Source organism: Ruegeria sp. SAZA006 (assembly GCF_059613465.1).
In genome coordinates this window covers 56,127-276,730 of sequence record NZ_JBXWSO010000006.1, presented here as the reverse complement: position 1 = coordinate 276,730, position 220,604 = coordinate 56,127, and the positions used below count along the sequence as shown (strand labels likewise).

Sequence of the window (220,604 nt, the reverse complement as noted above, 5' to 3'; positions counted from 1 at the left end):
GCGGTTGTAGCTCAGTTGGTTAGAGTACCGGCCTGTCACGCCGGGGGTCGCGGGTTCGAGCCCCGTCAACCGCGCCACTTCTCCTTAAAAGTCGTTGCGTTCCCTGTGGACACAGGGTTGCTTTTCTGGACAATCGGTCCCGGCAGGTAGCACGCAGTCGGGGTTTTCGATGGTCAGCTTGAACCGCGTCGTCATGGCTCGTCAAAGCAAGAAATGGATAGGGAGTCTGGGGCCCGAGGCGCTGGATTGCGCCGAAATTTCGGGAAAATGGGGAACGCAGTTCGGGTTTCGCAGCCATACCCAGATCTGGCATCGTCAGCACGATATCTGCAAAGGCCCGCTGATGGATGAGCGTGGGGAGGTTCGACAATTCGATCTGATCTTGGCCAACCAGGTCTGGGAACATCTTGACCGGCCCTATGAAGCCACTCTGAACGTGCTCGAAATGCTGCGGCCGGGAGGGTGGTTTTGGTTGGCCGTGCCGTTCTTCATCCCATTCCATGCCGCACCGCACGACTGTTCGCGCTGGTCGGCGCGGGGATTGCGCAACCTGCTGACCGAATGTGGCTTTGATCCGGAAAGTATTCAGGCTGCGCAATGGGGCAACCGTCAGGCGGGTTTGCGGAACCTCGAACCGGTCTGGCCGCCTGTCTATGACCCTGAAACCGACAGCCTGGAAAACGACCCGGATTTTCCGATCTGTGCCTGGGCCATGGCGCGAAAGCCCGAAGACGGGTGACCCAAGCGGAGAAAATCTGCTCGTTCACACTTTGTTCTAACTTTTCGGTTGGAGACTCAGCGTCGCTCGCCTATCTCTAGGACACTTGTGTGTTGGGGGCCTGGATGGCTGAGCTGAAGAATATCGAGGTGCGCGGTGCGCGCGAGCACAACCTGAAAAACATCGACGTGGACATTCCGCGCGATCAGCTGGTTGTCGTCACGGGGCTGTCCGGTTCAGGCAAGTCGTCCTTGGCGTTCGACACGATCTATGCCGAGGGCCAGCGCCGTTATGTCGAAAGCCTGTCGGCCTATGCGCGCCAGTTTCTGGACATGATGGAAAAGCCCGATGTGGATCACATCAGCGGCCTGTCCCCGGCGATCTCGATCGAGCAGAAGACCACGTCGAAGAACCCGCGTTCGACCGTGGGAACGGTTACCGAGATCTATGATTATCTGCGCCTGCTGTTCGCGCGCGCAGGCACGCCCTACAGCCCCGCCACCGGTTTGCCGATCGAAGCCCAGCAGGTTCAGGACATGGTCGATCGGATCATGGCGATGGAGGAGGGCACCCGAGGCTATCTGCTGGCGCCCATCGTTCGCGACCGCAAGGGTGAGTACAAGAAAGAGTTTCTGGAACTGCGCAAGCAGGGGTTCCAGCGTGTCAAGGTCGATGGTCAGTTCTACGAACTGGACGAGCCGCCGACGCTGGACAAGAAGTTCCGCCATGACATCGACGTGGTCGTCGACCGGATCGTCGTGCGCGAGGGGATGGAGACTCGCCTGGCCGACAGCCTGCGCACCGCGCTGGACCTAGCCGATGGTATCGCGATACTGGAGACTGCCCCGCGCGAGGGCGAGCCCGAGCGCATCACGTTCTCCGAGAACTTTGCCTGTCCGGTCAGTGGGTTCACCATCCCCGAGATCGAACCGCGCCTGTTTTCGTTCAACGCGCCCTTTGGGGCTTGCCCGGATTGCGACGGGCTGGGGGTCGAGCTGTTTTTCGACGAACGGCTTGTGGTGCCCGATCAAACGCTGAAACTGTATGACGGCGCGCTTGCCCCGTGGCGCAAGGGCAAGTCGCCCTATTTCCTGCAGACGATCGAGGCGATCGCGCGCCACTATGAGTTCGACAAGAACACGCCGTGGAAGGACCTTCCGGCGCATGTGCAGCAGGTGTTTCTGCATGGCTCGGGCGATGATGAAATCCAGTTCCGCTATGACGAAGGCGGACGGGTCTATCAGGTGACCCGCAGCTTTGAAGGCGTGATCCCGAACATGGAGCGCCGCTATCGCGAAACCGACAGCGCGTGGATCCGCGAGGAATTCGAGCGGTATCAGAACAACCGTCCCTGCCACACCTGCGAGGGTTATCGACTGCGACCCGAGGCGTTGGCCGTCAAGATCGCAGGGCTGCATGTTGGCCAGGTGGTCGAGATGTCGATCAAGGAAGCTCTGGCCTGGGTCGAGGACGCGCCGAACCACCTGAGCGTCCAGAAAAACGAGATTGCCCGTGCGATTCTGAAAGAGATCCGCGAACGGTTGGGTTTTCTGAATAACGTAGGTTTGGAATACCTTACGCTATCTCGTTCAAGTGGCACCCTGTCAGGTGGCGAAAGCCAGCGCATCCGGCTGGCCAGCCAGATCGGCTCGGGCCTGACCGGGGTGCTTTACGTGCTGGACGAACCCTCGATCGGGCTGCATCAGCGCGACAATGACCGCCTTTTGGGTACGTTGAAGAACCTGCGCGATCAGGGCAATACCGTGATCGTCGTCGAACACGACGAGGAAGCCATCCGCGAAGCCGACTATGTGTTCGACATCGGCCCCGGTGCCGGCGTGCATGGCGGGCAGGTGGTCAGTCACGGCACACCCGAGCAGATCGCGGCCGATGCGGCCTCGATCACGGGGCAGTATCTGTCGAGGGTGCGGGAAATTCCGGTGCCCGCCGAGCGGCGCAAGGGGAACAAGAAAAAGGTAACGGTCGTAAAGGCTTCGGGCAACAACCTCAAAGACGTGACGGCCGAGTTTCCGCTGGGCAAGTTCGTCTGCGTGACCGGGGTGTCGGGCGGCGGCAAGTCGACCCTGACGATCGAGACGCTGTTCAAAACCGCGTCGATGCGTCTGAACGGTGCGCGTCAGACGCCTGCGCCCTGCGAAACGATCAAGGGGTTGGAACATCTGGACAAGGTGATCGACATCGACCAGCGGCCCATCGGGCGCACGCCCCGGTCGAACCCGGCCACCTATACCGGCGCCTTCACCCCGATCCGCGACTGGTTCGCCGGTCTGCCCGAGGCCAAGGCGCGAGGATACAAGCCCGGGCGGTTCAGTTTCAACGTCAAGGGCGGGCGCTGCGAGGCCTGCCAGGGCGACGGGGTCATCAAGATCGAGATGCATTTCTTGCCCGACGTCTATGTCACCTGCGAGACCTGCAAGGGCGCGCGCTACAACCGCGAGACGCTCGAGATCAAGTTCAAGGGCAAATCCATCGCTGACGTGCTGGACATGACGGTCGAAGACGCGCAGGAGTTCTTCAAGGCCGTGCCCTCGATCCGCGACAAGATGGATGCGCTGGCCCGGGTCGGGCTGGGCTACATCAAGGTCGGCCAGCAGGCTACGACCTTGTCGGGCGGCGAGGCGCAGCGGGTCAAGCTTTCGAAAGAACTGGCTAAACGTTCGACGGGCCGGACCTTGTACATCCTCGATGAGCCTACCACCGGCCTGCATTTCGAAGATGTGCGCAAGCTGTTGGAAGTGCTGCATGAATTGGTCGACCAAGGCAACACGGTCGTGGTGATCGAACACAATCTGGACGTGGTGAAAACCGCCGACTGGATCATCGACATCGGCCCCGAGGGTGGTGATGGCGGTGGCGAGATCGTTGCCGTGGGCACCCCGGAAGATGTCGCCGAATGTGAGCGCAGCCACACCGGGCGATACCTCAAGCCGATGCTGAACCCCGAACGCGTGGCGGCCGAGTAGGCTGCCTTCGCTTCAATACAGAATATCCGCCACCGCGCCGATCAGGTTCAGCACTTTGCGCGTGTCGGGGTCGATGCTGTAGACGTAGTCGCCCGCGCGAACGTAGTTGCCGCCGCGTTTCAGACCATAGCGGTACGGATCGTCGATCCAGACATAGTCGCGATCAATCCGGTCGCCGACCTTGTACCAGTTCTTGACTTGGCCGGGCGGGACGCAGGGCACGGCCTTCTTGGCCAACCCGGGCGGGCAGTTGGCAACGGATATTGCGCCTTTCTGCGGGGCCACGCGCTCGACCGAGAACGTGTCCTTGTTCTTTCCCTTGCCTTTGCCGTTGTCAGCCAGCGTCGAGACCGGGGTCAGTGACAGGCCGGCAAGCAGTGCAATATTCAACAGTGTCTTCATGGGCGGTTCCCCTCGGTTCGTCGCGCCGTCATGCCGCTTTTCCCAGTATTTTGGAATGCCCGCCAGAAGTGCAAGCCCTGGGCGGCGAAATGCCGCCCAAGCTCAGCTGCGGCCGCGCTTTTCGAACCGGGGCAGCATGGCCGAGAAATCCATGCCCTTGCCGTCTTCGGATTCGACGAACTGTTCGTACAGTGCAGTGGCGATCTGGCCCATCGGCGTGTCCGCATCGGCGCTTTCGGCGGCCTGCTGGCTGAGCCGCAGGTCCTTGAGCATCAGCTCGGCAGCGAAACCGGGCTTGTAGCCATTGTCGGCGGGGCTTTGCGGCCCGACACCGCTAGCGGGGCAATAGGCGTTCATTGTCCAGCTGTAGCCCGACGAGGTGCTGACCACGTCGAACATCTTCTGCCGGTCCAGGCCCAGCTTATCGGCCAAGGCAAAGGCCTCGCAAGTGGCGATCATGGTGACGCCCAGGATCATGTTGTTGCAGATCTTGGCGGCCTGACCGGCGCCCGCCGCGCCGCAATGCACCGCCTTCTGGCCCATGATATCGAACAGCGGGGCCGCCTTGGCAAAGGCCGCGTCCGAGCCGCCGGCCATGAAGGTCAGCGTGCCGGCGGCCGCGCCACCGATTCCGCCCGAAACGGGCGCGTCCACGGCCAGAAGCCCGGCCTGTTCGGCCTGGTCCGCCACGGCGCGGGCGCTGTCCACATCGACGGTCGAGCAGTCGATGAACACCGCGCTTTTTTCCATGTGCGGAATGATCTGATCGGCCACCGCGCGCAGGATGTCGCCATTGGGCAGCATGGTGATGACCGCCTCGGCCCCGCGGACAGCATCAATAGCCGTTTCAGCCTTGGTCACGCCCTCGACCGACACGCCCGCGGTGTCGAACCCGGTCACGTCGTGACCGGCCTTGGCCAGATTGGCCGCCATCGGCGCGCCCATGTTGCCCAGGCCAATGAATCCGATCTTCATGTTTTCACTCCTCCTCGAATGTCAGCGTGTCCGCGCCTAGCGGCGTCAGCATCCGTGATACCGCCGCGGCCGGTACATTCATGTCCGCAAACTGCCATTTCGGGTTGCGGTCTTTGTCGATGATCTGCGCCCGGATACCTTCGAGAAAGTCGCCATGCTCCATCGACCGGAAGGTAAAGCGGTATTCCAGCTCCAGCGCCTTGCGCATGGTCAGGGCCGGGCCGCGCAGGCGGTGCAGCATCTCGATCGCGCAGGCCATGGACAGCGGCGAATTGCGGCCCATCGCCTCGAGCGCGCCTCGGGTGAATTCGGTGTCGCCATTGCGCAGGTCGGTCAGAACGTCGCCCAGGGTTTCACCAACGAAGAAACGGTCGATGTCGTCGTGCGGCAAGGTGCGGTCCGGGGCAGGGGCGGCGTGTTCGGCCAGCAGGTCGGCCTGGCCCGAGGCTTCGAGCATCTCGATCATGTCGGGCCATTGGTCCTGTGGGATGAAGTGGTCGGCGAAACCGGCATAGATGGCGTCCCCCGGACCTATGCGCGCGCCGGTGACGCCCAGATATTCGCCCAGCCGCCCTGGCGCCAGCGCCAGCAGCAGCGACCCACCCACATCCGGCACCAGCCCGATCGAGCATTCGGGCATCGCGATCTTCGAGCTTTCGCCGACGATCCGGTGTGTGCCGTGACAGCCAATGCCCACGCCGCCGCCCATGGTAAAGCCCTGCAGGAAGCTGACCACGGGCTTGGGATATTCGAAGATCATCGCGTTCAGGCGGTATTCATCGCGCCAGAATTTCTGCCCATAGGCATAGTCGCCCTTGGTGCCCGTTGCGTACAACTCGGCGATGTCTCCGCCCGCGCAAAAGGCCCTTTCGCCCTCGGCATCCAGGATGACCAGATCGACCTCGTCATCCTCGCGCCAATTGCGCAGGGCGGTGTCGATAGCCATGCACATCTCGTAGCTCAGCGCATTCAGGGCCTTGGGCCGGGTCAGGGTGATCCGGCCGGCGCGGCCCGTGGTGCGGATGTCGATATCGGACATGGAAACCTCAGCGATGGGCGAGCAGTTGGCGGGCAACGATCACGCGCATGATCTCGTTCGTGCCTTCCAGAATTTGATGCACTCGCAGATCGCGCACAAGCTTTTCGATGCCGTAATCGGCCAAATAGCCGTAGCCGCCATGCAACTGCAGGCACTGATCGACCACTTTCGATCCTGTCTCGGTCACGAATTTCTTGGCCATCGCGCAGAACTTGGTGGCGTCGGGCGCGCCCTGATCCAGCTTCCAGGCCGCCTGACGCAGGAAGGTGCGGGCCGCTTGCAGTTCGATCTCCATGTCGGCCAGCCGGAATTGCAGGGCCTGGAACTGGTCGATCGTCTGGCCAAAAGCCTTGCGCTCGGACATGTACCGCAGAGTCATGTCCAGCCCCGCCTGCGCCGCGCCCAGCGAGCATGAGGCGATGTTCAGGCGCCCGCCATCCAAGCCCATCATCGCGTATTTGAACCCGTCGCCCTCGGTCCCGACAAGGTTTTCGGCCGGGATCTTGCAGTCGTCGAACTGAACCTGCGCGGTGGGCTGGCTTTTCCAGCCCATCTTCTGTTCCAGCGCCCCAAAGCTGAGGCCCGGTGTGCCGTCCTCGACATAGACGGTCGAGATCCCCTTGGGTCCGTCGCCGCCTGTGCGCACCATGCAGACATAGGCATCGGAATAGCCGCCGCCCGAGATGAAGGCCTTGGTGCCGTTCAGCGTATAACCGTCGTTGGTGCGCTCGGCCCGTGTCTTGAGCGCCGCCGCGTCCGAGCCCGAGCCCGGTTCGGTCAGGCAATAGCTGAGCACCGTGTTCAGGCTGAGAACGTCGGGCATGATGCGCGATTTCAATTCATCGCTGGCAAAGCTGTCCAGCATCTTGGCGCACATGTTGTGGATCGACAGAAAGGCCGCGACCGAGGGGCAGGCCATCGACAGCGCCTCGAACACCAGCGTGGCGTCCAGACGGGTCAGGCCCGAGCCGCCGCATTCTTCGGACACGTAGAGCCCTCCAAAGCCCAGTTCGCCGACCTTGGGCCACAGATCCTTGGGTATGGTGCCCTCGGCCTCCCACTGGCGGGCGAAAGGTGCGATCTGTTCTTGCCCGAACGCGTAGGCCATATCGAAAATGGCCGTCTGTTCCTCGGTCAGCGCGAAATCCATGGCCGGTCTCCCCCTTGTGGCGACGTGAATTGAACGACTGTTTATTTATTGCGCAATCCTTACAGAAATTTTTCACGCGGAGCAAACCCCGTGATGCACGTGCGCCGGATTTGGGTGATTGCCAAAAGGCGGTTATGCTGAGCCATTCGTTTTATTGATTGATCGGAGTTGTGGATGTCGAATTACAAGATGGCCGTGGTTGCGATACACGGAATGGGCAGCCAGTCGGTCGGGCCGAACCAGCCGTCCTCGGTGCCGACGTTTTCGAGCGACCTGCACGACCGGGTGGGGCGGCAGTTGGGGCAGGACATGAGCAAAGTTGCCTGGCACGAGGTGATCTGGGCGCAAATCCTGCAGGGGCGGCAGATGGACTATCTGAACAGCATAAGCCCCTATACTGGCTATGACCGCACGCGCCGTTTCGTTGTATGCAACCTGTCTGACGCGGCATCCTATCGCCCGACCCCCGACGGCAGCGACAAAACCTATGCCGCAATCCATGAACGAGTTGCGCAGGTGATACGCATCGTCCGGTTTCAGATCGGCGAGCGTGCCCCCATCCTGATCGTCGCCCATTCCCTGGGTGGGCATATCATGTCGAACTACATCTATGACCTTCAGCGCCATCTGCGCCACGGTGGATTGCCGCAGCACGGTGTTCCGGTGGAAGACATGCAGACAGTGGCCGGGCTGGTCACGTTTGGCTGCAACATCCCGATCTTTCTGTTCGCCTATCCCGAACAGGACATCACGCCGATCCAACGCCCCAACCAGGAATTGCCATTGACCCTGCAATTCCATAACTGGTGGCAGAACTATTATGACAAGCACGACGTTCTTGGCTTCCCCCTTGGACCGATCGCGCCCAGCTATGGGCAGCTTGTCGGAACGGGGGAGATCACCGACCAGGCAATCCGGGTCGGGAATATCTTCACCGGATGGAATCCGTTTTCGCACAATGGGTATTGGAAAGCCCGCAGCCTGTACGAGCCCGTGGCCGACCGGATCAGACAGATCCTCAATGCGGTGTGAGAGTCAGAGATCAGCGTGGAATTCGTCAATCAGGTGCCGGACCACCGCCTGGCCCGGATCGTCGCCATTGGCCAGCGCTTCGGCGTGAACGCGACGCTGTCGTGTGGCTGAGGTACCGCTCTCGGCGATCTGACGCAAACGGGCCAACTCGGCCATCGTGCCCAATGCTTCGGCATCTTCGGCCAACATGCCCATCAACTCGCCCATCAGGTCGGGCATCGGCTTGATCGAGCGGTCTCCGAAGTCGATAAGCCCTTCACCCACACCGTAGCGCTGCGCTCGCCAACGGTTTTCGCCGATCAGGAACCGATCATATTGCCGCCAGCGCAGGTTGCGGTCTTTCAGACGGCAGAGCATTCGGGTCAATGCCTGTACCATGGCCGCCAGCGACAGCGCGTGTTCCATGCGAGGCTGCACATCCATGATCCGCGTCTCGAGAGTCGGATAGCTGTGCGACGGTCGGAGGTCCCACCAGATTTTCGAGGTATCCTCGATTACACCCAATTCGACCAGGACACCGGTGGTGCGCTCGTATTCGGACCAACTGCCAAAAATGGGGGGCAGGCCGGTGCGGGGCAGGTTGTCGAACACCGTGAGGCGATAGGACGACAGCCCGGTATCCTGTCCGTTCCAGAATGGTGAGGAGGTTGAAAGCGCCAGCAGATGCGGCAGGAAATAGCTGAGCTGTGGCATCAGGTCGGCTCGCAGCGCCTCATCCTCGACGCCCACGTGCACGTGCATGCCGCAGATCAGCATCCGGCGGGCCACGCCGCCGAGGGCATGTTGCAGGTTGTCATAGCGTTCCTTGCGCGTATGATGCTGGTCTTTCCAATCTGCAAACGGGTGGCAGGACACGGCGATCGGTGCCATGTTGTGCTCGGCGGCGCGCTTGGCGACACCGGACCGCAGCCGCCTGAGGTCCTCTCGTGCGGATTTGACCGTGGTATGCGGGCGGGTTCCAACCTCGATCTGGCATTGCAGGAACTCCGGGCTGACCTGGCCCTCAAAGTCCGCCTGGCAGGACTTCATCAATGCCTCGGGCGCCTGAGCCAGTTGCAAGCTGTCGCGATCGACAAGCAGGTATTCCTCTTCGATGCCGATCGTGAAATCCTGCTGCATGTGCGGGCCTCCCGTTCCCTTTTGGGATCAGTGAATACGGAATCCGCTCTTTTGCCAAGGCTTTGGCGCCATCGACCTTGCGCTGACCCGTGTGCCGACGGTAAGCACCGCAGAAGCCAGACAGATAGTTGGAGCCGTGTGTCGTGAAACCAAGGAAATTCCCGAAGCTCAATGTATTCTTGGACAGGTTCGGCACACGGTTGATCGACAAGGCCCCCGAGAGGGATGAGCGGGCACGGCTTGAAGCATTCGAGCGGGCAGGCGGCCTGACCCGACCGGCCTATGCCCTTTCACCCGGGATGGAGGAGTTCGATATTTCCGAACTGGTCGCCGAATACACCGTCCACGCGGAATCCCTGGCTGCCTTGAAGGATCCTGAGCGGAACCAGACCGGCTACCGGATTGGAAACGGGTACTACGACAGTCCGGACGCCGATGCTCTGTACTTGATGATCCGGCGGTTCAAGCCGAAACGCGTCGTCGAGGTCGGATGTGGAAACTCCACCCGAGTGACCCGGCAGGCCGTTCTTGATGGTGGCTTGGAAACCCGGATCACGGCGGTTGACCCGTATCCGCGCGCAGACATCGCGCATGTGGTTGATCAATTCGAACAGAAACGACTGGAAGAGGTCGACGCATCCGTGTTCGATCAGCTCGAGGCCGGTGACGTTCTTTTCATCGACTCGAGCCATGTCGTGCGCATGAGCAATGACGTAGCGCATCTTTTCTGCCGCATCATTCCGAACCTGAAACCAGGCGTCGTGATCCATGTCCACGATGTTTTTTTGCCCTATGAATACCCCAAGCGGTTTTTCTATGACTGCCCGGGTTGGGGCGAACAGTACATGCTGCACGCGTTGCTGCAATCTGGTTCTTTTTCAATGCTTTGGCCCGGATACTACCTTCAGCAGGCGCGTCCCGATGCCGTCGAAGTCTTGCCCTTTCTGACAGAAGGCCGAGCGCAGAGTATCTGGGTTCAGAAGCGGTAAAGCTGAATTTTTTCGTGATCCGCTTTTCGAAAGCGCGCGTACCCCTTTCCATATCACGCTGGAGAGGAGACTAAACATGTTCCGTCGTACATTCATGGGTGCCGCAGCCGCCGTCGCACTCGCACTGCCGATGAAAGCCCAAGCCGCAGACATCGTGGACACCGCCGTTTCGGCCGGTTCGTTCAATACGCTGGTTGCCGCAGTTCAGGCCGCCGGTCTGGTGGACACGCTGAAGGGCAAAGGCCCCTACACGGTGTTCGCGCCCACCGATGAAGCGTTCGCCGCTCTGCCCGAGGGCACCGTCGAGACGCTGCTGATGCCCGAAAACAAGGATCAGTTGGTCGCCATCCTGACCTATCACGTTGTGCCGGCTAAAGTTATGTCGGGTGACATTGCAGGCAAGCGCGCGAAGGTCCTGACCGTTCAGGGCGAGCGTTTGAGCGTCAATGCCAAGAATGGCGTCAAGGTCGACGGAGCGAATGTCGTTCAGGCCGACATCGAGGCCAGCAACGGTGTCATCCACGTCGTCGACACGGTTCTGATCCCCGAGTAATCAAGCCACTCGCCACAAAATCAAAGCCCCGGTCGATCGGCCGGGGCTTTGCCGTTTCAAAGCAGTCTGACTTTTGTTCCGATTTGAACCAGAGGATACAGTTCCTCGACATGCTGGTTGTACAACCCGATGCACCCGGATGAACTTTGGCGTCCGATCTTTCGGGTGTCATGTGTGCCATGCACCAGGTAAGCCGGCCAGGACAGGTACATGGCGCGGGTGCCAAGTGGGTTGCCTGGATCTCCACCTTCCATGCGGACCGGCAGGTTGGGATCGCGCTCGCGCATCGATGCGGTCGGCGTCCAGCTGGGATTTTCCGCTTTGCGCACGACTTCGGTGTAGCCACGTTTGGTCAGCTCTTCGCTCATGGGAACCGAGCTGGGGTACAGCTTGTAGGTGCCGTCAGGACCCCAATAATGCACCGCCCGGCTGGTTATGTCAGCCAGCAAGCAGCCCACGCCCAGTTCATCGAAGTGATCCTGCCAGTCCTGCTTGGAAAAGGACGATACGTTGCGGCGAACGGGAAGCTGAGTACTGATCGCCTCTTCGCTCTGAGGGAAGGCGTCCTGGCTCTGCGCCCGCAACAAGGTCGGCGACGCCAATACGGATGCTGCCCCCAAAAGGGCCGAGCGGCGGGAAATTCTGGTTGTCACGATGGCCTCCTGGCGACTGACTGCTCGAATTTTCGGCCAATTTATGCCGAGCAGAGAGGTGAAGCCAGAGGTCGGTGCTGAAATTCTCGTGAACGCAGTCCAGCTTGCGCAGTTTTTTGCCAAGCAGAAGCTGCACAAGGTGACGGTTGGCGGATTGGGTTTGCCTGCGGACAAAAAGGCCGCCCCAAATTAGGGCGGCCTTTGTTCTTAAAATCAGTCTGTTAATCCATCGCTTTGAAGTTGAACTCGCCACCTTCTTTGATGCCCGACGGCCAGCGCGACGTCACGGTCTTGGTGCGGGTGTAGAACTTGAAGCTGTCCGGGCCGTGCTGGTTCAGGTCTCCGAACATGGATTTCTTCCAGCCGCCGAAGGTGTGGTAGGCCAGCGGCACCGGGATCGGGACGTTGATGCCAACCATGCCGATATTGACCCGGCTGGCGAAATCACGGGCGGTGTCGCCGTCGCGGGTGAAGATCGCGGTGCCGTTGCCGTATTCATGGTCCATCGCCAGCTTCAGCGCCTCTTCGTAGGATCCGGCACGGACGGTGGACAGAACGGGGCCGAAGATCTCCTGCTTGTAGATGTCCATGTCAGGGGTGACATGGTCGAACAGGTGGGGGCCGACAAAGAAACCGTCTTCATAGCCCTGCAGTTTGAAGTCGCGGTTGTCGACGACCAGTTTCGCGCCCTGTTCCACGCCCGAGTTGATCAGGCCCAGGATGCGTTCCTTGGCGGCGGCGGTCACGACCGGCCCCATATCGACGTCGTCGCCCGCGGTATAGGGGCCGACTTTCAGCTTTTCGATGCGCGGCACCAGTTTCTCGATCAGCGCGTCAGCGGTTTCCTCGCCCACCGGAACCGCCACCGAAACGGCCATGCAGCGTTCGCCGGCAGCGCCGAAACCGGCGCCCACCAGCGCGTCGGCGGCCTGATCCAGGTCGGCGTCGGGCATCACGATCATGTGGTTCTTGGCCCCGCCAAAACACTGGGCGCGTTTGCCGTTCGCCGTGGCGCGCGAATAGATGTATTGCGCGATGGGGGTCGAGCCGACGAAGGACACACCCTGAATGATCTCGCTGTCCAGCAGGGTGTCCACGGCTTCCTTGTCGCCGTTGACGACTTGGAACACACCTTTGGGCAGACCGGCCTCGACGAACAGTTCGGCCAGCATCAGCGGTACCGATGGGTCACGTTCCGATGGTTTCAGAACCACCGCGTTGCCGCAGGCCAGTGCAGGGCCGACATGCCAAAGGGGCATCATGGCCGGGAAGTTGAACGGCATGATGGCGGCGACAACGCCCAGCGGTTGGCGCATGGAATACATGTCAATGCCGGGGCCGGCGCTGTCGGTGAATTCACCCTTCAGCATCTGCGGGGCGCCGATGCAGTATTCGATCACCTCGAGCCCGCGCTGCAGGTCGCCTTTGGCGTCGGGCAGGGTCTTGCCGTGCTCGCGGCTCAGCGCCTCGGCCAGCTTGTCCATGTCGCGATGCATCAGGTGGACCATCTGCATCATTACGCGGGCGCGCTTTTGCGGGTTGGTCGCGCCCCATGCGGGCTGGGCTGCAGCAGCGTGTTCGATAGCTGCCGTGGTCTCGGCGGTGCTGGCCATCGGGCATTTGTACTGAACCTCGCCCGTCGCGGGGTTGTAGACGTCGTCAAATCGACCGGATGTGCCGGGCGTGTATGCGCCGTTGATGAAATGGGTCAGGTCTTGCATCGCAAACTCCTCCGCTGAATTTGCGCGCAGCATAGGCTTGCATAAATCTCATGAACAGAGGCAATATCCCAAAAGAGTTTTGCAAAAATGCAAGGGTAGGGATGGATCCGAACTGGGATGACATGCGCGTATTCCTGGCGGTTGCGCGCGAGGAAAGCCTGTCTTCGGCCGGGCGGTTGCTAAAGATCGATCCGGCGACAGTTGGGCGGCGGGTTTCCCGGTTGGAATTGGCACTGAAAGCGCCGCTTTTTACGAAGTCACCGCAGGGCTACGTACTGACCTCGGCCGGAGAGCGTCTGTTCGAGCACGCTCAAGGCGCTGAAGAGGCGATGCGCGCAGCGGCTGGCGCGATGGAGGGCGCGACCAAGTCGCTGAGCGGTCAAATCCGGATTGGTGCTCCGGACGGAAGCGCCAACTATCTGCTGCCGCAAGTCTGCGCCAAAATCAGCGACTCGAATCCGGACCTGGACATACAGATCCTGGCCTTGCCGCGGATCATCAACCTGTCGCGCCGCGAGGCGGATATGGCCATAACCGTCAGCGCCCCAACGGCCGGCAAGCTGCTGGTGCAAAAGATCAGCGACTACAGGCTGCATATGGTGGCAACCGCCGACTATCTTTCGCGGCATGGTCCATTTCGCTCGGTCAGTGACCTGAAGGGTCACCGCATGATCGGTTATATCCCGGACATGATCTTCGACCGCGAGCTCGATTACCTCAACGATCTGGGTATTGATCGTGTCCCACTTGCATCGAACTCGGTCTCGGTGCAACTGCGGCAAGCCTCGCTGGGTACCGGGGTGTGTATCGCGCATGACTTCACGTTGCCATTCCATCCTCAGCTGAAAAAAATTCTGACGGATCAAGTCTGTCTGACGCGCAGCTTTCACCTGGTGCGCCATCAGGGTGATCAACGCAACGAACGGTTGAACCGATTTGCAGATGCGCTCAGCCGGGGAATTCGCGACGAAGTTGCGCGGCTGGAAGCCGAAGCCCAAGCTTGACAGGCTGATCTAATCGGGCAACGCTTTGGAAAACGGGAAAATTATTTCGGAGGTATTGCCCATGCTTGTACAGGCCATTCTGAAGTCCAAGTCGACGGACGGGGTTGTGACGGTGGCGCCTTCGATGACCGTGTCCGACGCGGCAAAGATTCTGGCCGATAAGCGCATTGGTACGGTGATCGTATCGGAGGACGATGGCGAAACCGCAGCCGGCATCCTCTCGGAACGCGATATCGTGCGGGAATTGGCCGCCAGTGGCAGCGGGTGCCTGACACAGTCGGTAAGCGCCTACATGACTAAGAAACTGGTGACCGCGACCCAACAGGACAAGGTGCAGGACGTACTCGCTCGTATGACCGAAGGTCGGTTCCGCCACATGCCGATTGTCGAAGATGGCAAACTGATTGGGATCGTCACTCTGGGTGACGTCGTAAAAGCGCAATTGTCCGAACTGGCCATGGAAAAAGATGCCCTGCAGGGCATGATCATGGGGCACTAGCCCCATTTGACGACATTGCGGCCTCTTGCAGCTGCGGAAAACTTGTGTTTGCTTGCGCAGAAATTTTCTTGCTCAGGAGGGCGCGATGCGGGTTGGATTATATCCGGGAACCTTTGACCCCATCACCATGGGTCATATCGATATCATCCGCCGGGCAGCCATGCTGGTCGACAAGCTGGTGATCGGCGTCGCGATCAACCGCGACAAGGGTCCGCTGTTCTCGCTCGAAGAGCGGGTGGCCATGATCGAGGCGGAATGCGCCTACCTGACCGAACAGACCGGCACCGAAATTGTTGCGCATCCGTTCGAAAACCTGCTGATAGACTGCGCCCGGGACGTAGGGGCGCAGATCATCGTACGCGGCCTGCGTGCTGTTGCCGATTTCGAATATGAATTTCAGATGGTTGGGATGAACCGGGCGCTCGACGATTCGATCGAGACCGTGTTCCTGATGGCCGAAGCCCGACACCAGGCGATTGCCTCGAAACTGGTCAAGGAAATCGCCCGGCTGGGTGGGGACGTGTCGAAATTCGTCACGCCCCAGGTCAATATCGCACTGAAAGAGCGGTTAGGTTAGGGCGCCCATCGCGGCAGCGGTGTCCAGCATCCGGTTCGAGAAACCCCACTCGTTGTCATACCAGGCCAGAACACGGACCAGCGTGCCGTCGGTCACCTTGGTTTCGGCCAGCGACACGGTCGAGCTGTGGGAATCGTGGTTGAAATCGATCGAGATCAACGGGCGGGTTTCCGCAGCCAGAACGGTCGGGATCTTGGCCGCGGCCTCGGTGAACAGGGCGTTGACCTCGTCTTCGGTGGTGGGGCGCGATACCTCGACCACCAAGTCGACGACCGAGACATTCGGGGTGGGAACCCGGATCGCCTGACCGGTCAGCTTGCCCTGCAACTGCGGCAGAACCAGCCCCACGGCCGAGGCCGCGCCGGTGGTGGTCGGGATCATCGACAGGGCAGCCGCGCGCGACAGGTACGGGTCCTTTCCGGCAGTGTCATGCACCGGCTGGCTGGCGGTGTAGGCGTGCACCGTGGTCATGTTGCCGTGTACGATACCCAAGCCCGCATCCAGCGCGGCAGCGACCGGCGACAGGCAGTTGGTGGTGCAGGATGCGTTGGAAACCACGGTGTCGGCGGCGGTCAGCTCGTGGTCGTTCACGCCGAACACCACGGTTCTTACCTCGCCATCCCCACGTGCTGGCGCCGAAATCAGAACCTTCTTCGCGCCGTTCTTGAAATGGCGAGACGCAGCTTCGCGCGTGCGGAACACGCCGGTGCATTCCAGAACCACGTCGACGTCCGACCAATCAAGCGCCTCGGGGTCGCGCTCGCTGGTCAGCCGGATCGGGCCCGCGCCTACGTCCAGCCCGGCCTCGCTCAGGGTGACCGGTTTGGCGTAACGGCCATGCACGCTGTCGAACTCGAACAGATGCGCGTTCATTTCCGGCTTGGCGAGGTCGTTGATCGCGACGATCTGCACATCCGTACGACCGCTTTCCATCAGGCCGCGCAGGACACCGCGCCCGATCCGTCCAAATCCGTTGATAGCAAGTTTGAGTGTCATGTCGCGCTCCGTCTAAATGGCCGCTAAGCCGCGATTGAAATCAGTTAGCGCTAACAAAGGCAGTCAGGCGAAAATGTCAAGCAAAACCTCTGTCAGCGCCAGAACGCGACCCAGTCGAGAAAGTCGTAGAACTTCTTGCCGAGGAACAGGAGATGCTCGGTTCCAAACAGCGCGAAATCCAGCATCAGACCACCAAGGATGAGGACTCCCAGCCAGATCGCGATTTGGTTTGTCATTGCTGCTCCGAACAAAAAAGCCCGCCCAGATAACCTGAGCGGGCGACGCGGTTCAAGCGGTCTTGATGAGATCAGTTAAGCCGTCCCATGGCGACGGCCACATCGGCCATGCGTACCGAGAAGCCCCATTCGTTGTCGTACCACGCCAGCACGCGGACCATGCGGCCGTCCACGACGCGGGTCTGGTCGGGCGCGAAGATCGAGCTTTCTTCGGTGTGGTTGAAATCGGTCGAAACCAGCGGTGCAGGTTCATAGCCCAGAACGCGCTGCATCGGCCCCTTGGCGGCCTCGGCCACGATGGCGTTGACCTCGTCGACGGTCACCTCGCGCGCGGCGCGGAAGGTCAGGTCGACGGCCGACACGTTCGGTGTGGGCACGCGAATGGCCGAGCCGTCCAGACGCCCCTTGAGGTTCGGCAGAACCTCGCCCAAAGCCTTGGCAGCGCCGGTGCTTGTGGGGATCATAGACATGGCGGCGGCGCGGGCGCGGTACAGGTCGCCGTGGCGGCGGTCCAGCGTGGGCTGGTCGCCGGTATAGGCGTGGATCGTGGTCATGATGCCGTTTTCGATGCCGATGCCTTCGTCCAGAACCTTGGCAAGCGGGGCAAGGCAATTCGTGGTGCACGAGCCATTCGACACCATCCTGTCGTTGGCGGTCAGGCTGTTGTGGTTGACGCCGAAAACGATCGTCTTGTCCACGTTCTTGCCCGGGGCCGACAGCAGAACCTTTTGCGCGCCACGCTCAAGGTGCGTTTTGGCCTTCAGCCCGTCGTTGAACTTGCCGGTGCATTCAAGAACGACGTCGCAGCCTTCCCAGTCCAGCTCGTTCATGTCGTAGGTCGAGAACATCTGCATAGGCCCGCGACCCAGGTCCATCGTGTTGCCGCTGATCGAGACATCGCGCGGAAAGCGGCCGTGGATGCTGTCGTATTTCAGCAGATGCGCCGAGGTTTCAAGCGGTCCCGTGGCGTTGACCTTGATCACTTCGATATCGTTGCGGCCTGACGCGGCGATGTGCGACAGGGTACAGCGGCCGATGCGGCCAAAACCATTGATGCCGACCTTGATGGTCATTTGACGTCTCCAAATCCGCTTGTGTTCCGGGCGATATAGCGATGATCGGCCCATCAAAAAAGGTAGAAAATTACATATTTGCAATGTGTTAGCGCAAACTTCGTGTGGTTGCGCTAACGCTTGCGCTAGCTGTCGGATCGGTTAGGGTCCAAAGTGCGAAGGATGAACGGAAAGGATGCGGCATGAGCGGTTTGCTGGCCCTGTTGGACGATGTGGCGGGAATCGCCAAAGTGGCGGCGGCCTCGGTCGACGATGTGGCGGCGGCGGCCGGCAAGGCAGGGGCCAAGACCGCCGGCGTGATCATCGATGACGCGGCCGTCACGCCGAAATACGTCCAAGGGTTCGCCCCTGCACGCGAATTGCCGATCATCTGGCGCATCGCGCGCGGGTCGATGTTCAACAAGGTCATTCTGCTGCTGCCGGTGGCGCTGTTGCTGGCGAATTTCGCGCCGTGGCTAATAACGCCCTTGCTGATGATCGGTGGGTCATACCTGTGCTTCGAGGGCGCCGAGAAGATTTTTCACGTGCTGTTTCCGCATGGAAGCCACGTGATCGAAGAAGACATGAACGTCCGTGATCCGGGTCATCTGGAGGAGCAGAAGATCAAGGGCGCGATCAAGACCGATTTCATCCTGTCGGCCGAAATCATGACCATCGCTCTTTCTGCCATTGAGGCGCCGAATGTCTGGATGCAGGCCGCGACGCTGGCGGTTGTGGGGATCGGTGTCACGGTGGCCGTCTATGGCTCGGTCGCGTTGATCGTCAAAATGGACGATGTCGGGCTTTATCTGGCCAAGAACGCGCCGACACCGATCGGCCGCGGGTTGGGCCGCGGGCTGGTCAAGGCGATGCCGAAGGTCATGAAGACGCTGTCGGTCGTGGGTACGGCGGCGATGTTGTGGGTCGGCGGCTCGATCATGATCCATGGGCTCGAGGTGCTGGGCTTTGGGTGGCTCGGCCACCACATCCACGATTGGGCTTATGCGGCCGGTCATGCTGTGTCCGATCAATGGGCCGGCGCGGTGGAGTGGATCAGCAAGGCTGCTATGGACGGCGTGTTCGGGCTGGCTTGGGGGTTCGTTCTGATCCCGTTGGCGACCAAGGTCATCGCGCCGCTGTGGCCCAAAAAGGCAGAGCAGACAGCGGACCATTGAGTCCCAAAAGAAAAGGGCGGCACGATGACCGCCCTTTGATTGCTCGGATCGGCTGGATCAGCCCAGCAATTCCTTGACCTTGGCGACCGTCGCCTCGGCGGTGATGCCGAAATGCTTGTACAGTTCGCCTGCGGGAGCGGAGGCGCCAAAGCCCAACATGCCGATGAAACCGGCCTTGGCCTCGCGGCCGCGCTCGCCCAGCAGCCAGCGGTCCCAGCCTCCGGCACGGACGGCGGCCTCGATGCCGACGCGGACGGGGCCGGCGGGCAGGACCTTCTTGCGATAGGCTTCGTCCTGCTCGGCGAACAGCTCCATGCAGGGCATCGAAACGACGCGGGTGCCGATCCCTTCGGCCTCGAGCATCGCTTTTGCCTCCATGGCCAGCGACACCTCGGACCCGGTGGCGATCAGGATCGCCTGACGCTTGCCCTCGGCCTCGGCCAGAACATAGGCGCCCTGGGCGGTCAGGTTCTTGGCCTTGTGTTGGGTGCGCACGGTCGGCACGCCCTGGCGGGTCAGCGACAGGACCGAGGGGCTGTCCTTGAAGGTCAGCGCCAGTTCCCAGGCCTCGGCGGTCTCGACGGTGTCGGCGGGGCGGAACACATAGGTGTTCGGCGTTGCGCGCGAGATCGCCAGGTGTTCTACCGGCTGGTGCGTCGGGCCGTCCTCGCCCAGTCCGATCGAGTCATGGGTCATCACGAAAACGCTGGGGATCTTCATCAGCGCGGCCAGGCGCATCGACGGGCGCGCATAGTCGGTGAAGGCCATGAAAGTGCCGCCATAGGGGCGGATGCCACCATGCAGCGCCATGCCGTTCATCGCCGCGGCCATGCCGTGTTCACGGATGCCGTAGTGGATATAGCGGCCCTTGCGGTTTTCCGGCAGGAACACACCCATATCGGCCGATTTGGTGTTGTTCGACCCGGTCAGGTCCGCCGAACCGCCGACCGTCTCGGTCATGATCGGGTTCACGACGTTCAGCACCTTTTCCGACGAAGCGCGCGTAGCTAGCTTGGGTTGATCCTCGGAAACCTGCTTTTTGAAGGCACGGATCGCGCCGGCCAGCTTTTTCGGCGCCTCGAAAGCATAAGCGCGGTTGAACTCGGCCTGTTTGCGCTCGGAAAGCTGGGCGAAACGCTCTTCCCACGCCTTCCGTTCAATTGCGCCGCGCGCGCCGATTGCTTCCCAGGCCGATTTCACCTCGGCGGGGATTTCGAACGGGCCATAAGGCCAGCCATAGGCTTCTTTCGCGGCTTTCAGCTGTTCAGCATCGGTCAGTGCGCCGTGACCTTTCGAGGTATCCTGCGCGGCATGACCCAGCGCGATATGGCTTTCGCAGGCGATCATGGTCGGTTTCTTCGACGCCTTTGCTTGCACAATCGCCGCATCGATGGCCTTGGGATCATGGCCGTCAATCTCGATCACATGCCAGCCCGAAGCGGCGAACCGGCGCACCTGATCAGTGCGGTCGGCGATGTCCACGGTGCCGTCGATGGTGATGTTGTTGTTGTCCCAGAACACGATCAGCTTGCTCAGCTCGTGCCGACCGGCCAGGGTGATGGCCTCCTGGCTGACACCTTCCATCAGGCAGCCGTCGCCGGCGATTACATAGGTGTAGTGGTCGACAACCTTTTTGCCGTAATGGGCCCGCTGGATTTCTTCGGCCATCGCAAAACCGACGGCATTGGCAATTCCTTGCCCAAGAGGACCCGTGGTGGTTTCGACACCATCAATCAGGAAGTTTTCCGGGTGGCCGGCGGTTTTCGCGCCCAGTTGGCGGAAGTTCTTGATCTCGTCCAGAGTAACTGCGCTGTTGCCCGTCAGATAGAGCAGGGAATAGATCAGCATCGAGCCATGGCCAGCCGACAGGATGAACCGGTCGCGGTCAGGCCAGTTTGGGGCCGAGGCGTCGAATTTCAGGTGTTTTTCAAACAACACGGTCGCGACGTCGGCCATGCCCATCGGCATTCCGGAATGGCCGGAATTGGCGGCGGCGACAGCATCAAGGGTCAGGGTGCGAATGGCCGCAGCCTTCGCCCAGTGTTCAGGGTTGGCATTGCGCAGCGCAGTCAGGTCCACGGGTGTTGTTCCTTTGGATTACGGCAGATTGCGGGCTGAATACCATCCACCCCCCAAAGTGCAAGCGGAACCCGGCGCGGCGCATTGCCATCGCTTCAAGAGTGTTGCTCAAGTCTTTGAAAGCAAAGAGTGGGTATTTTGGCGAACATTCCGTTAGACTAAGTACCGGTACGAGCCGTATTGATTCGGCCATCGGAAAAACAGAACGAACCTTGGTAAAGAGGTGACAGGGGCAATGAGCCAGATCGAAGACTTACAGCGACGCATCATGGCCGCGATGGATCGGATTGGCACCGGGATCGAGGCGTTGCAATCGGCGGGTCCGGTCTCGGGCAGCGAAGATGGACAATTGCGCGCCGCTCTGGACGAGGAAAAGCTGGCCAATGCGCAATTGGAAGAGCGCCTGAAGTCTCTGAAGGAGCGGTATGATCAGGAAATCGACGCATTGCGCGCCCAGTTGGGCGAGTCCAATGCCAAACTGGCCACTGTCGAGGCCGCGCGTGCGGAGCTGGCCGAAGCCAAGGCCGCTCTTGAGAACCAGGACGAAGGTGCAGCGCTGAAGGCCGAGATCTCCGAGCTGCGGCGGCAGTTGGAGGATTCCGAGCGTATCCCCGAATTGAATGCCGAACTGGAAATGCTGCGGGCCGAACGCGCCAGCCACGGCGCCGCCATGTCGCGGCTGGATGACGACCTGCAGCGCTTGCGCAAGGCAAATGACCAATTGCGCGAAGCGGTCGACGAGCTGCGAAAGGCTGCCGAGGACGGCGTTCCCGATGCCGAGCTTCTAAACAAGGCAACCGTGGCCGAACTGGAGGCCACCCGGGCCGCCCGCGCCACCGATGCGGCCGAAGCTCACGCGGTTCTGGCACGGCTTGAGCCATTGCTGACCCATGCCAACCTGGCCGAAGGAGAGGTAGAGTAATGCCCGAGGTTACCATTCATATCGGCGGGCGCGGATTTGAGGTTTCCTGCCAAGACGGCGAGGAACCGTTTCTGCACGCAGCCGCGAAGATGCTGGATGATGAGGCCCAGGTGATGGCCGACCAGATTGGCCGTATGCCCGAGTCGCGGATGCTGTTGATGGCGGGGCTTATGCTGGCCGACAAAGCAGCGGCCACTGAGGATCGCATCAAGACACTCGAGGCGAAGCTGGCCGAAGTTGAAGGCGAATTGGAGCGTATGCGCAGTGCGCCCGCGCCCGAGCCGGAACGGATCGAAGTGGCCGTTGTCCCGCCGTCGGTTACCGACACGCTTGCGGAGATGGCGGCACGAGCCGAGGCGCTGGCCTCGGTGGTCGAAGAGAAGAACGCGAGATGACGCATTTGCGGAGTTTGTGCCTGGCGGCGTTGGCCGGGGCGGTCTCGGGCCCGGCAATGGCACAGATCGACATCCTATCGGTGACCTTCACCTGCGAAAATGGCGTTGAGCTGCCCGTGACATACTTCAATCCGTCCGACGGCGAAGGGGCTGCGGCGATGATCGTCGATGGTCAGTTGATTGCGTTGCGCCAGGTCCAGAGCGGCTCGGGCATCCGTTACGAATCGGTCAACGGGCAGGGGACGTATACCCTGCGGTCGAAGGGCTGGAACGCGATGGTCAGTTTCGCGGCGGCCGGAGCCACCGACGAAACCGATATTTTGAAAGACTGTGTCAGCCGCTGAGCGGCTGATCAGGCGTTTGCCTCGCGGATTTTGTCGGCGGCTTCCTTGTTGTAGGCGACACCGTTTCCGTCGAAGAGCGTGTCCAGCTCTCCTGAAAGGGTCATTTCCGTGATGATATCACAACCACCCACAAATTCGCCTTTGACGTAGAGCTGAGGCACAGTCGGCCAGTCCGAATAGTCCTTGATGCCCTGGCGGATTTCCTCGTCGGCCAGAACGTTCACGTCGGTGTACTCGACACCCATATAGTTCAGAACACCGGCCACCCGAGATGAAAATCCGCACTGCGGCATTTCTTTGGTGCCCTTCATGTACAGCACCACATCGTTGCTTTTGACGGTCTCGTCGATCTGGGTCTTAACGTCGGTCATTTCGCGTTTCCTTGTTTACGTTGGTCCGTCTGTCGGGCGGTCATTTCGATCGGCGGCTGCGCCACCAGTTTCTTGGTTCAGTACCCTGGTTCATCGCATGAACCTCGTCGATTACATTGACTTTTGTCACGCCGTCGGCTTCCCACGGTCTGTGTTTCAAAGCGTTGGGGTCGGGGCGCATATCCGACAATCGTCTTGTTCTGTTCCGTTTCAGATAAGCTTCGACGGTTGCCGCGGCAACCACCAGTCCACCGACACATATTCCGATCCAGACAACCCAACCAATCATGTCATATGGCCGAATAGTCGGATGCCGTCGGGGTGCACAAGGCAGCAGTTGCCGTCACCAGTGTGAGCATGGCACTGACCGCCGTGGGTCTCATCACTCGGGCACTTTCGTGGTCAACGCCAGCGCGTGCAACTCGCCATCCGGGCCGTCCATCTTGCCCTTCAGCGCCGCATAGACCGCGCGCTGTTGCTGGACCCTGTTCTTCCCGCGAAAGCTTTCGTCCACGACCATGGCGGACATGTGTACGCCATCGGTGCCGCCGACCTGGATTTCCGCATTCGGAAAGGCTTCGCGCAGCAGATGTTCGATTTCGTGGGCGCTCATTGGCATTTAGGATACTCCTGAAGGTCTTTTCAAAGATGTAGAGCGATGCCGAAGCCCGCGCAAGGGTGTGCAGCACCCTTGGAAAGGTCAGATCCCGCGCTGATCGAACAGCGCAGGATCCGAGTATGGTTCAGCGTCGTCGCGCTCAGGCGACGGCTTCGGCAAAACTGCTGCGGTACAGCGCTGAGAGTTCACTCAGAGAAGATTCCGACGCTCCGATCCGCACGGTTTCTCCGGTAAAGCGACCGACCGAAACCAGCGGGACGCCCGCCTGGCCCGCGGCAATCATCAGCGCCTCGGCCTGATCGAAGTTGCAGGCCACCAGGTAACGGCCCTGATCCTCACCGAACAGGAATTCGGTCGGGGCGTCATCAAGATGCACACCCACGCCCGCGGCTTCGGCCAGTTCGAAGGCCGCCAGTGCAAGGCCGCCATCGCTCAGGTCAGTACAGGCCTTGATCATCTCGCGATTGGCCCGGATGAAGTCGCCGTTGCGCTTTTCAGCATCCAGATCCACGTGCGGGGCGTCGCCATCTTCGCGGTTGAAGACCTCGGCCAACAGGGCGGATTGGCCCAGATGCCCCTTGGTTTCACCGATCACCAGCGCCACATGTCCTTCGCGAACTTCGGTGCCGATGATTTCGTCGGCGTGCTCCAAAAGGCCGACCGCACCGATGGTCGGTGTGGGCAGGATCGCCTGACCGTCGGTTTCGTTGTACAGCGACACGTTGCCCGAGACGATCGGCATGTCCAGCGCAGCCACGGCGGCGCCGATGCCTTGGATGGCACCGACGAACTGGCCCATGATCTCGGGCTTTTCGGGGTTGCCGAAATTCAGGTTGTCGGTGGTGGCCAGCGGCTTGGCGCCCACGGCGGTCAGGTTGCGATAGGCTTCGGCCACGGCCTGTTTGCCGCCTTCTTCGGGGTTGGCGCGCACGTATCGCGGGGTCACGTCCGAGGTGAAGGCCAGCACCTTGTCGGTGCCGTGGACACGCACCATGCCTGCGCCCAGGCCCGGCGTGCGTACCGTATCGGCCATGACCATGGTGTCGTATTGCTCAAAAACCCAATGCTTGCTGGCGTAGTTGGGCGACGAGATCAGCGCCCGCAGCCCGTCGATCGGGTCGATCTGCGGCACCTCGCCCAGATCTTCGGCCGCCGGGGTGGGAACCCAGGGGCGGTCGTATTCCGGTGCGGTCGAGGCCAGCTTCGACAGCGGAAGGTCGGCTTTGATTTCGCCGTTGTGCATGATCAGAAAACGGTCTTCGGCGATGGTTTCACCGACGATGGCGAAATCCAGATCCCATTTCTCGAACACGGCGCGGGCTTCGGCCTCAAGCTCGGGCTTCAGCACCATCAGCATGCGTTCCTGGGACTCGGACAGCATCATCTCATAGGCGGTCATGTTTTCTTCGCGCTGGGGCACGTTTTCCAGGTCCAGCCGGACACCCAGCCCGCCCTTGTCGCCCATCTCGACAGCCGAGCAGGTCAGGCCCGCCGCGCCCATGTCCTGAATCGAGATCACGGCGCCGGTCTGCATCAGTTCCAGCGTCGCCTCCATCAGGCGTTTTTCGGTGAAGGGGTCACCGACCTGCACGGTGGGGCGCTTTTCCTCGATCGTGTCGTCGAATTCGGCCGAGGCCATCGTGGCGCCGCCCACGCCGTCGCGGCCGGTCTTGGCGCCCAGATATACGACGGGCATGCCCACGCCCGATGCAGCCGAGTAGAAGATCTTGGCGGCATCGGCCAACCCGGCGGCAAAGGCGTTCACGAGGCAGTTGCCATTGTAGGCCGGGTGGAACCGCACCTCGCCGCCCACGGTCGGCACGCCGAAACAATTTCCGTAGCCACCGATGCCTTCGACCACGCCGTTGACCAACTGGCGGGTCTTGGGGTGGTTGGGTTCGCCGAAGGACAGCGCGTTCATTGCCGCGATGGGCCGCGCGCCCATGGTGAACACGTCGCGCAGGATGCCGCCCACGCCGGTTGCCGCCCCTTGATAGGGTTCGATGTACGAGGGGTGGTTGTGGCTTTCCATCTTGAAGACCACGGCCTGCCCGTCGCCGATATCGACCACACCGGCGTTTTCACCCGGGCCGCAGATCACCTGAGGGCCCGAGGTGGGCAGGGTGCGCAGCCATTTCTTCGAGGATTTGTAGGAACAGTGCTCGTTCCACATAGCCGAGAAGATGCCGAGCTCGGTAAAGGTCGGCTCGCGCCCGATAATCTCGAGGATCATATCGTATTCTTCGGGTTTCAACCCGTGTGCGGCAATCAGATCCGGTGTGATGGCGGGCTCTTGCATCGTGTGTCCTGTTTCCAAGGTGGCCGGGATTGCGGGCCTTTTAGGGCAACCGGGCGATTTGGGAAAGGGTCTAGAGCGCGCAGCGAACAGGAACCGGCCTTTTGCTGGCAGTATGCGGCGGTCTGCGACTGTTGAAATGCCCGTCGCATCGCCGGTTTGATGGGGACAGCAGCGCATGAGCCGCTGTCCCGTTGCCCTTATTGAGGCGGCTCTTCCTTCTTGTTCACGGCGTCGGCCGCGGCCGCGCCGATCGCCGCTTTCTGTTGTTCGCTCAGGTTTTCGGCCTCTTCCAACCCGGGGATGGCAACGCGCACCTCGCGGCGGGCAAAGTCGATCCCGTTCTCCTTGAACGCGGCCTTGACCCGGTTGAAGATCTCCTTGCGCAGGGTGAACTGCTTGCCGGGCTTGGCCATGAACTTGCCGCGGATGATCATGCCGACATCGTCGAAATCGAACACGCCCTGCGACTTGAACGGCTGGAGGAAGCCATCCTTGTGGACCGGGTCCTCCATCATCTCGGCACCAATCTTCTTGAAGATCTTCTTGACCTTGTTCGGGTCGGTGTCGAAGGGCACGGTGAATTTCAGCTTCATGATGACCCAGTCGCGGCTGTAGTTGGTCAGCTTCTGGATCTCGCCATAGGGAATGGTGTGAACCGGGCCGCGATGGTGGCGCAACTGCATGGACCGGATCGAGATTTTCTCGACCGTGCCGGTGGTGCCGCCCACATCGACGTATTCGCCCACGCGGAAGGCATCGTCGATCAGGAAGAAGATGCCGCCCACGATGTCCGAGACCAGTTTCTGTGCGCCAAAGCCGATGGCCAGGCCCAGGATCCCGGCGCCAGCCAGAAGCGGTGTGATGTCCAGGCCCAGCGCGCCCAGCGCCAGCAGGGCGAAGATCACCGAGATCGCGACCTGAGCTGTCACGCGCAGCAACGGCAGAACCGTGGCCAGTCGCGAGCCGCCGGCACCACCGCCTTCGCCGGCCTCCTCATCGGGGCTCTGCTCCGAAGCCGTCTGCTCTTTGGCAAGCCGGCGGTTGATCCAGAGCGAGACGACCTCGTTCAGGATGTAGCCGATTGCGATGATGATGAAGAACTGAACCAGTTTGCTGCCGGTTTCCGAGTCCCCGCCCGCAATATCCTGCAGGTCCAGATTCCAGGCATTCGCAATCATCAAAATGACCAGAATACCGGCCAGAACGCGTCCGATGCGGATGTAGCTACGTTTGGTCGATTTGTAGGCACGTTCCGCGATCGGGCCATCGCCCATCATCGGCGGCAGCAGGTGCCGGGTCAGCCCTCGGATCAGCGTGTCGAGTGCCGGTGCGATCAACAGCCAGAACATCGTGACGAAATGCGCGCCTTCGGCCAGAAGGGCAAACACGGCCGGATTACGCTGAGCTGCGAGGAATTCGACCAAAAGCCAGGTACCCGCCGACACGGCGATCGCGAAATACGGATAGTAGCGGGCGACTTCTTCGTCGAAATGCGTACGATCCGGATCGGAACCACGCATCATGTCGGTCAAGCCGTTGCGGGCCGTCCATGCAATGACGCCGACATAGATGTGGATGGCGGTGTTCAGCCAGAAACCAAGGCGCGATTCACCCGGCATCACGCCATTCATTGCATTGAAATCAAGGATGAACAGGGTGAACCCGATCAGCAGGAACAGGCCGATCAGGTTCCGATGCAGGTATTTTGCCCATTTGTCATTCACATTGACCAGTCGCAGATTGCTCTGCTTCGGAGCCAGAATGAAACGGGAAATCGCGGCTCCGAGGCGGGGGAACCAGATCAGGAAGAATACGAACGGTGCCGCCTGGGCAATCTGTTGTTCGTCCAGCAATCGACGCCCGACGAAGACCAGCGTGTAATAAAAGACAAGCAGCCCCAGAAACTCGACGCAGAAGCGCTTGAACAGAAAGACAACGGCGCCTTTTAGGTTGGTCGAGGCATCGCCATCGACGACCTTGATCCACCGGCGGGTCCAAAGGCCAACCGCCGTTTCTGCGGCGTACCCGATTGCCAGCGCCAGGAAGGTGAATCCGAACAGGGTTGCCAGACCGCTTGCGCCAAACTTGTTTCCGAAATTGCTGAACGCTTCGACCTGCGCCGAAACCAGCAGCGGAACCTTGCGGATGACATCCAGCCAAGACGCAGCCATGTCGCCCGCCGAGGATGAGATCGTTTGCAGCAGCCCCTTACGGGAAGTCTGCGTTTCGGCCTGTTTCGCCGCGACCGCATCAAGCCGTTCCAGCAGAATGGCCCGGACCTGATCGTCAGACATTCTCGCCACCAGATCGTCGACCTGTTCGGGGGTCAGATCTTCGGGGATGGTCACATGGCTGGTTGTGGGTTCGCTGGTGCTCTGGGCCATGCTTGGCCGGGCCAGGAACGTGACGGATACCAACGCCATCAAAAACAGGCGGAGTAGGCTGGTCATAAACTTTGTCCTCGAACACGAAATATTATGGTTTTTCGCGATCATAGGCCCGTTGGCAAAATAATTCCAAACGATTTGGCACCGAGCGCGCGGGTGCAGGCCAAAAAAAAAGGCCGAGCACTAAGCTCGGCCGTAGTCCAACAGGGAGGTATGAAGATGATGAGCGTTTCAGCATCATCGCCTTCGAGTGCTCATTTAGGGGTCACTCTGTGAACGATCAAGGTTTTTTGGGCGCATTGAGGGCATGTCCGCTATGCTGAGGGCGCATAGCTACAGTTTTCCCAGATGTTTCAGCTGTTTGCGATGCGCAATGATTTCATCCTGAACGAAATCACGGAACGCTGCGACCCGTTTTGAGTGCCTCAGTTCTTCCGGATAGGCCAAATATACCGGCACATTCGCCGTCTCGATGTCGGACAGGATCGGGACCAGGTCGGGGAAATCCTCGGTCACGTAGTCGGGCAGGACGCCAATTCCCAGGTCATTCAGAACACCCTGAAGAACACCGAAGTAGTTGTTCACCGTCAGCAGTGAGCTGGGTTCGTAGGTCATCAGGTGACTGACCATCGAAGCGCCAACGCCAACCTGGGGTGCGGCGGGGGTCTGACAGATCAGGCGGTGTTTCGAAATGTCCTCCAGCGTCTGAGGCGCGCCTCCGTGCGAATCCAAGTAGGTCTTGGTCGCATACAACATCATTCGAACGGTCATCAGTCGCTTGCGGACAAGATCGGCCTGACTGGGTTCCTTCATCCGGATCGCGACATCTGCTTCGCGCATCGGAAGATCCAGCACACGTTCTTCGAGCATCAGGTCAATATTCAGGTCCGGATACTGCTCATACAGCTTGGGCAGGCGCGGCGCCAGCCACAGGGTCCCGAAGCCAAAAGTCGTGGTGACCCGCAGGACTCCAAAGACCTCATCCTCGCTGTCTCGGATTCGCGCCGCGGCTGCGTCCAGACGCTTGGACATGGCCGTTGTTGCATCGAACAGAAGCTCGCCCTGTTCCGTTAGAATCAGACCACGGGCGTGGCGGTGGAACAGTGTGGCGCCCAGCGATTCCTCAAGCGCACGAACCTGACGGCTGACGGCGGATTGGGACAGATTCAGCTTGTCTCCGGCATGCGTCAGGCTGCCGGCGTCAGCTACCGCGTGAAATATTCTGAGCTTGTCCCAATTCATCGTCGCAACTTTCGTTATCCTTTGGCAGCCCTATATGAAAGAGGTAACAAATTCCATATTCAAACGGGGAAATCGTTACAGAACAGGGGGAATTTTGTATACAGGTCAGAAATTATGACCTAAAATGACGTCAAATGCAGCACACTATTCCGACGTGGGGAGGCGTCTGATGAGTCAGCCAAAGATTTCGCTCAACGACCGTTTCGATCTGACCAAAAGCCCGGTGCTTTTGAATGGCACGCAGGCGCTTGTTCGTCTGATGATGATGCAGAAAGCCCGCGATGCCGCCGCGGGTCTCAATACTGCCGGTTTGGTCACCGGATACCGGGGGTCTCCGCTGGGTGCGGTCGATCTTCAAATGTCACGCGCCGAAAAGCAATTGGCCGAGTGCGATGTGACCTTTCAATACGGTCTGAACGAGGACCTGGCCGCCACAGCCCTGTGGGGCAGCCAGCAGGCGGGTTTGCGCGGCGATGGAAAATATGACGGCGTTTTTGGCCTGTGGTACGGCAAGGGGCCGGGCGTGGACCGGTCCGGTGACGTGATGCGCCACGCCAACATGGCCGGCAGCGCCAAGCATGGCGGCGTGCTGATGGCGATGGGCGACGATCACACGGGCGAAAGCTCGACCGTGCTGCACCAATCGGAATGGTCGCTGGTCGACATGTACATGCCCGTGGTCAGCCCGGCCGGAGTGCAGGAAATCCTCGACTATGGAATCTACGGCTTTGCCCTCAGCCGGTTTGCCGGGGTCTGGGTCGGGCTCAAGACGATGAAGGACACGATCGAGGTGACCTCGGTCGTGGATGGCCGGCCCGATCGGATGCAGCTGGTGACGCCGGAATTCGACATGCCCGAGGGCGGGCTGAACATTCGGCTGGGCGACACGCCGCACCTGCAGGAGGCGAGGATCATCGACTACAAGCGGTTCGCGGCCGAGGTGTTCTCGCACGCCAACCGGATGGACCGGCGGGTCTGGGGCAAGCCCGGCGCCAAGATCGGCATTGCCGCGGCGGGCAAGAACTGGCTGGACCTGGTGCATGCCATGTCGCTGCTGAACATCGATGAGGCCGAGGCCGAACGGCTGGGCATCACCACCTACAAGATCGGCCAGACCTTCCCGCTGGACATGAAGGGGTTCCATGACTGGGCCGAGGGGCTGGACCTGATCATCATCGTCGAAGAAAAGCGCAAGCTGATCGAGGTGCAGGTCAAAGAAGCGATCTTTGACGACCGTCGCGGACGTCGCGTGTACGGCTGGTACAAGGGCGGGGCAGGCACGCTGCACCGCGAAGAGCTGTTCCCGACCCGTGGCGCGCTTGATCCGATCATGATCGCCGAAAAGCTGGGCGAGATCCTCATCGAGGAAGGCCGCGAAACCGACGGAATCCGCGCAGGGCTGGCCAGCCTGCAGGAAGCGCGGCGCAATGACAACGCGCAAGAGATCGCGACGCGGCTGCCCTATTTCTGCTCGGGCTGCCCGCACAACACCTCCACCAAAGTGCCGGAGGGCAGCCGGGCCTATGCCGGCATCGGCTGTCACTACATGGTGCAGTGGATGGATCGCGAGACCACCGGCTTTACCCAGATGGGCGGCGAAGGTGCCAACTGGATCGGTGAGGCGCCGTTCTCGACCACGAAACACGTGTTCCAGAACCTGGGCGATGGCACCTACAACCACTCGGGCGTTCAGGCGATCCGGGCGGCGCTGGCGGCCGAAACCAACATCACCTTCAAGATCCTGTTCAACGACGCGGTCGCCATGACCGGCGGGCAGGAGAACGAGGGCCATCTGACCGCCGAGCGCATCGTGCGTGAGGTCAAGGCCATGGGCGTCCAGCATGTGGCCGTCGTCTATGACGAAAAGGAAGACGTGAACTTCAAGGCGCTGCCTGGCGACGTGGAAACCCACGAACGGGCCGAGCTGATGGCGGTTCAGAACAAGTTCCGTGAGATCGAGGGCGTGTCGGTCATCGTCTACATCCAGACCTGCGCCGCCGAGAAACGCCGCCGCCGCAAGCGCGGTACCTTCCCGGACCCGGACAAGCGGGTGTTCATCAACTCGGACATCTGCGAAGGCTGCGGCGATTGCGGGGTGCAGTCGAACTGTGTCTCGATCGTGCCCAAGGAAACCGAGCTGGGACGCAAGCGGGCGATCGACCAGTCCAGCTGCAACAAGGATTTCTCGTGCCTCAACGGGTTCTGCCCGTCCTTCGTCACGCTGGAAGGCGCCAAGATCCGCAAGGAGGCCACCACCGAGATCGACATCCCGCATCTGCCGCAGCCGGTTCTGCCGCGGATCGAGGGCACGCATAACGTGGTCATCACGGGCGTCGGCGGAACCGGCGTCGTGACCATCGGGGCGGTTCTGGCGCAGGCCGCGCAGATCGACGGCAAAGGCGCGGGCATGATGGAAATGGCCGGGTTGGCGCAGAAGGGGGGCGCGGTGCATATCCACTGTCGCCTGGCCAACAAGCCCGAGGACATCAGCGCCATCCGCGTGGCTACAGGCGAGGCGCATGCGCTGATCGGCGGCGACCTCGTGGTGTCGGCCGGGGCCAAGACGCTGGGTCTGACGCGCACTGGTCAGACCGGCGCGGTGGTCAACAGCCACGAGATCATCACCGGCGATTTCACCCGCAACACCGAGTTCCACATTCCGGGCGACCGGCTGGAACTGGCGCTCGAGGCGCGGCTGAAGGACGGACTTGCCCTGTTCGACGCGACCGAGTTGGCACGCGCGGTGATGGGCGATTCGATCTATTCCAACATGATGGTGTTCGGGGCGGCGTGGCAGCGCGGTCTGCTGCCGGTCAGCCACGAGGCGATCATGACCGCGATCGAGCTGAACGGCGCCGCGGTCGCGCGCAACAAGCGCGCTTTCGAGGTCGGCCGCTGGGCGGTTTTGCACCCCGATGAGGTGGCGCGCATCGTGCCCCCCTCGGTGACCGAGTTGCCCAAGACGCCCGAGCAGGCCATCGCCTTCCGCGCCGATCATCTGGTGGCCTATCAGGGTAAACGATTGTCAAAACGCTATCTCAAGCTGGTCGAGTCGATCGAAGACCCGAGGGTCCGGGATGCCGTCGCGCGTGGGTATCACAAGCTGTTGTCCTACAAGGATGAATACGAAGTGGCCCGCCTGCTGCTGGATAGCCGCGACAAGGCCGCCGCCGAATTTGACGGCGACATCAAGATGACCTTCCACCTGGCTCCGCCGATCCTGGGGGGCAAAGGGCCGGACGGGCGTCCGCGCAAACGGCAGTTCGGCGAATGGCTTCTGGGGCCGATGAAGGTTCTGGCAAAGCTGAAGGGACTGCGCGGCACTCCGCTGGACATCTTCGGCTATACCGCCGAGCGCCGGATGGAGCGGGCCTTGATCCGTCAATACGAGAAGGACATGAAAGAGGTCCTGCCCAAGCTGGATGACAACACCCGCGATGCGATTGTCGCGCTGGCGCGGTTGCCGCTGGACATCCGCGGTTTCGGTCCGGTATTGGCCGCCAACGAAGCCAAGGCCGCCAAGCGGCGCGAGGAACTTCTGGCCGTAATCCGGCAAGGAGGGACCGAGACGCGGGCCGCGGCCGAGTAACGTCATATCGGTGTCATGGAGGCGCGGTAGGGTTCCCGTCCGCGCCGTCCGATGACGGCCACGCCGGAGACCCGTGATGAAATCACGTCGCCAAGTCGCTCGGGACATTTCCTACGCCCATTCTGCTGAGACGCGGGGTGGGCGCATGGTTATCAAACTTATGGAGAACACGACCGGTCGGCTGCGCTTGATCCGGCGTGCCGAAGGCTACGAGCGCGAGGTCGCCAATGGTCGCGATTTCTGGTCGGTCATGGTCGAACGTTACGGGCTGAGCCTGAACGTGGTGGGTGGGGCGCTGTCAAACATCCCCAAGGACGGCCCGCTGATCCTGATCGCCAATCACCCCTACGGGATTCTTGATGGGCTGATGATGGGGCATGTACTGTCCCAGACCCGTGGAGATTTCCGGATTCTGGCCAACCATGTGTTCCACAAGGCCGAGGATCTGAACCGGATCATCCTGCCGATCTCCTTCGATCAGACCAAAGAAGCGATGCGGCTGAACCTGCAGACCCGAAAAACCGCCTTGGATTATCTGGGGCAGGGTGGGGCAATCGGGATTTTTCCCGGCGGTACGGTCAGCACGGCGGCCCGGCCGTTCGCGCACCCGATGGACCCGGGCTGGCGCGGTTTCACCGCGCGGATGGTGGCCAAGTCGAACGCCACCGTGGTGCCTTTGTTCTTCGATGGCCACACCTCGCGCCTGTTCCAGATCGCCAGCCATCTGCATGTGACGCTGCGCATGGGTTTGCTGATCAAAGAGTTCAAAAAGCGCGTCGATACCCCGGTGGATGTGGTCGTGGGGCAGCCCATCGGCCGCGACGTTCTGGACCCATTGGCCGGCGATACACGCAAGATGATGGATTTCTTGCGCAAAGCCACGTATGAGCTGTCTCCAAAGCCGCTGAAGTCGTATGACTATGGCTATGAATTCGAGGAACGGCATCGCGCCTGAAGGGGCAAATGGCAGTAGGCATCTTTGATTCTGGATTGGGCGGGCTGACCGTCCTGAACGCCGCGCAGACACGTCTGCCGGAGGTGGATTTCCTGTACTACGCGGACAGCGCGCACGCGCCTTATGGCGTGCGCGACGCCGAGGATATCTACAACCTGACCCGAAACGCCGTGCAGGACCTGTGGTCGCGCGGCTGCGATCTGGTGATTCTGGCCTGCAACACGGCCAGCGCTGCGGCGCTGCGGCGGATGCAGGAAGAGGGCGTGCCCCAGAGCAAACGCGTTCTGGGTGTGTTTGTCCCGCTGATTGAGGCACTGACAGAGCGTCAGTGGGGCGACAACAGCCCCCCGCGCGAAGTGGCGGTCAAGCATGTGGCCCTCTTCGCGACACCGGCGACGGTGGCCAGCCGCGCGTTCCAGCGTGAACTGGCGTTCCGCGCTATCGGCGTCGATGTTGAGGCGCAGGCCTGCGGTGGCGTGGTCGATGCTATCGAGGATGGTGACATGATCCTGGCCGAAGCCCTTGTGCGGAGCCATGTGGACGCGTTGAAGCGCAAGATGCCGCACCCGCAGGCTGCGATCTTGGGCTGCACCCATTACCCCTTGATGGCCGAAGCCTTTCAGGCGGCGTTGGGCCCGGACGTCCAAGTCTTCAGCCAGGGCGACCTGGTGGCCGAAAGCCTTGCGGATTATCTCCAGCGGCATCCGGATATGCTGGGCGGGGGTGAGGCGGGTTACCTGACCACAGGCAATCCGCAGAAGGTCAGTGACCGGGCAACGCAATTCCTCCGACGACAGATCACCTTCAAGGCCGCCTGACTTAGGTCAAGGACCGGCCCCTGTCATGAATTTATTCGGTACCTGTCATGTCGGCGGGTGCCAGACGTGTCACATAAATCTACGAGGTCTGACATGACCCACAAAATCGCAATCCTGGGCGCTTCGGGCTATACCGGTGCCGAGTTGGTGCGGCTGATCGCTGAGCACCCGAACATGGAAATCACCGCCCTGGCGGCCGAGCGCAAGGCCGGGCAGACCATGGCCGAGGTGTTTCCGCATCTGCGCCATCTGGATTTTCCGCGTCTGTGCAAGATCGAGCAGATCGACTTTGGCCAGATCGATCTGTGCTTTTGCGCGCTGCCGCACAAGACCAGTCAGGAGGTCATCCGGGATTTGCCCTCCGACCTCAAAATCGTTGATTTGTCGGCGGATTTCCGGCTGGCCGACCCCGACGAATACGAGAAATGGTATGGCAATCCGCATGCCGCACTCACGCATCAGGATGAGGCCGTCTACGGCCTGACCGAGTTCTACCGTGAGGACATCCGCGCTGCGCGGCTAGTGGCTGGCACCGGGTGCAATGCTGCCACGGGGCAGTATGTGCTGCGGCCGTTGATTCCGGCCGGTGTTATCGACCTGGATGACATCATTCTTGATCTGAAGTGCGCCGTCTCAGGAGCGGGGCGTGCGCTGAAAGAGAACCTTCTGCACGCCGAACTGAGCGAGGGCACCAACGCTTATGCCGTCGGTGGTACCCACAGGCATCTGGGCGAGTTCGATCAGGAGTTCTCGAAACTGGCGGGCCGCGCGGTTCACATCCAGTTTACGCCACACCTGATCCCCGCGAACCGGGGCATTCTGGCGACCTCATATGTGAAGGGTGATCCGCAGAGCGTTTATGAAACGCTGTGTGCAGCCTATGCAGACGAGCCCTTCATCCACATGCTGCCTTTCGGCGAGACGCCTTCGACCCACCATGTACGCGGGTCGAACTTCTGCCATATCGGCGTCGTTGCTGACAGGATCGAACGGCGTGCCATCGTGATAGCGGCGCTGGATAACCTGACAAAAGGTAGCAGTGGGCAGGCCTTGCAGAACGCAAACCTGATGTTAGGTGAACCCGAAACGACGGGGCTTATGATGGCCCCACTGTTCCCATGAGGGCAAGATGAAGACGCTGAAGAAACGTCGTCGTGTACAGATCATTTTGTTGGCTTTTGTGGCTTTGGCCCTGGCGACGGGCCTGATCGGCTATGCCATGCGAGACGGGATCAACTATTTCCGCTCGCCCACCCAGGTGATCGCCGAACCGCCGGCGCCGAACGAGGTGTTTCGCATCGGTGGCTTGGTCGAAGAAGGCTCGATCGTACGCGGGCAGGGTGAAACCGTACGGTTCACCGTCACCGACGGAGGTGAGAGCGTGAAGGTGGCCTTCACCGGTGTCTTGCCTGATCTGTTCTCCGAGGGTCAGGGGATGGTCGGCACCGGAAGCTACGTTGATGGTGTGTTCCAAGCCACTGAAATTCTGGCAAAACACGACGAGACCTATATGCCGAAAGAGGTCATTGATGCCTTGAAGGAGCAGGGCGTCTACGAAGAGCCGGCAGACAGCTGACATTGTACAGTCATCAGTAGGCTGGCTGAATGAGTATTGAAGGGCGTTGCGTGATCTGGTCGTGCAGCGCCCTTTTTCATTTCATGGACTTAAGGATTTCACCGGACCGTATGCCGCAATGGAACACAGAGGTGCAGCATGCAGTCGGTTCAGCAGATTGCCAACGAGATCGTAGCCCGCGAGGGCGGCTTCGTCGATGATCCGGATGACCCGGGAGGGGCCACGAAATACGGTGTCACAATCCACACAATGCGACGGTTGGGCCTTGACCTGACGCGTGACGGCACGGTCGATCGTCGCGACGTGATGGCGCTTGGCCGGGATCAGGCTGTCCCGATTTTCATCGCGCATTACTTTCAAAAGCCCGGTCTGGCACGGGTACCCGACGCGCTGCAGCCGACGCTGTTCGATATGTACGTGAATGCGGGCGGACAGGCGGTGCGCATCCTGCAGCGTCTTTTGGTGCAGATGGGATTTTCGCTCGTCGTGGATGGCGTTCTGGGGCCGCGAACGGCTGGGGCATGCGAACAGGCCGCAAAACCCGATCCGGTGGTGTTGCGCGACGCGTATGGGGTGGCACGAAGGAACTACTATTTCCGGCTGGCTGACCGACGTCCGGCCTTGCGCAAATACGTGCGCAGCCGCAACGGTGGGAAAGGGGGTTGGATCCGCCGGGCCGAGGAGTTTCTATCTCCGCCCTATCACCTGAGCATGGCCGAGTTTCAGCAAAGGATAGCCGCATGGGACTGATCGCAGGTGTTTTTGATCTTCTGTTCGGGGGTGGGCGCAACGTGGTGCGCGAAACTGCAGAGGTGTTTCGCGAGAACTCGGAGGCCGGTGCGGAACGCGTTGTTGCGCTGCGTGGACAGGCGATGAACCAGTTCGGCGCGGAATTCGAGGTTCCTCGCAAAGGCGGGTTTGACCGTTTCATGGACGGTTTGAATCGGTTGCCAAGGCCTGCATTGGCGCTGGGGACATTGGGTTTGTTCGTGGCCGCGATGGTCGACCCACTTTGGTTTGCGGCGCGGATGCAGGGAATTGCGCTGGTGCCCGAGCCGCTGTGGTGGCTACTGGGCGTCATCGTGTCGTTCTATTTCGGAGCGCGGCACCAAGCGAAGGTTCAGGACCTTCAGCGTGATATCTCAGTCACGATGATGCGGGCGCCACAGGTCATGGCCAACTTGCGGGCTCTTCACGAGATGCGAGCGGACAGTCCGGGAGCCGCCGATCCGGGACCGGATGCGGAACTGACGGCAGAGGTGATCATCCCAGACGAAAACCCGGCGCTGGAGGACTGGCGGCGTCTACAGCGCGCTTGACCCGCGACACTATGTGCGCCTGATTGCGGCGAAAGTGATTGGCGCTTGCCCGGGCGCGGGATTATACCCGTGCCCATGATTACCGAGCTTGGACATTTCGCCCTCATCCTGGCCTTCATGGTGGCCATAGTTCAGACAGTCGTGCCATTGATCGGCGCTGCAAAACGCTGGCCGTCATGGATGCTGTTCTCCGAGCCCGCGGCTATTGCGCAGTGTCTGCTGACAGGATTTGCCTTCACTGCGCTGGTGTGGGCCTTTGCGACCTCGGATTTCTCGCTGCGGATCGTGGTGGAAAACAGCCATTCCCTGAAACCGATGCTGTATAAGATCAGCGGAACCTGGGGAAACCACGAAGGTTCGATGCTGTTGTGGGTACTGATCGTGGCGCTTTTTGGCGCAACGGCTGCGCTTTTCGGCCAGGGTTTGCCACCCACGCTCAAGGCCCGTGTCTTGGCGATGCAGGCCGCAATCGGGGTGGCGTTCTACGCCTTCATCCTGTTTACGTCGAACCCGTTTGACCGGCTTCCCGTGGCGCCGTTTGACGGCCGCGATCTGAACCCCTTGCTGCAGGATCCCGGTTTGGCATTCCATCCGCCGTTTTTGTACCTTGGATATGTGGGCCTGAGCATGGCATTCAGTTTTGCCGTCGCAGCCCTGATCGAGGGGCGGGTGGACGCGGCGTGGGGTCGGTGGGTTCGACCGTGGACACTGGCAGCCTGGATATTCCTGACCATCGGCATCGCTTTGGGGTCGTGGTGGGCCTATTACGAATTGGGTTGGGGCGGATTCTGGTTCTGGGATCCGGTGGAAAACGCGTCTTTCATGCCGTGGCTTCTGGCCGCCGCCCTATTGCACTCGGCCATTGTGGTCGAAAAGCGCGAAGCCTTGAAAAGCTGGACCATTCTGCTGGCGATCATTGCGTTCGGCTTTTCTCTGATCGGCACGTTTATCGTGCGCTCGGGCCTTCTGACGTCGGTTCACGCATTTGCAAACGACCCTGAGCGCGGTGTGTTCATCCTGTTCATTCTGGTGGCGTTCATTGGCGGCGCGTTGATCCTGTTCGCCGCCAGGGCCCAGGCGATGGAGGCCAAGGGGCTGTTCGGAATGGTCAGCCGTGAAAGCGCATTGGTGCTGAACAATATCCTGCTGGCTGTCAGCAGTTTTGTCGTGTTCTTCGGGACCCTGTGGCCGATGGTGGCCGAAATGATGTTCGACCGAAAGCTTTCGGTCGGGGCACCGTTCTTCAACGCGGCCTTTACGCCGTTCATGGTAGTGCTGGGCATCGCATTGCCGCTGGGCTCGATGCTGCCGTGGAAGCGCGGCAGGCTGGGCCGCGTCGCATGGCAGCTGCGCTATGCGTTTGTTCTGGCCGTTTCGCTGGCCATACTGGTTTGGGTGCTGCAGACGGGCCGCAGCGCGCTTGGCCCGGTTGGTTTGTTCCTTGGCGCATGGATCACCTTCGGCGCCGCGGTCGATCTGTGGAGCCGCACAGGCCGCACCGGCGGTTTCCGGCGTCTGATGCGTCTGCCGGGTGCGGATTGGGGCAAGGCGATCGCCCATACCGGTCTGGGGGTCACGATCTTTGCGATTGCCGGCCTGACCGCCTGGGAGGTCGAGGACATCCGTGTTGCACGTATCGGCGAGACCTTCGACGTGGGCGGTTTCTCGTTCACTTTGGACGGTGTGCGCGAGGTTGAGGGGCCGAACTATTTCTCCACCATGGCCGACGTGCAGGTTCAAAAAGATGGTCGAGAGATAGCTACGCTGAACCCGGAAAAACGTACCTATCCGGTGGCCGCCATGCCCACGACAGAAGCCGCGATTGACTACCGTTTTCTGCGTGATGTCTACGTGGTCATCGGGGATCAGCAGGACGATGGCGGCTGGGTCATGCGTACTTACATCAAACCTCTTGCGAATTGGATTTGGGGAGGCTGCATTCTGATGGCTCTGGGCGGATTGTTCAGCTTGTCTGACCGCCGCTTCCGAGTGGCCGCAGGCGCGCGCAAGGCCCCGGCAGGCGGGGTACCGGCGGAATGAAACGTCTGATCGTTTTGTTGTTGTTGCTGGCATCGCCGCTGATGGCGGTCCAGCCGGATGAAGTCCTGGACGATCCGGCGCTCGAAGCCCGAGCGCGAGACATCAGTACGGGCCTGCGTTGTCTGGTCTGTCGAAACGAAAGCATCGACGAAAGCAACGCGGAACTGGCCCGTGACCTGCGAATTCTGCTGCGCGAACGGCTGGTCGCGGGCGACACCGATGAAGAAGCGGTTGCCTATATTGTCGACCGCTACGGAGAATACGTGCTACTCAAACCCACGACCACGGGGGCGAACCTGCTGTTGTGGCTGGCAGGGCCGGCCATGCTGTTGATTGCGGCGGGTCTGGGGTGGAACTTCCTGCGCGGTCGTGCGCGGGTTGAGGAGACCTCCGCCGTAGACGGATTGAGTGACGACGAGAAAGAGCGCCTGCGCCGGATTCTTGAAGACTGACGTGCGGTTTGCCTTTCCCTTGCGCGGCATTTGCGTCAGGGTTCGGGAAATTCTGCGCATGTGAGGACTTCATGGAATACGAAACGGTGCTTTTGGACATCACGGACGGTCTGGCTGTGGTCACGCTGAACCGGCCGAACAAGATGAACGCGCTTACGACGAAAATGCGCGCCGAGATTACCCATGCGATGAAAAAAGCCGCTCATGACGCGCGCGCAATCGTTCTGACGGGCGCAGGCCCGGCGTTTTGCTCCGGCCAGGATCTGGGCGATGCGTCCAGCACCGGCAAGATCGATCTGGAGCGCGCGCTGCGCGATGAATATGAACCGATGCTGGAAGCCGTTCATGATTGTCCGGTGCCGACGATCGCGGCCGTGAACGGTCCCGCGGCGGGGGCAGGGGCCAACCTGGCCCTGTGTGCCGATGTGGTCATTGCGACCGAAAGCGCCTATTTCCTGCAAGCCTTTGCTCGGATCGGTCTTTTGCCGGACGCCGGCGGAACTTGGTTCATGCCGCGCCAGATGGGTCTGGCCAAAGCGATGGGTGCGGCCCTGTTCGCCGACAAGATTTCTGCGCGTCAGGCCGACCAATGGGGCATGATCTACGAGGCGGTTGCCGACGATGAATTCGCCGCGCATTGGCGCAAGCGCGCCGAGTACCTGGCCAAAGGACCGACTGCGGGCTTTGCCGCGATCAAAAAGGCGATGCGAGGCACCTACGAAAACACATTGCCGCAACAACTGGCGACCGAGGCGCACCTGCAGGGAGAATGTGGGCGCACCCGTGACTTCGCCGAAGGCGTGGTGGCATTTCTGGAGAAACGCGCGCCCCGGTTCGAGGGGCGCTGAGGATTAGGCCCGGCGGCGGCGGCGCGCGCGCCGTTCGGGCATCGCCTCGTCCCCGGTTCCGTCACTGGCCGACGAGAAAGGCCCCAATATCGCGGTGATTTGCTCGAGCGAGGGACGGGCGCCACGGGGTTCAGTGTCCAGTGCCTTGCGCATCTCACGCAGGTGCGCTGGCATCGTACCGCAGCAACCGCCGATGATGGTCGCACCTGAATCTCGCGCCATGGCTGCGTAGCGCCCCATGAGCTCGGGTGTACCGTCGTAGTGGATGTGGCCATCGACATATTTCGGAATGCCAGCATTGCCCTTGGAGATCAGGGGGCGTTCGGTTCCCTGAGCCACAAAACCCAGAACCGTGCGCAGGATGTCGGATGCGCCGGTGCCGCAGTTGGCGCCAAAGGCGATCGGCGGGTTGGGCAGGGTTTCGACCAACTGCGCCAGGTCGGCCGAGGTCACGCCCATCATGGTGCGCCCGGCGGTGTCAAAGCTCATGGTGCCGCACCAGGGCATGTCGGCCAGGGCAAAGGCCTCGGCCGCGGCGCGGAACTCCTCGGGTGCGCTGATCGTCTCCAGCCACAGCACGTCGACGCCGCCTTCTTTCAGCGCCTCGGCCTGTTCGTGGAACATCTCGACTGCCTCGGCATGGGTAAGGCTGCCCACGGGTTCCAGGATTTCCCCGGTCGGGCCGACCGACCCGGCAACCACCACCGGGCGCCCGGCGGCATCCGCCACCTCGCGTGCCAGTTCGGCGCCAATGCGGTTCAACTCGGCCACGCGGGTGTGGGCGTCGTGCAGCTTCAGACGTGCAGCCGTTCCCCCGAATGTATTGGTCAGGAACAGGTCACTGCCCGCATCCACCGACCCCCGATACAGGGCGCGGATCTTGTCGGGCTGGTCGGTGTTCCACAGCTCGGGCGCGTCACCCGATTGCAGCCCCATGTTGAACAGGTTCGTTCCGGTGGCGCCGTCGGCAAGAATGGCGTCCTTCGTTTCCAGCAGTCTGGTCAGCGCGTTGGTCATTGGAGATGTCCGGAGTTGTGGCCCCAAGGGCCAAAAATTTAGACGCCCCGTGTCGCATGACCGGGACGTCAAATCAAATTCATAATACTCATGAAGATCATGAGGTGGGCGGCATGCCTCAGTTGGCTTCGCTCATCACCTGAGCTTTGGCGTCGGGCAGCAGTTCCGCCATCTTGGCGCGGATTTCCTCGGGGCTGGACAGATCGCCCAGATCGGCGGCGACTTTGCGCACCACGTCTTCGTGGCCGGCCTCTTCGAAATCGGCGATCACGACGGATTTTGCATACTCGGCGGCCTCGTCGCCGCTTTTGCCCATTTTTTCCGCAGCCCACAGGCCCAGCAGCTTGTTGCAACGGGCTTGTGCCTTGAACTGCATTTCTTCGTCATGGGCGAATTTTGCTTCAAAGGCGTTTTCGCGTTCGTCGAACGTGGTCATGGGTTTTGGGCCTCTTCAAGTAAAAGTGTGTTTCCTGATGATATGACCATACGCGATGCTGGGTGCAAGGTATTTGCGCTGCGTCAAAGCCTCTCGGATGCATGAACTTGCGGGAAAGGGGGGCTTGCACTATGAGAGCGCCAACGCGATGGGACTCATTCCCTCGCCCCAGCCTGGAAAGGTCGCACATGGCGCGTCGCAAGAAGATTTACGAAGGCAAGGCCAAGATCCTGTACGAAGGCCCGGAACCGGGCACGATCGTGCAGTATTTCAAAGATGACGCCACCGCGTTCAACGCGGAAAAGAAAGACGTGATCGACGGCAAGGGTGTTCTGAACAACCGCCTGAGCGAATTCTTCATGACGGGTCTGAATCAGATTGGCGTGCCGACCCATTTCATCCGCCGCCTGAATATGCGCGAACAGCTGGTCCGCAGCTGCGAGATCATCCCGCTGGAGGTGATCGTCCGCAACTATGCCGCCGGGTCGCTGTCGAAACGGCTGGGCATCGCCGAGGGTACGCAGCTGCCGCGTCCGATCGTGGAATACTGCTACAAGGACGACTCGCTGGGTGATCCGCTTGTGACCGAAGAGCACATCGCCGCCTTTGGCTGGGCCAGCCAGCAGGATATGGACGACGTCCTCAGCCTGGCGCTGCGGGTGAACGACTTCATGAGCGGCGTGATGCTGGCCGTGGGTATTCGTCTGGTCGACTTCAAGATCGAGATTGGGCGCGTCTACGAAGGTGACTTCCAGCGCCTGATCATCGCTGATGAGATCAGCCCGGACAGCTGCCGACTATGGGATGTCGAGACCGGTCAGAAACTGGACAAGGACGTATTCCGTCGCGATCTGGGCAGCTTGACCGATGCCTATTCCGAGGTCGCCCGCCGGCTGGGCGTTCTGCCGAAAAGCAACGTGAGCAAGCCCACCCTGATCAACTGATCGCGCCGACTGGCAGGGCCTAACAAGGATGCGCTGCTCCTATTCGGAGCGGCGCATTTTTCATTGCGGGTTTGACACGTCAGGCCCCCGTCACGCATCTTCGGGTTGACCGACCAACCCGGTCCGCTAACCAAGGTGGCACACTGAATGAGCGCGTTGTTCGATCAAGCGGTTTTCCTGAAATTTCTGGCGGCCGTGCTGGCCATATTCAACCCGCTCTACAACATCCCGATCTTCCTGAGCATGACGCGCGACTGCACACCTGCCGAACGGCGCAGGGTAGCCATGATCGTGATGGCCTCGGTGACGGTGATCGCGCTGATCTCAGTTGCAATCGGCGAAGAGGTGTTGGCTGTCTTCGGGATCGACGTTCCATCGTTTCGCGTGGCTGGCGGGCTGATTATTTTCGGGATCGGCATGTCGATGCTGAACGCGCAAGACAGAGCGCCGGGCGATCAGGCCGCGGTGGTCGATGGTCACGTGCGCAAATTGAACTTTGCCGTTGTTCCGCTGGCGATCCCGTTGACAATCGGCCCGGGGACGATTGCCGTGACGATCGTGTTCTCGCATCAACTGTCCGATGGGGCCGAACTGGTGACCCTTGGCTCGGCGATCCTGATCGCCTGTTTCATCGTCGGGCTCGGCCTGTTGTTTGCCGACAGCATCTCGCGTCTTGTGGGTGAGACGATGATCAACGTGCTGACCCGGATCATGGCGATCCTGCTGGTTGCCGTGGCCGTCGAGATGGTTCTGACCGGCATCTTCAACGCGGTTGATGCACATTATCCCGGCCTGACCGGCAGCGTGGTCAATTGATTTCCGCAAGATGAACCGCCTGCGGTCATTCGACCGCATCACAAAGGCTTGTTCTGCGCGGTCAGTCGCGCTATCCCCCGCGCAACGGAACAGGCCCCGGCGCGGCGGGCCACAGGTGGAGTTGCAACGATGAAGGCACGGGTGCACGTAATGCTCAAGAACGGGGTTCTGGACCCGCAAGGCGAGGCTGTGCGCCACGCATTGGGCGCACTGGGGTTCGACAAGGTGCAGGGCGTGCGGCAGGGCAAGGTGATTGACCTGGAACTGGCCGATGGCGCAACCGAGGCCGATGTTGCCGAAATGTGCGAAAAGCTGTTGGCCAACACGGTCATCGAGCGTTACGAGATCGAACTGGTCTGAGTTCTCTGACCGTCATCCCCAAGGAGGGTTTCCCATGCGCGCAGCGGTTGTCGTTTTTCCGGGGTCCAACTGTGACCGGGATCTTGCCGTCGCCTTTGAGCAGGCCGGATTTCAGGTCGACATGGTCTGGCACAAGGATGCCCAATTGCCGCAGGGCGTGGACATCGTGGGCGTGCCGGGCGGGTTTTCCTACGGCGATTACCTGCGCTGCGGTGCGATTGCTGCGCAGTCCCCGATCTGCAAGGCGGTGGTCGAACACACCGAACGGGGCGGCTATGCCATCGGCATCTGTAACGGGTTCCAGATCCTGACCGAGACCGGCATTCTGCCGGGCGCGCTGCTGCGCAATGCCGGCTTGAAATACATCTGTCGAACCGTCGGGCTGAAGGTTGCGACCAGCGACAGCGCCTTTACTCAGGGCTACAACGCCGGAGACGTGATTCAGATTCCGATCGCACATCACGATGGCAACTACTTCGCTGATGACGAAACCATTGCCCGCCTGCGGGACGAGGATCGGATCGCCTTCAGCTATACCGACAACCCCAACGGCTCGCGCGGGGATATTGCAGGGATCTTGTCGCACAACCGGCGCGTGCTGGGCATGATGCCCCACCCCGAGCGGGCGGCGGACGAGGCGCATGGCGGCACCGACGGAGTGGCGCTCTTCCGCGCATTGTCGGGTGTGCTTACACCTGCGTGACTTGAGGTCGTGGGCGCGGAAGCGTAGCTTCGGTGCATGAGTTCCGACGCGCAATCAGGCTGGACAAATCTATTTGGCCGCGGTGCCCCTTTGGGGTGGCGCTTGCGGCTGGCCGTGTTCGTGTTGCTGGTTGCTGCTGCGGCAACGGTCTGGGTCACCAACAGCCTGCTGACAAATCGGTTCACGGAATCGACCCGTAACAGGGCTGAACTGCGTCTGGCCCTTTATTCCGGCAACCTGCTGAGCGAATTGCGTCGAAACGCCATCGTTCCACAATTGCTGGCCCGGGACCCGACCTTGATTTCTGCCTTGCAGTCAGCCGATTTTTCCCTGTCTACTCAGCGGCTTTTGTCCTTTGTTGAGGAAATCGGCGCAGCATCGCTGATGCTGCTGGATCGGGATGGTCGGGTCGTTGCCGCAACAGACCGCAATCGACTGGGCGAGTCCCATCGAAGTGACCCGTATTTCGTGAATGCCGTCAGGTCGAACGCAACGATCTTTTCGGAGATTGCGCGCGAGACCGGTAGTTATGGCTTTCTCTACTCCCGCAGGATCGAGGCCGGGTCGGAAATTCTGGGCGTGATCGTGGTCGAGGTTGATCTGCGCAAGTTCGAAAACGCCTGGGCCGGGATCTCGGACGCGGTCATGGTGACCGACAGCACCGGAACGATCATTCTGTCCACCGAACCCCAGTGGCGCGGCCTGAACGAGACAGAGGCGTTGTTGCGGCAGCATCCGCAGGGTGCCATCCAGCGCGCAATTCGGGCGACTACCGATTGGACGGCCTTGCCGCCGGACGCCTACGTTGCGGGTGAGGCCGTAATGCGGATGGAGACCCGCATCCCGTTCCGCGGCTGGAAGATGACCTCGTTCACGACCTATTCCTCGATCCGCGAAAAGGTGAACAGCGTGCTGGCGCTCGAGATCATGGGGTTTGCGATTCTCCTGGCGCTGACCTTCTATGCACTGAGCCGCAGGGCCACGTTCCGCATGGCGCTGTTCCAACGCGAGTCGGCGGAGCTTCGCGCATTGAACGCAAGGCTGCAGCGCGAAATCGCCGAACGCGAACGGGTTGAAAAGACGCTGGAAGTGGCGGAACAGACGCTGGCGCAAAGCTCGAAGTTGGCAGCCCTGGGCGAGATGTCGGCGGCCGTCAGTCACGAGTTGAACCAGCCGTTGGCGGCGATGAAGACCTATCTGGCGGGCGCGCGGCTGTTGCTGCGCCGAAACCGCCCCGAAGAGGCGCTGGCCAGCTTTGGTCGGATCGACGGTCTGATCGAGCGGATGGGCGCGATCACGCGGCAGCTCAAGTCTTATGCCCGTAAGGGCGCGGACGCGTTTTCACCCGTAAATCTTGGGGAGGCGTTGGCCTCATCCCTGTCAATGATGGAACCGCAGCTGCGCCAGAGGCAGGTCAAGATCACCCAGATTCTTCCCGAAGAGCCTGTGATCGTGATGGGAGATCGGATGAGGATCGAACAGGTTATGGTCAACCTGTTGCGAAACGCGCTCGACGCCACCAAATCTGTTGCAGAGCCAGAGGTCGAGATCATTCTGGCCGCAGGCGAGACCGCCGTGCTGGCGGTGCGCGACAATGGCCACGGGATCGAGGATATCGAGAACCTGTTCGAGCCGTTCTACACCACCAAGCGGCCCGGAGATGGGGTCGGCTTGGGTCTTGCCATCTCGTCCGGGATCGTGAACGACCATGGCGGACGGCTGACTGCGCGCAACGGCCAGAATGGCGGCGCGGTATTCGAGATGCAACTGCCCATTTTGGGACATGACGGCCTTGAGGCCGCAGAATAACGAGGACGTACCTATGGCACAGGCCATGAAAATTGCCATCGTGGATGATGAACAGGACATGCGCCAGTCGATCAGCCAATGGTTGGCGCTGTCCGGCTATGACACCGAAACCTTCGCCAGCGCCGAGGATGCGCTGAAGGTTCTGGGGCCGGATTATCCGGGGATCGTGATCTCGGACATCAAGATGCCCGGTATGGATGGCATTCAACTTTTGAAAAAGCTGATGGGTGCAGACAGTACCCTGCCGGTGATCATGATTACCGGTCACGGCGACGTTCCGATGGCGGTCGAGGCGATGCGGGTGGGGGCGTTCGATTTTCTGGAAAAGCCGTTCAACCCCGATCGGATGTCGGAACTTGCCAAACGCGCCAGCAACGCGCGGCGGCTGACGCTGGACAACCGGGCGCTGCGGCGCGAGCTGTCGGGCGGCACCCAGATAATGAACAAGCTGATCGGTGCCAGCCCGGTGATGGAGCGCCTGCGCGAGGATATTCTGGACCTGGGCCAGGCCGACGGGCATGTGCTGATCGACGGCGAAACCGGCACCGGCAAGACCCTGGTGGCGCACGCGTTGCATGCAGTGGGCAGCCGGGCGGGCAAGAAATTCGTTCTGGTCTCCTGTGCCGCGCTCGAGGAAGAGGCGCTGGCCAAGCGGTTGTTCGGCCCCATGATGCCGGAGGACACGCAACTGCCCGCCATCGAGGAAGCCCGCGGCGGTACTCTGGTGCTGGAGGACATCGAGGCGCTGAGCGACACGCTGCAGGCGCGCTTGCTGAGCGTGATGAACGAGCAGGGGACGCCGGCTGAAACCCGGATCGTTGCGATCTCGAACCTGCAGGAAGCTGGCAAGACCAGCGAGGACGTGCTGCGGCCCGATCTGTTTTACCGGCTGGCGGCGCTGCGGATCACCATGCCGCCGCTGCGGCAGAGAGGCGAGGATATCCTGACGCTGTTCACCCGGCTGAGCGAGCAGTTTGCCGAGGAATATGGTTGTGAGGCGCCGCAAGTCAGTGCCCAGGAGGCCGCGCAGCTGCTGCAGGCCCCGTGGCCGGGCAACGTGCGCCAGTTGATCAACATCGCCGAACGCGCGGTTCTGCAGTCGCGGCGCGGTTCGGGCACCATCGCGTCACTGTTGATGTCCGATCACGAAGAGATGCAGCCGGTGATGACCACCGAGGGTAAGCCGCTGAAGGAATACGTTGAGGCGTTCGAACGGATGCTGATCGACAACACAATGCGGCGCCACAAGGGATCTATCGCTTCGGTGATGGAGGAACTTTGCCTGCCGCGCCGGACTTTGAATGAAAAAATGGCCAAGTACGGGTTGCAACGGGCGGACTATCTGTAGGCGAGCGGCCAGTCCCTTTTTGGCCTTTTGTCCAAAGTACACCCGGTAAATTTGAAGCCAGAGGATGCCCGACCTGTTTGTAGATCGGGCTCCTTTGCAGTTTGCCCATTGTGTTTTCCACAGGACTGCTTTTATTGTACCGGGACGGGACGGGCGCATTTTTGTGCCTGAATGTCCCGAATCATTGAGTTTCGCTGCTTTGCTGCAGGTGGTGACCTTTCCCGCCCGGCCAAGCAGACCGATTGTGCCCCGTTACGGGGCAGTAGAGTACCTGAGCCCGAACTTCGGGCGAAAGGAATAATGGGCAGGCAGCGGCGTGTTCGCGCCTGTCGGAGAAGAACCGCGATGACGCGCGCGCTACGATTGAGTATACGGGCAGGGGGCCGCAGCGCCGATCCCTGCCGCGCGCCGTCCGTAATCGCCCAGACAAGACACCACCCCAGATGCGCCTGTCCGCCTGGACAGGTCAGGACAACGCGTTTGGCGCGGTGCACCAAGGACACATGGCAAAGAAAATGCTTATCGATGCCACCCACGCGGAGGAGACCCGCGTCGTGGTGGTGGACGGAAACAAGGTCGAGGAGTTCGATTTTGAATCCGAAAACAAACGCCAGCTTGCTGGCAACATCTACCTGGCAAAAGTAACGCGCGTCGAACCTTCGCTGCAGGCGGCCTTTGTTGACTATGGCGGGAACCGGCATGGCTTCCTTGCGTTCTCGGAAATCCATCCGGACTACTACCAGATTCCGGTCGCAGACCGCGAAGCCCTGATGGAGGAAGAGCGCGCCTATGCCGAGGCAATGAAGGCGCGGGACGAGGCCGAAGAATCCAAGCCCAAGAAGCGCCGCTCGCGGTCGCGCTCGAAAGCGGCAGAGGTCAAGACGGACGATCCGGTCGAAACGCTGGACGTATCCGCCGAGCCGACAGGCATGGAAACCATCGACCTGCTTGAGGAAGAGGCCGCTGATCAGGATGTGCCCGAAGGTACGTCTCCGATGGAGACCGTCGCTGAAACTCCGGTCGAAGAGCCGAGTGAAGACGCGAGTGACGAACCGGCGGACGAAACGGCCGAAGCCGAAGTCGACGCCGCACCCGCGGAACCCGTCGAAGCAGACGAGCCCGACGCAGATCTAGCCGACGACACCGACGCCGAAGCTGATGAGGCCAAGCCGGATGCAGCGGCCAAGGATGACACAATCGAGTCGGTTGCGGATGATGATGACAGCGAGGATATCCGTCCTCCGCGCAAACCACGCCCGCGCCGCTACAAGATTCAGGAAGTCATCAAGGTGCGCCAGGTTCTGTTGGTGCAGGTCGTCAAGGAAGAACGTGGCAACAAGGGTGCCGCGCTGACCACTTACCTGTCGCTGGCCGGCCGGTATTGTGTGTTGATGCCGAACACCGCGCGCGGGGGTGGCATCAGCCGCAAGATCACCAACGCCGCGGACCGCAAGAAGCTCAAGGAAATCGCATCCGAGATCGACGTGCCTACGGGCGCTGGTCTGATCATCCGTACAGCCGGTGCCAAGCGTACCAAGTCCGAGATCAAGCGCGACTACGAATACCTGCAGCGCCTGTGGGAGCAGATCCGCGAACTGACTTTGAAATCGATCGCCCCTGCGAAGATCTACGAGGAAGGCGACCTGATCAAGCGGTCGATCCGTGATCTTTACAATCGGGACATCGACGAGGTTCTGGTCGAAGGCGAAGGTGGCTACCGCATCGCCAAAGACTTCATGAAGATGATCATGCCGTCGCACGCCAAGAACGTGAAGCGGTACGAGGACCAACTGCCGCTGTTCGCGCGCTATCAGGTGGAAAGCTATCTGGCGGGAATGTTCAACCCGACGGTCCAGCTGAAATCGGGCGGATATATCGTGATCGGCGTGACCGAGGCGTTGGTTGCCATCGACGTGAACTCGGGCCGGGCCACCAAGGAAGGCTCGATCGAGGAAACTGCGCTGAAAACCAACTTGGAGGCCGCCGAGGAAGTTGCACGCCAGCTGCGCCTGCGCGACTTGGCCGGTCTGATCGTCATCGACTTCATCGACATGGACGAGCGCAAGAACAACCTGGCGGTTGAAAAGCGCCTGAAGGACAAGCTGAAGACCGATCGAGCCCGTATTCAGGTCGGACGGATCTCGGGCTTTGGCCTGCTGGAGATGAGCCGCCAGCGCCTGCGCCCAGGAATGCTTGAGGCAACCACACAGCCTTGCCCGTCCTGTCATGGCACCGGTCTGATCCGCTCGGATGACAACATGGCGTTGTCGATCCTGCGTCAGATCGAAGAGGAAGGAACACGCCGCCGCTCGCGCGAGGTGCTGGTGCGGTGTCCGGTCAGCATTGCCAACTTCCTGATGAACCAGAAGCGCGAGCATATCGCGCAGATCGAGGCCCGCTATGGCCTGTCGGTTCGGATCGAAGGTGACATTCATCTGGTCAGCCCTGATTTCTCAATGGAAAAGTTCAAGACGGCCAGCCGGATCGTTCCCGAAGCGTCTGCGCCGGTGGTGTCCGCGACGGCATCGCTGATGGATCTGGTGGATTCCGAGGACGAGGTTGAAGACAGCGCCGTCGAGCCGGAACAGGCGGAAGAGGAAGCCAAGCCGAAGCGCAAGCGCCGCCGGCGTCGCCGCAAGAAGAACGGCGGTAACGGCGAGCAATCGGAGGCAACCACTTCTGACGAAGCTGCGGAAGACAAGGCGAGCACCGAGGTGCAACCAGAAGAGTCCGGGACGGAAAAGACCGCTGAGCCTGAATCCGCTCCGGCTGAGGCCGCAGAAGCTGGTGCTGAAAACGTGACCGAGGGTGAAGCGGAGCAGGCCGAGGAAAAACCGGCCAAGCCCAAAAAACGTCGGGCACCGCGCCGCAAGAAAACGGTCGAAGTCGAAGAGGCGTCCGCGCCGGAACCCGAGGTGGCGAAAGAAGCGCCTGCCGCTGAGGCTTCCGCTGCTGCAGACAATGCCCCCGAAGCGCATGCTGAGGAGCCGGTTGAAGCGAGTGAACCCGAGGTAGCGGCAGAAGTCGAAACGCCCGATGCCGAGCCCGTGGCGGAAGCGCCGGAAGCGGCAACGGAAGAAAAAGCCGAGGACACAGCAGAGCCGGTGCTTGAGACGGTAGCGGAAGAACCCGAGCCGTCCCCGGCCAAGCCCAAGCGGCGCGGTTGGTGGTCTCTGGGCCAATAAGACAACAAAGGCGGACAGTATTGTCCGCCTTTTTTTCTTTCAGGTCCCGCCGTTTTTCCGAATGAGATAGACGTGGTGATCCGCAGCTTCTTCCATCCCGATCAGCTCGTGCCCGGACTCCGAGCAGAAATGAGGTACATCGACGATTGCGGCCGGATCGTCGGCAAGGACCCGGAGTAGGGAGCCCGCAGGCATGGCCTTGAGCCGTTTGCGGGCTTTCAGGACGGGCAGGGGGCACAGTAGGCCCAATGCATCCAGGGTTTCGGCTTCTTGTGTCATGGCTCTCAGATATTTGCACCGTGCACGGCTGTCCAGCCGGCAACCACGAGGATGTGACCGAATGGCCCCGTGACGCGCCCCATTGGATATCATATGTGCAGTGGCATGTTCGGAATCGATATCATCGACGCGGGGCTGCTGCCCGCCATGTTCATCGCGCTGGTCGGCGGGTTGATCAGCTTTCTGTCGCCCTGCGTTTTGCCGATCGTGCCGCCCTATCTGGCCTATATGAGCGGCGTGACCATCCACGAGATGCAAGATCAGGCGCAAGCCCGGCGCAAGGCGACCCTGTCGGCGCTGTTCTTCGTTCTTGGACTGTCGACGGTATTCCTGCTGCTGGGCTTCACGGCCTCGGCCTTCGGCGCCTTCGTGCTGCAGAACCAGGAGCTGTTCGCCAAGGTCTCGGGTCTGGTGGTGATCGTCTTCGGCCTGCATTTCCTGAACGTGTTCCGCATTCCGATCCTGGACCGCGAAGCGCGGCTCGAAACCGGGGACTCAGGCGGCTCGGTTTTTGGGGCTTACATCCTGGGGTTGGCTTTCGCATTCGGCTGGACCCCGTGCATCGGCCCCCAGCTGGGCGCGATTCTGTCGCTGGCCGCGTCCGAGGCCTCGGTGGCACGGGGCACGCTGTTGCTGGGCGTCTATGCGGCGGGTCTGGGCATACCGTTCCTGCTGGCTGCGATGTTCCTGAACCGGTCGATGGCGGTGATGAACAAGCTGAAACCGCATATGGGAACGATCGAAAAAGTCATGGGTGGCTTGTTGCTGGTCGTCGGCATCATGCTCGTGACAGGTCTGTTCACCGAGTTCAGCTGGTGGCTGCTTGAGACATTCCCGGCATTGGCCACTCTGGGCTGACGCGGCGCCCGGTCGCGATGATCGGGCCTTACCTTGGCCACATCGCTGCGCTAACCTGCCCGCAACAAGGGCAAAGGCATGAGCAGTCAGGTTCCGCAATCTGGGGTACAACGACGCCGGGTGTTCTATATTCCCGGCTATGATCCGATCCATCCCCGCCGCTATCGCGAACTCTATCGGACAGAGGGGCGCGCGCAGTCAGGGATTTCCGGGTATCACTTGGAGGTCTCGGCCAAGACGGGCGATGGCCCCTATGGCTGGCAAGTCCGGTCGGAGCAGGACGGGGCCGAAGTGCATGCGGATGTCGAGGTTCTGGTCTGGTCCGACCTCGTGCGCGAAAGCATGGACAGCTCGATCCCGGCGACCTATTGGCAATTGCTGCGCACGGCGTGGATCTACATCTCGACCGGCACGTTGTGGCGGCTGATGCGCTTGCGCAAGGGGCCGGTGATCGCCGCACTCTATCCGGTGGCGATGTTGCTGGGGCAGTTGGCCCTGGCGGGATTGGTCTTCTACGGAGTGGCAATGTTGTCCGCGTCCGCAATGCATTGGTTGGCTGAAGCTGTAGAAGGACCCGCGCTGTTCGGACCCTATTTTGCGCCGCGGATGTATCTCAGCCTGGCGCTTGGCATGTTGGCGGGATGGTGGGTCTTGCGCTGGTTCCGCAAGATCGACAACCGCCTGTTCGCCTATTACCTGATGCACGACTATGCCTATTCAGCGCGGCTGAGGGGGGAAACGCCGTCCGAGTTGCAAGCCCGGCTGGACGCGTTCCGCGCCTTGATCGCGGAGGCGCTGCGGTCGTCGGTCGATGAGGTTCTGGTGGTGGGCCACAGTTCCGGCGCGCATCTTGGGGTCTCGGTTCTGGCGGACCTGCTGCGGCGGGGCGAGGTGCCGCCGGATGGCCCGGTCCTGTCTTTCCTGACATTGGGGCAGGTGGTGCCGATGGTGTCATTCCTGCCGCGGGCCGATCAATTGCGCGCCGACCTGCAGTTGCTGTCGCAGACCGAGCAGTTGACATGGGTCGACGTCTCGGCACCCGGGGATGGCTGCGCCTTTGCCCTATGTGATCCGGTTGCTGTCAGCGGCGTTGCCGGGCCGGGCAAACGCTGGCCGCTGGTTCTTTCGGCCGCTTTCACGCAAACCCTGTCGCCCGAACGCTGGGCCGCGCTGCGCTGGCGATTCTTCCGTCTGCATTTCCAGTATCTGTGCGCGTTCGACCGGCCGGGCGACTATGACTACTTCCGCATCACCGCCGGGCCGCTGACGCTGGGCGCACGGTTCGCAGGGCGCGCGCCCTCGAAATCGCGGATTGAGCTGGCGGTGTCCAAGTACCGATCGGTGCGCGCATGACACCGCCCAAGCCACCCGCCAGACCGGACAAGGTATCGCTGTGGCAATACCTGCGCCTGTTCCGACGCGACATCCTGTCGGCCCAGCCGCAACGCCTGTACCGCGCCTGGATGGCCGAGTTCCGCACCCCGTTCTTCCGGTCTTACCTGATCAACCAGCCCGAGCTGATCGACCGCGTTCTGAAACACCGCCCCGAGGATTTCCCGAAATCCGGCCGGATCAGCGAAGGCCTGCGCCCTTTGCTGGGCCAATCGGTATTCCTGACCAATGGCGCGACCTGGGAGCGCCAGCGCCGCATCATCGACCCGGCCTTCGAGGGCGGACGGCTGAAGCAGACCTTTCCCGCAATGCTGGCCTCGGCCGAGGCTTGCGCCGAACGCCTGCGCGACAAGACAGGCGTGCCGGTCGAGATCGAGGAGATCACCAGCCATGCCGCCGCCGACGTGATCTTTCGCACCTTGTTTTCAGTCCCGATCGAGCACGAGATTGCCGCGCAGGTGTTCGAGAAGTTCCGCGCCTATCAGCGGCAGCAACCTCTGCTGAACCTGGCGGCTTTCGTGCCGCTGCCCGGCTGGGTGCCCCGGTTCCACGCGCGCAAGACCCGCGGTGCGGCAGCTGAAATCCGCGCCTTGATCGCCCGCCTGACCCGCGAGCGGGCTGCGCAGATCGGTGCCGGCACCGCGCCCGACGATCTGGCCACCAAGATCATGACTGCGCCCGACCCCCTGACCGGGCAGTGTTTCAACACCGATGAGATGATCGACCAGGTGGCCATCTTCTTTCTGGCCGGGCACGAGACCAGCGCCTCGGCCTTGGCGTGGACGCTGTACCTGATGGCCGCCTATCCCGACTGGCAGGAACGCGTAGCCGAGGAAGCCCGCGCGCAGAGCGAAATCAGCTTTGCCAGCATGTCCAGACTGCGCATCAGCCGCGATGTGTTCCGCGAGGCGCTGCGCCTCTATCCCCCGGTGCCGATGATGGTGCGCGAGGCCACATGCCCCGAACGCTTCCGCGACCGCGACGTGCCCAAGGGCGCCCAGATCGTGCTCAGTCCATGGCACCTGCACCGGCATGAACGGCTGTGGGAGGACCCCGACGGCTTTGACCCGTCCCGATGGGCGACCGAAAACGGCAAGGCCTGTCAGCGGGCGGCCTTCATCCCGTTTTCCGCCGGGCCGCGCGTCTGCACCGGGGCGGGGTTTGCGATGGTCGAGGGGCCGTTGATCCTGTCGACCCTGCTGCGGCGGTACCGGTTCGAACCTGTCGAGGGCCGCACCCCGGTACCGGTGGCGCATCTGACGGTCCGGTCGCGCGATGGAATCTGGCTGCGTGCGGTTGAGCGCTAACAAACTATCATCGCCCCGCGCCATGCTGTATGCGGTTGGAAAAGCGGAATCATTACTGAACGGGAAAGTGTTATGTCCAAGGCTGAACAGCGCGAACAGATGATCAACGGTGCGGGCTTCATCGCGGCTCTGGATCAAAGCGGCGGCTCGACGCCCAAGGCGCTGGCGCTGTACGGGGTGGAGCCGTCCGACTATGGCTCGGACGAGGAGATGTTTGCCGAGATCCAGAAGATGCGCGCCCGGATCATCCTGGCCGATGACTTTACCCGCGACAAAGTGATCGGCGCGATCCTGTTTGAACGCACGCTGAGCGAGGAAATCGACGGTCGCAAGGTGGCCGATTACCTGTGGTCGGTCAAAGGCATCGTGCCGTTCCTCAAGATCGACAAGGGGCTGGAAGACACCGCAAACGGTGTTCAGCTGATGAAGCCGATCCCGGGCCTGGCCGAGACGTTGGCCAAGGCCGAAGGTGTGTTCGGCACCAAGGAACGCTCGGTCATCCACGAGGCCAATGCCGAAGGCATCGCCGCCGTGGTGAAACAGCAATTCGACGTGGCCCGCGAGGTGATCGCCGCCGGCATGGTTCCGATCATCGAGCCCGAGGTGAACATCAAGTCGGACACCAAGGCCGAAGCCGAAGAGATCCTGAAAGCCGAAATCCTCAAGAACCTCGACGAGTTGGGCGAGGGGCAGGACGTCATGCTGAAACTGACCCTGCCCAGCAAGGCCAATCTGTATGACGAGGCCGCCGATCATCCGCGTGTTCTGCGGGTGGTGGCGTTGTCGGGCGGCTATTCGACCGACGAGGCCTGTGACCTGCTGGCGCAGAACGGCAAGATGATCGCCTCTTTCTCGCGCGCGCTGACCGAGGGGCTGTCGAAACAGCAGTCGGATGCCGAGTTCAACGCGGCCCTTGGCAGCAATATCGACAAGATCTACCGCGCCTCGGTCTGAGATCAGACCGGTTTGATGAACGAGCGGCGCATCTGCGCCGCTTTTTCGCGCATGGCGCAGCCGGTGGCGTGGTCATTCACCAGCCCCATCGCCTGCATGAAGGCAAACACCGTGGTAGGGCCGACAAATTTCCATCCGCGCTTTTTCAGATCCTTGGACATGGCGACCGACTCGGGCGAAGTCGAGGCCGTCTGCGGCGCAGGAGGGGTCTCGGGCTCGAACCGCCAGACATAGGCCGCCAGCGAAGCGGTTTCAGCCACCAGCTCCTGCGCGCGGCGGGCGTTGTTGATCACTGCCTCGATCTTGCCGCGATGGCGGATGATGCCGGTATCTTGCAGCAGGCGCTCAACGTCAGCCTCATTAAAGCCAGCCATCACGTTGAAATCAAACCCGGAAAAGGCTTTGCGGAAATTCTCGCGCTTGGCCAGAATAGTGCGCCAGCTGAGGCCGGACTGGAAGCTTTCAAGACAGAGCTTCTCGAACAGGCGCTGGTCGTCACCTACCGGATAACCCCATTCATTGTCGTGATAGTCGAAAAACTCCGGCGCGGCCTGACACCAGCCGCATCGCGGTTTGCCATCCGGGCCGGTCACGAGATTGCGCATCGAATGTACCCCTTTTGTTCACCATCAGCCTAGACACCGACGGGGATCAGATCAAGGGCTGCGATCGGGTGATCGGTACCAGTTCAGAACAAAGACACGAATGGCCGACGCCAATCCGGTCTCGGGGTCGCGCGCGACATCAATTTCCGAGGCCAAAACATTGATAGGTAGACCTTTTGCCTTGGCGATGTCCCGAAACGCCTGCCAGAACTCGTCCTCAAGCGAGACCGAAGTGCGGTGCCCCTTGAGGGTCAGCGAGCGTTTGACGGGCGGGCCGCTCATTCGTCCAGCTCGTGATTGTCCAGATCGCGGCGGGCTTTGTCCGAGCGGGCCTTGTCCAGCTGTTTGTCCGCCTTGCTGCGCCCGAACGCCGCCGCGTTCCGGTCGGCGTGGGCCTTTTTCTCGGCCCGCGCCTTTTCCTTGCGATACCGGTTCAGATTGACCGGCTTGCCCATCAGTCCTTGGGCCCGATCATCTGCTCGGGGCGCACGACGGCGTCAAAGGTCGCCTCGTCGACGAAGCCCAGCTTGATGGCCTCTTCCTTCAGCGTGGTGCCGTTCTTGTGCGCAGTCTTGGCGACCGTGGTGGCGTTGTCATAGCCGATGGTGGGCGCCAGGGCGGTCACCAGCATCAACGATTCTTTCATCAGCTTGTCGATGCGCGCCTCGTTGGCCTTGGTGCCCAGCAGCATACGCTCGGTAAAGCTGTCCGTCGCGTCGCCCAGCAGCTGGATAGACTGCAGCAGGTTGTAGGCCATCATCGGGTTGTAGACGTTCAGCTCGAAATGGCCCTGGCTGCCGGCGAACTTGATCGCGGCGTCGTTGCCCATCACGTGGGCTGCGACCTGGGTCAGCGCCTCGGCCTGGGTCGGGTTGACCTTGCCCGGCATGATCGACGAGCCGGGCTCGTTCTCCGGCAGGATCAGCTCGCCGAGGCCCGAGCGCGGTCCCGAGCCGAGGAAGCGGATGTCGTTGGCGATCTTGTAGCAGCTGCCCGCAACCGTGGCCAAGGCGCCCGACAGGAACACCATGGCGTCATGAGCGGCCAGCGACTCGAATTTGTTGGGCGCGGTGACGAAGGGCAGGCCGGTGATTTCGGCCATGTTGGCGGCGACGGCCTCGGCCCAGCCTTTCTGGGTGTTCAGCCCGGTGCCGACGGCGGTGCCGCCCTGCGCCAGCTCGTAGATGCCGGGCATGGCGGCATTTACGCGGGCGATACCCTGACGGATCTGATGGGCATAGCCGCTGAACTCCTGGCCCAGGGTCAGCGGAGTCGCGTCCTGCGTGTGGGTGCGACCGATCTTGATGATGTCCTTGAATTCCGCGGACTTCTGCTCGAGCCCGGCGGCGAGCTTCTCCAGCCCCGGCAGCAGCTTGTCACGCACGCTCATCGCGGTGGCGATGTGCATGGCGGTTGGGAAGGTGTCGTTCGACGACTGGCCCATGTTGCAGTGATCGTTCGGGTGTACCGGATCCTTCGAACCGATCACGCCGCCCAGGATCTCGATCGCGCGGTTCGCGATGACCTCGTTGGCGTTCATGTTCGACTGGGTGCCCGATCCGGTCTGCCAGACGACCAGAGGGAAATTGTCGTCGAACTTGCCCTCGATCACCTCGCTGGCGGCCTGGATGATGGCGTCGGCGATGCGTGCGTCCAGCTTGCCGGTGGCCTTGTTCTGCATGGCGCAGGCCTTCTTGACCACGCCCAGCGCGCGCACGATGGCGACGGGCTGCTTCTCCCATCCGATGGGGAAGTTCATGATCGAGCGCTGCGTCTGCGCCCCCCAATACTTGTCGGCAGGAACCTCGAGCGGGCCAAAACTGTCGGATTCGGTGCGGGTCTGAGACATCTGTCACTCCGTCTGGTATGCAGTCGCATGCCGTTTAACCGCAGCAAAGCAATGGTGCAATCGGCCAGTTGCGCGCACCTTAGTCCGAAGGGCAAAAAAGGTATAGCCATGCGGTGTGCGTCACTTTTCTTGGTCGGTCACAGGGCCGTACCATTGTGCCCGTTCCCGGCTGAGCTAAGATAAAGAAGGCAACCGCGGAGAAAGAACCATGAATCGCTCAGACCGGACCTCATCTTTCGCGCTAATGGCCCGATGGCTGTCGGTACTGGCGATTGGGCTTTTGTTGGCGTCTCCAGGATGGGCGCAGGACATCGGTCCCTTTGTCGGCGACTATGTCGGATCTGCCGACGTGGTGGATGCGGACGGGTCGTCGACCCCGCGCGACATGAGCGTTTCGATCGCAGAGACCGGCGAAGGGTTCGTGGTCAAATGGAAGACTACCACCTACAAAGCCGACGGTCGGGTGAAAGAACAAAGCTTTTCGGTCGAGTTCCGACCTTCTGATAGGAACAACATCTATTCCGCAGCCATGAAGCGGAATGTCTTCGGTCATGAGGTTCCGTTGGACCCAATGAAGGGTGAGCCTTTTGTCTGGGGGCGGATCGAAGGGGAAACGCTGACCGTCTTCTCGCTGTTCATAGATGAGGATGGTGGGTACGAATTGCAGCAATATGACCGGACGCTGGCCGAGGGTGGGCTGAACCTATCCTTTTCTCGGTTTAGAGATGGACAGAAGTCGCGCTCGGTCGAAACATTCCTGAAAAAACAATAGGCTACGCCCAAAAAAGCGAAGCCTTGTCCAATGGATGCGAACTACTTGCGGAAGCTGTCCAGCGATACGATATCCGCATCATGATGCGGCTCGTCTTCGGGTTCGACCTCGATCGACTCGGCATCGATTTCCGCCGGGTCCTCATCCTCTTCGTCCGAGCTTTCGAAGCGCAGGCCGAATTCGACCGAGGGATCGACAAAGGTCTGGATGGCCGAATAGGGGATATACAACGGCTCCGGAGCGTCACCGAAATTCAGCGTGATGGCAAATCCGTCCTCGCCCACCTCGAGATTTTCGAACCAGTGCTGCACCACGATCGTCATCTCATCAGGGTAGCGTTCGCGCAGCCAGTCAGCGATTTCGACGCCGGGCTCACGGGTATCGAACGTGATGAAGAAATGGTGCGCGCCGGGCAATCCGGTTTCGGAAACGCGCTTCAGAACAGTCTTGATCAGCCCGCGCATAGCGGTGTGCATCAAGTTGCCGTAGTCAATGCCTTGCGACATGTGTCATCCTCGAAAGTGGTTATCCCAAGCATAAGGGATTTGATCGGAAACGAAAGAGCGGGTTGCGTCTGATTGTTCAAACCAGATGCAGGATTGCGCCTGCTCCTATCATGATGCCCAGCGTCATTGCCAGACCGGTTTTTCTTATGAAAATCAAGACTCCGGCAAGGGACGTCAATCCAACGGCTGCGATGTCCAAGGTCGAAAAAAACGGAATGGGTAGTGAGATCGGACCAATCTGGACTTCTCCGATGGTTCCAAACAGGACATGCAGTCCGAACCACACCGACAGGTTGAGAATCACACCGACGACCGACGCGGTAATTGCGCGCAATGCGCCCGACAGTCTTGGTCTTTGTGCTATGACGTCCAAGTAAGGCGCGGCAACGAATATCCACAGGAAGCACGGAACGAAGGTCGCCCACAGCGCAACGACCCCGGCTGCCAGCGCAAGGGACATCCCGCCCGCCAACTGCCCGGCGAGCATGGCGACGAATTGCGTGACCAGTATCAATGGGCCGGGGGTGGTTTCTGCCAGTCCCAGCGCATCGATCATCTGATCGGTAGAGATCCATTGATAGTTCTCGACGACCGTCTGGGTCATGTAGGCCAGCACCGCATAGGCCCCGCCGAAAGTGACTACTGCCAATCGTGCAAAGAACCAGCCCAGATCGCTTAGCAACGTCTGGCCGGAAAGGGTCAACAACACCAGCGGAGCCAACCAAAGAAACAGCCAGAGCGCTGCGGTCCGCGCGGGCCGAGCCAATGCGGTATCGACATTCTGTGAAACCGAAGGCTGCTCTGAAGGCTTACGTGAAAAGCCCCAGACAGCCGCGGCCAGAATGATCAGGGGGAAAGGTAGATTCAGAGCGAAGATCGCCAGGAACGCCAGTATCGCAAGAATCCCGGGCTCTGCCCCAGATAGAGTTTTGCGGGAAAGATTGAGCACCGCCTGGAGAACGATCACGATAACCGTGGCCTTGATCCCGAGAAATGCAGCCTGGACCAGGGGAAGGTCTCCGTAGGCAGCATACAGGCCGACCAGCACGGCTATCACCAGCGCTCCGGGAAAAACGAACAGGCCGCCGGCAATCAGCCCGCCCGGCACGCCCCGCAGCCGCCAGCCGGCATAGGTGGCCAGTTGCATGGCTTCGGGGCCGGGCAGCAACATGCACAGCGACAGCGCCCGCAGAAAGGTCTGCTCATCCAACCATGGCCGCCGTTCGACCAATTCTTGGTGCATCAATGAGATCTGTGCCGCGGGGCCACCAAATGAGAGGAGGCCAATTCGGCCGAAAACCCGAACCAGCTCTGACAGTGAGGGTTTCAATACCGGGGCTCCGTCACGCATGCGTCGGTTGCGGCGGTCCACGGGTGCCGACCCCATCCGATATCCGGAGCATAGGTACTGATCCGACCACCAGCGATCATTGAAACTGCGCAGCCATGCCATGTGCCCCTTTGGATCTGGAGACATGCGAACCCGGGCTGCCGCCGGGCAGGGCGTTCACATGCTGACCCCGTGTGCTCTTGCTACTCGGGGTCAGCACGCGCGGTCAAGAACCGGTTCAGGCCCAGTCCAGCCGTTGTCCTGTCATGCAAACAGGCAGAGTGTCCTGCGGGAACTGGCCGAGCTGTTCAAACAGGGAAACGAAGTCGAACTGGTTGTAGGCTTCGACCATCTTGTCACCTTTGAAGCGCGCCATCACTTGGCCTGTGACCTCCAAGGGCGCGCCGTTGTCCGCCCGCGAGGTCCGCACATGCAGAACGGCCGACGCCCAATCGCCGTTTTCGATAATTTTGGGCAAATCCACCTGAATTTCGCCCAGAACGTGCCGGAAGGCCATGACCAGGTCGCGAAAGTCGTTCGCGCCGACCTGCATTTCGGGTATCAGCCCTTCGGCCATCGTTTCCGGGGCAAAATACTGGTCGATCGCGTCAATATTGCCTTTTTCCCAGACCTCGGAATACCAGGCCCTGAGTATCTCTGAATGAGTCATCCCAACTCTCCTGTCTGTCTTCCGCTACTTTGAATGACAGGAGTGAACAGTTTCTGAATGGCGGCCAAATTCGGCGCAAAAACTCAGACAAAATCTAGGGAAATGCAGGTTTCTGTTGCCAGGTACCTGCGAACCCCGCCTTACGCGGCTAGGCGCAAGGACTTAAGTTTCGGTCTGGTTACTGCTTACGCAGCAACGGCAACCGGAGCACGATTGTCATTTGCAATTGTACTGTTTTCGCCGGTAACGGTGGCAGACAGCCGGGACAAAGCTAACCCCTTTAGACGTTCGTCGATCCTGTTTCGGCCCCATGATCCCCAAATGAAGGATGTATGGTGGAGCCGCCGGGTACCGCCCCCGGGTCCGATCCGCTTATTACGAGCGCGTTTATGTCCATAGTCCCGAAGGACAGCATTTATATAGGTGAGGATTTTTGCGGATGCAAACCCCCAAAGCGCGAGACGATCGCGATTTTTCAACCGTTCACGCGGGCTTGGAGAGGTTGGCTGCGATCAGCCAGATCGCCAGCACCAGCTCGATTCCGCCGAAGGTCAACGCTTTGGCCAACGGTGGATTGTCCAGCAGTACGGACACGAACCGACCCAGCGCCGCGCCCGCATAGACGACGCCCAACATCGCGTAGGCCATCGGGTGATTCAGCCACAATACGGCGATGCCGGTCACGACAAACAGCCCGCCGACCGAGGCCCGCATCTCGCTGAGGCCCATCGTGCTGTTGGTGGGCGCAAGGTCCAGCGAGGCCGCCGTCCAGGCCGGGGCCAAAAAGCCGAACAGGCCAAAGCCGATGGTCAGAAGGGCTGCGATGATGTTGAGTGTTCCGGTCATGGGGGCCTCGCGTTTCAAATGCCTGTCCGTCGAACCTAATCTGTTTCGGGGCAGGGGGAAGACCTCAGATTGCGGCCCAGAAGCCGAGCACGCCCACAAGGATCAAGCTGAGCGCCCAAACCATTTCCAGGTTGAACCAGCTGCGCGACAGAAACTGCAGGCCCAGCCAGCGATAGACCGCGAAGGCCAGCGCACCGCCGCCCAGCATCATTGCGCCGGTATGGACCGCGGCCACAGCCAGAACCAGCAAGCCATTGGTGCCCATGATCTCTGAAACGGCTCTGTGGCCGGTATCCAACTCGTCCAGCCCGCACAGACCCAGATAGATCGGGACAAGCATCAGCGCCGCACCATGCGCCAGAGCCACCAGAAACGACCACAGCGCCAGCCGACTGGGCGGAACGCGCGCCAGAAACCGTGGGTGACGACGGGTGATCGCAATGTAAAGGCCCATGGCGATCACGATCAGGGCCGCTCCGATCCGGATTTCGCGCTGATAGTCTACAAGGATGGTCATCAGCGCAAAGGGCAGCAGCACGCCCAGCATCGCCAGGAAATGCCCGCCCGCCAGCGCTGCCAACGCGCGCCAGAGGGCGGATTGGCGTTGCTCCATCAATGCCGCCGACACGGCCAGGGGCCAGCCCATACCGGGGTTCAACCCGTGATAGGCGCCGCTCAGAACAACGGCCAGCCAAAGGCCGGCCGTCGATGTCATCAAGACGTCCAATTCAGACCGAAGGGTAGCAGAAACTGTCGGTGGAGCAGTCTCCTCCCTCAAGCCGGATCTGGTGGCTGCGATACCCTTTCGGGAAATCCACCCAGAAATCCTTGTCCAGTGTCAGGCCGCCTTTTTCGCCCACATCCGCCTTGACCATCGCAGCGCCGCGATCGCCGGGATAGAATTGGTCATCCCATGTGGAATAGAGCGAATTGGTCCAGTAGACGCGTTTGCCGTCGCGGCTGATCTCGACCATCTGCGGGCCATAACCAAAGTCCTTGCCGTTGGGATGCTTGGTTTTCTTGACGATTCCGCCGATCTCGACCTTGCCGGCCAGCTTGGGTTTCATCGGGTCCGAAACATCGTATTGGTGCATTTCACCGGTGCCCCAGCACGCGACGTACAGATATTTGTCGTCCAGACTCAGATCGATGTCGGTCACCAGCGGCGGCACCGCCGAGAACCCTTTGAGTAGATCGGGAAGATCATTCGGATCAGCGGGTTGCGGATCGATCGTGATGGTCTTCTTGGCCTCGAAGCTGCCATCCTTGTTGCGCCACCAGGTAAAGATCGCACCCTGAAGATTGGTGGTGTCGACCACCACGCCGCAGAACCCGTATTGTTTGACCGGGTCATGCGCCGGCCGGATTTCCAGCGCCATCTGGTGGTTCTCGCCCAGGTCGATGGTCTGGATGTTGGTGCGGTCGCGCAGGTTCCAGAAATGGATCCGGTGGCCATATTTGTTCGACAGCAGATCTTCGGCCACGATCCCGTTTTCGAATTGCGGGGGCAGACCCCATTCGGAACTGACCATGTAGTCACGCGGCAGGTTCCACCAGAAATCATAGTGCTTGTCCTGCACGCCGCGCTCGATCTCGTAACGTCCGATGATGTCGAAGGTTTCGCAATCCATGATGAAGATGCCCGGAGGCCCATCGGTGCCATCTGGTCCGCCGCCGCCCAAGGTGCTGACATAGATACCTTCGGGTCCGCAATGGATCGTGTGGGGGCGGGAATACCCCGTCTTTGCAAAGACTTCTTCGGGTTCGATGATCTTGTGGATTTTGGCCTTCAGCGGCTCTTTCACGTCAATCACGTAGATCCGGCTGGAACGGATACCGGGGATGATCAAGTACCGGCGCTCAAGAAAAGCATGGCCGGTCAGCGGAGACAGGGCCGAGGAACAGGCGTTCCATCCGAAATGGTGAAACTCGTCGCCCTTGTTGGGCATCATCACCTTGTGAACGATCTTGCCATAATCGCCCGAAGTTGGGTCGACATTCACAACCGCCAGGCCATCGGGCTGCGAAAAATCGGGGCTGAGCATCAGCGTAAAGGCCAAGGTCTCGGGCGGGGCCTCCATGGCCATCTTGGCGGATGGATAAAATGTTGGATCCGGTCTTTTGTTCATAACGTCCTCCCGTAAGTCATTGAAAATCAATTTTATTGAGAGTGCCGGTCTTCCCGCCGGATGATGGTCTGCCTGCTCGAGTGTCCTTTCCGTTGATGTGATGCGTCAAGAAGTATTCAGAGTGTCTTCAGGCCGGTTTCCGGCGACGTTCGGCCACGTCATGGGCCAGGCGGCGGGTGTAGGTTTCCAAGTCGACCAGAGCTGCGTCGACTGTTTCGGCGTCCTGCGCCTCCAGCGCGTCGGCGATCTTGCTGTGCAGGCGGATGATCTCTTCGCGCGAGCGGGCGGTGAAGGTGATCATGTTCATCAGGGGCTGCATCGCCTCGACCGCTCCGGCCAGTTGATAGGACAGGACAGGGTTGCCCGCACCATCGACCAGCGCCCGGTGAAAGGCCACGTCCGACGCACAGAAGGCCTCATCCGTCAGGCCGGGCTGCGCCTGCCGGAAGATCTCCGCGCGCATGGTGGCCAGTTGATCGGCGGTGCGCCGTTGGGCGGACAAGGGCGCGCAGGCCCGCTCCAACGCATAGCGGGCCTCGCAAGCGGTGTCGAAACTGACCTCGTTCATCGACAGCAGCAGCGTCGAAGTCGTGATCTGCTGGGAATAGGCGTCCTGGAAACTCAGCCGATTGACGAAGGCACCCCCCGTCGCGCCGCGCTGGGTGCGGATTAGCGATTGCGCCGCCAGCCGTTTCAGCGCCTCGCGCACGGTGGGGCGCGACACCTGGAACTGGTCCGCCAGTTCGGATTCCGAGGGCAGGCGCTCGTCCACGATCAGCTCTCCTGATACGATGGCATCGCGGATGGCTTGGGCGATCTGTGCAGACAGGTCGGTGCTTCTCTGAGGATCGATTTTCATATTCTGCAGGCCGCCGTGAAAAATTTATTTGTCTGACATTTAAAAGTCTGACATTTGAAAAGCAAGCACCGAGTCGGGAGGGAACATGAGTCGGGCACTTCTACGCAACGGTTTGTGGCTGGGCTTTTTCGTCCTGATCCTGTGGGCCTGGTGGGTGATGTACACCATGAGCCGCGACATGGGCGTCGATTGGATTGGCCGACCCGGGCCGATGGCCGAAGCGATGCGTGCGATGGATCCCCGCATGGACATGTACATGCCGATGGCCGAGTTCGGCCCGCTGTTCGTGATGTGGGCGATCATGATGGCCGCGATGATGCTTCCGACGTTGGTTCCAACACTGAGAAGCTATGAAGATTTGATCCAGAGCGCCAATGGAACAAGGCTCGGGTGGGTCGGCGTTCTGTTGGGTTATTTCGTGGTCTGGGCCGGGTTCGCCGCGTTGATCACAGGTGTTCAGCTGGCGTTGCTGTTCGGGGGCGTGATCGACATGCTGGGCATTGCCAAATCTCCGCTCTTTGCTGCCGGTCTTCTGATCGCCGTCGGCGCCTTTCAGTTCACCCGAGCCAAGGAGGTGTGCCACGGGGTGTGTCATGCACCCATGACCTATTTCCTTGGACACTGGCGCACCGGATTCTCTGGCGGTCTGCGCATGGGGCTGGGGCTTGGCGCCTTTTGTGTCGGCTGCTGCTGGGGGTTCATGGCGCTTGGCTTTGTCGGAGGCGTGATGAGCCTGCTGTGGATGGGTTTGGCGACCCTGTTCATGGTGTTGGAGAAATTGCCCCAGATCGGTCATGTTCTGACACGGCCGCTGGGTTTCGCTTTGATTGCAGGTGGCCTTGGGCTGCTGATCTACCCAATTGGATACGGAGGATAAGCCGATGGCAAAAAACAGAAAACCCGATGCCGACAAGCTGCCGGTCAGTCAGCGAATTGACAGCCGGATGCCCAATCCCAAGCGCCGAGAGATGAGCCCGACGGACTGGGCCATCAAGGGTGAGCTTATTCTGAACTGCTCCTGCGACGTGTTCTGCCCCTGCGTGGTTTCGCTTGGGGCGCATCCTCCGACCGAAGGGCATTGTCATGCCTGGATGGGCGTGATCATCGACGAGGGACACTATGAAGGTGAGGACTTGTCGGGTCTGAACGTCGGTCTGCTGGTCGATATTCCCGGCCGGATGGGCGAAGGCCAGTGGAAGGTTGCCGCTTACGTGGATGAGCGCGCAAGTGGCAAGGCGTACAACGGTCTGCTGCAGATTTTCAGCGGGCAGGCCGGTGGAACCACTGGGCTGTTCACGATGCTGGTGAGTGAAATCATCGGCGCCGAGCGTGCTCCGGTGCAGATCGAACGCGACGGCAACAAACGCCGCATCGTCATCGGCCGCAAGATCCAGGGTGAGATCGAGATGCTGGCAGGCAAAGACCCCGAACATCCTGTCATGGTTTCGAATTCCAAATATTGGATGGGTCCGGACATCATCGTGGCGCGTGGCACCAAGTCGAAGGTGCGCGACTATGGTCGTGTCTGGGATTTCGGCGGCAAATCGGCCGAAATCTGCCCGATCGACTGGCACGGACCCAAGTGATGATCACCGGCGCCTATGCTCGGCAGATGGCCCGCTATAACCGCTGGCAGAACAGCCAGTTGGCGGGTTTTCTTCAAGAGCTTTCGCCCGAGGAGTTGATCCGCGAACGCGGCGCGTTTTTCGGGTCGATCCTGGGGACTGCCAACCATCTGCTGTGGGGCGACTGGATCTGGATGTCCCGGTTCGACAAAGGGCCGGGGCCTGAAAGCAATCCGCACCGCAAGGGCGGCGGTATTCACGAAAGCGTCCACCTGTGCCCGGATCTGGCGCACTGGCTGCTGCTGCGCGAGACCATCGATGCGCGGATCGATGCTTGGGTTGAAACTCTGGGCGACGAGCCGATCTCGGGTCCGTTTACTTGGTATTCCGCGGCAAAAGAAGAAAACATTACATTACCTTACGCCGTTTGTGTGATGCATTTTTTCAATCATCAAACGCATCACCGGGGACAAATCCACAAAATGCTGACCGAGGCCGGGTCTGAGGCTCCGGTCAGTGATCTCGTTTTCTTGCCCGAGGAGGTCTAAGTGCCACAGATTTCTTTGTCGCGCCGGTTGCGGCGCACGCCGTTCTCCGACGGGGTCGAGGCGGCCGGTGTCAAAGGCTATACCGTGTACAACCGGATGTTGCTGCCGACGGTGTTTGAAAGCGTCGAGGCCGACTATCGGCATCTCAAGACCCATGTGCAGGTCTGGGACGTGTCTTGCGAGCGGCAGGTCGAACTGCGAGGCCCCGATGCCGCGCGGCTGATGCAGATGCTGACCCCGCGCGACCTGCGCGGCATGTTGCCGGGCCAATGCTACTATGTGCCGATCGTGGACGAAACCGGGGGAATGCTGAACGATCCCGTGGCGGTGAAACTGGCGGATGACCGCTGGTGGATTTCGATCGCAGACAGCGATTTGCTGTTGTGGGTCAAAGGCTTGGCCAACGGGTATCGACTGGATGTTCTGGTGGATGAGCCGGACGTGTCGCCTTTGGCGGTGCAGGGACCCAAGGCGGATGACCTGATGGCGCGGGTCTTTGGCGACCGGGTGCGGGACATCCGCTTTTTCAAGTTCGACATGTTCCAGTTCGAGGGGCGTGATCTGGCGATTGCGCGGTCGGGCTATTCCAAACAGGGCGGGTTCGAGATCTATGTCGAGGGCGGCGACATCGGCATGCCCTTGTGGGATGCGCTGTTTGCCGCCGGAGAGGACCTGCAGGTTCGGGCGGGCTGCCCCAACCTGATCGAGCGGATCGAGGGCGGGTTGCTGTCCTACGGCAACGACATGACCGACGACAACACGCCCCATGAGTGCGGTTTGGGCAAGTTCTGCAACACGCATACGGCCATTGGCTGCATCGGGCGGGACGCTCTGCTGCGGGTGGCCAAAGAGGGGCCGGTTCAGCAAATCCGCCCGATCGCGATCGAGGGAGATGCGGTGCCACCCTGTGATCGGCCGTGGCCGGTCTATGGTGGCGGCAAGCGCGTGGGCCAAGTGACCTCGGCCACCTGGTCGCCGGATTTCCAAACCAACGTGTCGATTGGTATGCTGCGGCTGAGCCACTGGGAACCGGGAACGCAGGTCGAAGTCGAAACGCCGTCTGGAATGCGGACTGCAATCGTGCAGGACAAGTTCTGGATTTGAGCCGGAAAGGGCGCACGGGACGCGCCCGGGAAGTATTTGGGCCAGATGAGAGATCGGTCGGGCCACGGTCAACGAAAGGAATTGGAATATGTTCAACGCTTTGGTGATGGAAAAGGACGAGGAAAGCGGACTGGCCAGCCCGGTGATCAAGCAGATCTCGGAAGATGATTTGCCGCATGGTGAAGTGCGTGTGGCCGTCGAGTTCTCGACCGTCAACTACAAGGATGGTTTGTGCATGTCGCCCAAGGGCGGCGGTTTGGTGCGGAATTACCCGCATGTGCCGGGGATCGATTATGCCGGAACGGTCGAAGAGTCCTCGGACGACCGGTACAAACCCGGTGACAAGGTCGTGCTGACCGGTTGGCGCGTGGGTGAGGCACATTGGGGCGGATACGCCCAGAAGGCCAGCGCCTTGGCCGATTGGCTGGTCCCTCTGCCCGAGGGGTTGAGCACGCGCCAAGCCATGGCCGTGGGAACTGCCGGTTTTACCGCGATGCTCGCGGTGATGGCGCTCGAAGATCACGGTTTGACGCCTGACCGCGGGCCGGTTCTGGTAACCGGTGCAGCCGGGGGCGTCGGCTCGGTTGCCACTGCGATTCTGGCCAATCTGGGATATGAAGTTGCGGCTGTGACCGGGCGGCCTGAAACCGAAGGCTATCTGAAGGCGCTTGGCGCCACGTCGATCGTGCCGCGTGACGAGTTGAACGAAACCACCAAACGTCCGCTGGAAAGCGAAACCTGGGCTGGCTGCGTTGATGCTGTCGGGGGCGCAATGCTGGCGCGCGTACTGGGCCAGATGAAGTATGGCGCCTCGGTGGCAGCGGTCGGTCTGGCCGGTGGCGCGGGCCTGCCGGCGACCGTCATTCCGTTCCTGCTGCGCGGCGTCAACCTGTTGGGAATCGACAGCGTGATGCAGCCGTTCGACAACCGACTGCGGGCTTGGCAGCGGGTAGCTTCGGATCTGCCGATGGACAAGCTGGAAGCGATGATCCAACCCGCCACTCTGAATGATCTTCCGAAGTTGGGTGCCGACATCCTCAACGGTCAGGTCAAGGGGCGCGTGGTCGTTGACCTGAACGCCTGAGGCTTGGTTTTTTCTGTGCCAGACCGGCCCGCCACAGGGCCGGTCTTTTTTGTCCGGGGGATCGGTTTTTTCGCGGAAACAACTCTGGTCATTGCCACATTTCCTGATCATGATTGCTATACATCCCAGGTGCGATGGCGTAAGAGCCATTCCAACATCACCTGAAGACGGGGAGTGAGCAGCATGTCTGACGATTTTGAACTGGACACCGATGATCTGAAACGCCGCATGGATGGCGCGATGGCCAACCTCAGAACCGAATTCGCGTCGCTGCGCACCGGACGTGCGTCGGCTTCGATGCTCGAGCCGGTTATGGTGGATGCGTATGGGTCGATGACACCGATCAACCAGGTCGGCACTGTAAACGTTCCCGAGCCGCGTATGGTCACCGTGAATGTTTGGGACAAGGCTTTGGTCGGCAAAGTGGAAAAGGCGATCCGGGAAAGCGGACTGGGCATCAACCCGCAGCTGAATGGCACGATCATAATGCTGCCGATCCCCGAGCTGAACGAAGAGCGGCGCCGCGAGCTGGGCAAAGTGGCCGGGCAATACGCCGAACACGCCCGCGTTGCCATTCGCAACGTGCGCCGCGATGGGATGGATCAGATCAAGAAAGCCAAGGCCGACGGCCTGTCGGAAGACGATCAGAAGTTCTGGGAAACCGAGGTTCAGGAACTGACCGACCAGATGATCAAGGCCGTCGATACGGCCCTCGAGGCCAAGCAGGCCGAAATCATGCAGGTTTGAGCGCAAGCCATGCCCGCTGATCCCCAAAACGAGCCCCCCTGTGGTCCGCGTCACGTGGCCATCATCATGGATGGCAACGGTAGGTGGGCCCAGGCGCGCGGCCGGCCACGCCTGTACGGACATCACGCCGGTGCCCGTCGGGTGCGCGAAGTGGTCGAAGCCTGTCCGGGGCTGGGGATCAAGTACCTGACGATTTTTGCCTTTTCGACGGAAAACTGGAAACGGACCCAGGTCGAGGTTGCCGGTCTGATGAGCCTGTTCAAGCGCTACATCATTAAGGAAACCCGTACCTTGGCCCAAAACGGTATCCGCGTTCGATTCATTGGCGACAGGGTGCGGCTGGATGCCAAACTGATCGAGTTGATGGACACGCTGGAGCGCGAGACGGCCGAAAATGACCTTGTCCACCTGACCGTCGCTCTCAACTATGGTGGCCGGGACGAAGTGGCGCGGGCAACCAAGCGGCTGGCGCGGGACGTTGCCGCAGGCAACCTGCGACCCGAAGATGTCGACGAGGAAACGCTGCCCAGATATCTGGACACGCGCGTCCTACCTGACCCCGATCTGGTCATTCGCACCAGTGGCGAGGCGCGGATATCGAATTTCCTTCTCTGGCAATCCGCTTACTCGGAATACGAATTCATCGACACGCTCTGGCCCGACTTCACCGCGGCCGAGCTGGAACGGCTGTGCAAGAGCTTCGGGTCGCGCGAACGCCGGTTCGGAGCAGTTCCGGCATGACGGACGGCCGATGGTCCGACCTGACCACCCGGGTGTTGTCTGCCCTGGTACTGGTCGCTATTGGAGCGGTCGAGGTTTGGCTGGGCGGACTATGGTTCGAGGCATTTGTTGCTGCCGCGTGTGGTCTGATGACCTGGGAACTGGTTCGCATGATCGATTCCGATCGGGTGGGCGTCGCGGTTCAGTTGGGAATCCTGACCGGCGTTGCCGTCATGCTTAGCTATCATGTGCCACCGCTCTACAAACTGCCCTTTCTGATCGCACCCGCACTGGTCGGGGCAGGGCAGGTCTCGCACTCGCGCGGGATCTACGTGCTGTTTGCCATGTGGATTGCCTGTGCGGGTTACGGGTTCATCCAGATCCGCGAGACGATGGGGTTTGGCTGGATGGTCTGGCTGATCCTGGTCGTCGTTGCCACGGACGTAGCTGGTTACTTCGTGGGAAAGACGTTCGGAGGCCCGAAGTTCTGGCCGCGCGTCAGCCCCAAGAAAACCTGGTCGGGCACGGCGGGCGGCTGGGTGGCGGCCGCGCTGGTGGGCGCAGCCGTTGCCGCGTATGCCGGGTTTGGCTACCGGTTTGTTTTGGTTTCGGTCCTGGCCTCGATGGCCAGCCAAGCCGGTGATATCGTGGAAAGCGCTGTCAAGCGGCGGTTTGGGGTCAAGGACAGCTCGAACCTGGTGCCGGGGCACGGCGGTTTTCTGGATCGATTTGACGGCATGATGGGTGCATCGCTGATGGTTCTGATCGCGTCACTGGTCTATTCGCCCGGGGAAATCTGATGCGAAAGGTTTCGATATTCGGCGCGACCGGATCGATCGGCCAGAATACGATCGATCTGATTGCGCGGGCCCCGGAGGATTACAAGGTTGTCGCCGTCACCGGCGGGGCGAATGTCCGGCAACTGGCGCAGGACGCCCGCCGGCTGGGCGCTGAAGTGGCGGTAACCGCCTTTGACCAGAATCTGGACGATCTGCGCGATGCTTTGTCCGGCACCGGGATCGAAGCCGCCGCCGGCTCAACCGCGCTGATCGAAGCGGCTGCTCGCCCGGCGGACTGGGTCATGTCCGCCATTGTTGGCTCGGCCGGTTTGGCGCCGGGGCTTGAGGCTTTGAAGCAGGGCGCGACCCTGGCCTTGGCGAACAAGGAAACGCTTGTGTGTGCCGGCCCGCTTGTTCTGGAAACCGCGGAACGCCATGGCGCGCGTCTGCTGCCTGTCGACAGCGAGCATTCGGCGGTCTTTCAGGCGCTTGTGGGTGAAGACATGGATGCGGTCGAACGCATCATCATCACTGCCAGCGGCGGTGCCTTTCGCGACTGGCCGGTCGAGAAGCTGGCCGGCGCTACGGTCGAGCAAGCTTCGAGCCACCCAAATTGGGACATGGGCCAGCGGATAACGATCGACAGCGCCTCGATGTTCAACAAGGCGCTGGAAGTGATCGAGACCAAAGAGTTTTTCGGGATAAACCCTGACCGTATCGAGGTTGTGGTTCACCCGGAGTCCATCGTGCATGCTCTGGTCGGTTTTCGCGATGGCGCAGTGATGGCGCATCTGGGCGCGCCTGATATGCGCCACGCGATCGGCTATGCACTGCATTGGCCAGAAAGGCGAAACCTGCCGGTGCCGCGCCTGGACCTGGCCAAGCTGGGTCAGCTGCGTTTTCGTGATCCGGACCCGGCGCGTTACCCGGCCCTGGGGCTGGCCCGCGAGGTCATGCAACGCGGTGGCCTGTCAGGCGCGATCTTCAACGCCGCCAAGGAGCGTGCGTTGGATCATTTCATCGGTCAACGCATCGGCTTTCTGGACATGACCGACGCCGTGGCCGCCGTTCTGGACCGCTTCGACGATGCAGGCGGCCTTATTGATGCCCCTTTGACCCTTGATAACGTCCTGAAAACGGACCATCTCGCACGTCAATGGGTGGATGACGCCGTACTACGAAGAGCAGGATAGAATTTTGGACATACTCTCGCTGATCCCGCAATTTGGTGGGCTGGTCTATACGATTGCCGCATTCGTCGTGGCGCTGTCCGTCATCGTGGCGGTGCATGAATACGGGCATTACATCGTTGGTCGCTGGTCGGGGATCCACGCCGAGGTGTTCTCGTTGGGGTTTGGTCCGGTGCTTTGGAGCCGAATGGACAAACGCGGCACCAAATGGCAGATCGCTCTGTTGCCTTTTGGCGGTTATGTGAAATTCCTGGGCGATGCCAATGCGGCCTCGGGCAAGGACACCGAGACGATGGCCGAAATCACCACGCAAAGCCCCGAAGAATTGCGTCGGACGATGCATGGCGCACCGCTTTGGGCGCGGACTGCCACGGTTGCGGCCGGTCCGGTCTTCAATTTCGTTCTGTCTATCCTTGTTTTCGGCTTGATCTTCTGGTCGCAGGGCGTGACCCGCGAGCCACTGACGGTCGGATCTCTGAAACCTCTGCCAGGCACTGTGCAGGAGCTTCAGGAGGGGGACGAAATCGTTGCGATCGCCGGCATTCCCACGCCTGATTTCGATCAGGAGGGGGCCTGGACCGAGTTTACCGAGGCTCTGCCGGTGCAGCCGGTTCTCGAATACACTGTCATCCGCGACGGCCAGACCCTCGACGTGTCGGCCCCGTGGCTATTCCCGCCCTTGATCCAGCAGGTCGCCCCGCGCAGCGCTGCCATGGATATCCAGTTGCAGGCGGGCGACGTCATCACCTCGGTTGATGGCGACCCGATTTTTGCCTTCGAACAGCTCAAGGAAAAGGTCGAAAGCTCGGACGGAAAGGTACTTTTGCTGGATGTCTGGCGCGACGGCGCCGAGTTGGAATTTGCACTGGCGCCGCGTCGCACGGATGAACCGCAGGCGGACGGCGGCTTCAAAACCGAATGGCGGATTGGAATCGTCGGCGGCATGATGCTGGTGCCGGCGACCGAACCCGCAGGTCTCGTTGACTCCCTGCATGGCGGAGTTATCCAGACCGGCCGCATCATCGAGGGGTCGCTGTCCGGCATATGGCACATGGTCACCGGTGCGATCAGCACCTGCAACATGTCCGGACCCATTGGTATCGCGGAAACCTCAGGCGCGATGGCGAGCCAAGGGGCACAAAGCTTCATCTTCTTCATCGCGGTTCTGTCCACTGCTGTAGGCTTGCTGAACTTGTTCCCAATCCCCGCATTGGACGGGGGACACCTCGTTTTTTACGCCTATGAAGCCGTCGCAGGGAAACCGCCCAGCGACCGGGCTTTGCAGCTGTTGATGGCGGTGGGCATCTCGCTGATTCTCAGCCTCATGATCTTCTCGGTAAGCAACGACTTGTTCTGCTGATTGTGGCGGCATTGACGCGTTGCGGTCGCAAAATTGCCTCAATTCAAACCTATTTTGTTTGGGGTAATTTTGCCGAGACATGCAATTAAGCGGGCTGTGACCAATGACCAAGGCGGGCTGTGACCAATGACCAAGGCATTGCGGAATTCCTACCGAGGCTTCAGTTTCCTGTTCGTGTTGAACTGGGACGCGTTGCTCAGCTTTGGGCTGACCGCTCTGGCATTGGCCGGTGCCGCATATCTGGCCGGCATGTGATTCCCCATACCCAGCTGAACGAGCCGAGCGCGACCGATCCGGTCGCGTTTTTCGTTTGTGCTTTTGACAAGGCCCACCAGAGCGGCTACTCAACTTCTAAAGTCCGAAATTCTAGGTAGAGACAAAAATGGCTTACAGGAGAGGCGCGGGCACATCCTGCGGTACTGCGCAACCGCACGGCAACATTTTGTGGCGAGCACTAACGATTTTTTTCCTCTTTGCGGCAATGAGTTTTACGGCGGTACCGCAAGTCGCCCAGGCCCAGACCTACACGATTTCGTCGTTCGATGTTCAGGGCAACCGTCGCATTGAGACGTCCACCATCATCGCCCGGACTGGAATCACACCCGGCCAGTCAGTCACTGCGGGCCAGTTGAATGACGCCTACCAGCGTTTGCTTGACAGTGGTGTTTTTGAGACAGTCGAATTGACCCCGCGCGGGAATACTCTGGTGATCGAGGTCGCCGAGTATCCGACGATCAACAAGATCAGCATTGAGGGCAATCGCCGCGTCAAGGACGACGTGTTGATTCAGGCAATCTCGTCGCAGCCGCGCCGGGTGTTCACGCCGCAGGTCGCGGAATCCGATGCCGACAAGATCGCCGAGATCTACTCGGCGCAAGGTCGTGTGTCGGCCACAGTCATTCCGCGGATCATCCGCCGCAGCGACAACCGGGTGGATCTGGTTTTTGAAATCGCCGAAGGCACCACGATTGAGATCGAGCGCGTCAGCTTTGTAGGAAACCGCGCCTATTCTGACCGTCGTCTGCGCCGTGTCCTTGAATCCAAGCAGGCCAACATCCTGCGCACCTTCCTGCGCGGTGACACATTCATTGCCGACCGCATCGAATTCGACAAACAAGTTCTGCGTGATTTCTACCTGTCGCGCGGCTATGTCGATTTTCGGATCAACAGCGCCAATGTCGAGTTCACGCGAGAGCGTGACGCCTTCTATCTGGTGATGAACATCACCGAAGGTCAGAAATTCTCGTTCGGCAACATCTCGACGGTCAGCGAAATCCCGGGCGTTGATGCGGCCGAGTATCAGAAGGCCCTCAAGATCAAACCTGGTGTCACGTATTCGCCGACGCTGATTGAGAATTCGATCGCTCGGCAGGAGCGTCTTGGCCTAAAGCAGGGCGTCGACTTCCTGCGCGTTGAGCCGCGTGTGACCCGCAACGACCGTGACCTGACGCTGGATGTTCAGTTCGTGCTGACCAGAGGCCCGCGCATCTTTGTCGAACGGATCGACATCGAGGGCAACACGACAACTCTGGACCGGGTCATTCGGCGCCAGTTCGACACGGTCGAGGGTGACCCCTTCAACCCGCGCGAAATCCGGCAGAGCGCCGAACGTATCCGGGCCTTGGGTTTCTTCTCGGTCGCGGATGTGGAAACCCGCGAAGGGTCCAGCCCCAGCCAGGTGATCGTGGACGTGGATGTGCAGGAGCAACCGACCGGTTCACTGGCGTTGGGCGGCAGCTACTCGGTTTCCGACGGTTTCGGGATCGCCATCCGGCTTGAGGAGCGAAACTTCCTCGGGCGCGGTCAAGAATTTGGCCTGACGCTGTCGACAGCGCAGGATTCTGAGCAGTACGTCATCAACTTTGCCGAACCGTATCTGTTGGGCCGTAAACTGCGTTTCGATCTGGGCTTTGGTCTTTCGAGAACCAATTCCAGCTTTGCCAGCTATGACACCAAGAGTGTGTTCTTCAATCCGCAGATCAGTTACGCAATTGGCGAACTGTCCTCGTTGCGGCTGCGGTACAACTGGAACAAGTCCGAAATGTCGCAACAGGACGACGAGGTCAACGGGGCAGTCATCGCGTCGGAAATCGCGCAAGGCAAGCGTTCGACAAGCTCGCTGGGGTTGGCCTATGTCTATGACAGCCGACTGGGCGGCCTGAACCCGAATGCAGGTGTTCTGTTCGAGGTCGGTGTGGACGCGGCTGGCCTTGGTGGAGACAACAAGTACTTCAAGACCTCGACCCGGGCGATTGCCCAGACAAAGGTTCTGAACGAGGAGATGACGCTGCGGGCGTCATTTGAGGCCGGCGCGCTCCATTGGCAAGGTGACGACTTCAGCCGGGCAATTGACCGTTATGTTCTGGGGCCGTCAACGTTCCGTGGCTTCGAGCCGGCCGGTATCGGCCCTCGTGACCTGTCGAACGGGCAGGATGATGCGATCGGCGGCAACTACTACTGGGTCGCCCGGTTCGAGTCGGACTTCCCCTTGGGGCTGCCCGAGGAACTGGGGCTGCGCGGCGGTGTGTTCTATGACATCGGCAACCTGTACAACATCAACAATGTTGATACGACAGGTGCCAATATCGTCGGCGCAGACGGCTCAATCCGTCAGGTCATCGGCGTCTCGCTGCTTTGGGATACGCCGTTCGGTCCGCTGCGGTTCAACTTCTCGCAGGCCGTGAAGAAGGAAGACTTCGACAAAGAGCAGAACTTCGACTTTACTATTCAGGCACGGTTCTGACGTCCATGATCAAGACGATATCGAAGTTTGTACAGGGCCCGTTACGGGCCCTGTGTGTTTTGATCTTCCTGGTGGTGTCGCTCCCAGTGGCAGCCCAGCAGTTGGGGGTTCCGCAATCCGGCGTGCTGACCATCTCAAGCGACCGGATCTTCACCGAGTCAGCATTCGGGCGACGGGTTTTTGAAGAGATCGAAGCAGAAAGTGCTGCGCTGGCCGCTGAAAATGAACGCATCGTTGCCGAGCTGAGCCGCGAGGAAAAAGAGCTGACGGAAAAGCGTGAAGTTCTGAGCCCTGAGGAGTTCCGCCCGCTTGCAGAAGCATTCGACCGAAAGGTCCAGTCTCACCGCGAGGGGCAACGCGCGAAACTGGATGCTCTGGCCCGCCGCAGTGACGAGGCGCGCAATCAGTTCTTTGAGTTGGCGCAGCCCGTGCTCATCGACCTGCTTCGTGAAACTGGCGCATCGCTGATCATCGAACGATCCAACGTGTTTCTCAGCTCTGACGCCTCGGATGTTACGGCCATCGCCATCCGCAGGATCGACGCGGCCATCGGCGACGGATCGCAGCTGGAAGAGGGCGACAAGCCATAGCGTGGCTTGCCCTTGGGTACGGGTATTGCTAACCACGCGTGAACGAGACCTCGAGAACAGGACATCCTGAAAATGACCACGGAAACCAAGAGCGCCGACATTCAGCTGATCCAGCGGATCCTGCCGCATCGCTATCCGTTCCTGCTGGTTGACAAGGTGGAAGAGATTGACGGCTATCAGTCGGCGGTTGGTATCAAGAACGTCACCATGAACGAGCCACATTTTCAGGGCCATTTCCCCGGAACGCCGATCATGCCCGGCGTGACCATCGTCGAAGCGATGGCGCAAACCGCAGGTGTTATGCTGGGCGTCGGCATGGATGTCATCGACAGCGAGCTGCTGATCTATTTCATGAATATCGACAAGTGCAAATTCCGACGCAAAGTGGTGCCGGGTGACGTGCTGAAAATGCATGTCGAAACCGTGCGCGGCAAGAAGGGCGGCAAGATCTTCAAGTTCAGCGGCCGCGCGACCGTTGACGGCGAAGTGGCGGCCGAAGCCGAGTTCTCGGCCTATGTCGATTGGGATATGGAAAAAACAGCATGAGCCGAATCCATCCCAGCGCGATCATCGAAGACGGCGCTCAGATCGGCCAGGACTGCGTAATCGGCCCGTTCTGCCATGTGGGGCCACAGGTGCGTTTGGGCGACCGCGTCGAGCTGAAGTCGCATGTGGTTGTCACCGGCGATACCTCGATCGGTGACGACTGCGTCATCTTCAACTTTTCAGTGATTGGCGAAATCCCGCAGGACCTCAAGTTCGGGGGCGAAAACACGCGGCTGGAAATTGGCAAGCGAAACCGCATCCGGGAACACGTTACGGTCAATACCGGCACCGAGGGTGGCGGCGGCGTCACTCGCATCGGCGATGACTGCCTGCTGATGGCCGGGGTCCATGTGGCCCATGACGTACAGATCGGCAACCGGGTGATCATGGTGAACCATTCCGGCGCCGCCGGCCACTGCATCATTGAGGATGACGTGATCATCGGCGGCATTTCCGGTTTGCATCAATGGGTGCGCGTGGGCCGCGGCGCTATCATCGGTGCGCTGACCATGGTGCCCAACGATGTCATCCCTTACGGCCTGGTTCAGGCCTCGCGTGGCGAATTGGAGGGGTTGAACCTTGTCGGCCTGAAACGCCGTGGCGTTTCCCGTGCGGACATTTCGGCCCTGCGTGCGGCCTTTCGCGAACTGTCCGAAGGCGAGGGTACCTTCATGGACCGCGCCAAGCGTCTGGGCGACAGCACAGACAGCGACTATGTGCGTCAGATCGTGGAATTCGTGACGGGCGAAAGCGATCGTTCGTTCCTGACACCAAGGAAATAGGATCATGCTGGCGCTGATCGCGGGAACAGGGGTTTTGCCGGACGAACTGGTTGCGCACCTGCCGGAACGCCCCTTGGTTTGCGCGATGGAGGGCTTTCAGCCCGACACTTTGACGCCAGACGTGACCTTCCCGCTGGAGCAGTTGGGCAGTTTTGTTGCCGAGCTCAAAGCGCGCGGCGTCACAGATGTATGCCTCGCAGGTGCCGTCCGCAGGCCAGACATAAACCCCGCCCGAATTGATGCGCAGACCATGCCCTTGGTTCCGATCATACAGCAGGCGCTGGTGTCGGGCGACGACGGAGCCTTGCGGGCGGTGATCGGCATTTTGGAGGACGCCGGACTGCGCGTGCGGGCCGCACACGAGATCGCTCCGGACCTGTTGCCTCCTCTCGGGTGTCTGACCCAGGCACAGCCGACCGAGGCGGAGCTGGGCGATGCAAACCGGGCCGTGGGTGTCCTGCGGGCCATGGGGGCAGCGGATATCGGACAGGCTTGCGTTGTTCACAAAGGCCAGGTTCTGGTTGTCGAAGGGGCCTTCGGCACGGCCTGGATGCTGCAATCGCTGGCCGCGCGCCCGGATGCGGGCGGTGGTATTCTGTTCAAAGGCCCCAAGCCGGGCCAGGACAGACGTGCCGATCTGCCTGCCATCGGCCCCGACACAGTATCCAGCGCCGTTGCGGCCGGTTTGTCCGGCATCGTTATCGAAAAGGGTGGGGTGATCGTGTTGGACCGGCCCCAAGTGATCGCGGAATGCGACCGCCTGGGCTTGTTCCTGCACGTACATGAGCGGGCCGTCTGATGCGCGTTTTTCTGGTCGCCGGTGAACCGTCGGGCGACCGTCTGGGCGGTGCGCTGATGGAGGGGTTGAAGACCCTTGTTCCGGATATCGAATTCGACGGGGTCGGCGGGCCGCTGATGCAGGCTCAGGGACTGGTCAGCCGCTTTCCGATGTCCGAGCTCAGCGTGATGGGCCTGGTGGAGGTTCTGCCGAAGTTCTTTCACCTCAAGCGCCGCATCGCCGAAACAGCGCAGGCCGTTCTGGACACCCAGCCGGACGTTCTGATCACCATCGACAGCCCCGACTTTTCGCTGCGCGTGGCCAAGCAGGTCAAGGCGCGCAGCAGTATACGAACCGTGCATTATGTCGCGCCCAGCGTCTGGGCCTGGCGCCCCAAGAGGGCGGACAAGATGGCCAAGGTCATCGACCATGTTCTGGCCCTGCTGCCGTTCGAGCCACCCTATATGGAAAACGCCGGAATGGAATGCGATTTCGTCGGCCACCCGGTGGCCAGCGAGCCGGTTGCAACCGAAGCGCAGATCGAGCAGTTCCGCGCCGATCACGGTCTTGGCGACGCGCCGATCCTGCTGGCCTTGCCCGGCTCGCGCCGGGGCGAAGTCGATCGGCTGGCGCCCGTATTCGGCGCGGCGCTTGCCTTGTACCTGAAGGACCGCCCCGACATTCGGGTGGTAGTTCCGGCGGTCGCGCATGTGGCCGATACCGTGGCTGCCCATGTCCGGTCCTGGCCGGGCCAGCCGGTCGTGGTGGACCCGCGCAACATCGACACGGATCAGGCGGTGGCCACCAAGCGTGCGGCCTTTGCGGCCGCCGAGATCGCCCTCGCCGCGTCCGGCACGGTCTCGCTGGAACTGGCGGCCCAGTCCACGCCGATGGTGATTGCATACAAGCTGACCTGGCTGACCCAGAAGATCGCCGAGCGCATGGTCAAGCTGGATACGGTCACGCTGGTCAACCTTGTGTCCGAGACCCGAACGGTGCCGGAATGCCTGCTGGATGACTGCACGCCTGAAGCCATCGCCGCCGCGCTTGGCGCGGTGTCTGCCGCGCCGGGCGCGCAGGAGCAGGCCATGGCCGTCACGATGGAACGTCTCGGCCGGGGTGGCGAAGCGCCCGGTCTACGCGCCGCGCGTGCGGTGTTGGAGCGGATGACGCCGTGATGCTGGACTATGCGGTCTTTGCGGCCTCGGCCTTCATGGCGCAGGTGCTGACCAATCTCGACAACCTCATGGCGCTGGTCGCCCTGATGATCGTCACTGGTCCGCAACGCGCCGTTCTCGGGTTTCTGCTGGCACAAGGGCTGGTGATCGGCGCGGCTTTCCTGCTGGCGCTGGGGGTCGAGGATGTGGTGCCGCACTGGGCTGGCTACCTCGGTGGCATCCCTCTGGGCTTGGGGCTTTTCGGGGCCGTTCGACAGCTTCGCGGAGTAAATGCCCAGGACGCACCCGCTGTACCCGGCAGCGCCTCGGCTCTGGTGACAATGCTGTTGTTCACAAGTCTTTCGATGGACACGTTTGCGGTCCTCGCCCCCTTGCTGGCCGACTCGACCCCCGATTTCCGGCTGGCAGGTGTGCTAGGGGCTGGTCTCGCCGCGCTCTCTCTTGCGGGTGTGGGGCTGATCGGTGGGCGCGCCCAGATCATGACGGGGCGCCTGGCGCAACGGTTGGAGTACCTCGTGCCTTACGTCATGATCTGCGCCGGGCTTTATATCCTCAGCAATTCGTGGACCGACGCGGTTCAGTAACCGCGCCAGATCCAGCCACCGCCAAAGATGCGGCTGCCCCCGGTTTCATAGAACACGCAGGCCTGCCCGGGCGAGACACCTTCCTCGGGGGTCAGCAATTCGACCTCGGCGGTGGTGTCGGTCAGCGGACGGATGATCGCCTCGCGCGGGGGGCGGGTCGAGCGGACCTTGACCGAAACATGCCATTCGTTTTGCGAGGTGAAGGGTTCGTCGCCCAGCCAGTTGATCTCGCGTACGGGGATGGTGCGGGTGGCCAACAGTTCCTTGGGGCCGACGACAACCTGCTTGCGATCAACGTCCAGCTTGACGACATAGAGCGGCTCACTGAGCCCGCCGATGCCAAGGCCACGCCGCTGGCCGATCGTGTAGTGGATCACGCCGTCGTGCTGGCCTAGAACACGGCCGTCGGCGTGAACGATCTCGCCGGGCTCGGCCGCACCGGGGCGCAGTTTCTCGATCACACTGGCATAGTTGCCGTTGGGCACGAAGCAAATGTCCTGACTGTCGGGCTTGTCGGCCACGCTCAGCCCGTATTGCGCGGCCATCTCGCGGGTCGCGTCCTTGGACGGCAGGTGCCCCAGCGGGAATCGAAGGAACTCCAGCTGCTCAGGCGTGGTCGAGAACAGGAAATATGACTGGTCGCGATTGGCATCCTCGGCGCAGTGCAGTTCAGGGCCATTGGGACCCATCTTGCGCTGGATGTAGTGGCCGGTCGCCATGCAGTCGGCTTCCAGATCCTTGGCGGTTTCCAGCAGGTCCTTGAACTTGACCCGCTCGTTGCAGCGGATGCAGGGCACCGGGGTCGCGCCGGCCAGATAGCTGTCGGCGAACTCGTCGATAACGGCGTCCTTGAATATGTTTTCATAATCCAGAACGTAGTGCGGAAAGCCGCGTTCCTCGGCCACGCGGCGGGCGTCGTGGATGTCGATCCCGGCACAGCACGCGCCCTTCTTGGCCAGCGCCGCTCCGTGGTCGTAGAGCTGCAGCGTCACACCCACCACGTCATAACCCTGATCCGCCAGATACGCCGCCACGACCGAGCTGTCGACACCACCCGACATGGCGACGACCACCCGCGTTTCCGACGGGGGTTTGGCAAAGCCAAGCGAGTTCAGAGGGGTCTCGGTGTCGAGGGCCATGGGCTGTTCCAGTCCGGGTTAAGAAAGACCGGCAGAATATAGGAAAATTCTACGCACTCTCAAGGGGCGGTTTCACCGCGCATTAAGTAGACTGCCGTCAGCTTTGTGGCACCAGAAAAAGGGTCGAAAGATGTATTTGCACAAAGTTGAGGGACCAAGGTCAGTTACCCTGCCGGATGGGTCTGTTTTGTCCCGAGCGGATTTGCCGCCTGCGGATACGAAACGCTGGGTCGCATCAAGAAAGGCCATTGTCGTTCGAGGCGTGCTTTACGGATTGATCTCCTTGTCGGACGCCAAGAAACGATACGGCCTGAGTGACGAAGAGTTCAACACATGGGTGTCTGCGGTCGCCGAACACGGAATCGAGGCCTTGAAAGTGACGGCGCTAAAAAAATATAGACAACCTAAAGGCGAAAGCGAATAAATGATTCAACGGTAACGTCAGATTAACCATTTGTGATCAGGGTTAACCCGAACTGGAATAGTTGACCTGAATTGGAGCAGTGCAATGCGAATTCTTCTTGTCGAGGATGATCCGACCACGTCCAAAAGCATCGAGCTGATGCTGACGCATGCCAACCTGAACGTGTATGCGACGGACCTGGGCGAGGAAGGCATAGATCTGGCCAAGCTGTATGACTACGATCTGATCCTGCTTGACCTGAACCTGCCGGACATGAACGGACATGAAGTCCTGCGTCAGTTGCGCATTGCAAGGGTTGAAACGCCGATCCTGATCCTGTCCGGAGCCGACGACACTGAAAGCAAGATCAAGGGCTTCGGTTTCGGGGCCGACGACTACCTGACCAAACCGTTCCACCGCGAGGAGTTGGTGGCGCGAATCCATGCGATCATCCGCCGATCCAAAGGTCATTCGCAATCGATTATCCGAACCGGACGAATCGCGGTCAATCTGGATGCCAAGACGGTCGAGGTTGACAATCAGGCGGTGCATCTGACCGGCAAGGAATACCAGATGCTTGAGCTTCTGAGCCTCCGCAAGGGCACGACCCTGACCAAGGAAATGTTCCTGAATCACCTTTACGGCGGCATGGACGAGCCGGAACTCAAGATCATCGACGTTTTCATCTGCAAGCTGCGCAAGAAGCTCAGCAATGCCACAGGCGGCGAGAACTACATCGAAACGGTGTGGGGCCGAGGATATGTATTGCGCGACCCCCAGACGGACACGGTGGAAAGCACTCGCTTGGCCGTCGGCGCCTGAAAATCTGACCCATCCGCCACCGCGGTCCAGGGTGGCACTCGCATTCACGGCTCAGCACATCTGGACCTGACCATGACCTCGCCCTATCACTGGGGTCCAAGACGATGTGACAGGGCGAGGCCATGAGCAATTCGATTGCAGTAGAAGATCTGACCGAGGACCAGGCTCGAGAGGAATTGGCACGCCTTGCGGAACTCTTGCAGCAGGCCAACGACCTGTATCACGGCCAGGACGCGCCCGAGATCTCGGATGCCGAATACGATGCCCTGAAACTCCGGAATCTCGAAATCGAGTCGCGGTTCCCGCAGCTAAAGCGCCCCGACAGCCCCAGCGATCAGGTTGGTGCGCGACCGGTGGACGGTTTCGGTAAAGTGACCCATGCGGTCCGCATGATGTCGCTTGGCAACGCATTCGACGATGAGGATGTAGCAGACTTTGTTCGGTCCGTACGAAACTATCTTGGGCTGAGCGAAGAGGCGTCCCTCGAATTCACGGCCGAACCAAAGATCGACGGTTTGTCGCTGTCTCTGCGTTACGAGGACGGCGAACTGGTGCAGGCGGCAACACGGGGCGATGGTGAGGTTGGCGAAAACGTCACGGCCAATGCGTTGACCGTCTCAGATATCCCTCAACAGATCGCCGACGCGCCGGGAATTCTGGAGGTTCGCGGCGAAGTCTATATGTCTCATGACGATTTCGAGAAGCTGAATGCCAAGCAGGCAGAGGCGGGCGCGAAGCTGTTTGCGAATCCGAGAAATGCGGCCGCCGGTTCGCTTCGCCAGCTTGACCCAGAGGTCACGCGCGCAAGACCCCTGCGGTTCTTCGCCTATGCCTGGGGCGAAGTGTCCGAACCTATGGGAACCACTCAGTCATCTGCGTTGGATCGATTGAAGTCCTTTGGCTTTTCCACCAACGACCTGACTGCCGTATGCAGCTCGACCGCGCAAATGCTGGAGCACTACCGTGCAATCGAAGAGCAGCGCTCCACGCTTGGCTATGACATCGACGGCGTCGTCTACAAAGTGAACGATTTGTCGTTGCAGGCCCGTCTTGGGTTTCGCTCGACCACACCAAGATGGGCGATCGCTCATAAATTTCCTGCCGAACTCGCCTGGACCCGGCTTGAGGCGATTGACATTCAAGTTGGCCGAACCGGAGCGCTTAGCCCGGTTGCGCGGCTGCACCCGGTGACGGTTGGCGGTGTGGTCGTGTCCAATGCAACCTTGCACAACGAAGACTACATCGCCGGCCGGGATTCGAAAGGCGAGCAGATCCGCGGAGGCAAGGATATCCGGGTCGGCGATTGGGTGCAGGTGTACCGCGCCGGCGATGTGATCCCAAAAATAGCCGACGTCGACCTGAGCAAAAGGCCGGAACAAGCTGTCCCGTTTGAGTTTCCGACGAAATGTCCGGAATGCGGCAGCGACGCGATCCGCGAGGAAGGCGACTCGGTGCGGCGCTGTACCGGAGGGGTGATCTGCCCGGCGCAAGCGGTCGAGAAACTGAAGCACTTCGTTTCCCGCAAGGCGTTTGACATCGATGGTTTGGGGGCCAAGCAGATCGAAATGTTCTACAACGACCCGGATCTGCCGATCCGTACGCCGGCAGACATCTTCACATTGCAGAAGCGGGACGCTGCTAATCTGAACAAGCTGGCCAACCGAAAAGGCTGGGGCAGTCAGAGCGCCGCAAAACTCTTTGCCGCGATCGGGGAAAAGCGGACTATTCCGCTGGGCCGCCTTCTGTTTGCCCTGGGTATTCGACACCTTGGTGAAGCCGCCTCGAACCTGATCGCCAATCACTACGGCACGTGGGACGCGTTCGAGCAGGCTGTCACCGCCGCCAGCCAATTCAGCGGACCCGAATGGGATGAGCTGCTGAATATCGACGGCGTCGGTGAAGTCATGGCCCGGACCCTGGTTTCGACATTTGCTCAGGACGCGGAGCGCCAAAGCATCGATGCGCTGGTCGCCCAACTGAACGTACAAGAGGCCAAACGGCCGGATACATCGGGCAGCCCCGTCGCGGGAAAAACGGTTGTCTTTACCGGTACGCTCGAAAAAATGACCCGGGCCGAAGCAAAGGCCCGCGCGGAAGCCCTCGGGGCCAAAGTGGCTGGCTCAGTCAGCGCAAAAACGGACTATCTGGTGGCCGGCCCCGGCGCAGGTTCCAAGGCCACGAAGGCGGCAGAGCTGGGGATCGAAACCTTGGATGAAGACAGCTGGCTGCAGTTGATCGGGGACGTATGAGCGGCCGTCCAGAGCAACTGTACCCGCTTTTTGCAGGGCTCGAGACGCTGGATGGCATCGGTCCCAAGACAGCACGCCTGCTGGCGCAGACGGGGCTGGAAACGCCGCGTGATCTGCTGTTTGCATTGCCATACGCGGTGGTTGACCGGCGGCGGCGTGATACGATCCGGGGCGTGGATTTGCCCAAAACACTTACGGTGGAAGTCACCGTTGGCGCCCACCGTCCGGCGCACAACAGGGGCGGAGCCTATCGAATTTTCGTGCAGGACAGTCAGACCGATTTCCAGCTGGTCTTCTTTCACGCCCGGGCCGACTACCTGAAAAAGGTCCTGCCCGAGGGGGCGAGACGGGTGGTGTCCGGCAAGCTCGAACTGTTTGACGGAACTGCGCAGATGGTTCACCCAGACCACATTCTGCCGGTCGAGCAGGCGCATAACATCCCCGAGTTTGAACCCGTGTACCACCTAACCCAAGGTGTCACCCAGAAAACGGCCTACAAGGCGGCGCAAAGCGCGCTGGCACGCCTGCCAGATTTGGCGGAATGGGCGGATCCTGCACAGGTTTCCCGCCAAAACTGGCCGACCTGGGCCAATGCCGTCCGGGCGGCCCACACACCGCAAGGTGCCGATGACGTGGCGGCCTTTGCTCCCGCGCGCGAACGTCTGGCCTATGACGAATTGTTCGCCCATCAACTGACTCTGGCTCTGGCCCGCCTGCGGGAACGCAAAACACGTGGGACCATAAGTGTCGCGACCGGGGCGTTGCAGACCCGTGTAATGGATGCGCTTCCGTACAAACCCACTGGGGCTCAGTTGCGTGCGATACGAGAGATAACCGAGGACATGGGCGCTCCGACCCGAATGAACCGCCTGCTGCAGGGGGACGTCGGATCAGGCAAGACACTGGTTGCGTTCATGGCGCTTCTGGTAGCGGTAGAGGCCGGTGGTCAGGGTGTCATGATGGCTCCGACCGAGATCCTTGCGCGCCAGCATCTGGAGGGCCTTCGCCCCCTGGCCGAAGACGCCGGCGTGGTTCTCGAAATCCTGACGGGACGGGACAAGGGGTCCGAGCGCAGGGCGAAGCTGGCCGCGCTCAAGGCGGGTGACATCCAAATTCTGGTGGGCACTCACGCGGTTTTCCAGAACGATGTGGCCTTCCATGACTTGCGTCTGGCCATAGTCGACGAGCAGCACAGGTTCGGCGTCCGTCAGCGGATGGAACTCTCTGAGAAGGGGCAGGGGGCCGATGTTCTGGTCATGACGGCCACACCGATCCCACGCAGCCTTGCGCTTGCACAATATGGGGATATGGACGTCTCGGTCCTGGATGAGAAACCGCCGGGACGCAAACCGGTCAAAACTGCGATTGTCAGCACTTCGCGCATGGAGGAGGTGGTAGATCATCTGCGCCGCGCGATCAACGACGGCAAGCAATGTTATTGGGTTTGTCCGCTGGTCGACGAATCCGAGGTCTCCGACCTGACCGCAGCCGAGGAACGGTTCAAACACTTGCGGGCCCAGTTGGGTGACGGAATCGTCGGCCTTGTGCACGGACAGATGCCCCCGGCCGAAAAAGACGCGGCTATGGCCGCTTTTCAGGACGGGCGGACCAAGGTTTTGGTTGCGACGACGGTCATTGAGGTGGGGGTAAACGTCCCCAACGCCACGATCATGGTTATCGAGCGGGCGGAAATCTTCGGGCTGGCCCAGTTGCACCAGCTACGCGGTCGGGTCGGACGCGGGCATGACGTGTCAACCTGCCTGTTGATGTATCAAGCGCCGCTCAGCGAAGGGGGCCGAAGGCGGCTGGAAGTCTTGCGGGAAACCGAAGATGGATTCAGAATTGCCGAAACGGACCTCGAGATGCGTGGGGCAGGTGACCTGATCGGAACTGCTCAATCCGGTCTTCCCCGGTTCCAGATTGCCGATCTGGAACGACAGGCTGGGCTAATGGCTGTTGCCCAATCTGACGCGCGTGCGCTGCTGGCTTCGGATCCGAAATTGACCTCGGAACGAGGTCAGGCCGCCCGTGTTCTTCTTTGGTTGATGAAACAGGATCAGGCCATCCGTTTGATTTCAGTGGGTTAGCGGGTTGCGCGCAAAAAGTTCACAAATGTTCTCATAAAGTTCTTTACTGATCTCCGGAAATATGAGAACAAAAGGTCAACAAAGGATTAATTCCCGACCGAAGGTGAAACATGCTGACCCAGATCAAAAGTGCTTTCAGCCGTTCGCAAGCCACGCTTTTGCAGGATGCAGCCGGCGTGGCTTCGCTGGTTGTCATACTGATGGTGGCGCTTCACCTGCCCGTCGGGTTCTAAGCCTTTCTGCCTGCGATCTCGTGCCGATCAACCCGCGTATGTCATCCCCATTTCAGTCAAGGGTGACCTGCCTGTCCCAAACCCCTTGAAGGGGCCGTGCCTCGGCCCCACGCGGTGATCCGGACCCCACGCGAGAAACGCATCGACTGCCGCCGCCCTTTCCGCCCGGAAGGAGCGGCGGTTTTTTTTACAGTTGACCGGTTTTGAAGATCTCAAGCAGGGCTGACAGGACCGAGTTGACGGCCACTGAGGCCAGAATCATTCCCATGACCCGGCTGATGATTGCCGCCCCCGAATGACCGATCAGCCGGATGATTGGCTCGGCCAGCAGCATCAACACAAAAGCGCAGGCCAGTACGGACAGCATGACCAGCGCAGTAATGCCCTGGTCCGCCACGCTGTAGCGGTGGTTGTCGGTCAGAATGACGATGGCCAGCATCGCACCGGGTGAGGCCAATGACGGGACCGCCAACGGGAAGATCGCCGGGTTGTGCCTGTGCAGCTTGTCTTCCATGTCTTCTTCGGCCTGGCGCTGTTCGATTTCCTGTTTGCTTTCGCCAAAAATCATCGTCAGCGCGAACAGGAACAGGATGATCCCGCCGGCGACCTGAAACGAGTTGAGGCCGATATCCAGCGCCTCGATCAGCAATTGCCCAAAGACCAGAAAGAACAGAAGGATCCCGGCGCTGATCAGTGCGGCCAGCAGGGCAGTGCGCCGGCGCGCGGCGGCTTCGATACCCGCGGTGACGGCAATGAACACCGGGATGGTTCCGATCGGGTCGATGACGACCCACAAGGTTACAAAATGTTCCAGAAGGTTGTTCAATTGGCTTCTCCGTCAAATTGGTCAGGAGGTTAGCCGCCTTCGATTCAAAAGACCATGTTCAGGCGCAGTTGGCTTGTTCGGCCTTCTCGAAAGCCTCGGCGGTCGCGTCCAGCGCAAGCATGATCGACGCGTGCCGGTTCTTGTAATCGCGGGCGGGCCGCAGAACTTCCAACTCGCCAAACGGCGCATCCGGGGTAGGGCCATCACTCTTGAGCATGGCCGCCAACTGGTCGCGCGCGGTTTCGATTTGGGGGCGGGTTGCCCCGATGACCGATGCACCGACTACTGCCGCTGCTGCCTGACCCAGCGCGCAGGCTTTCACGTCCTGTCCGAAATCGGTGATCCTTCCGTCCCGCACTTTGATGTCCACGGCAACCGTCGAACCGCACAAGGGGGACCGTTTCTTGACGGTCGCATCCGGATCGTCCAACCGCTGCAGGTGCGGAATGTCGGCCGCCAGCGCCAGAATGCGCCCGGAGTAGAGCTTGATCAGGTCGGTTTCGCCGGACATGGGTTTCCCTCGGTGGCTGTTCCCCATACATAGTGGCCATGTTCTGGGATGCAAAAGGTTTTTGCGATGTCGCGCTCTGCTACGTTCGACCCGTCGACACTCAAATTCAATGAGGCTGGGTTGGTCCCGGCCATCGCGCAAGAGGAGAGCACCGGCGAGGTTCTCATGATGGCCTGGATGAACGCCGAGGCGATCCGAAAGACGCTGGAAACCGGGCGCGTCACCTATTGGTCGCGCTCGCGCCAGTCCTTCTGGATCAAGGGAGAAAGCTCGGGCCACGTACAAGAGTTGGTGGATTTTCGCGTCGATTGCGATAGGGATTGCCTGCTGGTTCTGGTACGACAAAGCGGCCCCGCTTGCCACACAAACCGCCGAAGCTGCTTCTACACCGCCGTCCGGGACGGGGAAGAGGTCGAATTGATGTCGCCGATGGTTTGACGGCGCCTAGCGGGCCTAAATACCGACCATTGCGCGGACGTCTTCGGGCGTCGCTCCTTCGGCCCGGTATTTTGCAATCGCCCTGGCGTCGTCTCGCTTGGCCAGCCGTTTGCCGGTGTCGTCCCGGATCAGTCGGTGATGGTGATAGGTTGGCGTCTCCAACCCCAACAAGCGCTGCAGCACCACGTGAATCCCGGTTGCGTCAAACAGATCCTGCCCGCGAACCACATGTGAGATGTTCTGGGCCGCATCATCCAGAACGACTGACAGGTGATAGGACGTGCCCATACCCCGCCGGGCGAGGACGACATCGCCAACGCCGTGCAGCATCTGTTCGTCCGACAAATCGATCCAGCCAGTCGCGCCATCCGGTCCGGCCCCGGTCTCGTGAAACCTCAACCCGGTGGCGTCCTTCGCGATCCGGCGCAGCGTTTCGGACATATTGAGACGCAGGGCCACATCCTCCGGGATCGCGGACTGCACCTGATGTGTCCATTTTTCACGGCATGTTCCGGGATATATGACGCCGTCAGGTCCGTGCAGAGGAAACCCTTCCTGCGGCGCACTGGCGGCAGCCGCGATATCCTTGCGATTGCAGGTGCACGGATATAGCAGGCCTTGGGACCACAGCCGGTTCAAGGCCTGCCGGTAGAGCGGCATACGATCGGATTGCCGCAACACAGGGCGAGGCCACGTCAAACCCAACCACGTCAAATCGTCATAGATCTGATCCTCCCAATGCTGACGCGAACGGGACTGATCGATATCCTCGATCCGCAGCAGGAACGTGCCGGAGTTTCGGACAGCAAGGTCGTACGCCAGCAAAGCCGAATACGCATGACCAAGATGCAATGGCCCGGTTGGAGATGGGGCAAATCTTGTGGTGAATTTCACGTCTTTTCAACGATATATACGTCGGACTTCAAGTCCAGCCCTGGCAGGTGCGGTCCGTGTTCGCGAAACAGAAGGCGCGCCGCTCCCATGTCCAGCCATTCGTTCAAGCGCCCGGTATAGCCGGGGTCGTCCAATGTATGGTCGTTGAACGAAAACGCCAGCAGGCCTCCTTTGGGCAAGACTTTCATCAGCATGTCGAATGTCTGCGGCGGCGCGGCGCCGGCGCCGATCACTCCGATCGCGGCGATAGCCTTGTATGCCCCCGTCTCCAAAGGGTTGGGATCGGTGATGTCGATGGCAGCAAGATTGCGGTAGACGCCCTTGGCGGCAGCACCTTTCAGCATCTCGGGTGTCGGATCGACGCCGTCGATTGCCCGATATCCGACCTTGTGCAAGGCGACACCGGACAACCCGGTCCCGCAGCCATAGTCAAGGATAGGTGTGTCCGGTTGCGGCAATTTGGACCACAACGCCTCGGCCACGCGGCCCGGAGTGGCATATCCGTGCTCGGCAACCTCATCTTCGTAGGAGGCCGCCCATTTCTGGTAATGCGCCTGGGTTTCCTGCGGCGTATTCAGATCATATGTGTTTTTGAGGAACTTCTCGCTCATGCCGTCAGTTTAGGCGCGTGGCCCGGTCTGCGTCCAGTCAGCTTTGCGTCAGCCACTGCTGCCATGCCTCCTTGGCGCGGTCGGTATAGGCCTTGTAGCGGTCCTTGCGACCGCGCCGTCCGCCCTTCAACCCGTTGACCGGCCGGAACAGGCCGAAATTCACGTTCATCGGCTGAAAGGTCTTGGCCTCGGCCCCGCCGGTGATGTGATGGATCAGCGCGCCCATGGCACTGTCCTGCGGAACCGGGGGCAGGGAGTGGCCCAAGATCTCGGCCGCCGCGAGACGACCTGCAAGCAGGCCCATCGCGGCGCTCTCGACATATCCTTCAACCCCGGTGATCTGCCCGGCAAATCGGATGTTCGGCTTGGATTTCAGGCGCATCTGCGCATCCAGCAAGGTGGGCGAGTTGATGAAGGTGTTGCGATGGATGCCGCCCAGACGGGCAAAACTGGCATTCTCGAGCCCCGGAATCATCCGGAACACCTCGGTCTGTGCGCCATATTTCATCTTGGTCTGAAACCCAACGATGTTGAACAGCGTGCCCAAAGCGTTGTCGCGACGCAGTTGAACCACGGCATGAGGTTTTACGTCCGGCTGATGCGGATTGGTCAGGCCCACCGGTTTCATGGGCCCGTGGCGGAGGGTCTCGCGCCCACGCTCGGCCATCACCTCAATCGGCAGGCAGCCATCAAAATAACCAGCTGTTTCACCTTCGTGGAACTCGGTCTTGTCCGCGGCCAGCAAAGCGTTGATGAAGGCCTCGTACTGGTCACGGTCCATCGGGCAGTTCAGATAGGCAGTACGCTCTTCCTCGGTCTCGCCCTTGTCATAGCGCGACTGCATCCACGCCTTGCTCATGTCGATCGTGTCAGCGTAGACGATCGGGGCAATCGCGTCGAAAAAGGCCAGCGCCTCGGCCCCGGTCTCGCGCTGGATCGCTGCACCCAACGCTGGCGAGGTCAGCGGACCGGTGGCAAATATCCAATGTCCATCGTCCGGAAGCTTGGTGATTTCCTCACCGGTGACGGTGACGCGTGGATGCGCCTTCAGCTTGGCGGTCACCGTTTCGGCAAAGGGTTCACGGTCTACGGCAAGAGCGCCGCCCGCAGGAAGTCGGTGGGCGTCAGCGGTGGTCATGATCAACCCATTGGCCGCGCGCATTTCCCAATGCAGCAAACCAACGGCGTTCTGCTCGTCATCATCAGACCGGAACGAGTTGGAGCAGACCATCTCGCCCAGGTTGCCGGTTTGATGCGCAAAAGTGCCCACTTTGGGGCGCATTTCGTGAATCACGACGTCCACGCCCATTTCGGCGGCCTGCCAGGCGGCCTCGGATCCGGCCATTCCGCCGCCAACGATATGCAATTTCTGTGTCATGTGCGTCCAAATAGGGCAGGTGGCCCGCGCGTGCAACGGCCAACGAAAACAGCCGCCACTAGGGCAGCAAAGCTATGAATTTATTGGGAAGTCTTGGGGTCGCCGCTGCGGGAATGTCTGCGCCGGTGAGAGAAACCAGCTTGGAGGGACCTTCCGCCCACGGCGACCCAAAAGATAGTGAAGGCCTCAGCCCTGTCCCAGCTTTGCCACAGAGATGCCCTTTTGAAAAGTGCAAAAATGCGAACAGTCGATAATTTTAGCCATAACAATTGCGTCATTGGGTCCAATTTGGTGAGCGTTTTTCGATAAATGCGGAAATACCTTCCTCGGTATCCCGGTGCAGCATATTTTCGGCCATTACGCCGCCGGTATAGGCATATGCCTGATCCAAAGGCATCTGAAGTTGCTGATAAAACGCCTGTTTCCCGATCTTTACCGCCGCGCCCAGTTTGGACGCCAACTGCTCGGCCAACGACAGGGTTTCATGTTCCACCAGCGTTTCCGGAACGACACGATTGACCAGGCCCAGCTCGGCGGCCCGCTCCGCCGGTATGAAATCACCGGTGGTCAGCATCTCAAACGCTAGTTTGCGCGGAATGTTGCGGCTCAGCGCCACCATCGGCGTCGAGCAGAAGAGACCGATGTTCACGCCATTGACGCCGAATCGCGTTCCTTCGGCCGCCACGGCCAGATCGCAGGTCGCCACCAGTTGGCAGCCGGCGGCCGTTGCAATGCCATGGACCTGCGCGATCACCGGTTGGGGCAGGGATTGGATCGACATCATCATTCGGGCGCAGCGATTGAACAGATCGGTGAAGTATGCCTTGCCGCCATCTTCAGCCTGCCGGCCCGCGGTCATCTGCTTGAGGTCATGACCGGCACAAAACGCCTTGCCTGCCCCTGACAGTATCACAGCGCGGATCGTGCGATCATCGCGCAGCGTATCCAATTCAGATTGCAGTGCCGCCAGCATTTCGTCGCTCAGCGCATTCAGCCGCTCGGGCGTATTCATTTTCAGATGAGCGATCGCGCCCGTGTCGTTACGTTCCAAAATTGCCATCTTGCCCTCCTGCCGGCTGTGGGGCCAACTTTAGGTCGGCAAATCGAGGAGGGGAAGCATGTCATTGGCAATGAACAAGGAAGAGCTGACGGAATATCTGGCGCAGGTCTTCCCGCAGGTGCACAAGGATTTCGTCGTCCTGGATCTGACCGACGACTCGATCCGCATGCGCCTCGTTGTCGAAGATCGGCATCTGCGTCCGGGCGGAACCGTGTCCGGGCCTTCGATGTTCGCCCTGGCCGATGTCTGTGTCTATTCAATGGTTCTGGCGCGAAAGGGTCGTCAATCCCTGGCCGTGACCACCAGCAGTTCCATGGATTTTCTGCGCAAACCTGCCGGTGGGGCCGACATGATTGCCGAGTGCAGGTTGCTGAAACTGGGGCGTACGCTGGCTGTTGGTGACGTCCTGATGTACTCGGAAGGGCAGGAGGCGCCGGTGGCACGCGCCAGCATGACCTACTCGCTGCCACCTGCCGGCTCCGCCGCAGCTGCGTTCGGATAAAAAAATGCCGGGGACAAGCCCCGGCACAGGAAGAGGTCCCGTAATTGGGACTGGGGATATTCTAGACAAGCCAGAATTGGCGGCGTGCTTCGCGGTCAGCCTCAAAGCGCGTCAGCCCGACATCCTTCAGCAGACGGTCATCCAGCCTGCTCAGGTTGACGCGGCTGCGGCGCCGGCGTTCCCATTGGGTGACAGTCGCCGCAAAACGCACGGCCAGCGCAGCGATCAGAGGCAGCCGGGGGCTGTCGTTCAGCAGCAAGAGGGCGGGGGTGTGCATTGCGCGTGTCATGGTAAGTATCCTTTCAAATTGTATTGACACAAAGCATAAATGTTCGGTACATTGCTGTGGTACATTCAAGATTGTACTGAACGCAAAGGAAGAATTGTAATGGATACAATTTGGCCGACAGACCTGCCAAAATCCAAGGGACCAAAATACACACTGGTCGCCGATACAATTCGAAAAGCCATCGAAAACAAGCAGCTGGAAGTCGGGGTGAAACTTCCTCCGGTGCGGGAACTGGCGTATAGGCTGCAAATCACACCGGGAACGGTCGCCCGGGCTTATTCCATTCTGACCGAGGAGGGGTTGCTGCAAGCCGAGGTCGGGCGTGGTACATTCGTGGCACCACCGAAAATGCCATTGCTGGACGATGTCTGGTCACGGCAGCTTCATCTTCGGGACGACAAGTATGACGCCAATGTCAGCCTGTTCAGCCCGCGACTGCCAGATGTCGGACAGGTGTCCCTGATACGGTCATGCCTTGCCAAGGTGGCCCAGGGGGATCCGAAGATGTTCATGAACTATCCCACCCGCGACGCTTACCTACCTGTGCGCCAGGCGGTCGTAGATTGGCTCTCCGACTTGCCGCTGGGCGCTCTGAACGCCGATGACATCGTTCTTACACATGGCGGACAAAGCGGTCTGTGCGTCGTGTTTCAGACCGTTCTGCGCGATCCGAAACCCGTTGTTCTGGTCGAGGACCTCTCATATGCGGGATTCCGTCGCGCCGGTGAGCTGATGCGCGCCGAAGTTGTCGGTGTGAAAATGGACAAATGGGGTATCAGCCCGGACGCACTGGACCACATCCTTCGTCAAACTCAGGCGCAAGCGATTTGCGTGTCGCCCGAAGTTCAGAATCCGACCGGTGGGCATTCTCCTCTTGAACGCCGAAACGAGGTGATCGAGATCGCCCGCCGCCACGATCTGCAAATCATCGAAGACGATTGCTATCGTATGGGCGAGGCGCGCGCACCCAGCTACAGGGCTCTTGCACCTGAACGGGGCTGGCACGTGTCGTCGATTTCCAAGACCCTCACGCCGGCGTTGCGCGTGGGGTTCGCCATCGCTCCGCGGGAACGCAGCGGAGACCTGCGCCGATCGGCGGAATACGGGTATTTCGGGTTGGCGCAGCCATTGGCCGAATTGACCCGCTTGCTCCTCAGTCACCCTCAATCCCGGCAAATGGCGCGGGATGTTCGCGCGAAGATGGGTGAATATGTACGGGTGGCCGTCAATGCTCTGGGTGGCTTCAATCTGAACTGGGACCCTGATATTCCCTTTGTCTGGCTGAGCCTGCCGTCCGGCTGGCGCGCCGCAGCCTTCAGCAGGGCTGCCGAGCGTGAGGGCATTCAACTCCGATCGGCAGATGAATTCGCGCTGAGGGATGGAAGGGCGCCAAATGCCGTGCGCATTGCGATGAACGGGCATGTCTCGCTGAAGCAGTTCGAATCCGCCATGTTGCGTCTGCGCGCCTTGCTGGACAATCCGCCCGAACAAATCAGTGTTTGATTTGGGGTAAATAGATACCTATTTTTTAAGCTACTGTTTTTTATCCTTAAATTGGACATTACCGTTCTTGACGTGCACTTTCGAGCCATCTAAATACCCAATCATCGAATTCGGGCCGCTCCGCCTTGGGGGCGGTCTTTCACATCAAACAGGATTGTCCTGACATGAAAACCTTCTCTGCAACACCTGCAGACATCGACAAGAAGTGGATCCTGATCGACGCTGAGGGCGTTGTTCTGGGCCGTCTTGCCTCGATCGTCGCCATGCGCCTGCGTGGCAAGCACAAGCCGTCGTTCACCCCGAACATGGACATGGGCGACAACGTCATCGTCATCAACGCCGACAAGATCCAGATGACCGGCAAGAAGCGCGACGAGCACTTCTACTGGCACACTGGCCACCCGGGCGGCATCAAATCGCGCACCAAACAGCAAATCCTGGAAGGCGCGCACCCCGAGCGTGTGGTCTTTCAGGCCGTCAAGCGCATGCTGCCGGGCAACCGTCTGTCGCGCAAGCAGATGACCAACCTGCGCATCTACGCCGGTGCTGAGCACCCGCACGAAGCCCAGGCCCCCGAAGTTCTGGATGTCAAATCCATGAACAAGAAAAACACCCGGAGCTAATGACCGATGGCTGATCAGATCAATACTCTCGAAGAGCTGAGCGCCGTCGCAGGCGTTGAAACCGTGGCCGAAGAAGTTGTTGTGCGCGAGCCCGTGCGTGATGAACTGGGTCGCTCCTATGCAACCGGCAAGCGTAAAGACGCTGTTGCCCGCGTTTGGATCAAGCCGGGTTCCGGCAAAGTCACCGTGAACGGCAAGGACCAGGACGTGTATTTCGCACGGCCCGTTCTGCAGCTGATCCTGCGCCAGCCGTTCCAGGTTGCCGGTGTCGAAGGTGAATTCGACGTTGTGGCAACCGTCAAGGGCGGTGGCCTGACCGGTCAGGCCGGTGCGGTCAAGCACGGCATCTCGAAAGCGCTGCAGCTGTACGATCCCAGCCTGCGCGGCGCGCTGAAAGCCGCGGGCTTCCTGACCCGCGACAGCCGCGTCGTGGAACGCAAGAAATACGGCAAGCGCAAAGCCCGCCGTTCGTTCCAGTTCTCGAAGCGTTAATCGCTACCGAGTTTTTCAAATGCAAAGGGCTCGCATCCGCGAGCCCTTTTTTCGTTGTGTTTCTTTGGTTTTACTCTTCGTAGACCATTTTCCACGCGCCGTTTTCCACCACGTTGACGTAGACCGTATCGGCGCCCTGATGGTCATCGGGTCCAAAGGTCATGTGGTTGCCGACCAGTTCATCCTGATAGTCCAGCGTCTCCATTGCAGCGATAAAGCTTTCCTGGGTCAGGTCGGGGCCGGCGGCCTCCAGCGCCTTGACCATCATTTCGGCCGCGGCATATCCCAGCATTGAAAAGCCCACCGGGTCTTCGCCGGTGGCAGCCTTGTATTCCTCGATGAAGGCCTTGGGGGCCGGTTCATCCGCGCGGGCCCACAGGTCCTGCCACGAGGCGGCGGCGTAGAAGCCATCGGTCACGCCACCCGGCACCTGTGCCACCACGGTCAGGAAACTGGCCGAGGTGCCCAGGAACTTCATGTCCGTCAGGCCCATCTTCTTGGCGGTGCCGACCACGGTGATGGCCTGCCGTACGCCCAGGGCGATGGTGACGATGTCGCAGCCTTCTTCCTTCAGCTTGCTCAGCGAGCCCACGAAATCGGTTTCGTCAGGTTTATGAGTGGTTTCCGCGGCAAAGGTAATGCCGGATTCCTTGGCGCCTTCCTGGCTGCCTTCCAGGATTTCCTTGCCGAAATCGGTGGGCAGATACATCGTGCAGACCTTGTCGCCGCCGAATTCCTGCGCCAGATATTTCACGCCCACGCGCGCCTGGTCGTAATAGCTGGAAAACGAGGTGAACTTGTTCTTCATCGGTTCCTGCAGCATCTGCCGTGCGGCCGACAAGGGGGCGACGTTGGGAATGCCTTTGGGGTCCAGCAGTTTGAACCCGGCCAGGTTCATCGGCGTGCCCAGCGATTGCAGCATGGCAAACACCTTGTCGCGGTTCAGCAGCTTGTTGTAGCCCTGCATCGCGCGCGGCATCTGGTATCCGTTGTCCTCGACCACATAGCGGATCTTGCGGCCATGCACGCCGCCATTTGCATTGACCCGGTCGAACACCACGTTCGCGCCCTTGGTGGCCGGAACCCCGACGGCGGCGAAAATGCCGCTGAGGTCGTTGACCGAGCCGATGACGATTTCATCGTCGGTCACGCCTTGCGTTTCGGCCCAGCCCATCGAGGCCAGGGCGGACAGGGCGGTTGCTGCCGCCAGCCGTCTGATTGCTTTGGTCATGTGTCTTCCTCCCTTGGGATTGATCCCTGTTCTATTTGTACATGTCTTCAATGAGATGCGCGTGTTTCTTTTCCACCAGGCTGCGTTTCAGTTTCATCGTCGCGGTCAGTTCGTCATCTTCGGCGGTCAGCAGCACGTCGATCAGGCGGAAATCCTTGATCTGCTCGACCCTTGCGAATTCCTTGTTCACGGCCGCAACCTCGGCACCGATCAGTTCGCGCACCTCGGCTGCAGCGCAGAGCGAGGCGAAGTTCGAAAACGGCACCTTGCGGTCCTGCGCGAACTTCTCGACGTTTTCCTGATCGATCATCACCAGCGCCGTCAGGTACTTGCGGCGGTCGCCGATGATCACTGCGTCCGAGATGTAATGCGAGAACTTCAGCCGGCTTTCGATCTCGGCCGGGGTGATGTTCTTGCCGCCGGCGGTGATGATGATGTCCTTGAGGCGGCCGGTGATGGTGACATAGCCGTCCGAGTCCACGTGCCCCATATCGCCGGTGCGCAGCCAGCCATCGGCGGTGAAGGTCTCGGCGGTCTTGGCATTGTTGCGCCAATAGCCCTGGAACACGTTCAGGCCGCGGATCTGGATTTCGCCCTCGTCCGAGATGCGTAGGTCGATCCCCGGTGCGGGCTTGCCGATGGTACCGATGTGGTTGGCCTCGGGTGTGTTCAGCGTGGCGATGCCCGAGGTCTCGGTCATGCCGAAACCCTCGACCAGTGGCACGCCGATGGCCCAGTACCATTTCAGCAGCTCGGGCGAGATCGGGGCCGCACCGGACCCGCCGCGCCGCAGCCGGTCCATGCCCAGCATCCGGCGCAGGTTGCGCAGCACCAGCCGGTCCCACAGCCAGAAATTCGCGGCCACCGCCGGTGGCACCGGTTTGCCCTGCAGGATGTATTCGGCCCGCTTCAACCCGGCCTTCAGCGCCATGCCAAAGGCGGCCTGCCCGGCCGGGGTGGCCTCTTGCGCCATGATCAGCACCTGCGAATAGATCTTCTCCCACACGCGCGGGACGGCGGTAAAGGTCGAGGGCGACACTTCCTGAAGGTTGGCAAAGACCGTCTCGGGGCTTTCGGCGAAATTCACCGTGCATTTCGAGGCCAGCGGGAAATAGATCGAAACATCGCGTTCAAGGATATGACACAGCGGCAGAAAGCAAAGCTGTTCGTCGGATTCCAGCGCGGGCAGGCAGCGTGCGCCGCATTCGATCGCGGCCATGATGTTTTCGTTGCTCAGCATCGCGCCCTTGGGCATGCCGGTGGTGCCCGAGGTATAGATCAGCAGCGCCGTATCCTGCGGCGTGGCCAGCGCGATTTCGGCTTCGAACCGGCCCGGTTCTTCGCGCTCGGCCTCCCGGCCGAGGGCATAGAGATCCTCGATCATCATGCAGCGGGGGTGGGCCAGGTCGTGCAGGCCTTCGTCTTCGAGTATGATGACCTTCAACAGGCCGGGCACCTCGTCTTCGATGTCCAGGAATTTGTCCAGCTGCTCTTCGTCTTCGACGATCAGGAAGCGGCTGTCGCTGTCATTGACCAGATATTTCAGCTGGCTGGCGGAATCGGTCGTGTAGACGCCCGAGGCGATGCCGCCGACGCATTGGATGCCCAGATCGAACCACGCCCATTCCTTGCGGTCCTCGGACAGGATCGAGACGACCTCGCCGCGCTGCAGCCCCAGCTTGCGCAGCGCCAGCCCGATCCACTTGGCGTGCTGCCAATAGTCGGCCCAGGAATAGGATTTCCAGATGCCCAGATCTTTTTCCCGATGCGCGGTGCGGTCGCCCAGGGCGGCGCAGCGTTTCTGGAACAGCTCGGGGATGGTGACGCAGCCATCGACCCGCACGGGGCGCTGGCCGGGGGTGGCGTTGAACTGAACGCCGTTGATGGTGGTCTGCGGGGGCAGGGTGGTCATGTTCATCCGGCTCACCTCCACGTCTTCTTGCGTTTCCAGCGGCGGTTTTCCCGCGCGCCTTCCTCCTGCACGCCCAAATAGAAGTTCTGGATGTCCTCGGACCGCATCAGCATGTCGGCGGGGCCGTCCATCACGATGCGCCCGACCTCCATGACATAGCCATGATCGGCCAGTTCCAGCGCGGCGTTGGCGTTCTGCTCGACCAGCATCATGGTCATGTTCTGCTCGTCATTCAGGCGTCTGAGGATGCCGAAGATCTCTTGGACCAGCAGCGGAGACAGGCCTAGCGAGGGTTCGTCCAGCAGCATGATGCGCGGGTTGGCCATCAGACCGCGTCCGATGGCCAGCATCTGCTGCTGCCCGCCCGACAGGGTGCCGGCCTCTTGATTGCGGCGTTCCTTCAGAACCGGGAAGTAGGAAAACACCAACTCGCGGTCGCGCTCGATCTGGGCCTTGTCATGCAGGGTGTAGGCCCCGAGGCTGAGGTTTTCGTTCACCGTCAGCAGCGGAAACACCTCACGCCCCTCGGGCACATGCACGATGCCCTTCTGGACGATCTTGTGCGGCTCCAGCCCTTGGATTTCCTCGCCGTCGAAGGTGATCGTTCCCTTTTCCGGGTCCATCACGCCCGAGACGGTCTTCATCAGCGTCGTCTTGCCCGCCCCGTTGGCGCCCAGGATCGAGACGATCTGGCCCGGGCGCACGTCCAGCGACACGCCACGGATTGCCATGATCGGGCCATAGAAGCTTTCGATGTTGCGGATGCTCAGGATCGGTGCGCTCATGAGGCTTTACCCAGATAGGCTTCGACGACGGCGGGGTGCGATTGCACCTGCGCTGGTGTCCCAAGGGCCAGTTTCGCCCCATCGGCCATGGCCAGCACCCGGTCGGACACTCCCGAGACCAGCCCCATGTCATGTTCGACCATCAACACCGTGATCCCCATCTGCCGCCGGATGTCGTCGATCCACCAGCGCATGTCTGTTGTTTCCTCGACCGACAGCCCCGAGGCCGGTTCATCCAGCAGCAGCAGCTTGGGGTCGGTGGCCAGCGCACGCGCGACCTCGACCACCTTGCGGACGCCGTAGGGCAGGCCGGCGATCATCTTGTCGCGATAGGCCTGCAGATCGAGGAAATCGATGATCTCTTCGACCTTCTCGCGGTTCTCCAGCTCTTGCAGGCGGGCCGAGGGGGTAAAGAACACCTCGGACAGCAGGTTGGTACGCCGGTGGCGGTGCCGCCCGACCAGCAGGTTCTGCAACACGGTTGCATGTTCGAACAACTCGATGTTCTGGAAGGTGCGCGCGACGCCATAGGCGGCCACGCCCGAGGGCTTGACCTGCAGCAGATCGTGCCCGTCGAACCGGATCTGGCCCGCGAACGGGTCGTAAAAGCGCGAAATCAAGTTGAACACCGTGGATTTGCCGGCCCCGTTCGGGCCGACGATGGCAAAGACCTCACCTTCCTCGACCGAAAAGGACAGATCGTTCACCGCCGTCAGGCCACCGAATTTCAGGGTGACGTTCTCGAATTCCAGCAAGCTCATCTCAGGCGCTCCGTCTTGAGATAGGATTTCTGCCGCTTGAACATGTCCTTGCGGTAGAAAGGGAACAGCTCGAACCAGGTGCGGATTTTCAGCCAGCGGCCATAGATGCCCATCGGCTCGAACAGGATGAACCCGATCAGGATCATGCCGAAGATGCCGAATTCCAGCCCCGGAATGGCGACGGTTCCGCCACCGAACAGGGCGCCCGCGTATTCCTTGGCGATCGACAGGAACTGCGGCAGAAACCCGATGACGATGGCGCCCAGAAACGCGCCGTGGATCGAGCCCAGCCCGCCGATCACGATCATCATCAGCAGCTGGATCGAGATCACCACGCTGAAAGTTTCGTTGTTGAAGGCCCCGGCATAAAGGCCCATCAGCGCCCCCGCCCATCCGGTCACGGCGCAGGACAGGGCAAAGGACACGGTCTTGGTGCGCGCGATGTCGATGCCCATCGCCTGCGCGGACACTTCCGAGTCGCGCACCGCGATGAAGCTGCGCCCCAGTGGCGTGCGCAGAAGGTTGATATAGCCCAGCGTGACCAGAACCGTGACGGCCAGAACCAGCCAGTAGAACTCATCCGGCGTGCCCCAGCGATCGACCAAATGGCCGAATATCTCGACTCCGCCCATGTATTTGCCCGCCACGCCGCCGGTGATTGGTTCCGCAAGAACGATGAGGTCGTCCATCAGGATCGACAGGGCCAGGGTGAAGATCGCCAGATAGATGCCGTGCAGCCGCAGGGCAGGGATGGCGACCGTGACCCCGGCGATGCCGGTCAGAATGCCGGCCAGCGGAAAAGCCACCAGAAACGGCACGCCGGCCTCGATCAGGATCACGTTGGCATAACAGCCAAAGGCCAGAAACGCCGCGTGGCCCAGGCTGGCCTGGCCGGTATGCCCGGTCAGGATCATCAGGCCCAGCCCGGCGATGGCCCAGATCAGAACGTTCGTCAGCTCTCCCAGATAGAACGCGTCCAACCACCACGGCGCGGCAATGACCACCGCCAGCAGGATCAGGTAAAGCGACAGTTGGTATCCGTCCTTCCACGGGCGGATGTCCTGCATATAGTCGGTTTTAAAAACGATCCTCATGCGCTCAGACCTTCTTGACCCGGACTTGGCTGAACAGGCCGTGCGGACGGAAGATCAGCACCGCCAGCAACAGCGCATAGGGCGCAATCTGGCTGTAGCCCGCGGCGATGTAGCGGCTGGCGAAGGGTTCGATCACGCCGACGATCAGGCCACCTGCCAAGGCTCCGGGCAGGCTGCCGAACCCGCCGATGACCGCGGCCGCAAAGGCCTTGATCCCCAGCAGCCCGGTGGTCGGATCGACCGAGCCCTTGGCGGCGAACAGGATGCCCGCGATCCCGGCCACGACACCGGCCAGACCCCAGATGAAACCCTGCACGCGCTTGACCGGCACCCCCATGTAATAGGCCGCCAACTGGTTCTGCGAGGCGCCCTGCATCGCCAGACCCAGCTTGGTCTTGCTGAAAAACACATACAGCCCCCACGTCAGCAGCACCGTCACGACGATGACCGCCACGTCCTCCATCCCCAGAACCAACCCGCCAAAACGGACCTCCTTGCCGGCCAGCGGATTTTCCAGCGTCTGCGGCTCGTGCCCCCAGATCAGCCCGGCAACAAAGCGGATCACGAAACCCAGGGCGATGGTCAGGATGACCACGGCGGTCTGGCTTTCCCCGAACAGGCGGCGGATGATCAACCGGTCCAGCAGATACCCCAGCGCGCCCATGATCCCCAGCGAGATGGGCAGGGCCAGCCAGAAGGGCAGGCCCATGTATTCGGTGTTGGTCAGCCCGATGGTGACGAAGGCGCCCAGCATCATGAAATCGCCCTGGGCGAAGTTCACGGCCTCGGTCGCCTTGTAGATCAGTACGAAGCCGAGTGCGATCAGGCCGTAGACACAGCCATTCGCCAGCCCGCTGATCAGCAGCTGTGCGTTGTCCAAATTCTCCTCCCCATGCCGGTTTGCCCGGCGTCCTAACGCCCCGGATCTCCTCCAATCACCGAGGCGCCTGTTCTACTATGGCGTGATTATTACCTTACCGTCACTCTTTTTCAGTGCAACTGCCAGATCGGAAACGATTTTGTTCAGCGGGACATGCGCCGAGACATCCGTTTTCCACCGTCCGTCCGCAAAGCGGGCCTGCACCTCGGCAACCGCGCGCATCTGCTCTTCGGGTGGCGTGGACATCATCCATTTGGTCAGCCAGAAGCCCTCGATCTGCTTGCTCATGAAGATCAACTGGCCCATCTGGGTCAGCTTCGGCGGCTCGCTGCTGAGTTTGCCATAAGACACCCAGCGCGCGCCGTTGGGCATGGCGCAGAATACTTGCTCGGACAGCTGATCCGAGACCGCATCCAGAAACACCCGCGGCTTGAGTTGTGCGCTGATGGCCGCAAACTTGGAGACGGCATCGTCTTCGGTGGTTACGATAACCTCGGCCGCTCCGTGGCTTTTGAGCAAGTCGACCGTTTCGGGGCGCCGCACCATCGCAATCGGCTTCAGGCCAAGGTCTCGGCCCAGCCCGCACATCAGCTTGCCCAACTGGCTGGTGGCCGCAGAGACGACAAAGGCCTCACCTTCGGAACGCGCGATCTCAACCATTGCCATGGCGGTCAGCGGATTGACGATCTGTGCGGCACCGTCATCGTCCGAGATCTCGGGCCGCAAAGGAATGCACATCTGCGCCTGTGTCAGGGCATACTCGGCCCATGCACCGGACCCGGAGGCGACGAAGGCGACCCTTTGCCCCTTCAGCGCCTCGGCGCCCGCGCCGGTGGCCACGACGTCCCCGCAACCTTCGAAACCGGCCGGGGCACCCTTGACCCGCGGCTGACCGTACTCACCCTTGATGAAATGAAGGTCCGAGGGGTTCACCGATGCAGTGCGCAATTTGATCAGCACCTGGCCGGGACCCGGCGTGGGCACCGGGATCTCGGCATTCTCAACCCAGTCGGCGGCGTCATCGATCGCCGGGCCCGTGGCCGTACCGGAGTATCCGTCAAATTTCTGGATCACGGCAAACATCGATTTGGGGAGGTCAGTCATTCTTTTTCCTTTGTTTCCGACACTTTCAAGCAAACGGGTCGATCCGAGTGCACGCCCCAAGGCAGGGCGCACCGATGCCGACAATAGGTCGTCCCGACTTGATGCGACTGGTTGAGCCAAGCCAAACAAATGGCACCGGACAGGTCAATCGACCACAGGGTTAACGTTGGGGAATCGGGAAGCCGGTGCAGGTGTGACAAGGCCGGACGAATGCCGGCCTTGTCGAAGGCCTTATTGCGTCAACAGGTTGCGCAGTTCCTGGATCTTGAGCGCAGCCGTTTCCGGCGCTTCCTTGATGCCATCGAGGATCTTGATCACCTGGTCCTGAATCTCCTGGCTCAGCTGACTGTTCTTCACGGATTCAACCATCGCGTCATAGTTGAACTGCTCGGCCGACAGCATTCCTTCGTCAACCCAGGTATTCAGCAACTCCTGCCCTTGGGCAGTAAGTGCTGCAACCTGATCGCCTGCCTGGTTGGCCAGATCCGTGGCTGCATCGCCGGCCTGGTTTGCCAGATCCGTGGCTGTCTGACCGGCTTGCTCGGCGGCTTCACCGGCCTGTTCGACGGCGGCCGAGGCTGCGTCACCCGCTTGTTGCGTCGCCGTCGACAACGCCTCGCTGGCGGCTTCCTGAGCTGCGGTTGCGGCCTCGCCGACGGCCTCGCCGGCTTCTTTGGCGGCAGATTGCAGTTTCTCGGCCGGGGTGGGCTCGGGCTGATTCAGGTAGAAATACGCGCCGGCACCCAATCCGGCGATGATAATCAGGATGATAATGCGGGACATTGGGGTCTCCTTTTCGGATGTGTGCCGCTGATGTGGGGAGAAACTATCTGAGATCAAAGGGGAAATCCCAAAAATTCGGCGCATGTTCGGGGTTTGGGCCACTCGGCGCTGATCAATCAGACTATCGGCGGCAACAACACGCCACCGGCGAAAATACACGGTTGCAACCATCAGGCGAACAAGAAAGGGGGGGGGCGTCATTGGGAAGTAATGGCGGAGAGACAGGGATTCGAACCCTGGGTGGGCTTGCACCCACAACGGTTTTCGAGACCGCCCCGTTCGACCACTCCGGCACCTCTCCGCGGGGGTCTGTGAGGGGGGGATTTAGTTGTGATCGCCGAGGGGTGCAAGCAGAAAATTCCCGAATTCGCCAAACCGAGGATTTTCCATTGCCAGTCCGACGAAATCTCCTAGGCTGACATGTATGAGACATCTTCTGCACCGCATTTCGCTTCTGCTCATCCTGCCTGTGTTCGCGTTCGCTCTGACGGCTCAGAACGCCTTGTCCGCCAGTCGGGATCGGATCGAGGCTTTTCTGACGACGACGGGTTTTGACGTGGCGCTGGAAAGCATCGCACTGGCCTCGGCCTCGGCGCCTCAGATGCTGGGGATCGACCCCGAGGGTTTTGGCTCGCAATGGACGCGTCTGACGGAAGAGGTGTTCGACACAGATGACATGCATGAAACAGCGGTTGCGATTCTCGAACAGACGCTGAGCGACGAGGCCCTGAACCACGCGGTCGAGTTTTATGCCTCGGATCTGGGGCAACGGCTTGTCGAGGCGGAAAATGCCTCGCACCTTGTCGAGGATGACGAAGCCAAGCAACTTGAGGGGCAGGAGATCATATCCGATCTGGTCAAGTCCGGTTCGAGCCGCATCGAAAGCCTGAAGCGGATGAACAGCGCCATCGATGCCAGCGAAACCTCGTTGCGGGCGCTGCAGGAGATCCAGCTTAGGTTCCTGCTGGCCGCCAGCGCCGCCGGAGTGATCGACCTGCAATTGGACGCGGACGGGCTGCGCCAGATGATGAAGCTGAACGAACCCGAGATGCGGCAGTCATTGCAACTGTCCGCCTTGGCCAACGCGGCCTACACCTATCAGGATTTCTCTGACGCGGATGTCGACGCCTATACCAAAGCGCTGGAACAGCCGCTGATGCAAGAAGTCTATGAGCTGTTGAACGCCATCCAGTACGAGATCATGGCCATGCGGTTTGAAGTGCTGGCGGCGCGCATGGCCGAGCTGCGTCCGGCTAAGGACATCTAATGCGGTTGCTACTGGCTCTGTGGCTGGTTCTGGCTGGTTGGGCCAGTGCGGTCACGGCCGATCAGGTCGACCGTCTGACCAAGGCCATGCATTTGTCCGACGTGATGCAGATTCTGCGTGATGAGGGTGTCGCGCAGGGGCGCGAACTGGACAAAAGCCTGCTGGACGGTGAGGGCGGATCGTTTTTCGAGGCCCAGGTTGAAGATTTGTACGACCAGGCCTGGATGCAGGCCAAGATTCATGATGCGCTGGCTGGCGGTATGTCCGAAGGGCAATTGGAGCAGGCCGCGCTGTTTTTCGAAAGCGACCTGGGCCGCGCCGTTGTGTCTTTGGAAAACTCGGCCCGCCGAACGTTTTCCGACGAAGCCATCGAAGAGATGGCCATGGCCGCCTATCGGGAGGCCGATCGTGATGCGGCTTATTTTCGCCTGATCGATGAGTATGTCGAGATCAACGACCTTGTTGATCGGAACGTGCGTGGAGCGTTGCAGGCCGATTACAATTTCTTCCGTGGGTTGGCGGACGGGCAGGGCATCACAGGCGACGACGGCGAAATGTTGGCCCAATTGCTGGCGCAGGGTGCGCAGTCCGAGCAACAAACCCGCGAGTGGCTGTACTCGTTCCTTCTGTTTGCGTACCAACCTCTCAGCGAGGCCCAGCTGCGCGAGAATATCGCCTTTTCACGCACCGAGGCAGGGCAGGCCTTGAACAACGCCTTGTTCGCTGGTCTGGACACCATGTTCAACGAGTTGTCATACCAGCTGGGCGTGACGGTGGCGCAGGTTCTGCAAGCGTCGGATCTTTAGGTCGGTTCGCTGTTGACTTTGCCGTGTGATCCGTGGATAAGCGCGCATCCCGGCCGGAACCTCCGCGCCGGGTATCGTTATTGTTGGCCTGACGGGTGCGCCCTGACGGTCGTTCATCCGCCCTAAAAGGGCGCGCTGTTCGAGGTGGCCTTGGCCGAAACACCCGTCTGACGGGGACCACAGAACGCGGTAGAAAAAGGAAAGACGCATGTTTGCAGTCCTCAAGACTGGCGGCAAGCAGTACAAGGTTCAGGCGGGCGACGTGCTCCGCGTTGAAAAACTGGCTGCCGACGCAGGTGAAAAAGTCCAATTCAACGACGTTCTGATGCTGGGTGGCGATGCTCCCGTTGTCGGTGCGCCGTTCATCGATGGCGCGGCCGTTCAGGCGGAAGTGATCGAACAGATCAAGGGTGACAAGGTCATCAAATTCGTCAAGCGTCGCCGCAAGCACAGCTCGAAGCGCACCGTTGGCCACCGTCAGAAGCTGACCCTGGTCAAGATCACCGACATCCTGCCCTCGGGCGCGGACAAGTCGGGCGTCAAGGCCGCTACCGGTTCGGCTCCGGCAGGTGAAGTTGCGAAAGCAGCGAAACCCGCCAAGAAAGCCGCTGCCAAGGCAGAGGCTCCGGCCGCTGCTGCTGCCGCTGACGATCTGACCCAGATCACCGGTGTTGGCCCCGCAGCTGCCAAGAAACTGGCCGAAGCTGGTATCGAAAGCTTTGCCGCTCTGGCCGCCTTGTCGGACGAGCAGATTGCTGCTATCGAGACGGTCAAAGTGAAACCCGAATGGGTTGAGCAGGCCAAAGAGCTGGCCAAAGGCTAAGGAGAGAGAGAATGGCACATAAAAAAGCTGGCGGTTCCTCCCGTAACGGCCGCGACTCAGCGGGTCGTCGCCTTGGCGTGAAACTGTATGGTGGCCAGGCCGCCGTTGCAGGCAACATCATCGTGCGTCAGCGCGGCACCAAGTTCTGGCCGGGCGAAGGCGTGGGCATGGGCAAGGATCACACCATCTTTGCAACTGTCGATGGCGCCGTGAAGTTCCATAAGGGACTGAAAAACCGCACCTTCATTTCGGTCCTGCCAGTGGCGGAGGCCGCAGAGTAAGCCGAAACCCAGAAGGTTTAAGAAAAATTCATGGGGGACCGGCACAAAGTGCCGGTCCCCTTTCTCGTTTTGACGCAGATTTGATCGAAAGCTCCGATGCCCGTTGCAACCACCAGTTTCCTGATCTTTGCCGCCAGCCAGGTCGGCACGCCGGGACCGGCCAACATGGTCCTGTTGGGAACGGGTGCGCGCTATGGGTTCCGCGCGGCGCTGCCTTTCGTGGCGGGCGTGATTCTGGGCAAGCAGCTGATCATCTGGCCGCTGGGCTTTGGCCTTCTGCAACTGGCAGAACAGGCTCCGACAGCGTTCGCGGTTCTGAAATATGCTTCGGCGGCCTATATTTGCTGGCTTGCGTGGAAAATCGCCAACCTGCGCCTGTCGCATCAGGACGCGGGCGAGGCGGTTCCGGGATTCTGGGCCGGGTTGGTGGTCCATCCGCTGAACCCCAAGGCCTGGGCGATGATCATCGCGGGATTCACCGGGTTCGCCGCGGCGGGAACATCGGTGCTGAGTGCGACGCTCACAATCGCGCTCGTTTTGTTGACCTGCCAGGTGGTCCTGCACCCGATCTGGACCTTTGCGGGCGATAGAATTGCCCGCGTGGTTGCGGGACGGCCGGCGGAAAAATATCTGATGTGGACTCTCGCGGGTCTGACTGTTGCATCCGTACTTTTCGTGTTGTTCGGAGGAGGAACACACCAATGAAACTTGAGGCAATCATAAATCAGCCGGTCATTGAAACCGAGCGGTTCGACCTGCGCCCGCTGCGCCGGTCGGACATGGGCCTGATCGAGCACTACGCGGGGGACGAGCGCGTGGCGCGCATGACCACGTCGATCCCGCACCCCTTGCCGCCCGGTTCGATCGAGGCTTTCGTGACCCGCGCCATGGCCGAGGACCGGGACGAGGACGTCTGGGCGATGGACGCCACCAAGGACGGCGGGCCCGAGTTGATCGGGGTGATCTCGCTCAAGCGGCTGGATCGCAACCAGTCCGAAGTGGGCTATTGGGTCGCGCCCTTGTATTGGAATACGGGCATCGCCTCGCTGGCGGTGGAAACGCTGGTTCATTCGAACCCGCTGGAAAACGCCACGATGTTTGCCAGCGTGTTTCAGGACAATCCCGCCTCGGCGCGGGTCCTGACTCATTGCGGGTTCCAGTACCTTGGCGATGCCGAAAGCTTCTCGGTGGCGCGCAACGCAAATGTGCCCACCTGGACGTACAGCAAAAAACTCTGACTTGTGGCCGATGGGGCCTTTGCAGTAGGGGACTGACATGAAATTTCTCGATCTTGCAAAGGTCTACATCCGGTCCGGGGCCGGCGGTAGCGGGTGCGTCAGCTTTCGACGCGAAAAGTACATCGAATACGGCGGCCCCGATGGCGGGGACGGCGGCAAAGGCGGGTCCGTCTGGGCTGAGGTCGTGGACGGGCTGAACACCCTGATCGACTTCCGCTATCAGCAGCATTTCTTTGCCAAGAACGGACAGCCCGGCCGGGGCCAGCAGCGCACTGGCAAGGACGGCGACGACATCATCCTGCGCGTGCCGATCGGAACCGAGATCCTGGACGAGGATCAGGAGACGGTGATCGCCGACCTGACCGAAGTGGGGCAACGTGTCCTGCTGGCGCGGGGTGGCAATGGCGGTTTCGGCAACCTGCATTTCAAATCGGCCACAAACCAGGCGCCGCGCCGGGCCAACCCGGGGCAGCCGGGCGTGGACCGTACGATCTGGCTGCGTCTGAAGCTGATTGCCGATGTCGGCCTGCTGGGCCTGCCGAACGCGGGCAAATCGACCTTTCTGGCCGCAACATCGAACGCCCGGCCCAAGATCGCCGACTATCCCTTTACCACGCTGCACCCAAATCTGGGCGTCGTCGGCGTGGACAACGTGGAATTCGTGGTGGCCGACATTCCCGGCCTGATCGAAGGCGCGCATGAAGGCCGCGGCATCGGCGACCGTTTTCTGGGCCATGTCGAACGCTGCGCGGTGTTGCTGCATCTGGTCGATGGCACGTCTGAGACCATCGCGCAGGACTATCACACCATCATCCACGAGCTTGAGGCCTATGGCGGCGCGCTGGCCGACAAGCCCCGGATCACCGTGTTGAACAAGATCGACGCGCTGGACGAAGAACAACTCGAACTGGCCAAGGCCGAGTTGGAAGAGGCCGTGGGCGGCCCGGTCATGACCATGTCGGGCGTGGCCCGGCAAGGCGTGACCGAGGTTCTGCGGGCCCTGCGCGCCCAGATCGATGAAAACCGCCTGCGCCAGAAATCCACCGAGGAGCGCGAGACGTGGCAGCCCTGACCGACGCAAAGCGCCTGGTGGTCAAGATCGGCTCGGCGTTGTTGGTCGATCGTGCGACCGGCAAGCTGCGTTCGGAGTGGTTGCATTCGCTCGCGCAGGACGTGGCGTGGCTCAAGGGGCAGGGGGCCGATGTGGTTCTGGTCTCGTCCGGTTCGATAGCGCTGGGGCGCGGTGTGCTGGGACTGCCCGCAACCGCGCTGTCGCTGGAGCAATCCCAGGCCGCGGCCGCCGTCGGGCAGATCCGGCTGGCGCGGGCCTATGAAGAGGCGTTGGCCCCGCACAACATCACCACGGCGCAGGTTCTGGTGACGCTTGAAGACAGTGAGAACCGCCGCCGGTACCTGAATTCGCGCGCGACGCTGGAAACTCTGCTGGGGCTAGGTGTCGTGCCCATCGTGAACGAAAATGACACGGTGGCCACGGATGAAATCCGTTACGGCGACAATGATCGCCTGGCCGCGCAGATCGCCGTGACCGTCGGTGCGGACCAATTGATCCTGCTGTCCGATGTCGATGGGTTCTACACCGGCAACCCTGCCGAGGACCCGTCCGCCACCCGATTTGACGTGATCGACGCGATCACGCCCGAGATCGAGGCGATGGCCGGTGACGCCGGTTCGGGGCTGTCCAAGGGCGGCATGAAGACCAAGCTGATGGCCGCGCAGATGGCGACGGCGGCGGGCTGTGACATGGCGATTACGGAAGGATCGCCATTGAACCCGCTGAAATTGCTTAATAATGGCGCGAACAGCACCTGGTTCAAGGCCAAGCTGGACCCGCATGCGGCACGCAAACGCTGGATCTCGGCGATGAAGCCGCGGGGCGAAATCACGGTCGATGCAGGGGCTGCGCGGGCGCTGGAGAATGGCAAGAGCCTGTTGCCGGCCGGCATCGTCGAAGTGACGGGCGATTTCGGACGGGGCGACCCGGTGGCCATCAAGGATCACGAGGGCCGGCGTCTGGGATTGGGCCTCAGCCGCTATACCGCGCATGAGGCAGACGCCATCAAGGGGCGGAAATCCTCCGAGATCGAGGACGCACTCGGCTATCCCGGCCGTGCGGTGATGATCCACCGTGATGATCTGGCTTTGTAGCCGCGAAAACTGATAAATTTGGCTGGTCCGACGACCGGAAAGGCAGATGACATGAAGGACTTTGACAGCATTCCCGCCCTGATGGCCGATCTTGGCAAGCGCGCCAAGGATGCGTCTCGGGATCTGGCCTTCGCCTCGGCCGAGCGCAAACACGCCGCGTTGGTCGCCGCCGCCGATGCCGTGTGGAAGAACCGCGCGCAGATCATCGAGGCCAACAGGAAAGACTTGGACTATGGCCGCGAAAAGGGTCTGAGCCCGGCCATGATGGACCGTCTGATGCTGGACGAGGCACGCATTCAGGGCATGGTCGACGGGTTGCGCACCGTGGCCGAACAGTCCGATCCGGTGGGTGAGGTTCTGGCCGAATGGGATATGCCCTCGGGGCTGAACATCCGCCGCGTACGCACCCCGCTGGGCGTGATCGGCGTGATCTATGAAAGCCGCCCGAACGTGACCGCGGATGCCGGGGCGCTGTGCCTGAAGTCGGGCAACGCCGTGATCCTGCGCGGCGGGTCGGAAAGCTTTCATTCTTCGACCGCGATCCACGCCTGTCTGGTCGATGGTCTGAAGGCCGCCAACCTGCCCGAGGATGCGATCCAGCTGGTCCCGACCCGTGACCGAGCCGCGGTGCAGGAATTGCTGACCATGACCGACAATGTCGACGTCATCGTTCCGCGCGGCGGCAAGGGGCTGGTTGGGCTGGTCCAGCGCGAGGCGCGGGTTCCGGTCTTTGCCCATCTTGAAGGGATCGTGCACATCTACATCGACAAGGCAGCGGATCCGCAGAAAACGCTGGACGTGGTATTAAACGCCAAGACCCGCCGCACCGGCATCTGCGGGGCGGCCGAATGCCTGCTGGTGCATCAGGATATCGCGGAAACGCTGGGGCGTGACGTGATCGCCGCGCTGCTGGCCGCGGGCGTCGAGGTCCATGCCGCAGGTGCGCTGGCCATCGACGGCACCGTGCCGGCCAGCGATGACGATTGGGGTAAGGAGTTTCTGGACAGCATCATCGCCGCAAAACTGGTGGCCGATATCGACGAGGCTATCGCGCATATCCGCCAATACGGATCGAACCACACCGATTGCATCATGACCGAGGATCAGCCCGCCGCCGACCGTTTCTTTGAACGGCTCGACAGTGCGATCCTGATGCACAACGCCTCGACCCAGTTTGCGGACGGTGGTGAGTTCGGCATGGGCGCCGAGATCGGGATCGCCACGGGCAAAATGCACGCGCGCGGCCCGGTGGGGGCGGCGCAACTGACCAGTTTCAAATACCTGGTTCGCGGCAACGGCACGACGCGCGCCTGAGGCGCCGGGTCAGAACCGCAGCACCACGCGGGTCGCGCCCGTCTCGGCCGAAACTCGACGGCCCTGAGCGGCCGCCGTCTGCGGCAGCAGGGCGAACTGGACCTGCGCCGGTGTCACCTTGTTGGCGAATGTGCCGGTCGGGAGACCTTTCCACAGGTCCGGATCGACATTCATGCGGTCGGCCGTACCGGTGACCGTCCATTTGTCGCCCACGCTGTCAATTTTGACCTCGCCGCCCATGGGCATGGCGCTTTCGCAGCACATGATGGCCAGAAAGGCCAGTTTGATCTGATTGCGCGGCATCGCCTCGGTGACGTTCCAATGCACCCGGACTCGACCCGCACGCTCGACATCGCGCAGCAGATCCGTCACTTCGCTGCGGCCCAGCGGCTGATCGCTGGCCGCGCCAAAGGCCACGCGGAAAAACCGGATCCGCGCCCCAGCGCTGCCGACGCTGCCGGTAATCAGCTCCATCTCGGGGCCCTGGGTGCCGCCAACCATCTCCAACAGTTCCAGACCGTTCGTGATCGCGCCGATCGGGCTGATCAGATCGTGGCAGATCCGAGAGCCGATCAACTCGGCCAGGTTGACGTTGGTGTCGCCCATGCGTACCTCCTGTGGTATCCGCCCATGCCCGACCCGGAGCCGCCGCATGACAGATCTGAATGCCATTCTTGCACCGGGCATGTATGTCCGCCACCCCGATTTCCCCGACTGGGGCGTCGGACAGGTCCAGTCCAACATCGCGGGCAAGATCACCGTGAACTTTCGCGACCAGGGCAAAGTGGTGATTGACGGAACACGCATCGCCTTGATGCCGGTTCTTGATCCCTGAAACTGGTTTAGGAAAGGTTAACTGTGTCCGCTACCCGGTTCGTGTTGCCATTCGCCGCGCAGCTGCGGTATCAGCGCTGGGATCGAAACAAGACGACGACCATTCCACATGCCGGATACGGGCCCTTCATTCACTGTCAAACTTGCCGAAACCGACGAGGAACTGCGCGCGGCGCAGCGGCTGCGTTATGACGTCTTCGTGCGTGAACTGGGCGGTGGGGGAGAGATGGTCGATCATGCAGAGGGCCTGGAACGCGACCAGTTCGACCCGTATTTTGATCACATGCTGGCCTATGACGACGCCACCGGAGAAGTGGTCGGAGTCTACCGCCTGTTGCCGGGTGACCGCGTAGCTGAAGTCGGACGGTTCTACTCCGAGGATGAATACGACCTTACCGTTCTGAAAAACAGCGGCCGCAAATTGCTGGAACTCGGCCGGTCCTGCCTGCATCCGGACTATCGCGGCGGAACCGCAATGTATCATTTGTGGAATGGCCTCGCGAAATATGTGTCCGAACGGGAGATCGAGGTTCTGTTCGGCGTTGCCAGTTTTCACGGCACAGACGTCAAGCACCTTGCCCAGCCTCTGTCGATGCTGCATCACAACCACCTGGCTCCACCCGAGTTGCGGGTGCGTGCGCAGCCGGATGTTTTTCAGAGCATGAACCTGGTTCCGAAAGATGCGCTGGATCGACGGAGTGCGATGTTGCAGGTTCCGGCTTTGATCAAGGCCTATCTTCGATTGGGCGGGTTTGTGGGCGAGGGGGCATTCATCGACCATGCATTCAACACCACCGACGTTTGCCTGATCCTCGACACCACACGGATGAACGAAAGACAGAGACGCATCTATGGCGGAGCGTGACGTGCCAAATGGCGCTGTCTGGCACAGCTCGGACGACCCCGACCCGGTTGAATTGGGCGTGCGGGGTTGGATTTTGGTGATCCTTCGGGGTCTTCCTCTGGCTGTGCTGGTGTTCGGTGGTTTGATCGTTCTGTTGCTTGTGCGCCTGGTCGAAAGACCCATCTTTGGTCTGCGTCGACCAATAACGCCGTTCATTGCCCAATTCGTGTGTCGCAATGCGTTTCGAATTCTGGGGATCGGATTTTCAAGCTCGGGTGAGCTGATGCAGCAGCGCGGGGCTGTCGTCGCCAATCACACGTCCTGGCTGGACATCTTCGCGCTCAACGCCCGCAAGCGTGTATACTTCGTGTCCAAGGCCGAGGTGGCGAATTGGCCCGGCATCGGTTGGCTGGCCCGGGCCACCGGAACCGTGTTCATCGAACGCAATCCCAAAAAAGCGCGCGAGCAGACCAGACTGTTCGAAGACCGTCTGAAGGTCGGGCACAAGCTGTTGTTTTTTCCAGAGGGCACATCGACGGACGGACTGCGGGTTTTGCCATTCAAAACAACGCTTTTTGCGGCATTCTTTGCAGATGAACTGCGTGATTTCATGTATGTTCAGCCGGTTTCGGTTGTCTATCACGCGCCCGATGGGCAGCCGGACCGGTTCTATGGCTGGTGGGGGGACATGGATTTTGCCCCGCATCTTCTGAAGACGCTGGGCGCGCGGCGGCAGGGGCGGGTCGAATTGATCTATCATTCTCCGGCCCGGGTCAGCGATTTCGACAACCGCAAGGCTTTGGCCGCGCATTGCGAGCAGGCCGTCCGCCACGGGCATGCCTTGGCGCGGCCAGAAAAATAGGGGTAAAAGCCCCTTGCACCATCAGTCAACCTGCCGTATACGCGCGGCATTCAAATCCGCAGGCGGGGTTTGGTCGTTTTGAGGGAGACATCCTCATCAAGGCCGCCGGTTGGAGCAAACGCTTCTTTCACCCCCGCCAAGGCGAAAACCGGAAAAGGAAAAAATAGCATGGCTCTTCCCGAGTTCACCATGCGTCAGCTGCTGGAAGCTGGCGTGCACTTTGGTCACCAAACACAGCGTTGGAACCCCCGCATGGCGCCGTTCATCTATGGCGCGCGCAACGGCATCCACATCATGGACCTGACCCAGACCGTTCCGATGCTGGACCAGGCGCTGCAGGCGGTGCGTGACACCGTCGCCAAAGGTGGCCGCGTTCTGTTTGTCGGCACCAAGCGTCAGGCTGCACAGCCGATCGCCGAAGCCGCTGAAAAGTCTGCTCAGTATTACATGAACCACCGCTGGCTGGGCGGCACGCTGACCAACTGGAAAACCGTTTCCCAGTCGATCAACCGTCTGAACCAGATCGACGAAGCCATGGAATCGGGCGCTGAAGGCCTGACCAAGAAAGAGCGTCTGGGCATGGAGCGTGACCAAGCCAAGCTGCAGGCTTCGCTGGGCGGCATCCGCGAGATGGGCGGCGTTCCTGACCTGCTGTTCGTCATCGACGTCAAGAAAGAAGCGCTGGCCATCGCCGAAGCCAACAAGCTGGGTATTCCGGTTGTGGCCGTCGTCGACACCAACTGCTCGCCGGATGGTGTGGACTACATCATCCCCGGCAACGACGATGCTGCCCGTGCAATCGCACTGTATTGCGATCTGGCCGCACGTGCTGCGCTGGACGGCATGACCGCACAGCTGGGCGCCGCCGGCGTCGACCTGGGCGAGTTCGAAGAAGCACCGGTTGAAGAAGCCGTTGCAGAAGAAGCCGAAGCGTCGGCCGAAGCGTAAGCTGCCCGTCACGTAAATGACATATGGGGCAGGGTAGACCTGCCCCAATTCCGTTTGAATTGAGGAGAGCCAAGAGATGGCAATCACTGCAGCAATGGTGAAAGAACTGCGCGACTCGACCGGCGCAGGCATGATGGACGCGAAAAAAGCGCTGACCGAAACCGGCGGCAACATGGACGAGGCCGTTGACTGGCTGCGCACCAAAGGTCTGGCAAAGGCCGCAAAGAAATCCGGCCGTACCGCAGCAGAAGGCTTGGTTGCCGTTCACGTCGAAGGTGGCAACGGTGTTGCTGTCGAAGTGAACTCGGAAACCGACTTTGTCGCGAAGAACGCCGAGTTCCAGGAAATGGTCGGCAAGATCACCTACGCAGCCCAGGGCGTTGACTCGGTTGAGGAACTGCTGGCTGCTGATCTCGGCGGCAAGTCGGTTGCCGACACGCTGACCGACAAGATCGCCACCATCGGCGAAAACATGTCGGTCCGCCGCATGGCCAAACTGTCGGGCGACACCGTGGTCTCGTATGTCCACAACGCCGCAACCAACGGCATGGGCAAGATCGGTGTTCTGGTTGCTCTGTCGGGCGGCGATGAAGCCATCGGCAAGCAGGTCGCGATGCACATCGCAGCCGTGAACCCGGCCGCTCTGTCCGAAGCCGACCTGGATCCGGCCGTTGTCGAAAAAGAAAAGCAGGTCCAGATGGACATCGCGCGCGAGTCCGGCAAGCCCGAGCAGGTCATCGAAAAGATGATCGAGGGCCGCATGAAGAAATTCGTCGCGGAATCGACCCTGCTGAGCCAGCAGTTCGTTGTGAACCCCGACCTGACCGTGGAAGCAGCGGCCAAGGAAGCCGGCGCAACCATCACCGGTTTTGTTCGCCTGGAAGTTGGCGAAGGCATCGTGGTCGAAAAAGAAGACTTTGCTGCCGAAGTCGCCAAAGCGGCTCAGGGCTGACGCCTGTTCAGCCCGGGTTTTCCGGGCTGCTCCAAAAACATCCGAAACCGGTTGCGCGACGCGCGACCGGTTTTTTTTATTGGCGAATTTCCGATTGATCAGAGTAGTAATTGGAGGGCCCCGCAAGATGGGGATGGTCGAGGCCCCCCAAAATTTCCGACATCGGCACGCGGACGAATAAGCGCCCTTTGTCAGAGCGAACGGAGAGCCTTGGGAATACAAAGATCCGTCCAAATGTTCCTTGGCTAAAGCCACCACTCACGGAACAGGATCAATGTGCAATTTCTGCGCAGTTTTAGGAAGTCATGTATTCCTTACCTAAGGTCAACTGTCGTGCGACAGCGGCTTCAAACCTCCATTACGAACATCTGATTCTGCAGCGAAGCCTTCAAAACCGCCTGTGCGGTCGTTTCGACGGAAAGAGCCTCGCGCGCCAGCCTGAGGTGTTTTTCAACAGTTGCCGAGGTCAGTCCCATCAGCAGGGCAATGTCCTGGGTGGTTTTGCCGTCACCCACCCATTCCAGAGCCTCGCGCTGCCGCTTGGTCAAGGCGCGGTTCGGGGGATTGTAGGGCAGGGTCAGGATCTTGAGATGGGCGATGTTGTTCATCAGCAGGATGTCATCACCATGCTCGGCCCACATCTCGTCCATCTCGTCCTGGCTGCGGTTCAGAGCGGCCAGCGAAATTGCCCCCTTCGACCGCATGGACACCGAAGTGAAACTGATCGTGTAACCGACAGTGATACCTTTCGAGCGGTTGAATTCGTACACCTTGCGTTCTTCGTTGGTCATCGTGCCGCTGGACATCATCTCGCGGATCATGCTCCAGCTCGCGGCCCCTTCGTGATCCAATGCCCATTTCAGCATAGGCGCATGGAAATACAGACCATCCCGCAGGAAACCGTCCATGTATTCCTTGCAGTGATTGGTCAGGATCACGAAGTCTTCAGGGTCGCCCAAAGACGTTTGGGTGCGGTACTGTGTGTGTCCGTACAACAGGCGGTCAAAACCATACTTGGCCATCTGTTCGGTGTGCGCGGCCCAAAGCTCCTCGAGCGTTTTCACATAGCTCAGAAAGTTGAGGTATTCCTTGAGCGTCATCATGGGCCGCCACCCTCCAGAAGATGCGCGGCCAGCGCTTCCAGCGCCAGAACATAGCTTTGAGCGCCAAAGCCGCAGATCTGCCCGATGGCGACGGCCGAGATGTAGGACTTGTGCCGAAATGCCTCGCGGGCGTGGATATTGGACAGGTGAACCTCGACCACCGGCAGTTGCGCCGACGAAATGGCGTCCATCAACGCTATTGACGTATGGGTATACGCACCGGCGTTCAGGACGATCCCGTCATGGGTCCCGCGCGCGGCGTGGATAGCATCGATCAACACACCTTCATGGTTTGATTGAGCGCACTCCACACGCAACCCGTTCGATGCGCCATGCGAAACGCACAAGTCTTCGATCATCTTCAAGGTGGTATGACCGTAAACCTCGGGCTGCCGTGTGCCCAAAAGGTTCAGGTTCGGTCCGTTCAATACAAGAATACTACGCATTATTTTTTTGTCCCCATACCTGTTTCATAGCCGCGAATTGAAAACGCGTCTACCGGCTTTGCTCTCATGAGGCGAGCGGGCGCAGGTCAGGTCATAAGACAGGCTGTGAAACGACTGTGAATGTCGTTCCTAGTCGATGGACACGACAACTTTGCCGAGAACCGACCGGTCGCCCAACATCTCCAAAGCTTCGGCGGCGCGGGGCAAGGAAAAGCGGGCGCTGATACGCGGCTTGATCTTGCTGCCATGATACATGGCAAACAGTTCCCGCAAGTTTTCGGCATGTCCGGCCGGATCGCGGAATACGGACGCGCCCCAGAATACGCCGACGATCTCACAGCCCTTTAGCAAAGGCAGATTCAACGGGATATTGGGGATTCCGGCCGGAAAACCAACGACCAGAAACCGTCCCTTCCAGGCCATCGCGCGCAATGCCGGTTCGGCATAGTCGCCGCCAACCGCATCATAGACCACGTCAACGCCATCACCGCCCGCCAACTTCTTGATTTCGGCGGAGAACGCTTTTTGCGCCTCTCGCGTCATCTCTTTGGAGTAGACGATCGTCTCATCAGCGCCCAAATCCTTGCAAAACTGAGCTTTGTCTTCCGTGGACACCGCGGCAATTACACGCGCGCCCATCGCTTTGCCCAACTCAACCGCGGCCGAGCCGACACCACCGGCGGCCCCAAGAACCAACAAGGTCTCACCGCCCTTGAGCCCGGCGCGATCCTTCAGCGCATGGTAGGACGTTCCGTAGGTGAAGATGAAACAAGCCGCATCCTCGTACGGCATGGACTCCGGGATCGGAACGGCGCTGGCGGCCGGAATGCACAGCTGCTCGGCGAAACCTCCGTGGCCTGTCAGGGCCAGAACGCGGTCACCGATCTTCAGATCGGAAACACCATCTCCAACGGCGATCACATCGCCTGACACCTCCCCTCCGGGCGCGAAGGGGCGCGGAGGCTTCATCTGGTACAAATCGCGGATGATCAGCGTGTCCGGAAAATTCACGCCTGCCGCACGTACCCGGATCAGCACCTGACCCTTTTTGGGCGTTGGATCGGGCAGGGTGGTCAGTTCCAGTGTTTCCGGACCACCCGGGGCGACGCTGAGTAATGCTTGCATTTCGTATTCCGATCCTCGCCATTTGTCGGCCCGAAGGTCGGGTCCTGACACCATGTTGTCAAGGCAGATGTGAAATGCAATTCTGCACAGTGAAACTGACCCGACCTGAAATAGAACTCAGGACGCAACAAAAACGAATTATGGGGAGAGGCTGATGACACCGGAGAATTTATTTTCGCTAGCGGGCAAGACTGCTCTGGTCACGGGCGGCGCGACCGGCATTGGTCGGATGGCCGCCGAGGCTCTGCTGCGCGCAGGTGCGAGGGTGCTGATCGCCTCGCGCAAGGGCGAAGCTTGCGAAGCTGTAGCCGCCGAACTGAACGCGCTGGATGCCCCCGGAACCGCCGAAGGGTTTGCAGGGGACGTCAGCAGCGAGGCCGGCATTGACGCGCTGGTCGAAGAGGTGAACAACCGTACCCAAAGGCTTGATATCCTTATGAACAATGCCGGCGTTTCGTGGGGTTCTCCTATGGGGCAGTTTCCCTATGACGCCTGGGACAAAGTCATGTCCGTGAATGTCGCCGGCATCTTTCACCTGACCCAGAAGCTACTGCCCCTGCTGATGCAATCGGGCTCGGACGATGATCCGGCACGGGTGATCAACGTCGCCTCGGTGATGGGCGAGGTTCCGATGGGCGATGGCGCCTACAGCTATTCCGCGTCCAAGGCGGCCGTCATCCATCTGACCAAGATCATGGCAAAGGAGCTGTCGCCCTACCGCGTGACCGTGAATGCCTTGGCGCCGGGACCGTTCGTTTCGCGCATGACCGCCTTTGCCACGGCTGACGAGGAAAAACGCGAGAAAGTGGGCAAGTCGGTCCCGCTGGGCCGTGTCGGGCGCGACGAGGACATCGCGGGCTGTATGCTGTTCCTCAGCGGACGCGGCGGCAGTTACGTGACCGGCGCCGTGATCCCGGTCTCGGGTGGTATCAACGTTCTGACCGGAGGAAACATCTTTGCCGATGCCCTGTGAAACCCGGTCCAGTATCAAGCGAGGGCGATCGCATGAGCGATGACCCGAACACCCTCGACCTTGTCGCCGTAGATGACTATCTGCGCGCCAACCTGCAAGGCTATGCCGGTCCGCTTGAGGCGACGAAGTTCACGGTGGGTCAGTCCAATCCGACCTACGAACTGCGCACGCCGGGAAAATCCTATGTTCTGCGGCGCAAGCCGCCCGGAGTTCTGCTGAAATCCGCCCACGCGGTTGACCGCGAATTCCGTGTTCAGACAGCGTTGGCGCACAGCAAAGTACCGGTGCCGCGCATGTACGTGCTGTGCGAGGATGACAGCATCATCGGCTCTGCCTTCTATGTCATGGAGCGTCTCGACGGTCGGAATTTTCTGGAACCGACCATGAAGGCCGAAACCAACGAAACCCGCAGCGCCGTTCTGGATGAGATGAACCGGGTTCTGGCCGAATTGCACATGGTCGATATCGACGCCGTGGGCCTGTCCGACTACGGACCGACCGGCAACTACTTTGAACGCCAGATCGCGCGCTGGACCAAACAGTATCGCGCATCAGAAACCGAAACGGTTGCCGACATGGATGCGCTGATCGACGCGCTGGAAAGCTCGATCCTGGCGGATGATGGTCAACGAACGCTGGTTCATGGCGACTATCGCATCGACAATCTGATGTTCGAGCGGGACGGCACCCGCTGCATCGGGGTCCTGGATTGGGAGCTGTCCACCATCGGCCATCCCTATGCCGATCTGGCGGCCGTCATCATGCAATGGCAGATGCCGCCGGGCAAAGAGGGTCGGGGGCTGGCCGGTGTTGACCGAAACAGCCTCGGGCTGCCCAGCGATCAGCAGTTCATCGCCTCATATTGTAAGCGGCGCGGCTTGCCGGGGATCGACAATTTCGGCTTCTATCTTGCGTTCAACTTCTTCCGCATGGCCGGAATTCTCCAAGGCGTCTACAAACGCGCTCTGGACGGGAATGCATCCGATCCGGCCCGGGCGCGCGCATTCGGAGCCTATGTGCCGATGTTCGCCAAACATGGTCTGGCAGCGCTGGGATAGAGGGGCAGGCGTGGTATCCGAGACATCATCAAGCGCCGACATTGGCAAGGATCGGAACTTCGTCACTGCACTGGCGCGGGGGCTTGAACTGCTGCGGTGCTTTCGCCACGGCGAAACGGCCCTGACCAACACGGATTTTGCCGAACGCACGGGTCTGCCCAAGCCAACGATCTCGCGGTTGACGCATACGCTGTGCCAGCTTGGTTACCTTGTTCAGGACCACGCAGGCGGTTCGTATCGGCTTGGTGTCGGAGTGCTGCGCCTGGGGTTTGGAGTTCTGGGAGCGGCTGACATATGCGAGCGTGCCGTCGAGGTGCTGAGGGAACTGCGCGACGGAGCCAATCCTTACCTGACGGCCGCCCTCGGCGAAGCGCATCGGGCCGAGGTCGTATACGTCGCGGTCAGCAGGTCGACGCAGAACGTGGCGCTTACCATGCATGTCGGATCCCGGCTGCCGTTGTTCTCCTCGGCCATGGGGCGGGCCATTCTGGTTGGCATGACCGAGGATCAAAGGGAAACCGCGGTTTACGCTGCACGACGCGATCTGAACCTGCCCGAAAATCACCTGCGCGACTCGATAAAAACCGCGTTGGATGAGTACGATACACAAGGTTATTGTACCGGATATTCTCTGTGGCGGGACGACGTCCATGCCATTTCCGTTCCAGTAGCCACCGCCAGCGACGGGCGGGTATTTGGATTGAATATCGGCGGGCCCAGCTTTTACGTGACCCCGGAAGAGCTTGAAAAAGACCACGCGCACAAGCTTATTGATGCTGCCCGGCAATTGGGACTGCGTCCTTGAAACCTCAGTGCAACGCCTCGAGTTCGAGTTCTACGTTGGCCAGGCTGTTCTTACCAAAAAACATCTCGGAACCGACAAACAAGCTAGGCACCCCAAAAACTCCGCGGCGAACGGCCGCCTTTGTCTGATCCTTCAGAGTCTGCTTGCCCAAATCGCCGGTGATCGCCTCGCGGATTTTTCGTACGGGCAGGTCACGTTCTTGAACGATGTCGGTCAACACATTCAGGTCGTCAATCTTCTGCCCGTGCACCCATATTGCGTCAAAAACGGCATCTATGTATCTGCCTTCCCAAGGTTTTCCCATCGCCGCGACTGCCCCACGCATGGCGAACTTCGTGTTCAGCGGATAATAGGGGCTCATATGAAAGTTCAGGCCTCGCCGCCGCGCAAAGCGGTGCAGGTCATGGGTCAGATACGCCGATTTCTTCCGATTTTCCGAAAACGCCTGAAACGGGTTCTGGTTGTTCGTCGCCTTGAAGACTGTGCTCAGCAGAACCGGCACATATCGGATCCTGGCCGCGTGCCGCGCGGCGAGATCTGGCAAAACCTTATGAGCGAGGTAAGCGTTTGGGCTGCAAAAGTCGTATACGAATTCCACGTTCTGCGTCATCTGGCACCTCCGGCCGGTGGCGAAATCAGGGGGTAACGGCTGCAAATCACGAATCCAGAACGCCGTCAGTCTAGCAGCGTCGTGGGTCGTGGCCGAGAGCGGACTTGCAGATCGCCCGCCCGGCAATTTTTGCCGGCTTTGTTTTTTGGGCTGTTTTTCTCTGCCACGGGGCGGCAGGATTGCGCGTAGGTGAAAGAAAAAACGGGGAAATTTCGGCCAATGCAGTTTGATCGGACGAGGCTGAACCGCATTCAGACATGGATGCAAAGGTATGTGGACGAACGAAAATACCCCGGGTGTGCCTTTCTGTTGAAGCAGCACGGGCGCGAAGAGTTCTTTCACGATTGCGGATTGCGTAGTCTCGAGGGTGATTTGCCGTTCGACCGCCAGACCTTGGTTCGCATCTACTCGATGACCAAGCCAGTAACCACGACAGCGCTGATGATGCTGGTAGAACAAGGTCTAATGCACCTTGAGGCGCCGGTGTCCGAGTTTCTGCCGGAATTCGCCGACATGAAGGCGTTGCGGAAAGACGCGCAAACCATTGATCAAACAGAAGACTCGACGTCGCCGACCCTGCATCAACTGCTGACCCACACCAGCGGGCTAAGCTATCCATTCAACCCGGGCATTCTGCCCGCTGCGATGGATGCTCAGGACCTGATGTTCAAACCGGACCAGGGTCTGCTGGCCGATCAGGTTCGGGCCGTGGCTGCATTGCCGCTGGCGTTTCAACCCGGCAGCCGCTGGGAGTATTCGGTTGGCATCGACGTAATCGGACGGGTGGTCGAAGTGGTGTCCGGCAGGAGTCTGAGCCAATTCTTTGCCGATGAGATCTTTGGCCCGCTTGGGATGGACGAAACCGGGTTTTCGGTTCCCAAAGGGGCAGGGGACCGGTTCGCCTCGCTCTACACACCGCTCGAGGGGGACGCGATGGCCCTGAACGCGGCCAGGTCCGGCGGCGAAACGTTGCGATTGGTGGATCAGGCCGGAAACTCGCCATTCGAAGCGGCCACGCTGTTTTCCGGCGGTGGTGGGCTGGTCAGCACGATCGACGATTTTGCCCGTTTCGCCGAGATGCTACGCGCAAATGGGCAGGTGGGTGATCAACGACTGCTGGGCCCGAGCACAGTGGACTTCATGATGCGCAACCACTTGCCGGGCGACATCGCGTCCATGGGGCCCCAAAGCTTTGCAGAACAGCCAATGGACGGCATGGGGTTCGGGCTTGGCGGCGCTGTGGTTTTGGACCCGGGCCGTGCACGTACCCCCGGATCGGTTGGAGATTTCAGTTGGGGCGGCATGGCGTCGACCTTTTTCTGGGTCGACCAAAAGAACGACCTGTCGGCTGTTTTCTTTACTCAGTTGTCGCCCTCCAGCTCTTACCCGTCACGCTCAGAACTCAAAGCCCTGGTTCACGCCGCCCTCATTGAATGACCCGCGCGGGCCTGCTAGGCCGATCACGAACAGAACCAGAGAGAGTCGAATGACCGAAGCCGAACGCATCCTGTTGGATTTGCTGGACATTGAACGCCTTGAGGTAGACTTGTTCCGAGGCACCGGGTCCGGCGGTGAAACGCCCACGCGGATATTTGGTGGTCAGGTCATCGCACAGGCTCTGGCGGCCGCGTACCGAACAGTCGAAAACCGCCTTTGCCATTCGCTGCATGCCTATTTCATCCGTCCGGGAGATCCGGAAATTCCGGTTATCTATCAGGTGGATCGCGCACGGGATGGCGGGTCGTTCACCACACGGCGCGTGGTGGCAATCCAGCACGGCAAGCAGATCCTCAACATGTCGGCCTCGTTCCACATTCAGGATGAAGGCTGGGACCATCAGCACGCGATGCCTGATGTCCCAGCGCCCGAAACGCAACCGTCCCGCGATGAATTGCGGCAGAAATACCTGAACCGCGTTCCCGAAAGGCTACGCGCCGAATTGCTGCGCGAACGTCCGATCGAGGTGCGCGAGATTGATCCCCTGGACATATTCCAGCCCGAGAAAAGCGACGACCGAAACCATCTGTGGTTCCGCATGGGAGCAGCGGAACAGGCTGATCACGTGACCCAACACCTGTTGCTGGCCTATGCCTCGGACATGGCGCTGCTGAGTTCCGGCATGCGTCCGCACGGGTTGAGCTGGTTCACGGGCGAAATCAATGGCGCGAGCCTGGATCATGCGATCTGGTTTCATGCGCCGGTTCAATTCCAGAACTGGCATCTCTATTCCATGGAGTCGCCATGGACAGGGCAGGGACGCAGCTTCAACCGCGGGTCAATCTATGCGCAGGACGGTACTTTGGTCGCGTCCGTCGCGCAGGAAGGCCTTCTGCGCCGCGCTCGTAAGAAAGACTAGGTATCGCCTGCAAACTGCTGATTCAACTTGTTCATTCCCGAAATCCAACGATCGTAATCGGCGGTTTTCAAGCGCATGTAGTCCAGAACCTGCGGGTGCGGCAGAACCAGAAAGCTCTCAGCCCCAATGGCCTCGACACATGCCTGTGCCACGTCCTCGGGTTCAAGCATGCCATCAATCGCGGCAACTGAGTCTTCAAACCCTTTGGTCATTTCTGATCGGACGGCCTGAGGACACAAGACCGAGACCCGGATGCCTTTGTCGGCATAGGTCAAAGCCAACCATTCTGCGAAACCAACCGCCGCATGTTTGGTGACTCCGTATGGCGCGGCTCCGGGCTGGTTGAGCAGCCCCGCAGCCGAAGCCGTGATCAATATGTAGCCGCCGCCGCGCGCAATCATCCGCGGCACCAGATGGCGTGCCGTCCACACATGAGACATGACGTTGATCTTCCAGATCCTGTCCCAATGCGCATCGGGAACATCGAGACCGCCAAGCGTCAGGATGCCGGCGTTGGCGCAGAACAGATCAATGGGGCCGATGCTGGATTCGACGCTTTCGATCATTGCCTGGATTTCGTGTTCGTCGGCCACATCGCATTTGAACGAATGCCCGCCAATGCCCTGGGCGACGGCTTCTGCGCCGGTTTCATCAATATCTGCACAGATCACACGCGCGCCATCCGCGGCGAAGCGCGTCGCCATTCCTTTACCGATGCCTTGGGCTGCACCGGTAACAACTACGATTTTGCCTTGAAGGTCCATCACCGCATCCTGTCTTGGTTTCACACAGGACCGTAACAGGTTGAAATAGCACCGCCAACGCGAACGTGGCGGTGCCAGGCCTTGCAGTTTAATTACATAATACCGATTACGCGCACTTTAGACTGCGGATCAGTAGAATGCCTGCAACCCGGTCTGCGCCCGCCCCAGGATCAACGCATGAACATCATGCGTGCCCTCGTAGGTATTGACGGTCTCAAGGTTGACCATGTGGCGAATAACTTGAAACTCCAACGAGATCCCGTTGCCACCATGCATGTCCCGCGCCATCCGCGCGATATCCAACGCCTTGCCGCAATTGTTCCGCTTGATGATCGAGATCATCTCAGGCGCGGCCTCGGCTTTGTCCATCAACCGTCCGACCGTCAGGCTGGCCTGCAAGCCCAACGCGACTTCAGTCTGCATGTCCGCCAGTTTCTTCTGGAATAGCTGTGTCTGCGCCAAAGGACGATTGAACTGCTTGCGATCCAATCCATACTGACGCGCCGCGTGCCAGCAGCATTCTGCGGCCCCCATGACACCCCAACTGATGCCATAGCGTGCTCGGTTCAAGCATCCGAACGGCCCCTTCAGGCCCTGGACGTGCGGCAACAACGCACTGTCGTCGACCTCAACGCCATCCATCACGATTTCGCCGGTGATTGACGCGCGCAGGCTAAGCTTGTTTTGGATCTTGGGCGCGCTCAGGCCCTTGGCGCCTTTTTCAAGTACGAAGCCGCGGATCTTTCCGTCATGCGCATCGGACTTGGCCCAGACAACAAACACATCGGCAATTGGCGCGTTGGAAATCCACATCTTGCTGCCGGTCAGGCGGTAGCCGCCGTCGATCTTTTCCGCCCGGGTTTTCATGCCCGCCGGATCAGACCCCGCATCCGGTTCGGTCAGGCCAAAGCAACCGATCCATTCACCACTGGCCAGTTTCGGCAGGTATTTCCGGCGCTGCTCTTCGCTGCCATAGGCATAGATCGGATACATCACCAGCGAGCTTTGCACCGACATCATCGAGCGATAGCCGGAATCCACACGTTCGACCTCGCGCGCGACAAGACCGTAGGTTACGTAACCGGCTCCAATCCCGCCGTATTCCTCGGGAATGGTGGTGCCCAGCAGGCCCATTTCGCCCATCTCGCGGAAGATTTCAGGATCGGTTTCCTCGTTCTGAAACGCCTGAGTTACCCGAGGTTGCAGCTTTTCCTGCGCATACGCACGAGCGCTGTCAGCGATCAGGCGTTCATCCTCGGTCAGCTGATCAGACAGGCGGAACGGATCGTCCCAGGTAAAGCGGCCAAGATCGGGCGCATCCTTTGCGCGCAATGCAGGTTTGGTGTCGGGGGCGTTCATCTTCTGGCTCCAAACTGAAGTTCATACGCACCCTACCCTGCAATTTACGCAAAAAACAGCGAGACATTTGCAAGTTTTCATGAGTAAAACGCATAGATGGATACGCCTCGTCGACTCTTTCCGTCAATTTCTTCGCTTCGCGCGCTCGAAGTGTTGGACCGGCTGGGTTCTGCCTCGGCCGCCGCGGAAGAGCTTGCGCTGACCCAGAGCGCCGTCAGCCGGCAACTGCAGACGCTCGAGACCCAGCTGGGCGTGCAGCTCATTCTGCGTGACAAAAAGCGATTAGCGTTGACACCGGTGGCGCAGGACTATGTCGCGGAAATTCGACAAGGTCTGAACCAAATTGCGCAGGCTTCCCTGAAACTGCACATCGCGCCAGTGGGTGGAACGCTGAATCTGGCAATCCTGCCGACATTCGGAATGCGTTGGCTGGTGCCACGGCTGCCGGATTTCGCCCGTTTGCATCCTGACATCACGATCAACATGTCCACGCGTCTGAGACCGTTCAACTTCTCATCGGAACCCTTTGATGCCGCTTTACATTTCGGGGAGCCGGATTGGCCCGGAACCGAGCGTCTTCTGCTGAAGGTGGAAAGGGTTCTGCCGGTATGTGCCCCCTCGCTGCTGCCAGGAGGCGCGCCGGACGATCCGCGCGAATTACTGAAACTGCCCCTGCTTCACATCCAGACTCGCCCGCGCGCCTGGCAAGAATGGTTCAAGCAAATGGGCGTTCCGCATACGGGCGCCCTGCCCGGCACGGTGCACGATCAATTCACGACCATCAATCAAGCCGCCCTGCATGGGCTGGGCGTCGCCCTGCTGCCCAACTATCTGATCGAGCAAGACCTGGCGACCGGCAGGCTTGTTGCAGCCTGCAAGGATCCGGTTGAAACCATGGGGGCCTATTACCTGGTCTGGCCAAGCTCAAAGTCCGAAGATCCGACACTTCGGCACTTCCGTCACTGGTTGGCTTCTCAGGCCCAAAACGACGAAACCCTTCCCAGATAGACTAATCCAGCGCGTATCCAGCACCTCGAACCGTTCGAAGGGGGTCAGATCCGCCGAATGCCGTCAAAGCCTTGCGCAGTCGACCAATATGGACATCCACGGTGCGGGAGTCGACATAGACGTCACGCCCCCAGGCACGGTCCAATAGCTGATCGCGACTGAACACGCGCCCCGGCTTTTCCATGAAGGTGCACAGTAGCCGGAATTCGGTTGGCCCCATCCGGAGCGGCTTGCCCGCCCGACTGGCCTTGTGGCTTTCGAGGTCCACGATGATGTCGTCGTATTCTAGGGTTTCCGCAGCCGCCGCCGGGCTTACCCGACGCAGTTGAGCTCGGATCCGCGCCATTAACTCCGCCATCGAATACGGTTTGGCCACATAGTCATCGGCCCCGGTCTCCAAACCGCGCACTTTGTCCACCTCATCCGACCGCGCCGACAGCATGATGATCGGAATTGCGCGGGTCTGCGGGCGTGCCTTTAGCTGACGACACAGCTCAATCCCACTGAGATTGGGCATCATCCAGTCAAGAACGATCAGATCAGGCGCCACCTCTTGGACCAGCACCAGGGCTTCTTCGCCGCTTGCCGCCTGAACCACTTCGTACCCGGCGGACTGCATGTTGTAGGCCAGCACCTCGCGCAGCGCCGGCTCATCATCGACGATCAGGATAGTCGGCTGGCCTGTCGGCATGCCGGCCACTCCCTACAGAGATTGCGAGGTGTTGTCTGCTTTCGGGCGCGCTTCGGTCGGCCGTTCGCCGGTCACCAGATAGATCACCTGTTCTGCGATGGCAGTGACGTGGTCACCCATGCGCTCGATGTTCTTGGCGATGAAATGCAGATGCATGCATGCCGTGATGTTGCGCGGGTCTTCAGCCATGAAGGTCAGCAACTCGCGGAACAGGCCGTTGTACATCTGGTCTACTTCCCGGTCCCGATCGATGACGTCGCGGGCCAGCTCAGCATCCCTTTGAATATAGGCATCCAATGCGTCACGCAGCATCCGCTCGACCTCACGCGCCATGCGGCGCAGCGCGGCGGTACTGCCGCCGATCTGGTTGGCTTCAACCAGAATGGTGGTACGCTTGGCGATGTTCTTTGCGTAATCGCCGATGCGTTCCAGGTTGGCCGAAACCTTGAGAACCGACAGCACCAACCGCAGGTCGCCGGCGGTGGGAGCCCGCAAAGCGATCACCCGGGCGGTTTCTTCGTTGATCAGGTCCTCGAGCGCATCAATGGCCTTGTCGCCCTGCCGCACCTGCTGCGCCAGTTCCTCATCCCGCGTTTCCAGCGAACGGGCCGCACCTGTGATCGCGGCCTCGACCAGACCACCCATTTTCATGATGTGGGCTTGAACCGCCTCAAGATCGCGGTCGAAGGCAGATGCAATATGTTGTTCGCTCATGGTCTTTTACCTGTTCTCAGCCGATACGGCCGGTGATGTAGCTTTCGGTACGCGGGTCTTCGGGGTTGGTGAAGATTTGGGCGGTATCACCGAACTCGACAAGATTGCCCAAGTGAAAAAACGCCGTTTTCTGGCTGACGCGCGCCGCCTGTTGCATCGAGTGGGTGACAATCACGACCGAAAACCTCTCACGCAGTTCATCAATCAGCTCTTCGACCTGGGCGGTGGCAATCGGGTCCAGCGCCGAACAGGGCTCGTCCATCAACAGAACTTCGGGTGCTGTGGCGATGGCGCGGGCGATACACAGGCGCTGTTGTTGCCCCCCTGACAAACCAGTACCAGGGGCATCCAGGCGATCCTTCACCTCGTCCCAGATGGCACCGCGGCGTAGGGATTTCTCGACGATCTCGTCAAGTTCGGCCTTGGTCTTGGCCAGACCGTGAATGCGCGGGCCGTATGCGATGTTGTCATAGATCGACTTTGGAAAAGGGTTGGGTTTCTGAAACACCATGCCGACCTTGGCGCGCAGTTGCACGGGGTCGATCCGCCTGTCATAGATGTCATCCCCATCCAGGCGAATTTCCCCCTCGACCCGACAGATGTCGATGGTGTCGTTCATCCGGTTCAGACATCGCAAAAAGGTAGACTTGCCGCACCCCGAGGGCCCGATGAACGCCGTAACGGTCTTGTCCTGGATTTCTACATTCACGTCCTTGATGGCGTGCGTGTCACCATAGAACACGTTCACGTTCCTGGCTGAGACCTTGAGGGTTTCGGGTTCCAATGCGCTATCCACGGGTGGCGGGTCCTTCGTTTTTTGGTCCGAGTGCTCGGCTTGGCCGTTCCTAGCCTATCACGCGCCGGTCTTACATGGGCAAAATGACGGTGAACACCGCGCCCTTTCCCAAATCACTTTCCACCCGCAACCGGCCGCGGTGGCGGTTGATGATGTGCTTGACGATAGCCAGGCCCAGCCCCGTACCCCCCAGTTCGCGCGAGCGATGGCTGTCGGCGCGGTAAAACCGTTCGGTAAGCCGGGGCAGATGAACCGGGTCAATGCCCGGCCCCTTGTCGATGACCCTCACCCGGGCGGCCGGCCCCCGGATGGCGGTATCCTGATCAGAGACCGACACTTGCACATCCACACTGCCACCGCTGCCACCATATTTGATTGCGTTTTCAACAAGGTTTGTGAAAACCTGCCGCAACTGGTCATTGTCGCCCGGAAGGCGAACGGGGTTATCCGGGGCGCTCAGGGTCAGGGAAACACCCGCGTCATCAGCCAAGGGGCGTAGCGTCTCGAGCGTCACGTGCAGCAGCTCGATCAGTTCGATCTGCTGCCTTGGCCGAATGCGCTCTTCGCTTTCGACCCGATTCAACGACAACAGGTCACCAACCAGACGATTCATCCGGTTGGCCTCGGATGTCATGATCTTCAGGAATCTGTCCCGGGCGGCCGCGTCATCCTTCGCTGGTCCTTGCAAGGTCTCGATGAATCCCATCAGAGCGGTCAGTGGGGTACGAAGTTCGTGGCTGACATTGGCAACGAAGTCACGACGCATCTGGCTGGCCTGCTCGAGGTGGGTCACATCCATGAACGTTGCCAGAACCGCGCCACCGGAAACCGCGCCGACGCCCTGCATGTACCGACAGTGGACCTGAAACGCAGTGTCCTGTGCGCCGTCGTTCGCCAGATGCCGGCTGTTGGCCGGCCCCTTGCTTCGCAAGCTCTTCTCCATCGCTTCGATGACCTGCGGCTGTCGCAGGATCGTCGCAAAATGGCGACCGTCGATGTTTCGACCCAACAGCGCACGCGCATCCGCGTTCGAAGCGATGATCCGCTCGGTCTGATCGACCATCAATGCGGGCATCGGCAAGGCAGAGACGACTTCGGCAAGCAATTCGTTGCTCATGACCGGTTCACAGGACCTATGCGCCGGGCGAAACGGGCGCCAGCGTTTCCCGGAACTTGCGCATGTTCTCTTGATAGTGGAGCGCGCTGAACGTGATCCGCTGAGCCGCCGCCTCGTCCAGTTGCCGGACCACCTTGCCCGGGGCTCCCATCACCAGCGAGTTGTCGGGGATCTCCTTGCCTTCCGTGATCAGGGCCCCTGCCCCGATCAGGCAGTTCCGGCCGATCTTCGCGCCGTTCAAAACGATGGCCCCCATACCAATCAGGCTGTTGTCACCGATGGTGCAGCCATGCAGCATCACTTTGTGGCCGATGGTGCAATTCTTCCCGATCGTCAGCGGAAATCCGGCGTCGATATGCATCACGCAGTTCTCCTGCACGTTGCTGCCCTCGCCCACGCGGATTTCTTCGTGATCGGCGCGGATCGTGCACCCGAACCAAACAGATGCACCTTGTTCCAGGACGACTTTGCCGATCAGGTTCGCGTCCGGTGCAACCCAGCTGTCTTCGTGAATCTGCGGGACGTCCTGTCCCAATGCGTAAATGGTCATGACATGCTCTCGAATTCGTATTGCAGGGCGCGGACGTGATCCTGCAACCGGGGCTGCTGAATACGGCGCATCCGCTCGGCGCTGACGATCGTCTTCAGCTTTTCCTCGGTTGTGGCCAGATCGTCATTGATCAACACATAGTCGTAGTAGCCCCAATGGCTGATTTCGTCCCAGCTTTTCATCATGCGCTTGGAAATGACGTCGGCGCTGTCCTGACCGCGGGTTTCAAGCCGGCGGCGCAGCTCTTTGATCGATGGCGGTAGAATGAAAATGGACAACGCATGTTTGCCCAATTCCGAATTCCGGATCTGCACTTCACCCTGCCAGTCCACGTCAAACAGCACGTCCCGCCCGCTCTGGATCGCTTCGCGCACTGGACCAGCTGGTGAGCCGTAGAAATTGCCGAACACATGGGCATGTTCCAGCATCTGCCCGTTTGATACCTGCTGGCGGAAATCATCTTCGCTAAGAAAATAGTATTCGCGTCCATGTTCCTCACCCGGGCGCGGGGCGCGTGTGGTGGCCGAGATCGAAAACTCGAGTTCGGTGTCCCACTCCATCAGGCGACGGGCCAAAGTGGATTTCCCGGCACCCGAGGGCGACGACAGGATGATGAGTAGACCGCGGCGATCCGCCATTACGCTTTCCCTTGCTTATTCAACATTTTGCACCTGCTCTCTCAACTGGTCGATCACCGCCTTCAACTCCAGACCGACTGATGTCAACTCCGAGTTCTGGGATTTGGAGCACAGCGTGTTGGCCTCGCGGTTGAACTCCTGCATCAGGAAATCCAACTTGCGGCCGACCGGGGCCTCCTGCTCCAGCAGTGCGCGCGCGGCTACGACATGCGCGGCCAGGCGGTCCAGTTCTTCGGTGATATCCGCTTTGACCGCGATCAGGGCCAACTCCTGCGCCACCCGGTCGGGATCAGCGCCCTGGCTGTTTTCCATGACCCGCGCTAGGTTCTGGCGCAGAGTGTCGGCCATGGCTTCCTTGCGCCGCTCGGCCAACTCGGTGGCCTGCTCGGTCAGGGTCTGGATCTGATCCAACTGGGCAGACAGGACGGAAGCCAGGGCTTGCCCCTCATCCCGGCGCATTTCCACAAACTCGGCCAGCAGACTGCCAAATTCGGATTTCAGCGCCTCGACCAGCGGCGCGGGATCGTCGTCCTCGGCTGCCGCGTCCAGCATCCCCTTGAGCATCAGCAGATCGCTGGCCTTTGACGGTGCAAGCGCGACACCCTTGTTGACCGCCAATTCCTCGGCATGCGCCAACGCATCCAGCGCAGCGCTCATTGCGCCTTCGTTCAGCTTCAACTCGGCAGCGGTTTCTTCGCGGGCGACGCGCAGGCTCAGCGTCACGTTGCCCCGGCTGATCTGTTTGGACATATCCGCGCGCAGCGCAGCCTCAAGCCCCGTCAGCCAGTCCGGCACCCGCAACCGCATGTCCAGGCCCTTGCCGTTGACACTGCGCAGTTCCCAGCTCCAGCTGTGCGGCCCCAATGCGCCCTTTCCGGATGCAAAACCGGTCATGGATTTGATCATGCCTGCCCTTTCCCGCTGCTGCGAAGCCTTGTTCTGCTGCACCTAAAGCTATCGTACCCCATAGGGCAAGACCTTGCCGGATGTGCAATTCAACGCAAGAAGTTAACCATTCCTTAAAGATTTGGTCCAAAATTGAATAAACCCGTGTCAATCTGTCAGTCGAAGGTTGGGTCGGCCGCTATCGCTTTGCATGGCGCACGGACCGGATGGCCGCCAATCGACACGAGGTGCATGGTAATGAAAACCTTCTTCTGGAATGGTTCCGGGTCGAAAGCTGGAAAGATCATCGCAATGGATCGCTTTGACAGTGGGCGCAGTCTGTCCCCCATCCGTCAGGCTGAAGCGTATTGGACCGCGCTGCTGAGCGGCGACGGCGTTCCCAAGCGTTCCCAGATCGACCCACGCGGCCTCGAAAGCATTCTGGAATACACATTTATTCTGGAACGCATCGCGCCTGGCCTCGCCCGGTTTCGACTGGCGGGAAGTCATCTGAACAAGATAGCGGGGATGGAGGTGCGCGGAATGCCCCTGACCGCCTTCTTTGATCCCAGCGCCCGTGATCAGGTGTCAGAGGCGCTGGAAGAGGTGTTCGCCGCTCCGGCGATCGGTGAGTTCAGCCTTTATTCAAAAGGCAAGCTCGGCCGGACGCGGCTGCAGGCCCGCATGATCCTGTTGCCCCTCAGAAGCGATCTGGGTGATGTCAGCCGAGTGCTGGGTGTGATGGTCAGCGATGGTACGATCGGCGCTACGCCGCGCCGGTTCGGAATCGAGGACACTCGGATCCGCGCACTGGTGAACATTCAGGATCAGGCCCACAACAGCCGGCCTGTCGAGGCGGGCTTTGCCGAGGATCAGGCCGATTTCAAGAGACCGGCGAAACACCTGCGGCTAGTATTCTCTCGCGACGAGTGAAAAGCAGAACGGCGGACCCGAGGGCCCGCCGTTTGCGTTTCAATCCGACATGCCTCAGCTTGCCGCGCGGTCCTTTCGGTCACGGCGCAGGTTGGTCAGCTCTTCAGCAACCAGGAACGCCAGCTCCAGCGACTGCGACGCGTTCAGGCGCGGGTCGCAGGCGGTGTGGTAGCGGTCCGACAGATCCTCTTCGCTGACGGCGCGGACGCCGCCGGTGCATTCGGTCACGTCCAGACCGGTCATCTCGAAATGCACGCCGCCGGGGATCGTGCCCTCGGCCTGATGCACGCCGAAGAAATCCCGCACCTCGCGCAGGACCGATTCGAACGGACGGGTCTTGTAGCCGGTGGCCGACTTGATCGTGTTGCCGTGCATCGGGTCGCAGACCCAGGTCACCTTGGCGCCCTCTTCCTTGACGGCCTTGATCAGACGCGGCAGATGCTCGCCCGCCTTGCCCGCGCCAAAGCGCGCGATCAGGGTCAGGCGGCCTTCTTCGTTGTCCGGGTTCAGCTTGGACATCAGAACCTTGAGGTCCTCGGCCGTTGTGGTCGGCCCACATTTCAGACCAATCGGGTTCAGCACACCGCGGCAGAATTCGACATGCGCGCCGTCAGGCTGACGGGTGCGGTCGCCGATCCAGATCATGTGGCCCGAGCCGGCCAGCCATTTGCCCGAAGTCGAATCCAGTCGCGTCAGCGCCTCTTCGTATTCCAGCAACAGCCCTTCGTGGCTGGTGTAGAACTCGACGGTCGAGAATTCATGGGTGGTATCCGCGGTGATGCCGGCGGCCTCCATGAAGTCGATCGTGTCCTGAATGCGGTCGGCAATCTCGGAATATTTCTGCACATCCTGTTCGTTGGTAAAGCCCAAGGTCCAGGAATGCACACGGCTCATGTCCGCGAAACCGCCGGTCGAGAACGCGCGCAGCAGGTTCAGAGTGGCTGCAGCCTGGGTATAGGCCTGCAGCATCTTTTCCGGGTTCGGGATACGCGCTTCGGGCGTGAAGGCCAGCTCGTTGATGATATCACCACGGTAGCTGGGCAGTTCCACGCCATCGACCACCTCGGTCGGCGCGCTGCGCGGCTTGGCGAACTGGCCGGCCATACGGCCCACTTTGACCACCGGAACCTTGGCACCATAGGTCAGAACCATCGCCATCTGCAGCATCACCTTGAAGGTGTCGCGGATCGCATCGGCGCTGAACTGGTCGAAGCTTTCGGCGCAGTCCCCACCCTGCAGCAGGAAGGCCTCGCCACGGCCGGCCGCGCCCAAATGCTGTTTGAGACGTCGGGCCTCGCCCGCAAAAACCAGCGGGGGATACTGCGAAAGCTTGGCCTCGACTTTGGCCAGCGCGGCCGCGTCGGTATAGTCTGGCATCTGAACCCGCGGCTTGCTGCGCCAGTTCGTTTTTTGCCACTCGGTCATAGCTTTGATCTCCGCTGAGGTAATTCAGGTGGTCTCTATACAAAATCCATAGACCAGAGACCATATCCGATTTGCGCCTCTTGACGTCGGAAACAAGCTTTGAGCATGGTGTCGGTCAAATTCGCCGCAGGCCTCGGGCCTCGGCCCGCCGAATCAAGGACAGTTCGCCATGCAAGAGCAACGCCAAGTTGTCACTGTGGACAAGCGCGCGGCCAAGCCGCTCAATTTCGTATTCGTGTTGCTCGACAAGTTTTCGTTGCTGTCTTTTGCCTCGGCACTGGACAGCCTTCGGATTGCAAATCGTATGGCGGATCAGCAGATCTATACCTGGTCGCTGGCCGGCGAAGGCGGAGAGGTCGTCACCTGCTCGGCCGGCACGACGTTCGAGCTTGACCGCGACCTGGACGAACTGCAGCGGGACGAGGTGATCCTTGTTTGTGGCGGCGTCGATGTTCAGGCGGCGACCACCAAAAAGGTTCTGAACTGGCTGCGCCGCGAGGCCCGCAAAGGCCTGAAGATCGGTGGCTTGTGCACGGCGGCCTATACCCTTGCCAAGGCCGGCCTGCTGGACGGCAAGCGGGCCACCATCCACTGGGAAAACGCCGACAGCTTTGCGGAAGAGTTCGAAAATGTCGAACTGACGAAATCCGTCTTTCTGATCGACGGCAACCGGATGACAACGGCTGGTGGCACCTCGTCAATCGACCTGATGTTGAAGCTGATCGCCGATGATTACGGCGAGGAGTTGGCCAATGCGGTGGCCGACCAGATGATCTATTCCTCGATCCGCACCGATCAGGACACCCAGCGCCTGTCGACGCCCACGCGGATCGGCGTGCGTCACCCCAAGCTGAGCCAGGTCATCCTGATGATGGAGAAGAACATCGAGGAGCCAATTTCTCCCTCGATCCTGGCCAAGGATGTTGGCATGTCGACCCGCCAACTCGAACGGTTGTTCCGTCGGTATCTGAGCCGTTCGCCCAAGCGCTATTACATGGAACTGCGGCTGCACAAGGCGCGCAACCTGCTGATGCAGACCGACATGAGCGTGATCAACGTGGCCTTGGCCTGCGGTTTTGCCAGCCCCAGCCATTTCTCGAAATGCTACCGCGCGCATTACAACACCACGCCCTATCGCGAGCGTGGGACGCAGAGCGGGCGGCTGTCGGTCTGACGCCTAGAACATGCCCAGAATGGGCTCGGCGCGTGTGTTGATGCTGAACTGCAGAACTAGCACGCCGTCGTCGCGTTTATGCAAAAGAGCGTAATAGTAGAGATAGCTGTTCTTGTCGTTCCAGTAGATCGGCATTTCCTGCGCGAACCCGTTCTCAAGCTCGACCCGTTTGGCAACGTCGGCATTGGTCAGGTAGTACGGAAGAAGGTCACGTAGCTGCCCTTGCAGGACTTGCATCTGCTGCGGCGTGTATTCGTCGGCGCCGCCCAACCGGGTGATGACGTTCGAGAACTCGCGGTTCTTGATCTTGGTGTCGACGAAAGTTTCGTAATCGGCATAGGTCGGAAAGACCTCGTCGGCCGCGGCGGGAAGTGTCGAAAGGGACAAAAATATCGCTGCGAGAATGCGGAACATATTAATCCTCTTAGAAGTGTATCGCTGCACTCCTAGGACGAACGTGAAATCCTGTAAACTGCGCCCCGCCCGACCGAGATGAACCAGATCGCACCGTCCGGGGCCTGCGCGATGTCACGGACCCGTTCGGTCTCGGGGCCTTTGATCTGCTCGACCTCCCGCAACGGGTTTCCGGACAATCGTGCAATATAGTCGAATTTCAGCGAGCCCACGAAAATGTCACCGCGCCATTCGGGAAACATCCCGCCCGAATAGACCATCAAGCCCGACGGAGCGATGGACGGATCCCAATACAAGCGCGGCTGTTCCATTCCGGCCTTGCTGGTGCCTTCGCCAATCCTCTCTCCGGAATAATGCGTCCCGTAGGAAATGACCGGCCAACCGTAGTTGGCGCCGGGTTTCACAAGGTTCACCTCGTCCCCGCCCTTTGCGCCATGTTCCGATACCCACAACCGGCCGCTCGTATCAATAGCAGCGCCTTGCGGGTTGCGATGACCAAAGGACCAGATCTCGGGGCGGATGCCATCTTGCGCGACAAACGGATTATCCGCCGGGATCGAGCCATCGCGGTTAATCCGAATGACCGTCCCCATGTGGTTCGAGAGGTCCTGCGCGCTTGGCCTATCGCCACGATCCCCCAAAGTGATGAACAGCGTCCCGTCCTGCGCCTCGACCACACGCGATCCGAAATGCCGGCCGCCCGAGCCCCCGGGAACCGTTTCGAATATCACCTTCAGGTTGGTCAGCCGCTTGCCGTTCTCGGACAGGCGCGCCACTGCAACCGCCGTACCGGCCCCGCCGCTCTGCGGCTTCGAGAATGTGAGAAACACCTCTCTGGTGCGGTTAAACTCGCGGGCGATGGTTACGTCCAGCAGACCGCCCTGCCCCTGCGCCGCGACCTTCGGAACGCCCTGGACCTTGGTGGCCTTGCCATGACGCGCCAAAAGCAGCTGGCCGTCGCGCTCGGTGACCAAGAAACTGCCATCCGGCAGCAGGCCGATCGCCCAGGGCGTATCCAGACCCCCCAACATGGTCGTGACCGAGACCTCGCCTGCGGATGTCTTCAATGACTCGGCCCACGCGACGCTGCCGCAAATCATCAGAATGAGAATCGTGAAAACCCTGATCATATCTATCACTCCAATCCCGGTCAGAATGAGCCGCCCGGGAACCAAACCTTAGAAAACAAATAGAGTTGTTCAGCCAAAAGACACATTCCTGTTTGGACTTTTCTTTTCTGAACAGCTTGCCTAGGGTCTTGCTCAGAACGAATACGTTCCAACAAGGGAGTAACCTAATGAAAAAGCTGCTTACTGCGACTGCAGCAACCGCATTGCTGGCCGGTGCCGCAATGGCCGAAGACGTCAAACTGGGCGTTCTGTTCGGATTTACCGGGCCGATTGAATCGCTGGCCCCCGCAATGGGCGCGGGCGCCGAACTGGCAATCGCCGAAGTTACCGAATCCGGCAAGCTGCTGGGCGGCGCCACCGTGACACCGATGCGCGCCGATACCGGCTGCATCGACAACGGTCTGGCCACCTCGAACGGCGAACGCATGATCGCCGATGGCGTTGCCGGCATCATCGGCGGCGACTGTTCCGGTGTGACTGGCGCAATCCTGCAGAACGTCGCTATTCCGAATGGCATGGTCATGATCTCGCCGTCGGCGACCTCGCCCGGTCTGTCGACGATGGAAGACAACGGGCTGTTCTTCCGCACCGCCCCGTCGGATGCGCGTGAAGGTCAGGTTATGGCCGACATTCTGAAAGATCGCGGCATCAACTCGATCGCTCTGACCTATACCAACAACGACTACGGCAAAGGTCTGGCCGACGCGATCCAGTCGTCGTTCGAGGCCGTGGGCGGTGAAGTGACCATCGTCGCAGCACATGAAGACGGCAAGGCGGACTATTCGGCCGAAGTCGGCGCATTGGCCTCGGCGGGTGGTGACATCCTCGTGGTTGCCGGCTACCTGGATCAGGGTGGCCTGGGCATCATCCAGTCGGCCCTGGACAGCGGAGCATTCGACACGTTCGGTCTGCCGGGCGGCATGATCGGTGACTCGCTGCCTGCGAATGTCGGCCCTGATCTGGATGGATCGTTTGGTCAGATCGCCGGTTCGGGCGGTGAAGGCGCCGAGAAATATTTCGCCATGGCCGAAGCCGCGGGCTTTGACGGCTCGTCGCCCTATTCGCCTGAAAGCTATGACGCAGCCGCGCTGTTCATGCTGGCCATGCAGGCCGCAGGGTCGGCCGATCCCGCCCAATACGGTGGCAAGATCCTGGATGTGGCCAACGCCCCCGGCGAGAAGATCTATCCGGGTGAACTGGCCAAGGGTCTGGAACTGCTGGCCGCTGGTCAGGACATCGACTATGTCGGCGCTTCGGGTGTCGAACTGATCGGTCCGGGCGAAAGCGCTGGGTCCTACCGCGAGATCGAAGTGAAAGACGGCAAGAACGAGACCGTCAAGTTCCGTTGATCCGTTAGCTGACCGCATGATACCAAGCAGCCCGGGCCTTGTGCCCGGGCTGTTTCAATGACAAAAGGCGCCACCTTATCTTGGGGATGGGGCAACACGAAGAACCGCGAAAGCCGCGGACAGGGGAACACATGATCGTCGTCGAGGACGTGCACAAGCATTTCGGCGGTTTCCACGCGGTGGACGGGGCATCGCTGGAGATCGAAAAGGGCTCGATTACCGGCCTGATCGGTCCAAACGGGGCCGGAAAAACCACTCTTTTCAATGTGATCGCGGGCGTTCTGCCACCGACCAGCGGCAAGGTCTGGATGGACGGCGAAGACATCACCGGCCTGCCGCCCCATGATCTGTTTCACAAGGGGCTGTTGCGCACGTTCCAGATTGCGCACGAGTTCTCGTCGATGACATGCCGCGAAAACCTGATGATGGTCCCTGGTGGCCAATCCGGTGAATCGCTGTGGAACACATGGTTCGGCCGCAAGCGGATTGCGGATGAGGAACGCGCCCTGCGCGCCAAGGCCGACGAGGTGCTGGAGTTCCTGACCATCGAACATTTGGCCGACCACAAGGCGGGTCAGGTCTCGGGCGGCCAGAAAAAGCTGCTGGAACTGGGTCGCACGATGATGGTGGACGCCAAGATCGTTTTTCTGGATGAGGTCGGCGCAGGCGTCAACCGCACCCTGCTGATGACCATCGCCGATACGATCCTGCGTCTGAACAAGGAACGCGGCTATACCTTCGTCGTGATCGAACACGACATGGATTTCATCGGCAAGATCTGCGACCCGGTGATCTGCATGGCCGAGGGCAAAGTTCTGGCACAAGGCACGCTGGACGAGATCAAGGCCAACGAGCACGTCATCGAGGCCTATCTGGGTACTGGGCTCAAGAACAAAGACCAGTTGGAGGCCGGGGCATGAGCGACAATCCCTATCAGGACGACAAGGGCAACAAGGACGCCTCGATCACCAACGCGCATGGCATTGGCACGATGACGCCCGCCCATCGGGTCAGCGGAAAGACCCACCGGGTAGAAGGCGGTCCATTCCTGATCGGTGACACCATGACCGGCGGGTACGGCAAAGGCCCCGACATTCTGCACGATTGCACGATCGCCGTGGACAAGGGCGAAATCGCCGTGATCGTTGGCCCCAACGGCGCTGGTAAATCCACCGCGATGAAGGCCGTTTTTGGCATGCTGGACGTGCGCGCCGGATCGGTGCGGCTGGATGGCGAGGACATCACCAACCTCAGCCCCCAGGACCGGGTGATCAAGGGCATGGGCTTTGTACCCCAAACGCAGAACATTTTCACCTCGATGACGGTTCAGGAAAACTTGGAAATGGGCGCGTTCATCCGCACGGACGATTTCTCGGACACGATGGAACAGGTGTTCGAGCTGTTCCCGATCCTGAGAGACAAACGCAACCAGGCGGCGGGCGAGCTCTCGGGCGGACAGCGCCAGCAAGTGGCCGTCGGCCGCGCGCTTATGACCAAGCCGAAGGTGTTGATGCTGGACGAACCGACCGCGGGCGTTTCGCCGATCGTGATGGACGAGCTGTTCGACCGCATCATCGAAGTGTCGCGCACCGGCCTTCCGATCCTGATGGTCGAGCAGAATGCTCGCCAGGCACTTGAGATCGCCGACAAGGGTTATGTGCTGGTCCAGGGGCGCAACGCATACACGGGAACCGGCAAGGAACTGCTGGCGGACGAGGAAGTACGCAAGTCGTTTTTGGGCGGCTAACCGACGCTTTTCAGAAATCGGTTTTTCATGGGGCCAGTCGAGATTCTCGACTGGCCCTTTTGCTTGATCGCATTGCGCAAAATTGAAGGCCAGAAGATGGCAACCGGTGTTTCCGGCCACACCCTTGTTCCCGAAAAACCTTATTAGGCATCTGAAAAATATGAATTATTTCTTGTCACCCCACCGTAGCAAAAAGCCTGTGGAAATTCCCGGAATGCCAATCTGCTGCTTTAATCAGGTCAAATTTCAAAAATATCGCTGCGCCCGAACCACTACACCAATCCCCGAAACGCGCCCCGGTTGGGGGCACAGAAATTGGAAGTCAAAATGAAGAAATGGATGATCGCCGCACTGGTCGCACACTTGGCAACTGGCGCTGTGGCTCAGCAACGCGAGTTTGTGTGCATATCGGAAATTGATGGAACCGAATACCGGCTGACACGGCTTGAAGGCGAGCAAAAGGGATCGGTCAAATTCGGTGACACGACAGGGGATGCTCAGGTGTTTCCTGGCCTGAACAACATGACGTTCATCCTGGCGACCGAACAGCATGTCATGACCTTCTTCGTCAAAAGCCCGGATCTGTCCTACAACCTGTCCATTCGCCGTCCGGTCCTTCAGAATGACCGCGGCCAATGCACGGAAACCGGTGCCTAGCCCCGCAATCATCTGTGATTTCAGGCCGCGCCCCACATGGTGGCGCGGTCTTTTTCTTTCGGGGATCAGCAGACGGTTGGAGCGCGCGTGATCAATGTTCGCCAAACCGCATAAAAACATGCACAAAGCCGCAAAAATCATGCTCCAAATTGTTGTGTCTTTCGTCGGCGTCGTGCCATAAAGCCGCACCCGGACAGTGAGAAGAACATAATGGACCTACTGAATGCGCTTGTTGCGCTTGCGAACTTTGTGATCGTGCCTGCGGTTGCCTATGGCAGCCAGTTGGCACTTGGGGCGCTGGGGGTCACCCTGATCTACGGCATCCTGCGATTTTCCAACTTTGCCCACGGGGATACGATGGCCTTCGGCGCAATGATCGCCGTGCTGGTCACCTGGGGTCTTCAGGCGGCAGGGATCGGGTTCGGGCCCCTGCCGACGGCGCTTCTGGCGCTTCCGTTTGCGATCCTGGGGTGCATCCTTCTGGTGCTGATCACCGACAGGCTGGTCTATCGTTTCTATCGCGAGCAAAAAGCCAAACCTGTGATCCTGGTGATCGTATCCATGGGTGTGATGTTCATCATGAATGGGCTGGTGCGTTTCATCATCGGCCCCGATGACCAACGGTTCTCGGATGGGGCTCGGTTCCTGATTTCTGCGCGGGATTTCAAAAAGATGACCGGGCTGGATGAGGGGCTTGCGATCAAAACCTCGCAGGGCATCACCGTGATCGTCGCCGTCGTTGCCGTAGCCTTGCTGTTCTGGTTCCTCAACAAGACCCGCACTGGTAAGTCGATGCGCGCTTATTCCGACAACGAGGATCTGGCCTTGTTGTCCGGCATCAACCCGGAACGTGTGGTGATGATCACCTGGATCATCGTTGCGGCGCTGGCCACGACGGCCGGGGTTCTCTATGGGCTGGACAAGAGTTTCAAGCCGTTCGTCTATTTCCAACTGCTTCTGCCGATCTTTGCCTCTGCTATCGTGGGCGGATTGGGCAACCCGATTGGGGCGATCGCAGGCGGATTCATCATCGCCTTTTCCGAAGTCACGATCACTTATGCCTGGAAGAAGGTGCTGACCTACCTTGCCCCGGAAAGCCTCGAACCTTCGGGCCTGGTGCAGTTCCTGTCCACCGATTACAAATTCGCCGTCAGCTTCGTCATTCTGCTGATCGTGCTTCTGTTCAAGCCAACGGGTCTGTTCAAGGGGAAAGCGGTATGAACGAAGCAGTCAAAAACACCCTGCTTTTCGTGATTGTCGGCGGGCTGATCCTGCTGACCGGTTTCGTCCAAAGCTGGAACACGGCGATCCTGATTCTGAACATGGGTCTGATTTCCGCGATCATGGCGATCGGTGTGAACCTGCAATGGGGCTTTGCCGGACTGTTCAATGTCGGCGTCATGGGTTTTGTCGCGCTGGGCGGACTTGCGGTTGTGCTGGTCTCGACCCCGCCGACACCCGGAGCCTGGTCCGCAGGCGGGTATGGGATCGTGCTGGCGCTTCTGCTGGGGGCAGCGACCGTTGTCGCAGCCGTGATGGCCGCGCAAAAAATGCCCAAGGGCCGGGCACGAACGCTGGCGATCATCGCAATCCTCGTCGTCGGATTCTTCGTCTATCGCGCGGTGTTCGACCCGAGCATCGCTGCCGTCGAAGCCATCGACCCAGCCATTGCCGGAAATATCGGCGGGCTGAATCTTCCGGTGCTGCTTGCATGGCCGGCGGGTGGCCTGTTGGCCGCGGGCGCTGCCTGGCTGATTGGCAAGACGGCCTTGGGTCTGCGCTCGGACTATCTTGCGATTGCCACGCTGGGTATCGCCGAGATCATCATTGCGATCATGAAAAACGAGGACTGGCTGGCCCGAGGGGTCAAGAACGTCTACGGCATTCCCCGCCCTTCACCTATCGTAGGCTATGAGATTGATCTGCAGAGCGATCCGACCTTCGTCGAACGCGCAGCCTCATTTGGGCTGGACCCGGTGACTGCTTCGACCCTGTGGGTGAAACTGGGTTATGCATTCCTGTTTCTGATCGTGCTTCTCATCCTGCTCTGGATGGCTCAGATGGCGCTCAAAAGCCCGTGGGGCCGCATGATGCGCGCGATCCGCGACAACGAGGTTGCAGCCGAAGCCATGGGCAAGGACGTCACCCGTCGCCATCTGCAGATCTTCGTTCTGGGCTCGGCCATCTGTGGCATTGCCGGGGCGATGATGACGACGCTGGACGGGCAGCTGACACCAAGCGCTTACCAACCGCTCCGGTTCACCTTTCTTGTTTGGGTGATGGTGATCGTCGGTGGTTCCGGCAACAATTTCGGCTCAGTCCTGGGAGCCTTTCTGATCTGGTTCCTGTGGGTCGAGGTCGAACCGATCGGTCTGTGGCTTATGAACCTGATCACTTCCAGCATGCCGGACGGCAGCGCGTTGAAGGCCCACCTGATCGAAAGCACGGCACATATGCGCCTGTTTACGATGGGGCTTATCCTGCTGATTGTTCTCAGATTCAGCCCAAGGGGCCTGATCCCCGAGAAGTAGACATCTTTCATCACGAAACCGTCAGGCCGCGCCATGCAAATGGCGCGGTTTCTTGATTGCGGCTTGAAAAATCAATAGACGCATTCACACACTATCAACCATACCGGCGCATATTGTTCAAAAGACCACTCACCTGATGCGCCGTTCGTAACGAGTAAACTCTGACCCAGAAGAAAAGCTTTTTGCACCATGAAGACTTCCACAAAGAAAATTGCCCTTATGGTTCCGGTCCTGGCTGTTGTGGCCGGATGTATCCCAAGCCCCCGTGAACTGGAAACCACACCCGTCCAGGTACAGACGCCCAAGGGCGTCGTGACTTGCCAACTGTATCGCCAGGATCGGGTTGACTGGGATCGCGCGATTGATTTCCCGGCCACCAAGATGTCGGTTCCCGAAGCTGACGCCTATTGTCAGCAGGAAGGACAGCGGCGCCTCAAGCGCTGATGCGGCACGCCCCGCCAGTTCCGGCTGGCAGGGCGAAGAAATTCAACGGTTGCGAAACAGCCCGCCCAAGATACCGCGAACGATGCGGCGTCCTGTGGTTCCTTTCAGCTCTTTGATGACTGCCTCGCTCATGGCAGAGGCAAAGCTGTCTTGCTTTCGGACCGATCGCGCTGACGATCGCGCTGACGATCGCCCTACTCTGCTGCCGCTGTATCTGCGCGCCGCCGAATACTCCCGCTCGGACACCGACCGGGTGTCGTCTTGCTCCTCGGGTTCGGCTTCCTCGGCCTCGGCCGCGGCCTTCGCCGCGCGCGCCTGCAGGATTTCGAATGCCGACTTGCGATCCAGAAGCGTTTCGTATTTCCCAGCCATCGGAGACGCCGCCATCACAGCCTTGCGCTCGGCGTCGGTAATCGGGCCCAGTTGTGAACCCGGCGGACGTATCAATGTCCGCTCGACCATACCGGGCGCGCCCTTCCGTTCGAGCATCGAGGTCAACGCCTCACCCACTCCGACCTCCCGGATCGCGGTTTCCGTGTCGAAGGCCGGGTTTTCCCGATAGGTTTCCGCGGCCAGCCGCAAATTCTTGCGATCGCGTGCTGTGAAGGCGCGCAAAGCATGTTGGACGCGATTGCCCAACTGCCCGAGGATATCTTCGGGAATGTCGGCCGGGTTCTGAGTAATGAAATAAACTCCAACGCCCTTGGATCGGATCAATCGCGCGACCTGCTCGACCTTATCCACCAGAACCTTGGGCGCATCGTCGAACAGCAGATGAGCTTCGTCGAAGAAAAAGACCAGCTTGGGCTTGTCGGGATCGCCGACTTCGGGAAGTTCCTCAAACAGTTCGCTCAGCAGCCACAAAAGGAACGTGGCATACAGCCCGGGCGCGCCCATCAGCTTGTCAGAAGCCAGGATATTGACCATCCCGTGGCCGTTTTCATCCAGCCGCATCAAATCCGAAAGTTCGAGCGCGGGCTCACCAAACAGCCGCGCGCCGCCTTGGTTTTCCAATACCAGCAATCGTCGCTGTATGGCGCCGATCGAAGCGGTCGAGACATTTCCGTAGCGCAGGGACAATTGTGACCGGTTTTCACCAATCCAGACCAGAAGAGCCTGCAGGTCCTTGAGATCCAGAAGCGGCATCCCTTCTTCATCCGCAACCCGGAAGGCGATGTTCAGCACACCTTCCTGCGCTTCGCTCAGGTCCAGAAGCCGGGAAAACAACAGCGGTCCCATCTCGGTAACCGTTGTCCGGACAGGGTGGCCTTGCTCACCAAACAGATCCCAGAACGTGACTGGGCACGCGGCATAGGAATAGTCGGCAAACCCGATGCGTTGGGCACGGTCCATGAAGGCCTGGTGCAACTTGTGATCGGGGCTACCGGGACGCGCCAGTCCGGACAGGTCACCTTTGACGTCTGACAGGAAAACAGGAACGCCCTGCTGCGAGAACCCTTCGGCCAGGATTTGCAGGGTCACGGTCTTGCCCGTCCCCGTTGCACCGGCAATCAGACCGTGCCGGTTTGCATATTTCAGCGTCAAACCCTGCGGCTGCTTGTAATCAACACCGCCACCGCCGACAAAAACGTTTTCCGTCATATTGATACGTCCCAAAACTTAGCGTCCCGGCACCACCATACAAACTTAACCTTTGACTGCGATAGTGATTTTGCCCGCCTCGCAATTCCCTCGTGTGGTGGGCAAACTTCCTCCCTGTCGACTGGCTGTGCTTTCGGGCACAGCCCTTTTTTTGAAATTGCCAAGTTTCTGCTTGTGGAAACATTAAATTTCGCTGTTAGCAGTTGACCACTGGGTTCGCCTCTCGTAACGTTCGGGCATAACTAAGTCGGCCAGTCCGACGGGGAGATACATTGATTGAAGGGAGCCGCACGTACGGCTCCCTTTGTCGTTTGTACTCAAAGGCTTCTCGGCGTCACTTCAGGTGGCCTCCGATGGGTCGGCGAAAATCCGTCCAATCCCGCGCGTGGGGCGCGCTTTGCAACTGACATGGCGGAGCAGGAATGCTAGAGACGTTTGAAAAAGCTGTATCAGCACAATGAGGCACTGATGATCACCAAACTTGTTCCAGCCACCCTGGTAACGGCTGCATTGCTGGGCTCAGGCGCGTTCGCCCAGGAAGCCACGACTGAAACTCAAGAGCAGACCCAAGCCGGTCAGACCACGGATACCGGCTCCGACCTGGATCTGGGTCAAAGCGGCCCGCGTGTCGGCGAGCAATATGTCCGCGAGAAGTCAGGCGACTGGGAGATCTCCTGCATCAAGGCGCAATCCGGCGATGACCCCTGTGCGATGGTTCAGATTCTCAACGGTGCGCAGAATGAACCTCTGGCCGAGATCACCGTTGGCAAGCTGCCCGCCGGTGGTGCCGCCGCGGCCTGGGCGAACGTCATTGTTCCTCTGGAAACTCTGCTGCAAGCACAACTGGCCATCTCGATCGATGGCGCACCTCGCAAGCTGTACAACTATCATCACTGTGTTCCGGTCGGTTGTGTTGCGCAGCTGGGTCTGACGCAGGGCGACATTGACGCGATGAAAGCGGGAACGAAGGCTACCATTTCACTGGTGCCCGCACGCGCGCCCGATCAGGTTATCAACATGGATCTGTCGCTGAGCGGATTTACCGCTGCCTTTGACGGCCTGGAGGTCAACACCAACTGATCACGCCAAGATGAATGACCAAAGCCGCCATCCCCCGATGGCGGCTTTTTTCATACCTTCTTGAGGGCCAACACCGCGTTCAGACCGCCAAACGCAAAGGCGTTGCTCAATGCCACATTCACCTCGGCCTCGCGCGCCTCGTTTGGTACGACGTCCAAAGCGCATTCCGGGTCGGGTTCTTCATACCCGATGGTCGGAGCAATCACGCCGTCACGGACGGCCATGATACAGGCCAACAGTTCAACCGCGCCGGTTCCGCCGATAAGGTGGCCGTGCATGGATTTGGTCGATGAGATCATCAGATCGTCGGCATGGCGTCCGAACACATCCGCGACTGCTGCGCATTCGGTCTTGTCATTGGCGGCGGTTCCGGTGCCGTGGGCGTTGATATAGCCCACGTCACTTGCGTTCAGCCCGGCGTCCTTCAAGGCCCCGGCCATGGCGCGGGCCGCGCCCTGCTTGCTGGGCATTACGATATCCGTCGCGTCCGATGACATCGCATAGCCCGCAACCTCACACAGAATTTCAGCGCCGCGAGCACGCGCATGTTCGTATTCCTCGAATACGAACACACCGGCGCCCTCGCCCTGAACCATGCCATTGCGATTTGCGCTGAACGGCCGGCAGGCGTCCTTCGACATAACCCGAAGGCCTTCCCAGGCCTTGACCCCGCCAAAACACAACATGGATTCCGACCCGCCGGTAATCATCGCCGGGGCGGCGCCACTGCGCACCATCTGGAACGCCAGCGCCATCGCGTGGTTGGACGATGCACAGGCCGTCGAAACGGTGAAGCTGGGGCCTTTGAGGTTGTGCTCCATCGAAATGTGGCTTGCCGCCGCGTTGTTCATCAGCTTCGGAACGACGAATGGATGGACCCGGTTCTTCCCGTCTTCGTAGACCGAGCGGTAGTTGTCATCCCAGGTCGAAACACCACCGCCGGCCGTTCCCAGAACGACCCCCGACCGCACGGCCAATTCGCCGTGAAACTCCAGCCCCGACTGGTCGATCGCCTCTTTGGCCGCAGTCAGAGTGAATTGCGTGAAACGGTCATACAGCGCCATCTGCTGGCGATTGAACCGACCCTCGGCCTCGAACCCGCGGACCTGGCCGCCAATTTTGATGCTCAGTCGGTCGACATCACGAAATTCAAGCTCGGAAATGCCGCAACGGCCTTCGCGCATCGCTTCCAGGGTGTCGGGCACGGAATGGCCCAGCGAATTGATCGTGCCAGCGCCGGTGATGACAACCCGTTTCATGACCGCGGATCAAACCTTTTCCGCGACCAGCTTTTCGATCCCGGCAATGATCGCCGCAACATTCGAAATGTCGAAATCACTTGCCGTCGGTTCGTTGGCGTTGAAGGGGATCGAGATGTCGAATTCTTCCTCGATGGCAAAGATGCTTTCAACGAGGCCCATGCTATCGATCCCGAGATCTTCAAGAGAGCTTTCGGGCGTCACGTCGGACGGCTCCAGCACGGCCTGCTCTGCAATGATTGCGATGACGCGGTCGCTGATGCTCATGTCGTTCCCCTGATTGTCGCGTTGCGGTTGATTTAGTCGCTCGACGAGGGTTTGAAAACCGTCTTTTTAAGCGCCTCTACGTCACGGGCCATGCGTGGAAGCCGACGCTGCGCCTTGTAGATTTCGGTGTGCGTTTCCATTTTCACGCCCGGATAGCCCATGATCACACGACCTGCCGGGACATTCGAAAGTATCTTGGTTCCACCGCCCGCGATCACGCCGTCACCGATGAAAATATTGTCGACGACTCCGGTCTGGCCACCCAAAACCACGTTGTTGCCGATCTCGACCGAACCGGACACGCCGGTTTGACCGCACAGCAGACAGTCTCTGCCGACCTGAGTGTTGTGCCCGACATGAACAAGATTGTCCAACTTGGAGCCGTCTCCGATGACGGTGTTGCGGATCGTACCGTTGTCGATGGTGCAGTTCGCGCCAACCTCGACATCATTGCCGATCTGGACCGCACCGAGCGAATGGATGCGCAACCAGCTCTGCGCCTTGGCATCTCCGGCGTCGCCCATGGTCTTGCGCACGTTTTCCACCCCGGACACCTCGGGCGTGACAAAGCTGAACCCATCCCCGCCGATCCTCGCTCCGGGCTGCGCAATAAAGCGATCGCCAATCATGGCGCGCGCACCGATGCTGACCATTTCGCGCAACAGGCAGTTCTCGCCCAGCACGACATCCATACCCACGTGGCACTGGGCGCCGATCACCGTTCCGGACCCGATGCGGGCCCGGGGGCCGACAACGGCCAGAGGCCCTATGGACACATCTCCGGCGATCTCGGCCGTCGGGTCCACGACCGCCGAAGGATGGATCCCGGGTGCGACGCCCTGCCCCCGGTCCAGCATCGTGGTAATTCCGGCCATTGCCATACGGGGGCGGCCGACAAAAACGGCGCCCTCCAGACCCAGTGCGCGCCAGTCGGCACCTTCCCACAGAACAGCACAGCGCGCCTGACCCTCAGCCAGCGCCTCGGCGTATTTCGGAGCCATCGCCATAGCCAAATCGGTCGGACCGGCATCCTTGGGCTCGGCCGCCCTCAGAATCGTCAGGCTGGTGTTTCCCTCGGCCGGCGCCCCCAGTGCATCGGCGATTTGCTGTAAGGTGAACTGCATCGCGGGCTTCCTTGTCGCAGGATTTGCGCCCCGTGCTTACCCCTGAACGTTCGGCAGGGCCACCCCTGCTTTTTGCAGGGCATCCCAAATCTTCTGATCCCGCCCATAGACATCGCGCCGATACTGCACGTCGCCCCTCGGCCCGACGAATGCGGTGCGGTAAATCAGATGAACCGGGACCGGCTGCTTGAGGTCAACCTTGGTTTCACGCCCAGTGCCCAGAACCCTGTGGAAAAAGGCCTTGGGGTCCTCTTCCTGTTTTGCCAGCAAAGCATATGCGAAATCAAAGGGTTGCGCCAAACGAATGCACCCGTGAGAGAAGGCGCGCACTTCGCGTGCGAACAGGCTCTTCTGCGGGGTGTCGTGCAGATAGATGTTGTACTTGTTGGGGAACATGAACTTGACCAGCCCCAGAGCGTTGCTCTGCCCCGGAGGCTGGCGCATCGCAAACGGGAAGCTGCGAGCCGTGAACTGGTTGAAGTCCACTGCATTGCGGTTCACCTGTCGCCCACGCCGATCGGTGATCTCTAGATGCCGTACGGCATTGGGGTTGGCCCGCAACTTCGGCAGGTATTCCTTGGTGATGATCGAGCGCGGCACATGCCAGCTGGGATTGATCACCATGTGTTCCATCACGTCCGAAAACTCGGGGCTTTGACGATCGCTGGTGTTTTTGCCGATCACCGCACGTGTTTCGAATGTCACCCGACCATCGTCGACGATTTTCGCGGAAAAGTCGGCCTGATTGACCAGTACATGCCGTGCACCCCTCTCGCGAGGGAGCCAGCGTTCACGTTCCATCGCAACCATCACCGCTTTGAGCCGATCAGAAGGTGAACGGTTGATTTCGGCAATCGTTCCCTGGCCGGCGACACCATCTGGTTCAAGTCCATGGGCGCTTTGGAAGGCTTGCACCGCGGCCACCATAGAGTCGTCATATTCCGGGCTGGCCGTGGGCTTGAGGAACCCCATCGCAACCAGACGATTACGCAGCTTTAGTACACTCGGCCCTGTATCGCCGCGTTCGTATTTTCCGGTTGGAACGGTCGGCCCCCATTCACCATGTTCGTTCAGTGACTGCAGCGCCATCTTCTGCTTGAGCAGCGCCCGGTACTGACTGGACTGCGGCGGAAGCTGCGCGAGATAAGAGCCGTCGGTGGACTTCATCATCGCCGCAAGATGTTCCGAGGCCGGCTTCCGTTCGACCGCACGCACGAGGCCGGCGTCGATCTGAGCCGGGCGCAGCAGCCCGGACTGAATATCCTGCGCATAGCGGACAAACGCCTCGCTCAGCGCCGCCTCAAGCGCTCCGAGATCGCGGTTTGACCGAGCGCTCTGCATCTTCGCCATCAGGCCATCAACGTCATATCGTTCGGCCGGAAGCCCATGCATCTGGGCATGGGACAATGCTTTGATAAGTGCCGATCGGCGTGCCGCGTGACCAGAGGTAGCACCGACCCAAATCGGCGCGAACTCCTGTTCTCGGTAAAAGGACGCGATTTCCGGGGTTGTCCCTGCACTTTCCGCGACAGCCATCCGAAAGGCGAAACTCTCAGCCTGGGTCGGAGCCGCCGGAACGGATGTGGCCGACACGGCGATGCTTGCAGCAAACAGAAAAATCGTACAGGTCCGACGGACAGAATTCATGGGATAGCCTTGGTTTTCAATAACTTGGAACACTAGTTTTTGCGCCCGACAATTATGTTTCACGCGTCGGGGGATTGTCCACTCACATTTCCAACAGCACATCACACCGCCGCCCCCTGATGCGCGTTTGCATCGTCTGGAAAAAACCGAAAGGAATTCAGGCCTGTTCGCCACATTTTTTGTCACTTGCGCAGATTTTCGCCGAAAATTCCCCGTAAGAACGCACAAGACCAAAAGATCACTTGGCGCAAGAATCCCTCTGTGGCATAAAATCCGCATCTGGGATGGGAAAGAATTAAGAAAGCGCACGTAACATCGTGTGCAGGCAGGAACTGTACGGGACGAAACACGCTATGACCAAGAGCAGTACCTCGGGGATGACCCGGCGTGCCCTATTGGGCGCATTCGCGGCAACGGCAGTTGTTGCAGCACCAACCTACTCAAACGCAGCAGGCTTCCTTCGCGGGGGCGGAGACATCCGCAGGATCCGTATGTATTCGGGTCGTACCGGCGAGCGTTTGGATATGATCTACTGGGTCGATGGCAAATACGTCAAAGACGCCGTCAAGGAAATCAACCACTTCATGCGTGACTGGCGCACCGATCAGTCAAAGGACATGGATCTGCGCACGATCGACATCATGGCCGCGGCCCACAACCTTCTGGATGTGAACGAGCCCTACATGCTGTTGTCGGGCTACCGCTCTCCGCAGACCAACGCCATGCTGCGCCGCCGGTCGCGCGGTGTCGCCAAGAACTCTCTTCACGTCAAAGGCCAGGCTGCGGATCTGCGGCTTGCCTCCCGCTCGGTCTCACAGATGGCCAAGGCAGCCATTTCGTGCCGTGCCGGCGGTGTCGGCCAATACTATGGATCAAATTTCGTGCACATGGACTGCGGCGACGTTCGCTCCTGGCGCGGCTAATTCACTACCACTCACCAACCCCGCAAAAGGCCCCGGCGCATCACTGCCCGGGGCTTTTTGCTGCATAGCGCCCATCCGGCAGTGGCGGACACAGGCGCAGAAGTGCTACGCCTTGAAACTGTGGAAGAAAGTGGCGCACCTGAGAGGATTCGAACCTCTGGCCTCTGCCTTCGGAGGGCAGCGCTCTATCCAGCTGAGCTACAGGTGCGTTGGCCGTTAGCTAACCTTGTTCCGATCCGGGTGCAACTGGATTTTGCACGTCCGAACGCGGTTTAGCGACGAACAATCAGGCAAACAATTCGTGCGCCAGTTCCAGCGCATCGATCAGCGTGTCGACCTCATCGGTGGTGTTGTACAGACCAAAACTCGCGCGGCAGGTGGCCGTAACCCCGAGATGATCCATCAACGGTCCGGCGCAATGGTGCCCCGCCCGAACGGCGACGCCCTTCTTGTCGAGAATGGTGGATACATCGTGCGCGTGGCCCGCACCATCCAGCGTAAAGCTGAAGATAGCGGCCTTGTCAGGCGTCGTCCCCTGAACCTGCAGCCAGTTCAGCCCGGTCAGGCGCTGCATTGCGTAGTCGCGCAAGCCCGCCTCATGGGCCGCGATATTATCCATCCCCAAACTCATCATGTAGTCCAGCGCAACGCCCATGCCGATTGTCTGGACGATACCCGGAGTGCCGGCTTCGAATTTCATCGGCGGATCGTTGTAGATCACCGTGTCTTTCGACACCTCCTTGATCATATCGCCTCCTCCGATGAAGGGGCGCATCTCGGCCATGCGTTCCGATTTGATGAAGATCGCGCCAGATCCCGACGGACCGTACAGCTTGTGTCCGGTAATAGCGTAGAAATCACAGCCGATATCCTGCAGATCCACCGGCATGTGAACCGCGCCCTGGCTTCCGTCGACCAGCACAGGCACGCCTTTGGCATGGGCGCCTTCGGTGATCGCCTTTACGTCAACCACGGTACCCAGAACGTTGGAACACTGGGTCACCGCCACCAGTTTGGTCTTGGGCCCGATGGCGTCGATCACGGCCTGCGGATCCAGCGCACCACTTGCATCCACGTCCACCCATTTCAGAACGACGCCCTGGCGTTCGCGCAGGAAATGCCAGGGTACGATGTTGGCATGATGCTCCATGACGCTCAGAACGATTTCATCGCCGGCCTGCATCCGTGGCATGGCCCATCCATATGCGACAAGGTTGATCCCCTCGGTCGTCCCGGAATTCAGGACGATCTCATCCTCATTCGCGACATTCAAAAACCGGGCGACGGTCCCGCGCACGGATTCGTACTTTTCGGTCGCCAGGTTCGACAGGTAGTGCAATCCGCGATGTACGTTCGAATACTCGTGCGCATACGCGTTGGTGACTGCATCTATCACCACCTGAGGTTTCTGCGCCGAGGCCCCATTGTCGAGATAGGTCAGGGGTTTCCCGTTCACCTCACGCGAGAGGATCGGGAAATCGGCGCGGATTTTCTGGACGTCATACATGATCGAATTCCCTAAACAGGCCCGCTTGGGGTCATCAACAGGACGAAAGGTATCGCCAGCAATCCCGAGATGAGGATGACCACAAAGGATTTGCCCAGCGAGTCGAAATGGTGCGCCTGATTGATGAAATGCAGGCTGATGTAGAGGCTGTACAGGCTCATCCCCAATACGAGGATCAGGAACATCGTCGGCGCGACCATCACCATGACGAAGATGATCAATTGGCCCAGAATCTGCAGGAATTGCAGCCAGACCATCAGCAGCATCATACCGTCCAGGCTGCCGGTGCCGCCAATCATCCTGCCGACAAAATGAAACGCGAAGATGCCCAAGAGAACGGCTCCGGCCGAAGTCGCCAACGACTGCACGACCGGTTCAAACGCCATATCCAGCGATGGATCAAGCGCCGGAAACACAAGGGTCGATAGTGATTGAGACAAAGCGTTCAGGACAACGACCAATGCCAGCGCTGTCCAAAGCACATCCCGACCGGGTACTCCGGCCAACAGACGCCTTGCCGCCTCGGCCGGATTTGCCAATGTCAGAACGGCCAGATGTCCCAGAAATGCGGCGTTCATGCCCGCGCCCTTCGTGTTTGAGAAAACCCGGAAAACCAGAACCAGACGAATACCGCAACCCAAAGGGCTCCGGTCAGTGTCTGGACAGGGCCCGGACCGATGAAACCAGCCACCAGCCCGTTCAACAACACCAGCGGTGATGAGGCGAGCAAAGCCCAGAACAGCGCAAGCCGCGCCTGATAGGACGTGGTTGCACCGCCGAACATGCGAGAAATCAGGTGAGTTCCCCATGCAAGGACGTAAAACAGCAACGGCAGAATGAAGACCGACCCCAGCAGGGCCCCACCCATCAGCATGTTCAGGTCCAGCCCCTCAAGATGGGCACGGCGCGCAAGGCCCGGCAACTGTGCGATAAAGCCAATCACACAGAACGCCATGACAAAGGCCAGCGCGCGGTCTTCGCGCGGGCCCATGTCCAGAAGTCGACGCACAACTCGACCGGGCCCGCGATACGAGGCGACGATATCGGTGGTCACCGGCATCAGCTGTGCCGCGCCAACCAGCCTTCCAGCCGCGAGACGATGTCCTCGGCCAGCGCTTCGTCTTCGATCTCTTCCACGGCTTCTGCCAAAAAGGCCAGCGTCAGCATGTTGGTCGCGTCCTTGGCCGGAACCCCGCGCGAGCGCAGGTAGAACATCGCGGTCTCGTCGATCGCACCCGAGGTCGAGCCGTGCGAACAGGCCACGTCATCGGCATAGATCTCAAGCTCGGGCTTGGCCAGAAACTGACTGTCGTCATCCAACAGCAAAGACTGGCTGATCTGGTAACCGTCGGTCTTCTGGGCGCCTTCCTTGACCAGGATCTTGCCCTGGAATACGCCGGTCGCGCCGTTGCGCAGAACCTTCTTGAACACCTGACGGCTTTCGCAGTTCACCGCGTCATGGGTGATGAACACCGTGTCGTCATGGTGGAAGTCGCCATCGCCCACACAGGCACCGGCCACATGCGCCACCGCATCGTCGCCGGTCAGCTCGACCACCTGTTCATTGCGCGTCAGCACACCATTCACGGTCAGGGTAAAGGATTTATAAACGGATTCCTTGCCCAACCGGGTGAACATATGCGTCGCGGCGCGGCGCTGATGGTCCCTGCCCTGCGCCCGGACATGGTGCAGCGTGCCGCCATCGGCGATGTCGATCTCGATGCATTTGTTGAACCGCGAGGCCGCCGGGCCATTCTCCAGAATCGTCACCTCGGCGCCGCTTTCCACGCGGATCACGTGGTGCAGGATTGCGTCCGAGGTCTCGGAGTCGTGGCGATAGATCAGGCTGATCGGCTTGGACGGTTTGCCGGTCACATGAATCGCCACGCCGTCCTGCGCAAAGGCGGTGTTCATGGCCGCGAGCGGGCGCTGAACCGGGGTTTGGCCCCTTTCTTCCAGAACACCATACAGCTGCTTGGCCCAGTGGATGTCCTTGCAGCAGATATCCTCAAGCCGGTCGATGCTCACGCCTTCCAGCGTCAGATCATCGCTGTCCTCGGGGCTGAATACGCCATCGACGAAGACGATCTTCAAGCGGTCAAACCCGTCAAAGACCATCGGCTCGTCGGTGTGGAATACCTCGGCCACCGGAACCTCGGGCGAGATCAGCGTATCGGGACGCGTGTATTTCCAATACTCGTCGCGCCGCCCGGGCAGACCCATGGCGCGCAGCCGGGCCAGGGCCGCCTCACGCGCTTCGCGGGTGCAGCCCGCTTCGGGCATGCGCAGCGTGGCGAGCCGCGCCTCGGTCGCGGATTGTTTCACATCGGGCAAGGCCATCAGTTCACCTCGGCAAGAATGTCGGCGTAACCGTTGTTTTCGACCTCCAGCGCAAGCTCAGGCCCGCCGGTCTTGACGATCCGGCCATCGGCCATGATGTGCACCACGTCGGGTTTGATGTGGTCCAGCAGGCGCTGATAGTGCGTGATCACCAGAAACCCGCGGCCTTCGTCGCGCAGCGCGTTCACGCCCTCGGCCACCAGCTTCATCGCATCCACGTCAAGGCCCGAGTCGGTCTCGTCCAGGATGCACATCTTGGGTTCCAGCATCGCCATCTGCAGGATTTCGTTGCGCTTCTTCTCACCGCCCGAGAAGCCCACGTTCACGGGGCGTTTCAGCATGTCGGCGTCGATCTTCAGCGACTTGGCCTTTTCGCGGATCAGCTTGAGGAAGTCGGCGGCCGACAGTTCCTCTTCGCCGCGCGCCTTGCGCTGGGCGTTCACGGCGGTGCGCAGGAAGGTCATGTTGCCCACGCCCGGGATTTCGACCGGGTATTGGAACGCGAGGAACACGCCGGCGGCGGCACGCTCTTCCGGCTCCATCTCCAGCAGGTCGGCGCCATCCAGAGTCGCCGAACCCTCGGTTACCTCATACCCGTCACGGCCCGAAAGCACATAGCTGAGCGTCGACTTGCCCGAGCCGTTCGGCCCCATGATCGCGTGTACCTTGCCGGCCTCGACCGTCAGGTCCACGCCCTTGAGGATCTGCTTTTCCTCTTCCTCAAGTTTGACGTGCAGGTTCTTGATTTCCAGCATGTTTTTTCCTTTTGCGTATCGTCGGGACGCGCCGGCCCCGGTTTGTCCCTATCCCAGCACTCTGCGCAGCAGCCGCGCCGCGATCCATCCCAGGACCGCCCCGCCGCCGATTGCCCAGACCGGGTTGATGAAATCGGTGTAGTTGACGTTGACATAGGCCACGCCCAGCAAGCCGCCCAGAACCGGCAGTGCATAAGACGCTGCGGTCAACGCATCATCCCTGCGGTTGCGCGGCGAGCGAGCCATCAGCCGACCGAGCCTTCCAGCGAGATCGCGACCAGTTGCTGGGCTTCCATGGCAAACTCCATCGGCAGCGCCTGCAGCACGTCCTTGCAGAACCCGTTGACCACCAGCGCCACGGCCTCTTCCTCGTCCATGCCGCGCTGGCGGCAATAGAACAGCTGATCGTCATCGACTTTCGAGGTGGTGGCCTCGTGCTCGACCCGGCTGCTGTTATTCTTGACCTCGATATACGGAACGGTGTGCGCCCCGCATTTGTCGCCGATCAGCAGGCTGTCGCACTGGGTATAGTTGCGGCTGTTCTTGGCCTTGGGGTGCATCGACACCAGCCCGCGATAGGTGTTCTGGGCCTTGCCCGCGCTGATGCCCTTGGACACGATACGCGACTTGGTGTTCTTGCCCAGATGGATCATCTTGGTGCCGGTATCGGCCTGCTGCATGTTGTTGGTGATGGCGATCGAATAGAACTCGCCCTGGCTGTCATCGCCTCGCAGGATGCAGGACGGGTATTTCCAGGTCACGGCACTGCCGGTCTCGACCTGCGTCCACATCACCTTGGACCGGTCGCCTCGGCAATCGGCGCGCTTGGTCACGAAGTTGTAGATGCCGCCCTTGCCGTTCTCATCCCCCGGGAACCAGTTCTGAACGGTCGAGTATTTTACCTCGGCATCTTCTTCGACGATGATTTCGACCACTGCGGCGTGCAGCTGCGCGGTATCACGCTGCGGCGCGGTACAGCCTTCCAGATAGGACACGTACGAGCCCTTGTCGGCGATGATCAGCGTCCGCTCGAACTGCCCCGTGTTTTCTGCGTTGATGCGGAAATAGGTGCTCAGCTCCATCGGGCAGCGCACGCCGGGCGGCACATAGACGAACGAGCCGTCCGAGAACACGGCCGAGTTCAGCGTGGCATAGAAATTGTCCGACACCGGAACAACCGAGCCCAGGTATTTCTTGACCAGTTCGGGGTGTTCCTTGATCGCCTCGGAGATCGAGCAGAAGATGACGCCGGCCTTCTTCAGCTCGGCCTGGAAGGTCGTACCCACCGAAACCGAGTCGAACACCGCATCCACGGCGACCTTGCGGCCCTCGGCCGGGGCATCCTCGGCGCCTTCGACGCCTGCCAGAATCATCTGCTCTTTCAGCGGGATACCCAGCTTTTCGTAAGTGGCCAGCAGCTTGGGATCGACCTCGTCCAGCGACTTGGGCTTGGTCTCCATCGACTTGGGCCGGGCATAGTAATACTGGTCCTGAAAGTCGATTTCAGGATAGTGGACCATGGCCCATTTGGGCTCTTCCATCTGGGTCCAGCGCTCGAAGGCCTTCAAACGCCATTCGGTCATCCACTCGGGCTCTTCGTTCTTTTCCGAGATCAGCTTGACGATATCGGGGTTCACGCCCTTGGGCGCATACTCCATCTCGATATCCGTATCCCACCCGTATTTGTAGGTTCCGACCTCGCGTACCGCGTCAACGGTTTCCTGATCGACACCTTCTTTTACCTGGGTCTGGTCCAAAGCGGCCATGTTCCACCCTCCGTCAGATCACGCGGCCCGCGCGCGATGCTTTTTCTCTTTTTCCAGCCACGTCTCGGCGAAACGCAGCACGTCTTCTTCACTCGTCTCGGGGCCCAGCGAAACGCGTACCGCGCTGGCTGCCGTGGCCTCGTCATATCCCATCGCGGTCAGTACCGCGCTTGCCCTCACCTTGCCGCTGGAGCAGGCCGAACCGGCGCTGATCGCAAAGCCCGACAGATCCATCTGCATCACCTGCGTTTCGCCCTTCCAGCCGGGCGTCGCAAAGCACAGGGTGTTGGGCAACCGATCCTGATCTTTCCCGACAAAAATAGTAGATTTAGAACCAGCCTCAAGGGCCTTTTCTAGAATATTTCTAAGTTCTGCAACCTTTTCCCAAATCCCGTTTGCTAGATCCCGCGCCGCCGCTTCAGCCGCAGCGCCAAACCCCGCGATTCCAATGACATTTTCCGTCCCCGACCGGCGCCCCATTTCCTGGCCACCGCCCTTGATCCGGGCCTCCAGATCGGTGCCGCGTTTCGTCACCACCGCGCCCACACCCTTTGGCCCGCCCATCTTGTGCGCCGAGACCAACGCCATCTGCACATCCAGCCAGTTGAAGGCGATCGGCAGTTTCCCGAACGCCTGCGTGGCATCTGTGACAGCCAGTCCCTTGGGCAAGGCCTGAATGATTCCGGTTTCAGAATTGGCGAGCTGCAACGTGGACCGGGCCGGGTCGGCCACGGTGACAACGCCTTGGCTCGAAACCGGTAGATCCTCGACGATCCAAGCCCTTACGGCATCATGTTCGATCGCCGCGCCATGCAGGTCTCGCCCCTCCAAGGCCAGCGCCGCGCCTTCCGTCGACCCGGATGTGAACACGATATCGGCCCCTTCCGCCCCAAAGGCCGCGGCCACCTGCGCACGCGCCTTTTCGATGACGGCCTTGGCCGCTCGCCCCTCGGCATGCACCGAGGACGGGTTCCCGCAGACCTCCATCGCGGCGATCATCGCGTCGCGTGCCTCGGGGCGCAGCGGGGTCGTGGCGTTGTGATCCAGGTAAACACGTCTCATGGACTCACCTTTTCATCCACGGCCACACCCTTCGAGATTCCCAATCCACTCACCGGTCAATCATCCACGACCGAGAACAGCCCAGGCACCGCTGGACACGGCGCAAGGTCGTTCTGGATCACATCGGACAAGCGTGTCTGGTGCAGGAACACGTAGACATGCGCGCTGAGACTTTCCCACAGGCGGTTGGTCAACGACTGCGCTCGGCTGCCCGAGGATCCCCCCGAAGCCCCGGCCCCCTTGTGCATAGCATCAACTGTTTCATCCACGGCTGACAGAATCTCGACCACGCGGATCTCCGACGCCGGCCGCGCCAAACGATAGCCGCCGCCCGGCCCGCGCACGGATGCAACCAGATCGGCACGGCGCAGCTTGACGAACAGCTGCTCCAGATAGGGCAGCGAAATGTCCTGACGCTCGGAAATCTCTCCCAGGGTCACCAGCGTGTCGGCGGGCTGAAGCGCGATGTCCGCCAACGCAACCATCGCGTAACGGCCCTTGGTTGACAGCTTCATTCTTCGATCCTCGTCGCTTGAACCGCGTGAAAACATTGACGTCGCCGCGGTCAGTGCGTATCTCCGACTGACAGCGTGTTCACGCTGCGATACTCAATTAGAACCGTTCTAAGGTGCCTGACGATAACCGTCAAGTATATCCCGGCGCCCGCGAGAAAAAGACAGGACAACCGCACACATGCCCGAGGTGATTTTTCCCGGACCTGAAGGCCGACTGGAAGGCCGTTACCACCCCCAAAAGGAAAAAGACGCACCGATCGCCATCGTGCTGCACCCGCACCCCCAGTTCGGCGGGACCATGAACAACAAGGTCGTCTACAACCTGCACTACGCGTTCTACAACATGGGCTTTACGGTCCTGCGCTTCAATTTCCGGGGCGTCGGCCGCAGCCAGGGCGAGTATGACCAGGGCGTCGGAGAACTCAGCGACGCAGCATCGGCGCTGGACTATCTGCAGTCGATGAACAACAACTCGAAACACTGCTGGGTTGCGGGCTTTTCGTTCGGAGCCTGGATCGGCATGCAGTTGCTGATGCGTCGCCCCGAGATCACCGGCTTCATCAGCGTGTCGCCGCCCGCGAACATGTATGATTTTTCGTTCCTTGCCCCCTGCCCCTCGTCCGGGCTGATCATCAACGGGACGGCCGACCGTGTAGCACCGCCGGCGGACACCACCGCACTGGTCGGAAAACTGCACGAACAGAAGGGTATCACCATCACCCATACCGAGGTTGAAGGAGCCGACCACTTCTTCCAGGGTGGGCACATGGATACGCTGATGACCAACGTGAACGACTACGTCAAACGCCGCCTGACCGAGAACACACGCTGATGTCCGACACCATCACCATTCTCGCGGCGAAACTGGCCGAGGATACGATGAAGGTCATGGACGAAACCGGCCAGGATCGGTTCTACGTCGAAGTCGGTGACGTGCTGGGCGCAGCCTCCCAATCGCTTGAGGAGGCTTTCCTTACCGAAATCCGCGTCCGGTTGGCCGAGCGCAAGGCGCGGCAATTCCTGATCAAGAGGCTGTCGGATCACCGGTCCAAAGTGAAGGCGATCGAAAAGCAATAGGCGCACAAAAAAGGAGCCCGCGGGCTCCTTTTTCGTTTCATTCGTGGCGTTCAAACTGTTGTTGCGCTTGACCTATCAACCAATTTGGCTGCGTCAGTATCGACGGACCCCCCGTCAGCAAGCCACCCAATCGCCACGATTATTGCCGAAGCAAATACGACCGTTTTTGCAAATGTCGTCATGAAACACACTCGTTAAAAAAGTAATCGAAAACGTGTATTAGTTTACACGCTTTATGGCCTTGCCATAGTCGGGTTTACCTGACCCTAGGTGAACCAACGAAAGGGGCGACTGCCTGAATTTCCTTGCGCCGTTTCTGAATTCTGTGCTCAACGTCGCAGCAGATGCATCAAGGGTTCAAGAACCATGCCCCAAGCCTACCTGATCCTCCTTCTCGCTGTTATTGCCGAGACAATCGGAACGACCGCACTGCAGGCCAGCCAGCAATTCACCCGGTTCTGGCCCTCGGTGCTGGTGGTGGTGGGCTATGGGTTTGCCTTTTACCTGATGGCGCTGACGCTGAAGGTAATGCCCGTCGGCATCGTTTATGCAATCTGGTCCGGGCTTGGCATCGCTCTGATTGCGCTGATCGGCTTTGTGGTTTTTGGCCAACGGCTGGACTGGCCCGCGGTTCTGGGCCTTGCGATGATTCTAGGCGGCATTCTGGTCATCCACCTCTTTTCGCAGACTGCGGGCCACTGATCGCGCGTTAGGGCTGGTAACTTGTGCCGCGCCGCGTTATGCGCGCGGCAACTTCCCGTTCAAAGGCTGACCTCATGGACCTGCGCAACATCGCAATCATCGCTCACGTGGACCACGGCAAAACGACCCTGGTGGACGAGCTACTGAAACAATCCGGTGCATTCCGGGAAAACCAGGCCGTGGCCGAGCGTGCCATGGACAGCAACGATCTCGAACGTGAACGCGGCATCACCATTCTGGCCAAAGCCACCAGTGTCGAGTGGAAAGGCACGCGCATCAACATCGTTGACACCCCCGGCCACGCCGACTTCGGTGGCGAGGTCGAGCGTATTCTCAGCATGGTTGACGGCGTCGTGCTGCTGGTCGATGCCGCCGAAGGCCCGATGCCCCAGACGAAATTCGTGACCTCGAAGGCGCTGGCGCTGGGTCTGCGTCCGATCGTGGTGCTGAACAAGGTCGACAAGCCTGATGCCGAGCCCGACCGCGCGCTGGACGAGTGCTTTGACCTGTTCGCCAACCTCGGCGCCGACGATGACCAGTTGGATTTCCCCGCCATGTATGCCTCGGGGCGGTCGGGCTGGGCCGACATGGAACTGGACGGCCCACGCAAGGACCTGTCCGCCCTGTTCGATCTGGTAGTCGACCACGTTCCCGCCCCCAAACAAGCTGAGCGCAAGGATGAACCCTTCCGCATGTTGGCGACCACGCTGGGCAGCGACCCGTTCATCGGTCGCATTCTGACCGGCCGTGTGGAAAGCGGCACACTCAAAGCGGGTGACAGCCTCAAAGCGCTCAGCCGTGACGGCAAGCTGATCGAGAATTTCCGGGCCACCAAGATCCTGGCCTTCCGTGGTCTCAGCCAGCAACCGATCGACGTCGCCGAAGCGGGCGACATCGTAACCATCGCAGGCATGAGCAAGGCCACCGTTGCGGATTCGCTGGTGGCGCCCCAGGTGGATGAGGCCCTGCCCGCCCAGCCGATCGACCCGCCGACCATCACGGTGACCTTCGGCATCAACGACTCGCCGCTGGCGGGGCGGGACGGCAAGAAGGTCCAGTCGCGCGTCATCCGCGACCGCCTGATGAAAGAGGCCGAATCGAACGTGGCCATCCAGATCACGGACACCCCCGGCGGCGAAGCCTTCGAGGTCGCGGGCCGCGGTGAATTGCAGATGGGCGTTCTGATCGAGAACATGCGTCGCGAAGGGTTCGAACTCAGCATCTCGCGTCCGCAGGTTCTGTTCCGCGAGGAAGACGGCCAACGCCTGGAGCCTATCGAGGAAGTCACCATCGACGTGGATGACGAATTCTCGGGCGCAGTCATCGAAAAGGTGACAGGCGCGCGCAAGGGCGAGTTGGTTGAGATGCGCCCCGCAGGCGTTGGCAAAACCCGCATTATCGCGCATGTACCGTCGCGCGGTCTGATTGGCTATCACGGTGAATTCCTGACCGACACCCGCGGGACCGGCGTTCTGAACCGCGTGTTCCACGGCTGGGCACCGCACAAGGGCCCGATCCCCGGCCGCCGCGCCGGCGTTCTGATCTCGATGGAGAACGGCCAGGCCGTCGCATATGCGCTATGGAACCTGGAGGAGCGTGGGCGGATGTTCGTCGGCCCCCAGACCGATGTGTACCAGGGTATGATCATCGGCGAACACTCGCGGGATAATGACCTTGAGGTGAACCCGCTGAAAGGCAAGAAACTGACCAACGTGCGGGCCAGCGGTTCGGACGATGCCGTTCGCCTGACACCACATGTCCAGTTCTCGCTGGAGGAGGCCATCGCCTACATCGACGACGATGAGCTGGTCGAAGTAACTCCGAACGCGATCCGGCTGCGAAAGCGGTTCCTTGACCCGCACGAACGCAAGCGCATGGCCAAGTCAGCCTGACTTCGGTCCGTTCGATTTTGAACGGGTCGGAAACAATGGCGCGAATGTGACATTTTTGCGTCCATCTGAAACGGTGTTTTCTCAGGGAAGCCATGAATGGTTCATGGCTTCCCTTTTGTTTTACCTGCAATTTCGTCCATAAGATGAGTTAATTCCGCATCGCTATCGCGGTGTTGCCCTTGAAAATGCGACGTGATAGGGGTGTATTTGTGTTCAAAGTGTGTCATCGCCAGGTTGTTCGGTGATGAGTTTAACGAGTTTAAGGAGGCGCGATATGCGCATCAAATCCCGTCTACTGACAATAGTATTTGCTTCAGCTTCATTGCCTCTGATGTCCGGTGGACCTGTTGTCGCCGCGGACAAGTGTACGATCCAGACAGCCCGGCAGTCGGTTTCCACAGAAACCCTGTGTGCCTGTACGGTCGTGGATGCACGGATGCTGCGTTACATCCAGCGTCGTGCCGATTTCGAAGACATTCTTGCCCGCACTTTGCAGACCTGTCCTGCCTTTGCGGCCGTACTGACGGATTTCCCGACCGCGTCGATTGGTACGGTTGATCAAAGATCCGGCGACGGCCCTTCGGAACAGAGCGGGAGCTCAGGCGGTGGTAGCTCCAGCGGCGGTAGCTCCAGCGGTGGCAGCTCCAGTGGAGGCGGTTCCAGTGGTGGCAATCCTCCACCGGCGGCACCTCCGGGAGGTTCAGGCGGTAGCTCCAGTGGTGGCAGCTCCAGCGGTGGTAGCTCCAGCGGTGGTAGCGCCAGCGGTGGTAGCTCCAGCGGTGGTAGCTCAAGCGGCGGCAGCTCCAGTGGTGGGTCCGGCGACGGCGGTGGCAGCTCCAGCGGCGGCAGCTCCAGCGGCGGTTCTGGCGATGGTGGAAGCTCCAGCGGAGGCAGCTCCAGCGGCGGTTCTGGCGATGGTGGAAGCTCCAGCGGAGGCAGCTCCAGCGGCGGGTCCGGCGATGGCGGTGGCAGCTCGAGTGGCGGCAGCTCCAGCGGTGGGTCCGGCGATGGTGGTGGCAGCTCAAGCGGCGGTAGCTCCAGCGGTGGATCTGGTGACGGCGGCTCTGGTGGTGGCGACGGCGGTGACGGCGGCGGCTCCGGCGATGGCGGCTCGGGCGGTGGCGACGGCGGTGACGGCGGCGGCTCGGGTGATGGCGGCTCGGGCGGCGGCGACGGTGGCAGCTCAAGCGGCGGCAACGGTAACGGCGGCGGCAACGGTAACGGCGGCGGCAACGGTAACGGCGGCGGCAACGGTAACGGCGGCGGCGTTAACGGTAATAATGGCGGTGGAAATGGATCGGAAGGCGCAAGCCCTGGTCAGGGCAACAACGCCAACAACGACGAGGACTAACCGCCTTTGGGCGTGATGCCACGTTTCAATGGCAATCTGGCATACAAATGACAAAGGGCGATGAATTCATCGCCCTTTTTTGCTGGAGGCTCCAAGAAACTTAAATTCTCTGTTGCTTCTCAGCTCCGCCCGTAGATCCCAACCCAACGCTGGGGCTGTTTCGGGTCCTGCATCCGCAGGAACAAATAGCGTGTAGCCGACCAGGGCTTGATCCGATTGGTCAGGTTGTCCAGTACGAGATCACCCTGATTGGAGCGGTAAACCAGAACCGCGTGAGGTCCGCGACGGGTGTCCAGCACGGTCGCCAGCAAAAGCTTGTTGGGATCAATTCCAGCCTTGATCAGGTCACGCTTTTTCAGCAGCGCAAAATCCTCGCAATCACCGCCGCGCGATGTTGGCAGGGCCCAACGCTCCCGCGTCTTGTACTGCACCTGATCCGTGACCTCACGCGTTGTCGCATTGACCTGGGCATTGATTTGCTTGACCAGTCGCAGCTCCTGATGGCTGGGCAGCGAAACCGATTTCTTGTTCGCACAGGCCCACGCATACTGTCGGCACAGTGTCCGTGCGCCCGACGGCGGTGGCGAAGCCGAAAATCCCGAAATGAAAGCTGTCTCTGAAGCGCTGGCTTGTCCTGTCGTAAGAACGGCACCGCCGATCACTCCCAACACACCCAGAGCCAATGTGGCCTTTCTGGCTGCGCGACTTGCCACTGCGTTGAACCTGTCCAAAACCCGATTCATGCCTGTCCCTCGATCCCATACGTTCGACTGACTGCCGCTTCTGAGGACCATATTCTGCTTTTGGAAACTATCCGTTAACAGACTGGCTCTGGCAATCCTCGGTCAGGTTGTCGGCAAAAAACGGCGGAAATTCGTAACTCAATATGACCTTTTCTGCGCAAGAAAATGGCGAAGCCTGACACAATTAGAGGTAGAACGTCATAATTTCACCGCCACAAAAAGGCTCAACCATTTGAAAACATGCGGAAATTTTATTGCGGGACGTGATCACCGGAACAATTTTGGCCCAATTCCCGGATCGGCGTCGCAACTTTGTCTGACGTTGCGTCATCCAAAGCGGGTTCCGGAGCCGATCCAAAACCGGCTCCGGCTGATTCTCACTCGGTCGTTTCGACGACCAGCAATTCGCGCTCGCTTGCGCCCCGGGCGTGGCTCAGGGCTTCTTGGTATTCAGCCGAGTTGTAACAGGCGACGGCGGCTTCAACCGACGGGAACTTGGCCACGACATTGCGGGGCCGCTCTTTGCCTTCCAATTGGACGTAGCGTCCTGCACGGGCAATGAACGTGCCCCCGTGTTTGGAAATGGCCGGGCCGGCAAGCTCGGCGTATTTGCCATAAGCTTCGGCATCAGTAACCGTGACATGTGCTATCCAGAGTGCTGGCATCTTATCCTCCCAAAACCTCTTCCGCGGCCTTGATGGCCGCCGCGGCGTTGGCGGCGTCGCGACCACCGCCCTGCGCCATGTCGGGACGCCCGCCGCCGCCCTTGCCGCCCAGTTCCTGCACCGCAGCCTTGACCAGATCGACGGCCGATATCGACTGCGTCAGGTCGCTTGTGACACCGGCGGCGACTGCAGCCTTGCCCCCCGTGTCGGCGATCAGAAGAACGGCGCCCGATCCCAGCCGCGCTTTGTGCTCATCAATGAGGGCCGGCAGATCCTTGCCCGACACACCATTCAGAGCCTGTGCCAAGAACTTGACGCCATTGATCTCTTTGGCCTCAGCGCCGCCGCCTTGACCGGCTCCACCGGCCATCGCCAGATCGCGGCGCAACTGCGCCACTTCGTTCTGCAAGGATTTGCGCTCGTCCAGCAGAGCTTTGATGCGATCAACGACATCATCCGGCTGCGCCTTCAACTCGGCAGCAATCTGGCCAAGGCGCCGATCCTGCTCGGTCAAATACCGCAATGCAGCGTCCCCGGTCAGAGCCTCGATCCGCCGCACACCCGCGCTGCTTGCGCCGTCACCCAGAATGACAAAGGTCCCGATATCACCAGTCTGGCGCACATGCGTGCCACCACACAGTTCGATCGACCAAGTTTGGCCGTCATGGCCCTTGCCGGTCTGAGCCTTGCCCATCGAGACGACCCGGACTTCGTCGCCGTATTTTTCGCCGAACAACGCCTGTGCCCCCAACGCGCGGGCATCGTCCGGGGTCATGATACGGGTTTCGACCGTCGAGTTCTGACGGATGAACTCATTCACTTCGCGTTCAACGGTCTGCAACTCAGCCCGTGTCAGCGCCTTGGCGTGGCTGAAATCAAACCGCAGACGGTCGGCAGCATTCAACGATCCGCGCTGTGCAACATGATCGCCAAGCGTTTCGCGCAGCGCTTCGTGCAGCAGGTGCGTTGCCGAGTGGTTCGCTCGAATGGCCGAGCGCCGGCCGTGATCGACTTCGAGTTCGACGGCATCACCTTTGGCTACCGCACCGCTGTCCACGACGATCTTGTGTGCATAGACCTTGCCATCGGCAAACTTCCGGGTATCTTCGACCGTCGCGCTCTGGGTGCGATCTTCAAGACGGCGGATGCTGCCGGAGTCACCGACCTGGCCACCAGCCTCGCCGTAGAAGGGAGTCTGGTTTACGACCACCCAGCCGGATCCACCCTGCTCGATACGGTCCACAAGGTCGCCGTCGACCACCAGGGCCATAACTTGGCCCTCAGCCATTTCGGTTTCGTAACCCAAGAAATCGGTCGCACCGCTTGCGTCCAGTATGTCGAACCAGACCGCCTGATCTGCTGCTTCGCCCGAACCTGCCCAAGCGGCGCGCGCCTTCGCCTTCTGCTCGGCCATGGCGGTGTCGAACCCGTCGGTATCAACCGACCGGCCTTTTTCGCGCAGGGCATCCTGTGTCAGATCAAGCGGGAAGCCATAGGTGTCATACAGCTTGAAGGCGGCATCCCCGGGTAGCGGCGCCCCGTCCGGCAGGCCCGCCACTTCGTCATCCAGCAGTTTGAGGCCCCGGTCCAACGTCTGCTTGAACCGGGTTTCCTCCAACAACAACGTCTCTTCGATCAGAGCCTGAGCACGACCCAGTTCGGAATACTGCGCGCCCATCAATTGAACCAGTGTCGGAACAAGCTTGTGCATGACCGGATCCTTGGCGCCCAGAAGATGCGCGTGGCGCATGGCCCGGCGCATGATCCGGCGCAGGACATATCCGCGACCATCATTCGAAGGCATGACCCCGTCAGCAATCAGGAAAGAGGTCGACCGCAAGTGGTCGGCAATCACCCGATGGTGCACATTCTGATCGCCATAGGGGTCCACATGCGTGACTTCGGCCGAGGCCTCGATCAGTGTCTTGAACAGGTCGGTATCATAGTTGTCATGGCTGCCCTGCAGCAACGCGCCGATCCGTTCCAGCCCCATGCCGGTATCGATCGACTGCATGTCCAGTTCGCGCATCGAGCCGTCGTCGAACTGCTCGTTCTGCATGAAAACGATGTTCCAGATCTCGATGAAGCGATCACCGTCTTCCTCGGCCGATCCCGGAGGTCCGCCCCAAATGTGGTCGCCATGATCATAGAAGATCTCGGTACAGGGGCCGCAGGGGCCGGTCGGGCCCATTTGCCAGAAATTGTCGCTGGTGGCGATGCGGATGATCCGGTCTTCGGGAACGCCGACTTTCTTCCAGATCTCAAACGCCTCGTCATCGGTATGATAGACGGTCGTCAGCAGACGGTTCTTGTCGATCCCGAACTCCTTGGTGATCAGCTCCCAAGCGAACGGAATCGCTTCTGATTTGAAATAGTCGCCAAACGAGAAGTTGCCCAGCATCTCGAAGAACGTGTGGTGGCGGGCCGTGTAGCCGACATTGTCCAGGTCGTTGTGCTTGCCGCCGGCGCGCACGCATTTCTGCGCCGTAGTGGCACGTGTGTAGTCGCGTGTCTCAAGGCCAGTGAACAGGTTCTTGAACTGTACCATGCCCGAGTTGACGAACATTAGGGTCGGGTCGTTGCGCGGCACAAGCGGGCTCGACGCGACCACTTCGTGCCCTTGTTTGGCAAAGTAGTTCAGAAAGGTTGAGCGGATATCGTTCAGCGTGGGCATTGGGCTCTCTCAGCGCGCATTCATGATCTATCGCGACGGTTTAGCCCCCTGCCCGCCGATAGTCCACAGGATTGCTGCACCGCAAACGAAACAAGGTGAACCCGAAGGCTCACCTTGGCAGTTTTCACTCGAATCTTCCGATCAGGCTTCGAGGATATCATCCTCGTCCGCCGCGGGCGGCATGTCGAACTCCAGCCCGTGCGCGGCGCGGATCTTGTCCTCGATTTCCAGCGCAACCCGACTGTTGTCCCGCAGGTATTGCTTGGCGTTCTCGCGCCCCTGCCCGATCCGCTCATCCCCATAGCTGAACCACGAGCCGGATTTTTCGACCACTCCAGCCTTGACGCCAAGATCCAGCAGTTCGCCCATCTTGCTGATGCCTTCGCCATACATGATGTCGAATTCAACCTGCTTGAACGGCGGGGCCACCTTGTTTTTCACCACCTTCACGCGGGTCTGGTTGCCGACCACCTCGTCGCGGTCCTTGATCGCGCCGATGCGGCGGATGTCCAGGCGGACCGAGCTGTAGAATTTCAGGGCGTTGCCCCCGGTCGTGGTTTCCGGGCTGCCAAACATGACGCCGATCTTCATGCGGATCTGGTTGATGAAGATCACCATGCAGTTGCTGCGGGCGATCGAGCCTGTCAGTTTGCGCATCGCCTGGCTCATCAGCCGGGCCTGCACGCCCACGCTGCTGTCGCCCATGTCGCCTTCCAGCTCGGATTTCGGCGTCAGCGCCGCCACCGAGTCCACCACAACCATGTTGACTGCGCCGGAACGCACCAGCGTATCGGTGATTTCCAGCGCCTGTTCACCAGTGTCAGGCTGCGAGATCAGCAGCTCGTCCAGATCCACCCCCAGCTTGCGGGCGTATTGCGGGTCCAGCGCGTGTTCCGCATCGACGAATGCACAGACGCCGCCGCGTTTCTGCTGCTCGGCGATACAATGCAGGGTCAGGGTCGTCTTGCCCGAGCTTTCCGGGCCGTAAATTTCGACAATCCGACCCATCGGAAGTCCGCCGATGCCAAGGGCGATATCCAGCCCGAGTGAACCGGTCGAACTGGCTTCGATCTCCTGCCGGGCGCCATCGCCCAATTTCATGATCGAGCCCTTGCCGAACTGCCGCTCGATCTGCGCCAACGCGCTGTCCAGCGCCTTTTGCTTGTCGGGGTTTTTCTTGTCGTTCATTGTCAGAAGATCCGCCATTGTCCTGTCGCCTTCCCTTTTGTCACACCCATCACCGGGCGGCAATCGCTGCTTTGTTCGCCTCTTGTTCCTTATGAGATCAAAAAGAGAACATTTCAACAAAAACTTTCATTCCTTACCTTTGGATGAAGAGGTTAAAGAGTCGTTTATTCTGATCTCGAAACTGCTCAATCATGCCCAAGGCTCTGTCTTTGCGATGAAATTTAACTTGAACAGGCTGGTGATTTTGTGCGGAAGCAATTGACCTCGGCCGCCGGGGCGGACAATCATGCGGCACGACAGCCTTCGGCGCAGGAAAGACATGACATGCTGATCTTCTTCAAGGAACGCCTTGCGCTTCTGTCGCTGCCCAAAACCGGAAGCACCGCCTATCAGGTCGCGTTGCGGGACCGCGCAGATATCGTGGTGTCGGGTCCACCGGATCTGAAACATGCGCCGGTGCGTCGCTATGACCGTTTCTTCCAGAACATTTTTCGCAAGATGTACGACACGGAAATGGAAATCATGGCCGTAGTCCGCGAACCCGTCGATTGGCTGGGCAGCTGGTACCGGTACAGGACGCGCACCGAATTGACTGGCCACCCGCATTCGACCGCCGGCATGTCTTTCGACATGTTTGTTCAGGCCTATATGCAATCGCCCCGTCCCGGGTTTGCCGATGTCGGAAGCCAAACTGAATTCTTCCGGGCCCGCAGCAATGGCGCCGGCGCTTCGCATATCTTTCGCTACGAACACCAGGACGAGATTCTGGACTTCCTTCAAGATCGACTGAACTCTCGGATCAGTCTGACCCGCGAAAATGTATCGCCCAAACGGGAACTGATACTTTCGGACCAGACCTTGGATGCATTCCGCAAGGCTCATGCCGCCGAGTTTCGTCTGCATCAGCAGGCGCGTTAGTTGAGGTGCTGAAACACCGCCTCGGTCAATTGTGTCAGTGAAAAGGGCTTGGGCAGGAAGGTCGAGTTTCTGATTTCCGGCCCGGCATCGCCAAACGCTCCTTCGGTATAACCCGACATGAAGACCACCCGAACATCGGGCCGGCTTTCCAGCGCCTTGGCAACCCAGGTTGGACCATCCATTCCGGGCATGACCACGTCCGTGACGAAGACGTCGACGTGCAGGTTCTGATCCTCGAGAATGCGCAACGCGTCCTCGGCCGAGCCCGCCTCAAAGACGGTATAGCCCTTGAGGCGCAAGGCACGAGTGGCAAAGGCGCGTACCGGTGCTTCGTCCTCGACCAACAAAACGACACCTTCGCCTTGATGCGCATTCGGCTCGGGTTGCGCCAGCGGTTCGATCGCGACCTCGGGGTCCCGTGCCAAGCAGACCGGCAGCATGACGTTGAATTCGGTCCCACGCCCTTCGGTGCTGTCCACAAAGATGAAGCCGCCGGTTTGCTTGACGATGCCATAGACCGTCGACAAACCCAGCCCGGTCCCCTCGCCTGTCCGTTTGGTCGTGTAGAAGGGTTCGAAAATCTTCTGCAGCTTGTCTGACGGAATACCGACGCCACTGTCGATGACCTTGACCGAAACATATTCACCCGCCGGAACCGTCGCCCTGTCCCGCATCAGCGGCTCGGTCAAAGAAAACACCTCGGTTTCGATACGGATTTCTCCGCCGTCGGGCATCGCATCGCGCGCGTTCACAACCAGATTCATGACGACCTGTTCCAACTGCCTCTTGTCTGCGCGAACGGGCTTGAGAACCGGATCATGACTGAGGATCAGCTTGACCTTCTCGCCTACAAGGCGGTTCAACAAGTGGATCAGGTCGGAAATGGTATCGCGCAGATCCAGCACTTCGGGCCGCAGGGTTTGTTTACGGGAAAAGGCCAGCAACTGGCTGACCAACGCAGCGGCCCGGTTGGCGTTCTGATTTATTTGGACGAGATCACCGTAGTTCGGATCACTTTGATCATGGCGCAGCAGCAGCAGGTCGCAATGTCCGGAAATGGCGGTCAGCAGATTGTTGAAATCATGCGCAACACCGCCCGCCAGCTGCCCGACCGCCTGCATCTTTTGCCCTTGGACGAACTGAGCCTCCAGTGTCTTTAGTTCGGTCGCGTCGTTCAACACGGCAACCAGGCGCACCTCACCGTTCTTGACGATGCGGGTCAAGGTCAGTTGAACGAAGACCTCTCGGTCCTTTCCACCCAGTCGCAGGAATTCCGAACGTGGTGGTCCATCGCACGCGGCGACCTGAAGCAACCAGTCTCGCAAGGGGTGTCCCAATCCGCTCAGGATCGTGTCGATATTGGTCTGACCCAACTCAACATCACCGATCAGCTTGCGCGCCAATCGATTGGCATCCAGAATCTCTCCGCCCGGAGCAAGGTGCATCATGGGTACCGGGACGTCGGCGAAAGTCGTGGTCCACTGATCTGCAGGCGCGTCGTCAAGCACGACCAGCCCGATATCCCGGCCCGCACTGGTTTTTTGAACCTCGCACACGAATACCCGCCGCGAACCTTCTTGAGCAGGCAGGCGTAGAACCGTTTCACCGGATATGACCTCCGGCGTCAGAGCCTCGGCCGCGCCCACCTCGCTGCCTTGGAGCATCGCCTCGGCCGCGGCATTCATGTTCAGGACCACTTCATTTCGCCCGAGCGTCACGATTGGAAGCGAAGCATACGCCCAGGGTTGCCGACCCGAGGCCTTGATCCGCCACAGGTACAGATCATCGCCAAGGTCGATCGCCAGAACTGGAATTGTCGTACCCTTTGTCACGATGTCTTCTGCCGCGCGCCCTTCGACTTGCGCCAATGACTGCATCCGAACCAGTATCGCCGCAGGATTGGCGAAAACGGACCGCAAACACATGTCCAGCCTTGCGCCTGTCGAGGCGTTGAACCTGTCTCGCGCCGCGGAGTTCACGATCAGCACTCGCCCGTTGGCATCCGTGATGAAACCCGGGGCGGGCTCTTTTTCCAGAAACGACGCGAGAATGGTTTGCGCCTGTTTGTCGACGCGGTACGAGAACCATCCGCGCAACAGAACAAACGCGCCAACGGCCAGAAAAGACCCTCCGACTGTCAGCAGGCCCGAAACCAACTGGGGTGAGATCGGAAAGAGCTGTGCGAGAATGACCAACAAAAGCGCGACACCGACCAGAGAGATGGCCCGCGACCAGCTCGGAAAGTGCCGCCCAGTCAAGCTTGGCGTAAATTGAGCGACTTCGGTCATCAACAACTCGATTCAAAATCAATCCACGGCATATCGTGGCACAAAGGGTTAATATCCGCTTAAGGAATCCGGCGAATATTCTCCTTTAAGTTGTTTTCAGCGCATCAGCGTCGCGTCAAGTGGGTGGAATAGAAGCCGTCAGTCCCGTGTACAACCTGCCACAATCGGCTGAACGTACATTGCCATTCCGGATGCGACGACAGGAACGTGTCTATGACGCCTCTGTTTTCGACATCCAGCATCGAACAGGTGGCGTAGGCCAATACACCGCCATCACAGACGAGGGGTGCGGCCGCGTCCAGAATGGACAATTGCGTCTTAGGCAACAGGATCAATTGCTCGGTCGTCAATGCCCATTTGCCCGCAGGTGCGCGCCGCCACGAGCCGCTCCCGGAACAGGGAGCGTCAGTCAGCACCACGTCAAACGGGCCGTGTTTTACCAAGTCATCTGTCGACAGGATGGTAATGCGCGCTCCCGCCCGTTGCGCTCGATCAGGAAGGTCACGCATGCGCCCGGGGTTGGCGTCATGGGCGAAGACTTCGACACCGCCGGTGGCGGCCATGGCCAGCGCCTTGCCGCCACCCCCGGCACAATAGTCCAGAACCCTCATGCCAGGCCTGAGGTTCAATGCAGCAACGACAGCTTGGCTCGCTGCATCTTGCAACTCGACCAAGCCGTCACGATAGCTTTGGGATTGCGAAATCTTCCGGGCACCTTCGACAACTTCAAGCGCTGTCTCGCAGGCCGGGTGCGGCGCAGTGGAAATCCCTTCCCGCGTCAGCGCGTCCACCGCCTCTTGCAAGCTCGTGCGGGCCAAATTGACCCGCAGGTGAACCGGAGCGCGCGATTGCAGCGCGGCGGCGGCCTCTCTGGCACTTTCACCAAGCGACCGCTCGAAGACCGGCCAAAGCCACTCGGGAATGTCAAACTGCTCGGCTTCCGTTTCGAATGGGCGACCGACCTCGTCCGCCGTGACGGGGTCTGGGGCGTGACGATCTCCGGTGAACAGATCGCCCGGGTCCTGACCCTGCGACCGCAGAGCGCCCAGCATCAGGCCTCGCCCCGTCCTTGCACCGCCGATCGCAGCGTAAGACCGAAGATGTCGAAGCGCGTCAAAGACATGGTCGCGGATCGCTGCCCTGTCCTTCGATCCGGCAAAACGGCTGCGCCGCGCCCAGCCCGTCAACGCTTTCTCGGCGGGCGTTCCGCCCAGAAAATCGTCTAGGATTTCGATAGCGGCCTGAACGCGCGCGCCTGGGGTCATGTCGAGGTCCTGAGTCCGACGGAAACCGTCACATCACGCGGTAGTTGGGGCTTTCGCGTGTGATCTGTACGTCATGCACGTGGCTTTCCTTCAGACCCGCTCCGGTAATCTTCACGAACTGACAATTGCGGCGCATTTCATCAACGGTCGCGCAGCCGGTATAGCCCATGGCCGCGCGCAGACCGCCGACCAGTTGGTGAACAACGGCGCTGGCCGAGCCCTTGTAGGGCACCTGCCCCTCGATCCCTTCGGGCACCAGCTTGTCATTCGCAGCGTCTTTCTGGAAATAGCGATCGGCCGAGCCGCGCGCCATCGCGCCCAGGCTGCCCATGCCGCGATAGGACTTGAACGAGCGGCCCTGGTACAGAATGACCTCGCCCGGGCTTTCATCGGTGCCGGCGATCATCGAGCCGACCATGGCGCAGGACGCCCCCGCCGCGATGGCCTTGGCGAAATCGCCCGAAAACTTGATGCCGCCATCAGCAATGACCGGCACGTCTCCGGCCGCCGCCGCACAATCCATGATCGCGGTCAGTTGCGGCACGCCGACACCCGCCACCATGCGCGTGGTGCAGATCGAGCCCGGCCCGATCCCGACCTTCACCGCATCGGCACCGGCGTCGATCAGAGCTTTGGTCGCGTCGCCCGTTGCTACGTTACCCGCGATGATCTGAACCTCGTTGGAAAGGGACTTGATCCGCTTCACCGCATCAAGCACTCCTTGGGAATGGCCGTGCGCCGTGTCGACCACGATGATGTCGACACCAGAGTCGACCAGCTGCTCGGATCGTTCAAAACCGGCATCGCCAACAGACGTTGCCGCCGCGACACGCAGTCGGCCCAAACCGTCCTTGCAGGCCGTGGGGTTCAGCACCGCTTGTTCCGTGTCTTTCAGTGTCAGCAGACCGGTCAGCTTGCCGTTGGCATCCACGACCAGCAGCTTTTCGATCCGGCGGGCCTTCATCAGGCTGATGGCCTCTTCCCGGTCGGCCGGTTCTTGCAGCATGGCCAGGTTGTCCGAGGTCATCATCGCGCGGATCGGCTGGTCGTCCGAGGTAGCGAAACGCATGTCGCGGTTGGTCACGATACCAACGACGCGGCCTTCTTCATCCACCACCGGGAAACCGGTGAAGTTGTAGCGTTCGACCAAGGCCTTGGCATCGGCCAGCGTCTGATCGGCGCGCAGGGTGACGGGGTTGTAGACGATGCCGGATTCGAACCGCTTGACCCGGCGCACCTCGCGGGCCTGTTCCTCGACTGTCAGGTTCTTGTGGATCACCCCGATGCCGCCGGCCTGCGCCATGGCGATGGCCATGCGCGCCTCGGTCACCGTGTCCATGGCCGAACTAAGCAGCGGTATGTTCATGGTGATCTGACGCGTTACGCGCGTGGACGTGTCTGCCGTTGCCGGCAGCACCGACGAGGCCGCCGGAACCAAAAGAACGTCATCAAAGGTGAGTGCCTCACGAATCTGCATCTGCTAACCCCATGCAAAACCCCGTTTGGCGGTGACCCTATTGCATGGTTTCGACCAAAGGGAAAGCCCCTGCCCCAACTTGTTCGCCCACAAACCGCCGTGATGGCGCGGAAAACGACGCAAGCCGCGCAAAACCTGCCGCGGATTGGCCTTTCCCTTTGCCGCGAAACCCATATCTTGCCGCCATATGCGCGAACACCAAAAAGGCATCCGTCATGACCACCGATCCCCTTGTCGTCTTTACCCCTTCGGGCAAACGCGGACATTTCCCCGTTGGCACTCCGATCCTGACGGCGGCCCGGCAGCTGGGGGTCGATCTGGATTCGGTCTGCGGTGGGCGCGGGATCTGCTCGAAATGCCAGATCACGCCCAGCTATGGCGAGTTTCCCAAACACGGCGTCACGGTCCGCGAAGACGCGCTGAGCGAATGGAACGCGGTCGAGCAGCGCTATGACGACAAGCGCGGGTTGAAACCAGGCCGTCGGTTGGGCTGTCAGGCCACCGTTCAAGGCGACGTGGTGATCGACGTCCCACCCGAAAGCCAGGTTCACCGCCAGGTGGTGCGCAAGGCCGCCGCCGCGCGCGCCATCACCATGGACCCGGCCACGCGCCTTTATTTCGTGGTGGTCGAAGAACCGGACATGCACTCGCCCACTGGCGATCTTGAACGGCTGGAGCGCGCCCTGCGCGAGCAGTGGCAGATCGACGCCGTCACCGCCGACCTGTCGCTTCTGTCCAAACTGCAGCCGACCCTGCGCAAGGGCAAGTGGGAGGTCACGGTCGCCCTGCACAAGGGCCACAAGGACAGCTTGGCGCGCATCGTCGAAATTTGGCCCGGCCTGCACGAAGGCGGGCTGTACGGGCTGGCCATCGACCTCGGCTCGACCACCATCGCCGCGCATCTGACCGATCTGGACACCGGCGAGGTCAAGGCCTCCTCCGGCCTGATGAACCCGCAGATCCGGTTCGGCGAGGACCTCATGAGCCGCGTCTCGTACGCGATGATGAACCCCGGCGGTGATCAGGAAATGACCCGGGCCGTGCGTGAGGCGATCAACGATCTGGTCACCTCGATCGCTGAGGAGGCCGGGATCGACCCGGCCCTGATCGTGGAAACCGTGTTCGTCTGCAACCCGGTGATGCACCACCTGCTGTTGGGGCTCGATCCGGTTGAACTGGGCCAGGCGCCCTTCGCGCTGGCCACGTCTGAAAGTGTCTCGCTGCCCGCGCGCGACATGAATCTGACCACGATGAACCCCCGCGCGCAGATTTACATCCTGCCCTGCATCGCGGGCCATGTGGGGGCCGACTGCGCCGCCGTGGCGCTAAGCGAAGAGCCGGGCAAGTCGCAGGACCTGGTTTTGATCGTGGACGTCGGCACCAATGCCGAGATTCTGCTGGGCAACACGACCCGCGTGCTGGCTTGTTCCTCGCCCACCGGACCGGCTTTCGAAGGTGCGCAGATCAGCTCGGGCCAGCGTGCCGCGCCCGGCGCGATCGAGCGCATTCAAATCGACCCCGTGACCAAGGAACCCCGGTTCCGGGTGATCGGCTCGGACAAGTGGTCGGACGAAGACGGGTTCGAGGCCGACATCGCCACCACCGGCATCACCGGCATCTGCGGGTCGGGCATCATCGAGGCGGTGGCCGAAATGCGCATGGCCGGCCTGCTGGACGAGAGCGGCCTGATCGGCTCGGCCGAACAGACCGGCAGCAGCCGCTGCATCCCCGAGGGACGCACTCATTCCTACCTGATCCATGACGCCAGCGCCGAGGGCGGCCCGCGCATCACCGTGACCCAAGGCGACATCCGGGCGATCCAGCTGGCGAAATCCGCGCTCTATGCCGGGGCGCGGCTGCTGATGGACGAGATGGGCGTGGACAAGGTCGATCGCGTGGTGCTGGCCGGAGCGTTCGGTGCCCATATCTCGACCAAACACGCGATGGTTCTGGGCATGATCCCCGACGCGCCGCTGGACAAGGTCCAAAGCGCCGGCAACGCCGCCGGTACCGGCGCGCGCATCGCGTTGTGCAACATCGCTGCCCGGGCCGAGATCGAACGCGTGGTGCGCGAGATCACCAAGGTCGAAACCGCGATCGAGCCGAAATTTCAGGAGCATTTCGTGGCCGCCAACGCGATCCCGCACAAGACCGACCCGTTCCCGGAACTGGCCAAGATCGTCACCCTGCCCACCCCGTCTTTTAACACCGGAGGCGACACGGAAAAAACTGGCCGTCGTCGCCGCAGAAAGGCATAGTCCGAAAAACTGCGGAGGACCCCCATGCAAACAGCAAACGAAGATCAGGCTGAATACTGGGGCAACTCCGAATCCGGCACCAAGTGGCTGACTTTTGAGGACAAACTGGACCACATGCTGGCCCCGGTTCTGGACCTCGTTCTGGAACAGGCCGAACTGGAACCCGGAATGCGCGTGCTGGACATCGGCTGCGGGACCGGCGCCAGCACCATCGCGGCCGCCCAGCGTGTCGGACCGCAGGGCCATGTTCTTGGCGGCGACATTTCTGAGCCGTTCCTCAACCGAGCGCGGGAAAGGGCCTTGTCCGCGGGTGTTGAAAACGTCGATTTCCAATGCGTCGACGCTCAGGTCGCCCCGTTCCCCGTGGGCGCGTTCGACGCTGCAATATCGCGCTTCGGTGTCATGTTCTTCCAGGATTCGGTTGCGGCGTTCGCCAACATCTCAAAGGCTCTGGCGCCCGGCGGTCGGATGACCTTTGCCGCGTGGGGACCGCTGGCCGACAATCCCTGGTTCAGGATCCCCCACATGGCCGCCACATCGCATCTGGGCCACCCACCAAAACATGGTCGCTACGCACCCGGGCCACTGGCCTTTCATGACGTCGATCATGTGACCGGGATGATGGCAACGGCAGGTTTGGACGACATCTTCGCCAACCCTGTAAGCCTCCGACTGCCGGGGCTTGGATCGGTGGAGGCCACCGCCGAGCTTTGCACCCGGGTCGGACCGGCGGCGCGCGTCATTGCGCATTTTGAAGGCGACGAGGCCGACGAACGAAAAATCCAGAGCGCCGTGGCCCAGGAGTTTTCGAGTTTTCAAACGGCAGATGGGTTTGGCATCCCGGCAGTCATCAACGTCTTTCAGGCCCGCAAGCCCTCCTGACACACCAGATCGTGTCGCCCTTGGCCAATCATACCCGCTGACCGGTATTGTTTCCGATCGTCAACTCTTTGCAGCCTTTTGAGCCTAATTGTCTGCGTTTTTACCAGTGTTTTTCTCCCCATCCGAAAACTTAATAAGATTCTTGGTGATTTTTGCGTAAAAATCGTAAAATATGAATGTATTGGGCAGAGTAATTCAAATCTACAGAAGCCGCTAAACCGGCTCGCTTTAGTGAGTAAGACGTTTACCAGTTGGTGCTATATGGACAGGGGGATGGGCCGTGCAGGTGCGTGGCTACCGAACACGCAACACACACGCGCATTGATCAATTTCATTCAGTGGAGCCAGGGCGGAGTGGTTCTGGACGCTGCGTTGACCGAAGTTGTCAACGCGTTTGGAGCCGATTGCGGTACCCTCAGCCGTGTCTGGCTCAATAAAGTTGGCAGCCGAGTAGCTGCGCGCGCAGATACCCGTGACACGACAATAAGCCGGCCGCTTTTCCTTTCCTTCACGAATGACGTGATTGGTCCGTTTGCGAGCAAGCCAAAGAAAGGCGTCGTCTTCAGCCTCAAGGATCACGGGAAACCCGTAAACGAGTTTTCTGCCGTTGTTCTGGACTGGATCTCGCACCGCAAGCTGCACGACATCCTGTTCGTCTGTCTCGACAACCAAGGCTGCGAAATCGATTTTCTGGAGCTGCATTTCGCCAAAGGCCTCGAACCCGGCTGGCGCGAAGCGATAGAGACAGTCGCACCCGAAATTTCCGAAATCTACCGCAACAGACGCGCCGGTCTGATTACCGAAGCACTGTCCCGCCAATCCGTAACGACCATCCAAAGGCCGGTGAATGACGCGCCGCTGATGAGCCTCGAAAACCCAGCGGGCCTGACACGGGCCGAATGGCGGGTCTGCGTTCTGATTTCCCGGGGACTGTCGCAACAGTCCATTGGATCCGAGCTCGAGATTGGTCCCGCGACTGTGAGAACGCATCTCAAGCATATCTACGGCAAGACAGGAATGGAGAACTTCCACATGTTGGCCAGACGGCTGGTTTCGATCGAAGAACGCGAAGCCTTGCACGGCAGACACAATCAGGCACGCGCATGATGATTGATCTGCCTTGGCATAATTGGGTACCTCTGTGGTTGATGGTGCCGCTGTTTGTGGCGGTGGCGTGGACGGACCTAACCGAATATCGGATACCGAACCTGTACTGCCTGATAGGGGTTGCCTTGTTTCTGGTCGGGTCCCCTGCCCTCGGTTTGCATGAAGTTGGATTGCGATTGATCGCCGCCGGGCTTTGCTTTGGGATCTGTTTTGCCCTTTTCGCCGCCGGTTGGCTGGGGGGCGGAGACGCCAAAATGCTACCGGTGGTCTTTCTGGCGATACCGACCCAAGCCCTTTCGACATACATGCTGCTGCTATCTGCCGCGATGGCGTTTGGACTGACCAGCCTGACCTTGCTGCGCCTGTTCGTCCGACAACCGACAGGAAGGCTTGCAGCGACGCTCAGCGGACGCGAGTTTCCTCTTGGGATTGCCATAGGCCTTTCAGGCCTGATCCTGGCTGGCTGGTCGATGCTGCATTACGGCGCCTGAAAATGCGTGACCCAACCGGGTCCGCACAGTTGACCTCGTGCAGACCCGGGAGCGCCGCACCTACAAAAACAGCGTCATTTCACGAAGGTTTCGACGTATCGAATGATGATCGGTGCAAGGATCAGCCCAGCGATCGAGGGCAACATCAGGCTCGCCATGACGGCGGACATCTGCACCGGCAGCTTGTTGGCTTTTTCCTGCGCGCGAAGCTCTCTCAGTTCGCGCATTTCTTCGGAATACGTAGTCAAGGCAGCCGACAACGGGACACCGAACCGGGACGACTGGAGGACGACGCTCACGAACGAACTCATTTCGTCGATGCCCGTCCGGCGCGCCATTCTCATCAACGCGACTTCACGGTCGCGCCCGGCCTGAATCTCGCTCAGGGCAATTAGAATTTCCTCGGACATTTCGGGCGATACAGTCTGCATTTCCACTGCAACTTTGAGAAGCGCCTGGTCAAAGCCCATTCCCGCCTCGATCCCAATCTGGAGCAAGTCCAGCATGTTCGGGAACGCGTTTTCCATCCGACGTTTACGCTCCTTGATCCGGGCGCTCATCCAAAGTTGGGGGATGAAGAACCCGATGCCGCAGAGGATGCCAAGGTTCCGCAATATCTGAAATGAATTCAGACCAGACACATAATCGTTGATCGTGGCGCCGATATTGGACGAAGGCTGCCACGACATGAGGACGAGAAAGACAAGCGGCAGAAACGTCGCCAAGCCCAAACGGATCAGATAGAAATTGGCGATTGCATTCCGGCCGCGAAACCCCGAGCGCGCAAGCACTTGGCCAACTTCGAACCTGACACTTGCATCACTGGGTATAAGTGCGGCGCTCAGCCCGGTCGGTGTATCGCCCTCCACCTTTTCCGGCACAAGACGTGCAAGGCTCTGGCCCCTTGTTCGTTTGGGAAGCATCCGTTCGGCCGCTGTAGACCGATCGCCGAGCGACGATGATATCCCAAAGAACGCAACGATCGCGCCGGCGGCAACAAAGCCCAAGATCATGAGTTGGGAAAAAAGACCAGTGTCGAGTACCGAAATCACGATTTCCATTTCGACAACCCTCCCTCAGATCCGGAAATTGACAAGCTTGAACAAAACGATGGCATTCAGAACGATGGCCGCAGAAATGACGCTCATGACGGGCCAGAAAATCGGGTATTGCACCACGCTTCCGTAATAGTCCGGCGTCATGACCGTCATCACGAGGGCAATCCCGACGGGAATGAACGACAGGATATAGGCGGTCATCCGACCCTCGGCAGAAATGGCCTTGATTTTGCGCCGTAAGGACATGCGGGCACGGATGACGCGCGCCAATGTCCGCAGAATGCCGGCCAGATCGCCGCCTGTGCCGTGCTGCATCGTCAGCGCGACCGAGAGGTACTGGATATCCTCTTCATCTACTCGGTCTGCCATGTTGCGAATGGCGGTCGTTAACTCTTCCCCGTAAGCGACTTGGTCCACGACCAGACCGAATTCAGTTCCGATCGGATCGGGCATTTCATTTGCCACGCTCTGCAAGGTCGTGTTCAACGGATGTCCGACCTTCAACCCACGCGACATCAGGTCCAACGCATCCGGCAACTGCTTGATCAGCGCAGCCTTGCGCCGTCTGAGGTTGGCGCCAAGGTAGACCAACGGAGCCAACAGGAAGCACACAGCGCTCACGGGTATTACCGTCAGTGGGTTGGCCACCAATGAGCCTCCTGTCGCCGAAACCAGAAAAGCACCCCCACAACCCAACAGGAACATTTCCGGCACCATGTTCAGGCCCGATGCCGCCAGGGCACCCGGCAAGTCGCCGACCAGCGGAAACGACTTCATGAGTGGTTTGCTCTCCCGCGGCTTGAGCAATTCCAGAACGTCCTCGCCAGTCTTTCCCTGGTTCAGCATCTGGATGCGCCGGTTTATCGCCTCTTCCCGGTTTTCTCCGCGCTTCAAAAGCTGACGGCCCCCTTCGAAGGCAATCAGTGCGCCGAGGAATATCAAGAGTGATAGGACAAAGCGGACATCGTATCCGCCCACTTCCATCTCTGGTCCGATCAACGAGTCTATGCTGTGCGTCGAAAAGAAGGATCTGAGATCTTCCAACATGGCTGGGTCCCTCAGTTGAACTTGATCGATGAAAGGTCGACACCCGCCGCCGCCAGCGCATCGCTGGATTTCGGTCGGATACCGGTCGGCATGAAGCGCCCAAGGATGTTGCCGGCCTCGTCCTTGCCTTCACGTTTGAAGACGAAGATGTCCTGCATGGTCACGATATCGCCCTCCATGCCGGTGATCTCGGCAATCGAGGTGACACGGCGCGTACCATCAGACAGGCGGTTCAATTGCAGAACGAAGTGAATTGCCGAAGCGATGGTCGCGCGGATGGCTGCATGCGGCAGCTCTAGCCCGCCCATCTGCACCATCTGCTCGACCCGCGAAAGCGCATCGCGCGGGCTGTTGGCGTGTACCGTCGTCATCGACCCGTCATGGCCGGTATTCATCGCCTGCAACATGTCGAATGCTTCAGAGCCGCGCACCTCGCCGATGATGATCCGATCAGGACGCATCCGCAGCGCGTTTCGCACAAGGTCTCGTTGGACAACGGCGCCAGTACCGTCGAGGCCAGCAGGCCGTGTTTCCATGCGCAAGACATGTTCCTGCTGAAGCTGAAGTTCTGCCGCGTCTTCAATCGTGACGATCCGCTCCCGAGGGCTGATATACGACGACAATGCATTCAGCATCGTGGTCTTGCCCGATCCGGTTCCGCCCGAGATCAGCACGTTCATCTTGGCTTCAACCAATCCCCGCAGCAGCTTGGCCGCGCTTTCGTTCAAGGCCTCATTCTTGATCAGTCGTTCCATCGTCAGCGGAACCCGCGAGAATTTTCGAATGGACAGCGCCGGCCCGTCCAGTGCGCAGGGCCGAATGATCGCGTTGACGCGGCTGCCATCTTCCAACCGCGCATCCACCCACGGTTGCCGTTCATCAATACGGCGACCAATCCGGCTGACGATCTTGTCGATGATCCGCAGCAGATGACGTTCGTCCCGGAAGCGTGCCGATGTCTTTTCGAGGATGCCGGAGCGCTCGACAAAAATCTGCGTGTGGCCGTTCACGAGGATATCGTTGATCGTGGGGTCGGCCAACAACGGTTCCAGCGGACCCAGTCCAAGCACTTCGTGCATCAGCTCTTCGACAAGCTGCTTGACCTCCTCGCTGCGCATCGCACGGCCTTCGGCGCGCAGCAGTTCGGTGACATGTCGCCCAATTTCGCCTCGCAGCGTTTCTTCCTCGACCTTTTCGATAACGGCGAGGTTCAGCTTGTCCAGCAACGAGTTATGCAGCCGCGCCTTCAGATCTATCCGATCGTTCTGGATGTCATGCATCAATACGAGGTCATCCCCGGAGCCATGAACCGGCTTGCCGATCTGAGCAAACTGCTTGGTGTCCAACGGCACAACTTTCGAAGCGTCTGGTTTTTCCTGGCCTGGTCGGTCGAATTCTCGAAACATCTACTTAACCTTCTGCAAATATTTAACTATTCCGAAACAGTCTGCCTCAGTGCTGGCCGACCCGAGGCGGCAATGACAGGCATGTCTCGTGCGCCAGCTTTCGGATTGCGCGTGTCATGGGTGCACGGGATGAAACATCTTCCAACGGCACGCCCCGATCGACCGACTCGCGTACCGTGCGCTCGTCGCGCGGCACCCAAAATGCAAAGTCCTTTTCAAGGAGTTTTGCCGCCGCTCTGTGGTGCGCCGCCGGAATGATGGGTTTCTTTTCAAGGTTGGCGACCAGTTGAATTTCCAGCGCTGGGTTTTCCGCTTGGTAGAAATCCATCAGCTTGCGGGCCGAGCGAACGGACGGAACGGCAACGTCCGTCACCAAATATAGGCGGTCCGCTTGCGTCAGGACGGGCGTAATCCATTCCACCAGCGCCCGCGGCAAATCTACCACGACGTAGTCATGGGTACGTTTCAGGGAATCCAGAATGGCCGAAATCTGCTCTTCCTTGATTGCAGTCAACGGACCATAGCGCGACGGAGCCGCGAGGATATCGACCCCGCAGGGCGACTTGACCATTGCCTGTTCCAAAAAGGCACTGTCGGGAATGCTGCCTTCCATGGCCATACGCCACATCGCGTCGCTTTCGGCGACATCCATCAGGGCCGCAATCGAGCCGAACTGAAAGTCCAGATCCACCAGCGCAACCGAGTTCGACGCCGTCTTTTTCAGGAATCCGGCCTTGGATTGAAGCTCGTTCGCCATATTGGCCGCAACCAAGGACGATCCGACGCCACCACGAGATTTGCCAACCGCGATCAACTTGCCAAGTGTGGCTTGTCCACCCCAAACGGCGGGAAGCTGCGCCTGCCGCCGGGCACGGATCGCATCCACTTGTGGAATGATCTCCTCATGGATAGCATTGCGCGGCAGCACGTCATCAACTCCAAGCTTTTTGAGCTGTCGGGCTTTCTCCAGCGGCAGATCTTCGGACGCCAGCGCGATAATGATCGCATTGGGCATGCGCGCGTCACAAATTTGCTGTGCGGTCTGCAACAGCTCGGGCGAACTGTCATCCACATCAAACAGAACCACGTCATGACGCGCTGACAAGGCAACCGCCGTCCCGTTGACCCGCGCGACAGTGTCCTTGCGGCCCGTAAAGCGGCAATTGCTCAGCCCCTCCAACGAGGTTTCGATTGCCGCGAAAATCTCTTCGTCCGGTGAAATCAACAGCACTGAAATCTGCTTGGCACTCATGACTCTTCTCCTTACTCAACGGCACCGATGGCAAGATCCTCGGCCGGGACGGATGTGCTCATCGTTGGGATTGAAATGGTGTTGGGGCTACTGGCGGATATGGCAGGGTTGCCAGCAGCAAGGGCGACCAGCGGCCCAATTGGCAGCGCGAAATCGTAGTCCAGGTTTACCAGTTCGGCTGTAACTACCGGCGTATAGGGTCCACCAAGAAAACCAAGACGAGGATCGTGCGAATAGGTGATTTGCACATTTGCCGCGGTGGCTCCGGGCGGCAGCAGCATTTCGATCTCGTCCCAGATCCGGCTGCCATAGGCGGTTGATGCGTCAAGCTGACACGGCGCCGGCAGGTTCGGAGTGGCGCAGATGCTGCCACTGCGGCACAGCGCGCCGAACTTGGTTGTTGCGGGGGCGCCACCGGCCAGCGTGTGCGTGGCCGGCATCGCGCCACACAGGGGCGGCCCGACCGTGGCAAGCCGTGAGGCTTTTTGCATCGCTTTCTGCGCCATCGTCGTGGACCAGTAGAGCCGTCCGTACTCGAGAATTCCAAACACGAGCACCAGGAACAACGGAACGACCATGCCCAGCTCGACCAGTGCCGATCCATGTTCACGGCGCCAGAAAGCGCGCAGCATATGCAGGTTACCCGTCATACCCCAAACACCCGGCTCTGGTCCGAGATCTCGGTGTCGAGAGGCCCCAGCCCTGCCCCGAAAAGGCTGAAAACATTTCCAAACAGGTACTCGATCCGGATCTGAGCCGTGACCTCGACCACCGAAGTCGGATTGATCCGGTACACGCCAGCCCTCGAGATACAGCGCGGCGTGACGTCGATGACGGTTGTGCCATGCGGCATGATCGACGAACCGCCCAACTGGTTTTGGACGATGTCCGTGGCCAGAGCGTCATAGCTGCCGACCCCGCCCGCTGCGCACAAGTCCAACGGCGCGATCCGCGCGATCATACGCGAGGCGTCACGCACACCGGCCGACGTTGCCTGATGAATCCAAGTGATACGCCCACCTTCGATGATTACTGCAAAGAACAGCAGGATCAACGGAAGTACGATCCCGAACTCGACCATCGGGGCGCCGGCCTCGCACGACCGCAACCGTCGGATATGCCGAACGAGCCGAGTCATCGATACAACCTCACGACATCGCGAAAGATTCCATCATCGCTGCTGCCACCGACTCCACCGCCGACCTGCTCGACCACCTCGACATAGATGTCAAAATCAGTCCCCGAAGATTCTTCGAGCGGCTGGATCAGGAAAACCTTGACAAATTCCTGGACCGGAACGTTCTCCGCGCGTCCCGCGACCGGATTGGCACCACAGTTTATGGCGGCTGCGATAAATGTGCGGCGGTCAGGATCGTCCAGCGTTGTGCTCGCGCATTGAGGGCGGCCGGACTCGCTGCGCCCGAACAGCACATCACCCGTACCAGCCCTGGCGATCTCGTCGAGATACATTTCGTATCGCGTGTTTCCAGTCGGGTTGCCCAGCGGGTGTGGCGTCAGATCGTTGGCGGGGCCGTCGCCATAGTTCATGTCCAGATAAGCCGCTTTGCCGGAGGTCCAGACACCGTTTCCAAAACGGCCGCCATGCGCGCAGGTGCCGGCGGCGAAGCAATCGTCGGGCGGAAACGGCATCGAGTCGGTCGAAACCTCGGGATTGTTCTTCAGACAGCTTCCGCCAGAGTTTTCCCAGCCCGCGATGACCTGCGGTCCGGGCGCATAATCTTCATCATTCTTGAGTTTGCTCATCGTCGAGTGGAAAATATCGAACCGTGAATTGTAGATTGCGCTGCCAATGCCATTGCGCTGACCGGGCTCGGTATCTACACCGCGCTGAGACACGCATTGCGTCAGGTTCCCATGCGCCGCGATCAGGCAGATATAGAGTTTTGATCCGGTCTGCCCCGCGCAAGGACCGTTGGGGTTTATGCCGATGTCCGTCGGGTCGAGGAAACCAAAATTCCCCGGCCCCCAAGCGGCACCGTTACCTCCAGTGCGCAACTTGATGGTTGACCCTTTGTTTGCATTCGCGGTCCAACCGGGAGGGATGCAGAACATCAACGGCGTCACATCACAGGCATATTGGGTGTAACCCGCAATCGCGACAGCCTCGACATCCTCATCCGGACGCGTGACGCCCAACAAGTCAGCGAGCGCCCGACCGAACGGAAGGAAAACGGTTCTAGGGGTCGCGGTCACCTCAACCAGAACGGCCAGAGCGGGATCGGTCGTCACAAACCCATCCACTGGGTCATTGTCATCCGGATCGGCGGCAGGATCGGGCAGTCCCGACAGAAACCGCAGCGAATAATCTGCGGCCGTCCCCAGATCTTGGCTGCCCTCGGCAAAGAACTGGGAGTCTTCGATCATTCCGGCTGCAGCAGCCGTGGCGCGTGTGATCGCATCACTACCGCCATCCAGTTCTCCGGCGGCGGCCAGAGCCACGTGATCGGTATAAGCCTGCAGGTCGGTCTGCGTGGAAGCCAGTCGCCCAAGATCAAAGGTCAGCGCCGCCATGCCAACGATCACGGTCATGCAAATACCGACGAAAACCAGAATGGTCCCCTGTTCGTCGTCCTTTATGTTGCGCAACGTGGGCATGAACAAACCTCGCGAGCGATCAGTTGGACACGGTTGCATTCGAGGGGTTGCCGGCAACAGGAACTTCCTGGACGTCCGTGGTGCCCCGACGCACCTTCACGATCGGCTTGGGCGCGCCCTCTGCAACCGGCGACTTTTCAAGCAGAATGTCGCTGAGGCGGATGGCCTCCAACGGCTTGTCTTCCTGGATATGCAGCGACCGAAGCGACAGGCTGAGTTGCCCAGCCTTCTGAGCCAATGCCAACCGCTGTCCCTGGTCCGGCGTGACTTCGACAGTCACCGTTCGGGCAATCCCGGGCTGGTCGACATCTTCATCTGCCGTCTGATCAACCCCAATGACACGGATGTTTTGCAGGATCGTCACCGCCCGCAGCGACTCGTTCTTGCCCTGCGTCAGCACGATATCAACAAAGTCACCTGGTGTGACGAACCCGCCAACACCGGTCTGCGCATCCACATTGATGGCCATTGCACGATTGTTCTCGCCCAAGGTCTGAACGATGGTGACCTTCTCACCGAAGTCAGAAACCTTTGACGCCAACAGGATTTCTCCCTGCGCCAACGCGCGCTTGGCGCGTCGCGGGTCGACACCTGCTGTGGGCAGAACATCTTCGAAACTTGTAAACACACCTGCCGGCACAGAATCCGCCGGCCAGTCGATGGCTGTCAACTTGTGACCTTCAATCGGAGATCCGAACGGGATCTCTTCTGCTGCGGCGACCACGCGAACGATTGTCGGATCAGCGGCGGCCTGGCTGCGTCTCAGCTGCTCCTGCGCAATCATCACGGCGCCACCCGCCAGACCCACGCCAAGAATAGTCATCATCAAGGATTTCAATCGCATAGATCCCTCCAAATAGCCGGGGCGGTCATTTTGAAAACGTGGGGCCAAGCCTCGGCCGAAACTGAGTCACGCGGGACGCCGAATGCCGAGACTGGGTTGTTTCTGGCTTCCCGCCGTCCTCGCGGCGGAAAACCAGTTGCTTTTCAGGCTAAAACAGCAGGATTACGGCCGTGTCGCAGCCGTGTTGGCGTCATTGAAGTTGGTGTTGGTTGTGCCGCCCAGACCGGTCAGCAGGGTCCCGCCAACAGCGATCGCAATGAACAGTGCGATACCGTATTCGACAAGAGTGGCGCCACGCTCGTCACGGCGCAGACGAATGAAAAGACTACGAATTGCCTTCGACATGATTTGAACTCCAGTTTGTACTCATTAATGTGCGAATTTCGCACAGGAACGAGGGTTCCCCCGTCAGTTCAAATCGTATCGAGCCCGCATCCGGCAAACCTCCCCACAAACGAAAAGGATTTCCCGTTTAACGCGAGAATTCGTTCATTTTGGCTTTTTTGTGGCGGGATTTTGGCGCGAAATGGTCCGATTTCACCTCAGCCTTTGAGCTTCAAGCGGGCCAATATCAAAGTGTTTTGGAGCGGGTAGCGGGAATCGAACCCGCGCGTTCAGCTTGGGAAGCTGACAGGCTACCATTACATCATACCCGCCGCTCGGTGCTGAATATCACCCGTCCTTCGCCGAATTCAAGATGCTTCGACCAGCGCGGCAAACAAAAAGGCCGGGCAGATTGCCCGGCCCGTTGACAAAGCAGCCTGCTCAGGCCCGGCGACGTCGAGCACCGCCCCGGCGGCCGCGTGCACTCTCGCCTTCGGCGCCTGCAGCATCGGCCGGTTTGTTGAACTTGATCCACTCGCCGCCATGCGGGTCATTGTTGGTCAGCAGGTTGGCGGCGCGGATGGCCTCCATTTCCTTGCCGGCGCGCGGCTTGGTCGAACCCAGACCGAACATCTGAACGAAGGTTTCGTCGTCCATGCCGTCGGGCAGGATGATGCCCGCCGCCGCAACCTCGGCCTTTTTCTCGGCAATCTTCTTCTGCGTCACCGGCAGCGCCACCGGGTTCATGATGGCCGAGGTCATGCCCGCGCCCATCGCCATCGGCAGGAAGGCGTTGTTGATGCCGTGACGGTTCGGCAGACCGAACGAGATGTTGGACGCGCCACAGGTGGTGTTCACGCCCAGCTCTTCGCGCAGGCGGCGTACCAGGGCAAAGACCTGCTGGCCGGCAGTAGCCATCGCGCCGATCGGCATCACCAGCGGGTCCACCACGATGTCGTGGGCCGGAATGCCATAGTCGGCCGCGCGCTGAACGATCTTCTTGGCAACCTCAAAGCGCACGTCGGGGTCTTCGGAAATGCCCGTGTCGTCGTTCGAGATCGCCACGACCGGCACGTTGTATTTCTTGACCAGCGGCAGAACCAGTTCCAGGCGGTCCTCCTCACCGGTGACCGAGTTCAGCAGCGGGCGGCCTTCGGCGGCCTCCAGCCCGGCCTCCAACGCACCCGGAACCGAGCTGTCGATGCACAGCGGCACGTCGACCAGACCCTGCACCAGCTCGACGATCTGTCGCATCAGCGGCGGTTCGGTCTCGTTCGGGTTGGGGTTCGAGTTGTAAACCACGCCTGCGTTGATATCGAGCACGGTCGCCCCGGCCGCGACCTGCGCCAGCGCGTCCTGTTCGACGGTCGAGAAATCGCCCGCTTCCAGCTCGGCGGCCAGCTTCTTGCGGCCGGTGGGGTTGATCCGCTCGCCAATCACGCAGAACGGCTGATCGAAGCCGATGATCGCGGTTTTGGTCTTTGATTCTACGACTGTACGGGTCATGTCCGGTCCTTAAGCGTTTACAGGCTTCGCCGAGGCGCCGCCGTTTTCGATGGCCCAGTTGGCATTGGTCTTGATGCCGCCAAGCGGGAAGAAGTGTACGTTGGTGATGTTGAAGTCGGGGTTGGCCGCCTTGTGTTGGGCCAATTCGGTAATCACGTCGGTCGGCTCGTAGGGCAGCAGCAGCTTGGACACGTCCATGGCGCGCTTCTGCAGCACCTTCAGCGACGGGCCCACGCCGCAGGCGATCGCGAATTTGATCAGCGTCTGCAGCTTGGCCGGACCGGCGATGCCGATGTGGATCGGCAGGTCGATCCCTGCCGCCTTCAGGCCGTCGGCCCATTCGATGATCGGCTTGGCGTCAAAGGCGAACTGGGTGGCCAGCGCCATTTCGGCGTCGGTGGTTTCGCTGAATTTCTGCTTCCAGCGCAACGCCTCGTCCACGTTTTTGGTGGAACCGTCCGGGTCGATGTCCTTGTTGCCCTCGGGGTGACCTGCGACGTGCAGGCGCTTGAAGCCCGCCTTGTCGAACAGGCCCGTTTCCAGCAACTGCATCGAGCTCTCGAACTCGCCATGGGGCTTGGCAACGCCTCCGGCCAGCAGCAACGCCTGATCGACGCCCGCCTCGCCCTGGTACATGTTGATCCAGTTCCCCAGCGTCGCCGCGTCCTTGATGATGCGGGCCGGGAAATGCGGCATGACCGGATAGCCCTCGGCCGCGATCCGCTTGGCCGTGCGCACCATGTCCTCGATGGGCGTGCCTTCGATATGGGCGATGTAGACACGCGTGCCTTCGGGCAGCAGGTCGCGGAAATCCTCGACCTTCTCGGCAGTACGCGGCATGACTTCGATCGAATAACCCTGCAAGAAGGCTTCGACGGTCGGGTTCACCGGGGCCTTATCGGCCGCATCACGTTTCTTGAAGTTCAGCAAAGCCATTGCGGCCTCCCATAAAGATCTGGGGCTCATGCCCAACCGTCATTTGCGATCAGGGCCTTGATGCGGTCCTGATCGTATTCCGTTTCTAGGCGCAACGCTTCAGCCTCGGCGATCTCGGTCGGGTCGCCCTCAACCTCGAACGGCTCGGCTTTGCGCCACTCGGCCAGATAGGCATCACTGTCCTTGGCGTTCACCTTCATGGCGGCGCGGTCGATGGCTTGCTCGAACCGCACATCCAACTGTCGTTTTGCGCCACGGCGGCCCTTGCCCACGATGACCTGAGCGGGGATGTCGCGCCAGTAAACGATGGTGACGTCAGGCATTGGTCTTGATTCCTCCTAACCAGATGGTCCGGTTCTAAACGGCTATGTGGGGCCGGGTCGGTCGGATTTCGACACCCGGGGCTTTTCCAGCGACGTTTTGCAATTCGGGATACAGGCCCTGCACCGGTTTCTCCAGTGTCGGGGTCCATCAAAATCCTCATGACTTTAATGAGCGTCTTGCACGACGCGCGCCCGCGACCTAAGGTCGGGGTAACTCGAAAATCGGAGGGCGTGACGATGGCGCCCAAGCGTCCCAAAGGTGCGGGCGCGTTCCCGAAGGTGGTCGAAAGCCCCGCGCCGGCAAGACCCGATCCAGACGCCCTGTATGCTGCGCTGGATCTGGGAACAAATAGCTGCCGCATGTTGATCGCCCAGCCCAAGGGCAGCGGGTTCCATGTGGTGGACAGCTTCTCGAAGTCCGTGCAACTGGGCTCGGGGCTTGAAAGGACCGGACGGCTGTCGCGGTCCTCCATGGCGCGCACCATTCAAGCCTTGCGCATTTGCCAGCAGAAGCTGAAGCGCAACAAGGTCAAGCGCATGCGGCTGGTGGCGACCGAGGCCTGCCGCCGCGCCCGAAACTCACGCGACTTCATACGTCAGGTGAAGCGTGAGACTGGCCTGACCCTTGAAATCATCCAACCCGAGGAAGAAGCCCGTCTGGCGGTCATTTCCTGTGCTCCGCTGGTCAGCACCAAGACCGAGCAGTTGTTGGTCGTCGATATCGGCGGCGGCTCGACCGAGCTGGTCTGGATTGACCTGTCCTCGGTTCCGCGACGCGACCGTTCAACGGCGATCATGCGGCTGCATAACGGGTTTCACACCGTCGACAGTCCCTTTCCCGCCGCCAAGGTGGTGGACTGGATCAGCGTTCCACTGGGCGTCGCCACACTGCGCGATCAGTTCCACGATGTCGAAGACGATGCTGCCCGCTTTGCCCTGATGAGTTGGTTTTTTGAAGAAAACCTCGCCGATTTTGCGCCGTATAAGGACGAACAGGCCCGCGAGGGGTTTCAGATCGTTGGCACCAGCGGCACCGTCACAACAGTCGCTGCCTCGCATCTGGGCCTGAAACGCTATGACCGGACCAAGGTGGACGGCCTGCGCATGACCAGCGATCAGATCGACAAGGTCATTCGCGGCTATCTGGAGCTTGGCCCTCAAGGCCGCCGTCGCGATCCGCGCATCGGCGAGGACCGGCAGGCCCTGATCATGTCCGGATCTGCCATCTTGCAGGCGCTGTTGCGCTGCTGGCCGACCGACCGCCTCTCGGTGGCGGATCGCGGGCTGCGCGAGGGTTTGCTTTATGCACAGATGAGCGCCGATGGCGTCCTGGAAGACGGGCCGTTTTGAGAAAGCTCTGCGCTGCATGCCGCTTGCGACCATAGCGATCGCCTACCGGGTTTCGACGGCTGCAACCACGATCTGTACGCTTGAGGCTGCCGGGTTCAAGGTATTCAGCCCGGGTTTTCACGTCGCCAACACCGTTCCGCACTATGCTTTGGCGATTGGCGGCATGGGGATCGCCGTGCCGGTGGTCGACTCGGCAGAGGCGCTAGAACTGCTGCACAGTTTTTCGAGCCCACCGGCGACATCTGGCACCCTCGGCGGGAAGGTCTTGAACGGTCTTGGATGGGTGGCATTTGGTGTTTCTACGCCTTGGCCCGATCTGCTATTGATGGAGCGGTCGATATCATCGGCTTGATGCCACATGAACAAGCGGGTAAAGGCCTCGCAGTCTTCAGGAGACCTTTTTTATGGCCAAGAAACCCAGCGGCAAAAACACTTCGGGACGCGGGCAGCGTGACCTGAAGGTCAAGGTCAAGACCGCGCGCGGACGCAAGCTCAGCTCGACCCGCTGGCTCGAGCGGCAGCTGAATGACCCGTATGTCAAGCGAGCGCAGGCCGAGGGGTATCGGGGTCGCGCGGCCTACAAGATTCTGGAGTTGGACGACAAGTTCCGCTTTTTGGTTCCCGGCGCACGCGTGGTCGACCTAGGCTGCGCGCCCGGTGGCTGGTGCCAGGTCGCGGTCAAACGCGTGAATGCGCTGGGCGAGAAATCGGGCAAGCGGATCGGGACGGTTCTGGGTGTCGACCTGCAAGAGGTCGAGCCCGTGGCGGGTGCCGAAACCCACGTTCTGGACTTCATGGAAGACGATGCCGACGAGAAGGTAAAACAGTGGTTGGGCGGCAAGGCTGATGTTGTCATGTCGGACATGGCCGCCGCGTCCTCCGGGCACAAGCAGACCGACCATCTGCGGATCATGGCGCTGTGCGAAACCGCTGCCTACTTCGCCTTTGACGTGCTGGAGGTCGGAGGAACCTTTGTCGCAAAAGTTCTGGCCGGTGGCGCCGAGGGTGATCTGCAGAAACTGCTGAAGCAGAAGTTCGACAAAGTGGCAAACGTCAAACCGCCAGCTTCACGGTCGGACAGTTCGGAAAAATTCGTGGTGGCAACCGGTTTTCGGGGCTGATCAGTCGTCGTCCAACGCGATCTTGTCGGCTACAATCCGCTGCGGCCGCAACGACGCCGCCGCCATCCCCTGCAGCAGCAACGCCTCGCCATGGTTGAGATACGTGGCCGGCTTGTTGCGCAACTCGTCGATCCGCTGATCCAGCGAGACCCGGCGCGTGGCCACAGGTTGGTCGAGCTTGGTCGACGGGCGTTTCAAATACAACATGGATTACCACATCCTGAACTGGTCAATGCCTTGACCATGGATGTTGACCCGTAAATGGGACTGCAAAATGGCGCAACTGCGTCGCTTCGATGCCGGCCTACCGGCCTAGCTGCCGCGCAAGATCCTGAAGCGCTGGGCTGTCCGGCAGAGTCCGAAGACCCTCCTCCAATACCTGGTGGGCTGCATCCGCGCCGCGGTTGATTTGGGCCAGTTGGATCAGCATTGGCCAAGCATCTTCGCGCTGGGGATCCATGGATACCACCTGACGAAAGGCCTGTTCGGCGGCGACAGGATTTCTCAGCGTCAGCGCCATCCCCCCAAGGACCAGATGAGTTTCCGGGAAATCCAGACGGTTTGACAAGGAGCGCTGCCAATCCGCCATGTTCTCACGCGCGTTGTTGCGCTGCAGGGGCGTCAAAGCCGCGGCGGGAATGGGCAGGAACTCTTTGGCAGCGGCAAGGCGTACGCTTCGCACTGGGTCGGACAACAGCGGAGACAGCCGGGCCACCCTGTCGTCCAGCCCTGCCGCCCGCTGCAACACTGCCGCGTTGGCGCGGACCAATGGGTCTTCATCGGTCAGCATCGCTGCTGTTTGCTCGGCCATTTCGGGGGTCGCAAAGGGTTGCAGCAGATAGGCGGCCGTCGCCCGCACGATGCCGGGCTGCGCGCCGTCCTGAGCAACTGCCAGCAACGCGGCCGGGTCCTCGACCTCTCCGGCGAATGCGGGGGCGAATGCAGTCCCGAAATGGGGCGTACGGTGATCCGAGTCCGGGAACCAGTCATTGATGGCGGCGGCGGCCCATGGCTGATCCTGATCCGTGTGGCAATCAGTGCAGGCATCCTCTCCCAAGCCCAGATCAGGGCGCGGCACACGGAAACTGTGATCGCGCCGACCATCCACGCCCATATAGAGGCGTTCGATCATGTGGCAGCTTTTGCACTGCGCCCCCTCGCCTCCCTCCGGGTGGTGGTGGTGTGAGGGATCGTCGTATTGCGCCTTTCGTAGTGATGGAAAATCGGGATTGCCGGCCGGGGAATGGCACTGAGTACAGACCGCATTGCCCTCGGCTTTCAAGGTTGCGCTGTGCGCCTCATGGCAATTCAGACAGCCGACGCCTTGCGCATACATTTTGGACTGCAGAAACGATCCATAGACATAGACCTCGTCCAGTATCTGGCCGTCGGGGTGGTACAGACCCGGACGCAGAAGCGCCAGATTGTAGGCATCGTGGAATGGCGTGCCCGGCAGCGGGTTTCCGTCCTCCAGCGCTTCACGGCGGGAATGACAGCCGGCGCATTGCTGAATCTCGACCTCGGTGTCGCCCGTACCCCAGATGATCGGAAATCCAAACTCGTTCAGCCCGGCAGGCGCGGGCTGACCTTTTGTCCAATCCAGATGGGCCGAGCCGGGGCCGTGGCAGGCCTCACAGCCCACGCCAATCTCGACCTGGTCGGAAGCAAAGGACTGGGTCTGCGGCTGAAAGTTCTTTTCGAACCCTGTCGCGTGGCACTCCGCGCAGCGGCCGTTCCAATTCTTGTAGGGGCCGGTCCAGTGCAACCCATCGTCTGGCGGCAAGTCCTGATCCGGATACAGGTGGTACCAGCGCTCGGCCTGCGTGTCCCAGACCACATCAAAGCTCTGCAATCGGCCGGGCTCGGTTTCAAACAGATATTGCTGCAACGGCTCAATCCCCGCGACGGAATGAACCCTGTATTGCCGGCTTTGGCCGTCCTTCTCGGTCACGTCGGCAAGATAGTCCGACCCCTCCTGCCGAAACGTGACGGACATGCCGTCATGAGAAAAGGTCGTTTCATCAAAATCGGCCACAACGGTGTCTGGCGTGGGTTCTGTCCAAGCCAAGGCGTGGTGGGATCCCGCCCAGGCTTGCACCTGTTCGTCATGACAATCGCGACAAGCGTCCGAGCCGACATAGTCCTGCGCCCACGCCCAACCGCTGTTTTGCAAGAGGGCGCATCCGGAAAACGCAATGATCCAGGCGATGCGGTGCCAATTTCTCATGAAGGTCCGACCTCGCCCTGGTTGTCGATGTCCATCAGCGCGCCGTTGAACTCTGCGCCGAAAATAAGAATGGCGGCGCACAGATACATGAAAATCAACGCGGCCATGGCCCCGGCCAGGCCAGCATAGGTGGCGCTGTACGTCGCGAACTGCGCGATATAGACCGAGAACCCCCACCCTCCGGCCGCCCACAACAGAAGGGTCAGCGCCACGCCGGGCAGGATTTGCATGATGCGGTGACGCTTGGTCGGCAGGATCAAATGGGCCAGCAGAACCGTTCCCGCCGGCACCGCCACCGTGAAGGTCCACCGCAAACGGTCAACCGACAGCCATTCGCCCACGTCCACGGCAGTATTCTCGGACACCAGACGTGTGTAGACCGGCAGCACCAGTTCAACCGCCGCGATCAGCAGGATCGCGGTTCCGCCCAAAATGACCAACCCGAGGCACAGCAGGCGCGTCTTCCAGAATGGCCAGCTGTCATTGTCATGATAAGCCTGGTTCATGGCGGCACGTACCGCCGCCACTCCGTTCGAGGCAAAGTAGACGGCCAGCAGACCGCCCAGCGTGATCACACCCGAACCCGACCCGTCCAGAACCGCGCGCAGTTCTGCCACGATGGGCTGGGCCACGTCCTGTGGCCACGCACCGAAAATCAACTCGATCAGTTCGTCCGTCACATACCCCTGCGACAACGATCCGGCCAAAGCGACGGTGAACAGAACAAACGGAAACAGCGCCAGCATCAGCGACATCGCCACATGGCTGCTCATGACGAAACCGTTTTTGTCGCCAAAGCGTTGGACCGCCAGCCACAGCGCCCGGCCAAACCGGCCAAAAACGGGAATCGAAAGACGTGTCATTGGGAAACTCTAGCCTGCAATCCGCGTTGGAAGAACCAGCCAATGTGCCAATTGCACGAGATTCTTCCGAATAACTGTCTGGCCCGATTGCATAAAGCCCGCCGCCTGTGCAGGATTGCCCCACAAAACTCCAATCGCTGCCGGCTTGCGCCGGTATAGCCGAGGCCCCGCATGACGCCATCAGAGCCCCCCACCCGCACACCGCTGAGGTTGAGTGTCGTACGCGACGTCACCATCGTGCTGACGCTTGTGGTTCTGGGGCTTTACGCCGGCGCCAGCTTTCTGATTCCGCTGACCATGGCCTTGCTGATCAACGTGCTGATCATCGCACTCAGCGATCGGGTTATCGCGCTGACCCGTGCTCCGGTCTGGCTTGCCAACTTGGCCGCCGTCACAGTGGTTCTGGCAGGCCTGTTCATGATCACCTACATCCTGGGCAGTCAGGCCACGCAGTTCGCGCGGACCGCGGGCACGTATGAAAGCCAGTTCGACGGCGTGATCAACCGCGTCACCGGTCTGGTCGGGAATGATGTCACCTCTTTTGTCCGGGACAACCTGATCAGCATCGACATGACCTCGGTCGCGCGGATTTTGCTGGGCAGCGCCACCTCGATGCTGAACCAGTTTTTCCTGATCAGCCTTTATGTGGCCTTCCTTATGGCCGAACGGCTGGCCTTCCGCAAAAAGCTGCGGATTGCGGCCGGCAACCCCGTCACCGGAGCCGAGCTTTCCTCGGTACTGGATGCGATTACCTTCAGCTTGCAGCGCTATGTCGGGGTCAAGACCTTCATCAGCCTCGTTACCGCTGGAATCAGCTATTCGGTTTTTCGCGTATTGGGTCTGGAATACGCGGAAACCTGGGCCGTTCTGACGTTTGCCCTGAACTTCATCCCATCAATCGGGTCGATCATCGCCGTGATCTTTCCCGCGATGATCGCCCTTGTTCAGTTCGAGACGATCGGCCCGTTCCTGATCATCGTCTTCGGGTGCGGTACCATCCAATTCCTGATCGGCAACTTCCTTGATCCGGCCCTGCTGGGCCGCTCGCTGAACATGTCGACCTTTCTTGTCATCCTCGCACTGACGTTCTGGACGACGGTCTGGGGCCTGATCGGCGCGTTTCTCAGTGTTCCGTTGACCGTGTGCATTCTGATCATCTTCAGCCACATTCCGGCCCTGCGCCCTATCGCCGTCCTCATGTCGCTGGATGGACGTCTGGCCGACGACGTCAAGTCGCACGGTCCTGATCGGGGCTGAACGCCCTGAAATCGGGGGTGGATCGGCCCGAGGTGCGCTGCTAACTTTCAAATATTGCAATGGATTGACCGAAAAGATCCAGCGGGTCCGGCGCAAACGCATGATTGACCATTTCTGATGATTGGACCGCCATGACACCGCTTGACCAAATCAACGATCTCAAAGCCCGGATGGCCCAATCGATCATTGGACAGACACAGGTCATCGACCGCCTTCTGATCGGGCTGCTGGCCAACGGGAACCTGCTGATCGAAGGTTTGCCCGGCCTGGCAAAAACCCGTGCTGTCAAGGCGATGGCGCGCAATCTTGATGCAAAATTCAGCCGCATCCAGTTCACGCCCGACCTGCTACCTTCCGACGTGACCGGGACCGAGGTCTATACCCAGACCGACGCGGGCGGCACCTTTCGGTTCGAGCCCGGCCCGATCTTCGCCAACATCGTCCTGGCGGACGAGATCAACCGCGCGCCGGCCAAGGTTCAGGCCGCGCTGCTTGAAGCGATGGAAGAACGGCAGGTCACCGTATCCGGCACCACCCACAAGATGGAGCCGCTGTTCATCGTGATGGCCACTCAGAACCCGATCGAGCAGGAAGGTACGTATCCGCTGCCCGAGGCGCAGATGGACCGGTTCCTGATGCATGTGCAGATCACCTACCCCCCGGTAGAGGACGAGGTGCTGGTGATCCGTCTGGTCCGAGGCGAGGACACCGCCGCCAATTCCGGAACCACCGCCGAGAAACCCTCACCGATCCCGCAGGACGCCGTTTTTGCCGCCCGGCAGCAGATCGGGCAGATCCATGTTTCGGATGCGATGGATCGGTACATGGCCGATCTGGTTCAGGCCACCCGGACGCCGTCCGCGCTCAGCGATGACCTCGCCGCGTGGATCGAGATCGGCGCCAGTCCGCGGGCGTCGCTGGCGCTGGACAAATGCGGCCGGGCCCATGCCTGGATGAACGGGCGCGACTATGTCGACCCGGCCGACATCCGTGCCATTGCCCATGACGTGTTCCGCCACCGCGTCACGCTGAGTTTCGAAGCGCAGGGGGACGCCAAGACCGCCGATGACGTGATCGACGAGATCCTGAAGCTCGTCGCCCTGCCCTGATCGCAACAAAGGAGAGCCGCGTGTCCCCGACCGCAGCGACATCCCGCGACCCACGCATCCACGTCGATGCCCGCCACCTGCTGAGCCTCGGCGGACGCAGCGGCGCACTCAGCCTTTTGCCGCGACAGCCTGCCCGTTCGGTGCTGAACGGCCGCCATGCCTCGCGCCTGCGCGGGCGCGGCCTGAATTTCGAGGAACTGCGCACCTATCTGCCCGGCGACGACATCCGCACGATCGACTGGAAAGTGACGGCCCGAACGGGCGAGCCGCATGTGCGCGTCTATACCGAAGAGCGTGACCGCCCGGCGCTGCTGCTGGTGGATCAGCGGGTTTCGATGTTCTTCGGCACACAAGTCTACATGAAATCGGTGGTGGCGGCCGAGGCCGCGGCCATCGCCGCCCATCGGGTCTTGGCACAGGGCGACCGCGTCGGCGGTATCGTGTTCGGCGATACCGACCTGGCCGAACATCGACCACAGCGCCGCCCGGCGGCCTTGCGGCGGTTTCTGTCCTCGCTCGGCGCGCTCAATTGCAGCTTGCATGCTGGGTTGCGCCCGCAAACCACGGTCTCGCTGAACCAGGTGCTGCAACAGGCTGCTCGCATCGCACATACCAATGCCTTGGTCTGTGTATTCTCGGATTTTGACGGCCTGACCGACGGGTCCGAACGGCTGCTGCGCCGCCTGGCCCATTCCAATGACCTGATCCTGTTCGACATCTCCGACCCAATCTCGCGCCATATGCCGCCCGAGCTGCGGCTGACGGTCTCGGACGGCGACCAGCAGATCGAACTGGATGCCTCAGACCGCCAAATGTCGGACCGCGTGACCCAAGCGATGGAGCAAAGACTGGCGCAGCTGCAATCCTGGTCGCGCCGATACGGGTTTCCCATCGTCCCGCTGACCACCGCCGAGCCCGCATTGGCCCAGATCCTGAGGCTGTTCGGCCATCAAGGGGGGCGGTTATGACCCCGGACACCGAAGGCAAATCGCTGGTCGAGCTTCTGGACATGCTGGAACCCGCGCCCGAGCCGGCTCCGATTTCCATGGTGCCGCAGACCTGGGGCTGGGTTGTTCTGGCGGCGGCGCTGTTGCTCGTGCTTGGTCTGATCCTCGTGACGATCTGGCGGCACCGGCAAGCAAATGCCTATTGGCGGTTTGCCCTGAAGGAATTGGACCGGTGCCAGAATGACCCGGCCAAAGCCGCCGAGATCGTGCGCCGTGCCGCCCTTGCCGCCTTTCACCGGTCTCAGGTGGCCAGTTTGACCGGTGACGACTGGACGAATTTTCTGGGCCAAACCGCTGATCTGTCAGGGTTTTCCGCCTCTGCCCTCGGCAATCTGGCGGCCGCCCCCTACCGCAAGGGGGTCACCGATCCGGATGCCACCGAACTGGCGCGGCACTGGATCAAGTCGCATCGGTCCAAGGGGGCGGTCTGATGTTCAGTTTCGCCGCGCCTTGGGTGTTTCTTCTGCTGCCGCTGCCGGCACTGGTCTATTTCTTTGCTCCGCCACACCGGCAACGGGTCGATGCCATTCGCATCCCGTTCTTTCGCCACGTCGCCCGGGCGGCCGGGGCCGAGCCGCAATCCGGCTCGGTAACCCTGAGACGGACGCGGATGCAAACCGGTCTGGCGATCCTGATCTGGGTGCTTCTGGTTCTGGCAATGGCCCGGCCCGAGCGGTTGGGCGACCCGATCGTCATCGAAAAATCCGCCCGCGACGTGGTGCTGGCCGTGGACATCTCGGGTTCGATGGACCAGCGCGATTTCAAGGCCGCAGATGGCACGCCCAAGCAGCGGCTGGAGGCCGTCAAGGACGTTCTGCGCGCCTTCATCGCCGCGCGCGACGGCGACCGGATGGCGCTGATCATCTTTGGCACCCGCGCTTTCGTTCAGGCCCCGTTCACCGAGGATTTGCAAAGCCTCACCGGCTTTCTGGACCAGACCGCCGTCGGCATGGCCGGTCCGAACACGGCGCTGGGCGATGCGATCGGGCTGGGCATCCGAACCTTCGAGTCGAGCGAGGTGGACCAACGCCTGATGATCGTGCTGTCGGACGGTGCCGACACCTCAAGCCGCATGACGCCGGTCAATGCCGCATCGATTGCCGCGGACAAGGGTGTCGTGATCTACACGATCGGCGTCGGCGACCCGGATGCCACGGGCGAAGACCGGGTCGATCTGGACGCGCTGAAGGACATCGCCAACAAAACCCAAGGCCAGTATTTCTTTGCCGATGATGAGGCCGCTCTGACCGAGGTCTACCAACAGATCGACGCCCAGAACCCCCGCGTGGTGGAAACCCAAAGTTATCGCCCGAGGGTCAGCCTTGCGCATTATCCGCTGGCGGCGGCGCTGCTGCTCATCCTCGCCAGTACCCTGGGCTTTTACCTTTCACAGGGTCGGAGGCGCGCGGCATGATCGACGCTCTGGCCCAGTTCCATTTCCTGCGCCCCTACTGGTTGCTGCTTTTGCTGCCGATTGCCACCGCCTGGTGGCTTACCCGGCCGCGCAGATCGGGCAGCTCGGACCTGCCTGCGGGCATCGCGCCCCACCTGGCGCAGGCACTGCGTCTGGGGGCCGAAAATCAAAGGCGGGTCGGTCCGTTGGACCTCGCCGCGCTCGCCGGCGGCCTTCTGACTCTTGCGGTGGCAGGGCCGACATGGTCACGGGCGCCGAACCCTCTGATCGCGGACACCGCGCCGCTGGTGATCGCGCTGAAGGTCACCGACAGCATGGAGGAGGCAGACCTTGCGCCGTCACGGTTGGACCGTGCCAAGTTGAAAATCACCGATCTGATCAACACCCGCGCAGGTGCTCCCACCGCACTGATCGCCTATGCCGGATCCGCACACCGCGTCGCGCCGCTGACCGAAGACGCCAACATTCTGCGCCCCTTGCTGGAAGGGTTAACCCCGGCGGTCATGCCGGTTGCGGGCGATGCCGCCGGTGACGCGCTGACGCTGGCGCAGGACATTCTGGGCGATCAGATGGGCACAGGCGCGGTTCTCTTCGTACTCGACGATATCGATCCGCAACAGGTTGCCGCGTTGGGACAATCTGATACCCCGTTGTTTTTTCTGACAATGCTTCCGAATGGCCGCCAGATTCCCCAACTGGACGGCCTGCGCAGCGCCACGATCGTTCCCTTCTCGGGCGACGACCGCGACATCGCCCGGCTGAACCGCGGGATCACCCGCAGTTTTTCCGCAGCCCTGGGCGAGGATGATCGCGTCGACTGGCAGGACCGCGCCTGGATTTTGGCCTGGCCCGTCGCCTTGATCGCGCTTCTGTGGTTCCGACGTGGCTGGGTCATTCGCTGGGGATTGGTGGCATTGCTGTTTTTGCCGCCGACCGGCGCGCGTGCAGACGGTTGGCGGGACTGGTTCCTGACCCCGGACCAGCAGGGCCAGATCGCCATGAACCAAAAGGACTACGCCGCCGCCAGCACCCTGTTTCAGGATCCGTATCACCGAGGGTATGCGCAGCTAAAAGCCGGGCAATATGCGGAAGCCTCCGAGACCTTTGCTCAGCTTTCAACGCCCGAAGCGGCGTTTGCCGAAGGCATGGCCCGCATCCGAAATCGAGAGTATCGTCCGGCCATCGCAGCCTTTGAAACCGCGCTGGAGCGCCGCCCGGATTGGCCGGAGGCCGCGTACAACCTGGCCGTCGCCAAAGCCATTCTGGCCGAAGTCGAATCCACCCGCGAGCAATCCGATACCGGCGAGGAAGCGGGCATCGGGGCTGATGACGTGGTGTTCGACAACGAAGCCGGTCTGGGCGCGGACACCACGCAACAGGCCGAGACCGGGGACGCCGCGCCCCTGTCAGCCGACCAGTGGATCAGCGCCATCGACACCGATATGCAGGACTTCCTGCGCAGCCGGTTCGTTCTTGAAAATCAGGAGCGGTCCCAATGAGGTACCTTGTGCTCCTGATGCTGCTTCTGAGCCCCGCCCAGGTTTTGGGGCAAGCAAAGGACATCCAGCCCCGCGTCACGATCGAAGTGCCTGAGGATCCGACAATCGTCGGCCAGCCCGCCATCGTTCGCCTGAAGGTGCTGGTGCCGACCTACATGCCAAATCCGCCGGTCTTTCCATCGCTTGAACAGGAAAATCTTCTGGTGCGCTTGCCCGATCGCGCTTCTGGGCCGGTCAGCGAGAGCGTTGAGGGCGAAACATGGTCAGGGGTTCAGCGCAGCTATCGGCTGTATCCGCTGGCCCCCGGCACGTATGATTTCGCCGCTGCCGAGGTGCAGGTGACATTTGCGGATCCGGAAACCAACGATCCCGTTCAGGTCCCGGTTCCCTTGCCCGCCGTTCGCCTGACAGTCGAGGTTCCTGACGCAGCCCGAGGATTGGATCCCCTGATAATCGCTGACGGGTTCGAGCTGACCCAGGAGATTGAGGGCGATACCAGCCTTCAAACCGGCGACGCGCTGACCCGCACCCTGACGGCAAAGATCACTGGAACGACCCCGATCATGATCCCGCCTTTGTTACCCGAGATCGAGGGCCCGTTGTTGCGAGCCTATCCCAATGAACCCCGATTGTCGGAAACCGAAGACCGGGGCGTTCTGTCCGGCCAACGAACCGACCGGGTGACCTATGTGGCCCAGGACGGCGGACAAACTCAATTGCCGGCTATCGAGATCGATTGGTTCAATCTCAAGACCAACAAGGTCGAAACTGCGCGCGCCGATCCTGTCGACCTCGTTCTTGCGCCGCCGCCTTGGCGGCCTCCCGACCGAGAAACCGTCCTGCGGCTGGCAGGCTATTTCATCATTGGGATCGCGATATTATGGCTTGTGTTTCGTAGGGTACATCCGGTTATTAAAGCACGCTGGGCAGCGGCCAGGCAACACAGGATGGCCTCGGCTGCGCATGCGTTTTCGGAGCTTAAGCAAGCTGTACGCCAACAAGACTTGGCCCGTGTTTATCAAACGTTGGAAGGCTGGAAACGGCGGCTGCCCGACCCGCCAGACACTGCTGAATTCGAGGCTTCGCTGGCAGAAATCGGCGCGTCCAGATATGGCAGCGCTGATCAGCAAGCGGAAAACTGGAGCAAGGCTCGGGATTGCCTTGACCGTATCGCCCGCCCGCGGCGTCACTCTCAATCCGCCTTGCCTCAGCTCAATCCCTGACGCGACCACCACTCCCTTACCGTACGTCACCTTAAACGGAGGTGCATCTTAGGGCGCTGTCTTCAAACATAAGTATTTTTAGATTGGTCTTTGTGATAGTTATCAATTGCCTAGAGGGGCTTGTCTTGATTCCCCCTTTTTGCCGAAACGCCTGACTTGGGAAGGGCGTGTTGAATGATTGACGGATCGGGGGACGCATTTTCCCCTTTTGACTTTCCTGCAAGGCCGTTTTTGCCTGACCACATAAGGAGAAAAAGATGTCATCACAGGGAAATTTAACACATCTATGGCGCAGAGGATTGCGACGATTGGCTGTTGCTACGGTTTCTGTCGCACTGGCCGCGCCGGCCTGGGCGCAAGATCAGAAGCCCAACATTCTGGTCATCTGGGGCGACGACATCGGTCAGTCGAACATCTCGGCCTACACCAAAGGCATGATGGGATACCGTACACCCAATATCGACCGGGTCGCGAATGAAGGCATGATCTTCACCGACTACTATGGTGAGCAGTCCTGTACCGCGGGGCGGTCGTCTTACATCATGGGTCAGTCGGTGTTCCGCACAGGGCTGTCGAAGGTCGGCCTGCCAGGTGCCGATCTTGGTATGCAGGTCGAAGATCCGACCATTGCTGGTTTGTTGAAGGACCACGGATATGCCACCGGTCAATTCGGCAAGAACCACTTGGGCGACAAAGATGAACACCTTCCGACAAACCACGGGTTTGACGAGTTTTTCGGAAACCTCTACCACCTGAATGCGGAAGAAGAACCTGAGAACGAGGACTATCCGGGTGACACCGTTCTGCCCGATGGCCGGACTTTCCGCGAAGCCTTCGGTCCCCGTGGCGTCATCAAGTCCAAGGCCGACGGAACCATCGAAGATACCGGACCGCTGACCAAGAAGCGGATGGAAACCGTGGATGAGGAAACGGTGGCTGCGGCGATCGACTTTATCAAGCGGGCCCACGAGCAAGGCCAGCCCTTCTATGTCTGGTGGAACGGAACGCGCATGCACTTCCGCACTCACGTCAAAGACGAGATGCGCCAGCAGGCCAATGACATGACCGGTCGAGTGATGGACGAATACTCGGCCGGCATGATCGAACATGACATGCATGTGGGCCAGTTGCTCGATCTGCTGGACGAGTTGGGCATCGCCGACAACACGATCGTCCATTACTCGACAGACAACGGACCGCACTACAATACATGGCCTGATGCTGCGTCCACACCGTTCTGGGGCGAAAAGAACACCAACTGGGAAGGCGGTTGGCGCGTGCCCTCGATGGTGCGTTGGCCCGGCAAGATCGAACCCGGCTCGGTCACAAACGAGATCGTGCATCACATGGACTGGCTTCCGACCTATCTGGCAGCGGCCGGAGATCCCGAGATCAAGGACAAGCTTAAAGCAGGCTATTCGTCCTCGGGGATGGGTCGCGACTACAAGGTGCATCTGGACGGCTACAACATCCTGCCGCTCTTGACGGGTGAAACCACAGAAAGCCCGCGCAAGGAGATCTTCTATTTCTCAGATGACGGCGACATGACGGCGCTGCGCTTCGGAGACTGGAAGCTGATCTTCCTGGAGCAGAAGGCCTGGGCCACCCTGCGCGCCTGGATGGAGCCGTGGACCGAATTGCGCGTTCCGATCATCGTGAACCTGCGCCGCGATCCATATGAACGCGGATATCGCACGTCCAACACCTACTATGACTGGATGATCGACCGCGTGTATTTCCTGGTGCCCGCGCAGCAATACGTAGCGAATTTCCTCGCAACCTTCCAAGAATTCCCGCCGCGCCAGAAGGCGGCGAGCTTCAGCTTGGATCAGGTGATGGAAAAGATGCTGACGCCGACCAACAACTGATAAAGGTCGGTTCTACTCTCGAGGGTCGCCGGCTTGATCGGCGACCCTCATTTCTTTGTTGCGAAAGGATATTTCATGTTCCGCCTGATCTTCTCAGCCGCCGTTTTCGCGTTGCCTGCGGGCCTTGCGGCGGACCCTCTGCCCAGTTGGACCGACAGTCCGGCCAAGGATCGGATCATCGCCTTTGTCGATACGGTGACGACGCCGAACTCAGACGGCTATGTCACCCCTACAGACAGGGTAGCGGTGTTTGACAATGACGGAACGCTCTGGGCCGAGCAGCCGGTCTATTTCCAGTTCATCTATGCGATGGATGAGTTGGCCGAGATGGCGCAGGACGATCCCTCGATCCTGACCACGCCGACCTTGGAGGCAGCGGCCAAGGGCGACGCCGAATCCGTGCTGAAGGGCGGTGAAGATGCCCTGATCGAAGTCGTCAGCGCCACGCATTCGGGGCTCAGCGTCGATGCCTTCCAGGCTTCCGTCGCCGAATGGCTCCAGACGGAACGCCATCCCGATACGGGGCTGGCCTATGACCAGATGACGTATCAGCCCATGGTCGAACTGCTCAGGTATCTGCGCGACGAGGGGTTCACGACCTACATAGTCTCGGGTGGAGGCCTGCATTTCATGCGCGTGTTCGCCGAGGACGCCTATGGGATACCGCCCAACCAGATCTTGGGTACCTATGCGGACAGCACCTACGAACTTGTCGACGGCACGCCCACGATCATGAAGGCGCCCGCGCTGGCGTTCATCGACGACAAGGAGGGCAAGCCAATCAACATCGAGCGTACGATCGGGAAACGCCCGATCCTGGCGGTCGGGAACTCGGACGGTGATTTTGCCATGCTGGAATGGACCACCGCCGGCGACGGGCTGCGGATGGGCGTTCTGATCCACCACACAGATGCCGAACGGGAATGGGCCTATGATCGCGACAGCCACATCGGGCGGCTTGTCGACGGGCTGGACAAAGGCCCTGAAATGGGCTGGGTTATCGTGGATATGGCCAAGGACTGGTCTCGGGTTTTCACCGGCTCGAACTAAAGCGCGGAAAGGTCGGCACACAAATGTGGACATTCATCGCCTCGCTGTCCGTCTTTGCCATCTACTGTGTCGCGGTGTTTTTCGCAGTACGGGCCGCTCAGACGGCGCGCACCCCGCAGGGCGCCGTGGGATGGGTGGTGTTTCTGCTTTCGGCACCGTTTCTGGCGGTGCCGCTATATCTGTTTCTGGGACATCACCGGTTCAAAGGGTATCGTATCGCCCGCAAGGAAAGCGAGCGCGTGGTGGAAGGGATCCGCAGCTTTGCCGATCACTCGAAACCCGATCCAGCAACACTGACCGTCAATCCGCGCCCGTTCGAGGCATTGGCCCACTTGCCCCTGTCCCGCGGTAACGGGGCTGAACTGCTGATCGACGGCGAGGCGACGTTTCAATCCATCTTCCGTGCGATCGATGCGGCCAAGAATTACGTCCTCATTCAGTTCTACATCGTGCGCGATGACGCGCTGGGACTGGAACTACAAGACAGGCTGATCAATGCGGCCAAACGCGGAGTCAGCGTCCGGTTCATGACTGACGCGGTGGGCAGCTATGGCCTACCGTCCTCATACCTGGAGGAGCTGCGCTCGGCCGGTGTGGATGTCGCTGATCCACGCGACCAGCGCGGGCCGAAGTTCCGGTTTCAGCTGAATTACCGCAACCACCGCAAGACCGTGATCATCGACGGCGAAACCGGGTTCATCGGCGGGCACAATGTGGGCGTCGAATACCTGGGGCAGGATCCGTATTTTGGCCGCTGGCGGGACACCCACATCAAGATGACCGGCCATATCGTTCGCCAGTTGCAGCTGATTTTCACCGAGGACTGGCACTGGGCCCGCGGAGAAGACCTGATTGACGTTCTGGACTGGGCGGGGTCGGAATCCGATCAGGACATGAACGCGCTGCTGGTTGCTACTGGACCGGGCGACGCAACTGAAACTGGGTCGTTGATGTTCTTTTCCGCGATCGCTGCGGCACAGGAGCGGTTGTGGATCGCATCACCCTATTTCGTGCCGGATATCGACGTGATGACGGCACTGGAGCATGCCGCGCTGCGCGGAGTGGACGTCCGCATTCTGGTGCCGGACATGATTGACCACCGCCTGCCCTGGTTGGCGGCCTTTGCCTATTTCGATGAAATCCGGGATTCCGGCGTGCGCGTATTCCGCTATACCGACGGATTCATGCACCAAAAGGTCATTCTGGTGGACGACACGTTGGCCGCAGTTGGCACCACCAACCTGGACAACCGCTCGTTCCGTCTGAATTTCGAAGCGATGGCGCTGTTTTTCGACAGCCGGGCAGCCGCTGCCACCGAGAACATGCTGAAGACCGATTTCGAAGCCAGCTACGAAATGACCAGAAGCCTAGCCCAGCAACCTCCGCATATCCGCTATGGCGCGCCTTTGGCGCGGTTGTTCTCGCCGATCCTCTAGGTCAGGAACCGTTCCTGGAACACGCGCGTCATCAACGCGACCATGAATGCCGTGGAAAGACCAAAGGCCAACAATCCGGTGACCGAGGCGAAGGCCCCGAATATCCGCAGCCCCTCTCCCAATACAATGTCGCCATAGCCCAGCGTCGTGAAGGTCACGAGCGAGAAATACAAGGCCGAGTTCCAGTCCGGGAGGACATCTCCCATCACCCAGACAATCGCCCAGATCCACACCTGAATCGTATGCGTCGCCACGATGACGGCCAGCGCCAAGGCGATCGGGCCCGCCGTGGGCAGAAAGGTCCCCTGCCCTTCCCACCTGTCGATCACCTTGCGCACCAGGATGGTGCACCATGTGAGCAGCCCGATCTCGATCAGGAAACACAGCCCCAGATAGAAGCTGCCCCAAAGGATCTGCTGCGACAATGTCATGGTAATACCCTGCATCGGCCCGGAAACTGAAACTGCACAATGGCGGCTCTGCTCTCAAGGCACAAGGCCGGACAGCGGGCGGTCGTGCGACGAAAAGAACCGAAACTTTTTGAAGGCTGGACAGCGGATCGGCGCGCCGCACATTGTAGAGCGCACCAGGTGAGACTGATCATGTTGTTGGAAATACAGAATATCCACAAAACCTACCCGCGCGGGCGGCCTGTCCTGAACGACGTATCGTTGTCGCTGGAACGCGGTCAAACGCTTGCCATCGCCGGCGAAAGTGGAAGCGGAAAAAGCACGTTGCTGAACCTTGCCGGCGCGCTGGACAGTTTTGACAGCGGTGAGATCGTTCTGGATGGCACGGCGTTGTCGCGACTGGACGATCGCGGCCGCGCATTGCTACGGCGCGAAGACGTGTCCCTGGTGTTCCAGCAATTCAATCTGATCCCGTCACTGACGGTTGCGCAGAACCTGTCATTTCATGCCCGGCTGGCAAATCGAGTTGACCCCGAGTGGCTCGCGCATCTGACCGCGACGCTCGGTCTCGCCGTTTTGACCCAACGCTATCCCGAACATCTGTCGGGCGGCCAGCAACAGCGGGTCGCGATTGGCCGGGCCCTTGCCGTCCGGCCCAAGCTGCTGCTGGCGGACGAGCCGACGGGAAACCTGGACGAGACTGCAAGCGCGGCGGTTCTGGACCTTATGCTGTCCTTGGTCGCGGATACCGGGGCAGCCCTGCTGCTGGTCACGCATTCGCCCGTGATCGCGGCTCGGCTTGATCGAACGGCGCATCTGGCAAACGGTCGGATCGCATGACTCGCACCGTGATCCAGGCCCTCTGGTCGCATTGGCGTTGGCACCGCATCCAACTGGCCACGCTGCTGATCGGAATCGCGCTTGCGACAGGCCTTTGGTCGGCGGTCCAGGCCATCAACGCCGAAGCCCGGGCCAGCTATGCGCGTGCCAACCAACAATTGGCGCTTGGGCAGATGGAGATGCTGCGGCATCCATCCGGCCACATTCCTTTGGAAACATACGTAAATCTGCGTCGCGCCGGATGGCAGGTCGCGGCCGTTCTGGAAGGTCGGTACAGGGTTGGGGACCGCTCGGTTCTTTTGACCGGCGTGGACCTTGTCGCCTATCCCCCGCTTCCGGCGGTAACGCAACTGGAACAGGAAGAAGCCCAACCCGACCCGGCGGCCATGCTGACCGCGCCCGGCCGACTGCTGGCGCCACCAGACTTGGTGCCGATGCTGGAGGATCGGCCCGATCTTCCACCGGCGATCGCCAGCACTGCGCTTCCCCCCAATGTGGTTCTGACCGATATCGGCGTAGCTGAGACGTTGCTGAACAAACCGGGTGAGATTTCGCGACTTGCCATCCTGCCCGATCAGGCTCGCGGCATTGCGCCCCTGTCCCAGGTTGCGCCAGAGCTGAACCGCCAGCCCCCCGGAAACAGCGTCGACACCGCCCGCCTGACCGACAGCTTCCACCTGAACCTTTCCGCGTTCGGCCTGCTGTCCTTCGCCGTCGGGCTGTTCATTGTACATGGAACGGTTGGGCTGGCCTTTGCGCAGCGCCGCGGAATGGTGCGCAGTCTGCGTGCGATGGGTGTCCCGATGGGGACGCTTTCCCGCATCATTCTGGCCGAACTTGTAGGTCTGGCTTTGATCGGTGGATCCATGGGCCTTCTGCTGGGTTTTTTCCTGGCCGGAGCGTTGTTGCCCGATGTCGCCGCGACCCTGCGCGGGCTCTATGGGGCTCCGGTGGATGGCCAGTTGCAACTGAGGGGCGGTTGGGTGCTGGCCGGGCTGGGTATGTCCATCGCAGGGACCCTGGCGGCCAGCGGATACGCCCTGTGGCGTCTGAGCCGAATGCCGATATTGTCCGGCCCCGGCCTGCAGGCATGGCGTGGACGCAGCACACGAGCCGTCGTGAACGGACTGGCGGGTGTGGGGCTCGCTCTTGGCGGGGTCGTGATCTTTCTGCTCTTTGACGGATTGGTCGCTGGTTTCGCTCTGATGGCAGGCATTCTGACCGGCAGCGCCCTTTTGCTACCTTTGGTTTTGTCCAGCATATTGCACCTGTGTGCAGGGCGCGTCCGTGACCCGGTGCGGCAGTGGGTGCTGGCCGACATGCAGGCCCAGCTGCCGGGCCTGTCGCTTGCGCTGATGGCTCTGCTGCTGGCCCTGGCCGCCAATATCGGTGTCGGAACCATGGTGTCCAGCTTCCGGCTTACCTTCGTCGGCTGGCTGGACCAGCGCCTGATGGCCGAGCTGTACATCACGGCAAAGGACTCGGATCAAGGTCACGAGATCGAGACATGGCTGACCCCGAGCGTTGACGCAGTCCTGCCGATACGGAATGTGGAGCTGGATCATTCCACAGGCCCGCTGTTTCTGTACGGAGTGGTCGATCACGCGACCTACCGGGACAACTGGCCCCTTGTCGCCGCTGCCCCGGACGTATGGACCAAGGTCCTGTCCGACGGCGCCATACTGATCAATGAACAGCTGGCCCGCCGTGCTGATCTGTGGCCCGGGGATTCGATTGCGCTCACCGCCGATCACACTCTGGCAATCGCTGGCGTCTATTCCGACTACGGAAATCCGACCGGGCAAGCGATCGTCTCAATGGACCTGTTCAGCAGGATCGCGCCAAATGCCGAAAACCGACGGTTTGGTATTCGCATCGCTCCGGAGCGCGTAGATGAGCTGGCGGAGGATCTGCAGAACAGGTTTGATCTGGACCCCGGCGCGATCATCCGGCAGGCCGCGCTGAAGGCGCAGTCCATGGCGATCTTCGAAAAGACATTTGTCGTGACATCCGCGCTGAACATCCTGACGCTTGGCGTGGCCGGCTTCGCCATTCTGACCAGCTTGCTGACCCTCTGGACCCAGCGGCTGCCTCAGATCGCTCCGGTCTGGGCAATGGGGCTGACGCTGTCGCATTTGTCCAAACTGGAACTGGCGCGCAGCATGGTTCTGGCTTTCCTTACCGCCTGCCTCGCCTTGCCGCTGGGCCTGGCGCTGGCTTGGATTCTGCTGGCTGTCATCAATGTCGAGGCGTTCGGATGGCGGCTACCCATGCACCTTTTCCCGTTGTCATGGGTGCAGCTCATGCTGTGGACACTTGTGGCCGCCGCCCTTGCCGCGGCGCTGCCTGCCTGGCGGCTTCGGCGGGTGCCGCCGGCCGATTTGCTGAGGGTCTTTGCCAATGAACGCTAAACTACTTGTGTGTGCACTGTTCTGGCCACTTGCGGCAATGGCGCAGGGGTTTGCCGGTTTGGGCGGTTCTGCCGACGGGTTTGACGTACCACAGCCAGAGTACCAGTTCGAATTCCCCGCCGACCACGGCCCGCATCCGTCCTATCGGATCGAATGGTGGTACCTGACGGCCAACCTGACCGGAGAGGACGGTCGGGACTACGGCATACAGTGGACCCTGTTTCGCTCTGCCTTGAAGCCATTTGAAACCGCCGGCTGGCAAAGCCCACAGATCTGGATGGGCCATGCCGCGCTGACAACTCCGGAACACCACTTCTTTGCCGAGCGCCTGTCTCGTGGCGGGATTGGACAGGCCGGTGTCACAGCCGACCCGTTCGAAGCATGGATCGACGAATGGCGCATGGCAGGACCAACGCTCCAGACCCTGACCCTGACTGCAAACGGAGCCGATTTCGGGTACGACCTGAACCTGTCTGCTTCGGGGCCGCTGGTTTTTCATGGAGAGAATGGGTTTTCCGTGAAATCCGCTGATGGGCAGGCCAGCTACTACTATTCACAGCCGGGCTACGCCGTTCAGGGCACGCTGCATCTGCCCGACGGCGATGTGGCGGTCACCGGGAACGGATGGCTGGACCGCGAGTGGTCTTCGCAGCCTCTGTCCGCCGATCAATCAGGGTGGGACTGGTTCTCACTGAGTTTCGAGGACGGCGACAAGTTGATGGCGTTTCGCCTGCGCGGCGGACGTGGGGACTATACCTCGGCCACCTGGATCAACGCGGATGGTTCCAGCCATAGCCTGCCGGACGGGTCGGTTATCTTCACGCCACTGGAAACCAGCCGGGTCGCGGACCGCGATGTTCCGACGGATTGGCGTGTGTCCATCCCGGACGAGGATCTTGACATACGCGTTCAGGCTAAGAACACCCAAGCCTGGATGGAAACGCGCTTTCAATACTGGGAGGGCCCGGTCACTGTGTCAGGCAGCCACAAGGGGCGCGGCTACCTTGAGATGACCGGGTATTAGCGCGACTTAGCGGACCACGTAGACCGAAACGTTCGAGTGGCGCACCACTCGCGCCGCGTTCGGCCCCAACAGGTAATCCTTGAAATCCGGCTTGTGTGCGCCAATCACGATCAGATCGCTGCCGGCACTTTCGGCGGTCTTCAGGATCTCCTGATAGGCCGTGCCGGTTGCAACGACATGGCGGATCGTGGCGTTGCGCTCCGACCCGACCGCATCGACACACAGCTCAACCAGCTTGTCATGCGCTTCGTGCTGCGCCTTGTCGTGGAAGTCGGGCCGGAAAAAGCCGGACACCCAGCTTTCACCGAAATCCGGCAGTACGGTCACCACGTCCAGCTGCGCCCCGTCGAGGTCGGCAAGTTTCGCGGCAATTTTCAGGACAGGAGCATCGATATTGCCGTTGCTGATATCAACGGCGCACAGGACGGACTTTGTCATGCGGGCACCTCTTGTCTGGCGGATCGGCCGCGTTGCAGGAAGGCGATCAACCCCAGCAGCAGCATGGCCGGGATATAGATCAACTGTTTGGGCGGCTGGCTGACCGGCAGATCGGCGGATGCGATACGCACCGGCTCGTCCGCGTAATAGTCGAAATTGGCCAGATCATCGGCGATTGGCGAGCCTAACATCGGTTCGTCCATCTTCACCAGGCCATCTTCCTCGATCAGCAAAAAGCCCATGGCATCAACACGCGCCGCACCATCGGGTTCGGACCCCACCGTGACGACGACCGTAGTCTCGGTCATGTTGCCGGTGTCGAAATCCGGACCACTGACCACCACCCGCACGTCGGTGCCGGGTTCAGCCTCACCAATGGCCTGAACGAATCCGGCCGGCTCGACCTCGAGGTGCGAGGGCGAGATGCGATCCATGAAATAGTCCGGCCGGAACAGCGCGAAGGCGATCGCAATCAGCGCAACGCTTTCGTAGATGCGGCTGTGGGTCAGGAAGTAGCCCATCGTGCCGGCCGTGAACACGAGGATCGCAATCGTAGCGAATATGGCCACTATGATCCCCTCAACCCAGGTGACATCGATCAGCAGCAGGTCGGTGTTGAAGATGAACACGAAAGGCAACGCCACGGTACGCAGACTGTAGAAGAACGCGGTGAAGCCGGTCTTGATCGCGTCACCCCCCGATACGGCGGCCGCAGCAAAGCTGGCCAGACCCACAGGAGGCGTCACGTCGGCCATGATGCCGAAGTAGAACACGAACAGATGCACCGCGATCAGCGGCACGATCAGGCCGCTTTGCGCGCCCAGTTCGACCACAACGCCCGCCATCAGCGAGCTGACGACGATATAGTTTGCCGTGGTCGGCAGCCCCATGCCGAGGATCAGGCTGAGCAGCCCGACCATCACCAGCATCAGGATCAGGTTGCCGCCGGACAGGAACTCGACCAGATCGGCCATCACCTGCCCCACGCCGGTCAGGGTTACGGTACCGACGATCACGCCTGCCGTGGCCGTGGCCAGAGCAATGCCGATCATGTTGCGCGCGCCGTCGATCAGGCCCTGCCACAGATCGGCAACCCCATCGACAAAGGAGTTTGCCAGATCGCTCTGCCCCCGGAAGATCGCCTTGAGCGGTTTCTGCGTCAACAGGATCACGAACAGCAGCGCGGTCGCCCAGAAGGCCGACAGACCCGGCGACTTCTGTTCGATCATCAGGAAGTAGACCAGAACGATGATCGGCAGCAGGTAATGCAGGCCGGCCTTGTAGATCTCGGAGATCACCGGCAGCTTAACTTCGGTCGCGTTCGGGTCATCGGGCTCAAGGTCCGGAACCTGAGCGGCCAGGTACAGCAGAGCAACATAGATGGCGCACACCGCCAGGCTCAGGATCAGACCAGCGCTGGACGGCGCCCAGCTTGTTACAGCATCCACCGGGAACTGCGAACCATAGCAGAGCCCCGCAAACACCAGGAAGAACATCAGCATTCCCACGACCGTGCGCGCCAGATGCACGTCGCGGTCGCCCAGGGTGGGCATGTTCCGCTTCACGGCCTCGAGATGCACGATGTAGACCAGCGCGATATAGGAAATCGCCGCCGGCAGGAAGGCGTGGGTGATGACCTCGACATACGAGATGCCCACATATTCCACCATCAGGAAGGCGGCGGCGCCCATCACGGGCGGCATGATCTGGCCGTTCACCGAGCTGGCAACCTCGACCGAGCCTGCCTGCTCGCTGGTAAAGCCAACGCGCTT

The 220,604-nt window shown here is 60.5% G+C and carries 223 protein-coding genes, 4 tRNA genes and 1 other RNA gene (1 of these 228 only partly in view); 122 read left to right on the top strand and 106 right to left on the bottom strand.

What is annotated here, in order from left to right:
- From AC2FNZ_RS08490 to uvrA, 3 genes are all read left to right on the top strand, one after another.
- A tRNA-Asp gene (locus AC2FNZ_RS08490) sits at nt 1–77 on the top strand.
- Nucleotides 78–169: 92 nt separating this feature from the next.
- Entirely contained in the window at nt 170–739 is a 570-nt protein-coding gene (locus AC2FNZ_RS08485; RefSeq protein WP_496840201.1) for a methyltransferase domain-containing protein, read from the top strand.
- A gap of 104 nt (nt 740–843) precedes the next feature.
- Nucleotides 844–3,702: an excinuclease ABC subunit UvrA gene (gene uvrA / locus AC2FNZ_RS08480; protein ID WP_496840199.1), complete on the top strand. Its 2,859-nt coding sequence runs from the start codon at nt 844–846 to the stop codon at nt 3,700–3,702.
- Nucleotides 3,703–3,714: 12 nt separating this feature from the next.
- Here uvrA and AC2FNZ_RS08475 read toward each other — a convergent pair whose 3' ends face one another.
- From AC2FNZ_RS08475 to AC2FNZ_RS08460, 4 genes are all read right to left on the bottom strand, one after another.
- Complete coding sequence (locus tag AC2FNZ_RS08475; protein ID WP_496840197.1) at nt 3,715–4,104, bottom strand: hypothetical protein; 390 nt, start codon at nt 4,102–4,104, stop codon at nt 3,715–3,717.
- Nucleotides 4,105–4,206: 102 nt separating this feature from the next.
- Nucleotides 4,207–5,079: a 3-hydroxyisobutyrate dehydrogenase gene (gene mmsB / locus AC2FNZ_RS08470; protein WP_496840195.1), complete on the bottom strand. Its 873-nt coding sequence runs from the start codon at nt 5,077–5,079 to the stop codon at nt 4,207–4,209.
- A 4-nt stretch (nt 5,080–5,083) separates the two neighbouring features.
- Nucleotides 5,084–6,118: an enoyl-CoA hydratase/isomerase family protein gene (locus AC2FNZ_RS08465; protein ID WP_496840194.1), complete on the bottom strand. Its 1,035-nt coding sequence runs from the start codon at nt 6,116–6,118 to the stop codon at nt 5,084–5,086.
- A 7-nt stretch (nt 6,119–6,125) separates the two neighbouring features.
- The gene (locus AC2FNZ_RS08460) at nt 6,126–7,268 is read right to left on the bottom strand and encodes an acyl-CoA dehydrogenase family protein (RefSeq protein ID WP_496840193.1); all 1,143 of its coding nucleotides are present in this window, start codon (nt 7,266–7,268) and stop codon (nt 6,126–6,128) included.
- A 174-nt stretch (nt 7,269–7,442) separates the two neighbouring features.
- On the opposite strand from AC2FNZ_RS08460, the gene AC2FNZ_RS08455 reads away from it, so the two are divergent.
- On the top strand, nt 7,443–8,300 hold the full coding sequence (locus tag AC2FNZ_RS08455) for a hypothetical protein (RefSeq protein ID WP_170389967.1): 858 nt from the start codon (nt 7,443–7,445) through the stop codon (nt 8,298–8,300).
- Between the two features lie 3 nt (nt 8,301–8,303).
- Here the strand turns inward: AC2FNZ_RS08455 and AC2FNZ_RS08450 are convergent, their stop codons facing one another.
- A complete protein-coding gene (locus AC2FNZ_RS08450) occupies nt 8,304–9,419 on the bottom strand; it encodes a carboxylate-amine ligase (protein WP_093961949.1) in 1,116 nt (371 codons plus the stop codon).
- 143 nt (nt 9,420–9,562) lie between these two features.
- On the opposite strand from AC2FNZ_RS08450, the gene AC2FNZ_RS08445 reads away from it, so the two are divergent.
- The gene (locus AC2FNZ_RS08445; RefSeq protein WP_496840192.1) at nt 9,563–10,408 is read left to right on the top strand and encodes a class I SAM-dependent methyltransferase; all 846 of its coding nucleotides are present in this window, start codon (nt 9,563–9,565) and stop codon (nt 10,406–10,408) included.
- A 76-nt stretch (nt 10,409–10,484) separates the two neighbouring features.
- Nucleotides 10,485–10,961, top strand: a complete 477-nt coding sequence (locus AC2FNZ_RS08440) for a fasciclin domain-containing protein (RefSeq protein WP_170338788.1) — start codon at nt 10,485–10,487, stop codon at nt 10,959–10,961.
- Between the two features lie 56 nt (nt 10,962–11,017).
- On the opposite strand, the gene AC2FNZ_RS08435 is transcribed toward AC2FNZ_RS08440, so the two are convergent.
- Nucleotides 11,018–11,614 (bottom strand): L,D-transpeptidase, encoded by a 597-nt coding sequence (locus AC2FNZ_RS08435; protein WP_496840191.1) that lies wholly within the window; start codon nt 11,612–11,614, stop codon nt 11,018–11,020.
- A gap of 1 nt (nt 11,615) precedes the next feature.
- Between AC2FNZ_RS08435 and AC2FNZ_RS08430 the strand changes: the two genes are divergently transcribed.
- Nucleotides 11,616–11,807 carry a hypothetical protein gene (locus AC2FNZ_RS08430; protein ID WP_496840190.1) on the top strand — a complete coding sequence of 64 codons (192 nt, stop codon included), beginning with the start codon at nt 11,616–11,618 and terminating at the stop codon, nt 11,805–11,807.
- Between the two features lie 28 nt (nt 11,808–11,835).
- Here AC2FNZ_RS08430 and AC2FNZ_RS08425 read toward each other — a convergent pair whose 3' ends face one another.
- Nucleotides 11,836–13,335: a CoA-acylating methylmalonate-semialdehyde dehydrogenase gene (locus AC2FNZ_RS08425; protein ID WP_496840189.1), complete on the bottom strand. Its 1,500-nt coding sequence runs from the start codon at nt 13,333–13,335 to the stop codon at nt 11,836–11,838.
- Between the two features lie 101 nt (nt 13,336–13,436).
- On the opposite strand from AC2FNZ_RS08425, the gene AC2FNZ_RS08420 reads away from it, so the two are divergent.
- The 3 genes from AC2FNZ_RS08420 (at nt 13,437) to coaD (ending at nt 15,415) form a co-directional block, all read left to right on the top strand.
- Nucleotides 13,437–14,339: a LysR family transcriptional regulator gene (locus tag AC2FNZ_RS08420; protein WP_496840188.1), complete on the top strand. Its 903-nt coding sequence runs from the start codon at nt 13,437–13,439 to the stop codon at nt 14,337–14,339.
- 61 nt (nt 14,340–14,400) lie between these two features.
- Complete coding sequence (locus AC2FNZ_RS08415; RefSeq protein ID WP_496840187.1) at nt 14,401–14,838, top strand: CBS domain-containing protein; 438 nt, start codon at nt 14,401–14,403, stop codon at nt 14,836–14,838.
- Between the two features lie 85 nt (nt 14,839–14,923).
- On the top strand, nt 14,924–15,415 hold the full coding sequence (gene coaD / locus AC2FNZ_RS08410; RefSeq protein ID WP_093961954.1) for a pantetheine-phosphate adenylyltransferase: 492 nt from the start codon (nt 14,924–14,926) through the stop codon (nt 15,413–15,415).
- Here the strand turns inward: coaD and gap (AC2FNZ_RS08405) are convergent.
- The 3 genes from gap (AC2FNZ_RS08405) to gap (AC2FNZ_RS08395) all read right to left on the bottom strand — a co-directional run bounded on the left by gap (AC2FNZ_RS08405) (nt 15,407) and on the right by gap (AC2FNZ_RS08395) (nt 17,720).
- A complete protein-coding gene (gene gap, locus AC2FNZ_RS08405) occupies nt 15,407–16,411 on the bottom strand; it encodes a type I glyceraldehyde-3-phosphate dehydrogenase (RefSeq protein ID WP_496840185.1) in 1,005 nt (334 codons plus the stop codon). The genes coaD and gap (AC2FNZ_RS08405) overlap by 9 nt on opposite strands.
- Before the next feature lie 92 nt (nt 16,412–16,503).
- Nucleotides 16,504–16,647, bottom strand: coding sequence for a hypothetical protein (locus AC2FNZ_RS08400; RefSeq protein ID WP_170338780.1), 144 nt, complete (start codon nt 16,645–16,647; stop codon nt 16,504–16,506).
- Nucleotides 16,648–16,718: 71 nt separating this feature from the next.
- A complete protein-coding gene (gene gap, locus AC2FNZ_RS08395) occupies nt 16,719–17,720 on the bottom strand; it encodes a type I glyceraldehyde-3-phosphate dehydrogenase (protein ID WP_170403304.1) in 1,002 nt (333 codons plus the stop codon).
- Between the two features lie 182 nt (nt 17,721–17,902).
- On the opposite strand from gap (AC2FNZ_RS08395), the gene AC2FNZ_RS08390 reads away from it, so the two are divergent.
- On the top strand, nt 17,903–18,874 hold the full coding sequence (locus AC2FNZ_RS08390) for a DUF808 domain-containing protein (protein ID WP_093961957.1): 972 nt from the start codon (nt 17,903–17,905) through the stop codon (nt 18,872–18,874).
- A 57-nt stretch (nt 18,875–18,931) separates the two neighbouring features.
- On the opposite strand, the gene tkt is transcribed toward AC2FNZ_RS08390, so the two are convergent.
- Nucleotides 18,932–20,953 (bottom strand): transketolase, encoded by a 2,022-nt coding sequence (tkt, locus tag AC2FNZ_RS08385; RefSeq protein ID WP_496840183.1) that lies wholly within the window; start codon nt 20,951–20,953, stop codon nt 18,932–18,934.
- Between the two features lie 235 nt (nt 20,954–21,188).
- On the opposite strand from tkt, the gene AC2FNZ_RS08380 reads away from it, so the two are divergent.
- The 3 genes from AC2FNZ_RS08380 to AC2FNZ_RS08370 are packed head-to-tail and all read left to right on the top strand — an operon-like array spanning nt 21,189 to nt 22,614.
- Nucleotides 21,189–21,875 (top strand): hypothetical protein, encoded by a 687-nt coding sequence (locus AC2FNZ_RS08380; RefSeq protein ID WP_496840182.1) that lies wholly within the window; start codon nt 21,189–21,191, stop codon nt 21,873–21,875.
- Nucleotides 21,875–22,270: a cell division protein ZapA gene (locus AC2FNZ_RS08375; protein WP_496840181.1), complete on the top strand. Its 396-nt coding sequence runs from the start codon at nt 21,875–21,877 to the stop codon at nt 22,268–22,270. Before AC2FNZ_RS08380 ends, AC2FNZ_RS08375 begins: the two co-directional genes overlap by 1 nt.
- Nucleotides 22,267–22,614: an MliC family protein gene (locus AC2FNZ_RS08370; RefSeq protein WP_496840180.1), complete on the top strand. Its 348-nt coding sequence runs from the start codon at nt 22,267–22,269 to the stop codon at nt 22,612–22,614. The genes AC2FNZ_RS08375 and AC2FNZ_RS08370 overlap by 4 nt, the downstream gene beginning before the upstream one ends.
- Nucleotides 22,615–22,622: 8 nt before the next feature.
- Here AC2FNZ_RS08370 and grxD read toward each other — a convergent pair whose 3' ends face one another.
- The 5 genes from grxD to AC2FNZ_RS08345 form a co-directional block, all read right to left on the bottom strand.
- Nucleotides 22,623–22,985 (bottom strand): Grx4 family monothiol glutaredoxin, encoded by a 363-nt coding sequence (grxD, locus tag AC2FNZ_RS08365; RefSeq protein WP_170600625.1) that lies wholly within the window; start codon nt 22,983–22,985, stop codon nt 22,623–22,625.
- Between the two features lie 382 nt (nt 22,986–23,367).
- Nucleotides 23,368–23,604: a BolA/IbaG family iron-sulfur metabolism protein gene (locus AC2FNZ_RS08360; protein WP_093961963.1), complete on the bottom strand. Its 237-nt coding sequence runs from the start codon at nt 23,602–23,604 to the stop codon at nt 23,368–23,370.
- 139 nt (nt 23,605–23,743) lie between these two features.
- Entirely contained in the window at nt 23,744–25,903 is a 2,160-nt protein-coding gene (purL, locus tag AC2FNZ_RS08355; protein ID WP_496840178.1) for a phosphoribosylformylglycinamidine synthase subunit PurL, read from the bottom strand.
- A gap of 197 nt (nt 25,904–26,100) precedes the next feature.
- Nucleotides 26,101–28,353: a mechanosensitive ion channel domain-containing protein gene (locus tag AC2FNZ_RS08350; protein ID WP_496840177.1), complete on the bottom strand. Its 2,253-nt coding sequence runs from the start codon at nt 28,351–28,353 to the stop codon at nt 26,101–26,103.
- Between the two features lie 270 nt (nt 28,354–28,623).
- Complete coding sequence (locus AC2FNZ_RS08345; RefSeq protein ID WP_093961966.1) at nt 28,624–29,532, bottom strand: LysR family transcriptional regulator; 909 nt, start codon at nt 29,530–29,532, stop codon at nt 28,624–28,626.
- 169 nt (nt 29,533–29,701) lie between these two features.
- Between AC2FNZ_RS08345 and AC2FNZ_RS08340 the strand changes: the two genes are divergently transcribed.
- The 10 genes from AC2FNZ_RS08340 to AC2FNZ_RS08295 all read left to right on the top strand — a co-directional run bounded on the left by AC2FNZ_RS08340 (nt 29,702) and on the right by AC2FNZ_RS08295 (nt 41,129).
- Nucleotides 29,702–33,121 carry an indolepyruvate ferredoxin oxidoreductase family protein gene (locus AC2FNZ_RS08340; protein WP_496840176.1) on the top strand — a complete coding sequence of 1,140 codons (3,420 nt, stop codon included), beginning with the start codon at nt 29,702–29,704 and terminating at the stop codon, nt 33,119–33,121.
- A gap of 76 nt (nt 33,122–33,197) precedes the next feature.
- A complete protein-coding gene (locus AC2FNZ_RS08335; RefSeq protein ID WP_093961968.1) occupies nt 33,198–34,076 on the top strand; it encodes a lysophospholipid acyltransferase family protein in 879 nt (292 codons plus the stop codon).
- An 8-nt stretch (nt 34,077–34,084) separates the two neighbouring features.
- Nucleotides 34,085–34,894, top strand: a complete 810-nt coding sequence (locus AC2FNZ_RS08330) for a glutamate racemase (RefSeq protein ID WP_093961969.1) — start codon at nt 34,085–34,087, stop codon at nt 34,892–34,894.
- Nucleotides 34,895–34,987: 93 nt separating this feature from the next.
- Nucleotides 34,988–36,016: an N-acetyl-gamma-glutamyl-phosphate reductase gene (gene argC / locus AC2FNZ_RS08325; RefSeq protein ID WP_093961970.1), complete on the top strand. Its 1,029-nt coding sequence runs from the start codon at nt 34,988–34,990 to the stop codon at nt 36,014–36,016.
- Nucleotides 36,017–36,023: 7 nt separating this feature from the next.
- Nucleotides 36,024–36,470, top strand: coding sequence for a cytochrome c maturation protein CcmE (gene ccmE, locus AC2FNZ_RS08320; RefSeq protein ID WP_093961971.1), 447 nt, complete (start codon nt 36,024–36,026; stop codon nt 36,468–36,470).
- Between the two features lie 138 nt (nt 36,471–36,608).
- On the top strand, nt 36,609–37,220 hold the full coding sequence (locus tag AC2FNZ_RS08315) for a holin-associated N-acetylmuramidase (protein ID WP_496840175.1): 612 nt from the start codon (nt 36,609–36,611) through the stop codon (nt 37,218–37,220).
- Nucleotides 37,211–37,789 (top strand): holin family protein, encoded by a 579-nt coding sequence (locus tag AC2FNZ_RS08310; protein WP_496840174.1) that lies wholly within the window; start codon nt 37,211–37,213, stop codon nt 37,787–37,789. The genes AC2FNZ_RS08315 and AC2FNZ_RS08310 overlap by 10 nt, the downstream gene beginning before the upstream one ends.
- 75 nt (nt 37,790–37,864) lie before the next feature.
- Nucleotides 37,865–39,829 carry a heme lyase CcmF/NrfE family subunit gene (locus tag AC2FNZ_RS08305; RefSeq protein ID WP_496840209.1) on the top strand — a complete coding sequence of 655 codons (1,965 nt, stop codon included), beginning with the start codon at nt 37,865–37,867 and terminating at the stop codon, nt 39,827–39,829.
- On the top strand, nt 39,826–40,281 hold the full coding sequence (locus tag AC2FNZ_RS08300) for a cytochrome c-type biogenesis protein (protein ID WP_093961975.1): 456 nt from the start codon (nt 39,826–39,828) through the stop codon (nt 40,279–40,281). Before AC2FNZ_RS08305 ends, AC2FNZ_RS08300 begins: the two co-directional genes overlap by 4 nt.
- Nucleotides 40,282–40,352: 71 nt before the next feature.
- Nucleotides 40,353–41,129 carry an enoyl-CoA hydratase-related protein gene (locus AC2FNZ_RS08295; protein WP_496840173.1) on the top strand — a complete coding sequence of 259 codons (777 nt, stop codon included), beginning with the start codon at nt 40,353–40,355 and terminating at the stop codon, nt 41,127–41,129.
- Nucleotides 41,130–41,132: 3 nt separating this feature from the next.
- Here AC2FNZ_RS08295 and bmt read toward each other — a convergent pair whose 3' ends face one another.
- Complete coding sequence (gene bmt, locus AC2FNZ_RS08290; RefSeq protein ID WP_496840172.1) at nt 41,133–42,146, bottom strand: betaine--homocysteine S-methyltransferase; 1,014 nt, start codon at nt 42,144–42,146, stop codon at nt 41,133–41,135.
- Between the two features lie 118 nt (nt 42,147–42,264).
- Nucleotides 42,265–42,582 carry a DUF1476 domain-containing protein gene (locus tag AC2FNZ_RS08285; RefSeq protein ID WP_496840171.1) on the bottom strand — a complete coding sequence of 106 codons (318 nt, stop codon included), beginning with the start codon at nt 42,580–42,582 and terminating at the stop codon, nt 42,265–42,267.
- Nucleotides 42,583–42,770: 188 nt separating this feature from the next.
- On the opposite strand from AC2FNZ_RS08285, the gene purC reads away from it, so the two are divergent.
- From purC to AC2FNZ_RS08250, 7 genes are all read left to right on the top strand, one after another.
- The gene (gene purC / locus AC2FNZ_RS08280; RefSeq protein ID WP_496840170.1) at nt 42,771–43,526 is read left to right on the top strand and encodes a phosphoribosylaminoimidazolesuccinocarboxamide synthase; all 756 of its coding nucleotides are present in this window, start codon (nt 42,771–42,773) and stop codon (nt 43,524–43,526) included.
- Nucleotides 43,527–43,673: 147 nt separating this feature from the next.
- The gene (locus tag AC2FNZ_RS08275) at nt 43,674–44,342 is read left to right on the top strand and encodes a MarC family protein (RefSeq protein WP_496840169.1); all 669 of its coding nucleotides are present in this window, start codon (nt 43,674–43,676) and stop codon (nt 44,340–44,342) included.
- Between the two features lie 129 nt (nt 44,343–44,471).
- Nucleotides 44,472–44,702 (top strand): phosphoribosylformylglycinamidine synthase subunit PurS, encoded by a 231-nt coding sequence (purS, locus tag AC2FNZ_RS08270; RefSeq protein ID WP_093961981.1) that lies wholly within the window; start codon nt 44,472–44,474, stop codon nt 44,700–44,702.
- A 34-nt stretch (nt 44,703–44,736) separates the two neighbouring features.
- On the top strand, nt 44,737–45,405 hold the full coding sequence (gene purQ, locus AC2FNZ_RS08265) for a phosphoribosylformylglycinamidine synthase subunit PurQ (protein WP_170339318.1): 669 nt from the start codon (nt 44,737–44,739) through the stop codon (nt 45,403–45,405).
- Nucleotides 45,406–45,441: 36 nt separating this feature from the next.
- A complete protein-coding gene (locus AC2FNZ_RS08260; protein ID WP_093961983.1) occupies nt 45,442–47,214 on the top strand; it encodes a sensor histidine kinase in 1,773 nt (590 codons plus the stop codon).
- Between the two features lie 13 nt (nt 47,215–47,227).
- Complete coding sequence (locus AC2FNZ_RS08255; RefSeq protein WP_093961984.1) at nt 47,228–48,562, top strand: sigma-54-dependent transcriptional regulator; 1,335 nt, start codon at nt 47,228–47,230, stop codon at nt 48,560–48,562.
- Nucleotides 48,563–49,065: 503 nt separating this feature from the next.
- Nucleotides 49,066–51,747 carry an Rne/Rng family ribonuclease gene (locus AC2FNZ_RS08250; RefSeq protein WP_496840168.1) on the top strand — a complete coding sequence of 894 codons (2,682 nt, stop codon included), beginning with the start codon at nt 49,066–49,068 and terminating at the stop codon, nt 51,745–51,747.
- A 39-nt stretch (nt 51,748–51,786) separates the two neighbouring features.
- On the opposite strand, the gene AC2FNZ_RS08245 is transcribed toward AC2FNZ_RS08250, so the two are convergent.
- The gene (locus AC2FNZ_RS08245; RefSeq protein WP_093961985.1) at nt 51,787–52,026 is read right to left on the bottom strand and encodes a sulfurtransferase TusA family protein; all 240 of its coding nucleotides are present in this window, start codon (nt 52,024–52,026) and stop codon (nt 51,787–51,789) included.
- 105 nt (nt 52,027–52,131) lie between these two features.
- Between AC2FNZ_RS08245 and AC2FNZ_RS08240 the strand changes: the two genes are divergently transcribed.
- From AC2FNZ_RS08240 to AC2FNZ_RS08225, 4 genes are all read left to right on the top strand, one after another.
- On the top strand, nt 52,132–52,884 hold the full coding sequence (locus tag AC2FNZ_RS08240; RefSeq protein WP_496840167.1) for a cytochrome c biogenesis CcdA family protein: 753 nt from the start codon (nt 52,132–52,134) through the stop codon (nt 52,882–52,884).
- Nucleotides 52,885–52,962: 78 nt separating this feature from the next.
- Nucleotides 52,963–54,237, top strand: a complete 1,275-nt coding sequence (locus AC2FNZ_RS08235; protein WP_496840166.1) for a hypothetical protein — start codon at nt 52,963–52,965, stop codon at nt 54,235–54,237.
- Nucleotides 54,234–55,583: a cytochrome P450 gene (locus tag AC2FNZ_RS08230; protein ID WP_496840164.1), complete on the top strand. Its 1,350-nt coding sequence runs from the start codon at nt 54,234–54,236 to the stop codon at nt 55,581–55,583. Before AC2FNZ_RS08235 ends, AC2FNZ_RS08230 begins: the two co-directional genes overlap by 4 nt.
- 72 nt (nt 55,584–55,655) lie before the next feature.
- Nucleotides 55,656–56,537, top strand: coding sequence for a fructose bisphosphate aldolase (locus AC2FNZ_RS08225; RefSeq protein ID WP_496840163.1), 882 nt, complete (start codon nt 55,656–55,658; stop codon nt 56,535–56,537).
- A 2-nt stretch (nt 56,538–56,539) separates the two neighbouring features.
- Here the strand turns inward: AC2FNZ_RS08225 and AC2FNZ_RS08220 are convergent, their stop codons facing one another.
- From AC2FNZ_RS08220 to fumC, 4 genes are read right to left on the bottom strand one after another with little or no spacing between them, the layout of a single operon-like run.
- Nucleotides 56,540–57,142 carry a DNA-3-methyladenine glycosylase I gene (locus AC2FNZ_RS08220; protein ID WP_496840162.1) on the bottom strand — a complete coding sequence of 201 codons (603 nt, stop codon included), beginning with the start codon at nt 57,140–57,142 and terminating at the stop codon, nt 56,540–56,542.
- 51 nt (nt 57,143–57,193) lie between these two features.
- Entirely contained in the window at nt 57,194–57,424 is a 231-nt protein-coding gene (locus tag AC2FNZ_RS08215; protein WP_093961991.1) for a ribbon-helix-helix domain-containing protein, read from the bottom strand.
- Nucleotides 57,421–57,597, bottom strand: a complete 177-nt coding sequence (locus AC2FNZ_RS08210; RefSeq protein ID WP_496840161.1) for a DUF4169 family protein — start codon at nt 57,595–57,597, stop codon at nt 57,421–57,423. The genes AC2FNZ_RS08215 and AC2FNZ_RS08210 overlap by 4 nt, the downstream gene beginning before the upstream one ends.
- On the bottom strand, nt 57,597–58,991 hold the full coding sequence (gene fumC / locus AC2FNZ_RS08205) for a class II fumarate hydratase (protein WP_170455178.1): 1,395 nt from the start codon (nt 58,989–58,991) through the stop codon (nt 57,597–57,599). The genes AC2FNZ_RS08210 and fumC overlap by 1 nt, the downstream gene beginning before the upstream one ends.
- Before the next feature lie 208 nt (nt 58,992–59,199).
- Here fumC and AC2FNZ_RS08200 point away from each other — a divergent pair, with 208 nt between their 5' ends.
- Entirely contained in the window at nt 59,200–59,763 is a 564-nt protein-coding gene (locus AC2FNZ_RS08200) for a hypothetical protein (RefSeq protein WP_170339298.1), read from the top strand.
- 41 nt (nt 59,764–59,804) lie between these two features.
- Here AC2FNZ_RS08200 and AC2FNZ_RS08195 read toward each other — a convergent pair whose 3' ends face one another.
- The 8 genes from AC2FNZ_RS08195 to AC2FNZ_RS08160 form a co-directional block, all read right to left on the bottom strand.
- Entirely contained in the window at nt 59,805–60,269 is a 465-nt protein-coding gene (locus AC2FNZ_RS08195) for an SspB family protein (protein WP_093961995.1), read from the bottom strand.
- A 76-nt stretch (nt 60,270–60,345) separates the two neighbouring features.
- On the bottom strand, nt 60,346–61,620 hold the full coding sequence (gene chrA / locus AC2FNZ_RS08190; RefSeq protein WP_496840207.1) for a chromate efflux transporter: 1,275 nt from the start codon (nt 61,618–61,620) through the stop codon (nt 60,346–60,348).
- 217 nt (nt 61,621–61,837) lie between these two features.
- On the bottom strand, nt 61,838–62,269 hold the full coding sequence (locus AC2FNZ_RS08185; RefSeq protein WP_496840160.1) for an ester cyclase: 432 nt from the start codon (nt 62,267–62,269) through the stop codon (nt 61,838–61,840).
- 101 nt (nt 62,270–62,370) lie between these two features.
- Nucleotides 62,371–62,718, bottom strand: a transfer-messenger RNA (tmRNA) gene (gene ssrA, locus AC2FNZ_RS08180).
- Nucleotides 62,719–62,752: 34 nt separating this feature from the next.
- Nucleotides 62,753–63,115, bottom strand: coding sequence for a DUF4345 family protein (locus tag AC2FNZ_RS08175; RefSeq protein WP_093961997.1), 363 nt, complete (start codon nt 63,113–63,115; stop codon nt 62,753–62,755).
- Between the two features lie 64 nt (nt 63,116–63,179).
- A complete protein-coding gene (locus tag AC2FNZ_RS08170; protein WP_496834263.1) occupies nt 63,180–63,830 on the bottom strand; it encodes a hypothetical protein in 651 nt (216 codons plus the stop codon).
- Nucleotides 63,831–63,843: 13 nt separating this feature from the next.
- Nucleotides 63,844–65,244 carry a selenium-binding protein SBP56-related protein gene (locus AC2FNZ_RS08165; protein ID WP_170338710.1) on the bottom strand — a complete coding sequence of 467 codons (1,401 nt, stop codon included), beginning with the start codon at nt 65,242–65,244 and terminating at the stop codon, nt 63,844–63,846.
- 127 nt (nt 65,245–65,371) lie between these two features.
- Nucleotides 65,372–66,103: a FadR/GntR family transcriptional regulator gene (locus AC2FNZ_RS08160; protein ID WP_093961999.1), complete on the bottom strand. Its 732-nt coding sequence runs from the start codon at nt 66,101–66,103 to the stop codon at nt 65,372–65,374.
- Nucleotides 66,104–66,188: 85 nt separating this feature from the next.
- Here AC2FNZ_RS08160 and AC2FNZ_RS08155 point away from each other — a divergent pair, with 85 nt between their 5' ends.
- The 18 genes from AC2FNZ_RS08155 to AC2FNZ_RS08070 all read left to right on the top strand — a co-directional run bounded on the left by AC2FNZ_RS08155 (nt 66,189) and on the right by AC2FNZ_RS08070 (nt 82,401).
- Nucleotides 66,189–66,980, top strand: coding sequence for a DUF2182 domain-containing protein (locus tag AC2FNZ_RS08155; RefSeq protein ID WP_496840158.1), 792 nt, complete (start codon nt 66,189–66,191; stop codon nt 66,978–66,980).
- A 4-nt stretch (nt 66,981–66,984) separates the two neighbouring features.
- Entirely contained in the window at nt 66,985–67,689 is a 705-nt protein-coding gene (locus AC2FNZ_RS08150; RefSeq protein ID WP_093962001.1) for a DUF1326 domain-containing protein, read from the top strand.
- Nucleotides 67,689–68,216, top strand: a complete 528-nt coding sequence (locus AC2FNZ_RS08145; RefSeq protein ID WP_496840157.1) for a DinB family protein — start codon at nt 67,689–67,691, stop codon at nt 68,214–68,216. Before AC2FNZ_RS08150 ends, AC2FNZ_RS08145 begins: the two co-directional genes overlap by 1 nt.
- On the top strand, nt 68,217–69,320 hold the full coding sequence (locus AC2FNZ_RS08140; protein WP_496840156.1) for a dimethylsulfoniopropionate demethylase: 1,104 nt from the start codon (nt 68,217–68,219) through the stop codon (nt 69,318–69,320).
- 88 nt (nt 69,321–69,408) lie between these two features.
- Nucleotides 69,409–70,404 carry an acryloyl-CoA reductase gene (gene acuI, locus AC2FNZ_RS08135; RefSeq protein WP_170338698.1) on the top strand — a complete coding sequence of 332 codons (996 nt, stop codon included), beginning with the start codon at nt 69,409–69,411 and terminating at the stop codon, nt 70,402–70,404.
- Between the two features lie 183 nt (nt 70,405–70,587).
- Entirely contained in the window at nt 70,588–71,151 is a 564-nt protein-coding gene (gene frr / locus AC2FNZ_RS08130) for a ribosome recycling factor (RefSeq protein ID WP_093962005.1), read from the top strand.
- Between the two features lie 9 nt (nt 71,152–71,160).
- Nucleotides 71,161–71,892 carry a polyprenyl diphosphate synthase gene (uppS, locus tag AC2FNZ_RS08125; protein ID WP_170450047.1) on the top strand — a complete coding sequence of 244 codons (732 nt, stop codon included), beginning with the start codon at nt 71,161–71,163 and terminating at the stop codon, nt 71,890–71,892.
- A complete protein-coding gene (locus tag AC2FNZ_RS08120; RefSeq protein ID WP_496840155.1) occupies nt 71,889–72,671 on the top strand; it encodes a phosphatidate cytidylyltransferase in 783 nt (260 codons plus the stop codon). Before uppS ends, AC2FNZ_RS08120 begins: the two co-directional genes overlap by 4 nt.
- The gene (gene dxr / locus AC2FNZ_RS08115) at nt 72,671–73,843 is read left to right on the top strand and encodes a 1-deoxy-D-xylulose-5-phosphate reductoisomerase (protein ID WP_496840154.1); all 1,173 of its coding nucleotides are present in this window, start codon (nt 72,671–72,673) and stop codon (nt 73,841–73,843) included. The genes AC2FNZ_RS08120 and dxr overlap by 1 nt, the downstream gene beginning before the upstream one ends.
- Nucleotides 73,844–73,847: 4 nt before the next feature.
- Nucleotides 73,848–75,200 carry an RIP metalloprotease RseP gene (gene rseP, locus AC2FNZ_RS08110; protein ID WP_496840153.1) on the top strand — a complete coding sequence of 451 codons (1,353 nt, stop codon included), beginning with the start codon at nt 73,848–73,850 and terminating at the stop codon, nt 75,198–75,200.
- Nucleotides 75,201–75,326: 126 nt separating this feature from the next.
- The gene (locus AC2FNZ_RS08105; protein WP_254920122.1) at nt 75,327–75,455 is read left to right on the top strand and encodes a hypothetical protein; all 129 of its coding nucleotides are present in this window, start codon (nt 75,327–75,329) and stop codon (nt 75,453–75,455) included.
- 127 nt (nt 75,456–75,582) lie between these two features.
- Nucleotides 75,583–77,943 (top strand): outer membrane protein assembly factor BamA, encoded by a 2,361-nt coding sequence (gene bamA, locus AC2FNZ_RS08100; RefSeq protein ID WP_496840152.1) that lies wholly within the window; start codon nt 75,583–75,585, stop codon nt 77,941–77,943.
- Between the two features lie 86 nt (nt 77,944–78,029).
- The gene (locus AC2FNZ_RS08095; RefSeq protein WP_496840150.1) at nt 78,030–78,533 is read left to right on the top strand and encodes an OmpH/Skp family outer membrane protein; all 504 of its coding nucleotides are present in this window, start codon (nt 78,030–78,032) and stop codon (nt 78,531–78,533) included.
- Between the two features lie 72 nt (nt 78,534–78,605).
- Nucleotides 78,606–79,079: a 3-hydroxyacyl-ACP dehydratase FabZ gene (gene fabZ / locus AC2FNZ_RS08090; protein WP_170339263.1), complete on the top strand. Its 474-nt coding sequence runs from the start codon at nt 78,606–78,608 to the stop codon at nt 79,077–79,079.
- The gene (gene lpxA, locus AC2FNZ_RS08085; RefSeq protein ID WP_170363500.1) at nt 79,076–79,861 is read left to right on the top strand and encodes an acyl-ACP--UDP-N-acetylglucosamine O-acyltransferase; all 786 of its coding nucleotides are present in this window, start codon (nt 79,076–79,078) and stop codon (nt 79,859–79,861) included. Before fabZ ends, lpxA begins: the two co-directional genes overlap by 4 nt.
- Before the next feature lie 4 nt (nt 79,862–79,865).
- The gene (locus AC2FNZ_RS08080) at nt 79,866–80,660 is read left to right on the top strand and encodes an LpxI family protein (RefSeq protein ID WP_496840148.1); all 795 of its coding nucleotides are present in this window, start codon (nt 79,866–79,868) and stop codon (nt 80,658–80,660) included.
- Nucleotides 80,660–81,817: a lipid-A-disaccharide synthase gene (gene lpxB, locus AC2FNZ_RS08075; RefSeq protein ID WP_496840147.1), complete on the top strand. Its 1,158-nt coding sequence runs from the start codon at nt 80,660–80,662 to the stop codon at nt 81,815–81,817. The genes AC2FNZ_RS08080 and lpxB overlap by 1 nt, the downstream gene beginning before the upstream one ends.
- Nucleotides 81,817–82,401, top strand: a complete 585-nt coding sequence (locus AC2FNZ_RS08070) for a hypothetical protein (protein WP_254920124.1) — start codon at nt 81,817–81,819, stop codon at nt 82,399–82,401. Before lpxB ends, AC2FNZ_RS08070 begins: the two co-directional genes overlap by 1 nt.
- On the opposite strand, the gene mnmA is transcribed toward AC2FNZ_RS08070, so the two are convergent.
- Nucleotides 82,395–83,540: a tRNA 2-thiouridine(34) synthase MnmA gene (gene mnmA, locus AC2FNZ_RS08065; protein WP_093962017.1), complete on the bottom strand. Its 1,146-nt coding sequence runs from the start codon at nt 83,538–83,540 to the stop codon at nt 82,395–82,397. The two genes, AC2FNZ_RS08070 and mnmA, sit on opposite strands and share 7 nt — an antisense overlap.
- Nucleotides 83,541–83,670: 130 nt before the next feature.
- On the opposite strand from mnmA, the gene sciP reads away from it, so the two are divergent.
- The 5 genes from sciP (at nt 83,671) to AC2FNZ_RS08040 (ending at nt 89,334) form a co-directional block, all read left to right on the top strand.
- Nucleotides 83,671–83,964: a CtrA inhibitor SciP gene (sciP, locus tag AC2FNZ_RS08060; RefSeq protein WP_170338674.1), complete on the top strand. Its 294-nt coding sequence runs from the start codon at nt 83,671–83,673 to the stop codon at nt 83,962–83,964.
- An 84-nt stretch (nt 83,965–84,048) separates the two neighbouring features.
- A complete protein-coding gene (gene ctrA / locus AC2FNZ_RS08055; protein WP_480721177.1) occupies nt 84,049–84,765 on the top strand; it encodes a response regulator transcription factor CtrA in 717 nt (238 codons plus the stop codon).
- A 122-nt stretch (nt 84,766–84,887) separates the two neighbouring features.
- The gene (ligA, locus tag AC2FNZ_RS08050) at nt 84,888–87,014 is read left to right on the top strand and encodes an NAD-dependent DNA ligase LigA (RefSeq protein ID WP_496840146.1); all 2,127 of its coding nucleotides are present in this window, start codon (nt 84,888–84,890) and stop codon (nt 87,012–87,014) included.
- Entirely contained in the window at nt 87,011–89,101 is a 2,091-nt protein-coding gene (gene recG, locus AC2FNZ_RS08045) for an ATP-dependent DNA helicase RecG (protein ID WP_496840144.1), read from the top strand. Before ligA ends, recG begins: the two co-directional genes overlap by 4 nt.
- 110 nt (nt 89,102–89,211) lie before the next feature.
- Nucleotides 89,212–89,334 (top strand): hypothetical protein, encoded by a 123-nt coding sequence (locus AC2FNZ_RS08040; RefSeq protein ID WP_254920125.1) that lies wholly within the window; start codon nt 89,212–89,214, stop codon nt 89,332–89,334.
- 187 nt (nt 89,335–89,521) lie between these two features.
- On the opposite strand, the gene AC2FNZ_RS08035 is transcribed toward AC2FNZ_RS08040, so the two are convergent.
- Nucleotides 89,522–90,160 carry a MarC family protein gene (locus AC2FNZ_RS08035; protein ID WP_093962021.1) on the bottom strand — a complete coding sequence of 213 codons (639 nt, stop codon included), beginning with the start codon at nt 90,158–90,160 and terminating at the stop codon, nt 89,522–89,524.
- Between the two features lie 58 nt (nt 90,161–90,218).
- Nucleotides 90,219–90,671 carry an iron-sulfur cluster assembly scaffold protein gene (locus tag AC2FNZ_RS08030; protein ID WP_496840143.1) on the bottom strand — a complete coding sequence of 151 codons (453 nt, stop codon included), beginning with the start codon at nt 90,669–90,671 and terminating at the stop codon, nt 90,219–90,221.
- A gap of 48 nt (nt 90,672–90,719) precedes the next feature.
- Between AC2FNZ_RS08030 and hisI the strand changes: the two genes are divergently transcribed.
- Nucleotides 90,720–91,109 carry a phosphoribosyl-AMP cyclohydrolase gene (hisI, locus tag AC2FNZ_RS08025; RefSeq protein WP_496834238.1) on the top strand — a complete coding sequence of 130 codons (390 nt, stop codon included), beginning with the start codon at nt 90,720–90,722 and terminating at the stop codon, nt 91,107–91,109.
- 15 nt (nt 91,110–91,124) lie between these two features.
- Here the strand turns inward: hisI and gluQRS are convergent, their stop codons facing one another.
- The 4 genes from gluQRS to AC2FNZ_RS08005 form a co-directional block, all read right to left on the bottom strand.
- On the bottom strand, nt 91,125–92,003 hold the full coding sequence (gene gluQRS / locus AC2FNZ_RS08020) for a tRNA glutamyl-Q(34) synthetase GluQRS (protein WP_496840142.1): 879 nt from the start codon (nt 92,001–92,003) through the stop codon (nt 91,125–91,127).
- Nucleotides 92,000–92,614 (bottom strand): class I SAM-dependent DNA methyltransferase, encoded by a 615-nt coding sequence (locus AC2FNZ_RS08015; RefSeq protein WP_170432707.1) that lies wholly within the window; start codon nt 92,612–92,614, stop codon nt 92,000–92,002. The genes gluQRS and AC2FNZ_RS08015 overlap by 4 nt, the downstream gene beginning before the upstream one ends.
- A 37-nt stretch (nt 92,615–92,651) precedes the next feature.
- Nucleotides 92,652–93,992 (bottom strand): methylenetetrahydrofolate--tRNA-(uracil(54)-C(5))-methyltransferase (FADH(2)-oxidizing) TrmFO, encoded by a 1,341-nt coding sequence (trmFO, locus tag AC2FNZ_RS08010; RefSeq protein ID WP_496840140.1) that lies wholly within the window; start codon nt 93,990–93,992, stop codon nt 92,652–92,654.
- A gap of 274 nt (nt 93,993–94,266) precedes the next feature.
- Complete coding sequence (locus AC2FNZ_RS08005; protein WP_496840139.1) at nt 94,267–95,052, bottom strand: enoyl-CoA hydratase; 786 nt, start codon at nt 95,050–95,052, stop codon at nt 94,267–94,269.
- 58 nt (nt 95,053–95,110) lie between these two features.
- On the opposite strand from AC2FNZ_RS08005, the gene AC2FNZ_RS08000 reads away from it, so the two are divergent.
- Complete coding sequence (locus AC2FNZ_RS08000; protein ID WP_480775087.1) at nt 95,111–95,554, top strand: PaaI family thioesterase; 444 nt, start codon at nt 95,111–95,113, stop codon at nt 95,552–95,554.
- 61 nt (nt 95,555–95,615) lie between these two features.
- Here the strand turns inward: AC2FNZ_RS08000 and AC2FNZ_RS07995 are convergent, their stop codons facing one another.
- On the bottom strand, nt 95,616–95,843 hold the full coding sequence (locus AC2FNZ_RS07995) for a DUF1127 domain-containing protein (RefSeq protein WP_170371077.1): 228 nt from the start codon (nt 95,841–95,843) through the stop codon (nt 95,616–95,618).
- Nucleotides 95,844–95,942: 99 nt separating this feature from the next.
- Between AC2FNZ_RS07995 and AC2FNZ_RS07990 the strand changes: the two genes are divergently transcribed.
- The 3 genes from AC2FNZ_RS07990 (at nt 95,943) to rpsI (ending at nt 98,461) form a co-directional block, all read left to right on the top strand.
- Nucleotides 95,943–97,346, top strand: a complete 1,404-nt coding sequence (locus AC2FNZ_RS07990) for an aminotransferase-like domain-containing protein (protein ID WP_496840138.1) — start codon at nt 95,943–95,945, stop codon at nt 97,344–97,346.
- A 164-nt stretch (nt 97,347–97,510) separates the two neighbouring features.
- Nucleotides 97,511–97,969, top strand: a complete 459-nt coding sequence (gene rplM, locus AC2FNZ_RS07985; protein WP_093962031.1) for a 50S ribosomal protein L13 — start codon at nt 97,511–97,513, stop codon at nt 97,967–97,969.
- Nucleotides 97,970–97,975: 6 nt separating this feature from the next.
- On the top strand, nt 97,976–98,461 hold the full coding sequence (gene rpsI / locus AC2FNZ_RS07980; RefSeq protein ID WP_005983014.1) for a 30S ribosomal protein S9: 486 nt from the start codon (nt 97,976–97,978) through the stop codon (nt 98,459–98,461).
- A 70-nt stretch (nt 98,462–98,531) separates the two neighbouring features.
- On the opposite strand, the gene AC2FNZ_RS07975 is transcribed toward rpsI, so the two are convergent.
- The 9 genes from AC2FNZ_RS07975 to AC2FNZ_RS07935 form a co-directional block, all read right to left on the bottom strand.
- Nucleotides 98,532–99,692, bottom strand: a complete 1,161-nt coding sequence (locus tag AC2FNZ_RS07975; protein ID WP_170538486.1) for an ABC transporter substrate-binding protein — start codon at nt 99,690–99,692, stop codon at nt 98,532–98,534.
- A 31-nt stretch (nt 99,693–99,723) separates the two neighbouring features.
- Nucleotides 99,724–101,610 carry an AMP-dependent synthetase/ligase gene (locus AC2FNZ_RS07970; RefSeq protein ID WP_496840136.1) on the bottom strand — a complete coding sequence of 629 codons (1,887 nt, stop codon included), beginning with the start codon at nt 101,608–101,610 and terminating at the stop codon, nt 99,724–99,726.
- 5 nt (nt 101,611–101,615) lie between these two features.
- On the bottom strand, nt 101,616–102,389 hold the full coding sequence (locus AC2FNZ_RS07965; RefSeq protein WP_496840135.1) for an ABC transporter ATP-binding protein: 774 nt from the start codon (nt 102,387–102,389) through the stop codon (nt 101,616–101,618).
- Complete coding sequence (locus AC2FNZ_RS07960; RefSeq protein ID WP_170368431.1) at nt 102,386–103,150, bottom strand: ABC transporter ATP-binding protein; 765 nt, start codon at nt 103,148–103,150, stop codon at nt 102,386–102,388. The genes AC2FNZ_RS07965 and AC2FNZ_RS07960 overlap by 4 nt, the downstream gene beginning before the upstream one ends.
- Nucleotides 103,147–104,244 carry a branched-chain amino acid ABC transporter permease gene (locus AC2FNZ_RS07955; RefSeq protein WP_496840134.1) on the bottom strand — a complete coding sequence of 366 codons (1,098 nt, stop codon included), beginning with the start codon at nt 104,242–104,244 and terminating at the stop codon, nt 103,147–103,149. Before AC2FNZ_RS07955 ends, AC2FNZ_RS07960 begins: the two co-directional genes overlap by 4 nt.
- Before the next feature lie 4 nt (nt 104,245–104,248).
- Nucleotides 104,249–105,124 carry a branched-chain amino acid ABC transporter permease gene (locus AC2FNZ_RS07950; protein ID WP_005983028.1) on the bottom strand — a complete coding sequence of 292 codons (876 nt, stop codon included), beginning with the start codon at nt 105,122–105,124 and terminating at the stop codon, nt 104,249–104,251.
- A gap of 75 nt (nt 105,125–105,199) precedes the next feature.
- A complete protein-coding gene (locus AC2FNZ_RS07945) occupies nt 105,200–106,228 on the bottom strand; it encodes a zinc-binding dehydrogenase (RefSeq protein ID WP_496840133.1) in 1,029 nt (342 codons plus the stop codon).
- 231 nt (nt 106,229–106,459) lie between these two features.
- On the bottom strand, nt 106,460–107,011 hold the full coding sequence (locus AC2FNZ_RS07940; protein WP_496840132.1) for a hypothetical protein: 552 nt from the start codon (nt 107,009–107,011) through the stop codon (nt 106,460–106,462).
- Nucleotides 107,012–107,222: 211 nt separating this feature from the next.
- Nucleotides 107,223–107,312, bottom strand: a tRNA-Ser gene (locus AC2FNZ_RS07935).
- Nucleotides 107,313–107,435: 123 nt separating this feature from the next.
- Here AC2FNZ_RS07935 and AC2FNZ_RS07930 point away from each other — a divergent pair.
- The 9 genes from AC2FNZ_RS07930 to AC2FNZ_RS07890 all read left to right on the top strand — a co-directional run bounded on the left by AC2FNZ_RS07930 (nt 107,436) and on the right by AC2FNZ_RS07890 (nt 114,906).
- Nucleotides 107,436–108,278, top strand: a complete 843-nt coding sequence (locus AC2FNZ_RS07930) for a DUF2059 domain-containing protein (RefSeq protein WP_496840131.1) — start codon at nt 107,436–107,438, stop codon at nt 108,276–108,278.
- Complete coding sequence (locus tag AC2FNZ_RS07925; protein WP_496840130.1) at nt 108,278–109,084, top strand: DUF2059 domain-containing protein; 807 nt, start codon at nt 108,278–108,280, stop codon at nt 109,082–109,084. Before AC2FNZ_RS07930 ends, AC2FNZ_RS07925 begins: the two co-directional genes overlap by 1 nt.
- Nucleotides 109,085–109,292: 208 nt before the next feature.
- Nucleotides 109,293–109,907: a 50S ribosomal protein L21 gene (locus tag AC2FNZ_RS07920; protein ID WP_496840129.1), complete on the top strand. Its 615-nt coding sequence runs from the start codon at nt 109,293–109,295 to the stop codon at nt 109,905–109,907.
- Nucleotides 109,908–109,918: 11 nt separating this feature from the next.
- A complete protein-coding gene (rpmA, locus tag AC2FNZ_RS07915; RefSeq protein ID WP_005983052.1) occupies nt 109,919–110,188 on the top strand; it encodes a 50S ribosomal protein L27 in 270 nt (89 codons plus the stop codon).
- A gap of 96 nt (nt 110,189–110,284) precedes the next feature.
- Nucleotides 110,285–110,893, top strand: a complete 609-nt coding sequence (locus AC2FNZ_RS07910; protein WP_496840127.1) for a LysE family translocator — start codon at nt 110,285–110,287, stop codon at nt 110,891–110,893.
- On the top strand, nt 110,890–111,426 hold the full coding sequence (locus tag AC2FNZ_RS07905; protein WP_170338635.1) for a GNAT family N-acetyltransferase: 537 nt from the start codon (nt 110,890–110,892) through the stop codon (nt 111,424–111,426). Before AC2FNZ_RS07910 ends, AC2FNZ_RS07905 begins: the two co-directional genes overlap by 4 nt.
- Before the next feature lie 37 nt (nt 111,427–111,463).
- The gene (gene obgE, locus AC2FNZ_RS07900; protein WP_496840126.1) at nt 111,464–112,498 is read left to right on the top strand and encodes a GTPase ObgE; all 1,035 of its coding nucleotides are present in this window, start codon (nt 111,464–111,466) and stop codon (nt 112,496–112,498) included.
- Complete coding sequence (proB, locus tag AC2FNZ_RS07895) at nt 112,486–113,592, top strand: glutamate 5-kinase (protein ID WP_496840125.1); 1,107 nt, start codon at nt 112,486–112,488, stop codon at nt 113,590–113,592. Before obgE ends, proB begins: the two co-directional genes overlap by 13 nt.
- 51 nt (nt 113,593–113,643) lie before the next feature.
- Nucleotides 113,644–114,906 carry a glutamate-5-semialdehyde dehydrogenase gene (locus AC2FNZ_RS07890; protein WP_496840124.1) on the top strand — a complete coding sequence of 421 codons (1,263 nt, stop codon included), beginning with the start codon at nt 113,644–113,646 and terminating at the stop codon, nt 114,904–114,906.
- A gap of 9 nt (nt 114,907–114,915) precedes the next feature.
- Here the strand turns inward: AC2FNZ_RS07890 and AC2FNZ_RS07885 are convergent, their stop codons facing one another.
- A complete protein-coding gene (locus tag AC2FNZ_RS07885) occupies nt 114,916–115,512 on the bottom strand; it encodes a histidine phosphotransferase family protein (RefSeq protein WP_093962052.1) in 597 nt (198 codons plus the stop codon).
- A 46-nt stretch (nt 115,513–115,558) separates the two neighbouring features.
- Between AC2FNZ_RS07885 and AC2FNZ_RS07880 the strand changes: the two genes are divergently transcribed.
- The 5 genes from AC2FNZ_RS07880 to tsf all read left to right on the top strand — a co-directional run bounded on the left by AC2FNZ_RS07880 (nt 115,559) and on the right by tsf (nt 119,346).
- The gene (locus tag AC2FNZ_RS07880) at nt 115,559–115,741 is read left to right on the top strand and encodes a DUF3553 domain-containing protein (RefSeq protein WP_093962053.1); all 183 of its coding nucleotides are present in this window, start codon (nt 115,559–115,561) and stop codon (nt 115,739–115,741) included.
- A 108-nt stretch (nt 115,742–115,849) separates the two neighbouring features.
- Nucleotides 115,850–116,605, top strand: coding sequence for an L-ornithine N(alpha)-acyltransferase (gene olsB, locus AC2FNZ_RS07875; RefSeq protein WP_496840122.1), 756 nt, complete (start codon nt 115,850–115,852; stop codon nt 116,603–116,605).
- The gene (gene olsA, locus AC2FNZ_RS07870; protein ID WP_496840121.1) at nt 116,592–117,446 is read left to right on the top strand and encodes a lyso-ornithine lipid O-acyltransferase; all 855 of its coding nucleotides are present in this window, start codon (nt 116,592–116,594) and stop codon (nt 117,444–117,446) included. The genes olsB and olsA overlap by 14 nt, the downstream gene beginning before the upstream one ends.
- Before the next feature lie 168 nt (nt 117,447–117,614).
- Nucleotides 117,615–118,394 (top strand): 30S ribosomal protein S2, encoded by a 780-nt coding sequence (rpsB, locus tag AC2FNZ_RS07865; RefSeq protein ID WP_093962056.1) that lies wholly within the window; start codon nt 117,615–117,617, stop codon nt 118,392–118,394.
- Nucleotides 118,395–118,470: 76 nt separating this feature from the next.
- Nucleotides 118,471–119,346: a translation elongation factor Ts gene (tsf, locus tag AC2FNZ_RS07860; RefSeq protein WP_093962057.1), complete on the top strand. Its 876-nt coding sequence runs from the start codon at nt 118,471–118,473 to the stop codon at nt 119,344–119,346.
- 347 nt (nt 119,347–119,693) lie between these two features.
- On the opposite strand, the gene AC2FNZ_RS07855 is transcribed toward tsf, so the two are convergent.
- The 3 genes from AC2FNZ_RS07855 to AC2FNZ_RS07845 all read right to left on the bottom strand — a co-directional run bounded on the left by AC2FNZ_RS07855 (nt 119,694) and on the right by AC2FNZ_RS07845 (nt 122,020).
- Entirely contained in the window at nt 119,694–120,446 is a 753-nt protein-coding gene (locus AC2FNZ_RS07855; RefSeq protein ID WP_093962957.1) for a LuxR family transcriptional regulator, read from the bottom strand.
- On the bottom strand, nt 120,446–120,895 hold the full coding sequence (gene aroQ / locus AC2FNZ_RS07850; protein ID WP_496840120.1) for a type II 3-dehydroquinate dehydratase: 450 nt from the start codon (nt 120,893–120,895) through the stop codon (nt 120,446–120,448). Before aroQ ends, AC2FNZ_RS07855 begins: the two co-directional genes overlap by 1 nt.
- A 129-nt stretch (nt 120,896–121,024) precedes the next feature.
- On the bottom strand, nt 121,025–122,020 hold the full coding sequence (locus tag AC2FNZ_RS07845) for an NADPH:quinone oxidoreductase family protein (RefSeq protein WP_496840119.1): 996 nt from the start codon (nt 122,018–122,020) through the stop codon (nt 121,025–121,027).
- 154 nt (nt 122,021–122,174) lie between these two features.
- Between AC2FNZ_RS07845 and AC2FNZ_RS07840 the strand changes: the two genes are divergently transcribed.
- Genes AC2FNZ_RS07840 through AC2FNZ_RS07830 form a run of 3 tightly spaced genes read left to right on the top strand, consistent with a single transcriptional unit; the run spans nt 122,175 to nt 124,856 of the window.
- A complete protein-coding gene (locus AC2FNZ_RS07840; protein WP_496840118.1) occupies nt 122,175–122,993 on the top strand; it encodes an SDR family NAD(P)-dependent oxidoreductase in 819 nt (272 codons plus the stop codon).
- Between the two features lie 32 nt (nt 122,994–123,025).
- On the top strand, nt 123,026–124,051 hold the full coding sequence (locus tag AC2FNZ_RS07835; RefSeq protein WP_496840116.1) for a phosphotransferase: 1,026 nt from the start codon (nt 123,026–123,028) through the stop codon (nt 124,049–124,051).
- Nucleotides 124,052–124,061: 10 nt separating this feature from the next.
- Nucleotides 124,062–124,856, top strand: a complete 795-nt coding sequence (locus AC2FNZ_RS07830) for an IclR family transcriptional regulator (protein ID WP_367646450.1) — start codon at nt 124,062–124,064, stop codon at nt 124,854–124,856.
- 4 nt (nt 124,857–124,860) lie between these two features.
- Here the strand turns inward: AC2FNZ_RS07830 and AC2FNZ_RS07825 are convergent, their stop codons facing one another.
- Entirely contained in the window at nt 124,861–125,466 is a 606-nt protein-coding gene (locus AC2FNZ_RS07825) for a 2-hydroxychromene-2-carboxylate isomerase (protein WP_496834200.1), read from the bottom strand.
- Nucleotides 125,467–125,570: 104 nt separating this feature from the next.
- Here AC2FNZ_RS07825 and AC2FNZ_RS07820 point away from each other — a divergent pair, with 104 nt between their 5' ends.
- The 3 genes from AC2FNZ_RS07820 to AC2FNZ_RS07810 are packed head-to-tail and all read left to right on the top strand — an operon-like array spanning nt 125,571 to nt 127,822.
- Entirely contained in the window at nt 125,571–125,696 is a 126-nt protein-coding gene (locus AC2FNZ_RS07820) for a hypothetical protein (protein WP_302478788.1), read from the top strand.
- Entirely contained in the window at nt 125,686–126,903 is a 1,218-nt protein-coding gene (locus AC2FNZ_RS07815; RefSeq protein WP_496840114.1) for a serine hydrolase domain-containing protein, read from the top strand. Before AC2FNZ_RS07820 ends, AC2FNZ_RS07815 begins: the two co-directional genes overlap by 11 nt.
- A 49-nt stretch (nt 126,904–126,952) precedes the next feature.
- Entirely contained in the window at nt 126,953–127,822 is an 870-nt protein-coding gene (locus AC2FNZ_RS07810; RefSeq protein ID WP_093962064.1) for an acyl-CoA thioesterase, read from the top strand.
- On the opposite strand, the gene AC2FNZ_RS07805 is transcribed toward AC2FNZ_RS07810, so the two are convergent.
- Together AC2FNZ_RS07805 and AC2FNZ_RS07800 are read right to left on the bottom strand one after the other, a co-directional pair.
- Entirely contained in the window at nt 127,819–128,586 is a 768-nt protein-coding gene (locus AC2FNZ_RS07805) for an SDR family oxidoreductase (protein ID WP_496840113.1), read from the bottom strand. The genes AC2FNZ_RS07810 and AC2FNZ_RS07805 overlap by 4 nt on opposite strands.
- Nucleotides 128,587–128,715: 129 nt before the next feature.
- On the bottom strand, nt 128,716–129,945 hold the full coding sequence (locus tag AC2FNZ_RS07800) for an acyl-CoA dehydrogenase (protein WP_093962065.1): 1,230 nt from the start codon (nt 129,943–129,945) through the stop codon (nt 128,716–128,718).
- A gap of 96 nt (nt 129,946–130,041) precedes the next feature.
- Here AC2FNZ_RS07800 and AC2FNZ_RS07795 point away from each other — a divergent pair, with 96 nt between their 5' ends.
- Nucleotides 130,042–130,953 (top strand): LysR family transcriptional regulator, encoded by a 912-nt coding sequence (locus tag AC2FNZ_RS07795; protein ID WP_496840112.1) that lies wholly within the window; start codon nt 130,042–130,044, stop codon nt 130,951–130,953.
- Between the two features lies 1 nt (nt 130,954).
- On the opposite strand, the gene phoB is transcribed toward AC2FNZ_RS07795, so the two are convergent.
- From phoB to AC2FNZ_RS07760, 7 genes are all read right to left on the bottom strand, one after another.
- Complete coding sequence (phoB, locus tag AC2FNZ_RS07790) at nt 130,955–131,644, bottom strand: phosphate regulon transcriptional regulator PhoB (protein ID WP_496840111.1); 690 nt, start codon at nt 131,642–131,644, stop codon at nt 130,955–130,957.
- A 12-nt stretch (nt 131,645–131,656) separates the two neighbouring features.
- Nucleotides 131,657–132,358, bottom strand: coding sequence for a phosphate signaling complex protein PhoU (gene phoU, locus AC2FNZ_RS07785; RefSeq protein ID WP_496840110.1), 702 nt, complete (start codon nt 132,356–132,358; stop codon nt 131,657–131,659).
- 16 nt (nt 132,359–132,374) lie between these two features.
- Entirely contained in the window at nt 132,375–133,154 is a 780-nt protein-coding gene (pstB, locus tag AC2FNZ_RS07780; protein WP_496834195.1) for a phosphate ABC transporter ATP-binding protein PstB, read from the bottom strand.
- A 70-nt stretch (nt 133,155–133,224) separates the two neighbouring features.
- Nucleotides 133,225–134,271: an ATP-binding protein gene (locus AC2FNZ_RS07775; RefSeq protein ID WP_170600536.1), complete on the bottom strand. Its 1,047-nt coding sequence runs from the start codon at nt 134,269–134,271 to the stop codon at nt 133,225–133,227.
- A 16-nt stretch (nt 134,272–134,287) separates the two neighbouring features.
- On the bottom strand, nt 134,288–134,821 hold the full coding sequence (locus tag AC2FNZ_RS07770; protein ID WP_093962071.1) for a gamma carbonic anhydrase family protein: 534 nt from the start codon (nt 134,819–134,821) through the stop codon (nt 134,288–134,290).
- Nucleotides 134,818–135,459 carry a guanylate kinase gene (gene gmk / locus AC2FNZ_RS07765; protein WP_093962072.1) on the bottom strand — a complete coding sequence of 214 codons (642 nt, stop codon included), beginning with the start codon at nt 135,457–135,459 and terminating at the stop codon, nt 134,818–134,820. The genes AC2FNZ_RS07770 and gmk overlap by 4 nt, the downstream gene beginning before the upstream one ends.
- Before the next feature lie 15 nt (nt 135,460–135,474).
- A complete protein-coding gene (locus tag AC2FNZ_RS07760) occupies nt 135,475–136,365 on the bottom strand; it encodes a YicC/YloC family endoribonuclease (protein WP_496840107.1) in 891 nt (296 codons plus the stop codon).
- A 237-nt stretch (nt 136,366–136,602) separates the two neighbouring features.
- Here AC2FNZ_RS07760 and AC2FNZ_RS07755 point away from each other — a divergent pair, with 237 nt between their 5' ends.
- A complete protein-coding gene (locus AC2FNZ_RS07755; protein ID WP_496840106.1) occupies nt 136,603–137,277 on the top strand; it encodes a PAS domain-containing protein in 675 nt (224 codons plus the stop codon).
- Between the two features lie 54 nt (nt 137,278–137,331).
- Here the strand turns inward: AC2FNZ_RS07755 and AC2FNZ_RS07750 are convergent, their stop codons facing one another.
- Nucleotides 137,332–138,702 carry a class II 3-deoxy-7-phosphoheptulonate synthase gene (locus tag AC2FNZ_RS07750; RefSeq protein ID WP_093962074.1) on the bottom strand — a complete coding sequence of 457 codons (1,371 nt, stop codon included), beginning with the start codon at nt 138,700–138,702 and terminating at the stop codon, nt 137,332–137,334.
- 169 nt (nt 138,703–138,871) lie between these two features.
- On the opposite strand from AC2FNZ_RS07750, the gene AC2FNZ_RS07745 reads away from it, so the two are divergent.
- Nucleotides 138,872–139,876, top strand: coding sequence for a GlxA family transcriptional regulator (locus AC2FNZ_RS07745; RefSeq protein ID WP_093962075.1), 1,005 nt, complete (start codon nt 138,872–138,874; stop codon nt 139,874–139,876).
- Between the two features lie 3 nt (nt 139,877–139,879).
- Here AC2FNZ_RS07745 and AC2FNZ_RS07740 read toward each other — a convergent pair whose 3' ends face one another.
- Together AC2FNZ_RS07740 and AC2FNZ_RS07735 are read right to left on the bottom strand one after the other, a co-directional pair.
- Nucleotides 139,880–140,290 (bottom strand): hypothetical protein, encoded by a 411-nt coding sequence (locus AC2FNZ_RS07740; RefSeq protein WP_496840105.1) that lies wholly within the window; start codon nt 140,288–140,290, stop codon nt 139,880–139,882.
- A gap of 32 nt (nt 140,291–140,322) precedes the next feature.
- The gene (locus tag AC2FNZ_RS07735; RefSeq protein WP_496840104.1) at nt 140,323–141,420 is read right to left on the bottom strand and encodes a PQQ-dependent sugar dehydrogenase; all 1,098 of its coding nucleotides are present in this window, start codon (nt 141,418–141,420) and stop codon (nt 140,323–140,325) included.
- 167 nt (nt 141,421–141,587) lie between these two features.
- Between AC2FNZ_RS07735 and AC2FNZ_RS07730 the strand changes: the two genes are divergently transcribed.
- The 7 genes from AC2FNZ_RS07730 to AC2FNZ_RS07700 all read left to right on the top strand — a co-directional run bounded on the left by AC2FNZ_RS07730 (nt 141,588) and on the right by AC2FNZ_RS07700 (nt 148,148).
- Entirely contained in the window at nt 141,588–142,769 is a 1,182-nt protein-coding gene (locus AC2FNZ_RS07730) for an ABC transporter substrate-binding protein (RefSeq protein ID WP_093962078.1), read from the top strand.
- A gap of 131 nt (nt 142,770–142,900) precedes the next feature.
- Nucleotides 142,901–143,689: an ABC transporter ATP-binding protein gene (locus AC2FNZ_RS07725; RefSeq protein ID WP_093962961.1), complete on the top strand. Its 789-nt coding sequence runs from the start codon at nt 142,901–142,903 to the stop codon at nt 143,687–143,689.
- Complete coding sequence (locus AC2FNZ_RS07720) at nt 143,686–144,516, top strand: ABC transporter ATP-binding protein (protein ID WP_093962079.1); 831 nt, start codon at nt 143,686–143,688, stop codon at nt 144,514–144,516. The genes AC2FNZ_RS07725 and AC2FNZ_RS07720 overlap by 4 nt, the downstream gene beginning before the upstream one ends.
- Nucleotides 144,517–144,843: 327 nt before the next feature.
- Entirely contained in the window at nt 144,844–145,173 is a 330-nt protein-coding gene (locus AC2FNZ_RS07715) for a hypothetical protein (RefSeq protein WP_093962080.1), read from the top strand.
- Nucleotides 145,174–145,383: 210 nt separating this feature from the next.
- Nucleotides 145,384–146,394 carry a branched-chain amino acid ABC transporter permease gene (locus AC2FNZ_RS07710; RefSeq protein WP_093962081.1) on the top strand — a complete coding sequence of 337 codons (1,011 nt, stop codon included), beginning with the start codon at nt 145,384–145,386 and terminating at the stop codon, nt 146,392–146,394.
- A complete protein-coding gene (locus tag AC2FNZ_RS07705) occupies nt 146,391–147,704 on the top strand; it encodes a branched-chain amino acid ABC transporter permease (RefSeq protein WP_170338584.1) in 1,314 nt (437 codons plus the stop codon). The genes AC2FNZ_RS07710 and AC2FNZ_RS07705 overlap by 4 nt, the downstream gene beginning before the upstream one ends.
- A 189-nt stretch (nt 147,705–147,893) precedes the next feature.
- Nucleotides 147,894–148,148, top strand: a complete 255-nt coding sequence (locus AC2FNZ_RS07700; protein WP_093962083.1) for a hypothetical protein — start codon at nt 147,894–147,896, stop codon at nt 148,146–148,148.
- A gap of 42 nt (nt 148,149–148,190) precedes the next feature.
- Here the strand turns inward: AC2FNZ_RS07700 and AC2FNZ_RS07695 are convergent, their stop codons facing one another.
- Nucleotides 148,191–149,750 (bottom strand): helicase HerA-like domain-containing protein, encoded by a 1,560-nt coding sequence (locus AC2FNZ_RS07695; protein WP_496840102.1) that lies wholly within the window; start codon nt 149,748–149,750, stop codon nt 148,191–148,193.
- 468 nt (nt 149,751–150,218) lie between these two features.
- Between AC2FNZ_RS07695 and AC2FNZ_RS07690 the strand changes: the two genes are divergently transcribed.
- Nucleotides 150,219–150,830: an invasion associated locus B family protein gene (locus AC2FNZ_RS07690; RefSeq protein ID WP_093962962.1), complete on the top strand. Its 612-nt coding sequence runs from the start codon at nt 150,219–150,221 to the stop codon at nt 150,828–150,830.
- A 50-nt stretch (nt 150,831–150,880) separates the two neighbouring features.
- Here the strand turns inward: AC2FNZ_RS07690 and AC2FNZ_RS07685 are convergent, their stop codons facing one another.
- From AC2FNZ_RS07685 to AC2FNZ_RS07670, 4 genes are read right to left on the bottom strand one after another with little or no spacing between them, the layout of a single operon-like run.
- Nucleotides 150,881–152,089, bottom strand: a complete 1,209-nt coding sequence (locus AC2FNZ_RS07685) for a beta-ketoacyl-[acyl-carrier-protein] synthase family protein (RefSeq protein WP_093962085.1) — start codon at nt 152,087–152,089, stop codon at nt 150,881–150,883.
- 9 nt (nt 152,090–152,098) lie between these two features.
- Nucleotides 152,099–152,356, bottom strand: a complete 258-nt coding sequence (locus tag AC2FNZ_RS07680; RefSeq protein WP_093962086.1) for an acyl carrier protein — start codon at nt 152,354–152,356, stop codon at nt 152,099–152,101.
- Nucleotides 152,357–152,388: 32 nt separating this feature from the next.
- The gene (gene lpxD, locus AC2FNZ_RS07675) at nt 152,389–153,480 is read right to left on the bottom strand and encodes a UDP-3-O-(3-hydroxymyristoyl)glucosamine N-acyltransferase (RefSeq protein WP_170418844.1); all 1,092 of its coding nucleotides are present in this window, start codon (nt 153,478–153,480) and stop codon (nt 152,389–152,391) included.
- A gap of 36 nt (nt 153,481–153,516) precedes the next feature.
- Complete coding sequence (locus AC2FNZ_RS07670) at nt 153,517–155,127, bottom strand: L,D-transpeptidase family protein (RefSeq protein WP_496840100.1); 1,611 nt, start codon at nt 155,125–155,127, stop codon at nt 153,517–153,519.
- A gap of 353 nt (nt 155,128–155,480) precedes the next feature.
- On the opposite strand from AC2FNZ_RS07670, the gene mepK reads away from it, so the two are divergent.
- Nucleotides 155,481–156,050: a peptidoglycan L,D-endopeptidase MepK gene (gene mepK, locus AC2FNZ_RS07665; protein ID WP_170338571.1), complete on the top strand. Its 570-nt coding sequence runs from the start codon at nt 155,481–155,483 to the stop codon at nt 156,048–156,050.
- A 131-nt stretch (nt 156,051–156,181) separates the two neighbouring features.
- On the opposite strand, the gene AC2FNZ_RS07660 is transcribed toward mepK, so the two are convergent.
- From AC2FNZ_RS07660 to iscR, 10 genes are all read right to left on the bottom strand, one after another.
- Nucleotides 156,182–156,258, bottom strand: a tRNA-Arg gene (locus AC2FNZ_RS07660).
- A 78-nt stretch (nt 156,259–156,336) separates the two neighbouring features.
- The gene (locus AC2FNZ_RS07655; protein WP_170367122.1) at nt 156,337–157,557 is read right to left on the bottom strand and encodes a cysteine desulfurase; all 1,221 of its coding nucleotides are present in this window, start codon (nt 157,555–157,557) and stop codon (nt 156,337–156,339) included.
- 11 nt (nt 157,558–157,568) lie between these two features.
- The gene (locus AC2FNZ_RS07650) at nt 157,569–158,135 is read right to left on the bottom strand and encodes a Yip1 family protein (protein ID WP_170390145.1); all 567 of its coding nucleotides are present in this window, start codon (nt 158,133–158,135) and stop codon (nt 157,569–157,571) included.
- Nucleotides 158,132–158,617, bottom strand: coding sequence for a YIP1 family protein (locus tag AC2FNZ_RS07645; protein ID WP_093962092.1), 486 nt, complete (start codon nt 158,615–158,617; stop codon nt 158,132–158,134). The genes AC2FNZ_RS07650 and AC2FNZ_RS07645 overlap by 4 nt, the downstream gene beginning before the upstream one ends.
- Nucleotides 158,617–159,897, bottom strand: a complete 1,281-nt coding sequence (gene sufD, locus AC2FNZ_RS07640) for a Fe-S cluster assembly protein SufD (RefSeq protein WP_496840099.1) — start codon at nt 159,895–159,897, stop codon at nt 158,617–158,619. The genes AC2FNZ_RS07645 and sufD overlap by 1 nt, the downstream gene beginning before the upstream one ends.
- Entirely contained in the window at nt 159,897–160,652 is a 756-nt protein-coding gene (gene sufC / locus AC2FNZ_RS07635) for a Fe-S cluster assembly ATPase SufC (protein ID WP_170338566.1), read from the bottom strand. Before sufC ends, sufD begins: the two co-directional genes overlap by 1 nt.
- Before the next feature lie 48 nt (nt 160,653–160,700).
- Complete coding sequence (locus tag AC2FNZ_RS07630; RefSeq protein ID WP_093962095.1) at nt 160,701–160,898, bottom strand: hypothetical protein; 198 nt, start codon at nt 160,896–160,898, stop codon at nt 160,701–160,703.
- Complete coding sequence (gene sufB / locus AC2FNZ_RS07625) at nt 160,898–162,418, bottom strand: Fe-S cluster assembly protein SufB (RefSeq protein WP_170339113.1); 1,521 nt, start codon at nt 162,416–162,418, stop codon at nt 160,898–160,900. The genes AC2FNZ_RS07630 and sufB overlap by 1 nt, the downstream gene beginning before the upstream one ends.
- Before the next feature lie 18 nt (nt 162,419–162,436).
- Entirely contained in the window at nt 162,437–163,480 is a 1,044-nt protein-coding gene (locus AC2FNZ_RS07620; protein WP_496840097.1) for a cysteine desulfurase family protein, read from the bottom strand.
- 56 nt (nt 163,481–163,536) lie between these two features.
- Nucleotides 163,537–163,995 (bottom strand): Fe-S cluster assembly transcriptional regulator IscR, encoded by a 459-nt coding sequence (gene iscR, locus AC2FNZ_RS07615; RefSeq protein WP_093962098.1) that lies wholly within the window; start codon nt 163,993–163,995, stop codon nt 163,537–163,539.
- A gap of 178 nt (nt 163,996–164,173) precedes the next feature.
- On the opposite strand from iscR, the gene AC2FNZ_RS07610 reads away from it, so the two are divergent.
- From AC2FNZ_RS07610 to AC2FNZ_RS07590, 5 genes are all read left to right on the top strand, one after another.
- Nucleotides 164,174–164,827 carry an alpha/beta hydrolase gene (locus AC2FNZ_RS07610; protein WP_496840096.1) on the top strand — a complete coding sequence of 218 codons (654 nt, stop codon included), beginning with the start codon at nt 164,174–164,176 and terminating at the stop codon, nt 164,825–164,827.
- Nucleotides 164,827–165,072 (top strand): hypothetical protein, encoded by a 246-nt coding sequence (locus AC2FNZ_RS07605; RefSeq protein ID WP_093962100.1) that lies wholly within the window; start codon nt 164,827–164,829, stop codon nt 165,070–165,072. Before AC2FNZ_RS07610 ends, AC2FNZ_RS07605 begins: the two co-directional genes overlap by 1 nt.
- A gap of 366 nt (nt 165,073–165,438) precedes the next feature.
- Nucleotides 165,439–165,774, top strand: coding sequence for a DMT family transporter (locus AC2FNZ_RS07600; RefSeq protein ID WP_093962101.1), 336 nt, complete (start codon nt 165,439–165,441; stop codon nt 165,772–165,774).
- A gap of 74 nt (nt 165,775–165,848) precedes the next feature.
- Nucleotides 165,849–167,666 carry a translational GTPase TypA gene (gene typA, locus AC2FNZ_RS07595; protein WP_170338557.1) on the top strand — a complete coding sequence of 606 codons (1,818 nt, stop codon included), beginning with the start codon at nt 165,849–165,851 and terminating at the stop codon, nt 167,664–167,666.
- Nucleotides 167,667–168,493: 827 nt separating this feature from the next.
- Nucleotides 168,494–169,033 (top strand): hypothetical protein, encoded by a 540-nt coding sequence (locus AC2FNZ_RS07590; protein WP_496840095.1) that lies wholly within the window; start codon nt 168,494–168,496, stop codon nt 169,031–169,033.
- 103 nt (nt 169,034–169,136) lie between these two features.
- On the opposite strand, the gene AC2FNZ_RS07585 is transcribed toward AC2FNZ_RS07590, so the two are convergent.
- The 4 genes from AC2FNZ_RS07585 to recA all read right to left on the bottom strand — a co-directional run bounded on the left by AC2FNZ_RS07585 (nt 169,137) and on the right by recA (nt 174,305).
- Complete coding sequence (locus tag AC2FNZ_RS07585; protein ID WP_170338554.1) at nt 169,137–169,760, bottom strand: transglutaminase-like cysteine peptidase; 624 nt, start codon at nt 169,758–169,760, stop codon at nt 169,137–169,139.
- Nucleotides 169,761–170,137: 377 nt separating this feature from the next.
- Nucleotides 170,138–170,425 (bottom strand): DUF1330 domain-containing protein, encoded by a 288-nt coding sequence (locus AC2FNZ_RS07580; protein ID WP_093962104.1) that lies wholly within the window; start codon nt 170,423–170,425, stop codon nt 170,138–170,140.
- Between the two features lies 1 nt (nt 170,426).
- Nucleotides 170,427–173,099: an alanine--tRNA ligase gene (gene alaS / locus AC2FNZ_RS07575; protein ID WP_496840094.1), complete on the bottom strand. Its 2,673-nt coding sequence runs from the start codon at nt 173,097–173,099 to the stop codon at nt 170,427–170,429.
- 141 nt (nt 173,100–173,240) lie between these two features.
- Nucleotides 173,241–174,305, bottom strand: a complete 1,065-nt coding sequence (gene recA / locus AC2FNZ_RS07570) for a recombinase RecA (RefSeq protein WP_093962106.1) — start codon at nt 174,303–174,305, stop codon at nt 173,241–173,243.
- A gap of 306 nt (nt 174,306–174,611) precedes the next feature.
- On the opposite strand from recA, the gene AC2FNZ_RS07565 reads away from it, so the two are divergent.
- The gene (locus AC2FNZ_RS07565; protein WP_496840093.1) at nt 174,612–175,205 is read left to right on the top strand and encodes a gamma-glutamyl kinase; all 594 of its coding nucleotides are present in this window, start codon (nt 174,612–174,614) and stop codon (nt 175,203–175,205) included.
- Here the strand turns inward: AC2FNZ_RS07565 and AC2FNZ_RS07560 are convergent.
- From AC2FNZ_RS07560 to guaB, 3 genes are all read right to left on the bottom strand, one after another.
- Entirely contained in the window at nt 175,202–177,493 is a 2,292-nt protein-coding gene (locus AC2FNZ_RS07560; RefSeq protein WP_496840092.1) for an ATP-binding protein, read from the bottom strand. The genes AC2FNZ_RS07565 and AC2FNZ_RS07560 overlap by 4 nt on opposite strands.
- Nucleotides 177,494–177,597: 104 nt before the next feature.
- On the bottom strand, nt 177,598–178,758 hold the full coding sequence (locus tag AC2FNZ_RS07555) for an RsmB/NOP family class I SAM-dependent RNA methyltransferase (RefSeq protein ID WP_496840091.1): 1,161 nt from the start codon (nt 178,756–178,758) through the stop codon (nt 177,598–177,600).
- Nucleotides 178,759–178,786: 28 nt separating this feature from the next.
- Entirely contained in the window at nt 178,787–180,235 is a 1,449-nt protein-coding gene (gene guaB, locus AC2FNZ_RS07550) for an IMP dehydrogenase (RefSeq protein WP_496840090.1), read from the bottom strand.
- A gap of 215 nt (nt 180,236–180,450) precedes the next feature.
- Here guaB and AC2FNZ_RS07545 point away from each other — a divergent pair, with 215 nt between their 5' ends.
- From AC2FNZ_RS07545 to AC2FNZ_RS07530, 4 genes are all read left to right on the top strand, one after another.
- Complete coding sequence (locus AC2FNZ_RS07545; protein ID WP_496840089.1) at nt 180,451–182,493, top strand: ASKHA domain-containing protein; 2,043 nt, start codon at nt 180,451–180,453, stop codon at nt 182,491–182,493.
- Nucleotides 182,494–182,517: 24 nt separating this feature from the next.
- On the top strand, nt 182,518–183,375 hold the full coding sequence (locus AC2FNZ_RS07540) for a class I SAM-dependent methyltransferase (protein WP_093962110.1): 858 nt from the start codon (nt 182,518–182,520) through the stop codon (nt 183,373–183,375).
- A gap of 78 nt (nt 183,376–183,453) precedes the next feature.
- On the top strand, nt 183,454–184,482 hold the full coding sequence (locus AC2FNZ_RS07535) for a helix-turn-helix transcriptional regulator (protein WP_496840088.1): 1,029 nt from the start codon (nt 183,454–183,456) through the stop codon (nt 184,480–184,482).
- Nucleotides 184,483–184,523: 41 nt separating this feature from the next.
- Nucleotides 184,524–184,973 carry an A24 family peptidase gene (locus AC2FNZ_RS07530; protein ID WP_496840205.1) on the top strand — a complete coding sequence of 150 codons (450 nt, stop codon included), beginning with the start codon at nt 184,524–184,526 and terminating at the stop codon, nt 184,971–184,973.
- A gap of 74 nt (nt 184,974–185,047) precedes the next feature.
- On the opposite strand, the gene AC2FNZ_RS07525 is transcribed toward AC2FNZ_RS07530, so the two are convergent.
- The 13 genes from AC2FNZ_RS07525 to AC2FNZ_RS07465 form a co-directional block, all read right to left on the bottom strand.
- The gene (locus tag AC2FNZ_RS07525; protein WP_496840087.1) at nt 185,048–186,034 is read right to left on the bottom strand and encodes a type II secretion system F family protein; all 987 of its coding nucleotides are present in this window, start codon (nt 186,032–186,034) and stop codon (nt 185,048–185,050) included.
- A 15-nt stretch (nt 186,035–186,049) separates the two neighbouring features.
- Complete coding sequence (locus tag AC2FNZ_RS07520; protein ID WP_170595218.1) at nt 186,050–187,078, bottom strand: type II secretion system F family protein; 1,029 nt, start codon at nt 187,076–187,078, stop codon at nt 186,050–186,052.
- Between the two features lie 11 nt (nt 187,079–187,089).
- Nucleotides 187,090–188,484, bottom strand: a complete 1,395-nt coding sequence (locus AC2FNZ_RS07515) for a TadA family conjugal transfer-associated ATPase (protein WP_170339076.1) — start codon at nt 188,482–188,484, stop codon at nt 187,090–187,092.
- A gap of 46 nt (nt 188,485–188,530) precedes the next feature.
- On the bottom strand, nt 188,531–189,736 hold the full coding sequence (locus tag AC2FNZ_RS07510; protein ID WP_093962116.1) for a CpaE/TadZ family protein: 1,206 nt from the start codon (nt 189,734–189,736) through the stop codon (nt 188,531–188,533).
- Between the two features lie 11 nt (nt 189,737–189,747).
- Nucleotides 189,748–190,386, bottom strand: coding sequence for a TadE/TadG family type IV pilus assembly protein (locus AC2FNZ_RS07505; protein WP_170338528.1), 639 nt, complete (start codon nt 190,384–190,386; stop codon nt 189,748–189,750).
- On the bottom strand, nt 190,383–190,874 hold the full coding sequence (locus AC2FNZ_RS07500) for a TadE/TadG family type IV pilus assembly protein (RefSeq protein WP_170449944.1): 492 nt from the start codon (nt 190,872–190,874) through the stop codon (nt 190,383–190,385). Before AC2FNZ_RS07500 ends, AC2FNZ_RS07505 begins: the two co-directional genes overlap by 4 nt.
- A complete protein-coding gene (locus tag AC2FNZ_RS07495; RefSeq protein WP_170538525.1) occupies nt 190,871–192,352 on the bottom strand; it encodes a pilus assembly protein TadG-related protein in 1,482 nt (493 codons plus the stop codon). The genes AC2FNZ_RS07500 and AC2FNZ_RS07495 overlap by 4 nt, the downstream gene beginning before the upstream one ends.
- A 19-nt stretch (nt 192,353–192,371) precedes the next feature.
- Nucleotides 192,372–193,196: a Flp pilus assembly protein CpaB gene (gene cpaB / locus AC2FNZ_RS07490; RefSeq protein ID WP_170459065.1), complete on the bottom strand. Its 825-nt coding sequence runs from the start codon at nt 193,194–193,196 to the stop codon at nt 192,372–192,374.
- Between the two features lie 162 nt (nt 193,197–193,358).
- On the bottom strand, nt 193,359–193,541 hold the full coding sequence (locus AC2FNZ_RS07485) for a Flp family type IVb pilin (RefSeq protein ID WP_093962121.1): 183 nt from the start codon (nt 193,539–193,541) through the stop codon (nt 193,359–193,361).
- Between the two features lie 237 nt (nt 193,542–193,778).
- Nucleotides 193,779–193,852, bottom strand: a tRNA-Gly gene (locus tag AC2FNZ_RS07480).
- A 109-nt stretch (nt 193,853–193,961) separates the two neighbouring features.
- Complete coding sequence (locus AC2FNZ_RS07475) at nt 193,962–195,026, bottom strand: methyltetrahydrofolate cobalamin methyltransferase (protein WP_170403005.1); 1,065 nt, start codon at nt 195,024–195,026, stop codon at nt 193,962–193,964.
- A 9-nt stretch (nt 195,027–195,035) separates the two neighbouring features.
- A complete protein-coding gene (locus AC2FNZ_RS07470) occupies nt 195,036–195,962 on the bottom strand; it encodes a methylenetetrahydrofolate reductase (RefSeq protein WP_496840086.1) in 927 nt (308 codons plus the stop codon).
- A gap of 26 nt (nt 195,963–195,988) precedes the next feature.
- Nucleotides 195,989–196,285 (bottom strand): virulence factor, encoded by a 297-nt coding sequence (locus tag AC2FNZ_RS07465; RefSeq protein ID WP_093962131.1) that lies wholly within the window; start codon nt 196,283–196,285, stop codon nt 195,989–195,991.
- 237 nt (nt 196,286–196,522) lie between these two features.
- On the opposite strand from AC2FNZ_RS07465, the gene AC2FNZ_RS07460 reads away from it, so the two are divergent.
- The 3 genes from AC2FNZ_RS07460 to AC2FNZ_RS07450 are packed head-to-tail and all read left to right on the top strand — an operon-like array spanning nt 196,523 to nt 198,756.
- Nucleotides 196,523–197,635 (top strand): Ppx/GppA phosphatase family protein, encoded by a 1,113-nt coding sequence (locus tag AC2FNZ_RS07460; protein ID WP_093962132.1) that lies wholly within the window; start codon nt 196,523–196,525, stop codon nt 197,633–197,635.
- Nucleotides 197,607–197,987, top strand: coding sequence for a hypothetical protein (locus AC2FNZ_RS07455; protein ID WP_496840085.1), 381 nt, complete (start codon nt 197,607–197,609; stop codon nt 197,985–197,987). Before AC2FNZ_RS07460 ends, AC2FNZ_RS07455 begins: the two co-directional genes overlap by 29 nt.
- A gap of 52 nt (nt 197,988–198,039) precedes the next feature.
- Nucleotides 198,040–198,756: an RlmE family RNA methyltransferase gene (locus AC2FNZ_RS07450; protein ID WP_170338513.1), complete on the top strand. Its 717-nt coding sequence runs from the start codon at nt 198,040–198,042 to the stop codon at nt 198,754–198,756.
- On the opposite strand, the gene AC2FNZ_RS07445 is transcribed toward AC2FNZ_RS07450, so the two are convergent.
- The 3 genes from AC2FNZ_RS07445 to AC2FNZ_RS07435 form a co-directional block, all read right to left on the bottom strand.
- Entirely contained in the window at nt 198,757–198,963 is a 207-nt protein-coding gene (locus AC2FNZ_RS07445; protein ID WP_093962135.1) for a hypothetical protein, read from the bottom strand.
- A 97-nt stretch (nt 198,964–199,060) separates the two neighbouring features.
- Nucleotides 199,061–200,983, bottom strand: a complete 1,923-nt coding sequence (locus AC2FNZ_RS07440) for a multiheme c-type cytochrome (RefSeq protein WP_496840084.1) — start codon at nt 200,981–200,983, stop codon at nt 199,061–199,063.
- Nucleotides 200,980–201,846, bottom strand: a complete 867-nt coding sequence (locus AC2FNZ_RS07435) for a YihY/virulence factor BrkB family protein (protein WP_170338509.1) — start codon at nt 201,844–201,846, stop codon at nt 200,980–200,982. Before AC2FNZ_RS07435 ends, AC2FNZ_RS07440 begins: the two co-directional genes overlap by 4 nt.
- 171 nt (nt 201,847–202,017) lie before the next feature.
- On the opposite strand from AC2FNZ_RS07435, the gene AC2FNZ_RS07430 reads away from it, so the two are divergent.
- From AC2FNZ_RS07430 to cls, 10 genes are all read left to right on the top strand, one after another.
- On the top strand, nt 202,018–203,103 hold the full coding sequence (locus tag AC2FNZ_RS07430) for an AI-2E family transporter (protein ID WP_170339049.1): 1,086 nt from the start codon (nt 202,018–202,020) through the stop codon (nt 203,101–203,103).
- Between the two features lie 131 nt (nt 203,104–203,234).
- A complete protein-coding gene (locus AC2FNZ_RS07425) occupies nt 203,235–204,212 on the top strand; it encodes an AAA family ATPase (protein WP_093962139.1) in 978 nt (325 codons plus the stop codon).
- Nucleotides 204,213–204,232: 20 nt separating this feature from the next.
- On the top strand, nt 204,233–205,180 hold the full coding sequence (locus AC2FNZ_RS07420) for a DUF58 domain-containing protein (protein ID WP_496840083.1): 948 nt from the start codon (nt 204,233–204,235) through the stop codon (nt 205,178–205,180).
- Entirely contained in the window at nt 205,177–205,650 is a 474-nt protein-coding gene (locus tag AC2FNZ_RS07415) for a DUF4381 domain-containing protein (RefSeq protein ID WP_496840082.1), read from the top strand. Before AC2FNZ_RS07420 ends, AC2FNZ_RS07415 begins: the two co-directional genes overlap by 4 nt.
- Complete coding sequence (locus tag AC2FNZ_RS07410; protein ID WP_170402981.1) at nt 205,650–206,633, top strand: vWA domain-containing protein; 984 nt, start codon at nt 205,650–205,652, stop codon at nt 206,631–206,633. Before AC2FNZ_RS07415 ends, AC2FNZ_RS07410 begins: the two co-directional genes overlap by 1 nt.
- Complete coding sequence (locus tag AC2FNZ_RS07405) at nt 206,630–208,132, top strand: vWA domain-containing protein (RefSeq protein ID WP_496840081.1); 1,503 nt, start codon at nt 206,630–206,632, stop codon at nt 208,130–208,132. The genes AC2FNZ_RS07410 and AC2FNZ_RS07405 overlap by 4 nt, the downstream gene beginning before the upstream one ends.
- Nucleotides 208,129–209,355: a hypothetical protein gene (locus AC2FNZ_RS07400; RefSeq protein ID WP_496840079.1), complete on the top strand. Its 1,227-nt coding sequence runs from the start codon at nt 208,129–208,131 to the stop codon at nt 209,353–209,355. The genes AC2FNZ_RS07405 and AC2FNZ_RS07400 overlap by 4 nt, the downstream gene beginning before the upstream one ends.
- A 257-nt stretch (nt 209,356–209,612) precedes the next feature.
- The gene (locus tag AC2FNZ_RS07395; RefSeq protein WP_093962145.1) at nt 209,613–211,223 is read left to right on the top strand and encodes an arylsulfatase; all 1,611 of its coding nucleotides are present in this window, start codon (nt 209,613–209,615) and stop codon (nt 211,221–211,223) included.
- 75 nt (nt 211,224–211,298) lie between these two features.
- Nucleotides 211,299–212,273, top strand: a complete 975-nt coding sequence (locus AC2FNZ_RS07390) for an HAD family hydrolase (protein ID WP_496840078.1) — start codon at nt 211,299–211,301, stop codon at nt 212,271–212,273.
- A 23-nt stretch (nt 212,274–212,296) separates the two neighbouring features.
- The gene (gene cls / locus AC2FNZ_RS07385) at nt 212,297–213,709 is read left to right on the top strand and encodes a cardiolipin synthase (protein WP_496840077.1); all 1,413 of its coding nucleotides are present in this window, start codon (nt 212,297–212,299) and stop codon (nt 213,707–213,709) included.
- Here the strand turns inward: cls and AC2FNZ_RS07380 are convergent.
- On the bottom strand, nt 213,706–214,140 hold the full coding sequence (locus tag AC2FNZ_RS07380; RefSeq protein ID WP_170373334.1) for an ion channel: 435 nt from the start codon (nt 214,138–214,140) through the stop codon (nt 213,706–213,708). The two genes, cls and AC2FNZ_RS07380, sit on opposite strands and share 4 nt — an antisense overlap.
- Before the next feature lie 171 nt (nt 214,141–214,311).
- Here AC2FNZ_RS07380 and AC2FNZ_RS07375 point away from each other — a divergent pair, with 171 nt between their 5' ends.
- Genes AC2FNZ_RS07375 through AC2FNZ_RS07365 form a run of 3 tightly spaced genes read left to right on the top strand, consistent with a single transcriptional unit; the run spans nt 214,312 to nt 218,394 of the window.
- Complete coding sequence (locus AC2FNZ_RS07375; protein ID WP_496840075.1) at nt 214,312–214,959, top strand: ABC transporter ATP-binding protein; 648 nt, start codon at nt 214,312–214,314, stop codon at nt 214,957–214,959.
- Entirely contained in the window at nt 214,956–217,370 is a 2,415-nt protein-coding gene (locus AC2FNZ_RS07370; protein WP_496840073.1) for an ABC transporter permease, read from the top strand. Before AC2FNZ_RS07375 ends, AC2FNZ_RS07370 begins: the two co-directional genes overlap by 4 nt.
- Nucleotides 217,360–218,394, top strand: coding sequence for a lipocalin-like domain-containing protein (locus AC2FNZ_RS07365; protein WP_496840071.1), 1,035 nt, complete (start codon nt 217,360–217,362; stop codon nt 218,392–218,394). The genes AC2FNZ_RS07370 and AC2FNZ_RS07365 overlap by 11 nt, the downstream gene beginning before the upstream one ends.
- A 6-nt stretch (nt 218,395–218,400) precedes the next feature.
- Here the strand turns inward: AC2FNZ_RS07365 and AC2FNZ_RS07360 are convergent, their stop codons facing one another.
- Together AC2FNZ_RS07360 and AC2FNZ_RS07355 are read right to left on the bottom strand one after the other, a co-directional pair.
- A complete protein-coding gene (locus tag AC2FNZ_RS07360; RefSeq protein ID WP_170338483.1) occupies nt 218,401–218,832 on the bottom strand; it encodes a universal stress protein in 432 nt (143 codons plus the stop codon).
- Nucleotides 218,829–220,604: the 3' portion of a TRAP transporter permease gene (locus AC2FNZ_RS07355; protein ID WP_496840070.1), read on the bottom strand. 834 nt of this gene lie beyond the right edge of the window; the window shows 1,776 of its 2,610 coding nt (coding positions 835–2,610); its start codon lies beyond the right edge, outside the window — the gene reads right to left on this strand; the stop codon is at nt 218,829–218,831. Before AC2FNZ_RS07355 ends, AC2FNZ_RS07360 begins: the two co-directional genes overlap by 4 nt.

Excerpts from the sequence above, each read along its gene's own strand:
- AC2FNZ_RS08330 (WP_093961969.1), top strand. The coding sequence starts at position 34,085 with ATGGCAGTAGGCATCTTTGATTCTGGATTGGGCGGGCTGACCGTCCTG.
- sufC (WP_170338566.1), bottom strand. The coding sequence starts at position 160,652 with ATGCTGGAAATCAAGAACCTGCACGTCAAACTTGAGGAAGAGGAAAAG.
- coaD (WP_093961954.1), top strand. The coding sequence starts at position 14,924 with ATGCGGGTTGGATTATATCCGGGAACCTTTGACCCCATCACCATGGGT.
- AC2FNZ_RS08345 (WP_093961966.1), bottom strand. The coding sequence starts at position 29,532 with ATGAATTGGGACAAGCTCAGAATATTTCACGCGGTAGCTGACGCCGGC.
- argC (WP_093961970.1), top strand. The coding sequence starts at position 34,988 with ATGACCCACAAAATCGCAATCCTGGGCGCTTCGGGCTATACCGGTGCC.
- AC2FNZ_RS07735 (WP_496840104.1), bottom strand. The coding sequence starts at position 141,420 with ATGATCAGGGTTTTCACGATTCTCATTCTGATGATTTGCGGCAGCGTC.
- AC2FNZ_RS08215 (WP_093961991.1), bottom strand. The coding sequence starts at position 57,424 with ATGAGCGGCCCGCCCGTCAAACGCTCGCTGACCCTCAAGGGGCACCGC.
- AC2FNZ_RS08030 (WP_496840143.1), bottom strand. The coding sequence starts at position 90,671 with ATGTCCGGCGAAACCGACCTGATCAAGCTCTACTCCGGGCGCATTCTG.
- AC2FNZ_RS07495 (WP_170538525.1), bottom strand. The coding sequence starts at position 192,352 with ATGCCCACGTTGCGCAACATAAAGGACGACGAACAGGGGACCATTCTG.
- bamA (WP_496840152.1), top strand. The coding sequence starts at position 75,583 with ATGGCTTACAGGAGAGGCGCGGGCACATCCTGCGGTACTGCGCAACCG.
- AC2FNZ_RS07370 (WP_496840073.1), top strand. The coding sequence starts at position 214,956 with ATGACTCGCACCGTGATCCAGGCCCTCTGGTCGCATTGGCGTTGGCAC.
- AC2FNZ_RS08070 (WP_254920124.1), top strand. The coding sequence starts at position 81,817 with ATGCTGGACTATGCGGTCTTTGCGGCCTCGGCCTTCATGGCGCAGGTG.
- ligA (WP_496840146.1), top strand. The coding sequence starts at position 84,888 with ATGAGCAATTCGATTGCAGTAGAAGATCTGACCGAGGACCAGGCTCGA.
- AC2FNZ_RS08080 (WP_496840148.1), top strand. The coding sequence starts at position 79,866 with ATGCTGGCGCTGATCGCGGGAACAGGGGTTTTGCCGGACGAACTGGTT.
- AC2FNZ_RS08370 (WP_496840180.1), top strand. The coding sequence starts at position 22,267 with ATGACGCATTTGCGGAGTTTGTGCCTGGCGGCGTTGGCCGGGGCGGTC.
- AC2FNZ_RS08200 (WP_170339298.1), top strand. The coding sequence starts at position 59,200 with ATGAATCGCTCAGACCGGACCTCATCTTTCGCGCTAATGGCCCGATGG.
- AC2FNZ_RS07695 (WP_496840102.1), bottom strand. The coding sequence starts at position 149,750 with ATGACGGAAAACGTTTTTGTCGGCGGTGGCGGTGTTGATTACAAGCAG.
- AC2FNZ_RS07585 (WP_170338554.1), bottom strand. The coding sequence starts at position 169,760 with ATGAATCGGGTTTTGGACAGGTTCAACGCAGTGGCAAGTCGCGCAGCC.
- trmFO (WP_496840140.1), bottom strand. The coding sequence starts at position 93,992 with ATGACACAGAAATTGCATATCGTTGGCGGCGGAATGGCCGGATCCGAG.
- AC2FNZ_RS07425 (WP_093962139.1), top strand. The coding sequence starts at position 203,235 with ATGACACCGCTTGACCAAATCAACGATCTCAAAGCCCGGATGGCCCAA.
- AC2FNZ_RS08145 (WP_496840157.1), top strand. The coding sequence starts at position 67,689 with ATGATCACCGGCGCCTATGCTCGGCAGATGGCCCGCTATAACCGCTGG.
- AC2FNZ_RS08460 (WP_496840193.1), bottom strand. The coding sequence starts at position 7,268 with ATGGATTTCGCGCTGACCGAGGAACAGACGGCCATTTTCGATATGGCC.
- obgE (WP_496840126.1), top strand. The coding sequence starts at position 111,464 with ATGAAATTTCTCGATCTTGCAAAGGTCTACATCCGGTCCGGGGCCGGC.
- AC2FNZ_RS08255 (WP_093961984.1), top strand. The coding sequence starts at position 47,228 with ATGGCACAGGCCATGAAAATTGCCATCGTGGATGATGAACAGGACATG.
- AC2FNZ_RS07965 (WP_496840135.1), bottom strand. The coding sequence starts at position 102,389 with ATGAGCGCACCGATCCTGAGCATCCGCAACATCGAAAGCTTCTATGGC.
- AC2FNZ_RS08210 (WP_496840161.1), bottom strand. The coding sequence starts at position 57,597 with ATGGGCAAGCCGGTCAATCTGAACCGGTATCGCAAGGAAAAGGCGCGG.
- AC2FNZ_RS07555 (WP_496840091.1), bottom strand. The coding sequence starts at position 178,758 with ATGACCCCAGGCGCGCGCGTTCAGGCCGCTATCGAAATCCTAGACGAT.
- AC2FNZ_RS08415 (WP_496840187.1), top strand. The coding sequence starts at position 14,401 with ATGCTTGTACAGGCCATTCTGAAGTCCAAGTCGACGGACGGGGTTGTG.
- AC2FNZ_RS08105 (WP_254920122.1), top strand. The coding sequence starts at position 75,327 with ATGACCAAGGCATTGCGGAATTCCTACCGAGGCTTCAGTTTCCTGTTC.
- purC (WP_496840170.1), top strand. The coding sequence starts at position 42,771 with ATGGCGCGTCGCAAGAAGATTTACGAAGGCAAGGCCAAGATCCTGTAC.
- AC2FNZ_RS07455 (WP_496840085.1), top strand. The coding sequence starts at position 197,607 with ATGGCGTCCTGGAAGACGGGCCGTTTTGAGAAAGCTCTGCGCTGCATG.
- hisI (WP_496834238.1), top strand. The coding sequence starts at position 90,720 with ATGCAAAAGGTTTTTGCGATGTCGCGCTCTGCTACGTTCGACCCGTCG.
- AC2FNZ_RS07685 (WP_093962085.1), bottom strand. The coding sequence starts at position 152,089 with ATGAAACGGGTTGTCATCACCGGCGCTGGCACGATCAATTCGCTGGGC.
- AC2FNZ_RS07800 (WP_093962065.1), bottom strand. The coding sequence starts at position 129,945 with ATGAACGCCCCCGACACCAAACCTGCATTGCGCGCAAAGGATGCGCCC.
- rpmA (WP_005983052.1), top strand. The coding sequence starts at position 109,919 with ATGGCACATAAAAAAGCTGGCGGTTCCTCCCGTAACGGCCGCGACTCA.
- sciP (WP_170338674.1), top strand. The coding sequence starts at position 83,671 with ATGTATTTGCACAAAGTTGAGGGACCAAGGTCAGTTACCCTGCCGGAT.
- iscR (WP_093962098.1), bottom strand. The coding sequence starts at position 163,995 with ATGAAGCTGTCAACCAAGGGCCGTTACGCGATGGTTGCGTTGGCGGAC.
- AC2FNZ_RS07610 (WP_496840096.1), top strand. The coding sequence starts at position 164,174 with ATGCCCGAGGTGATTTTTCCCGGACCTGAAGGCCGACTGGAAGGCCGT.
- AC2FNZ_RS07730 (WP_093962078.1), top strand. The coding sequence starts at position 141,588 with ATGAAAAAGCTGCTTACTGCGACTGCAGCAACCGCATTGCTGGCCGGT.
- AC2FNZ_RS08015 (WP_170432707.1), bottom strand. The coding sequence starts at position 92,614 with ATGAGCGAGAAGTTCCTCAAAAACACATATGATCTGAATACGCCGCAG.
- AC2FNZ_RS07715 (WP_093962080.1), top strand. The coding sequence starts at position 144,844 with ATGAAGAAATGGATGATCGCCGCACTGGTCGCACACTTGGCAACTGGC.
- AC2FNZ_RS08040 (WP_254920125.1), top strand. The coding sequence starts at position 89,212 with ATGCTGACCCAGATCAAAAGTGCTTTCAGCCGTTCGCAAGCCACGCTT.
- fumC (WP_170455178.1), bottom strand. The coding sequence starts at position 58,991 with ATGTCTCAGACCCGCACCGAATCCGACAGTTTTGGCCCGCTCGAGGTT.
- AC2FNZ_RS08350 (WP_496840177.1), bottom strand. The coding sequence starts at position 28,353 with ATGACCAGCCTACTCCGCCTGTTTTTGATGGCGTTGGTATCCGTCACG.
- AC2FNZ_RS08285 (WP_496840171.1), bottom strand. The coding sequence starts at position 42,582 with ATGACCACGTTCGACGAACGCGAAAACGCCTTTGAAGCAAAATTCGCC.
- AC2FNZ_RS08220 (WP_496840162.1), bottom strand. The coding sequence starts at position 57,142 with ATGCGCAATCTCGTGACCGGCCCGGATGGCAAACCGCGATGCGGCTGG.
- mepK (WP_170338571.1), top strand. The coding sequence starts at position 155,481 with ATGACCAAGAGCAGTACCTCGGGGATGACCCGGCGTGCCCTATTGGGC.
- AC2FNZ_RS07930 (WP_496840131.1), top strand. The coding sequence starts at position 107,436 with ATGAGACATCTTCTGCACCGCATTTCGCTTCTGCTCATCCTGCCTGTG.
- AC2FNZ_RS07530 (WP_496840205.1), top strand. The coding sequence starts at position 184,524 with ATGGTGCCGCTGTTTGTGGCGGTGGCGTGGACGGACCTAACCGAATAT.
- AC2FNZ_RS08185 (WP_496840160.1), bottom strand. The coding sequence starts at position 62,269 with ATGACTCATTCAGAGATACTCAGGGCCTGGTATTCCGAGGTCTGGGAA.
- AC2FNZ_RS07410 (WP_170402981.1), top strand. The coding sequence starts at position 205,650 with ATGTTCAGTTTCGCCGCGCCTTGGGTGTTTCTTCTGCTGCCGCTGCCG.
- AC2FNZ_RS07525 (WP_496840087.1), bottom strand. The coding sequence starts at position 186,034 with ATGGAAATCGTGATTTCGGTACTCGACACTGGTCTTTTTTCCCAACTC.
- AC2FNZ_RS07465 (WP_093962131.1), bottom strand. The coding sequence starts at position 196,285 with ATGCCTGACGTCACCATCGTTTACTGGCGCGACATCCCCGCTCAGGTC.
- AC2FNZ_RS08335 (WP_093961968.1), top strand. The coding sequence starts at position 33,198 with ATGAAATCACGTCGCCAAGTCGCTCGGGACATTTCCTACGCCCATTCT.
- AC2FNZ_RS08120 (WP_496840155.1), top strand. The coding sequence starts at position 71,889 with ATGACGGACGGCCGATGGTCCGACCTGACCACCCGGGTGTTGTCTGCC.
- AC2FNZ_RS07670 (WP_496840100.1), bottom strand. The coding sequence starts at position 155,127 with ATGAATTCTGTCCGTCGGACCTGTACGATTTTTCTGTTTGCTGCAAGC.
- AC2FNZ_RS07970 (WP_496840136.1), bottom strand. The coding sequence starts at position 101,610 with ATGAACATGACCACCCTGCCCCCGCAGACCACCATCAACGGCGTTCAG.
- AC2FNZ_RS07560 (WP_496840092.1), bottom strand. The coding sequence starts at position 177,493 with ATGACCGAAGTCGCTCAATTTACGCCAAGCTTGACTGGGCGGCACTTT.
- AC2FNZ_RS07700 (WP_093962083.1), top strand. The coding sequence starts at position 147,894 with ATGAAGACTTCCACAAAGAAAATTGCCCTTATGGTTCCGGTCCTGGCT.
- AC2FNZ_RS08425 (WP_496840189.1), bottom strand. The coding sequence starts at position 13,335 with ATGCAAGACCTGACCCATTTCATCAACGGCGCATACACGCCCGGCACA.
- AC2FNZ_RS07910 (WP_496840127.1), top strand. The coding sequence starts at position 110,285 with ATGCCCGTTGCAACCACCAGTTTCCTGATCTTTGCCGCCAGCCAGGTC.
- cpaB (WP_170459065.1), bottom strand. The coding sequence starts at position 193,196 with ATGCGATTGAAATCCTTGATGATGACTATTCTTGGCGTGGGTCTGGCG.
- frr (WP_093962005.1), top strand. The coding sequence starts at position 70,588 with ATGTCTGACGATTTTGAACTGGACACCGATGATCTGAAACGCCGCATG.
- AC2FNZ_RS07440 (WP_496840084.1), bottom strand. The coding sequence starts at position 200,983 with ATGAGAAATTGGCACCGCATCGCCTGGATCATTGCGTTTTCCGGATGC.
- AC2FNZ_RS07380 (WP_170373334.1), bottom strand. The coding sequence starts at position 214,140 with ATGACATTGTCGCAGCAGATCCTTTGGGGCAGCTTCTATCTGGGGCTG.
- AC2FNZ_RS07835 (WP_496840116.1), top strand. The coding sequence starts at position 123,026 with ATGAGCGATGACCCGAACACCCTCGACCTTGTCGCCGTAGATGACTAT.
- sufD (WP_496840099.1), bottom strand. The coding sequence starts at position 159,897 with ATGGCCTTGCCCGATGTGAAACAATCCGCGACCGAGGCGCGGCTCGCC.
- AC2FNZ_RS07395 (WP_093962145.1), top strand. The coding sequence starts at position 209,613 with ATGTCATCACAGGGAAATTTAACACATCTATGGCGCAGAGGATTGCGA.
- AC2FNZ_RS08155 (WP_496840158.1), top strand. The coding sequence starts at position 66,189 with ATGAGTCGGGCACTTCTACGCAACGGTTTGTGGCTGGGCTTTTTCGTC.
- AC2FNZ_RS07360 (WP_170338483.1), bottom strand. The coding sequence starts at position 218,832 with ATGACAAAGTCCGTCCTGTGCGCCGTTGATATCAGCAACGGCAATATC.
- AC2FNZ_RS07770 (WP_093962071.1), bottom strand. The coding sequence starts at position 134,821 with ATGACCATTTACGCATTGGGACAGGACGTCCCGCAGATTCACGAAGAC.
- AC2FNZ_RS07705 (WP_170338584.1), top strand. The coding sequence starts at position 146,391 with ATGAACGAAGCAGTCAAAAACACCCTGCTTTTCGTGATTGTCGGCGGG.
- gmk (WP_093962072.1), bottom strand. The coding sequence starts at position 135,459 with ATGGCGGATCGCCGCGGTCTACTCATCATCCTGTCGTCGCCCTCGGGT.
- AC2FNZ_RS07600 (WP_093962101.1), top strand. The coding sequence starts at position 165,439 with ATGCCCCAAGCCTACCTGATCCTCCTTCTCGCTGTTATTGCCGAGACA.
- AC2FNZ_RS07925 (WP_496840130.1), top strand. The coding sequence starts at position 108,278 with ATGCGGTTGCTACTGGCTCTGTGGCTGGTTCTGGCTGGTTGGGCCAGT.
- AC2FNZ_RS08150 (WP_093962001.1), top strand. The coding sequence starts at position 66,985 with ATGGCAAAAAACAGAAAACCCGATGCCGACAAGCTGCCGGTCAGTCAG.
- lpxA (WP_170363500.1), top strand. The coding sequence starts at position 79,076 with ATGAGCCGAATCCATCCCAGCGCGATCATCGAAGACGGCGCTCAGATC.
- AC2FNZ_RS07690 (WP_093962962.1), top strand. The coding sequence starts at position 150,219 with ATGATCACCAAACTTGTTCCAGCCACCCTGGTAACGGCTGCATTGCTG.
- AC2FNZ_RS07510 (WP_093962116.1), bottom strand. The coding sequence starts at position 189,736 with ATGAGTGCCAAGCAGATTTCAGTGCTGTTGATTTCACCGGACGAAGAG.
- chrA (WP_496840207.1), bottom strand. The coding sequence starts at position 61,620 with ATGCGTGACGGAGCCCCGGTATTGAAACCCTCACTGTCAGAGCTGGTT.
- AC2FNZ_RS07840 (WP_496840118.1), top strand. The coding sequence starts at position 122,175 with ATGACACCGGAGAATTTATTTTCGCTAGCGGGCAAGACTGCTCTGGTC.
- AC2FNZ_RS07940 (WP_496840132.1), bottom strand. The coding sequence starts at position 107,011 with ATGTCCCGCATTATCATCCTGATTATCATCGCCGGATTGGGTGCCGGC.
- AC2FNZ_RS07805 (WP_496840113.1), bottom strand. The coding sequence starts at position 128,586 with ATGGACCTTCAAGGCAAAATCGTAGTTGTTACCGGTGCAGCCCAAGGC.
- AC2FNZ_RS07710 (WP_093962081.1), top strand. The coding sequence starts at position 145,384 with ATGGACCTACTGAATGCGCTTGTTGCGCTTGCGAACTTTGTGATCGTG.
- lpxB (WP_496840147.1), top strand. The coding sequence starts at position 80,660 with ATGCGCGTTTTTCTGGTCGCCGGTGAACCGTCGGGCGACCGTCTGGGC.
- AC2FNZ_RS08400 (WP_170338780.1), bottom strand. The coding sequence starts at position 16,647 with ATGACAAACCAAATCGCGATCTGGCTGGGAGTCCTCATCCTTGGTGGT.
- AC2FNZ_RS07565 (WP_496840093.1), top strand. The coding sequence starts at position 174,612 with ATGCTGATCTTCTTCAAGGAACGCCTTGCGCTTCTGTCGCTGCCCAAA.
- AC2FNZ_RS07450 (WP_170338513.1), top strand. The coding sequence starts at position 198,040 with ATGGCCAAGAAACCCAGCGGCAAAAACACTTCGGGACGCGGGCAGCGT.
- AC2FNZ_RS07520 (WP_170595218.1), bottom strand. The coding sequence starts at position 187,078 with ATGTTGGAAGATCTCAGATCCTTCTTTTCGACGCACAGCATAGACTCG.
- AC2FNZ_RS07810 (WP_093962064.1), top strand. The coding sequence starts at position 126,953 with ATGACCGAAGCCGAACGCATCCTGTTGGATTTGCTGGACATTGAACGC.
- rpsB (WP_093962056.1), top strand. The coding sequence starts at position 117,615 with ATGGCTCTTCCCGAGTTCACCATGCGTCAGCTGCTGGAAGCTGGCGTG.
- bmt (WP_496840172.1), bottom strand. The coding sequence starts at position 42,146 with ATGACCAACGCGCTGACCAGACTGCTGGAAACGAAGGACGCCATTCTT.
- AC2FNZ_RS08340 (WP_496840176.1), top strand. The coding sequence starts at position 29,702 with ATGAGTCAGCCAAAGATTTCGCTCAACGACCGTTTCGATCTGACCAAA.
- AC2FNZ_RS08475 (WP_496840197.1), bottom strand. The coding sequence starts at position 4,104 with ATGAAGACACTGTTGAATATTGCACTGCTTGCCGGCCTGTCACTGACC.
- AC2FNZ_RS07540 (WP_093962110.1), top strand. The coding sequence starts at position 182,518 with ATGCAAACAGCAAACGAAGATCAGGCTGAATACTGGGGCAACTCCGAA.
- AC2FNZ_RS07515 (WP_170339076.1), bottom strand. The coding sequence starts at position 188,484 with ATGTTTCGAGAATTCGACCGACCAGGCCAGGAAAAACCAGACGCTTCG.
- AC2FNZ_RS07885 (WP_093962052.1), bottom strand. The coding sequence starts at position 115,512 with ATGGGCGACACCAACGTCAACCTGGCCGAGTTGATCGGCTCTCGGATC.
- gap (WP_170403304.1), bottom strand. The coding sequence starts at position 17,720 with ATGACCATCAAGGTCGGCATCAATGGTTTTGGCCGCATCGGCCGCTGT.
- phoB (WP_496840111.1), bottom strand. The coding sequence starts at position 131,644 with ATGCCGACAGGCCAGCCGACTATCCTGATCGTCGATGATGAGCCGGCG.
- typA (WP_170338557.1), top strand. The coding sequence starts at position 165,849 with ATGGACCTGCGCAACATCGCAATCATCGCTCACGTGGACCACGGCAAA.
- rpsI (WP_005983014.1), top strand. The coding sequence starts at position 97,976 with ATGGCTGATCAGATCAATACTCTCGAAGAGCTGAGCGCCGTCGCAGGC.
- AC2FNZ_RS08315 (WP_496840175.1), top strand. The coding sequence starts at position 36,609 with ATGCAGTCGGTTCAGCAGATTGCCAACGAGATCGTAGCCCGCGAGGGC.
- AC2FNZ_RS08390 (WP_093961957.1), top strand. The coding sequence starts at position 17,903 with ATGAGCGGTTTGCTGGCCCTGTTGGACGATGTGGCGGGAATCGCCAAA.
- AC2FNZ_RS08170 (WP_496834263.1), bottom strand. The coding sequence starts at position 63,830 with ATGACATCGACGGCCGGCCTTTGGCTGGCCGTTGTTCTGAGCGGCGCC.
- AC2FNZ_RS07605 (WP_093962100.1), top strand. The coding sequence starts at position 164,827 with ATGTCCGACACCATCACCATTCTCGCGGCGAAACTGGCCGAGGATACG.
- AC2FNZ_RS07890 (WP_496840124.1), top strand. The coding sequence starts at position 113,644 with ATGAAGGACTTTGACAGCATTCCCGCCCTGATGGCCGATCTTGGCAAG.
- AC2FNZ_RS08005 (WP_496840139.1), bottom strand. The coding sequence starts at position 95,052 with ATGGCAATTTTGGAACGTAACGACACGGGCGCGATCGCTCATCTGAAA.
- AC2FNZ_RS07975 (WP_170538486.1), bottom strand. The coding sequence starts at position 99,692 with ATGACCAAAGCAATCAGACGGCTGGCGGCAGCAACCGCCCTGTCCGCC.
- AC2FNZ_RS07475 (WP_170403005.1), bottom strand. The coding sequence starts at position 195,026 with ATGACCCGTACAGTCGTAGAATCAAAGACCAAAACCGCGATCATCGGC.
- AC2FNZ_RS07815 (WP_496840114.1), top strand. The coding sequence starts at position 125,686 with ATGCAGTTTGATCGGACGAGGCTGAACCGCATTCAGACATGGATGCAA.
- lpxD (WP_170418844.1), bottom strand. The coding sequence starts at position 153,480 with ATGCAGTTCACCTTACAGCAAATCGCCGATGCACTGGGGGCGCCGGCC.
- recG (WP_496840144.1), top strand. The coding sequence starts at position 87,011 with ATGAGCGGCCGTCCAGAGCAACTGTACCCGCTTTTTGCAGGGCTCGAG.
- AC2FNZ_RS07580 (WP_093962104.1), bottom strand. The coding sequence starts at position 170,425 with ATGCCAGCACTCTGGATAGCACATGTCACGGTTACTGATGCCGAAGCT.
- rplM (WP_093962031.1), top strand. The coding sequence starts at position 97,511 with ATGAAAACCTTCTCTGCAACACCTGCAGACATCGACAAGAAGTGGATC.
- ccmE (WP_093961971.1), top strand. The coding sequence starts at position 36,024 with ATGAAGACGCTGAAGAAACGTCGTCGTGTACAGATCATTTTGTTGGCT.
- AC2FNZ_RS07645 (WP_093962092.1), bottom strand. The coding sequence starts at position 158,617 with ATGCCGGTGACCACCGATATCGTCGCCTCGTATCGCGGGCCCGGTCGA.
- purS (WP_093961981.1), top strand. The coding sequence starts at position 44,472 with ATGAAGGCACGGGTGCACGTAATGCTCAAGAACGGGGTTCTGGACCCG.
- sufB (WP_170339113.1), bottom strand. The coding sequence starts at position 162,418 with ATGGCCGCTTTGGACCAGACCCAGGTAAAAGAAGGTGTCGATCAGGAA.
- AC2FNZ_RS07445 (WP_093962135.1), bottom strand. The coding sequence starts at position 198,963 with ATGTTGTATTTGAAACGCCCGTCGACCAAGCTCGACCAACCTGTGGCC.
- AC2FNZ_RS08300 (WP_093961975.1), top strand. The coding sequence starts at position 39,826 with ATGAAACGTCTGATCGTTTTGTTGTTGTTGCTGGCATCGCCGCTGATG.
- AC2FNZ_RS07390 (WP_496840078.1), top strand. The coding sequence starts at position 211,299 with ATGTTCCGCCTGATCTTCTCAGCCGCCGTTTTCGCGTTGCCTGCGGGC.
- AC2FNZ_RS07375 (WP_496840075.1), top strand. The coding sequence starts at position 214,312 with ATGTTGTTGGAAATACAGAATATCCACAAAACCTACCCGCGCGGGCGG.
- recA (WP_093962106.1), bottom strand. The coding sequence starts at position 174,305 with ATGGCGGATCTTCTGACAATGAACGACAAGAAAAACCCCGACAAGCAA.
- AC2FNZ_RS08160 (WP_093961999.1), bottom strand. The coding sequence starts at position 66,103 with ATGAAAATCGATCCTCAGAGAAGCACCGACCTGTCTGCACAGATCGCC.
- grxD (WP_170600625.1), bottom strand. The coding sequence starts at position 22,985 with ATGACCGACGTTAAGACCCAGATCGACGAGACCGTCAAAAGCAACGAT.
- AC2FNZ_RS07720 (WP_093962079.1), top strand. The coding sequence starts at position 143,686 with ATGAGCGACAATCCCTATCAGGACGACAAGGGCAACAAGGACGCCTCG.
- AC2FNZ_RS08235 (WP_496840166.1), top strand. The coding sequence starts at position 52,963 with ATGAGCAGTCAGGTTCCGCAATCTGGGGTACAACGACGCCGGGTGTTC.
- AC2FNZ_RS07545 (WP_496840089.1), top strand. The coding sequence starts at position 180,451 with ATGACCACCGATCCCCTTGTCGTCTTTACCCCTTCGGGCAAACGCGGA.
- AC2FNZ_RS07680 (WP_093962086.1), bottom strand. The coding sequence starts at position 152,356 with ATGAGCATCAGCGACCGCGTCATCGCAATCATTGCAGAGCAGGCCGTG.
- dxr (WP_496840154.1), top strand. The coding sequence starts at position 72,671 with ATGCGAAAGGTTTCGATATTCGGCGCGACCGGATCGATCGGCCAGAAT.
- AC2FNZ_RS07845 (WP_496840119.1), bottom strand. The coding sequence starts at position 122,020 with ATGCAAGCATTACTCAGCGTCGCCCCGGGTGGTCCGGAAACACTGGAA.
- AC2FNZ_RS07960 (WP_170368431.1), bottom strand. The coding sequence starts at position 103,150 with ATGAGCTTGCTGGAATTCGAGAACGTCACCCTGAAATTCGGTGGCCTG.
- AC2FNZ_RS08375 (WP_496840181.1), top strand. The coding sequence starts at position 21,875 with ATGCCCGAGGTTACCATTCATATCGGCGGGCGCGGATTTGAGGTTTCC.
- AC2FNZ_RS07430 (WP_170339049.1), top strand. The coding sequence starts at position 202,018 with ATGACGCCATCAGAGCCCCCCACCCGCACACCGCTGAGGTTGAGTGTC.
- AC2FNZ_RS07855 (WP_093962957.1), bottom strand. The coding sequence starts at position 120,446 with ATGACGCTCAAGGAATACCTCAACTTTCTGAGCTATGTGAAAACGCTC.
- AC2FNZ_RS08295 (WP_496840173.1), top strand. The coding sequence starts at position 40,353 with ATGGAATACGAAACGGTGCTTTTGGACATCACGGACGGTCTGGCTGTG.
- tsf (WP_093962057.1), top strand. The coding sequence starts at position 118,471 with ATGGCAATCACTGCAGCAATGGTGAAAGAACTGCGCGACTCGACCGGC.
- mmsB (WP_496840195.1), bottom strand. The coding sequence starts at position 5,079 with ATGAAGATCGGATTCATTGGCCTGGGCAACATGGGCGCGCCGATGGCG.
- AC2FNZ_RS07795 (WP_496840112.1), top strand. The coding sequence starts at position 130,042 with ATGGATACGCCTCGTCGACTCTTTCCGTCAATTTCTTCGCTTCGCGCG.
- AC2FNZ_RS07955 (WP_496840134.1), bottom strand. The coding sequence starts at position 104,244 with ATGAGGATCGTTTTTAAAACCGACTATATGCAGGACATCCGCCCGTGG.
- AC2FNZ_RS08195 (WP_093961995.1), bottom strand. The coding sequence starts at position 60,269 with ATGTCGCAAGGCATTGACTACGGCAACTTGATGCACACCGCTATGCGC.
- AC2FNZ_RS07740 (WP_496840105.1), bottom strand. The coding sequence starts at position 140,290 with ATGTTCCGCATTCTCGCAGCGATATTTTTGTCCCTTTCGACACTTCCC.
- AC2FNZ_RS07470 (WP_496840086.1), bottom strand. The coding sequence starts at position 195,962 with ATGGCTTTGCTGAACTTCAAGAAACGTGATGCGGCCGATAAGGCCCCG.
- AC2FNZ_RS07880 (WP_093962053.1), top strand. The coding sequence starts at position 115,559 with ATGACAGATCTGAATGCCATTCTTGCACCGGGCATGTATGTCCGCCAC.
- AC2FNZ_RS07460 (WP_093962132.1), top strand. The coding sequence starts at position 196,523 with ATGGCGCCCAAGCGTCCCAAAGGTGCGGGCGCGTTCCCGAAGGTGGTC.
- phoU (WP_496840110.1), bottom strand. The coding sequence starts at position 132,358 with ATGAGCGAACAACATATTGCATCTGCCTTCGACCGCGATCTTGAGGCG.
- AC2FNZ_RS07755 (WP_496840106.1), top strand. The coding sequence starts at position 136,603 with ATGAAAACCTTCTTCTGGAATGGTTCCGGGTCGAAAGCTGGAAAGATC.
- AC2FNZ_RS07745 (WP_093962075.1), top strand. The coding sequence starts at position 138,872 with ATGCAAGAGCAACGCCAAGTTGTCACTGTGGACAAGCGCGCGGCCAAG.
- AC2FNZ_RS07905 (WP_170338635.1), top strand. The coding sequence starts at position 110,890 with ATGAAACTTGAGGCAATCATAAATCAGCCGGTCATTGAAACCGAGCGG.
- AC2FNZ_RS07990 (WP_496840138.1), top strand. The coding sequence starts at position 95,943 with ATGGATACAATTTGGCCGACAGACCTGCCAAAATCCAAGGGACCAAAA.
- AC2FNZ_RS08455 (WP_170389967.1), top strand. The coding sequence starts at position 7,443 with ATGTCGAATTACAAGATGGCCGTGGTTGCGATACACGGAATGGGCAGC.
- AC2FNZ_RS08245 (WP_093961985.1), bottom strand. The coding sequence starts at position 52,026 with ATGACACAAGAAGCCGAAACCCTGGATGCATTGGGCCTACTGTGCCCC.
- AC2FNZ_RS08000 (WP_480775087.1), top strand. The coding sequence starts at position 95,111 with ATGTCATTGGCAATGAACAAGGAAGAGCTGACGGAATATCTGGCGCAG.
- AC2FNZ_RS07650 (WP_170390145.1), bottom strand. The coding sequence starts at position 158,135 with ATGAACGCCGCATTTCTGGGACATCTGGCCGTTCTGACATTGGCAAAT.
- AC2FNZ_RS08360 (WP_093961963.1), bottom strand. The coding sequence starts at position 23,604 with ATGCCAATGAGCGCCCACGAAATCGAACATCTGCTGCGCGAAGCCTTT.
- AC2FNZ_RS08305 (WP_496840209.1), top strand. The coding sequence starts at position 37,865 with ATGATTACCGAGCTTGGACATTTCGCCCTCATCCTGGCCTTCATGGTG.
- AC2FNZ_RS07760 (WP_496840107.1), bottom strand. The coding sequence starts at position 136,365 with ATGATCAAATCCATGACCGGTTTTGCATCCGGAAAGGGCGCATTGGGG.
- AC2FNZ_RS08430 (WP_496840190.1), top strand. The coding sequence starts at position 11,616 with ATGGCCTCCTGGCGACTGACTGCTCGAATTTTCGGCCAATTTATGCCG.
- purL (WP_496840178.1), bottom strand. The coding sequence starts at position 25,903 with ATGCAAGAGCCCGCCATCACACCGGATCTGATTGCCGCACACGGGTTG.
- AC2FNZ_RS08225 (WP_496840163.1), top strand. The coding sequence starts at position 55,656 with ATGTCCAAGGCTGAACAGCGCGAACAGATGATCAACGGTGCGGGCTTC.
- AC2FNZ_RS08165 (WP_170338710.1), bottom strand. The coding sequence starts at position 65,244 with ATGAACAAAAGACCGGATCCAACATTTTATCCATCCGCCAAGATGGCC.
- purQ (WP_170339318.1), top strand. The coding sequence starts at position 44,737 with ATGCGCGCAGCGGTTGTCGTTTTTCCGGGGTCCAACTGTGACCGGGAT.
- AC2FNZ_RS08240 (WP_496840167.1), top strand. The coding sequence starts at position 52,132 with ATGTTCGGAATCGATATCATCGACGCGGGGCTGCTGCCCGCCATGTTC.
- AC2FNZ_RS07775 (WP_170600536.1), bottom strand. The coding sequence starts at position 134,271 with ATGAGCAACGAATTGCTTGCCGAAGTCGTCTCTGCCTTGCCGATGCCC.
- AC2FNZ_RS07365 (WP_496840071.1), top strand. The coding sequence starts at position 217,360 with ATGAACGCTAAACTACTTGTGTGTGCACTGTTCTGGCCACTTGCGGCA.
- acuI (WP_170338698.1), top strand. The coding sequence starts at position 69,409 with ATGTTCAACGCTTTGGTGATGGAAAAGGACGAGGAAAGCGGACTGGCC.
- AC2FNZ_RS07415 (WP_496840082.1), top strand. The coding sequence starts at position 205,177 with ATGACCCCGGACACCGAAGGCAAATCGCTGGTCGAGCTTCTGGACATG.
- AC2FNZ_RS08275 (WP_496840169.1), top strand. The coding sequence starts at position 43,674 with ATGAGCGCGTTGTTCGATCAAGCGGTTTTCCTGAAATTTCTGGCGGCC.
- AC2FNZ_RS08440 (WP_170338788.1), top strand. The coding sequence starts at position 10,485 with ATGTTCCGTCGTACATTCATGGGTGCCGCAGCCGCCGTCGCACTCGCA.
- AC2FNZ_RS07945 (WP_496840133.1), bottom strand. The coding sequence starts at position 106,228 with ATGACTGACCTCCCCAAATCGATGTTTGCCGTGATCCAGAAATTTGAC.
- ctrA (WP_480721177.1), top strand. The coding sequence starts at position 84,049 with ATGCGAATTCTTCTTGTCGAGGATGATCCGACCACGTCCAAAAGCATC.
- AC2FNZ_RS08250 (WP_496840168.1), top strand. The coding sequence starts at position 49,066 with ATGGCAAAGAAAATGCTTATCGATGCCACCCACGCGGAGGAGACCCGC.
- AC2FNZ_RS08450 (WP_093961949.1), bottom strand. The coding sequence starts at position 9,419 with ATGCAGCAGGATTTCACGATCGGCATCGAAGAGGAATACCTGCTTGTC.
- guaB (WP_496840090.1), bottom strand. The coding sequence starts at position 180,235 with ATGCAGATTCGTGAGGCACTCACCTTTGATGACGTTCTTTTGGTTCCG.
- AC2FNZ_RS07505 (WP_170338528.1), bottom strand. The coding sequence starts at position 190,386 with ATGACGGGTAACCTGCATATGCTGCGCGCTTTCTGGCGCCGTGAACAT.
- AC2FNZ_RS07405 (WP_496840081.1), top strand. The coding sequence starts at position 206,630 with ATGATCGACGCTCTGGCCCAGTTCCATTTCCTGCGCCCCTACTGGTTG.
- AC2FNZ_RS08485 (WP_496840201.1), top strand. The coding sequence starts at position 170 with ATGGTCAGCTTGAACCGCGTCGTCATGGCTCGTCAAAGCAAGAAATGG.
- AC2FNZ_RS07485 (WP_093962121.1), bottom strand. The coding sequence starts at position 193,541 with ATGTCGAAGGCAATTCGTAGTCTTTTCATTCGTCTGCGCCGTGACGAG.
- AC2FNZ_RS07995 (WP_170371077.1), bottom strand. The coding sequence starts at position 95,843 with ATGACACGCGCAATGCACACCCCCGCCCTCTTGCTGCTGAACGACAGC.
- uppS (WP_170450047.1), top strand. The coding sequence starts at position 71,161 with ATGCCCGCTGATCCCCAAAACGAGCCCCCCTGTGGTCCGCGTCACGTG.
- AC2FNZ_RS08175 (WP_093961997.1), bottom strand. The coding sequence starts at position 63,115 with ATGACCGGAACACTCAACATCATCGCAGCCCTTCTGACCATCGGCTTT.
- AC2FNZ_RS07435 (WP_170338509.1), bottom strand. The coding sequence starts at position 201,846 with ATGACACGTCTTTCGATTCCCGTTTTTGGCCGGTTTGGCCGGGCGCTG.
- gap (WP_496840185.1), bottom strand. The coding sequence starts at position 16,411 with ATGACACTCAAACTTGCTATCAACGGATTTGGACGGATCGGGCGCGGT.
- fabZ (WP_170339263.1), top strand. The coding sequence starts at position 78,606 with ATGACCACGGAAACCAAGAGCGCCGACATTCAGCTGATCCAGCGGATC.
- olsB (WP_496840122.1), top strand. The coding sequence starts at position 115,850 with ATGCCGGATACGGGCCCTTCATTCACTGTCAAACTTGCCGAAACCGAC.
- AC2FNZ_RS07655 (WP_170367122.1), bottom strand. The coding sequence starts at position 157,557 with ATGTATGACGTCCAGAAAATCCGCGCCGATTTCCCGATCCTCTCGCGT.
- AC2FNZ_RS07400 (WP_496840079.1), top strand. The coding sequence starts at position 208,129 with ATGAGGTACCTTGTGCTCCTGATGCTGCTTCTGAGCCCCGCCCAGGTT.
- AC2FNZ_RS07725 (WP_093962961.1), top strand. The coding sequence starts at position 142,901 with ATGATCGTCGTCGAGGACGTGCACAAGCATTTCGGCGGTTTCCACGCG.
- AC2FNZ_RS08260 (WP_093961983.1), top strand. The coding sequence starts at position 45,442 with ATGAGTTCCGACGCGCAATCAGGCTGGACAAATCTATTTGGCCGCGGT.
- alaS (WP_496840094.1), bottom strand. The coding sequence starts at position 173,099 with ATGCCCACGCTGAACGATATCCGCTCAACCTTTCTGAACTACTTTGCC.
- AC2FNZ_RS07620 (WP_496840097.1), bottom strand. The coding sequence starts at position 163,480 with ATGAGACGTGTTTACCTGGATCACAACGCCACGACCCCGCTGCGCCCC.
- AC2FNZ_RS07630 (WP_093962095.1), bottom strand. The coding sequence starts at position 160,898 with ATGGCTCGCTCGCCGCGCAACCGCAGGGATGATGCGTTGACCGCAGCG.
- cls (WP_496840077.1), top strand. The coding sequence starts at position 212,297 with ATGTGGACATTCATCGCCTCGCTGTCCGTCTTTGCCATCTACTGTGTC.
- AC2FNZ_RS08230 (WP_496840164.1), top strand. The coding sequence starts at position 54,234 with ATGACACCGCCCAAGCCACCCGCCAGACCGGACAAGGTATCGCTGTGG.
- AC2FNZ_RS07750 (WP_093962074.1), bottom strand. The coding sequence starts at position 138,702 with ATGACCGAGTGGCAAAAAACGAACTGGCGCAGCAAGCCGCGGGTTCAG.
- AC2FNZ_RS07920 (WP_496840129.1), top strand. The coding sequence starts at position 109,293 with ATGTTTGCAGTCCTCAAGACTGGCGGCAAGCAGTACAAGGTTCAGGCG.
- AC2FNZ_RS08420 (WP_496840188.1), top strand. The coding sequence starts at position 13,437 with ATGGATCCGAACTGGGATGACATGCGCGTATTCCTGGCGGTTGCGCGC.
- uvrA (WP_496840199.1), top strand. The coding sequence starts at position 844 with ATGGCTGAGCTGAAGAATATCGAGGTGCGCGGTGCGCGCGAGCACAAC.
- AC2FNZ_RS08380 (WP_496840182.1), top strand. The coding sequence starts at position 21,189 with ATGAGCCAGATCGAAGACTTACAGCGACGCATCATGGCCGCGATGGAT.
- AC2FNZ_RS08465 (WP_496840194.1), bottom strand. The coding sequence starts at position 6,118 with ATGTCCGATATCGACATCCGCACCACGGGCCGCGCCGGCCGGATCACC.
- AC2FNZ_RS08310 (WP_496840174.1), top strand. The coding sequence starts at position 37,211 with ATGGGACTGATCGCAGGTGTTTTTGATCTTCTGTTCGGGGGTGGGCGC.
- AC2FNZ_RS07825 (WP_496834200.1), bottom strand. The coding sequence starts at position 125,466 with ATGACGCAGAACGTGGAATTCGTATACGACTTTTGCAGCCCAAACGCT.
- mnmA (WP_093962017.1), bottom strand. The coding sequence starts at position 83,540 with ATGGCCCTCGACACCGAGACCCCTCTGAACTCGCTTGGCTTTGCCAAA.
- aroQ (WP_496840120.1), bottom strand. The coding sequence starts at position 120,895 with ATGCGTAGTATTCTTGTATTGAACGGACCGAACCTGAACCTTTTGGGC.
- AC2FNZ_RS07500 (WP_170449944.1), bottom strand. The coding sequence starts at position 190,874 with ATGACTCGGCTCGTTCGGCATATCCGACGGTTGCGGTCGTGCGAGGCC.
- olsA (WP_496840121.1), top strand. The coding sequence starts at position 116,592 with ATGGCGGAGCGTGACGTGCCAAATGGCGCTGTCTGGCACAGCTCGGAC.